We start from the raw sequence: 230686 nt of genomic DNA, 5'->3' as shown, positions 1-230686 counted from the left end.
GCTGAAAGGGACGGCGGACCGGTCCGGCCGGGGTCAGCGCAGGGTGGCAGGGGCCGGGGTCAGCGCAGGGTGGCAGGGGCCGGGGTCAGCGCAGGGTGGCAGGGGCCGGCAGGCCCAGGCGGCGGTCCTTGAGGGCCGGGAAGACCTCGCGCGTCTTCTCCACCTTCGCCGGGTCGAGATCGACCGTGATCACTTCCTCGTCCGGTCCCGCCTCCGCCAGGACCTCGCCCCACGGGTCGACCACGATGCTGTGGCCGGCCTGCTCGACGCCCGCGTGGGTGCCTGCGGTGCCGCAGGCGAGGACGTACGCCTGGTTCTCGACGGCGCGGGCGCGGGCCAGCAGGGTCCAGTGGTCCCGGCGGCGGGCGGGCCAGCCCGCGGGGACCACGAGCGCCTGGGCGCCCGCGTCGGTCAGGCCGCGGAACAGTTCGGGGAAGCGCAGGTCGTAGCAGGTGGCCAGGCCGAGCGTGAGCCCTGCGGCGACGGACACGGTCACCAGTTCCTCGCCCGCGCCCATCATCACGGCCTCGCCCTTGTCGAAGCCGAACCGGTGGATCTTGCGGTACGAGGCGGCGAGCTCTCCCGCGGGGGAGATGACGAGGGCCGTGTTGTAGAGCGTGCCGTCGGCGGCCTTCTCGACGACGGAGCCGGCGTGCAGCCAGACGCCCGCGTCGCGCGCGGCCCCGGCCATGGCCTCGTAGGTGGGGCCGGCGGGTGACTCGGCCTCCTGCTCGAACTGCTGGTAGGCGAAGGCTCCGACGGGCCACAGCTCCGGCAGGACCACCAGTTCGGCGTCCGCCTGTTCCCGCACCAGCGCGGCCACGCGCCGCCTACGGGAATCGACCGATTCGTCCGTTTCTACCGCGATCTGGATGAGGGAGGCGCGCACACTACCACCGTCCTGGCATTCGAGCCGTCAACACGGGCCTACGATCGTCACACGAAAGCACTGCCGGGGTGCCTTCGGGCAGCGTACTGTGCTCATCCGGGGGCCACCCCCGGACCCCCACAGCGCTGCCAGTCCAGTTTGTCCGCGTACGACCGCCGAGGGGTCCCGTGACCGTCCATCCCAACCTCCAGAACTACGCCGATGCCTGGACCCACGCCGTCGAAGCGATAGCCGAGCTGGTCGGGCCGCTCGTCGAGGGCGAGTGGAACCGCGCCACGCCGTGCCCGGGCTGGTCGGTGCGGGACATCGTCTCGCACGTCATCGGCATGGAGTGCGAGATGCTCGGGGACCCGCGGCCGATCCACTCGCTGCCGCGCGATCTCTACCATGTGCAGAGTGAGTTCGCCCGCTACATGGAGATGCAGGTCGATGTGCGCCGACACCACACGGCGCCGGAGATGACCTCCGAGCTCGAGTACACGATGATCCGCCGGGCGCGGCAGCTGCGGAACGAGAACCGCAGCCCGGAGACCAAGGTCCGCGCACCGCTCGGCGCCGAGCAGCCGCTCGAACTCGCCTACCGGATGCGCGCTTTCGACACGTGGGTGCACGAACAGGACCTGCGGTCCGCGTTGAACAAGCCGGGCAACCTCGACTCCCCGGGCGCCTACATCGCCCGCGACGTCCTGCTCCAGGGCCTGCCCAAGGTCGTCGCCAAGGAGGCGGGCGCGCCCGCGAATTCGGCCGTCGTCTTCGACGTGCACGGGCCGGTCGAGTTCCTGCGGACCGTGCGGGTGGACTCCGACGGCCGCGGCTCGATCGACGGCTCCCCGTCGCTGGGCCCGCAGGCGACCATCGGCATGGACTGGGAGACGTACTACCGGCTGGCCTGCGGACGCGTCCGGGCCACCGCGGTGCCCGACCGGATCAAGGTCGACGGGGACACGGAGCTGGCGGAGGCCATCCTGCGCGCGTTCGCCGTCACGCCGTAGCCACGTACGGGGCGTGACGGCGGCTCCCGGAGCGCCTGAGTCCCGGGGGCGCATCCGTCACGCCCCGTACGCCCTCACCCGTGCCGGCGGCCGTCACGCCGGGACGTGCACCGCCTCGACCCGGCTGGCCACCAGGCGTTCGCGCTCGCGCCGCGCGGTGCGCCCGCGCAGCCGCAGGATCTGGGCGACGCCGAGCGCCTCCAGCACGAAGACCGACGAGAAGGCGATCCGGTAGTCGCCGCCGGTCGCGTCCAGCAGAAGTCCCACCGCGAGCAACGTTGTCATCGAGGCGATGAAACCGCCCATGTTGACGATTCCGGACGCCGTCCCCTGCCGTTCCGGCGGGTTGGCCGGGCGGGCGAAGTCGAACCCGATCATCGACGCCGGCCCGCACGCGCCGAGCACCGTACAGAGTGTGACGAGCAGCCACATGGGGGCCGGGCCGCCCGGGTAGGCGATGGTGACGGCCCATAGGGTCGCGGTGGAGCCGACCGTGCCGAGCGCCAGCGGGACCCGTGCCGCATGGTGCCGGGCTATGACCTGCCCGTACACCAGGCCCACCAGCATGTTGGAGAGCACCACCAGCGTCAGCAGGCCGCCCGCGCCCTCCCGGGACATGCCCTGTGCCTCGACCAGGAACGGCATGCCCCACAGCAGCAGGAACACCATGCCGGGGAACTGGGTCGTGAAGTGGACCCACATGCCGAGCCGGGTACCGGGCTCACGCCACGACGCGGCGATCTGCTTCCGCACGAAGGCGGGTCCCGCGTGCCGTGCGGGCGGCGGTTCGTGGCCCTCGGGGTGGTCGGAGAGGAAGAGCGAGAGCAGCACCAGCACCAGCACTCCGGCGGCCGCGCTGCCCGCGAAGGTGGCCGTCCAGCCCATGCCGTGCAGCATGCGGGCGATGAAGAGGGTCGAGACGAGGTTGCCCGCCATGCCGAAGAGCGCGGCGACCTGTCCGATGAGCGGGCCGCGCCGGGCCGGGAACCAGCGGGAGCCGAGGCGCAGCACGCTGATGAAGGTCATCGCGTCGCCGCAGCCGAGGAGCGCGCGGGCCGCGAGCGCCGTCCCGTACGAGGGCGACAGGGCGAAGCCGAGCTGGCCGACGGTGAAGAGGACCACGCCGATGGTGAGCACCTTCTTGGTGCCCAGCCGGTCGACCATGAGGCCGACGGGTATCTGCATGCCCGCGTAGACCAGCAGTTGGAGGATGGAGAAGGTGGACAGGGCGGAGGCGTTGACGCCGAAGCGGTCGGCGGCGTCGAGTCCGGCGACGCCGAGGCTGGTACGGAAGATGACCGCGACGAAGTAGACGGCCACGCCGATGCCCCACACCGCGGCGGCCCGCCGGCCGCCGGGCGGATCGCCGGGCAGGGAGACCGGGGTGGGGCTCACCGGCCCGCGTCCCGGACGAGTACTTCGACCCGGCCGAGGTGGACGCGCACACAGCCTGCCGCGCCCTCCGCGTCGCCCGCCTTGATCCGGTCCAGGATCTCGGCGTGCTCCTCGTAGTTGCGTGAGACCCGGTCGGGGAGGGCCTGCATCATCGCGACGCCCATCCGGAGCTGGCGGTCGCGGAGTTGGTCGTAGAGCCGGGAGAGGATCTCGTTGCCGGCGTGCTTGACGATCTCGGCGTGGAAGCAGCGGTCGCTGACGGCGAAGGCGGCGAGGTCGCCGGCATCGGCGTGACACCGCTGCTCGGCCAGCAGCTCCTCCAGGCGTACGACGAGCGCGGCGGGCGCCGGCACCGCCTTGCGCACCGCGAACTCCTCGACCAGCAGCCGGGTTTCGACCACGTCCCGGATCTCCTGCGCGGAGACGGCGAGAACGAGTGCGCCCTTCTTCGGGTAGAGCTTGATGAGCCCTTCCACCTCGAGCTTGAGCAGCGCTTCCCGTACGGGGGTGCGGGACACCCCCACGGCTTCGGCCAGTTCACCTTCGGTGAGCAGGGTCCCGCCCTCGTAACGGCGATCGAGGACGGCCTGCTTGATGTGGGTGTAGACGCGTTCTGCGGCAGGGGGCTGCTTCACGGTGGCGGCGGCGGACATGCACACAGCTTAGATACAACAGCGTTCAACCAGAAAGCCGCGTCCGGGATACGGACGCGGCTCGGCGTCTACCGGCTCAGGGCAGGTGCGTCGGGCACGCGTCTCCGCGGCAGGCGCTGCCGGCCGGGGAGACGCCTCCCGGCGGGACGGTCGCCGGGCGGCGGAGACGCGAACACCCGGCCGGGCAGGGGCCCGGCCGGGTGTTTCACGTGGAACGGGACTTCAGGCCGTCAGGACTTCAGGCCGTCACGCCCAGGTGATGAGGCGCTTCGGGTTCTCCAGGATCGCCGCGATGTCCGCGAGGACCTTGGAGCCGAGCTCGCCGTCGACCAGGCGGTGGTCGAAGGAGAGCGCCAGCGTGGTGACCTGGCGGGGCTTCACCTTGCCCTTGTGGACCCACGGCTGGAGCTTGATCGCACCGACCGCGAGGATGGCCGACTCGCCCGGGTTCAGGATCGGCGTACCGGTGTCGACGCCGAAGACGCCGACGTTGGTGATGGTCACCGTGCCGCCCTGCATCGCCGCCGGGGTGGTCTTCCCCTCGCGGGCCGTGGCGACCAGCTCGCCCAGGGACTCGGCGAGCTGCGGCAGGGTCTTGTCGTGCGCGTCCTTGATGTTCGGGACGATCAGACCGCGCGGCGTGGCCGCCGCGATGCCCAGGTTGACGTAGTGCTTCTGCACGATCTCCTGGTTGGCCTCGTCCCAGGCCGCGTTGACCTCCGGGTTCCGCTTGATCGCGACCAGCAGGGCCTTGGCGATGAGCAGCAGCGGGTTGACCCGGAGCCCTGCCATGTCCTTGTCGGCCTTGAGCTCCTCGACGAGCTTCATGGTGCGCGTCACGTCGAGCGTCACGAACTCCGTGACGTGCGGCGCGGTGAACGCGCTGCCGACCATCGCGGACGCGGTCGCCTTCCGTACGCCCTTGATCGGCACGCGGGTCTCGCGCGCGCCTGCCGCGGCGGGCTCGGGGGTGGCCTGGACCGGAGCCGGGGCCGGCTCGGGGGTGGCGGCGGCCGGGGCGGGCTCCGGCGCGGCGGCCGCGTGGACGTCCTCGCGGGTGATGATGCCGTCGGGGCCGGTCGGGGTGACCGTCGCCAGGTCGATGCCGAGGTCCTTGGCGAGCTTGCGCACCGGGGGCTTGGCGAGCGGACGCGGCGCCGCCTGAGTGCCGTGGCCGTTCATCTCCGCCTGGATCGCGGCGGCGGCCTCGGTCTGCTCGGGAGCGCCGGCCTGCTTGCGGGGCCTGCGCTTGGTGGAGGACTCGGCGACGCCGTAGCCGACGAGGACGGGCTGGCGGCCCTTCGGCTTGTCCTCCTCCGCCTCGGCGGCGGCCTCGGCCACCGGGGACGCCTCGGTCTGCGCGGCGGGGACGGCCGCGGCCTCCGCGGGCGCCGCCTCGTCGCTGCCGGGCGCCACGTCGATCGTGATGATCGAGGTGCCGACGTCGACGGTGGTGCCCTCGGCGAAGCGCAGCTCGTGCACCACGCCGTCGTACGGGATCGGCAGCTCGACGGCCGCCTTCGCCGTCTCCACCTCGCACACGACCTGGCCGTCGGTGACGGTGTCGCCCGGCTGGACGTACCACTTGAGGATCTCGGCCTCGGTGAGTCCCTCGCCCACGTCGGGCATCTTGAACTCGCGGAAGCGGAGGGAAGTGTCTTGCGTCATGGTCACGGCACTCCTCAGTACGCGAGCGAGCGGTCGACGGCGTCCAGCACCCGGTCCAGACCCGGAAGGTACTCCTCCTCGAGCCGTGCCGGCGGGTACGGGGCGTGGAAGCCGCCGACCCTCAGCACCGGGGCCTCCAGGTGGTAGAAGCACCGCTCGGTGATGCGAGCGGCGATCTCCGCGCCGGAGCCGTAGAAGACGGGGGCCTCGTGGACCACGACCAGCCGCCCGGTCTTCTCGACGGACGTCTGGACGGCGTCGAAGTCGATCGGGGACATCGAGCGCAGGTCGAGGACCTCCACCGACTTGCCCTCCTCGGCCGCGGCGGCGGCCGCCTCGAGGCAGACCTTCACCATCGGACCGTAGGCGGCCAGCGTGATGTCGGAGCCGGCCTGGGCGACGCGCGCGACGTGGAGCGGGTCGGGGATGGCCTCGGTGTCGACCTCGCCCTTGTCCCAGTAGCGGCGCTTCGGCTCGAAGAAGATCACCGGGTCGTCGCTCTGGATGGCCTGCTGGAGCATCCAGTATCCGTCGGAGGAGTTCGACGGGGAGACCACCTTGAGTCCGGCGACGTGCGCGAAGAGCGCTTCCGGGGACTCGGAGTGGTGCTCGACCGCGCCGATGCCGCCGCCGTAGGGGATGCGGATGACGACCGGCAGCTTGATCTTGCCGAGCGCACGGGCGTGCATCTTGGCCAGCTGCGTGACGATCTGGTCGTACGCGGGGAAGACGAAGCCGTCGAACTGGATCTCGACCACGGGGCGGTAGCCGCGCAGGGCCATGCCGATCGCGGTGCCGACGATGCCGGACTCGGCGAGCGGGGTGTCGATGACCCGCTCCTCGCCGAAGTCCTTCTGCAGCCCGTCGGTGATCCGGAAGACGCCGCCGAGCTTGCCGACGTCCTCACCCATGATCAGGACCTTGGGGTCGGTCTCGAGGGCCTTGCGGAGCGACTCGTTGAGCGCCTTCGCGAGGGGAAGCTTCTGTACAGCCATGGCTTACTTGCCCTCCTCGGCGAACGATGCGTGGTACGCAGCGAACTGCACGCGCTCCTCGTCGACGAGCGCGTGCCCGTCCGCGTAGACGTGGTCGAACATCGCCATGTCCTCGGGGTCGGGCATGGCCCGCACCGCCTCGCGCACCCGCTTGGCGAGCGTGTCGCTCTCCTCGTCGAGGGAGGTGAAGAACGCCTCGTCGGCGTGGCCCTCCGCCTCGAGGTAGGTACGCAGCCGAAGGATCGGGTCCTTGGCCTCCCAGGCCGCCCGCTCGTCGTCGTGCCGGTACTTGCTGGGGTCGTCGGAGGTGGTGTGCGCGCCCATCCGGTACGTGAAGGCCTCGACGAGCGTCGGGCCCTCGCCGCGGCGGGCCCGCTCCAGGGCGGAACGGGTGACGGCCAGGCAGGCCAGCACGTCGTTGCCGTCGACGCGGACGCCGGGGAAGCCGTAGCCCTGCGCGCGCTGGTACAGCGGGACGCGGGTCTGCCGCTCGGTCGGCTCGGAGATCGCCCACTGGTTGTTCTGGCAGAAGAACACGACCGGGGCGTTGTAGACCGCGGAGAACGTGAACGACTCCGCGACATCGCCCTGGCTCGAGGCGCCGTCGCCGAAGTACGCGATCACGGCCGAGTCGGCGCCGTCCTTGGCGACGCCCATGGCGTAGCCCGTGGCGTGCAGCGTCTGCGAGCCGATGACGATCGTGTACAGGTGGAAGTTGTTGACGGTCGGGTCCCAGCCACCGTGGTTCACACCCCGGAACATGCCCAGCAGGTTCGTCGGGTCGACCCCGCGGCACCAGGCGACGCCGTGCTCGCGGTAGGTCGGGAAGACGTAGTCGTCGTCGCGCAGGGCGCGGCCGGAGCCGATCTGGGCGGCCTCCTGGCCCAGCAGCGACGCCCACAGACCCAGCTCGCCCTGGCGCTGCAGGGCGGTGGCCTCGGCGTCGAAGCGGCGGGTCAGAACCATGTCCCGGTACAGCGCGCGCAGCTCGTCGGCGGTCAGGTCGATGTCGTACTCGGGGTGCTGGACGCGCTCGCCCTCGGGCGTCAGCAGCTGTACGAGCTGGGGCTCGGAACTCTGCGGCTTCTTGGCGGCGCTGGCGCTGGCGCGCTTACTGGCGCGTCGCGGTTTACGCGCGGCAGCAGTGCTCTCCACGGTCACGTGCGTGCTCCTCCGTCGGTCCGGCCCCCGGGGTCCGCCGGAAACCAGTGCGGCTCGCCCGCTTCCCGGCCCGCGCACGGGGTGTGTGCGGCAAGGCCGGAGGTCGGGCGTGACAGGTGTCCCGGCGAACGTCCTGTCACAGGCACGTTACCCAGTGGGCAGCATTACTGCGAAACCCCATTTGACCTGCGATTTTGCTTGGATTTCCAAGTAAATCGAGAAATAGGGGAACAACCACTGGTCACAGCCCTGCAGGCCGCCGGAACACGGGCACGGTATACCGGCCACCCCCGGCACGGGAAGACTCAATATGTGAGACTCCCTTTGTGCACGAAACAGGAAAAATCACGGTATTCCTACTGGACGACCATGAAGTGGTGCGGCGTGGCGTTCATGAACTTCTCGCGGCGGAGCCCGGTATCGAGGTGGTCGGCGAGGCCGGCACCGCAGAAGACGCCCTGGTCAGGATCCCCGCGACGGAGCCCGACGTCGCCGTGCTGGACGTGCGCCTGCCGGACGGAAGCGGCGTCCAGGTCTGCCGCGAGGTCCGTTCGCGCAACGAGAACATCAAGTGCCTGATGCTCACGTCCTTAGCCGACGACGAGGCCCTCTTCGACGCGATCATGGCCGGGGCCTCCGGATATGTGCTGAAGGCGATCCGCGGCAACGAGCTGCTGACGGCGGTTCGCGACGTCGCGGCCGGAAAGTCACTGCTCGACCCGGTGGCCACAGCCCGGGTGCTGGAGCGGCTGCGGGACGGCGGCAGGCCGAGCGGCGACGCCCGACTCGCGAACCTCACCGACCAGGAGCGCCGGATTCTGGACCTGATCGGCGAGGGGCTCACCAACCGCGCCATCGGGGAACGGCTCCACCTCGCCGAGAAGACCATCAGGGACTACGTCTCCAGCCTGCTGTCCAAGCTGGGCATGGAGCGGCGGGCGCAGGCGGCCGCGTTCGTGGCGAGGCTGGATGCGGAGCGCCGGAACAACTCAGCGCTCGGGGAGGGCGGTGTCCGGGGACGGTGCTCGCGCGTCCCTCGATTTGACCAGCGCCGTCAGCAGGCCGAGGCCCGTGTCATCACTCGTTCGGGCTAACGGCGTCACGCCCCGTTCCGGAACCTTGGTCCCGGCGGTTGGGGGCCGGTGACCCTGCACGGCGGAGTCGTCGGTCACGCAGAGTGGAATTCATGTCCCCCGAGGACTCCACACCGTCGAGCCGCTGGACCGCGTCCCGTGCGGCCGGCCGGCCGCCAGCCTCCGCGCCATGCCCTTCCTGGCACCGGCCCGCCACATCGTGACGGACGGCCGGGTCCTGCTGCGCCCGTACGCGGCCTTCGACCACCAGCGGGCACGCTGCGGCAGCGTGGTGGCGTACGGCGCGGACAACCTCGGCTCGGGGCGGCGGAGCTGTGGTCGGTCCAGTTCACCGGCACCGCAGAGACGGCCCGGCCGACGGACGAGGAGCTGGAGCGTCCCGGGCCGTGCCCGTGTCGGATCGACGACCAGGAGTTCCGGCCGGCCCATCTGCGCATCGAACCGCGCTTCGTCACCGTGCACACGATGGACCGGTCCGGCGAGCAGCCGGAGCGGCACATTCCGTGATCTAACATCTGGCGGGTGCCGCGCTCATCTGATACCGCTCCGCCCGTCACCGCGCTTCTGCGCCGCTACGAGAACCCGGGCGAACCCCTCTCCTGCAAACCCGTCACCCAGGGGCTCCTGAATCGCGGTTACCGCCTCTCGACCACCCGCGGGGCGTACTTCCTCAAGCACCACCTCGACGGCGACCACGAGGCCATCACCCGCCAGCACCGGGCGACCCGGCGGCTGCAGGCCCTCCACGTGCCCGTCGCCCCGCCGCTGGCGGACGGCGACGGGGCCACGGTCGCCGTGATCGGCGGCCACTGCTACGCCCTGCACCCCTGGATCGAGGGCCGCCACCGCAGCGGCGCCCAGCTCAGCGCGGGCCAGTCGCGGCGGCTCGGATCGCTCCTCGGCCTCGTCCACACCGGCCTGGCCCAGGTCATGGACACCGGCGCGCAGGAACGCACCGAGCACGGCAGCGCCGACCCCGACGAGACGTTCGCCCTCATCGAGGAGCTGCTGGAGCTGACCCGGTCCGCCCGGCCGCGTGACTCCTTCGACACCCTCGCGGAGCACCGCCTGTTGCAGCGGCGCGCGCTGCTCGAACGCCACGCCGGCCGCAGGCCGCCGCCGGGCGGCGCGGGCGGCTGGGTGCACGGCGACTTCCACCCGCTGAACCTGCTCTATCGGGGCGCCGAACCGGCCGCGATCGTCGACTGGGACCGGCTGGGGGTCCAGCCGAGGGCGGAGGAGGCGGTACGGGCCGCGGTGATCTTCTTCGTCACGCCGAACGGCCGGCTGGAGCTCATGAAGGTCCGGGCGTACGCGCGGGCCTACCGGCGGGCGACGGGCGCCGACACGGCCGAACTGCGGGCGGCCGTCCACCGGGTGTGGTGGGAGCGGCTCAACGACTTCTGGATACTGCGCTGGCGCTACCAGCTGCACGACCGAAGGGCCGACCCGCTGTTTCCCGCGGTGTCGGCCCTGGCGGTCTGGTGGACGAAGGAGTACGAGGCGGTGTGCGAGGCGTTCGCGGGGTGACGCGGCCGGCGGTTCGGCCGGCCGCGGCGAGGCCCCGTGTCACTCCTGGCCGTCGTCGCCGCCAGAGTTGCCCGTCGGCTCGCCGGTCGGACCGCCCGTCGGGGTTCCACCGGTCGGGTCGCCCGTCGGATCGTCGCTCTGGTCGTCCGTCGGGGCATCCGTCGGGGCGTCGGTGGGGTCCGTCGGCGTCGGCTCGTCGGACGGCGTCTGCGGCGTGCTCGGGGTGAACGACGGCTGGTCCGACGGGGTCCAGGTCGGCCACTGGTTGCCGCCGGTGGACGTGTCCGGGTCCTCTGACTGCTCGGTCTCCTGCTCCGTCGGCGACGGGGTCTCCTCCGGCGTCGTGCTCGGCGACTCGGAGACCGTCTTGCCGTCACCCGGGCTGTTGCCGCCGGGGTCGCCGGCCTTGTCGAGCGCGAACGCGATGCCGGCGACGACCGCGATCACGGCGAGCGCGGCGAGCAGCCACACCTTGCCGCGCCCGCCCCCGCCGTTTCCGCGCTGTCCGCCGCCGTAACCGCCGTTGTAGCTCCCGTCGTTCGGGTTCATCGGCGGGAGGATCGGACCCTGCGACGTCTCGCCGTGGCCGGGGTGCGCGGCGGTCGCGCCGGTCATGCCCCTGGTCGCCGAGGTGCCGTCCTCGTACAGATGGACCGGGCCGGTGTTCCAGCCGCCGTTGTGGCTGCCCTGCTGCTGGAGCATCTGCAGCGCGTACTGGATCAGCCCGCGCATCTCCTCGGCGCTCTGGAACCGGTCGTCCGGGTCCTTCGCGAGGGAGCGCATGACCAGACCGTCGAGCTCGGGCGGCACGGCGTCCGAGACGTCCGACGGCGGCACCGGGATGTCCTGCACGTGCTGGTAGACGACGGAGAGCGGCGTCTCACCGGTGAACGGGGGGCGCAGGGCGAGCAGTTCGTACAGCAGGCAGCCGGTCGCGTACAGGTCGGAGCGGTGGTCGACGGCCTTGCCGAGGGCCTGCTCGGGAGAGAGGTACTGCGGCGTGCCCATGACCATGCCGGTCTGGGTCATCGTCGACTGCGCGCCGTGCAGGGCGCGCGCGATGCCGAAGTCCATCACCTTGACCGCGCCGGAGTGGGTGATGATGACGTTGGCGGGCTTGATGTCGCGGTGCACGATGCCGTGCTGGTGGGAGTACGCGAGCGCCTCGAGGACGCCCGAGACGATGATCAGGGCCTGCTCGGGCGGCGGGGCCTCCGCGTTGAGGAGCAGATCGCGGATCGTGCGCCCCTCGACCAGCTCCATCACGATGTAGGGGACGGTCTGGCTGCCCACGACGTCCTCGCCGGAGTCGTAGACCGCCACCACCGCATGGTGGTTGAGGCCGGCGACCGACTGGGCCTCCCGCGTGAAGCGGGCCTTGGAGACCGGGTCCTCCGCGAGATCGGCGCGCAGGAGCTTGACGGCGACGGTGCGGCCGAGCCGTACGTCCTCCGCCGCGAACACCTCCGCCATTCCGCCGCGGCCGAGACGGTGCGTCAAGCGGTAGCGGCCGTCGCCGACCAGTCCGCCGACACCCCAGGCGTCCGCAGAATCCGGCACTCCGCTGCCGTCTGCTCCGGGTTCGGGTGCCATCAGTCCTCGCCGTCGTATCTGTCCGCGCGCGTACTGTGCTTGCGGGGGTGCCATTGCTCGTGGTGCTGTGCCACGTCACGCTACAGCCTTGGCGCGGCAGGCCGGATCCGAGAGAGACCGGCCATCAAACCTTCTCCGCGCCGGGCGGCGCAAATTCCATCCGGTTCCTGTAACGCTTCCGAGACGCTTGTTGTGCGTACGGTCACGGAACGGGCCCCTGGCTTGACGTGTCGGACCCCTGCGGCAGACTTGCCCCGTAATACGGGATCACGGTCCAGGTTTCTCGGTGCTCGAGGCCAGGATCGCCACGCAGCAGCAAGCCATCGCGGGCCGGTCGATCCGGCCACCGCGCCGAGGGGGATGCACAGTCATGAGCCAGGACGGCGCGCAGGGCCGCTATGCGGGTGGTTCCGTGGCGGGCGGCCGGTATCAGCTTCGCGATCTGCTCGGCGAAGGCGGAATGGCCTCCGTCTATCTGGCTTACGACTCGGCGCTCGACCGCCAGGTCGCCATCAAGACGCTCCATTCGGAGCTGGGGCGCGAGCAGTCGTTCCGCGAGCGGTTCCGGCGCGAGGCGCAGGCCGTGGCCAAGCTCTCCCACACCAATATCGTGTCCGTCTTCGACACGGGTGAGGACGCTGTGACATACAGCGGCTCCGCCTCGGGGGACGGCGGCGTGATGCCGTACATCGTCATGGAGTACGTGGAGGGCCAGCCGCTCGGCTCCGTACTGGCCACGGACATCCGGCAGTACGGCGCGATGCCCGCCGACAAGGCGCTCAAGGTCACCGCCGACGTGCTGGCCGCGCTGGAGACCAGCCACGAGATGGGCCTGGTCCACCGCGACATCAAGCCCGGCAACGTGATGATGACCAAGCGCGGCATCGTCAAGGTGATGGACTTCGGCATCGCCCGCGCCATGCAGTCGGGCGTCACCTCGATGACGCAGACCGGCATGGTCGTCGGCACCCCGCAGTACCTGTCGCCCGAGCAGGCGCTGGGGCGCGGCGTGGACGCCCGCTCCGACCTGTACTCGGTCGGCATCATGCTCTTCCAGCTGCTGACCGGCCGACTGCCGTTCGACGCGGACTCGCCGCTGGCCATCGCGTACGCGCATGTGCAGGAGGAGCCGGTCGCGCCCTCCAGCATCAACCGCTCCGTCACTCCCGCGATGGACGCACTGGTGGCGCGGGCGCTGAAGAAGAACCCGAACGAGCGGTTTCCGAGCGCGGCGGCCATGCGCGACGAGTGCGCGCGGGTCGCGGGCGCCGGGCAGACGGGCGCTCCGGTGATCATCACCGGCGCACCGGCGACCAGCGGCGCGGGCGTCGGTTCCGCCGTCTTCCCGCCGCTCGACCAGTCGGCCCCGGCACCGCAGAGCGCCGTCCAGACGCCGTACCAGCCCGGCCCGTACGGGGCGCCCACGCCGGCGCCCGCACCTGCCCCGCACTACGGCTACCCGACGCCGGCCCCGGCGTACCAGTCGCAGCCTCCGGCGGCCAGCACCCCGCCGCCGTACACGATCTCGCAGCACCAGCACCATCAGCCGCCCGCCGGGGGCAACGGCGGCGGGAAGCGGAACATGCCGGTGCTCGTGGGCGCCATCGCGGTCGCGGTGCTGGCCATCGGCGGTCTGATCACGGCGATCACGCTGAACGGCAAGGACAAGGACCCGGGCACGGAGGCCGGCGGCGACCCGACGACGAGCGAGTCGGCGAAGGCGGGCTACAAGGGTCCGGAGCGCGAGCGCACGATGAAGAGCACCGAGTGCTCGGAGGCGCGGGAGAGCTACAACGACCCCTCCAAGGTCGACGCTCCCAACTTCGTCTACAAGGACATCCTCTCCGTCAAGGCGTGCCTGCAAGCCGCGGGCTGGACGTTCACCGAGCGGGAGAAGGCGAACGGCCAGTGGGGCGAGGGCGTGGTGATCTCGCAGTTCCCGCTCGCCAACACGGAGGTCGACCCGGAGAAGGCCAACTTCACCCTCGAGGTCTCCAGCGGCTATCCGGAGTAAGCACTCCGCGGCGCCCGCAGGGGTGCCGTCCGCGCGAACGGCCCGGTACGCACCTGCGTGCCGGGCCGCGGTGCTGTGCGGGGCGGGGCCGTTGTGCCGGTGCCGGCGGCCGGGCGTCGGCCTGGTCCGGGCCGGCGGCGTCGAGGGCCGGGATGCCGGAGGCACTCCGCCATGTGACCCTGAGTCCGATATGTCGGCAGCGGCACCTCGGCACGGGGAGGGGTCAATCCGGTGACTCCAGAGACTCCAGGACTGCACACGCGATGCGCGATCACCGTTGCTTCGCTGCTGCTGCTGCTCGCGCCCGCGCCCGTCGCGTACGCCGCCGACGAGCCGAAGGCCCCCGAGAAGTCCCCGAAGCCGACGGCCTCTGCCTCGCTCGCGGGACGCCAGGCCGGTGAGGGGCGCCCGCGTCCCGGCCGGCAGGTGACACCGTCGCCGAGCACGAGCACCACCCCGTCGGCGACCCCCTCGCGTACGCCCGCCGCGGCGGTACCGCCGTCGGCGAGCGCCACGGCGGCGAAGTCCTCGCGGCCCGCTTCGCCGTCCAGGTCCGCCGAGGGCAGGCCGACCCGCGACGGGGAGCCCTCCGCGGACACCCTCCCTCCGGAGGACGAGGCACTCGAGTCGGACGAGCCGGGCGACGCCTGGGTCGCGCCGACACCGGCGCCGGACCGGAGTGAGCCCGCCGCCGCCCGCCACCAGGCACCTCAGGGGACACCCGTACCCGTCGCCCAGGAGATCTCGCCGCTGTCGCTCGGCGTCGGGATGGCTCTGATGGGTCTCGGCATCGGCTTCCTCGGCGTGCGGCTGCGGCGCCGCTGACCGCCGCCTCCCTCTCAGGACGGACGCCGGTTCTCCGTCCAGCGATGGTTGCCGCGAGGGACATACTCGGTATACATACTGAGTATGTCCATTCGCCACGGGCTCCTCGCCCTGCTCGAACACGGCCCCCGCTACGGGTCTCAGCTCCGCTCGGAGTTCGAGTCCCGCACGGGTGCCACCTGGCCCCTGAACGTGGGCCAGGTCTACACGACGCTGGGCCGCCTGGAGCGCGACGGCATGGTCGCGCAGAGCGGCGAGGACGAGGCAGGACACGCGCTCTACGTCATCACGGACGCCGGCCGCTCCGAGCTCCGCACCTGGTTCGAGACGCCGGTGGACCGCAGCAGCCCGCCCCGTGACGAACTGGCCATCAAGCTCGCGATGGCGGTCGGCGCGCCCGGGGTGGACATCCGCGCCGTCATCCAGTCCCAGCGCCACCACACGGTGAACGCGATGCAGGACTACACCCGCCTGAAGGCCCAGGCTCTCGCCGCCATCGAGAGCGGGGGCTCACAGGAGCGGGACGACATCGCCTGGCTGCTCGTGCTGGAACAGCTGATCTTCCAGACCGAGGCGGAGGCCCGCTGGCTCGACCACTGCGAGGTCCGGCTCATCAGGCTCTCGGCCGCCGGTGCGGCCGGGCGCGGAGCCGGGGCCGGGGCCGGTGCCGGATCGGGGGCCGGTGCCGGATCGGGGGCCGGTGCCGGATCGGGGGCCGGTGCCGGATCGGGGGCCGGTGCCGCCGTGCCGGCCGGGCCGGCCCCTCAGGCGGCCGCGGCCACCGGCAGGCGTCCCGCGCCCGCCGACTAGGCCCGTCGCCCACGATCCGGAAGGGAGGGCTCAGGCCCGCCCCGGAGCCCCGGCCCCGCCCATGTACGGCACCCGGCGGCACCGACCCTCCGGCTGCGCGCCCCGGCGCCGTACCGGCCGCTCCACCACACACACCGCCCGCACATACCGGCCTGGCGGGCCGGCGGGGCTCACCGAACCGCATCGGCCCGCCGGCCGGCCCGTTCACCGCTCGTATCACCTCTCCGTACACCGCTCGTGTGTACGCGTCCGTCCAAGGGGGGACCCACTCGTGTCCGAACAGGTTTCACAGCAGTCTCAGCCGTCACAGCCACCCGTCCTGCAACTCCAGCAGCTCACCCGGGTGCACGGCAGCGGCGCCACCGAGGTGCACGCTCTGCGCGGCATCAACCTCGACGTCTTCCCCGGCGAACTCGTCGCCGTCATGGGCCCGTCCGGCTCCGGCAAGTCCACACTCCTGACCATCGCGGGCGGCCTCGACACCCCGACCTCCGGGCGGGTGATCGTCGAGAACACCGACATCACGACCGCCGACCGCAAGACGCTCGCCGCGCTGCGCCGCCGCAGCATCGGCTACGTCTTCCAGGACTACAACCTCATCCCCGCCCTCACCGCCGCGGAGAACGTCGCCCTGCCGCGCGAGCTCGACGGCGTCTCCGCCCGCAAGGCCCGCGGCGAAGCCGTCGCCGCTCTCGAGGAGATGGAGCTCGGGCACCTCGCCGACCGCTTCCCGGACGAGATGTCCGGCGGCCAGCAGCAGCGCGTCGCCATCGCCCGCGCCCTCGTGGGCGACCGCCGCCTCGTCCTCGCCGACGAGCCGACCGGCGCCCTGGACTCGGAGACCGGCGAGTCCGTCCTCGCCCTGCTGCGCTCGCGCTGCGACGCCGGCGCCGCCGGCATCCTCGTCACCCACGAGCCGCGCTTCGCCGCCTGGGCTGACCGCGTGGTGTTCCTGCGCGACGGCGCGGTCGTCGACCAGACCGTCCGCAGCCAGGCCGACTCGCTGCTCTCCGGCCAGGCGGCAGAACTGTGATGACCTGGTACCACTCCTGGCGTGCCGCGATCAGGATCGCGCGCCGCGACGCCTGGCGCTCCAAGGGACGCAGCTTCCTCGTCCTGTCCATGATCGCCCTCCCCATCGTCGGGGTGAGCGCCGCGGACCTCACCGTCCGAAGCTCCCAGCTCTCCACCGAGCAGAGCCTCGAGCGCTCTCTCGGCGCCGCCGACGGCAGGCTCTCCGACCCGGGCATGGGCGGCGAGCCGATCATGCAGTCCCCGGACGGCACCAACTACAGCCCGGTCGCCGACTTCTCCGACAAGCCGTGGCCGGACGGGAGGGCGGACCTCGCGAAGGCCCTGCCCGCGGGCGCCAAGACGCTGACGGACACCACCGGTTCCGCGAAGCTCCGTACCACGCACGGTCTCCTGCACACCGAGATCCGTGAGCTCAAGGCCACCGACCCGATGGCCGAGGGCATCCTGGACGTCGTCGACGGCCGGCTGCCGCAGAAGGCCGACGAGGTCGCCGCGACCACTCACTTCCTCGAGAGCAGCGGCCTGAAGGTGGGCTCCGCGGTCACCGCGCGCGGCTTCGACCGTCCGTACCGCATCGTCGGCTCGTACGAGCTTCCGAACGCGCTGGACACGGACCAGGTCAACGCGCTGCCGGGCGCGATGCTCGCGCCGCTCGACAAGGCGCTGAAGGCCGGGGGATTCTCCGGCACCTCGCCCTCGACGACGATCCTGGCGACCGTTTCCGGTGGTTTCACGTGGAACATCGTCAAGGACATCAACGCCAAGGGTGTGAAGGTCAGTTCGAGGGCGGTGGCGCTCAACCCGCCGGCCGACTCCGAGGTGCCGCTCTTCCGGCAGGAGGGCTGGGGCAACTTCGAGGCGAGCACGGCCGCGAAGGCCGCCGCGCTCGCCGCGGTCGGCACCGTCGTCGGCCTGGCGATGCTGGAGATCTGTCTGCTGGCCGGCCCCGCCTTCGCGGTCGGCGCCCGTCGCTCGCGCCGCCAGCTCGGACTGGTCGGCGCCAACGGCGGCGACCGGCGGCACATCCGGGCCATCGTCCTCGGCGGCGGTCTGGTGATCGGTGTCGCCGCCGCGGTGGTGGGCACGGTCCTCGGCCTGATCCTCACCTATCTGCTGCAGCCCGTGCTCGAGGGATACATGGGCAAGCGCTTCGGCCACTTCGACGTACGGCCGCTGGAACTGCTCGGCATCGCGCTGCTCGCCGTGCTGACCGGTCTGCTGGCCGCGATCGTCCCGGCCATCACCTCGTCCCGGCAGACCGTCCTCGCCTCGCTCACCGGCCGCCGCGGCGTGCGCCGCAGCAGCCGGGTGCTGCCGGTCGTCGGCCTGATCGCGGTGACCCTCGGAGCGGCGATCGCCCTGTACGGATCGACGATGACGGACCAGTTCGCCGTCGTCGCGGGCGGCAGCGCCCTGGCCGAGCTGGGCGTGGTCGCGCTGACTCCCGCCCTGGTGGGCCTGTTCGGCCGGATCGGCGGCATCCTGCCGCTCTCCCCCCGGCTCGCGCTGCGCGACGCCGTGCGCAACCGGGGACGTACGGCTCCCGCGGTGGCCGCGGTGCTGGCCGCCGTCGCGGGAACGGTGGCCGTCGCCACCTACGCCGCGAGCAGTGACGCCCAGGGCGAGGCCGAGTACACGGCGCAACTGCCCCACGGCGCCGTCTCCATGGTGATCCACGAGGGCGGCGGCCGGGACGTCCCCGCCGTACGCGACACGGTCCAGAAGCTGCTGCCCGTGGACGTGCGGGCGGACGTGGACCGGTTGGTCGTCGGCAAGCCGGGCTGCACGCGCTTCGACGACGGGGACGGCTGCGGCCGCTACGACATCGTCGTGCCCAAGGCGAACGAGTGCCCGCTGTGGGCCTGGGACCCGACCAAGCCGGACGAGGACCCGGCGCAGAGGTTCACCAAGGCCGAACGGCGCAAGCTGGCCGAGGACTGGCGGTGCGAGCAGAACAACGGCGGCGGGGTCTACGCCGACGGCGGCCTGATGATCGGTGACGCCAAGCTGCTCAAGGTCCTCGGCATCGACGACCCGGCCGCCGAGAAGGCCCTGGCCGCGGGCCAGGTCGTGTCCTTCGACAAGCGCAACGTCAACGCCCGGGGGAAGGTCGACATCCGGCTGGTCACGGACACGGACGCCGCGGACCGGGCCGCCGAGAAGGGCGAGAAGATCCCCGGCGAGATGAAGACCTTCACCGCCCACCAGATGCCGGACACGTCGGAGTCGTACGGCCTGCCCCTGCTGCTGTCGCCGTCGGCGGCCAAGGCCGCGGGCATGACCACGGCGCCGTTCGGCGCGTACTACACGACCGACACCATGCCCAGCAGCGAGCAGCGGCAGCGGCTCGACGGCGAGCTGGACAAGACGGGCACCGCGATCGACCTCCACATCGAGGAGGGCTACACCAGCGAGAACAGCATCATCCTGCTGGCGCTGACCCTCTTCGCCGGACTGATCACCATCGGCGCCGCGGGCATCGCCACCGGGCTCGCCCAGGCGGACGCGGAGGCCGATCTGAAGACGCTGGCCGCGGTCGGCGCCCCGCCGAGGGTCCGCAGGACGCTGAGCGGCTTCCAGTGCGGGGTGGTGGCCGCGATGGGGGTGGTCCTCGGCTCGGCCGCCGGCGTGCTGCCGGCGATCGGGCTGCGGCTCACGGAGCAGCGTCAGCAGATCACCTGGTACGAGAGGGCTCTCGACGAGGGCTGGGGCGGGACGGGCTCGGTGCCGTACGTGCCGATCGTCGTGCCCTGGGCGACGCTGGCCGCCCTGCTCGTCGCGGTCCCGGTCGGCGCCGCGCTGCTCGCGGCCCTGGTCACCCGCTCCCGCGGCGCCCTCGCCCGGCGCGAGGCGACGTGAGCGGGATGCCGTGAGCGGGGTGACGTGACAGCGGCCTGGCGCGACGTGGCCGTGGTGTGGCTCCTCTGTGGCGCGCCGTAACAGCGCGCGACGGGCCGCCGTGACCGGCGAAACCCGGCGATCCGACGGCCGAGTTCCGCCCGGCAGGTCCATGTCCAGCGGTTTGTGCCCCCGTGGAAGGGTGGATCACTCTCCCACGGGGGCACACCGTGTGGTGACGCATATGTACGAGAGAATGGACGGCATGGAGATGCCGAGGAATGAACGGTCGCAGGAGAGCCCCCACGTCCTCGTCGTGGGACAGGACGGGATGGCCCTCAGCGGCGGTGAAGGTGACGACCAGTCGCGCGAGGTCCCGGTGACGGAAATGGTCGAACAACCGGCCAAGGTCATGCGCATCGGCAGCATGATCAAGCAGCTGCTGGAGGAGGTCAGGGCAGCACCTCTCGACGAGGCGAGCCGGGTACGGCTCAAGGAGATCCACGCCGGCTCGGTCAAGGAGCTGGAGGACGGTCTCGCGCCCGAGCTCGTCGAGGAACTGGAGCGCCTCTCCCTTCCCTTCACCGACGACGCCATCCCGTCCGAGGCGGAACTGCGGATCGCGCAGGCCCAGTTGGTCGGCTGGCTCGAGGGTCTGTTCCACGGGATCCAGACGGCGCTGTTCGCCCAGCAGATGGCGGCGCGGGCGCAGTTGGAGCAGATGCGGCGGGCGCTGCCGCCCGGCGCGTCGCACGACGAGGAAGAGGGCGGTCAGCACGGCGCGATCCGTTCCGGACCGTACCTGTAGCCGCACGGCACGTACGAGGGCCCGTCCCACCGCATCGACGGTGGGACGGGCCCTCACAACGATCAGGTGACGCCGGCGGCCGGTTCAGGCCTTGCCGGGCGCGGTCAGCACGACCTTGCCCACATGTGTGCCCGCCTCCAGGACGCGATGGCCCTCCGCCGCGTCGGCGAGCGGCACCGTACGGTCGACGACCGCTCGTACCCGGCCAGCGCCGATCAGCGGCCACACGTGCTCACGCACGGCCGCCACGATCGCGGCCTTCTCACCGAGCGGGCGGCCCCGGAGCGAGGTGGCGGTGACCGCCGCACGCTTGCGGAGCAGCGCGCCGAGGTTCAACTCGCCCTTCACGCCGCCCTGGAGGCCGATGACGGCGAGGCGGCCGTTGACCGCGAGCGCCTTCACGTTGCGGTCCAGGTACTTGGCGCCGACGATGTCGAGGATCACGTCCGCGCCGGCGCCGCCGGTGGCCTTCTCGATCTCCTCGACGAAGTCCTGTTCCCGGTAGTCGATCAGGATGTCCGCGCCCAGCTCGGCGCAGCGCGCCAGTTTGTCCGGCCCGCCCGCGGTCACGGCCACCCGGGCCCCCACGGCCTTCGCCAGCTGGACGGCCATGGTGCCGATACCGCTCGCGCCGCCGTGGATCAGCACGGTCTCCCCCGGGCGCAGATGGGCGATCATGAACACGTTCGACCACACCGTCGCCGTCACCTCGGGCAGCGCGGCGGCCGTCGTCAGGTCGAGGCCCTCCGGAACCGGCAGCAACTGCCCTGCGGGCACGGCCACCTTCTCCGCGTAACCGCCGCCCGCCAGCAGCGCGCACACCTCGTCGCCGACGGCCCAGCCGGAGACGCCGGGGCCCAGCGCCGAGATCCGCCCCGAGCATTCGAGACCGGGGTAGGGGGACGACCCGGGCGGAGGGTCGTAGAAGCCCTGGCGCTGGAGCAGATCGGCGCGGTTCACCGCGCTCGCGACGACATCGACGAGGACTTCGCCCTCGCCAGGCACCGGATCGGGCACCTCGGCCCAGACCAGCGCCTCTGGACCACCGGGCTCGGGAATCGTGATCGCATGCATGGCGGCGAGGCTACTCCGAGGTCCTGGCGGGAGGAGCGTTCTCCGCGCGGACGATGGTGATCAGCCGGTCCGTGAGCTGCAGCGGGCTGGCGGCCGGGTCGTCGTACCCCAGCAGCCGGTGCCCACGCAGGACGGACACCACCAGGTCGTCCGTCTCCCGGACGTTGCGGCCCACCTCTGCCTTTATCACCGGCCGTTCGATCAGATCGAGGCCGCTGCCCTGCTGGATCAGGTCCTCCATGACCGTGCCCGCGCTGGGGCTGAGCACGGACAGACCGAGCAGCCGGCCGGCCGCGCCGGAGCTGGTGATCACGGCGTCGGCGCCGGACTGACGCAGCAGCGGAGCGTTCTCCTCCTCGCGGACGGCGGCGACGATCTTGGCGCCGCGGTTGAGCTGGCGGGCGGTGAGCGTCACCAGCACCGCCGTGTCGTCCCGTTGGGGTGCGATGACGATCTGACGGGCTTTCTGCAGCTCTGCCCGGAGCAGGACGTCGCTGCGGGTGGCGTCGCCGACGACGCCGGTGAACCCTTCCGCGTTGGCGGTGTCGATCACCTTGGAGCTGGGGTCGACGATGACGATCTGGTCCTTCCGCAGCCCTGTGGCACAGAGGGTCTGCATCGCCGATCGTCCCTTCGTGCCGAAGCCGACGATGACGGTATGGTCGCGCAAGTTGGACCTCCAGCGGTTCAGCCGCCACTCCTCCCGGGTGCGCTCGGTGAGGACCTCGAGAGTGGTGCCGACCAGGATGATGAGGAAGAGCACACGCAGCGGCGTGATCAGCAGCACGTTGATGAGCCGCGCGCCGTCAGTGACCGGCACGATGTCGCCGTAGCCGGTGGTGGAGAGGGTGACGGTCGCGTAGTAGACGGCGTCGAGGAAGTCGACCGTCCCGTCCGCGTTGTCGGTGTAGCCCGCCCGGTCGGTGTAGATGATCATCACGGTGATGCTGAGCACCATCAGCGCCATCAGCAGCCGTTTGCTCACCTGCCGCAGTGGTTGCTCGACGATCCGGCGGGGGAGTTTCACACGGCCGGTGACGAGATGTTCGTCGGCGTGCCGGGCCATGGCGTCATGACCGGGAAGTTTCACGTGAAACAGCCTCCTGACTCGTCGGAGGCCGTCCACGGCGACCATGTCGCCCAGGGGAGGTCGAGGACCTCCAGTTCGTCGCCGGGCCGGGCGCCGCCCGGCGGGACGACCGCGAGCCCGTCGGCCGCCGCAATTCCGCGCAGCATCGCCGGTCCGTTGTAGTGCAGCGGGACCAGTTGTCCGTCGCGGTGCACGAACGGAACGAGCCGGGTGTCGTGCGGGTGCCCGTGCACCTCTTCGCGTACGGGCGCCCGGTACGGGGCCGGGGAGGGCCGTCCCGCGAGTCCGCGCAGCAAGGGCTCGGCCAGGGTCAGGAGCCCGGAGACGGCGGCGAGGGGATTGCCCGGCAACCCCACCAGATAGCGCCCGGACGCCAGCCGGGCCAGCAGCATCGGATGGCCCGGCCGTACCGCGACCTGGTCGACCAGCAGCTCCGCACCCGCCTTCCGCAGGACCGGATGGACATGGTCGACCGGGCCGGCCGCCGTACCGCCCGTGGTGATCACCAGATCCGCCTCGGATGTGGTGACCGCTCGGTGGAGCGCTTCGGCGTCGTCCCCGAGGCGGCGCGTGGCCGACACCTCCGCGCCGAGTGCCCGCAGCCAGGGGCCGATCATCGGCCCGAGGGCGTCACGGATCAGTCCGTCGTGGGGGAGCGAGGAGGTGAGCAGTTCGTCGCCCAGCACCAGCACGTCCACCCGCGGACGGGCGAAGGTCACCAGTTCGTCGTAGCCGGCTGCGGCGGCGAGGCCGAGTACCGGTGGAGTGACCAGGGCAGAGGCGGGCAGCAGCCGGTCACCGGAGCGGCACTCCTGGCCGCGGGGGCGGATGTCCTGCCCGGGGACCACCTCGCGGTCGGCATGGAGCTGGCGCCCGGACGCGTCGACACGGCCGTGCTCGCTGCGGATCACGGCGGTGGTCTCGGGCGGCACGCGGGCGCCGGTGGCGATCCGTACCGCCGTGCCGTCGGGCAGGGGTCCGTCGCCGCCGTGCCCGGCGAGGATCGACCCTTCGCCCTCCACGGCCCACGGACCGGGGCCCGCGACGGCCCATCCGTCCATGGCGGAGGTGTCGAACGAGGGAAGGTCGCACAGCGCGGTGAGCGGCTCGGCGAGCACCTGCCCGACGGCCTGCTCCAGAGGTACGCGCCGGCTGTGCGGCGGTGCGGTGCGGCCGGTACGGGCGGCCAGCGCCCGGGCCTCGGGCCAGGGTGCGGCTCGGTGCCGGCGCGGGACGGAGCCCTCGGTGGGAGCGTGCGGGGCCGCGGCGTCCGGTGGGCGCGGGCCGACCAGTGCGAGCGCTTCGTCGACGCCGTCCAGCTCGCCCCCGGCGGGCGGAGTCGCTCCGGCCGTGCCCGGCTGTGCCCGCTCGCCGCCGGCCGCAGCCGCGGCCTCGCGGTCGTGACCGGTCATCCCGCGGCGTCCCCACCGCTCGCTCCCGGTGCGGTGTCGGCCGGGCGGCCGGGCGGTTCCGCCGTCCCTGCCCTGCCCTGCGCCTCCGCGGCCTCGTCCGCCCAGCGGGCGGCCAGGGCCGCCGCCTTGCGGGCGGCCTCCGCGACGGCGTCGGGCCCGCCCTCGGCCTTGGCCGCCGCGTAACCGACCAGGAAGGTGGTGAGCGGTGCGGCGGGCCGGGCGACGCCGTGCGCGGCGTCGCGGGCCAGGTCGAGCAGGACGTGGGTGTCCACGTCCAGCTCGATGCCGAGTTCGTCCTTGACTGCGGTGATCCATTCGTCCAGCACGTACCCATGCTCCCTGATGCGGGCCCGGGCTGTGGAGACGTCCCCCCAGGTGTCGCAGTCGAAGGAGGCGAGGGGGTCGGTCTCGATCCGGGCCAGGTCCAGTTCCCCGGTCAGTAGACGCAGGGGCAGCCCGGAAAGGCTCCCGTATTCGGTCGCGAGGAGAGCAAGTTCACGTCGGAGCGGCTCGGCGCGGTAGGCGGCGACCAGGGGCTGGTCACGGCCGTCGGCATCGGTCAGTACGACCGCCTCGCTGTCCCGCTCCGCGAGTGCGTCGACCAACTGCCGCACCGTCCCGGTCCCCAGGAAGGGAAGATCGGCCGACAGCACGACGAGGGCCTGTGCCCCCGTCTGCCGCACTCCCGCGTCGAGGGCGGCGACGGGTCCGCCGCCCTCGGGCTGCTCGCGTGCCCAGACAACGGGGCGCGCGGTGGGCCGGCGCCCGCCCACGACCACGGTGCGCCCGGCGTCCCGGCAGGCGGCCAGCACACGGTCGAGCAGGGGCCGCCCGCCCACGCTCACCGCCGGTTTGTCGGCGCCGCCGAGCCGCTTGGCGGCGCCTCCGGCGAGGACGATGGCGTCGTACGCCGTAGTCGCGGTCATGCCTGAAGTATGGTCCGCGAACGTCTGGGCGGGGAGCCCCGGTTCGATCTCTCTGCTGCTGCTCCCCTGCTGCTCGCCGTCCGCTGACCTTCGGCTGACCCTTTGCTGCTGCTCCGCCGGCCCTTCCGTCGGCCTGCCTGCGACTCTCGGGTTTGCCGGCCGATCCTCGGCAGCCGGCTCCCTACAGGGTGCGGAGCAGTACCGAGGGGTTCTCCACGCAGTCGGCCACGTACCTCAGGAAGCCTCCCGCGGTACCGCCGTCGCACACCCGGTGGTCGAAGGTGAGCGAGAGCTGGACGACCTGCCGGACGGCCAGTTCGCCCTGGTGCACCCACGGCTTGGGAATGATCCGGCCGACGCCGAGCATCGCGGCCTCGGGGTGGTTGATGATCGGCGTGGAGCCGTCGACGCCGAACACCCCGTAGTTGTTCAGCGTGAAGGTGCCGCCCGTCAGATCCGCCGGGGTGAGCGCCCCTTGGCGGGCCGCCTCCGTGAGCCTGGCGAATTCTGCGCTCAGCGACTCCGCCGACCGGTTGTGGGCGTCCTTCACGACGGGAACGACCAGTCCGCGGTCAGTCTGGGCGGCGAAGCCGAGGTGCACTGACGGCAGCCGCACGATCTCCCGGGCTTCCATGTCCACCGTGGAGTTGAGCTCCGGGTGGCGGTCGAGCGCGGCGGTGCAGATGCGGGCGAGCAGCGCGAGCAGCGAGATCTTCGACCCGCCCGCGGCGTTCATCGCCGCCCTCGCGGCCATGAGTTCGGTCGCATCGGCGTCGACCCAGCAGGTGGCGTCCGGGATCTCCCGGCGGCTGCGGGACAGCTTGTCGGCCACCGCTCCGCGCACCCCGCGCAGCGGGACGCGCTCGGCCTGCGCGGTGGCCGCTACGGCCGGCGCGGCGGGCGCAGCGGTGGTCGGCGTCTCGGGAGCCCGGAGGGCCCGTTCGACATCGGCCCGGAGGATCAGGCCGTCGGGGCCCGAGCCGGTCAGCGTCCGCAGGTCCACGCCGTGCTCGCGGGCGAGCTTGCGGACGAGCGGGGAGATGACGGCCACGGGACCGTGCTGCGCCGCGGCCGAGGCACCGCGGGCGGGGGCCGGTGCGGCAAGTGCGGGCCCCGGAGCGGCGGTGCGGCTGCCGTTGGCAGCGGTGACCGGGGCCGTGGAACCGCCGGAAGCCCTGGTCGTGCCGGAGACACCGGAGGCGGAGGCCGTCGCGGGCGACGGCGTGGGGGCGGGGGCGGGGGCGGGCGCGACCGGTGTCGGGCGGATACGTCGCCGTCGCGCCGCGGGCGCGCCGGTTCCGTAACCGACCAGGACGTTGCCCGACGACTCGGCGGAGCCGCCGGAGGACGCGGAGGTGTCCGGCTGCGCGGGCGCCGCGCCGCCGCCCGAGGCGGACGCGTCCGTCCCGGGCGCCTCGACCGCACCGACCGCGACCGTGATGAGCGGTGCGCCGACGGGCAGTTCCGTGCCCTCCTCACCGAAGCGGGCGGTCACCACGCCGCCGTAGGGGCAGGGGACCTCCACCATGGCCTTGGCCGTCTCGACCTCGACGACGGGCTGGTCGATCGCGACCACGTCACCGACCGAGACCAGCCAGCGGACGATCTCGGCCTCGGTCAGCCCTTCGCCGAGATCGGGAAGCTTGAATTCCAGCACCTGAGCCATCAGCCCTCCGCCTCCCACTGCAGTCGCGCCACCGCGTCCAGCACACGGTCCACTCCCGGCAGATGATGCCGCTCGAGCATCGGCGGCGGGTACGGGATGTCGAAACCCGCCACCCGGAGCACCGGCGCCTCCAGGTGGTGGAAGCAGCGCTCGGTCACCCGCGCGGCGATCTCGCCTCCGGGACCGCCGAAGCCGGTGGACTCGTGCACGACGACCGCGCGCCCGGTGCGACGGACCGACGCGCAGACCGTCTCGTCGTCGAACGGCACCAGGGAGCGCAGGTCGACGACCTCCAGGTCCCAGCCCTCCGCCTCGGCCGCCTGCGCCGCCTCCATGCACACCGGCACCGAAGGACCGTAGGTGATGAGGGTGGCGCTGCGCCCGGGGCGGCGCACCACGGCCCGGCCGATCGGCTCCACCGCGGCAGGCGCCTCGGGGGACCACTGGGACTTGGACCAGTACAGCCGCTTGGGCTCGAGGAAGACGACCGGGTCGTCGGAGGCGATGGCGGCCCGCAGCAGGCCGTACGCGTCCTCGACCGTGGCGGGCGTGACGACGTGCAGGCCCGGGGTCGCCATGTAGTACGCCTCGGAGGAGTCGCTGTGGTGCTCGACCCCGCCGATCCCGCCGCCGTAGGGCACCCGCACGGTGATCGGCATGACCATGCCGCCCCTGGTGCGGTTGCGCATCCGGGCGACGTGGCTGATGAGCTGCTCGAACGCCGGGTAGGCGAAGGCGTCGAACTGCATCTCCACGACCGGCCGCAGTCCGTACATCGCCATGCCGACGGCAGTGCCGAGGATGCCCGCCTCGGCGAGCGGGGTGTCCGTGCAGCGGTCCTCGCCGAACTCCTCGGCGAGCCCGTCCGTGACCCTGAAGACGCCGCCGAGCGTCCCGACGTCCTCGCCCATGACATGGACGGTCGGGTCCTCGGCCATGGCGTCGCGCATCGCGCGCTGCAGGGCCTGGGCCATGGTTGCGGGCTTCACCGCGGCCGTGGTCATCGCGCCTCTTCCTCAGCGTCCAGCTCTGCCCGCAGCTGCGCCGCCTGCTCACGCAGCTGCGCGGTCTGCCGGGCGTACACGTGCTCGAACAGGTCCATGGGGTCGAGGACGGGGTCGGCGTTCATCCGCTCGCGCAGATCCGCCGCCATCGTCTCCGCCGCCCGGGTGGCGGCCTGCCTGGCCTCGTCGTCGAGCAGACCCCGCTGCGTCAGCTCCCGCTCCAGCAGGTCGATCGGGTCGTGCGCGCGCCAGGTCTCGACCTCGCTGTCCGCGCGGTACCGGGTGGCGTCGTCCGCGTTCGTGTGGGCGTCCATGCGGTAGGTGACCGCCTCGATCAGGGTGGGGCCGCCGCCGCGGCGGGCCCGGGCCACGGCGTCGCCGAGGACCTCGTGGACCGCGACCGCGTCGTTGCCGTCGACGAGCCGGCCGGGCATGCCGTAACCGACGGCCTTGTGGGCCAGGGACGGCGCGGCGGTCTGCTTGGCCAGCGGGACGGAGATCGCGAAGCCGTTGTTCTGTACGAGGAAGACCACCGGCGCGTTCCACACGGCGGCGAAGTTCAGCGCCTCGTGGAAGTCGCCCTCGCTGGTGCCGCCGTCGCCGATCATGGCCAGCGCCACGACGTCGTCGCCCTTGAGGCGGGCGGCGTGCGCCAGACCCACGGCATGGGGCAGCTGGGTGGCCAGTGGGGTGCACAGCGGCGCGACACGGTGCTCGTGCGGGTCGTAGCCGGTGTGCCAGTCGCCGCGCAGCAGGGTCAGCGCCTGGACGGGGTCCAGGCCGCGTGCCACGGCCGCGAGGGTGTCGCGGTAGCTCGGGAAGAGCCAGTCCCGCTCCTCCAGCGCCAGGGCGGCGCCCACCTCGCACGCCTCCTGACCGGTGCTCGACGGGTAGACGGCGAGCCGGCCCTGCTTGGTGAGGGCGGTGGCCTGCACGTTGTACCGCCGGCCGCGCACCAGCTCCGCGTAGAGCCGGAGCAGCAGCTCGGGGTCGGCGGAGGCGGAGGCCTCGGTGCCGAGCACGCGGTACGGCTCCGGGTCGGGGAGCAGCGGCGCGGGATCGGTGCGGGGCTGCCACGCGGGCGGCGGTGTGGGCCGGTAGGCGGCGGCAGCGGAACCGGGCAGCTCCTGGACCGTCATGCTGCTTTTTCTCAACGCGAGCACCTCCTCGTGGGAGCGACGACGAATGCGATGAAGAACGGTGACGAGAGAACGGGTCGAGGACGCGCGGGTGTGGCGTGCCTCACCTACCGATTGTTCGGTCGAGGACGCATTTTGGCTACAGGCACGGGCAGCCTGTGGACAAACGGTTCTCCACAGCTTGAGATGGAGACAGGTCGTCCATGCTAGGAAGGCGGGGGGACGTGGCAACTGAACAAATGGCCGATGGCGGGGACCGCGCGGGACAGCCGCCGCTGCCACGCCCGCTGGATCCGATCGACCGCGACATCCTGCGCATGCTCCAGGCGGACGGGCGCGCCTCCATACGCTCGGTCGCCGAGCGGGTGCATGTGTCCCGTGCCAACGCGTACGCACGGATCAACCGGCTGATAGACGACGGCGTCATCAGGGGCTTCAGTGCCCGGGTGGACCACGAGCGGGCGGGCCAGGGGGCCTCCGCCTATATCACGCTCAAGATCGTGCAGAACTCCTGGCGGACGGTGCGGGAGCAGCTGCAGGCGCTGCCCGGCGCCGCTCATATCGCGCTGGTCAGCGGAGACTTCGACGTGCTGCTGCTGGTGCACACGCCCGACAACAGGACACTGCGTGAACTCGTCCTGACCAAGCTGCAGTCCATCCCGGAGGTGCTGTCGACCCGGACGCTGCTGGTGTTCGAGGAGACGGATCTCGATCATGCGACGGGACAGGCCACCGGCCCGGGCGCGGGTCCGGGCACGGAAACGCCCTGACCGGGGGCGGGGGCGGCCAGTCCGTCCGGTGCACGGGGCCGGCCCCGGCCAGCCGCGTCACGCCGAGCCCCGGCGGCGCGGACACCGCGCAGGGTCAGGGGGCCGTACGCAGCCCGTCGAAAGCGAGCCGCACCACGGTCTCGGCCAGCTGGTCGCCGTCGTGGCTGCCGCCCGGCTGCGGGCGGTACCACTCGACCAGCGAGTTCACCATGCCGAAGAGCAGCCGCGTCGCCAGCCGGATGTCGACGTCGGCCCGGAGATCGCCGTCCGCGGCCGCCGCCTTCATCAGGTCCGCGACGCGCTGGTCGAACTCCCGGCGCCGCTCCAGCGCCCACCGCTCGGTCTTCGTGTTGCCCCGCACCCTCAGCAGCAGCGTCACATAGGGCAGTTCGGCCATCAGCACCTCGACCGTGCGCCGCGTGACGTACTCCACCCGCTCGATGGCGCGGCCGCGCTGTGCGCCGCTCTCGTCGAGGACGGCGAACAGGGAGTCCAGTGCGCGGCTGACGGCCCGGCGCAGCAGTTCCTCCTTGCCCGTCACATGGTGGTAGATCGAGGACTTGGAGATCCCGGCCGCCTTCGACAGGTGCTCCATGGAGGTGCCGTCGTAGCCGCGCTCGTTGAATATCCGCACGGCGACCGTCAGCAGCGTCTCCGGCGTGTAGGTGTCGCGCTTGACCGTGGTCATCGGCTCTCCGCCCCGTCGTCGGCGTACGCACGGCGGGCGGTCGCCAGGGACGGCGCGTACCGGCCGGTGGGGTACCGCTTGTGCAGCGTCTCCAGCAGCTCGCAGACCCACCCGAAGCCCAGCCGCTCGCCCCATTCCAGGGGACCGGCCGGGTAGTTGACGCCCAGCTTCATCGCGGTGTCCACGTCCTCGGCCGAGGCCACCCCGCGGTCGACGGCGTCCGCCGCGAAGTCGGCCAGCATCGCCACCGTTCGGGCGACGATCATGCCCGGCACGTCGCCGATCAGCGAGACGTCCTTGCCCAGCGCCTGGAAGAGCCCGACGGCCTCGTCGACCGCTTCGGGCATGGTCCTGAGGGTGCTGTCGGACGCCGACAGTGCGATCCGGGTCGCGTTCTCGTAGTCCAGGGCGAGATCGAAGTAGATGATTCCGTCGCCGAACTCGAACGAGGTCTCGCCGTCCACCAGCCCGAGCTCCGCGCCGCCGGGCAGGATCAGGCAGCCGCCGCCCTCCTCACGGTGGACGGTGATCCCGGCCCGCTCGATCATGTGGACCAAGGGTTCGGCCGGCCCGAGATCGCCCTGGACGACCACGGTCGCGGGGGCGGCGGCGGGCGGCTGTGTCCGCGGCCGGGGACGGTCGGCGCCGTCCTCGTACGAGAACCAGCCGTGACCGGACTTGCGGCCGTGCCTGCCCGACTCGACGAGGCGGCGCTGGGCCAGCGACGGCGTGAACTTCGGGTGGTGGAAGAACGAGTCCCAGACGGAACGGGTGACCGCCTCATTGACGTCCTGGCCGATCAGATCGGTCAGTTCGAAGGCCCCCATCCGGAACCCGCCGGACTCCCGCAGGACCGCGTCGATGGTGGCGGGGTCGGCGCCGCGCTCCTCATGGACGGCGAACGCCTCCGCGTAGAACGGGCGCGCGACGCGGTTGACGATGAACCCGGGGGTGTCGGCGCAGCGCACCGGCGTCTTTCCCCAGGCCAGGGCCGTCGCGTGGGCCCGTGCGGCCGCCTGTTCGTCGGTGGCGTGGCCGCTGACGACCTCGACGAGCGGCAGGAGCGGGGCCGGGTTGAAGAAGTGCAGGCCGACGAAGCGGCCGGGGCTGCGCAGGGCTCCCGCGACGGCCGTCACGGACAGGGAGGAGGTGTTGGTGGCGAGCAGGCAGTCGTCGGCGACGATCTTCTCCAGCTCCGTGAAGAGCTGCTGCTTGACCGGGAGCTGTTCGAGCACGGCCTCGACGACGAGGGCCGCGTCGGCGAGCTCGGAGAGGTCGGCGGCCGGGAGCAGCCTGCCGCGGGCGGCGTCGCGGTCCGCGGGAGCCATCCGTCCCTTCTCCACGAGCCGGTCGAGGCGCGCGACGATCGCCGCCGCGGCCTCCTCTGCCCGTCCGGGAGCGGCGTCGTGGAGGCGTACGGGATGGCCTGCGACGAGGGCGACCTGTGCGATCCCCTGTCCCATGGTTCCGGTGCCGACGACGGCGACGGTACGGCTCACGTCGATCGCGGTCGTGGAGTCGATGGCGGTCATGGAGGCGATCCTCCCGGATGAGTTGTCCACAGGTTCGACAGGCCCCCTTGTACCGACCGATCGTTCGGTTACTCTAACTCTGTCATCCTCCCCTGCCCAGCTCGACGAGGAGTTGGTCCGCATGCAGCTGACCGAGACCCACCGGCCCACGCTCGACCAGGCCCTCGATGCGATCCGCACGCGCGCGTACTGGTCTCCCCACCCGGAGCACCCCAAGGCGTACGGCGAGAGCGCGCCCGCCGACGGCCTCGCGGCCTTCGAGGCGTTGCGCGGCTCCCGCTTCGACCTTGACCAGCCGGGCACCGACGGCTGGACCGGCGGCGAGATCTCTCCGTACGGGCCGGAGCTGGGGATCGAGTATCCGCATCCGGACCTGGACGTGCTGCTGCCGGCGATGCGCGCCGGCATGGGCGCCTGGCGCGAGGCCGGCCCGGAGACGCGCGCGCTGGTCTGCCTGGAGATCCTGGCCCGGATCAATGCCCGCACCCATGAGTTCGCGCACGCGGTGATGCACACCAGCGGGCAGGCGTTCCTGATGGCGTTCCAGGCCGGCGGCCCGCACGCCCAGGACCGCGGCATGGAGGCCGTGGCGTACGCGTACGCGGAACAGACCCGCACCCCCGGCGCCGCCGACTGGTCGAAGCCGCAGGGCAAGCGCGACCCGCTGGAGCTCCGGAAGACGTTCACCACCGCGGGCCGCGGCATCGCGATGGTCATCGGCTGCAACACCTTCCCGACGTGGAACGGGTATCCGGGGCTCTTCGCCTCCCTGGCGACGGGCAACCCGGTCCTCGTGAAGCCGCACCCCCGCGCCGTGCTCCCGCTGGCCCTCACGGTGAAGGTGGCCCGCGAGGTCCTGACCGAGGCCGGCTTCGACCCGAACCTGGTCTGTCTCGCCGTCGACCGCCCGGGCGAGGGCATCGCGAAGACGCTGGCGACGCGGCCCGAGATCAAGATCATCGACTACACGGGGTCCTCCGCCTTCGGCGACTGGCTGGAGGCAAACGCCCGCCAGGCGCAGGTGTACACGGAGAAGGCCGGCGTCAACACGGTCGTGGTCGACTCCACCGACAACTACAAGGGCATGCTGTCCAACCTGGCCTTCTCGCTCTCCCTGTACAGCGGCCAGATGTGCACCACCCCGCAGAACGTGCTGATTCCCCGCGACGGCATCACCACCGAGTCCGGCCCCAAGAGCTACGACGAGGTGGCCGCGGACCTGGCCACCGCCGTGGGCGGCCTGCTCGGCGACGACGCCCGGGCGAACGCCCTGCTGGGAGCCCTGGTCAACCCCGACGTGAAGGCACGGCTGGAGGCCGCGTCCGAGCTGGGCGAGGTCGCGCTGGAGTCCCGCGAGGTCGTCCACCCGGACTTCCCCGGCGCGACGGTACGGACCCCGGTCATGGTGAAGCTCGACGGCGCCCGCAAGCACTGGGACTCCGCGGACTCCGAGCCGGCGTACCTCTCCGAGTGCTTCGGCCCGGTGTCCTTCGTGGTGGCCGTCGACTCCACGGCCGACGCCCTGGAGCTGCTGCGCCGCACGGTCCGGGACAAGGGCGCGATGACGGTGGGGGCCTACACCACCTCCGAGGAGACGGAGCGGGCGATCGAGGAGGTCTGCCTGGAGGAGTCGGCGCAGCTCTCGCTGAACCTGACGGGCGGGGTGTACGTCAACCAGACCGCCGCGTTCTCCGACTTCCACGGCTCCGGCGGCAACCCCGCGGCGAACGCGGCGCTGTGCGACGGCGCCTTCGTCTCCAACCGCTTCCGTGTGGTGGAGGTCCGCCGACAGGCCTGACGGCCCGGGTATCGGCATGAGGCGGTCACTGGTGGCGCGGGCCGGGCGCGGGTACGAGCCCGCGCCACCAGCGCCCCCTCCGGCCCGTTCAGGAGCCCCGCAAGCGGTCCGGCTCAGAGACCGGCCCCACAGGACTTGCGGGCGGCTCACAGACCGCGGCGGAGCACCTCGGCGATCTGCTCCGGGGTGCCGATCGCCAGGAACATGGCGTCCGGCGGTGCGGCCCCGCGAGGAGCGCCCCCACGCGCCCCGGTCGGGGCACCGCCCGTCTCGACCGGCGTGGTCAGCAGCCGCTGCCGCACCCGGCGGGCCACCTGGCTGCCGCGCAGCAGCATGGCCAGCCCGAGCACGGTCTGCCGGGTGAAGACGCCGAGCTGCCCGCGTCCGGCCCGGCTGCCCGGCATGTTCGCCGCGACGAACCGCCGTAGCTCCTCACCCTGCAGCCGCCGGTGACCGAGGGCGGTCAGCTCCCCCGCGTGCCGGCGCACCGTGCGGCGCAGCGCCACCGCGTCGACCTCGAAATGGTCCGCGAGCATGGCCGCCGTCGCATGGACGCCGTCAGGCAGCAGCACGAGCGGCTTCGCACCGTCGAGCGCGTCGGTCCGGTGACTCAGGGCGGCGCGCAGAGCGCGGGTCTCCAGCAGAGCCTCTTCTGGGTGCATCAGCCCCTCCGGGGGCTTGTAGGGACACGGCGAACTGCCCCTCACTGCGGGACAGGCTGCGGGCAGCGGCGGCAACGTTCACCAGTGCCTCGTCAAGGCCTGTTCTTCCGCGCGACTCAACCCTGTTGCCGCTACCCGTATCGACGTTCCGCTCGTCGATGTGAACGACACAGCTGTCCGAAAGTCACACTTTCGCCCGCCGGCCGCCGCTGGACGTCCCGGTCAGGCGCCCGGGGCCGGTACGTCGGCGTACCGCTGAACCCACGCGTGCATCGCGATGGCCGCCGCCGCGCCCGCGTTGATCGACCGCGTCGAACCGAACTGGGCGATCGAGCAGACCATGGAGGCGTGCTTGCGGGCCTCGTCGGTGAGCCCGGGGCCCTCCTGTCCGAAGAGCAGCACGCAGCGGCGCGGCAGCTCGGTCCGTTCGAGCGGCACGGCCCCCGGCAGGTTGTCGATCCCGATGATCGGCAGCTCCTCCGCGGCGGCCCACTCGGTGAGCGAGGCCGTGTCCGGGTGGTGCCGCACATGCTGGTACCTGTCGGTGACCATGGCGCCGCGCCGGTTCCAGCGACGGCGTCCGACGATGTGGATCTCCTTCGCCAGGAACGCGTTGGCCGTGCGCACCACCGAGCCGATGTTGAAGTCGTGGCCCCAGTTCTCCACAGCCACGTGGAAACCGTGCCTGCGCGTGTCCAGGTCCGCGACGATCGCCTCGCGCGTCCAGTACCGGTAGCCGTCCACGACGTTCCGCCGGTCGCCCCGGGCCAGCAGTTCCCGGTCGTACCGCTCGTCCTCGGGCCAGGGCAGCGGGTGCGGGCCGACGCCGACCTCGGGGGTGTACCCCTCGTCGTACTGCAGCGGTTCTTCCTGAAGCGGTTCTTGGGTGGTGCTCACCCGACGAGCGTACGGGGCTGCTCGTCGCTCCCCTGTTGCACCTGGGGCGGAGCACCACCCTTGCCGTCCAGCATTCGGTAGAACCCGCGGGTCACCAGTGCTCCCAGGGCGACCAGGAAGCCCGTCGGCAGGAACACGGCATCGGCCGCGATCATCGCGAGCGAGAAGAACGGCAGCCCGAGGAGCACCGCGATGGCCGCGTGCTCGAGCATCATGACCACCAGCAGGACGTTCTTGACCCGCCGGTTGAAGAGCGTGAAGGGGAACGCGACCTGCACGACGACGGTGCCGTAGGTCAGCAGCATCACCATCACCCCGCCGGAGGCCAGGATCCCGGAGATCTCCGGCCACGGGGTGAAGTAGTCCAGTTTGAGCGGGTAGTACAGCGCGGTGCCGTCCTGCCAGCGCGACCCCTGGATCTTGTACCAGCCGGCGGTCGCGTAGATCAGACAGACCTCGGCCATGATCACGACGAGTGCGGCGTTGTGGGTGAGGTTCGCCAGGACGTCGAGCAGGGTACGCGGCTGACTGTCGGGCGCGAAGCGGTTCACCGCCCACCACAGGCCCTGGGCCACCCACACCCCCCAGAACAGGACGAGGATCCAGGCGTCGCCGCCGCCCCGTCCCACGAGGGTGCCCGCGAAGAGCGCCGCGCCGAGTACCGCCCAGAGGACGGGCCCTGCCAGGTCGGGGCCTCTCCGGTCCGGGCTTGTCCGCTCGGGGCCTGCCGGGTCGGAGCCCGACCGCTCCGGGCCTGTCCGGCCGGGGCCCGTGAGTTCGGTATCGGTGCGCTCGGGCTCCGTGAGTTCCGCGCCCGTGGGTTCAGGGCCTGTCCGCTCCGGGCCGCGCCTGCGTGCCGCCCGCCGGGCGTCCAGGGACCAGACCTGCGCGCAGCGCGTCAGCACCAGGTAGATGGCCATGAGGTGGATGACGTTGTCGCCACCGTCCCCCACGAAGATCGAGCGGTTCTGCAGCGACAGGACGCCGACCATGAAGAGCACTGACACCGCGCGGGTATGCCAGCCCAGCACCATCAGCAGGCTGGACAGCACACAGACGCCGTAGACGAACTCGAACCACAGCGCGCTGTCCGACCACAGGAGCACGGTGAACGCGTTGTTGCCGGCGATCAGCTCCCGGCCCATCTCCCAGCTCCAGGCACCGTCCGGTCCGTAGAGCTCGTGCCGGTGGGGCAGCTCGCGCAGCAGGAACAGCAGCCAGGTCGCCGCGAAGCCGATCCGTACGACGGCGCTCTGGTACGGCCCGAGGGCCGTGGACGTGATGAGCTGAACGGCGCGGGCGGCCTTGCGGCCCTGGGCCTGCTTCACCGGGCGGCCTCTGTCCTGTCGTCGCCGACCCCGCCGGGGATGTCCGCCGCGGTGACGGTCCACCACGGCAGTTCGCGGTGGGTGGGGCGGGTGTCGGTCTTCTCGTCGCTCCAGGCCGGGGCCTTGATGACCCTGGTCGACGCACGGATCTGGACGCGCTCGACGGGACCGTCGAGACCGTAGCGGTCGAGGCGGACCATCACGATGCGGCGCATGTAGCTCTCCGAGAGTCGGCCGCGCAGTCCCTCGGGTTCGTTCTCGCTGTTGTGCGAGCCGGCGTAGAAGTCCCATGCACGGCGGAGCTGGTTCTGCTGGAGGTGGCTCGGGAGGAGGTTGTGGCGGATGTGCCGACCGTCCTGCGCGGACAGGTCGATCCATTCGCTGGTGCGGCGGCTGCCGTCCCGGGCGGTGTACTGGGCCCGGGCCTGTACCGCGATGTTCTGCTGGAGCGGATTGGGGGCGAACAACTTCCAGTTCTGCTCGAACTCCGGATACACCCAGCCGTCGACCGCTTCGCCGTGCTGCTTGGTCACGGTGTTGGAGGGGGCGACGTGGAGAAACACCATGGCCAGGTGGACGCAGGCGAAGGCCGCTATCAGCGCGAGCGCCACGGCGGCGGCGACCTGATAGGGGAGGGACAGTCCCGCCATTCCACCGGCGGTGGCGGGGGCCGCCGGGGCCGAAGGCCGGCCGGGCGGCTCCGGCGGGTCGGGAAACGCAGGGGGCGCGAGGCGGCCGGGGACCGCGGAAGCCGGGGCCTTGGGCGCCTCGCGCTGTCCGGGAACGCTTTCGGCGCGCGCAGGGGCGCTCTCGGCGCCTACGCCGTCACCCGGACGGCGTACATCGAGCCCGGCCGACGGCTCGGACCCCCGACGGCTGTCCGCTCGGGCGCCTTCCGGCTGCCGGGCACGGCGTGGCGCAGGCAGCCCGGAGCTCACTTTTCCGCCCCCATTGCCTTCCTCGTCCTCGTAGGAATCCATCCCCGCCCCGATCGCCGCCGGTCCCCCCGGTTATCCACAGGGTTGACACCCTACGGCCCGCCGACCGACCATTGAAGTCAATGAACCGAACGATCGGTCGGTAGGGGAGTCCGGATGACGGCAGTGACTGCGGATGGGTACCAGGCGGCGTTCGACGCCGCGGTGGCCGCCGACGAGCGCATCGAACCGCGCGACTGGATGCCGGACGCGTACCGCGCGACGCTGGTCCGTCAGATGGCTCAGCACGCGCACTCGGAGATCATCGGCATGCAGCCGGAGGCGAACTGGATCACGCGCGCGCCGTCCCTGCGCCGCAAGGCGATCCTGATGGCCAAGGTCCAGGACGAAGCCGGCCACGGCCTCTATCTGTACAGCGCCGCGGAGACGCTCGGCACCAGCCGCGACGAACTGCTCGACAAGCTGCACTCTGGCCGCCAGAAGTACTCCTCGATCTTCAACTACCCCACGCTGACCTGGGCCGACGTCGGCGCGATCGGCTGGCTGGTCGACGGAGCCGCGATCACCAACCAGGTGCCACTCTGCCGCTGCTCGTACGGGCCGTACGCGCGGGCGATGGTGCGGGTCTGCAAGGAGGAGTCCTTCCACCAGCGCCAGGGGTACGAGCTGCTGCTCGCCCTGTCCAAGGGGACGCCGGAGCAGCACGCGATGGCGCAGGACGCGGTGGACCGCTGGTGGTGGCCGTCGCTGATGATGTTCGGCCCGCCGGACGACGCGTCGGCACACTCGGCGCAGTCCATGGCCTGGAAGATCAAGCGCCACTCGAACGACGAACTGCGCCAGCGCTTCGTCGACATCTGCGTCCCGCAGGCCGAGTCCCTGGGCCTGACCCTCCCGGACCCGGACCTCCGGTGGAACGAGGAGCGCGGACACCACGACTTCGGCGCCATCGACTGGGCCGAGTTCCAGCAAGTCCTCAAGGGCAACGGTCCCTGCAACGAGCAGCGGATCAGCCAGCGCCGCCGGGCGCACGAAGAGGGAGCCTGGGTCAGGGAGGCGGCCGCCGCGTACGCGGGGAAGCGCCAGGCAGCACAGCACACCGAGTCCGTGGAGGCGACGGCATGAGCAGCTCGACCGAATGGCCGCTGTGGGAGGTCTTCGTGCGTTCGCGCCGCGGACTGTCCCACACCCACGCAGGAAGCCTGCACGCGCCGGACGCGGAAATGGCCCTCCGCAACGCCCGCGATCTGTACACCCGGCGCAGCGAGGGCGTCTCGATCTGGGTCGTGCCCTCCACCTCGATCACCGCCTCCTCACCGGACGAGAAGGACCCGTTCTTCGAGCCGGCCGCCGACAAGCCTTACCGGCACCCGACGTTCTACGAGATCCCGGAAGGGGTGAAGCACCTGTGACCACGACGCCCACCACGTCCTCGACACCCCCGGCAGCCACGATGTCCCCGGCAGCCGAGGCACCGACGACACAGCACACCCCGCCTCCGGCCACGGCCACGGCGGACCGCCCCACGGGGCACACCGCGGCGGCGCTGGCTCTCGGCGACGACGCGCTCGTGCTCTCCCACCGGCTGGGGGAGTGGGCCGGGCACGCACCGGTCCTGGAGGAGGAGGTGGCCCTCGCCAACATCGCGCTTGACCTGCTGGGGCAGGCACGGGTGCTGCTCTCCCTCGTCGGCGACGAGGACGAGCTGGCCTACCTCCGTGAGGAGCGCTCCTTCCGCAACCTCCAGCTGGTCGAGCAGCCGAACGGCGACTTCGCGCACACCATCGCCCGGCAGTTCTACTTCTCCGTCCACCAGCGCCTGCTGTACGGGCAGCTGGCAGCCGGGGACGGTCCGTTCGCCGGGCTCGCCGGGAAGGCCGTCAAGGAGGTCGCGTACCACCAGGACCACGCGGAGCACTGGATCGCCAGGCTCGGCGACGGCACGGCGGAGAGCCACGAGCGGATGCAGCGGGCGTGCGACGCACTGTGGCGGTTCACGGGCGAGATGTTCCAGCCGGTGGACGGGCTCGAGGTGGATCTCGCGACCCTGGAAGTGCTTTGGCTCGAGCGGGTCACGGCAGTCCTGGAGCGCGCCACGCTGACCGTTCCGTCCGGTGCGCGCACCGGCGCCTGGTCCGCGGGAGCGGGGCGGCAGGGTCTGCACACCGAGTCGTTCGGACGGATGCTCGCCGAGATGCAGCATCTGCACCGGAGCCACCCGGGGGCGTCATGGTGACGGGAACGGCCGGAAGGGCTGCCCACGCGCAGGCCGCGCCCGAGCCCGGGCCCGAGGTCCAGGACGCGCCACGGCCCCAGGACGCGCCCGGGGCCGACACGAGTCTGGAGGCGGAGCTGCGCAGGCTGGCCGGCTCGGTCCCCGACCCGGAGCTGCCGGTGCTGACGCTCGGCGAGCTCGGCGTCATCCGGGGCGTGCGGCTGCTCGGTCCCGCCGACGTCGAGGTCCAACTGACGCCGACGTACACGGGATGCCCGGCCATCGAGGCCATGACCTCCGACATCGAACAGGTGCTGCGTGACCACGGCATGACGGCCGTCTCGGTCGTCAAGGTCCTCGCGCCGGCCTGGTCGACGGACGACATCAGCGCCGAAGGACGCCGGAAGCTGAGCGAGTTCGGCATAGCACCGCCCCGTCATCACGCGGCGGACGAGCCTGTGCCGCTGACGCTCTCCGTCCGCTGTCCGAACTGCGGCTCGACCGACACGGAGCTGCTGAGCAGGTTCTCCTCCACTGCCTGCAAGGCCCTGCGCAGGTGCGTCTCCTGTCGCGAACCTTTCGACCACTTCAAGGAGTTGTAGATGTTCCATCCGCTCCGGGTCAGCGCGGTCGAACGGCTCACGGACGACGCGGTGGCCGTCACCTTCGACGTGCCCGCCGAGCTGCGCGAGACCTTCCACCACACACCCGGCCAGCACGTCGCCCTGCGCCGGCTCGTGGACGGCGTGGAGACCCGCCGCACCTACTCGATCTGTACCCCGGCCGCTCCGGACGGCGGCGTTCCCGTGCTGCGGGTGGGCATCCGACTTGTGGACGGCGGCGAGTTCTCGACGTACGCCCTCAAGGAGCTGTCCGTCGGCGACACCGTCGAGGTGATGCCTCCGGCAGGCCGGTTCCTCTTCCCGCCGAGGCCGGGTCACTTCGCGGCCGTGGTGGGCGGCAGCGGCATCACGCCCGTGCTGTCCATGGCCGCGACGCTGCTGGCGCGGGAGCCGGAGGCCCGGTTCTGCCTGATCCGCAGCGACCGCACGGCGGCCTCCACGATGTTCCTCGACGAGGTGGCCGACCTCAAGGACCGCTACCCGGACCGCTTCCAGCTCGTCACCGTGCTGTCCCGCGAGGAGCAGCAGGCGGGGCTGCCGTCGGGGCGCCTGGACCAGGAGCGGCTGACCGGCCTGCTGCCGGCGCTGCTTCCGGTGACCGCTGTCGACGGCTGGTTCCTCTGCGGGCCGTTCGGACTCGTCCAGGCCGCAGAGCGCGCTCTGCGCGGGCTCGGCGTGGACCGCGGCCGGGTCCACCAGGAGATCTTCCACGTCGACGACGGCTCGGCGCCGCTCTCCACCACCGTCGCCACGCCGGCCCACGCCGCCCTCACGGCAACCCTCGACGGCCGGTCGGGCACCTGGCCGGTCCAGGAAGGGGAGTCGCTCCTGGAGACGGTGCTGCGCAGCCGGGCCGACGCACCCTACGCCTGCAAGGGCGGCGTGTGCGGCACCTGCCGGGCGTTCCTGGTGTCGGGCGAGGTCCGCATGGACCGGAACTTCGCGCTCGAGCCGGAGGAGACGGACGCCGGCTATGTCCTGGCCTGCCAGTCCCATCCCGCCACGACGGAAGTGGAGTTGGACTTCGACCGCTGATCGACGGCCGGGGAGGCCGCTGACCTCCCCGGCGCGGCCACCGGCCATCGGCTACGGCCCGCCCTGAGGCCACCCCCGCCGCCACCCGGTCCGGTGCTCCACGGCCATTCCCTTCACGCCCGGCCTGACCTATCTTGACGAACCGTCAGATACGGCCGTGGCGCGGAGGGAGCGAGCAGTGGACTTCACCTTCACCGAGGAGCACCTGGCAGCCGTGGAGGCGGCCGAGGCGGTCTTCTCGGGCGTGGCGCCCGATGCGGTGCCGAGCCCGGCGATGACCGCGGGGGCCGTCGCCGACGATTTCGACCGTCCGCTGTGGGCCCGGCTCGCCGACTCCGACCTGCTCGGTCTGGTGCTGCCGGTCGAGCACGGCGGTGCCGGACTCGACCCCATCGCGCTCTGCCTGGTGCTGCGGGAGTCCGCCAAGGTGCTGGCACGCGTCCCGCTGCTGGAGACCTGCGCGGTCGCGATGGCCGTGGCGCGCCATGGGAGCGCCGGCCTCCGCAGCGAGGTACTCCCCCGGGTCGGCCGCGGCGACCTGGTGCTCACGGCGGCGGCCAACGGCCGCACCGGCCACGGTCCCGCCGAACTCGCCGTCTCCGCACACCGCCCCGCCGGGCCGGCGGGGCGCTGGGTCCTCGACGGGATGCAGACGGCGGTGCCGTGGGCGCAGTGCGCGGACCGTATCGCGGTGCCCGCCACCGCCGCCGACGACAGGACGGTCCTCGCCCTCGTACGTCCCGCCCACGACGGCGTCACCCTCGCCGAACAGGTCTCCACAAGTGGCGAGCGCCTGGCAGAGGTCCGCCTCGAGGCGGTACGGATCGAGGACGCGGAGCTGATCGACCACCCCGGCGCCTGGGAGTGGCTCCACGGGCTGCTCGCCACGGGCACCTGCGCCCTGGCTCTGGGCCTGGGTGAGCGCGTGCTGGCCATGACGGGCGAATACACGGGCAAGCGGGAGCAGTTCGGCTTCCCGGTGGCCACGTTCCAGGCCGTGGCCGTACAGGCCGCCGACCGGTACATCGACCTCCGGGCCATGGAGGCCACCCTCTGGCAGGCCGCCTGGCGGATCACCACCGGCTCCGACGGGGCGCTGCCGCCGGCGGCGGACATCGCGGTGGCCAAGATCTGGGCGTCGGAGGGGGTACGGCGCGTGGTGCAGACCGCTCAGCATCTGCACGGCGGCTTCGGCGCGGACGTCGACTACCCGCTCCACCGCTATCACGCCTGGGCCAAGCAGCTCGAGCTGTCGCTCGGTCCCGCGGCCGCCCATGAGGAGGCTCTCGGCGATCTCCTCGCCGCCCACCCGCTCGGCTAGCGGCCGGCCACGACGGCGGCCGGTCGGGAGGCACGCCTGCCCCGGCCGAGCCGTCCGTCCGAGCGGCCCAGCCGTCCTGCGGAGCCAGCCGTCCGTCCGAGCGGCCCGCCGCGATGTCAGAGCACGAAGGCGGGGGTCCCGTTCTCGGTGACCATGGGGCGTCCCGCCCCTTCCCAGGCGAGCATGCCGCCGTCGATGTTCACCGCATCGATGCCCTGCTGCACCAGGTACTGGGTGACCTGTGCGGAGCGGCCGCCGACCCGGCACATCACATGGGCTCGCCGTCCGTCGGCCACCGCCTCGGTCACCTCACCGAAGCGGGCCACGAAGTCGCTCATCGGGACGTGCAGCGCGCCTTCGACATGCCCGGCCGCCCACTCGTCGTTCTCCCGTACGTCCAGCACAAGGCCGTCGGCCGGCACCTCCGCGACGTTCACGGAGGGCAACGGGGCGAAGTTCATGAGTGATGCCTTCTCTCGTACGTGTAAGGACCCCGGTTCGTCGGCGGTCCCGTCCCGGTCCCGCCCCACCGAGGGCCCGGGAAACCTACTTCACCAGCCCCGCCAGCTCGGTCTCACGCTCGGCGACCTGCGCCAGCAGTTGCTCGGCGATCTCCTCCAGCAACCGGTCCGGGTCGTCCGGCGCCATCCGGAGCATCGCCCCGATGGCGCTCTCCTCCAGCTCCCGGGCGACCACCGTCAGCAGCTCCTTGCGCTGCGCCAGCCACTCGAGCCGGGCATAGAGCTCGTCACGCTCGCTCGGCCGGGGCGCGGCCGGTACGGGACCGGCAGCCCACTCCTCCGCCAGCTCCCTCAGCGTCGTCTCGTCGCCCAGCCCGTACGCGGCGTTGACACGCGCGATGAACTCGTCGCGCCGGGCTCGCTCCTTCTCGTCCTGCGCCAGGTCCGGATGGGACTTGCGGACCAGCTCGCGGTAGAGCTTGCGTGCCTCGTCGCTCGGCCGGACCCGCTTGGGCGCCCGCACGGGCTGCTCGGTGAGCATCGCGGCGGCCTCGGGGGAGAGGCCGTCGGAATCCATCCAGTCGTGGAACAGCTCGTCCACGCCCGGCATCGGCATCACCAGGGCCCGTGCCTCCTGCGCCTTGCGCAGGTCCTCCGGGTCACCGCTGTCCGCCGCCCGCGCTTCCGCGATCTGCGCGTCCAGCTCGTCCAGCCGCGCGTACATCGGGCCGAGCTTCTGGTGGTGCAGCCGGGAGAAGTTCTCCACCTCGACCCGGAACGTCTCGACGGCGATCTCGAACTCGATCAGCGCGTGCTCGGCCGCCCCCACCGCCCTGGCCAGCCGGGCCTCCGGCCGGTCCTGCTCGGCATCGGGCGCGGCCTGCTCTTCGTCGTTCCGGGTCGTCGGTCCCCCGGCGGCATCCTGAGTCACCGCTCCAGCCTACGGGCGCGGCCCGGGGGCCTGTCACACCCCCAGCTCAGCGGCCGTCCGACCGCTCTTGACGGCCGTCAGCAGATCCGCGTGATCGGCCTCGGTACGGTCCGCGTACATGACCGCGAACGCCGCCACGGCCTCGTCCAGCTCCTCGTTCTTGCCGCAGTACCCGGCGAGCAGCCTCGGGTCCGCGCTGTGGGAGTGGGCGCGGGCGAGCAGAGCGCCCGTCATCCGGCCGTAGTCGTCGAGCTGGGCGGGCGTCAGAGCCGCGGGGTCGACGCTGCCCTTGCGGTTCCTGAACTGCCGCACCTGGTAGGGGCGCCCCTCCACGGTCGTCCAGCCCAGCAGGCTGTCGCTGACGACCTGCATCCGCTTCTGGCCCCGTACCACCCGGCGCCCCTCGTGCACCGGCTCCTGCGCGGGGAAGCCGACGGATTCCAGATACGGCAGGAGGACGGAGGGACGCGCCTCCTTCACCTGCAGCACCAGCGGGTCGCCGCGGTGGTCGAGGAGCAGCACCACGTACGACCGGGTGCCCACGCTTCCGGTGCCCACCACCCGGAAGGCCACGTCATGTATCGCGTAACGGGCGAGCAGCGGGAGGCGGTCCTCACCGACCGTGGTCAGATACTCGCCGAGCGAAGCGGCGACGGCCGCGGCCTCCGCGTCGGGCACTCGCCTCAGCACCGGTGGCGCGTCCACGAAGCGGCGGCCGGTGGCACCCTCCGTACCGCCCTCGCCTTCCTGCACGGACTCCGTCGCCTTGGCCGCGAAGCGCGCGCTGGTGTTGTTGCGCGCCTTCGCCGCGACCCGCTCCAGCGTCCCGAGCAGGTCCCGTGCGTCCGTGTGCGAGACGAGTTCCTCGTCGGCAATCGCGTTCCACGCGTCGAGCGCCGGCAGCTTGGCCAGCAACCGCATGGTGCGGCGGTAAGCGCCCACGGTGTCGAAGGCCGCCGCCCGGCAGACGTCCTCGTCGGCCCCCACCACCCGGCCGGCCAGCACCAGAGAAACCGCGAGCCGCTTGAGGTCCCACTCCCACGGGCCGACGACGGTTTCGTCGAAGTCGTTGAGGTCCATCACCAGACGGCCTCTGGCGTCCCCGTACAGCCCGAAGTTCGCCGCGTGGGCGTCACCGCAGAGCTGTGCGCCGATACCGGTGACCGGCGTGCCCACCAGGTCGTGCCCCATCAGGCCGGCCGCGCCCCGCAGGAAGGCGAACGGGGATGCCGCCATCCGCCCGACCCGGATCGGGGTGAGCTCCGGCACACGTCCGCGGCTCGACTCCTCGACCGCCTGCACGGCGTCGGGCCGCCCGGACGTCGGCAGCATCACATGGTGCGAAGAGCGCGGCACGCGGTCGCGCAGCGCCTTGCCGATGTCCTTCGGTGACCGCACGCCGTCAGCGGTCGCCGCGCGGGGCGCGAAGCCCGGAACGACAGGAATGCGCCACCGGCCACCGAAGCCGCTCCCGGACACCCCACCGGAGCCATTCCCAGGCACCTCGGGCACCCCCACCTCATCGGCACCGATCCCGGGCAGGTCCCCCGAGCCGGTCCGCGCCACGCCCGCCGAACCGTCCCCGTCGGAATCCGTCCGCTGCTCCGACACCGACGCCGTGATCTCGCTCATGCCCGCGCCTCCCCCGGCAACGAAGGTCATCACCGTCAAGTGCCACGACCGTACCGCCGAGCCCGGACAGCCGTCTCCCTCTGTGGATAACCCTGCGCGGACCCGATTGACCAGGGCGAACCCAGAGGCCGATACACACCGGTCGACCGACGGATGTTCCACGTGAAACATCGCGGACGGGACCACCACGCGGCCAGACCTGTACCGGGCCTGCAGCAAACCTGCCGCACACCCACCAGAGACCTCCCGCACACCCACCAGAGACCTCCCGTACACCCGCCACAGACCGACCGTAAACTGCCGTAGACATGAGAAACGGGCCCCCACCAGGACTTTCGTCCGGTGGAGACCCGTCTCCGCTGTGCGCGAGGGGGGAGTTGAACCCCCACGCCCTTTCGGGCACTGGAACCTGAATCCAGCGCGTCTGCCTATTCCGCCACCCGCGCATTGGGTGTGTCCTTCGGTGGCCTGACCTGTCCGGTCCGACCCCCTGGCGACATGCAGAAGATTAGCACGGTGCACAGGGTGGATTCACATCCGTTTGTTTGGACCCCTCGAGCGAGGAACAAGGAACGAATCGAGTGGCCGGGGAACGTAGGGCGGCGTCCCCCACTCCTCCTGTATGCGTTCGGTGTGCGGGACACTGTCAGGAGGCCGCCTCTACGATCCGGTGTGAGAGGTGACACTCATCGACGGGGCAGACAAGGGGAACCAGCCGATTTCCCGACGCGTGGATACGATCAGTAAGCAGCACCAGGGCGACAACGACGGAGGAGGTGCCCCATGGGAGTCCTGAAGCGTTTCGAGCAGCGTCTCGAAGGTCTGGTCAACGGCACCTTCGCCAAGGTGTTCAAGTCCGAGGTCCAGCCTGTGGAGATCGCGGGCGCCCTCCAGCGGGAGTGCGACAATAACGCGACGATCTGGAACCGCGAGCGGACCGTCGTCCCCAACGACTTCATCGTGGAGCTCAGCACGCCCGACTTCGAGCGTCTGAGCCCGTACTCGGGCCAGCTCGGCGACGAGCTCTCCGGTCTGGTCCGCGACTACGCCAAGCAGCAGCGCTACACCTTCATGGGGCCGATCAAGGTCCACCTCGAGAAGGCCGACGACCTCGACACGGGCCTCTACCGGGTACGCAGCCGGACGCTGGCGTCGAGTACGTCACAGTCCCCCGCGGGTTCCTCGCCGGCCCCCGCGGGCCGGCCCTTCGGCGGCGACGCCCAGGCCGGCGCCCCCGGCGGATACGGTTACCCGCCGCCCGCCTACGGCGCGGGCGCTCCGGGCGCACCTCCCATGCCGGCCGCGCCGCCTCCCGGCGCACCCCCGGGCCCACGGCCCGGCCCCGCGGCCGGACAGCGGACGCCCGGCCCCGGTGCCATGCCGGGCGCACAAGTACGACGCTGGATCGAGATCAACGGCACACGCCATCAGATCTCCCGCCCGACGCTGGTGCTGGGACGCAGCACCGACGCCGATGTGCGGATCGACGACCCCGGCGTATCGCGCCGGCACTGTGAGATCCGGACCGGAACGCCCTCGACGATCCAGGATCTCGGGTCTACCAACGGCATCGTGGTAGACGGGCAGCACACCACCCGCGCTACGCTCCGCGACGGCTCGCGGATCGTCGTGGGCAGCACCACCATCGTTTACCGGCAAGCCGAAGGGTGAAGCGGGGGCAATGTCAGAGCTGACCCTGACGGTCATGCGGCTAGGTTTCCTGGCTGTTCTGTGGCTGTTCGTCATCGTGGCCGTCCAGGTCATCCGCAGCGATCTGTTCGGGACGCGGGTGACGCAGCGCGGTTCGCGCCGCGGCGCCGAGCCGCGCCCTCAGCAGCAGCGCCAGAACGCCGCACCGCCGCAGCAGCGGCAGCAGGCGGGAGGCCGCCAGCGGCGGGGGGCGCCGACGAAACTCGTCGTGTCCGAAGGCACACTCACAGGTACCACCGTCGCCCTCCAGGGCCAGACCATCACCCTGGGACGGGCGCACGACTCCACAATCGTGCTGGACGACGACTACGCGTCCAGCAGGCATGCCAGGATCTACCCGGACCGTGACGGCCAGTGGATCGTCGAGGATCTCGGGTCCACCAACGGCACGTATCTCGACCGGACCCGACTCACCACCCCGACACCGATTCCGCTGGGCGCGCCGATCCGCATCGGCAAGACCGTCATCGAGCTGCGGAAGTAGTACGACAATGAGCGAGCGGAGCGAGCGAGCCGCAGCGGTCCCCACCGGTGACCTGCACGGGCTGCTCCCGACCGGAGGGTGGGCAGTGTGGCTCGAGACCGGCTGGCGCGACAGTCGCCCGGCGAGCCGACGGGTGAGGTCCGCATGAGTCTTTCTCTGCGTTTCGCCGCCGGATCGCACAAGGGCATGATCCGCGAGGGCAACGAGGACTCCGGTTACGCCGGTCCCCGTCTGCTGGCCATCGCCGACGGCATGGGTGGGCAGGCGGCCGGTGAGGTCGCTTCGTCCGAGGTCATCTCCACGCTCGTCACGCTCGACGACGACGTGCCCGGCTCCGACATCCTGACCTCGCTCGGCACCGCCGTGCAGCGGGCCAACGACCAGCTCCGGATGATGGTCGAGGAGGACCCGCAGCTCGAGGGCATGGGCACCACGCTCACCGCGCTCCTGTGGACGGGTCAGCGGCTCGGCCTGGTGCACGTCGGCGACTCCCGCGCGTACCTCCTCCGCGACGGCGTGCTGACCCAGATCACGCAGGACCACACCTGGGTGCAGCGCCTGGTCGACGAGGGACGGATCACCGAGGAGGAGGCCACCACCCACCCGCAGCGCTCCCTGCTGATGCGGGCGCTGGGCAGTGGCGACCACGTGGAGCCGGACCTCTCGATCCGCGAGGTCCGCGCCGGAGACCGCTATCTGATCTGCTCCGACGGCCTGTCCGGCGTCGTCTCCCACCAGACGATGGAGGAGACGCTCGCCAGCTACCAGGGCCCGCAGGAGACCGTGCAGGATCTGATCCAGCTCGCGCTGCGCGGCGGCGGCCCCGACAACATCACCTGCATCGTCGCCGACGTCCTCGACACCGACACGGGCGACACCCTGGCGGGTCAGCTCAGCGACACCCCGGTCGTCGTCGGCGCGGTCGCCGAGAACCAGCACCAGCTGAACGACGGCGGCGCCATGCAGACGCCCGCCGGCCGCGCCGCGGGGCTGGGACGCCCCGCCGCGCCGAAGGCTCCGAACGGCAGCTTCGGCCCGCCCGGCTCGGGCGACGCCGGAGGGTACGGCGGCATGCCGCCCGAGGGCAGTTTCGGCGCCTACACCGACGACGACTTCGCCAAGCGGGGCGGCGGCCGCAAGTGGCTGAAGCGCTCGTTCTTCATCGTTCTCGCGCTGGCCGTCGTGGGCGGCGGTCTCTACGGCGGTTACCGCTGGACGCAGACCCAGTACTACGTCGGCGCCAAGGGCGAGCACGTGGCCCTGTACCGGGGCATCAGCCAGGACCTCGCCTGGGTCTCGCTCTCGGAGGTCCAGAAGGACCACCCCGAGATCGAACTCAAGTACCTACCGCCCTACCAGCGCAAGCAGGTCGAGGCGACGATCACCGAGGACAGCCTCACGACCGCTCGCGCGAAGGTCGACGAGCTCGCCAAGCAGGCCGCGGCCTGCAAGAAGGACGAGCAGCGCCGCGAGGCGGCCGACCGCGCGAGCAGCCCGCCTCCGGGCGAGGGCCAGGCCGGCGGCACCGCCGGCACGCCCACCACCCAGGACGCGAAGACCAAACCGACCGCAGCCTCTCCCTCCCCGGGTCCCACCCTCTCGGAGGAGGAACAGAAGCTGGCCTCGAACTGCGGCAAGCAGTAATCGTCCGTAGGGGGCCTTCTCCACCATGAGCGTTGTCACCAACACGACCACGATCGGCGCGATCGACGCGCCGAGCCGGCGGAACACGGAGCTGATGCTCCTCGGTTTCGCCGTGGCCATCCCCGTGTTCGCCTACATCAACGTGGGCCTCGCCCTGGACGGCGAGCTCCCCGCGGGCGTCCTGGGATACGGCCTCGGCCTCGGCCTGATGGCCGCCGTGGCCCATCTCGTGGTGCGCAGATTCGCCAAGTACGCGGATCCGCTGATGCTTCCGCTGGCGACCCTGCTGAACGGTCTCGGCCTGGTGCTCATCTGGCGGCTGGACCAGTCTCCGAGGCTGCTCGCACGGAGCGACTTCTCTCCGCAGGCCACGAACCAGCTGATGTATTCGGCGCTCGGCATCGCGCTGTTCGTCGGTGTGCTGCTCGTCCTGAAGGACCACCGCATCCTGCAGCGGTTCACGTATATCTCGATGGCGGCCTCCATCGTCCTGCTGCTGCTGCCGCTGGTCCCGGGACTCGGCGTACCGATCTTCGGCGCCAAGATCTGGATCCGGGTCGCCGGCTTCTCCATCCAGCCAGGTGAGTTCGCGAAGATCGTGATCGCGGTCTTCTTCTCCGGCTACCTGATGGTGAAGCGGGACGCACTCGCCCTGGCCAGCCGCCGGTTCATGGGGCTGTACCTGCCGCGCGGCCGCGACCTCGGTCCGATCCTGATGATCTGGGCGATGAGCCTGCTGATTCTGATCTTCGAGAACGACCTCGGTACGTCGCTGCTCTTCTTCGGCATGTTCGTGGTCATGCTGTACGTGGCCACCGAGCGGACCAGCTGGATCGTCATGGGTCTGTTGATGTCCATGGTCGGCGCTGTCGTCGTCTCCCAGTTCGCGGGCCACGTCCAGGCCCGTGTGGCCGCCTGGCTCGACCCCTTCGAATGCCTGGAGACCGCCGAGCCGGGCACGAGCACCGCCTTCGCCTGTGACCAGATGTCACAGGTTCTGATGTCGTTCGGCGCCGGAGGAACCCTCGGCACCGGTTGGGGGCAGGGCAACTCCGATCTGATCGCCTTCGCCGCCAACTCCGACTTCATCTTCGCGACCGTCGGCGAGGAGCTGGGGCTGGCCGGGGTGATGGCCTTCCTGCTGCTGTACGCCCTGATCATCGAGCGCGGCGTACGGACCGCGCTGGCGGCCCGCGACCCGTTCGGCAAGCTGCTCGCGATCGGCCTGTCCGGCGCCTTCGCCCTCCAGGTGTTCGTCGTGGCCGGCGGTGTGATGGGCCTCATCCCGCTGACCGGTATGACGATGCCGTTCCTCGCGGCCGGTGGTTCGTCCGTCATCGCCAACTGGGCCCTGATCGGCATCCTGATCCGTATCAGCGACACCGCGCGCCGTCCCGCGCCCTCGCCCGCCCCGTCACCCGACGCCGAGATGACCCAGGTGGTCCGACCGTGAACAAACCCCTGCGCCGGATCGCGATCTTCTGCGGAATCCTGGTCCTCGCCCTGATGATCCGGGACAACTGGCTCCAGTACGTCCGGGCCGACGAGTTGAACACGCACAAGAAGAACAAGCGCGTCGAGATCGAGCGCTACGCGCACGAGCGCGGCAACATCATCGTCGAGGGCAAGGCGATCACCGGCTCCGTCGAGACCGAGGACGACTACTACAAGTACAAGCGGACCTACACCAACGGCCCCATGTGGGCCCCGGTGACCGGTTACGCCTCCCAGGTCTTCGGCGCCAACCAGCTCGAGAAGCTCGAGGACGGCATCCTCAGCGGCAACTCGGACCAGCTCTTCTTCGACCGCACGATGGCGATGTTCACCGGCGACGAGAAGAAGGGCGGCAACGTCGTCACCACCCTCAACGGCAAGGCGCAGAAGGCCGCCTACGAGGGTCTCGGCGACAAGAAGGGCGCCGTCGCGGCGATCGACCCGAAGACCGGCAAGATCCTCGCCCTCGCCTCCACCCCGTCGTACGACCCCTCCTCCTTCGCCGGCCGGCTGAAGAAGGACGGCGAGGCGTGGACGGCACTGACCCAGGACAGTGACAAGCCGATGCTGAACCGCGCGCTGCGCGAGACGTACCCGCCCGGCTCCACGTTCAAGGTCGTCACCGCCGCCGCCGCACTCGAGTACGGCGCCGTCAAGGACATCAACGATCCGACCGAAACCCCCGAGCCGTACATCCTCCCCGGCACCCGTACAGAGATGGTCAACCACGCCAGCGGCTGCGAGAACGCCACCCTGAACAGGGCCATGGAGGTCTCCTGCAACTCCGTCTTCGCCAAGCTCGGCGACGACGTGAGCCGGGACAAGATGGTCGAGATGTCGGAGCGGTTCGGCTTCAACAACCCGGAGATCGACACCCCGGTCCGTGCCGCCGCCTCCGTCTACGACAAGACGATGAGCCGGGACGGCAACGCGCAGTCCTCCATCGGCCAGTTCAACACCGCGGCCACCCCGCTCCAGATGGCGATGGTCACGGCGGCGATCGCCAACGACGGCAAGCTGATGAAGCCGTACATGGTCGACAAGCTGGTCTCCCCGGACCTGGACGTCATCCAGCAGAACGACCCCGAGGAGATGAGCCGCCCGATCTCCGCGGAGAACGCCCAGCTGCTCCAGCAGATGATGGAGAACGTCGTCGAGAGCGGCACCGGCGGCAACGCGGCCATCGACGGCGTCAAGGTCGGCGGCAAGACCGGTACCGCCCAGCACGGCGAGAACAACAGCAAGAACCCGTACGCCTGGTTCATCTCGTACGCCAAGGACGACAACGGTTCGCCCGTCGCGGTCGCGGTCGTGGTCGAGGACAGCAATGCCCGCCGTGACGACATCTCCGGTGGCGGCCTCGCCGCCCCGATCGCCAAGGCCGTGATGCAGGCGGTACTGGACAAGTAGTAGTGACGAGCATCACTCCCGCCCTTCATACCTGCACATTGCGATACCGGTCGGGTATCAGCTGCCGATTGCGGGCGGATCAAGTACGGCGTGCCCGGTAGCCTTTGCGCGAAACAGCACACCGGAGGACCACACACGGGTGCGGTCGGGACTGACGGAGAGGGCTGGAACAGTTATGGAAGAGCCGCGTCGCCTCGGCGGCCGGTATGAACTGGGCTCGGTGCTCGGCCGCGGTGGCATGGCCGAGGTCTACCTCGCCCACGACACCCGGCTCGGCCGCACTGTCGCCGTGAAGACGCTGCGGGCCGATCTCGCCCGCGACCCGTCCTTCCAGGCCCGGTTCCGCCGTGAGGCCCAGTCCGCCGCCTCGCTCAATCACCCGGCGATCGTCGCTGTCTACGACACGGGTGAGGACATGGTGTACGAAGGGGCCTCCGGCGGGGGCCCCGGCGTCTCGATCCCGTACATCGTCATGGAGTACGTGGACGGGTCCACCCTCCGTGAGCTGCTTCACTCCGGCCGCAAGCTGCTGCCGGAGCGGACGCTCGAAATGACCGTGGGCATCCTGCAGGCGCTCGAGTACTCGCACCGCGCCGGCATCGTCCACCGCGACATCAAGCCGGCCAACGTCATGCTGACGAGGACCGGTCAGGTCAAGGTCATGGACTTCGGTATCGCCCGGGCCATGGGCGACTCCGGCATGACCATGACCCAGACCGCGGCCGTCATCGGCACCGCCCAGTACCTCTCTCCGGAGCAGGCCAAGGGCGAGCAGGTCGACGCCCGCTCGGACCTCTACTCGACCGGTTGCCTGCTCTACGAGCTCCTCACCGTCCGCCCGCCCTTCGTGGGGGACTCGCCGGTGGCCGTGGCCTACCAGCACGTACGGGAAGAGCCGCAGCCGCCCAGCAACTTCGACCCCGAGATCACGCCCGAGATGGACGCGATCGTGTTGAAGGCCCTGGTCAAGGACCCGGACTACCGCTACCAGTCCGCCGACGAGATGCGCGCGGACATCGAGGCCTGCCTCGACGGCCAGCCGGTCGCCGCCACGGCGGCGATGGGCGCGGCCGGCTACGGCGGCTACGGTCAGGGCGACCAGCCGACCACGGCGCTGCGCCAGGCGGATCCGGCCGGCCAGACGTCGATGCTGCCGCCCATGAACCCGGACGACGGCGGCTACGGCTACGACGACCGCCAGGGCCGCAGGCGCCAGAAGAAGTCCAACACCTCGACCATCCTGCTGGTGCTCGCGGGCATCCTGGTGCTCGTCGGCGCGGTGCTGATCGGCAAGGAGCTCTTCGACACCAGTGGCGGCGGCGGCCAGGTGCAAGTACCTCAGCTGGTCGGTTCCACGCTGGAGGAGGCCAACGCAGCGGCCAGGAACGCCGACGTGCAGGTCACCCAGTCCGGCACCGAGCGCTGCGACCAGCCCAAGGGCAGCATCTGCTCCCAGGACCCCAAGCCCCCGGCCAAGATGGACGTGGGCGACACCATCCAGGTCGTCGTCTCGGAGGGCGCGCCGAAGGTCAAGGTCCCCACCGTGCTCGACATGGACAGCGAGCAGGCGACCGAGATCCTCAAGGACGAGAAGTTCAAGGTCGAGATCAAGGAAATTGAGTCCTCCGAGGAGGACCCCGGCACGGTCCTCGAGCAGGATCCCGCCGGCCGCTCCATGGCCGAGGCCGGAACCACGGTCACTCTCACCGTCGCCAAGCAGGAGCTGCAGGATCTTCCGAACGTCGTCACCCAGCAGATCGTCCCGGTGACGAACCAGTTGCAGTTGCTCGGGTTCGAGGTCGAAGCGGTCGATGTCGACTCCGACAAGCCCAAGGGCGAGATCATCGCCCAGAGCCTGCCGGCCGGCAAGCACCCCAAGGGCTCCAAGGTCACCCTCCAGGTCTCCAAGGGCCCGGCCCAGACCCAGGTGCCGGTTCCGGGTGACATCTTGGGCAAGAAGGTGTCCGAGGCCCGACAGATCCTTCAGCAGGCCGGATTCACGAACATCCAGATCGCCCCGGGCAAGCCGCAGGACGAGAACGCCGTCGTCATAAATTCCAACCCCACTCCGGGCACGCCGGCCGACCCGGCCCAGCCCATCTTCCTCGAAACCATCGGTGGCGGGGGTAACGGCGGCAACGGCAACGGCGGTGGAGACGGCGGCGGCGGCTTCATCGGCGGCAGCATCGGCGACGACTGACGCGACGCTCCGCACCTCGCACAGCAGGCAGCACTGAGCCCCGGCACCTTCCAGGTGCCGGGGCTCAGCCCGTGCCGGGGGCGCCGGACGTCAGCGCAGCTCCGCCGGCGGCGTGCGTGCGTCGTCGACCTTCTCCGTACGCTCCAGCTCGCCCCAGACGATGTACCGGTAGTTCGACGTGTAGATCGGCGTGCACGTCGTCAGCGTGATGTACCGGCCCGGCTTCGTCTTCCCGGACTCCTTCGGGACGGGCTGCAGGACGTTCACGTTGTACTTCGAGGTCTTCGGCAGCGTCTTGTAGACCTTGTAGACGTACCAGGCGTCCTTCGTCTCGAAGACGATCGGATCGCCGTTCTTGATCTTGTGGATGTTGTGGAACTTGGCTCCGTGCCCGTCCCGGTGCGCGGCGAGCGTGAAGTTGCCCTCGTCGTCCCAGGGGAGGGCCGACTTGATCGGCTCGGTGTAGTAGCCGGCGATGCCGTCGTTGAGCTCCTCTGTCTCGGTGCCCTTCTTCACCAGCACCTCGCCGTCGCCCATGGCCGGCACGTGGAGGAAACCAATGCCGTCCCGCAGGTCCAGATCCTTCTTCTCCGAGCTCTCCGGGCCGCTGTTCGCCCAGTCCTCGCGGATCCGGTCGCTCTGCTTGGAGGCCTCACGGTCGGCGAGGACATTGGTCCACCACAGCGAGTAGGCGACGAAGAGCCCCAGCACCACGCCCGCGGTGATCAGCAGCTCTCCGAAGACACTGATGGCGCCGGCGATCCGGCTTCGTGCACGTGCCACTGCACCTGTTCCCTGTCTTGAGGTGTCCGGGGGTCTCAGCGTCCCGGCGTCTCAGCCGACGAGTGCGTCGGGTTTGCCCTCGCTGCGCGGCCGTTCGTCGACCATCTTGCCCCACACGATCATTCGATACGTACTCTTGAATTCCGGGGTGCACGTCGTCAACGTGATGTACCGGCCGGGCTTGGTGAAGCCGGACTGCTCCGGTACCGGACTGATCACGCTCACGTTCGACGGCACGGTCTGCGGAAGAATGCTCGACATTTCGTACGTGTAGTACTTGTCCCGCGTCTCGACGACGATCGGGTCTCCCGGCTCGAGCCGGTTGATGTACCGGAACGGTTCGCCGTGGGTGTTGCGGTGACCCGCGACCGCGAAGTTGCCCTGCTTGTCCTCGGGCATCGCCGTCTTGAGCTGTCCCTCGCCGTAGTGGCCGACCATGCCCCGGTCGAGCACCTTGTTCTTGTCGATGCCCTCGGCGATCGGCACGACGACGTCCAGCTTGGGGATGTACATGATGGCGAAGCCCTGGCCGGGTTCGAAGGCGTCGGGCTTGCGGCCGTTCGCCCAGTCCTCCTGGATCTGGTCGGTGGCCCTGTCGGCCTGCTGTCCCGCGAGCACGTTCGTCCACCACAGCTGGTAGGTGACGAACAGCAGCATCAGGACGCCGAAGGTGATGAACAGTTCACCGATGGCGCGGCTGGCCACGACCGTCGGGCTGTCCTTGGCCGCACGGGCGGCCCGCCGGGCCTCGACACGGCTGAGGGGTCTTCCCGGCTCCGCCGGCTCCACGGGCTGCGCGGCAGAACGCCTGCGGCCCCGCCCCTTGGCCGCCCTGCGCCGCTCCGCGCGACCCGGCCCGGGGGCCGTCTCGGCGGCGCGGCGTGTGTCGGACGTCCGCAGGGCCACCGTCTCGTCGTCGGGCACCAGGATCGGATCGGACACCGGGGTCCGCGGCTCCGGTTCGGGGACGTGCACCTGCTCCGGCTCCGGCGCGGTGGCCTGCGCGGGGACGGGCCCCGGCTCGGGGGCGTACCAGTCGTTCCCGTACGTCTCCGTCTCGTCCACGGGGTACGGGTCGGCCGCCCACTCCTGCTGCGGTGCCGGCGGCCGGCCGGCCGCCGGGACGTTCGCGGCCCTGAACCACGGCGATCCGTGCCCCCCGGGAGGGACGGGGTCCGTCAACGGGTCGTAGACCGGCTCGCCCTGGCTCTCCGGCTCGTACCCGTAGCGGTGTTCGTACTCGTGGTCGTGCTCATGGCCGGGGCGCACGGCGCTCACGCCAGAGCCTTGCCCACCACCGGTGCGAGCCCTGCCGAACGCCCGATCGCGCCGGCGTCCCCGCACTGCTCCAGCCAGTTGGCGAGCATCCGATGGCCGTGCTCGGTCAGCACCGACTCGGGGTGGAACTGCACGCCCTCGACCGGCAGCTCACGGTGGCGCAGCCCCATGATGATGCCGTCCGCCGTGCGGGCCGTCACCTCCAGCTCGGCCGGGAACGGAACCGGCTCGGCCGCCAGGGAGTGGTAGCGCGTCGCGATGAAGGGCGACGGCAGGCCGGCGAAGACGCCCGTGCCGTCGTGGGTGACGGGCGAGGTCTTGCCGTGCAGCAGCTCCGGCGCCCGGTCCACCACGCCGCCGTAGGCGACGGCCATCGACTGCATGCCGAGGCAGACACCGAAGACGGGCACCCCGGTGTCGGCGCAGTGCCGCACCATGTCGATGCAGACACCGGCCTCCTCGGGAGCGCCGGGGCCGGGGGAGAGCAGTACGCCGTCGAAGCCGTCCTGGGCGTGTTCCAGGGCGACTTCGTCGTTGCGCACGACCTCGCACTCGGCGCCCAGTTGGTACAGGTACTGGACGAGGTTGAAGACGAAGCTGTCGTAGTTGTCGACGACGAGAACGCGTGCGCTCACTGGGCTCCTCCCTCTCCGTCCACCGTCACGTCGCCGAACGGAAGCAGTGGCTCCGCCCACGGGAAGACGTACTGGAACAGCACGTAGACGACCGCGAGGGCGAGTACGAGTGAGATGAGCGCCCGTACCCATACATTGCCCGGCAGATGCCGCCAGATCCAGCCGTACATGCCGTCCCTTTCCGTTCGGTACGGCACCAGACTAAAGGGCCGCAGGGGCCCGTGGGTCAGGTGCGCAAAGCTGGTGGTTCGCCGTCGGTCACAGGGTGGGTCGCGTCGAGGCGGGCCCAGGCGATCAGCCGGTGGCTGCTGCCCCACTCCGGCTCGCAGGTCGTCAGCGTGAGATAGCGACCCGGCTCGTCGAAGGCGGCCGCTTCCTCGTTCATCGGCCGGGGCACCGGATCGATGACGCCGACGTCGCCCGGGACCGTCCGGTACGGCTTGTTCGCGACGCGGTAGGTGAACCAGGTCGTCCCGTCCGTGAGCACCACCGCGTCTCCGGGGCGCAGCCTCGGGAAGTCCTTGAAGGGGTCGCCGTGGGTGCGGCGGTGCCCGGCGACCGCGAAGTTGCCTCTGGCTCCGAGCACGGCCGTGGAGGCGTAGTGCCCCAGTCCCTTCTTGAGCACGTCGGCGCCGGTGCCCTGGAGGACGGGCCAGTCCCAGCCGGCGCCGAACCGGGGGATGTACATGACCGCGAAGGGCTCACCGGGCTCGTACGCCGTCGGCACGGGCTCGGGATCCTCCCGGCCCGAGGCCGGCGGCCCGGCCCCCGGGGCCGCCGCCCAGTCGGCTTCCAGACGGCCGATCTGGCGGTCGGTGGCGTGGCCGGCCTGGATTCCGGTCCAGAAGAGCAGATGGACGACGAACAGGACGATCAAGGTGCCGACGGTGATGCACAGTTCGCTGAAGGTCCGGACGAGCACACGTACCGAGATCGACACCGGCTCCCCCAAGCGCCAGAGGCTTTACCCGACGGGCTTCGCGTAGTGGAGATCCACTGTGCCCGAGTAGCCGGGAAGAGTCACCGACTCCTTCTCGTCGACCTTCCAGCCGAGCCCGTACGCCTCGACGTACAGCTGGTAGTTCTGGATGGCGGGGGAATCGGACAGGGCCTTCTGAAGCTTCTCCTGGTCGCCGACAGCGGTGACCGTGTAGGGCGGTGAGTAGACACGGCCCTGGAGGATGAGCGTGTTGCCCACGCACCGTACGGCGCTGGTGGAGATCAGCCGCTGGTCCATGACCTGGATGCCCTTGGCGCCGCCCTGCCACAGCGCGTTGACGACTGCCTGGAGGTCCTGCTGGTGGATGACCAGGTCGTTGGCCTGCGGCTCCGGGTAGCCGGGCGCGGCCCGGGCGTCCGGCGGAGCGTCGTTCAGGGTCACGGTCAGGGCGCTGCCCCCCAGCGGATCGGTGCCGGCGGAGTGCTGCAGAGCCTTCAGCTTCGCGTCCTCGGCCTGCGTGGATCCGTCGTCGCGCTGGGCGAGGGCGTCCACGTCGCCGCGCACGGCCGCGGTGGACGCCTCGAGCTCGCCGTTCTTGTCGCTGCGCTGCTGGACCAGGTCGGACAGCCGCAGCAGGGAGTCGTCCGTGCGCAGGTCTGTACCCTTGGCAGTGTTGAAACTGGTCACGAAGATCAGCCCCGCGAGGGCGAAAACGGCAGCCGTCAGCAGCCGGACCGGTCGCCAGGTGAATCGGCGATCGGGGCCTTGCGGGGAGTCGGCAGAAATGCTCAACGTACCCTTATCTCCTTCGGCACCGCGGAAGCACTACGCTAACGGACGCCCGGGGGCAGCAGTGGCCCCCCTGGTTCCGGCCCCGGCGCCAGCCACACAGTTCCCTGCGCGGTAACGCAGCGCATCGACAGGAGAGTCCCTCGTGCCGAAGTCACGTATCCGCAAGAAGGCCGATTTCACGCCGCCTCCGGCCGCGAAGGCGGTGTCCATAAGGCTCACCAACCGCAGCTGGGTCGCGCCGGTGATGCTGGCGCTGTTCCTGATCGGGCTCGCCTGGATCGTCCTCTTCTATGTGACGGAGGGCGAGCTGCCGATCAGCAGCTTCGGCAACTGGAACATCGTCGTGGGCTTCGGCTTCATCGCTGCCGGCTTCGGCGTCTCGACCCAGTGGAAGTAGTTGCACGGCAGTCGGCTGCCTGAGTCCCCGGGCGGGAGTTGTCCACACCGTTTTCCACAGGCCGGGGAAAAGGTCAGAAGATCTGTGGATAACTCTCGCTCTGTTGACGCCGATGTGACTGCGTCGGCCATGTCGATGAAGCGATCCGCCCCTTGCCGCTCCTGGAAAACCCCAGCTCAGCGACGAGGGGCACGCTTGTTCCCCACGGGATGCACAAGATCCGCCACACGCTGTGGACAACTCTGGGGAAAGCTCGGCCGCCGGAGCCGTACGGTCAGGTGATCGAAGCGGTCCTGGCGACGACCACGGCGACGGTCGCGAGCAGGACGAGCGCGCAAGTGGCGAACTGGACGGTGTTGCGGCGCTTGCCCGGCGGGGCGTGGACCAGACCGTAGGCGATCGCGACCCCTGCGACCAGGCCACCGATGTGGGCCTGCCAGGCGATGCCCTCCCAGTAGAACGTGATGACGAGGTTGATCGCGATGAGCACGGCGATGGGCCGCAGGTCGTACTTGAGCCGGCGCATCAGCACCACGGTGGCGCCGAGCAGACCGTAGATCGCACCGGAGGCCCCGAGCGAGCCCTGGTTCGGGTCCTCGAGCAGATACGTCAGGGCACTGCCGGCCAGACCGGAGATCAGGTAGAGCGCCAGATACCGGACCCTCCCCAGCGCCTCCTCCAACGGGCCGCCCAACCACCACAGCAGCAGCATGTTGAAGAAGATGTGCCAGGCCTCCTCGTGCAGGAACATCCCGGTGGCCAGGCGGTACCACTCACCGTCCGCCACCCCGACGACCTCCGTCAGGCGCGGGTCGTAGGCCAAGCCGATCATGGCGAACCGGTCGACGAACTCCTCCCGCAGCCCGAGCGCCAGGCCGAAAATGGCGATGTTGAGCCCCAGCAGGATCTTCGTCACCAGCCGCGAGTCCGCCACGACGGCGCCGCCCGCGATCGTCCGCGGCCGCGTCGCGTCCGGCCGGTGCCCCGTACCGGAACCGGTGCGGACACACTCCGGGCAGTGGAACCCGACCGACGCGTCGACCATGCAGTCCGTACAGATCGGACGGTCGCAGCGGGTGCAGCTGATCCCCGTCTCACGGTCCGGATGCCGATAGCAGGTGGGCAGGCCGTGGGCGCCCTGCGGCTCCTGCGGGCTGCCTGGCGCCTGGTCCATGAGGTCACCTCGTCAATCTGGGCTCGCGACATCGCCCCGTCCATCCTTACGGACGGACGAGGCGAAAAGGTTCCCCTGCGGGAAAACCGGCGCCGACGGGCTGCGACGCGCCTTGCCGCCGTGTCCGGGCACCTACCCCCGGCATGGCGCTCGAACGCGTCCCGCCGCCATGCCTCAGCGGGTCTCGACGACCACCGACTCGATCACGACGTCGTTGACCGGGCGGTCGGTGCGCGGGTTGGTGTCGGTCTTCACGATCGCGTCCACGACCCTCTTGCCGGCCTCGCTGCTGACCTCGCCGAAGATCGTGTGCTTGCGCGTCAGCCAGGCGGTCGGGGCCACGGTGATGAAGAACTGCGAACCGTTGGTGCCGGGGCCGGCGTTGGCCATGGCCAGCAGATACGGCTTGTCGAAGGACAGGTCCGGGTGGAACTCGTCCTCGAACTCGTAGCCGGGGCCGCCCGTGCCGTTGCCCAGCGGGTCGCCACCCTGAATCATGAAGCCGCTGATCACGCGGTGGAAGACCGTGCCGTCGTAGAGCCTGTCGGTGGACTTCTTGCCGGTTGCCGGGTGGACCCACTCGCGCTCACCCTGTGCGAGTTCTACGAAGTTCTTGACCGTCTTGGGCGCGTGGTTCGGCAGAAGCCGGATCTCGATGTCGCCTTGGTTGGTCTTCAGGGTGGCGTAAAGCTGCTCGGCCACGATCTGCCTTCCGTAAGTCGTCTCTGACGTCGCACGATCCTCGCACGGAAGGACGGCCTTACGGACAGAAGCGGCCGGGTCTTCGTCGCACCGGCGCGTTCCGTGCCGAACAGTGGCATCGTCGTCCACATGTTCCCGACGTTCCCGGCATGACCCGGATGCCCGCCCCCACATGCCGGGGCGGCGTTCAACGGGCATGATTTCGAACCGGGTGGATAGGCGGAAACAGTGCCCCAACCGGGGACAAACTCCAGTCACCCTCAGTACGCCACCGAGGAGGAGGATCCCGTGACCCGCATGGACAGCGTGCGCGCCGCGACCGGTACGGCGAAGGACAGCGTGCTGCACGCCGCGGACGTGGTGGCGCCATACGCCGGCACGGCCAAACACCAGGCCGCGCATTATGCGCAGGAGGCCCGCGTACGGCTCGCGCCGAAGGTTTCCCAGGCCGCCACAGCGGCCCGTGTTCAGTACGGCAGTCGTGTCGCACCACACGTACCGCCGAAAGTCGATGTCGCCGCGCGCCGCGCCAAGGTGCAGGCCAGGAGGGCCGCCCGGCAGGCGGCCGACTACACGGTCCCGCGCGTCGAGCACGCGATGGCCGCCGCTCAGCCCGTGCGGGAGGAGGCCGCGGCCCGTTCGGCTGCCGCTCTGGCCGCGCTGCGCGGTCAGGTGACGGCCAAGGAGATCCAGAAGCTGGTGAGGAAGCATGAGCGGCGGTCCCGGGCCGGGCGCCTCGCCAAGGGCCTCGCGGTCCTCGGTGTGCTGACCGGCGGTGCCTTCGCCGCGTGGAAGTGGTGGGACAAGCAGGCCAACCCCGACTGGCTGGTGGAACCGCCCGCCGCGACGGAGGTTTCCGACCGTGCCCCGCTGACGTCGGTCGACGGCAGTACGCAGGCCGGGCTCGACCCCGAGGTGCAGGTGAAGCAGGGCGAGGCAGAGACTGGGGACCAGGACGACCGTCGCTGACGGTCAGCCGTACTTCGGACTTCGGGCGCCGGGAGTGGAGAACGCTCCCGGCGCCTCATGCTGCGACGAGCGCGGTGAGTGCGGCCCGGATCTCCTGCTCGGCGCGGAGCTCCTCCGCGATGCGGGCGTCCTGGGCGGCACGGGCGGCCTGCGCGGCGCGGAAATCGGCCGGAGCGGCGATCGGGGAGTCGGCGGGGGCAGCGGCGGCCGGTGAACCCGCGGGAGCGGCGGCGGCCGGTGAACCTGTGGTGGCAGCGGTCGGGGCGCCGGCCACGTCGGACGTGGTGGGGGCGGCGGGGCCGGCCACAGTGAACGGGGAGCCGACCGGCGAACCCTCACCGGCACCGGTGCGCGTCTGGCCCTCGGCGAACGCGGTGGACGTGTGCCCCACAGTGGACGTGGTCGGTCCGGAGGGCGCAGCGCTCCTAGTGGAAGCGGTGGACGCGGTGGGCGCGGTCGAAGGGGTGGAAGCGGTGGGCGCGATGTCCTCGGCGGGCGCAGCGGGAACCACGGCGGAGGCCCGAGACGCGCCAGTGGAAGCCGTAGCGCCCAGCATCGCCGCGAGGCTCCTGGCGGGAGCGGCGTCGCTCGTGTCGACAGCGGGCAGGTGCCGCACGGACGGCGACGAGCCGTGCGCCTCGGCGCTGATGCGCTGCTTCATCGTCGGTGGCAGCGACCGCTCTCGTGCGGTCGGCGTCGGCCGGGTGGCCGGTCGCCTGTTCTGAGCCGGCACGGTTGCGCGCCGGGCCTGCGGCCGGACCGTCTCGGCCGGCTCGTCCGCCGACTGCGCGGCCGGCCGAGCCGCGGCGGCCGCGGCGCCGGTGGTGAGCCCCACCGAGGCAAGCAGAGCAAAGAACGCGGTGATGAACGCGTTCCACAGATTCCTGACCTTGAAGGCGGCCATGACCCCTCGCTTTCGGGTTGGTCGTTTTACATACCTTCCTCATGATGTGTACGCATCCCGAGAAGTGGGGGAGCGACGCCGCCGCTGCGCAGTTCTTCTGATGAACACCACCCGGATGGTCCAGCCCGCCGTGCCGAAGCCCCGACTTGCGGTCCCGCCGGAGCCCGTCCAGGGCTGCACCGTACTCATCACACAATGGCGAACATGCAGGTCAGCGCGGCGGAAAGGGCTCTCGCCGGACTGCTTCGGCGAGCGACCGCCCGGCAGGGTCACCGGCTCGACGAGGCTCCGGAACCCGTCATGGCGCAATGCCGAAGGGCAGTGGAGGCACCGGCGGCCGATTCGACAGACGCGCCGCGTGCCGTTAGACGGCGGTCGAGAGGCCGGCCGCGGGAAGAGAGAGCCGCAGAGAAACAGAGAGGTCCCCGACCGGCTTCGCGGTCGGGGACCTCTCTGATCCGAAGTGGAGCCTAGGGGAGTCGAACCCCTGACATCTGCCATGCAAAGACAGCGCTCTACCAACTGAGCTAAGGCCCCGGAACGGCGGAATACCCGAGGAGAAGGAACGCCCCGGCGACCGCCGTGGACCAGAGTACCGGGTCACCCCCATGATCCTGCAAAAACATCGGGCTTCCCGCCGGTACTCCCCGTCACCGACCACGCTCCGTAAGATGCACCACAAGGTTCGCGACAGCGAAGCCGCTTGGGGAAGCGATGGGGAGACGCTCATGGATGCAGCGCAGCAGGAGACAACCGCAAGAGCCAGAGAACTGCAGCGCAGCTGGTACGGAGAGCCGCTCGGTGCTCTCTTCCGGCGTCTCATCGACGACCTGGGGCTCAATCAGGCCCGCCTCGCGGGCGTCCTCGGTCTTTCCGCCCCCATGCTGTCCCAGTTGATGAGCGGTCAGCGAGCCAAGATCGGAAACCCCGCGGTCGTGCAACGCGTCCAGGCGTTGCAGGAGTTGGCCGGCCAGGTGGCCGACGGCAGCATGAGCGCCGTGGAGGCGACCACCCGGATGGACGAGATCAAGAAGTCGCAGGGCGGCTCCGTCCTGACCGGCACCAATCATTCGACCAGCACCTCGGGGGCGCCGACGGTCCGCCGTGTGGTGCGGGAGATCCAGTCCCTGCTCCGGTCCGTCTCGGCGGCCGGGGACATCATCGATGCGGCGGACTCCCTCGCCCCGACCCATCCGGAACTGGCAGAGTTCCTCCGGGTGTACGGCGCGGGGCGCACCGCCGACGCGGTCTCGCACTTCGAGTCGCACCAGAGCTGAACGAGGCGGGCAGTCGCCACCACGAGGAACCGGGGAGCTGGCGCAGCACATGGGTGAGGTCTTCGCTGGTCGGTACGAGCTGATCGACCCGATCGGGCGCGGTGGCGTCGGCGCGGTGTGGCGCGCCTGGGACCACCGCCGCCGCCGCTATGTGGCGGCGAAGGTTCTGCAGCAGAGCGACGCGCACACCCTGCTCCGTTTCGTGCGTGAGCAGGCGCTCCGGATCGACCATCCCCATGTCCTCGCCCCGGCCAGCTGGGCCGCGGACGACGACAAGGTGCTGTTCACCATGGAGCTGGTGAGCGGTGGCTCCCTGGCTCATGTCATCGGTGACTACGGGCCGCTCCCGCCGCGGTTCGTGTGCACCCTGCTCGATCAGCTGCTGTCCGGACTCGCCGCGGTGCACGCGGAGGGGGTCGTGCACCGCGACATCAAGCCGGCCAACATCCTGATGGAGGCGACCGGGAAGGGACGGCCCCACCTCAGGGTCTCCGACTTCGGGATCTCCATGCGCAAGGGCGAACCCCGGCTGACCGAGACCAACTATGTGGTGGGGACGCCCGGTTACTTCGCTCCAGAGCAGATGCTCGGCGCGGAGCCGGACTTCACCGCCGACCTCTTCGCGGCGGGCCTGGTCGCCCTCTATCTGCTGCAGGGCAGGAAGCCTGACTCCCAGGCCCTGGTGGAGCATTTCGCCGAGCACGGCACGCCGAGCGCCCCTCAGGGGGTTCCTGAGCCGCTCTGGCAGGTGATCGCGGGGCTGCTGCAGCCCGATCCGCAGGCGCGGTTCCGCAGCGCCACAGGAGCGCGCAAGGCGCTCACGACGGCCGTGGAACTGCTCCCCGAGCCCGCGCCGGACGAGGAGCCCGTCGAGGTCTTCGACCAACTCGGGCCGCTCCCGGTGGGCTTCGGACCGAACGGCCCCGAGGCAGCGCAGCAGGCACCCGGCCAGGCCGCGCCCGTACAGCAGCCCGCTCCCCCTTCGGAGACCGGCAGCTTCCATCTGGCCCCACCACCCCAGCAGCCACCCGCACAGCCACCGCACACCACTCAGCTGCACCCTGCTCAGCCGCATCCGCCGGCCGCGATGCCCGCCGTGGGCGAGTCCACGCCGAGCCCGACCCGGCTTCCCTCCTCCGCTCCTGTCGCGGCACATGCGGGCTCCCCCCTGCAGACCCAGCCGATGCAGCAGACGCCGCCGTCGTTCGGCGGGCCCGCTACTCATACGTACACCGCTCACGCGCCTCAGGTTCCACAGCGAGGCACCGGAAAGCGGCCGGGACCGCCCCCGAAGGTCGCGGTCCCGGTGCTGCTCGTCGCCGTGCTCTGCTTCGCGGTGGGGATCTGGGCGCTGACCCAGGTCTGAGCCCGCCGCACTTCCCGCCCGCTTCCCGCTTTCCCGCCGGCCTCCGCGGCCGGTCAGTGCCCCTGCGGGGGTCCGGGCTGCCCGTATCCGTACTGCTGGTGGCCGTACCCCTGCTGGTACCCCTGGACAGTGTCCTGCGCGGGGCCCTGCGGGCCGGGCTGTCCCGGCAGGGCGAAGGCCGCCGGTTCCGCGTCCCGCGGAGTACCGCGCCGGGCCAGCAGCGTCCAGACGCCGAGGCCCAGCACCAGCAGGGTCCCGAGGCCGATCCCCCCGACGGCGAGCAGCATCATGCTGTCGCCCGTCGCCGCCTCCTCGGCGCTCTTGCCGGTCTCGGCCGCCTCCTGGTCGTCCTCGGTGACCTCGAAGTCGCCGGCCGGGCCGGCGTAGGCGGGAGCCCCCTCGGGCTCGCCCTCGACGTTCACCCGGAGCGTCAGCGGCACCGGGCCTTTGCCGTACTCCTCCGCGATCTGCGGGTTGAGCGTGACGGAGAGGTAGTACCAGCCGGCGAACCTCATGGCGCCGACCGAATCGTCGGAGTCGTAGCGGTTCTCGTACGCCACGGGCGGCAGCGGGTCCAGCGAGACGGTCTTCTGCTTGCCGTCGTAGTACATGCTGGACTCGTCGTCGACGAAGCCCCTCGCCGGGTTGTACAGCGCGAGCACCAGGGCGTTGCTGACGCTCTTCGCCCCGTCACCGGTCGGGCTGTTGGCGAGATCGGCGCCGGCGAAGATCTGCTGTCCCCAGTCGACCGGCACCCGGTAGAAGAGCGTCTCGCCGGGCTTGATGCTGTCCTGCCACTCGCCCTCGCCGAGGCCGGTGGAGTCGTGGAAGCTGGTGCCGCCGTGACGCCGCTGCGGCCCGCTCGTCGGCGCCGCCGGCGAGGCCGAGGACCAGCTCTCGGGAGCCTCGGTGGGGCCGGCGGCCTTCAGCCCCGGCTCGGAGGCGTAGCGGAGCTCGACGTCCCACGTCTCCTGCGTGGACTTCTCGTCCCCGGACCGCTCCAGCACCACGTAGTACGCGCCGGCCTGCTGACAGCCGGTGCTGTCCTTCTCGATCCGCCGGCTCGCGTAGTTGGCCACCGGCCGGGCGTAGCCCGCGGAACCGAAGGCGGCGTCGCCGTCGCTGCACTCCGACCCCGACTTGTCCTCGATGCTCACCTCGAGCTTGTCGAGGTAGCCGACCTTCGTGCCCAGCTTGGGGACGGCCACCGCGGAGACGAAGGCGTTGGACTTGTCGTCCAGGTTGATGCGGTAGTAGAGCTTCTCGCCCGGCTCGATCGAGTCCCTGTACGTCGAACCGGCCGTCAGCTCGGGACCGTTGATGTTGACCGGGTTGCCCTCGACGGGCTTCGCCTCGCTGTCGAAGACATAGGGGCTCGGCTCGCCGGCCGCCCACGACTGTCCCGGCAGCGTGGCCACCACGCATGCCGCCGCCACCCCGGCGAGCGCCACCCGGCCCCTGCCGCGCTGCCTCTTCACGCGCTTCTCCTTGTGGTCGACGAGTCCGCCGGGTAGCCGGTCGGCCCGGTGCCATCCTGCCCCGGCCGCCCCTCCGCTGTCTGCGCGCGCGGGCGAATCACCCCTCTTGTCCGCCCACGACTTGGCCGCGTCCCGTCGGACGGCGACGCGGCCCTTCCCCCGGCGCCGCACACCACACCTGCGATATTTGCATTAGCAAGCGAATCGTTCACCGAAGTGAATCACGCTCCTCCGGAAACAGCCGGGACAGCACAGAGCCCCGGCCGCTTCCGCGGCCGGGGCCTATGTCCAAGAAAACGCTGCGTCTCACACACCCGAACCTGCGGGCACGGAGTCGGTCGCCTCCGTCCACAGATCCTGCTCGGCGCGATCCGCCTGGATCTGGCGGTACACGAGGAGCCCGCCGATGGCGGCCAGTGCGACCAGGAGAAGCTTCTTCACCGCGCGACCTCGTCTTTCCTTGACGTATGAGGACTTCTGGCGCCCGACTATACACACCGACCGATACCGATCGGTGACCTGCGCCCGGCGTCGGCCGGCTCATGCCGCGCCCCCAACTCCGGTGACCGACAAAGCACCAGAGCCCGGCCGGTCGGTTACGTTCACACGTGGCGGTTCGAGCGGTGCGGGGCACGGGGGGCGCATATGGGGAGACGGCGACGCAGAGGGCCCATGAGGAGCTCAGAAGCCGAGGCCATCACTCGGTATCGCCGGCTACGGCGGCAAGGTCGTCAGCAGCTGCGGTTCGACGGTCCGCGGATGCAGACGAAGATGGCGCAAGGCTGGAAGGGTGCCCGCTTCAGGCCGTCCTTCGTCCTCGTCGGACTGACTCTGTGCGCAGTCGGCGTCGTGCTCTGCGGGACCGGCCTTCTCCTCATCGGTCCACACTCGGAGCTGGCCTACGAGCTGGTTGCTCGAGGCGGTTATGCGCCGGCGGTCGGAGTGCTGATCATGGTCGGTCACCCCACCAAGGTGCTGATCGCTCGGCGGAGGTGGCGTACTCGGCTCCGCGAAGCCACCGCTCCCCCTTCCGGGGAACCTCGAGCCGACCTGGGGAGCACACCTAGGTCAATGAAGCGACTTCGGCCGGAGCCGCATGCCAAAGGCCCCCAACCGGAATCGGCTGGGGGCCTTTGTACTGGTGGGGCTAACAGGATTTGAACCTGTGGCCTCATCCTTATCAGGGATGCGCTCTAACCAACTGAGCTATAGCCCCGCCGCGCTGCGCGCTGACCTCTGAAGATTAGCGCACACGCGGTGCAGCGCCAAAATCGGAATCCCGGGGACCCCGACGCGGCGCTACTCGTCCTCGGCGAGCGTGAGCTCGACACCGCCCACAAAACCGGCGGAGAGGTTGTAGATGAAGGCCCCGAGCGTCGCCAGCGCTGTGGCCAGCACCACATCGATCACCGCGATGACCGAGGTGAAGATGAGCACCCGCGGCAGCGAGAGGAACGACTGGAGGTCGAAGCCGTTGCTCTCGTTCGAGCCGGTGGCCTCGCTGATCGTGCCGCCGACGGTCGAGAAGACGCCCATCGCGTCCATGACCATCCACAGCACGGCGGCGGCGACCACCGTGCAGATGCCCAGGGCGATGGAGAGCAGGAAGCTGACCTTCATCACCGACCACGGGTCGGCCTTGGCCACCCGCAGCCGTGCCTTGCGGGTACGCGGCGTCGTACGGGCCCCTGTGCGCGGCCTGCGCACCGCGGCGGCCGCGTCCTGGCCGGTGCGCTGCTGTCCGCCCTGCGTCCCGCCCGGCGAGGGATACGCCTGCGGAGGGTGGTACGGCTGGCCGACCTGCGGGGCAGGCTGCTCGCCGCCATACGTCTGGTACGGGGGCTGCTGCCCCCGGGTGTCCGTCACTGTGGCCCCCTGGGAGTCCGCGGCAGGGCCACGGGCACCGTTCGCTCCGGATGCGGCCGGTCCGGCGCCCGTGGCTCCACTCACGCTCTACTCCTCGTGCTCCCCGGCCGAGGACTGTGTGCCCTCGGCTGCCGCCTCGGCCGGCTCGATGTCGGCCTCCACGGTCCCTTCGACCTCTTCGGCCTCACGACCGGCCTCGGCGTTACGAGCGATGCCGACGACGGCATCGCGCTTGCCCAGGTTGATCAGTTGGACGCCCATGGTGTCACGGCCAGTCTCCCTGACTTCGTTGACTCGCGTGCGAATCACACCGCCGCCGAGCGTGATGGCGAGGATCTCGTCGGTCTCCTCGACCACCAGCGCGCCCACGAGCGTGCCGCGGTCCTCCACGATCTTGGCGGCCTTGATACCCAGACCACCGCGGCCCTGGACGCGGTACTCGTCGACAGCGGTCCGCTTCGCGTACCCGCCATCGGTGGCAGTGAACACGAACGTACCGGGCCGGACGACATTCATCGAGAGCAGTTCGTCGCCCTCACGGAAACTCATGCCCTTGACGCCGGACGTCGCACGTCCCATCGGGCGCAGCGCGTCGTCCGTGGCGGTGAAGCGGATGGACTGCGCCTTCTTGCTGATGAGCAGCAGGTCGTCCTCCGCGGAGACCAGCTCGGCGCCGATCAGTTCGTCGTCCTCGCCGCTCTCCGTCTCACGGAGGTTGATGGCGATGACGCCGCCGGAGCGCGGCGAGTCGTAGTCCTTCAGGGGCGTCTTCTTCACCAGACCGCCCTTGGTGGCGAGCACCAGGTACGGCACGGCCTCGTAGTCGCGGATCGCCAGGATCTCGGCGATCTGCTCGTCCGGCTGGAAGGCCAGCAGGTTGGCGACGTGCTGGCCGCGCGCGTCGCGGCCGGCGTCCGGCAGTTCGTACGCCTTGGCCCGGTAGACCCGGCCCTTGTTGGTGAAGAACAGCAGCCAGTGGTGGGTGGTGGAGACGAAGAAGTGGTCGACGATGTCGTCTTCCTTCAGCTTCGTGCCGCGCACCCCCTTGCCGCCGCGCTTCTGCGAGCGGTAGTCGTCGGTCTTGGTGCGCTTCACATAGCCGCCACGGGTGATCGTGACGACGATGTCCTCCTCGGCGATCAGGTCCTCGATGGACATGTCACCGTCGAAGGGCACCAGCTTGGAGCGGCGGTCGTCGCCGTACTTGTCGACCAGCGCCGTCAGTTCGTCGCTGACGATGCCGCGCTGCCGCTCGGGCGAGGCGAGGATCGCGTTGTACTCGTTGATCTTCGCCTGGAGCTCGTCGTGCTCCTGCACGATCTTCTGGCGCTCCAGGGCGGCCAGCCGGCGCAGCTGCATCTCGAGGATGGCGTTGGCCTGGATCTCGTCGATCTCGAGCAGGCCCATCAGGCCCCCTCGTGCGACGTCGACCGTGTCGCTGCGCCGGATCAGCGCGATGACCTCGTCGATAGCGTCCAGCGCCTTGAGCAGACCGCGCAGGATGTGCGCCCGCTCCTCGGCCTTGCGCAGCCGGAACTGGGTGCGCCGGACGATGACCTCGATCTGGTGCGTCACCCAGTGGCGGATGAACGCGTCCAGCGACAGGGTCCGCGGCACTCCGTCGACGAGCGCCAGCATGTTGGCGCCGAAGTTCGTCTGCAGGTCGGTGTGCTTGTACAGGTTGTTCAGCACGACCTTGGCGACGGCGTCGCGCTTCAGCACGATCACCAGGCGCTGGCCGGTGCGCGACGAGGTCTCGTCGCGGACGTCCGCGATGCCGCCGATCTTGCCGTCCTTGACCAGGTCGGCGATCTTCTGCGCGAGGTTGTCCGGGTTAGTCTGGTACGGGAGTTCGGTGACCACCAGGCACTGGCGGTTCTGGATCTCCTCGACCTCGACGACCGCGCGCATCGTGATGGAGCCGCGACCGGTGCGGTACGCCTCCTCGATGCCCTTGCGTCCGACGACCAGCGCGCCGGTCGGGAAGTCCGGGCCCTTGATCCGCTCGATCAGCGCCTCGAGCAGTTCCTCGTGCGTGGCCTCGGGGTGCTCCAGCGCCCACTGGGCGCCGGCCGCGACCTCGCGGAGGTTGTGCGGCGGGATGTTGGTGGCCATGCCGACGGCGATACCGGCGCTGCCGTTGATCAGCAGGTTCGGGAAGCGCGCCGGCAGGACCGTCGGCTCCTGGTTCCGGCCGTCGTAGTTGTCCTGGAAATCGACGGTCTCCTCGTCGATGTCCCGGAGCATCTCCATGGCCAGCGGCATCATCTTGCACTCGGTGTACCGCATGGCTGCGGCCGGGTCGTTGCCCGGGGAACCGAAGTTGCCGTTGGAGTCCACCAGCGGCATCCGCATCGACCAGTGCTGGGCGAGGCGGACCAGGGCGTCGTAGATCGAGGTGTCGCCGTGCGGGTGGTACGTGCCCATGACGTCACCGACGACGCGGGCGCACTTGTAGAAGCCCTTCTCAGGCCGGTATCCACCGTCGTACATCGCGTACAGCACGCGGCGGTGGACGGGCTTGAGGCCGTCCCGCACGTCGGGCAGCGCGCGCGAGACGATGACGGACATCGCGTAGTCGAGATACGAACGCTGCATCTCGGTCTCGAGCCCCACGGGCTCCACACGCATGCCCACGCCCGGAACGATGGGCTCCTCTTCGGGCGTCACAGGGGTGTTCTCGTCGGCCATTGCTGGTCTTCAGTCCTTTCGTGCGGTCAGCTGAGACCGACTCAGATGTCGAGGAAGCGGACGTCCTTGGCGTTGCGCTGGATGAACGAGCGCCGCGCCTCCACGTCCTCGCCCATCAGCACCGAGAACAGGTCGTCGGCCTGGGCCGCGTCGTCCAGCGTGACCTGGCCGAGCACTCGGTGGTCCTGGTCCATGGTGGTGATGCGCAGCTCCTCGGCGTTCATCTCGCCGAGGCCCTTGAAGCGCTGGATCGAGTCTTCCCTGATCCGCTTGCCGCCCCGCTTGCCCAGGTCCACCAGGGCGTCGCGCTCGCGGTCCGAGTAGGCGTACTCGAAGTCGTCCCGGCCCCACTTGATCTTGTACAGCGGCGGGCGCGAGAGGAAGACGTGTCCCGCCTCGACCAGCGGCCGCATGAAGCGGAACAGGAAGGTGAGCAGCAGGGTGTTGATGTGCTGGCCGTCGACGTCGGCGTCCGCCATCAGAATGATCTTGTGATAGCGGAGCTTCGCGATGTCGAAGTCCTCGTGGACACCGGTGCCGAACGCCGAGATCAGCGCCTGGACTTCGGTGTTCTGCAGGATCTTGTCGATCCGCGCCTTCTCGACGTTCAGGATCTTGCCTCGGATCGGCAGGATGGCCTGGTACATCGGGTTACGGCCGGACTTGGCCGAGCCGCCGGCCGAGTCGCCCTCGACGATGAAGATCTCGCACTTCGTCGGGTCGTTCGACTGGCAGTCACTCAGCTTGCCGGGCAGCGACGCCGACTCCAGCAGGCCCTTTCGGCGCGTCAGGTCGCGGGCCTTGCGGGCCGCGACGCGGGCCGTCTGGGCCTGGATGCCCTTGCGGACGATGTCCGCGGCCTCGTTCGGATTGCGGTCGAACCAGTCGGTGAGGGTCTCGTGAACGACCTTCTGCACGAAGGTCTTCGCCTCCGTGTTGCCCAGCTTGGTCTTCGTCTGGCCCTCGAACTGCGGCTCGCCCAGCTTGATCGAGATGATCGCGGTGAGACCCTCGCGGATGTCCTCGCCGGAGAGGTTGTCGTCCTTCTCCCGCAGCAGCTTCTTCTCGCGCGCGTAGCGGTTCACCAGGCCCGTCAGAGCGGCTCGGAAGCCCTCTTCGTGGGTGCCGCCCTCGTGCGTGTGGATCGTGTTCGCGAAGGAGTAGACACCCTCGGTGTACTGCGAGTTCCACTGCATCGCGATCTCGACGGCGAGCATCCGCTCGCGGTCCTCGGACTCGACGTCGATGACCGTGGGGTGGATGAGCTCGCCCTTGCGGGAGTTCAGGTACTTCACGAAGTCGACGATGCCGCCCTCGTAGTGGTACTTGACCGTCCGCGCCGGCTCCGCGATGTCCTCCGGCTCCTCGCCCGTGTCCGCACCGGCGGTGGCCTTGGCCGACTCGCGCTCGTCGGTCAGCGTCAGAGTCAGGCCCTTGTTCAGGAACGCCATCTCCTGGAAGCGGCGCGAGAGCGTCTCGAACGAGTACTCAGTCGTCTCGAAGACGTCGGGGTCCGCCCAGAACGTGACCGTGGTGCCGGTCTCGGTGGTGGCCTCGTGGCGCTCCAGCGGCGCGGTGGGGACGCCCGACTTGTACTCCTGCGTCCAGCGGTAGCCGTCCGTCCTGATCTCGACGGCGAGCTTGTAGGACAGCGCGTTCACCACGGAGACACCGACGCCGTGCAGACCGCCGGAGACGGCATAGCCGCCGCCGCCGAACTTGCCGCCCGCGTGCAGCACGGTGAGCACGACCTCGACGGCCGGCTTCTTCTCGACGGGGTGGATGCCCACCGGGATGCCACGGCCGTTGTCGACGACCCGTACACCGCCGTCGGCGAGGATCGTGACGTCGATCGTGTCGGCGTGGCCGGCCATGGCCTCGTCGACGGAGTTGTCGACGACCTCTTGCACGAGGTGGTGGAGGCCGCGCTCACCGGTCGAGCCGATGTACATGCCGGGGCGCTTGCGGACCGCGTCCAGACCCTCGAGGACGGTGATCGCGCTGGCGTCGTACGAGGCCGTGACCTCGCCGTTCCGACCGGCAGGGGTGGACGGAGTCTTCTCGTTGGGGTTGCCGGAATCGGCCACGAAGCGCCCTTTCTGGCACAGCACGAGCCGTTCACCGGCTAGCGGGGAGCGGCTGCGTCGTTCGGCATCTAATCGACGTGTCCCGCAACAGAAGCGGGACTGTCGACCAGTCTACCGGTATCGCTGACACTAATGGGGGTTTGCCGGTAGCTGAGTCCGCCTGTGGCGCCCTGAACCGTCGCCGTCCGACTCCCCATATCCGGGAAGGGGCTCCAAGAGGCTCACACCGGCTTTAAGCGCTTCGGCCTGTCAACCTCTCACTACCGTGAGGGACACCTCAGCCGCACCGTCCGGTTCCTCCCGTTACGGGCGGCGCAAAAAACCGCCGGACCCACTGATCCGGCCTGATCCGAACGAAAGGCCTCAGCCGTAGGTGTCGCCCGGACCGGTGCTGCCGGGCGCCCGCAGGGGGCCGTATCCGCGCTGCGGGCCGCCGGGGCCCAGCACCTTGATCGCGCGGACAGTGCCGTGCCCGAGGTCTTCGTTGAGCCGGGCCACCAGCCGCGGGGCCAGCAGACGCAGCTGCGTCGCCCACGCCGTCGAGTCGCACTGCACGGTGAGCAGCCGCTCGTCCGGGGCCTCGTCGTACCGCAGCGGTACGCAGTGATTGGCCAGGTCGTCGCCCACGATCTGCGGCCAGCGGCCCATCACCCCGCCCACGGCCGCCGGCGTCTCCCAGCCCCGCTCGGTGATCAGCCGGTTGATCGCCGCTCCCAGCGGCAGCGGGTCGCGGCCGTCCGCCCGAGCGCCCGAGCGCAGCCCGCCACCACGCCTGGCCTGTTTCTTCTGCTGCGCCGCCGCGCCCCGGGCCTTGGCCTGCTCCTTCGCGGCGCGCAGCGCCACGCGGGCCAGGTCCACACCCGACGCCTCGGGCGCTCCCGCGCTCTCCGGCCCGGCCGGCCGCTGGGCTCCGTCGCCGCTCATACCCGCTCCACCGCTCCGCCGGAGACCTCGTACCGGGCGCCCGCCAGCACGGCGGGCACGTCGTCGTCGACCGCCGCGGTCACCAGCACCTGCTCCCCGGGGGCCACCAGCTCCGCCAGCCGCTCCCGCCGCCGGGTGTCCAGCTCCGCGAAGACGTCGTCGAGGACGAGCACGGGTTCGTTGCCCTCGGCCCGCAGCAGGTCGTAGGAGGCCAGCCGCAGTGCCAGCGCGTACGACCACGACTCACCGTGGCTCGCATATCCCTTGGCGGGCAGTGGTCCCAGCTTCAGGACCAGCTCGTCACGGTGCGGGCCGACGAGGGTCACGCCCCGTTCGATCTCCTGCTTGCGCACCTCGGCCAGTGCCGCCGTCAGTTGCTCGGCGAGCACCTCGCGGGCGTGCGACTCCCCTGCCGGACCGGCGGAGGAACGGTACTCCAGGAGCACCGGCCCGCCTCCCGGCGCGAGCGCCTCGTACGCCTTGTCGGCCAGCGGCTGCAGGGCGGCGATCAGGTCGAGCCGCTGGGCCGTCACCTCGGCGCCCGCGCGGGCCAGGTGCTGGTCCCAGACGTCGAGCGTCGACAGGTCCATGCCGCGCCCGCCGTGCCGCCGGGCCATCGCCGCCGACTTCAGGAGCGTGTTGCGCTGCTTGAGCACCCGCTCGTAGTCCGAGCGGACACCCGCCATCCGCGGCGAGCGCGCCGTGACGAGCTCGTCCAGGAAGCGCCTGCGCTCCCCGGGGTCGCCCTTCACCAGCGCCAGGTCCTCCGGGGCGAAAAGCACCGTGCGGACGATGCCCAGCACGTCACGCGGTCTGACCTGCGAGGACCTGTTGATCCGCGCGCGGTTCGCCTTGCCGGGGTTCAGCTCGAGCTCGACCAGCTGCGAGCGCTCCCCCTGTGTGACGGCGGCCCGGATCACCGCCCGGTCCGCCCCCATCCGCACCAGCGGCGCGTCCGAGGAGACACGGTGGCTGGCCAGCGTGGCGAGATAGCCGACGGCCTCGACGAGATTCGTCTTGCCCTGGCCGTTCGGCCCCACGAAAGCGGTGACGCCCGGATCGAGAGGGACCTCGACCCGGGCGTACGAGCGGAAGTCGGCCAGCGACAGATGCGTGACGTGCATGGTGTGCGCCGACCTTCCCCCGGCATGGCTGTGCACCGCGGTGCACAGCCTTCTGACTACTTCTTGCTCTCCACCGCGTGGCCGCCGAACTGGTTGCGCAGCGCGGCGATCATCTTCATCTGCGGGGAGTCGTCCTGGCGGGACGCGAAACGGGCGAACAGCGACGCGGTGATCGCGGGCAGCGGGACGGCGTGGTCGATGGCGGCCTCGACCGTCCAGCGGCCCTCGCCGGAGTCCTGTGCGTAACCGCGCAGCTGCTCGAGGTGCTCGTCCTCGTCCAGTGCGTTGACCGCGAGGTCGAGGAGCCAGGAACGGATGACCGTGCCCTCCTGCCAGGACCGGAAGACCTCACGCACATCGGTGACCGAGTCGACCTTCTCCAGGAGCTCCCAGCCCTCGGCGTAGGCCTGCATCATCGCGTACTCGATGCCGTTGTGGACCATCTTCGCGAAGTGGCCGGCGCCCACCTTGCCCGCGTGGACGGCTCCGAACTCGCCCTCGGGCTTGAGGGCGTCGAAGACCGGCTGGACCTTGGCGACGTTCTCGGCGTCACCGCCGTACATCAGCGCATAGCCGTTCTCCAGGCCCCACACACCGCCGGAGACGCCGCAGTCGACGAAGCCGATGCCCTTGAGGCCCAGCTCGACCGCGTGCTTCTCGTCGTCGTTCCAGCGGGAGTTGCCGCCGTCGACGACCACGTCGCCCGGGGAGAGCAGCTCGGCCAGCTCGTCGATCGTGGACTGCGTCGCGGCACCGGCGGGGACCATGACCCAGACGACCCGCGGGCCCTCGAGCCTGCCCACAAGCTCCTCAAGGCTGTGGACGTCAGCGAGGTCCGGGTTGCGGTCGTAACCGACGACGGTGTGGCCGGCGCGGCGGATGCGCTCACGCATGTTGCCGCCCATCTTGCCGAGACCGACGAGACCGAGCTCCATCAGATGATTCCTCAATCGTTGTGTGCAGTACCTACCCGTGCCCGAGCCTACGCCGGGGCACGGGTGCACACCTGTGGGGTCACGCGCTCAGAAGCCGCTGCTCAGCCGCTCAGCCGCACCGGCATGATCAGGTACTTGTACGCCTCGTCCGCCTCCGCGTCCACGGCCGGCTTGCCGCTCAGCAGCGCCGGCTTGGTGGAGGTCGTGAACGACAGCTGGGCGACGGGCGAGTCGATCGCGCTCAGACCGTCCAGGAGGAACGTCGGGTTGAAGGCGATCGAGATGTCGTCGCCCTCCAGCTGGGCGTCGACCCGCTCCACAGCCTGTGCGTCGTCGCTGGAGCCGGCCTCGAGGATCAGCACGCCCTGCTCGAAGCTGAGCCGCACCGGGGTGTTCCGCTCGGCGACGAGGGCCACGCGCTTGACGGCCTCGACGAACGGCGCCGTCTCGATGACGGCCACCGAGTTGAACTCGGTCGGGAACAGGGTGCGGTACTTGGGCAGGTCGCCCTCGAGCAGCCGGGTCGTGGTCCGCCGGCCGGCGCCCTCGAAACCGATCAGGCCTTCACCGGCTCCGGAGCCCGACAGCGCCAGGGTGACCGTGTCGCCGCTCGTGAGCGCCTTGGCCGTGTCCAGGAGCGTCTTGGCGGGCACCAGGGCAACGGCCGAGGCGTCCGGGTTCTCGGGCTTCCACAGGAACTCGCGGACCGCGAAGCGGTAGCGGTCGGTCGAGGCCAGGGTGACGCTGTCGCCCTCGATCTCGATCCGCACACCCGTCAGCACCGGGAGGGTGTCGTCACGGCCCGCGGCGATGGCGACCTGCGCCGCGGCGGAGGCGAAGACCTCGCCGGGCACGGTGCCGGTCGCGGTCGGCATCTGCGGCAGGGCCGGGTACTCCTCCACGGGAAGGGTGTGGAGGGTGAACCGGGAGGAGCCGCAGACCACGGTCGCCCGTACACCGTCTGTGGAAATCTCCACCGGCCGGTTGGGGAGGGCGCGGCAGATGTCGGCGAGGAGCCGGCCGGAGACCAGGACAGTGCCGTCCTCGTCGACCTCCGCCTCCACCGAGACCCGCGCCGAGACCTCGTAGTCGAAGCTCGAGAAGCTGACCGCGCCGTCCTCCGCCTTCAGAAGAAGGCCCGCAAGGACGGGCGCCGGCGGGCGGGCCGGGAGGCTGCGGGCCACCCAGGCCACCGCCTCCGCGAGTACATCGCGCTCCACCCGGATCTTCACCCGAACCGCCTCCTGCTGTTGCTGCTGGCTCGCCCTGCTGGCCTTCGTCGTCGGCTTGATGCCGGTGACCAGTCTGACGTACGGCGGGGACAGTCGGTGCGGGTCGGGGTCAAGTCGCTGCGAGCGGCACCGGGCGGTCCGGGGCCGAGTTGTGCACAGGGCCCACTTCCAAACGAATTCCGGGCTAACTATGAGTGGCAGTAGTAGTAGGGCCTGTGGAAACCGTGGATAACGTTGTTTACGCAGGTCAGACCCATTTTTTTGTCCACCGCACCTGTGGGCGGAACCGGTGGACAACCCCGGTCTTCTGTGGACACGGAAAAGTTCTGCACACCCGGTGCACAGCCAGGGGGCACTTCTCCCCAGCGCCGTCCCCAGCTTTACCCACGTTCCCCACAGGCCAATCGACGTCCTTGGTGTGACGGCTTTCACTCGACGCGGTGAGCGGGTGTGTTTCGTTGCCGAACAGTGGACAGGGGTGTGGAGAAGCTGTGGGCAACGAAGCGCTGCCTGTGGGCTGCCGGTGGACAACGTTGATCACAGCCTGTGGACAGATTCTGTGTCCACAGGCTGTGGAGGGCGGTTGACCACAAATCCCCAAGGCACTGACCTGGGAGGACAGCATGTCCACCGATGCGCCTGTGGACCGTTTCTGGACAACTTCCCAGTCCCCAGGCTGTGGAGGGAAGATTCTCCCCACATCTGTGGAGAACGGCCCGGCCGCCCCTCGAATTCGAACACGGCCGGCGTCCGGAAACGGCGGAGGGCGCCCCGGGAACATGTCCCGGGGCGCCCTCGGACGCCGTGGCGGCCCGCTCGTCAGCCGTTCTTGATGCGGTTGGTGAGCTCGGTGACCTGGTTGTAGATGGACCGCCGCTCCGCCATCAGCGCACGGATCTTCCGGTCGGCGTGCATCACCGTCGTATGGTCGCGGCCGCCGAACTGCGCACCGATCTTCGGCAGCGAGAGGTCCGTGAGCTCCCGGCACAGATACATGGCGATCTGCCGCGCCGTCACGAGCACGCGGCTGCGGGACGACCCGCAGAGGTCCTCCACCGTGAGCCCGAAGTAGTCCGCGGTGGCCGCCATGATGGCGCTCGCCGTGATCTCCGGGGCCGCATCCTCCCCGCCGGGGATCAGGTCCTTCAGGACGATCTCGGTGAGCCCCAGATCCACGGGCTGCCGGTTGAGCGACGCGAACGCCGTCACCCGGATCAGCGCGCCCTCGAGCTCCCGGATGTTGCGGGAGATACGGGAGGCGATGAACTCCAGTACCTCCGGCGGGGCGTTGAGCTGCTCCTGGACGGCCTTCTTCCGCAGGATCGCGATACGCGTCTCCAGCTCCGGCGGCTGCACGTCCGTGGTCAGGCCCCACTCGAAGCGGTTGCGGAGCCGGTCCTCCAGGGTCATGAGCTGCTTGGGCGGCCGGTCCGAGGACAGGACGATCTGCTTGTTGGCGTTGTGGAGGGTGTTGAAGGTGTGGAAGAACTCCTCCTGCGTCGACTCCTTGCTCGCCAGGAACTGGATGTCGTCGACGAGAAGGATGTCGACGTCCCGGTAGCGCTTGCGGAAGGTGTCGCCCTTGCCGTCGCGGATCGAGTTGATGAACTCGTTGGTGAACTCCTCCGAGCTCACGTACCGCACCCGGGTCCCGGGGTAGAGGCTGCGGGCGTAGTGCCCGATCGCGTGCAGGAGGTGTGTCTTGCCGAGCCCCGACTCCCCGTAGATGAAGAGGGGGTTGTACGCCTTGGCCGGAGCCTCGGCGACCGCCACGGCGGCCGCGTGGGCGAACCGGTTGGAGGCGCCGATGACGAAGGTGTCGAAGAGGTACTTGGGGTTCAGGCGGGCATGCGGCTCACCGGGGCCGGGCGCCGGCGCGGGCTGGGCGCCCAGCGGGCCGGGCGCCCCCGAGGGGCCGCCGCGGTGCCGGCCCTGCGGTTCGGCCATGGAATGACGCTCCGGCCGGGAGTCGTACTGCCGGCGCTCCGGCGGCTGCGGCGAGCGGTAGTCGTGCTGCTGCGGGGCCGAGGCGTAGGGGTCCCTGTCCTGGAAACCGCCGAGGCGCGGCTGCTGCCACGACAGGTCCTCCTGAGTGCGCGGCCAGGAGCCGGGCTCGGGACGCTGCTGGTACTCGGGGTAGGCGGGCCGCGCCGTGGGGAGGCCGTCGTCCGAGGGACGGTGCCCGTAGGTGTCGTAGGGGTCGCCCTGCCGGTGGTCGTCGTGCTGCGGGCCCTGGTACCGGGACTGCTGCTGGGAAGGCGGCGACTGGGGGCCCGGCCCCTCACCGACAGTGTCGTCGACGGTGATCGCGATCCGGATCGGGCGGCCGCACTCCCGGCTCAGGGTCTCGCTGATGAGCGGCGCCAGCCGGCCCTCGAGGACCCGCTTGCCCCATTCGTTGGGGACGGCGAGCAGGGCGGTGTCGGCGACCAGGGCGAGCGGCTGGCAGCGCTCGATCCACTGTTTGTCCTTCGGTTCCACGCCCTGCTGCCCCTCATCGAGGAGATGCTCGAGCACTCGTGGCCACACTGCGGCAAGATCGGCAGGTACGTCAGCCACAAGGCACGCTCTCTCACAGGTCCCACGAATGTGTGGTTCTCGGGACGGGATGGGAAGACAGGCAGGAAAAGAATGCGAGTTCAGCCACGGTAGTCAGGCCGACCCGCGTGGTTCAAGTTGTTGTCCACAGCCTGTGCACAGTGGACCACGGTCTCGGCCTGGTTTGACCGGATGGCGCGGCCCCGCGTACCGTGACCAGGTCGAGTTGTCGATGGCTGCTGCCGCCTGCCTCCGATGGGCAAAGATCACGATCTGTGGTTGTGAAGCGGTGCACTCGGGCGTAAACGCGAGCTACTCGTGGGCGCACGGTGACAGCCAGGCGATGTCCCGCCGTCTACGAATCATTTCTGGAGCCCCCGAGTGAGCAAGCGCACCTTCCAGCCGAACAACCGTCGTCGCGCGAAGACCCACGGTTTCCGCCTGCGCATGCGTACCCGTGCCGGTCGCGCCATCCTGGCGAACCGTCGTGGCAAGGGTCGCACCAACCTGTCCGCCTGATCGCGTACAGGGCATGACGTGCTGCCTACCGAGAACCGGCTGAGGCGGCGCGAGGACTTCGCGACTGCGGTACGGCGAGGGCGCAGGGCAGGCCGCCCGCTCCTCGTCGTCCACCTTCGCAGCGGCACAACGGACCCGCACGCGCCTGGGGAGAGCGCCTCCCCGACGTGTGCGGGTTTCGTCGTGAGCAAGGCCGTGGGCGGTGCTGTCGTCCGCAACAAGGTCAAGCGGAGACTGCGCCATCTCATGCGCGATCGGCTCTCCGAGCTGCCCCCCGGTAGCCTGGTGGTCGTACGGGCGCTGCCCGGCGCGGGCGACGCCGAACATGCTCAGCTGGCCCGAGACCTGGACGCCGCTCTGCAGCGGCTGCTGGGAGGGGGCGCGCGATGAAGTACCCGCTGCTGGCTCTGATCAAGATCTATCAGTGGACGATCAGCCCGCTGCTCGGGCCCGTCTGCAGGTACTACCCCTCGTGCTCCCACTACGGATACACGGCCATCGACCGGCACGGCGCGGTCAAGGGCACAGCGCTGACCGCCTGGCGCATCCTGCGGTGCAACCCGTGGTCGCCGGGCGGCGTGGACTACGTGCCCGAGCGCAAGCGCCCGCGGTGGCACGAAATGCTGCGCAACGCCTTGCGCGGCGACAGCAAGGGCGGGGACTCCGCCGCTGATCTGCCTGCCCCGGGGTCTGCCTCCGGATCCCAGGGCCCGGCCGCAGAGACCTCGTCCAATGCTCAAGGAGCCTGATTAGTGGACACGATTGCCAGTCTGTTCAGTTTTATCACCACGCCTGTCTCGTGGATCATCGTCCAGTTCCACAGTCTCTACGGGGCGATCTTCGGCCCTGACACGGGATGGGCCTGGGGACTGTCCATCGTGTCGCTGGTGATCCTGATCCGGATCTGTCTGATCCCGCTCTTCGTGAAGCAGATCAAGTCGACCCGGAACATGCAGGCGCTCCAGCCGAAGATGAAGGCGATCCAGGAGCGCTACAAGAACGACAAACAGCGTCAGTCCGAAGAGATGATGAAGCTGTACAAGGAGACGGGCACCAACCCGCTCTCCTCGTGCCTTCCCATCCTGGCGCAGTCGCCGTTCTTCTTCGCGCTCTACCACGTGCTCAGCAAGATCGCCTCGGGCGAGGAGATCGGCGTCCTCAACAAGGACCTCGTGAACAGTGCCCGCGAGGCGCACATCTTCGGTGCTCCCATCGCGGCCAAGTTCATGGACGACCCGTCGAAGGTCGAGGCGCTCAACGCCTCGCTGAACGACGTGCGCATCGTCACCGCGATCATGATCATCATGATGTCGGCGTCTCAGTTCTACACGCAGCGCCAGCTGATGCAGAAGAACGTCGACCTCACGGTCAAGACCCCGTACATGCAGCAGCAGAAGATGCTGATGTACATCTTCCCGGTCATCTTCGCCGTGATGGGCATCAACTTCCCCGTCGGTGTCCTCGTCTACTGGCTGACCACCAACGTGTGGACCATGGGCCAGCAGATGTACGTGATCAACCAGAACCCCACCCCGGGCAGCAAGGCCCAGGACCAGTACCTGCAGCGTCTGCTGAAGAGTGTCACGTCTCGCGGCGAGGTCCGTTCGCGGCGCAAGCGCAACGTCGTCCAGGCGATCGTCGCCAAGGGCACGGACCGCAACGACAACGAGCGCCGGTTCATCACCGGTCTCGCCAAGGCCGGCCTGGCCGCGCAGGCGGACGGCACGGTGATCAAGAGCGAGACCGCTGTGGCCGAGGCCGAGGGCGGTGCCGCCCAGAAGCGCCAGCAGCCCAAGCGCCAGACCAAGTCCAAGCGCCAGGCGGCCACGACCCAGACTGGTGTGGACAAGCCCGCCGGGGGCACCGGCGCCGCGGCGAAGACGTCCCTGGAGAAGGACAAGCCCGCCGCGGGGCGTGCCCGAGCAGGCTCCTCGCAGGGTGATGCCAAGCCGAACACGAGCGGTGGCAAGGCCGCCGGTTCCGCACGCCAGCCCAAGTCGGGACAGCGCAAGGGTCCGCAGCGGCCCAAGCACCCGTCGTCCAAGAAGTAAAAAAGGAGTCCATCCGTGACGGAAGGCACCATCTCCGCTGCCGCAGAGGGTGGCGACACCCTGACCCGCCTCGAGCAGGAAGGGGAGATCGCGGCAGATTACCTCGAGGGTCTGCTCGACATCGCCGACCTCGACGGTGACATCGACATGGACGTCGAGGCTGACCGGGCCGCGGTCTCCATTATCAGCGACACGGCCAGCCGCGATCTGCAGAAGCTCGTGGGCCGGGACGGCGAGGTGCTGGAGGCGCTGCAGGAGCTGACGCGCCTCGCCGTGCTCCGGGAAACGGGTGACCGCAGCCGGCTCATGCTGGACATCGCCGGGTTCCGGGCGAAGAGGCGCACCGAGCTGGCCGAGCTCGGCGGCAAGGCGGCGTCCGAGGTGAAGGCCACCGGCGAGCCGGTGCAGCTGGACCCGATGACGCCCTTCGAGCGCAAGGTCGTCCACGACGCCGTCGCGGCGGCGGGTCTGCGCAGCGAGTCCGAGGGCGAGGAGCCGCAGCGCTTCGTCGTCGTACTTCCTGCCTGACCGCTTTGTTCTGTCGGCCCCGTCTGTTCGCAGGCGGGGCCGATCTTTGTCAGCCTGTTAGTCAGCCACCACAGTCCACATTGCGGCAGTGCGGTACGGAAGGACGGTCCTCGTGACGGAGGAAGCACAGCTTCCCCAGGCGCCCGAGACGGCACGGAAGGTGTTCGGTGAGTACTTTCCAGCGGCCGTGCGCTACGCGGAGCTGCTCGCGGACGCAGGGGTCAAGCGCGGTCTGATCGGTCCTCGCGAGGTGCCGCGACTGTGGGAGCGGCATCTGCTGAACTGCGCCGTCCTCTCGGAAGTGGTGCCGGAGGGCGTCACGGTCTGCGACGTCGGCTCCGGAGCCGGGCTTCCCGGCATCCCCCTGGCCCTGGTGCGGCCCGACCTGAAGATCACCCTGCTCGAACCGCTGCTCCGCCGGACGAACTTCCTGCAGGAAGTGGTGGAGGTGCTGGGCCTGGACCACGTGACGGTGGTGCGGGGGCGGGCCGAAGAGGTCCTCGGGAAGCTGGCTCCGGTGCATGTGGTGACCGCGCGAGCGGTGGCTCCCCTGGACCGGCTCGCCGGCTGGGGTGTCCCCCTGCTGCGCCCCTACGGCGAGATGCTGGCGCTCAAGGGCGACACGGCGGAGGAAGAGATCCAGGGGGCCAGGGCCGCACTCAGCAAGCTGGGTGTGGTGGAGACCTCGGTCCTTCAGGTCGGGGAAGGGCTTGTCGATCCGTTGTCCACTGTCGTGCGGGTCGAGGTCGGGGAGAGCCCGGGCGGTGTGAGGTTCGCCGCAAAGCGGGCCAAGGCGGCTCGGACGAGTCGTACCCGCCGTCGCCGCTGAGCCATACACGTAGCCATACGTACTGATTTCGGAGTGTCGTCCCGGTCTGGTTGTGCGGCCTGTGCATCGTGTTTCACGTGAAACGTCGCTCACTGCTGCAGGGAATCATCAGCCGCGGCCGTGCGGCCGCCCCGTCGAAGGGCCGCAAGCCCCTCTTGCGGGCTACGGATTTGTCCACAGGCGTGGATTCCTCCACAGAACCACGGGCCTCGCTGGTTCACGACCCCGAAAGCATGGCACGCTCTGTTCATTGCGAGCCTGATGTCGAGGAGAGTGAATCCTTGCGGTCCGACGCCAACATCGCGGGACCGATGACCGATCCGGTCCCCGGTCCCCGTACCGAGTCCGCGGGGGAGGATGTTTCACGTGAAACACCGCCCCCTATGGACGACACCCCCATCGGCCGTGCTGCTCAGCTGGCCGTGGAGGCGCTGGGGCGTGCCGGTGAGGGTCTGCCCCGACCTGAGCAGACGCGCGTCATGGTTGTCGCCAACCAGAAGGGCGGCGTGGGAAAGACCACCACCACGGTCAATCTCGCGGCCTCGCTCGCGCTGCACGGCGCACGTGTACTTGTGGTCGATCTGGATCCGCAGGGCAATGCGTCTACGGCTCTGGGGATCGATCACCACGCCGAGGTTCCCTCGATCTATGACGTCCTTGTAGAGAGCCGGCCTCTCTCCGAAGTGGTCCAACCGGTCCCGGACGTCGAAGGACTCTTCTGCGCCCCCGCCACCATCGATCTCGCCGGTGCGGAGATCGAGCTGGTGTCGCTGGTGGCGCGGGAGAGCAGACTGCAGCGGGCGATCCAGGCCTACGAGCAGCCGCTGGACTACATCCTCATCGACTGTCCCCCCTCGCTGGGTCTGCTGACGGTCAATGCCCTCGTGGCAGGTGCGGAGGTGCTGATCCCCATCCAGTGCGAGTACTACGCGCTGGAAGGGCTCGGGCAGCTGCTGCGCAACGTGGACCTGGTGCGCGGTCACCTCAACCCCACGCTGCATGTCTCGACCATCCTGCTCACCATGTACGACGGCAGGACGAGGCTCGCCTCGCAGGTCGCGGAGGAGGTGCGCACCCACTTCGGCGAGGAGGTCCTGCGCACGAGCATCCCGCGCTCGGTGCGTATCTCGGAGGCGCCGAGTTATGGGCAGACGGTGCTGACCTATGATCCGGGGTCCAGCGGCTCGCTGTCGTATCTCGAGGCGGCCCGGGAGATCGCTCTGCGGGGGGTCGGGATCCATTACAACCCGCAGCATGCCCACACGGGCCGGAACAGTCAGCAGAACATGTCGGAGGGGATCCAGTGAGCGAGCGACGTAGAGGATTGGGGCGTGGGCTCGGTGCGCTGATTCCTGCCGCTCCGCAGGAGAAGCAGCCGGATGCCCAGGGGGCCTCGGCCTCTGCGGGGACATCGCCCGTGCTGACTGCGGAGAGAGGGGTGGCGGCGGCCAAGGTCGCCACACTGCCGGCCGCATCAGCGCCGCCCGAGGTACCCGCCCCCTCTCCTGAGGGAGAAGCTGCCGCGGATCAGGCGATCACTCCGGCAGGCGCCCACTTCGCCGAGGTGCCGCTCGGGGCGATCACTCCGAACCCGCGCCAGCCGCGCGAGGTGTTCGACGAGGACGCTCTGGCGGAGCTGGTCATCTCCATCAAGGAAGTGGGGCTTCTCCAGCCGGTCGTCGTCCGACAGCTGGGGCCGAACCGCTACGAGCTCATCATGGGCGAGCGCCGCTGGCGCGCGTGCCGCGAGGCCGGGCTCGAGCGGATCCCCGCGATCGTCCGGGACACCGACGACGAGAAGCTGCTCCTGGACGCTCTCCTGGAGAACCTGCACCGGGCTCAGTTGAACCCGCTGGAAGAGGCGGCCGCCTACGACCAGCTGCTGAAGGACTTCAACTGCACGCACGACCAACTGGCGGACCGGATCGGCCGTTCTCGTCCCCAGGTGTCCAACACGCTCCGGCTGCTGAGGCTTTCCCCGCCGGTCCAGCGGCGGGTTGCCGCGGGCGTGCTGTCCGCGGGCCACGCTCGTGCCCTGCTCTCCGTGGACGACTCGGACGGGCAGGACCGGCTGGCCCACCGGATCGTCGCGGAGGGTCTGTCGGTCCGGGCGGTCGAGGAGATCGTCACGCTCCTCAACTCGAACCCTCAGAGCTCTCCCAAACCCAAGGGCCCCCGAGCCGGCGCACGGCTGTCGCCGGCGCTGTCGGATCTCGCCTCTCGGCTCTCCGACCGCTTCGAGACGCGCGTGAAGGTCGACCTCGGCCAGAAGAAGGGCAAGATCGTCGTCGAGTTCGCCTCGATGGACGACCTCGAGCGTATTCTCGGCACCCTGGCGCCCGGCGAGGGGCGTGTTCTGGAGAAGAGTCTCGGCGAGGACCCGGCGGAGGACCAGGACGCCTGAGTTCACCGTTCGGCGCTCTCAACAGGGCGGGTCGCCTTCCGTACTCCGGAACGCGACCCGCCCTTTGCCGTGGTGCGGTATCGGTGCCGGGGCTGCGTGGTTACGATGCGTTCTGGTATGACGCATCCACCTTGAGCCACTTCGGAGAGAAGGCGACGGCCATGCGATCGGTGAGCTGCGGCCAACTGGTGACAGCAGGTCTGGGGCTCGGGGCGGTGGGTGGCTTTGTCAGCAGCCTGCTCCTCGAGAGGAGCGCGCTGGCGGTCGCTCGCAGCGCGGCAGACGAGGGAAGAGAGGAACAGCTTCCATGGGACGTCGGCTCGCACCGCTCACGCTGGACAACCTTTCGGACCTTCCCAAGCGCTGTCGGGCGTGTGTCTTCTGGGAACTCGATCCGGTCAGCGGTGAGGCCGCGGTAAAGGCCGGAACTCCCGAGCTCGAGAAAGAGGCGTGGATCTCGGCCGTGCTCCTCGAGTGGGGTTCCTGCGGCCGGGTCGTCTACGTCGACGACGTTCCCGTCGGCTTCGTTCTCTACGCTCCGCCGGCCTATGTGCCCCGGTCCATGGCCTTCCCGACGAGTCCTGTGGCAGCGGACGCGGTGCAGTTGATGACGGCGTGGATCATGCCCGGTTATCAGGGACAGGGGCTGGGGCGGGTCATCGTCCAGACGGTCGCCAAGGATCTGCTGCGGCGCGGGTTCCGGGCCATCGAGGCGTTCGGCGACGCCCGGTGGAAGGAGCCGGCCTGCGTGCTGCCGGCCGATCATCTCCTCGCCGTCGGTTTCAAGACCGTGCGCCCGCACCCGACGTACCCGCGCCTGCGGTTGGAGCTGCGGACGACGCTCTCCTGGAAAGAAGACGTGGAGCTGGCGCTGGACCGCCTGTTGGGAGCCGTACAGAAGGAGCCGGCGCTCCGGCCGCTCTGACGGCGGAGAAACGAATGGGCCCGCCCCCCGAGGGGGACGGGCCCATTCATGTTTCACGTGAAACGGTGGAGCCGCGCTCACTCTCCGATGAAGCCCTCGAGGTCACGCACGATCGCGGCCTTCGGCTTGGCGCCGACGATGGTCTTGGCGACCTCACCGTTCTGGTAGACGTTCATTGTCGGGATCGACATGACGCCGTACTTGGCTGCGGTTGCCGGGTTCTCGTCGATGTTGAGCTTCACGATCTGGATCTTGTCGCCGTGCTCGGCCGCGATGGCTTCGAGGGACGGCGCGACCTGGCGGCAGGGGCCGCACCAGGCTGCCCAGAAGTCCACCAGTACGGGCTTGTCGCTCTTGAGGACGTCCTCCTCGAAGGAGTCGTCAGTCACGTTCTTCAGGGCGCCGGCCACGGCGGCCTCCTTAACTCTCTGCGGGGTGTGAGGTGAGTGGATCCGGGAGTCAGACCACGGGGGTCTTCTCGGGCTCGGCAGCCTTCTCGCTGTCCGAGAGGGCGGCCAGGAAGCGCTCGGCGTCCAGGGCCGCGGCGCAGCCGGTGCCCGCGGCGGTGATGGCCTGACGGTAGGTGTGGTCGACGACGTCACCGGCGGCGAACACTCCGGGCAGGTTGGTGCGCGTCGAAGGAGCCTCCACCTTGAGGTAACCCTCGCCGTCCAGCTCGAGTTGTCCCTTGAACAGCTCGGTCCGGGGGTCGTGGCCCACCGCGATGAAGAGGCCGGTCACCGCGAGCGGCGACTTCTCGGACGTCTGCGTGTTGTTGAGCGTCAGACCCGTGAGCTTCGGGTCGCCGTGAATCTCCGCGACCTCGCTGTTCCAGGCGAAGGAGATCTTCGGGTCGGCGAACGCGCGCTCCTGCATGGCCTTGGAGGCCCGCAGGGTGTCACGGCGGTGGATGATCGTGACGGACTTGGCGAAGCGGGAGAGGAAGGTGGCTTCCTCCATGGCCGTGTCGCCGCCGCCGACGACGGCGATGTCCTGGTCCTTGAAGAAGAAGCCGTCGCAGGTCGCGCACCAGGAGACGCCGCGGCCGGACAGCATGTCCTCGTTGGGCAGACCCAGCTTGCGGTGCTGCGAACCGGTGCTGACGATCACGGCCTTGGCGCGGTGGACGGTGCCGGCGGTGTCCGTCACGGTCTTGATGTCACCGGTCAGGTCGACCGACACGATGTCGTCCGGGACGAGTTCGGCACCGAAGCGCTCCGCCTGGGCCCGCATGTTGTCCATGAGGTCCGGCCCCATGATGCCGTCGCGGAAGCCGGGGAAGTTCTCCACATCGGTCGTGTTCATCAGCGCCCCGCCGGCGGTGACAGCGCCCTCGAACACCAGCGGCTGGAGCGATGCCCGCGCGGTGTAGAGCGCGGCTGTATACCCCGCGGGACCGGAGCCGATGATGATCACATTACGGACGTCGCTCACGGGTTTCTTCCTCGTCTCTGCAGACTGCCAACTGCCTACGGGGCGGTTTCAGGACTCTCACCCCACCCAACGGATCCTACGGGGCGTGCATTCCCGTAAAACCGGAGCAGCACCGGCGATGTCTCGGACTCTGTCAGTAACGAGGAAAGGACTGCGTGAGAAGCAGTTCGCCCGTGGGGTCGGCCGGGCGGTCGACACAGTCGGCGTCGATGACATACGCCTGGACCCGGGTGCTGTCCTTGGGGTGTGCCATGAGGACGAGATAGGCGGCTGTGCCTTCGTAGGTCCCCTGCTCGACAGCGATCGGGGTGTCGGCCCGTCCTGTCCCCTGCTGGACGCAGTCCGGTACAGCGGCGTCCGGACTGCTCTTTGGGGAGACGCCCGTCGGAGCGCTGTTCTGGGAAGGCGCCTTCTCGATCCTCGGCGCGGCCTCCTGTGTGGGTGCGGCCGCCAGAAGCGCGTGGACACGGCTGTCGAGAGTGCTGCCGGAGAATTCCGCGCCGTCGCGCGCCGTCGCGCTCACGCTCGATTCCTTCTGGGCCGTCGTCGCGGCATCGTCGCTGGAGCCTGTCTGCACCGACTGCAGGAACATCACACTGACACCCACAGCGGCGGCACCGAGAACGGCGCTGAGGACGGTGGTGCGGCGACGACGCGCCTTGCCCTTCCGCCCAGGACCGGTCGAGGCGCGGGGGTGCCCTGCCGGCCGGACGGAGAGGGCCGGCTGCTCCGCTGCTGGAGGAGGCAGCACTGTTTCACGTGAAACGGGATCCGCTTCATCGCGGGTAGTGGAGTCGAGCAGAGCTTCAGCGGCCAGAGCGGCGTCGATGCGGCCCGCGATCTCGGCCGGCATACGTGGAGGCCCCGGCAGCGTGCCCAGCAGGCCACGGATCTCTCCCAGAGACGCCTGCACGTCCGAGCAGAGCCCGCAGTCGTCCAGGTGCCGTCGCACCTCCGCCGTACGGGACGCAGGGAGGATGCCTTCGGTGAGGTCGGAGATCTCCGAGACGTCCGGGTGCCCAGTTGTGTCGGCCCTGCCGGTCGAGGATGTCACGCGCGCCCACCTCCGCCCTTCACTGCCGCAGGGTCACTCGGCCCTGTCTCCCTTGGTCCCGACGCCGGTGGGACGGATGTCCCCGGCGTCCGGTTCCTTCCCACGCCGACCTCGCTGTTATCCCCGTCCTGACCACGCAGATGTCTGAGCATGGGAAGGAGGCGGGCCCGGCCCCGGGCGCAGCGGCTCTTCACCGTTCCGGTCGGTACCTCCAGCACGCGCGCGGCCTCGGCGACCGGGTAGCCCTGCATGTCGACGAGCACGAGGGCGGCGCGCTGGTCGACCGGAAGTCTGGCGAGGGCGGCCAGCAGCTCGCGATGAAGGTCGTGACGCTCGACGGGGGCCTCTGCCGACTCGTGCGGCTCCAGGAGCTGCTCCAGGCGCTCCGGGTCGTCGACGGGTGAGGTTCTGCGGGAGGCGGTCTTCCGGGCACGGTCGAGACACGCGTTGACGGTGATGCGGTGCAGCCATGTGGTGACGGCGGACTGACCCCGGAAGGTGTGGGCCGCGCGGAAGGCCGAGACCAGGGCGTCCTGGACGGCGTCGGCCGCCTCCTCGCGGTCCCCCAGGGTGCGCAGGGCGACGGCCCACAGCCTGTCGCGGTGGCGCCGGACGAGCTCACCGAAGGCGTCGGGGTCACCGTCGACATGGCGTGCCAGAAGTTCCTGGTCGCTTGCGTCGCCGAGCGTCGCGTTGTCCAACGGTGAGCCCCCTCCCCGTTCGTCGGTGCGGCTGTCCGTCAGCCCGTGAACTTCACGTCCTCGATGCCCTGCTTGTGTCCGGCGCCGTTGTACCCGTCCTGCGCGGAGTAGGGCATCGCGGTCATCCACAGCAGCACGTACCGGCTCTTGGCGGCCTTCTCGGCCGTCAGTGTGAGATCGGTTCCGTTGGTCTGCCCGGTGGCGATCTTCTCCATCGAGTCGACAGAGCCGGACGGCGACAGGGAGTCGACCGCGTAGAGAGTCATCGTGGTGTGGTTGCCGCCGTAGCGCAACGCTATGGAAGCACCGGAGACCTCCTTGTCGGACCCCAGGTCGTAGACGATGCCCACACCCTTCTTGACCGCGGGCACCAGCTCCGGCCCGTCGATGAAGTACCCGGTGCGCCAGTCGCTCGCCGTGTCGTCGTCATAGGTGGCATCGACCTTGCCCGCGTTCTGCGGCCTGCCGTCCGGCGCGTACTCCTGGGCGCCCTGGATCGCCAGAGGCTCGGGCGCCACGGGCTTGTCGTCGTTTCCTTCCGAGCCCGCCGTCTCCGAGGTCTTGGGCTCTTCCCTGGAGTTGCGGTCGTCCAGCAGCTTGTCGGCGATCTGCCAGCTGCCGAGACCGAGGGCCGCGATGAGCAGCGCGGAGACGGCCCACTTGAGGGCCTTGCCGGTGCGGGTCTGCAGGGGCGGGGGCGGCGTGGGCGCCTGTTGGGTGGTGGCGGGCGCGCCCGGCCTGTTCACCGGCCGGCCGTGGTTCACCTGCTGATACGTGGTGCGCTGATACTCGGGCGGTGCGGTGAAGGACGGCTCCGGCGGCCGGATGCGCGGCATCGCGGCCACGGCCTTGGCCAGTTCGTCGGGTGTGGTGCACGGCGATTCCTCGCGGGACGCCGTGGCACCGTCGTTGATCAGGGCGCGCATGGCGAGCTCGGAGAGGCCTCGGTGCACGCCGGCCCGCACCTGGTCGGGCGCGACCAGGCCGACTCCCTTGGGCAGCCCCGAGAGGCCGTACGCGTCGGTCTCGTAGGGCCAGCGCTGGGTCAGGGCGGCGTACAGCAGGGCGCCGATCGCCTCGGTGTCCGCCCGCTGGGGGCCGTCGGAGGAGATGCCGCGGAGGGCGGCGTTCACCGCCAGGCCGCGGATCCGGTACTGGCCCGTGGAGGTGCGCAGTACGGCCCCCGGCGTGAGCCTCAGATGGGCGAGGCCCTCGCGGTGGGCGGCGGCCATGGCCTGGGAGATCTGGTCGACGAGCTGGTACGCGTCGTGCGGCTCGAAGGGTCCGGCGGCCAGCAGAGCGGTGAGCTCGACGGCGTCGGGGAGCCACTCGTGCACGACGTAGACGAGGTCGTTCTCCTCGACGGCGTCCAGCACTTGGACGAACCGGGGATCGCCCAGCAGCGCCGAGGAACGGGCCGCTGCCAGGACGGAGCGCGCCCGGGGGTGGTCGGACGGAAGGATGTGCACGCCGACGGCGCGCCGCAGTTTCTCGTCGACCGCACGCCAACTGCTGAAACCGTCCAGTCGGGTGACGCACTCCTCGAGCCGGTAGCGTCTGGCGAGCTTGTGACCGCTGTGGAGTTCGGGCGTGGAGTGGGGCGGCCGGCCGCCCTGCTGTTCAGCGTCCTTTTCCGGTGTCTCCTTCGGCGTCGCGTTTCCGGAGTCCGCCGTAGGGGACTTTGCCGTCTGGGATTCCGCCGCCCCGTCGGTCGTGGCCTTGCCCGCCTTGGCGGTCAGCGGTTCGTCCCCGCCGTTGTCGGCCACGTCGACGGCAGCCGTGCTACGTTCCGCCACCGTCGTTCCTGCCTCCCCATCCGTTGCGCCATGTCCAACAGCCATGCCAATTGTGCCCACAGTCCGACGCTATGCACGACACACGGGGTCCGACGATGGTTGTGCGGGAGCCGTTCGAGGCCGCCTGCGTTGCGTCGTTTCCGCAGGCCTAGCGACCGAGACGGCCACGCACCATTCCGACCATGGCGTTGAGTTCCTCGATGCGCATTCGCCGGGCGGCCACGAAGAAGACGCCCATGAGCACCACACCACCTGCCACCAGCGCCACCAGCGAGCCGCCGGCACCGCTGCCGAGGGCCATGAGCACACCGTAGGCAACGGCCCCGGCGACCACTGCCGCGGGCACGGAGGCCATGGAGAGCCGGGCGTAGGTACGCATGACGTGGGAGCCGTCCAGATCGCCGCCGAGGCGGTTCTTGAGCCTCCGCCAGGCGACGCCCACGCCGACTGCGTAGGCGAGACCGTAGGAGGCGGCCATGCCGACGACGGCCCACCGGGCGGGCAGCAGCACGTAACACAGCGCCGAGGCGGTGGCGTTGACGACGGCGACGATGACCGTGTTGTAGAAGGGCGTCCGGGTGTCCTCGTAGGCGTAGAAGCCGCGCAGCACCACGTACTGCACGGAGTACGGGATCAGGCCGAGACCGAAGGCCATCAGGATGAAGCCCATGCCCCGGGCGGCCTCGAGACCGGTGGAGGCGAACAGCAGCGTGGACATCGGGAGTCCGAGCGCCAGGAAGGCGAACGAGACCGGGACGATGGCGACGGCGGAGTTGCGCAGGCCCTGGGAGATGTCGTCGCGTACGGCGCCGGGGTCGTTGTCGTGGGCGGCGCGGGAGATCCGGGGCAGTAGCGCCGCCATCACGGAGACGGTGATGATGGCCTGCGGCATGCCCCAGATCAGCTGGGCGTTGGTGTAGGCGATGAAGCCGGCGCCCTCGGCGCCGGAGGCCTTTCCGGCCGCCGTGGCGAGCTGGGTGACGACCAGTACACCCGCCTGGTTCGCGAGGACGAAGAGCACGGTCCACTTCGCCAGCTTCACGGTCTTGCCGAGTCCGTGGCCCTTCCAGTCGAACCGGGGGCGGAAGCGGAAGCCGGTCTCGCGCAGATACGGGATCATGGCCAGCGCCTGGACGACGAGCCCGAGCAGGGTTCCGACGCCGAGCAGCCGGACGCCCTCCGGGGGGATCGTCTGCACACCCATCTGGGACTCGGCGGAGGTGCCGTAGACCCAGATGAAGAGCCCGAAGGTGGTGATCATGACGATGTTGTTCAGGACCGGGGTCCACATCATCGCGCCGAACTTGCCACGGGCGTTGAGGATCTGCCCCATGACCACGTGGATGCCCATGAAGAAGATCGTGGGCAGGCAGTAGCGGGCGAAGGTGACCGCGACGCTGTTGGCCGCCTGATCGGAGGCGATCGTGTCCGACATCAGTCGGATCAGCAGTGGCGCGGCGAAGACCGCGGCGGCGACGATCGCGCCGAGGGCCACCATGACGAGCGTGAGCAGGCGGTTGGCGAACGCCTGGCCGCCGTCGGCGTCGTTCTTCATCGCGCGGACCAGCTGCGGGACGAAGACCGAGTTGAGACCGCCGCCGACCGTGAGGATGTAGATCATCGTCGGCAGCGTGTAGGCGATGGTGAAGGTGTCACCGAGGAGCGCGGCGCCGAGGGCGGCCGTGATCACCAGGCTGCGTACGAAACCGGTGAGCCGGGAGACCAGGGTTCCCGCCGCCATCACGGCGCTGGACTTCAGCAGGCCGCCGGCCCGGCCGGCGGGCTTCTTGGGCGGTGGCGGCGCGGGCAGCGGTTCGGGGGCGGGAGCGGGAGCGGGAACGGCGGACTGCTGGTCCCGGAAGAGGTGGGCGAACGCGTCGGGCTCGGGCTTGTGCTCACCGGCCTGGGAGACCAGGTCGTCCACCCCGGTGAACTGGGTGGTCCGTGCGTCGTCGCCGTAGGGCAGACGACGGGACGGGCCCTCGGGTTCCGGCGGGGGCGTCTGCGCCCAGATCCGGGGGTCGGGGGCGTACTGGGGGGCCGCGGGCTGCTGATAGAGCGGCTGCGGTTCCTGATATGTGCCCGGAGGCGGCGGGGGGTGTGCCGAGCGGTCGTAGAGCGCCTCGTCCACCGGGTCCTGGGCGGACAGATCCTGGGCCTGGAAGGGGTCGCCGGCGTAGGCGTCCCCGACGTAGGGGTCCTGCGCGTATGGGTCTGACGAGGGCTGCTGCGGCGGGAACGAGCCTGCCTGGTCACCACCCGCGCCCTGACCGCGGTCACCGTCGTACGGCGCGTTCATGACTACCCCACCTCATCGTCCCCGGCCGACCGGCCACGACATCGCTCAACGGTCCACTTTCTCACCAGCGCCCGACGGGTTACCGCTTTCCGGTCCGGTGTCAGGCCCGAGGTCACTCGGCTGCTCGGGATCGGAGCCGTCGGTGTCACTCTCCGTGTCAGCCGTGTCGTGATCGTCTGCGGCATCGGCATCGGCATCGGCATCCGCGGCCGCTGCGGCGGCGCGCTTGCGCTGGGTGTACATCCTGACGCCCGCGAGGACGAGCAGGAGGACACCGCCGGCGAGGACGAGCATGACGGTCGGGGTGATCTCCGAGACCTTCACCGTGAACGACATGGGCCGGCCGTAGGGGGTGCCGTCGGCGGTGTAGAGCTGTGCGGTCATCTGGACCTGGCCGTTGGCGTTGGCGGAGGCCGGGAATTTCACCGACTGGCTGTGGCCGCCCTCGACCGTGATCGGCTGCTCCGCCACTCCCTTGTTCCGCTCCCCGTTGAGGTGGAGTCGGTTGGGATTGGTGGACTTCAGCCGCAGTACAAGGTCGTCGATGCCCTGGACCAGCTGGTTCTGCACCGTGACCGGGATGGTCGCGCTGCGCCCCGAGAGGGTCACGTCCGACTTCTCGATCAGCTGGACCTCTTCGGTGAGGCTCTGCAGATACGAATGGACCCCGGACCGGTACTGCTGTGCGGCCGCCGGCTTGCCCCGCCAGGCCGTCGACAGCTCACGGTCGACGGCGCGCCCGAAGGGGGCCTCCACGCGGTCGGCGGAGGTGAGGATGACCTTGAACTTGTCGAGGGTGCTCTGGGTCTGCCGGATGTCCTCGAAGGCCTGGACCGGCAGCTCCTGCTTGCGCAGCCGGGCCGGGTACCGGGAGGCGGCGGGCACCTTGGTGTTCGCGGCGGAGTCAGGCTTGGCGGACGCCGCGGCGACCAGGTCCACCGGCTGCGTCCAGCGCTGCGGCTCGAGCGCCCGCAGGGCGCGGGCCATGGACTGGGCCTGGGCGATCGTGGGCACGCGCTGCGGGGCCACGACGATGCTCCGCTGGTTCTCCGGGTCCTGGAGGGTGAGGGCCAGCGACTGCGCGAGGAAGTTCTGTACGGCGAGCGTGGACTCGCCGGCGCGGGTCATGTCGCCCTGGAAGGCGGTCGACAGCCGGGCGTCGGCGACCACGGCCGTCGTGCCGCCACCGATGGGGCGGGCCGCGGTGGGCGTGTAGGAGAGGTTGTCCTGAAGGCTGTCGCTGCGGGCGATCACCTTGTGCGCCCCGGCGGAAGTGGCCACATCGACGATCGAGGAGTCGATAGCGCCCTCGACCGGCCAGGCGAAGTCGAGCGACGGCTTCACATGGAGGATCGTCTCCACCGTCACCTCAGCCACCGCCGTGGCCGGCTGGAGGTGGCTGAGCGAACCGGAGACCGACTTCCCCCTGTGCGCCAGCGAGGCGAGATCCGGGTCCGCGAAGGGGAGAGCCACCACCTTCTTGTCCTTGACGGCGGCCTCGAGGGCGTTCAGCCATCGCTTGGCCACATCCTGGTTCTCACCGGGGACGGTGGAGTCGCCGGCCTTCACCCGGTAGTTCCCTCTCATGGCGTCCACCGTGGCCAGGAGGTCCGGGTCGACGACCCAGGTGACCGGCAGCTCCCTGCCGAGCGAGACGAGCTGGTCGAGCCGTCCGCCGGGGGCGAGCTCGGCGGCCAGGGCCTCGTCCTCGAAAACAGGCGTCTGCTGTTCGTCCGAACCGGTCTCCGAGGTGAGATGCGTCGACGAGATCAGCGGCCAGAGGTAGGTGAGGTGTGTCTTCTTCTCCATGCCCTTCGGCTGCCAGGGGAGGAAGGTCCGCTCGATGCCCAGCACCTGCTCGTATGACTGGTTCGACGTCTGCCCGGCGAGGGAGACCCCCAGCTGGTAGACGCCGCCGTCGTCGTCGAGGGGGAGCTCGTCGGCCGGCACCGAGAGGGTGAAGTCGTAGCTGACGCCGGACACCAGCTTCGGGAGCTCGACGCTGTACTTGTCGTTGATCGTCGGAGCGTCGACACCGTAGGTGTAGCCGGTTCTCTTCGCGGCCCGGTCGACGGCGGTCCGGCCGACGAGCTCCGGACCCACCCGGAGATCGACATGGGCATCGGTGATCGTCTGCCGGCCCTTGTTGACCACTGTTCCCGAGACGGTGATCCGGTCCTTCTCACCGGGCGCCTCGGGCGTGAGCGTGTCCAGGGACACATCCACGGTCCGTGACCCGGTGGGCTCCTCCGCCGCATGGGCCGGCGTCGCGGCGGGACCGCACAGCAGTCCGGCCACGAGTGGCACGCCGGTGATCAGGGAGGCTGTCCGACGCAGCCACCGGCGCGCAGGAGAGATGCGCATCCCCTGGAAGTCTGCCGCCTCGGCCACGCGCTGTCCGTCCCTCGTCGTCTGCTGCCTTGGGTGGTTCTCCGCCTGTTGCGTCCACGCATGGTAACGAGGCCCGCTGTGTCGAAGTGCCGCGGAGTGGTCCGCAAGATCAGGAGGTGCGTACCGCGCTCAGAAACGGGGACGACCCGGTCGGCCCGGGCACGTACCCTTTTCTGTTGTGCCGAACGCCAATGAAGACAACCCCACTGCCCTGAGCCAGGTGCAGCGCCGCGCGGTGAGTGAATTGCTGCGGGTGTCGCCTGTCGCCGACGATCTGGCCCGCCGTTTCCAGGATGCCGGATTCGGTCTCGCACTGGTCGGGGGCTCGGTCCGCGATGCGCTGCTCGGCCGGCTCGGGAACGACCTCGACTTCACGACGGATGCCCGGCCGGAGGATGTGCTGAAGATCGTCCGGCCGTGGGCGGATTCCGTGTGGGACGTCGGCATCGCCTTCGGCACGGTCGGTGCTCAGAAGAACGGACAGGTCGGGGACGCCGAGCAGCGCTTCGAGATCGAGGTGACGACCTACCGGTCGGAGGCGTACGACCGGACGTCGCGCAAGCCGGAGGTCTCCTACGGCGACTCGATCGAGGAGGACCTGGTCCGTCGCGATTTCACGGTGAACGCGATGGCCGTGGCGCTGCCGGAGAAGGAGTTCATCGATCCGCACGGTGGTCTGGAAGACCTCGCCCTGAGGGTCCTGCGTACCCCCGGTACCCCCGAGGAGTCCTTCTCCGACGACCCGCTGCGCATGATGCGGGCCGCGCGCTTCGCCGCGCAGCTCGACTTCGAAGTGGCGCCCGAGGTGGTGTCCGCCATGAAGGCCATGGCGGATCGCATCGAGATCGTCTCCGCCGAGCGTGTGCGCGACGAGCTGAACAAGCTGCTGCTGTCGGCTCACCCCCGTAAGGGGCTCGCGCTCCTGGTCGACACGGGCCTCGCCGCCCATGTGCTGCCCGAGCTTCCGGCGCTGCGGCTCGAGAGTGACGAGCACCACCGCCACAAGGACGTCTACGAGCACTCTCTGACGGTGCTGGATCAGGCCATCGCCCTGGAGGAGAACGGGCCCGACCTGGTGCTGCGGCTGGCCGCCCTGCTCCACGACATCGGCAAGCCCCGCACGCGGCGGTTCGAGCCGGACGGCCGCGTCTCCTTCCACCACCACGAGGTGGTGGGGGCGAAGATGACCAAGAAGCGGATGACGGCTCTCAAGTACTCGAACGAGATGGTCAAGGACGTCTCGCGACTCGTGGAGCTGCATCTGCGCTTCCACGGCTACGGAACCGGCGAGTGGACCGATTCCGCGGTTCGGCGGTATGTGCGCGACGCGGGGCCGTTGCTCGACCGGCTGCACAAGCTGACGCGGTCGGACTGCACCACGCGGAACAAGCGCAAGGCCGGAGCCCTCTCCCGCGCTTACGGCGGGCTCGAGGAGCGCATCGAGCAGCTCAAGGAGCAGGAGGAGCTGGACGCGATCAGGCCGGACCTGAACGGCAACGAGATCCAGGAGATCCTGGAGATCGGCCCCGGTCCGGCGATCGGCAAGGCCTACGCCTTCCTCCTCGATCTGCGGCTGGAGAACGGGCCGATGGAGCGCGAGGCCGCGGTGTCGGCGCTCAAGGAGTGGTGGGCGGCTCAGTCCTGAACGTCAAAGGGCGCGATGTTTCACGTGAAACATCGCGCCCTTTGACGTTCAGCCGACGGCCGGGTGCCGACCGTTTCACGTGAAACATCGACCCCGGGCCGGAAAGCTGCGGCGGGGTCGGGTCGAATGATGCGGGCACGCTATAGCTCTCGGCCGGCCCGGCTCCAACGGCCCAAGATGGCGGCCACCGCCCCGTAGATCACCGCGACCATGACGACCAACGGAACCGACCGGCCGTCAGGGGGAAGCATGAGGGCGGCGACGGCCGCCGCGCCGACGAAGGCGACGTTGAACAGCACGTCGTAGAGAGAGAAGATCCTGCCCCGGAAGGCGTCGTCCACGGACGTCTGCACCACGGTGTCCGTGGCGATCTTCGCGCCCTGGGTGACAAGGCCGAGCACGAACGCGGCGACCAGCATCGGGCCGGCGGCGAACGGCAGGGCCAGGGCCGGCTCCAGGACGGCGGCGGCCGCCGCGCAGGCCACCATCCATCCGAACCTGCCGAACCTGCCGATCGCCCACGGCGACACCACGGCCGCCGCGAAGAAGCCGGCGCCCGAGAACGCGAGAGCCACGCCGAGCAGGGCGAGTCCGCCCGACTCGTCGGTGGACCACGAGTAGCGGCTCAGCATGAGCACCATGACGGTCAGCGCCCCGTAGCAGAACCGCAGCAGCGTCATTGCGGCGAGCGCGTGGGCCGCGGCCGGGCGGTGGCCCAGGTGTCGCATCCCGTCCAGCAGTCCGCGTGCGGTGGAGGCGAGCGTGGCGCCCAGACGGGGCTGGACCACGTCCTGGTCGGGACCGAGCAGTTCGCGGCCCATGCGCAGTGATGCGAGGGCCGCGCAGAGGTAGAGCACCGCTCCGAGCAGGACCACCACGGCGTCCGAGCCGGAACCGACCACTCGGGCGAGGAAGGCAAGACCGCCGCCGGCGGTGGCGGCCAGTGTCCCGGCGGTGGGTGAGACGGAGTTGGCCATCACCAGACGGTCGGGGGCGTCGACGACACGCGGCAGCGCTGCCGAGAGCCCGGCCAGAACGAAGCGGTTCACCGCCGTGACGGACAGGGCCGAGGCGTAGAAGAGCCAGTCCGGGACGGAGGCGAGGATCAGCAGGGCGGTGCAGCCGGCGAGCAGGGCCCGCAGCAGATTCCCGTAGAGAAACACCTGCCGGCGCCGCCAGCGGTCCAGCAGGACTCCGGCGAAGGGGCCGATGAAGGAGTACGGGAGAAGCAGCACGGCCATGGCGGAGGCGATCGCCGCCGGAGAGGTCTGCCGCTCCGGAGAGAAGACCACGTACGCGGCGAGGGCGACCTGGTAGACGCCGTCGGCCGACTGGGAGAGCAACCGTACGGTCAGTAGTCGGCGGAAGTTCGGCAGGCGCAGGAGTACGCGCAGATCACGTACGACGGGCATGCGAGCAAGCGTCACATACGCGGAGGGTCCCCGGGCTTACCACCCGGGGACCCTCCGCGTCGGCAGGCGTGAACGCTTAGCGCTCGGCCTCGCCGTGGATGAACTTCTCGACGTTCTCGCGGGCCTCGTCGTCGAAGTACTGCACCGGCGGGGACTTCATGAAGTACGAGGACGCGGAGAGGATCGGGCCGCCGATGCCGCGGTCCTTGGCGATCTTCGCGGCGCGCACGGCGTCGATGATGACACCCGCCGAGTTCGGGGAGTCCCAGACCTCGAGCTTGTACTCCAGGTTCAGCGGGACGTCACCGAAGGCACGGCCCTCGAGGCGCACGTAGGCCCACTTGCGGTCGTCCAGCCAGGCCACGTAGTCCGACGGGCCGATGTGGACGTTCTTCTCGCCCATGTCACGGTCGGGGATCTGCGAGGTGACGGCCTGCGTCTTCGAGATCTTCTTGGACTCCAGGCGCTCGCGCTCGAGCATGTTCTTGAAGTCCATGTTGCCGCCGACGTTCAGCTGCATCGTGCGGTCCAGGATGACGCCCCGGTCCTCGAAGAGCTTCGCCATGACGCGGTGCGTGATGGTGGCGCCGACCTGGGACTTGATGTCGTCACCGACGATCGGGACGCCGGCCTCGGTGAACTTGTCCGCCCACTCCTTGGTCCCGGCGATGAAGACCGGAAGAGCGTTGACGAAGGCGACCTTGGCGTCGATGGCGCACTGCGCGTAGTACTTCGCGGCGTCCTCGGAACCGACGGGCAGGTAGCAGACCAGTACGTCGGCCTGCTTGTCCTTGAGGGTCTGGACGATGTCGACCGGGGCCTCGGGGGACTCCTCGATGGTCTCGCGGTAGTACTTGCCCAGACCGTCGAGGGTGTGACCACGCTGAACGGTGACGCCGGTGTTCGGCACGTCGCAGATCTTGATGGTGTTGTTCTCGCTGGCGCCGATGGCGTCCGAGAGGTCGAGGCCGACCTTCTTGGCGTCCACGTCGAAGGCGGCCACGAACTCCACGTCACGCACGTGGTAGTCGCCGAACTGGACGTGCATCAGACCCGGCACCTTGCCGGCCGGGTCGGCGTCCTTGTAGTACTCGACGCCCTGCACCAGCGAGGCGGCGCAGTTGCCCACGCCGACGATGGCTACGCGAACCGAACCCATTGGCGGTTGCTCCCTGTGTGATCTCGGTATTTCTGATGAAACCCTGCGGTGCGGGGTCTCACTTGGTGGTGTCGTCGGACGGATCCGGCGAGGTGGAGCCCTGGAGAGATGTCCCTCCGGAGGACTCGTCGTCCCTGTGCCGGGGCAGGCCGTCCTTCGCTCCTGATGTGTCGTCCTGCTGAGCGGTGCTCTCGGGCGAGGGTCGTCGCTGATCCCGCCCTGCCCGCTCACTCTCGATGAGCTCGTTGAGCCAGCGCACCTCGCGCTCCACGGACTCCATGCCGTGGCGCTGCAGCTCGAGGGTGTAGTCGTCGAGGCGCTCGCGGGTGCGGGCCAGCGAGGCGCGCATCTTCTCCAGGCGCTCCTCCAGCCGGCTGCGGCGGCCCTCGAGCACCCGCATCCGCACCTCGCGCTCCGTCTGTCCGAAGAAGGCGAAGCGTGCTGCGAAGTGTTCGTCCTCCCACGCGTCCGGCCCGGTGTGGGAGAGCAGCTCCTCGAAGTGCTCCTTGCCTTCCGCCGTAAGCCGGTAGACGATCTTGGCGCGCCGACCCGCGAGCGAGGCGGCGAGGGCGTCCTCGGGAGCATTCCCCGGTTCCTCGATCAACCAGCCGTTTGCGACCAGCGTCTTGAGGCAGGGGTAGAGGGTCCCGTAGCTGAAGGCCCGGAAGATCCCCAGTGACGTGTTGAGCCGCTTGCGCAGCTCGTATCCGTGCATCGGGGCTTCACGGAGGAGACCGAGAACGGCGAACTCGAGGATGCCGGAGCGCCTGCTCACAGTCGCCTCCTTCGCCGGTCCCGATCGTTTATGCCGTGCTGATGTATCGAGTCGATACATCAGCACGATAGAACGGCACGACTGCGGCGACAAGGGGGCCCGCAGTGAGCGGCGTCACATCGTCAATACGGCGGTGTCGAGTGCCTGATTTGGGGCGAACTTCAGGCCTAGGTGGTTTTGGCCGTGCGTAGTCTGTGCGGATGCAGACCACCGGGAACCATGTGACGCCCCCACGCGTCATCGCCGTGGATGCACGACGGACGAGCCCCTCGCAGGGCATGTCCGTGTCCATTTCGGGGGGACCGGAACTCAACTGCCGCTTCCAGGCGTCTTGCCTGCCCGAGGAGTAGTCGTTCGATGAGCGAGCACCGTCGCAAACAGCCGCAGCCACAGGGTGGCGGGCGTGCCGCGGCCAGACGCGCCGCCCAGCAGCCTTCAGGCCGTCGGGGCGTCCCGGCGGCCTCTTCCTCCGTTTCCCACGGCGAGGAGCGCCCCTACGGGGGCCGAGCCGAGGCCCGGCGTGCCGCGCAGCGGGGCGGCGGCCGCCGCGGTGCCGGCGGTCATGACGTCCAGGGTCGCCGCGGCGCCCCGCCCGGCAAGAAGCGGCTGATCGATTACCCGCGCCATGACAAGTACGGATGGCGCCGCTGGGTGCCGTCGTGGAAGCTCGTCACCGGACTGTTCCTGGGGTTCCTGGCCAGCCTGATGGCGGCGGGGACGATCGCGTACGCCATGGTCGGGATCCCCGAGCCGGCCAAGATCGCCGGGGCCCAGAACAACGTCTACTACTGGGAAGACGGCTCCCAGATGGTCGCGACCGGTGGTGAGGTCAACCGGCAGATCATCGACATCGGGAAGATCCCCAAGGAGATGCAGAACGCGGTCATCTCGGCGGAGAACAAGACCTTCGAGAAGGACTCGGGTATCGACCCGATGGGTATCGGCCGCGCCCTGTTCAACATGGCCCGGGGCGAGCAGACCCAGGGTGGCTCCACCATCACCCAGCAGTACGTGAAGAACGCGCGGCTGGACAACCAGGAGCAGACGCTCAGCCGTAAGTTCAAAGAGCTGTTCATCTCCATGAAGATCGACTCGGAGATGGACAAGTCCGAGATCATGTCGGGCTACCTCAACACCTCCTACTACGGCCGGGGCGCCTACGGCATCCAGGCCGCCGCCCGCACGTACTTCGCCAAGGACGCCGAGAATCTGAACGCGAGCGAGTGCGCCGTCCTGGCCTCGCTCCTCAAGGGCGCGACCTACTTCGACCCGGCCGGCGCCACCTCCGTCGACGCGGCGGCGACGCCGAAGGACAACCGCGAGCGGCTGACGAAGCGCTGGCGGTGGATCCTCGACGAGATGGTCAAGGACAACCGCCTGGACGCCGCGGAGCGCCAGAAGTACACCGAGCTTCCCACCATCCAGGAGCCGCGGAAGAACGCGCAGCTCGGCGGCCAGATCGGTTACCTGGTCGACCTGGCCAATGCCAACTTCGTCAACAGCTACGACAAGGAAGTGGACCTCTCCAAGGGCGGCTACGAGATCCACACGACCTTCGACAAGAAGAAGGTCGCCGAGCTCGAGAAGGCCGTCAAGAAGGTCATCAAGGAGAACATCGACCCGAAGAAGCGCCCCAAGACGGACACCCACGTCCAGTTCGGCGGCGCCTCGGTCGATCCCCGGACGGGCCAGATCGTCGCGATCTACGGCGGTGAGGACGCGACGAAGCACTTCACCAACAACTCCGACGCGACCGGCGCGCAGGTCGGATCGACGTTCAAGCCGTTCGTCCTGGCCGCCGCGATGCGCGACGGAGTCCGCGATCCGGAACTCGGTCCTGACCAGGGAGCCGAGACGCGCCGGATCGTCAATCCCGACAAGAGCCGGTACAGCGGCAAGAACAAGCTGAAGATCAAGAACTGGGACGGCAGCGTCTGGCACAACGAGGAAGGGAAGGAGTGGCTCCAGACCAACGACGGTCAGGAGGACTACGGCAACATCAGTCTCCGCGAAGCCATGATCCACTCCGCGAACTCCCCCTATGTGCAGCTCGGCATGGACATCGGCATCCCGAAGGTCCGTGAGGCGGCCATCGACGCAGGTCTGCTCGAGTCCAGCCTGACCAAGGGGAACGTGCCCTCCTTCTCGCTCGGCATCTCCGAGCCGAGCGCCATCCGCATGGCCAGTGCCTACGGGACCTTCGCCGCCGAGGGCGAGCAGCGTGAGCCGTACTCGGTGAAGTTCGTGGAGTCCGAGGGCGTGAAGATCTACGAGAACGAGCAGGAGGACAAGCAGGTCTTCGAGAAGAACGTCGCCAACAACGTGACCGACGTTCTCGTGGATGTGGTCGAGAAGGGCACCGGCAAGAACGCCCGTATTCCGGGCCGCGAGGTCGCGGGCAAGACCGGTACGACCGACGGCAACAAGTCGGCATGGTTCGTCGGGTACACGCCGCAGCTGGCGACGGCCATCGACATGTACCGCCTCGACGACGACGAGAAGAGCAAGAAGCGCGAGTTCCTCGAGATGTACGACACCGGTGGCCAGGACAAGATCCACGGTTCGTCGTTCCCGTCCGAGATCTGGCAGGACTACATGTCGAACGCCCTCAAGGGCGAGAAGGTCATGAAGTTCCCCGAGGCGGAGCCCATCGACGGTGAGGCCGTCTACGGCGGCGGCGCCCCCAGCCCGAAGCCGACCCCGAGCGAATCCCCCTCCCAGTCCCCGTCCCCGAGCCCCTCGGAGACCCCGTCCCAGAAGCCGTCGAAGACCCCGGGGCGGCCCACGGAGTCCTGCAACCCGTGGGAGGACTGGACCTGCAGCGTCGACGGCGGCACCGACGGCGGCACCGACGAGGGCGGCGGCAACGGGGGCGTGACGACGAGCCCGGAGCCAACCACCAGTGACGGCAGCACGGAGACCGGCGGAAACGGCAACGGTGGCGGAAACGGCAACGGTGGCGGTGGCTTCCTCGGAGGCTCCGACGGAGAAGAGTGACGTGAGGGCGTCGCCGGCCGAAGACGGCTGACGGCGCTCGTCCCGCACCACCGGCGAGGGCCGCCGCACCCGGAAGGCGCACCAGATGCGCCGGACACCGGGGCGGCGGCCCTCGCCGTGTCCCTGGCTCCGTACGGCAGGATGTGCACCATGCCCAGCGCAGAACAGACGAGCGTGTACGAGGACCCGCCCGGCGCACGCCCCGAGCCCCCCGACGTGCGGCCCACGCGGCGTGACCGGATCGCCGCGGCAGGCAGCGAGCTGATCGGCGGCCCGGCGGGACGGTGGGCACTGCGCGGGGGCAACGGCCGGTTCACGCCCGTGCACGTGGTGGCGCTCGTCGCCATCGGGATGTTCGCGCTCGGCATGGTGCAGAAACTGCCCTGCTACAACTGGGCCTGGTTCAGGGGAACGAGCTCGCAGTACACCCACGCCTGCTACTCGGACATCCCCCACCTCTTCGTGGGCCGCGGCTTCTCCAAAGGGCTGATCCCCTACTTCGACCGGCTTCCCGGCGACATGGAGTACCTGGAGTACCCCGTGCTGACCGGTGTGTTCATGCAGGTCGCCTCCTGGTTCAGCGGCCTGGGCGGCAGCTCGGGCCAGGACCAGCAGCAGCTGTACTGGATGGTCAACGCGGGGATGCTGATGATCTGCGCCGCGATCATCGCCGTCTGTGTCGCCCGGACCCACCGCCGGCGCCCCTGGGACGGGCTGCTGGTCGCCCTCGCTCCGGCGTTCGCGCTCACCGCCACGATCAACTGGGACCTGCTCGCCGTGGCGCTGACCGCGGCGGCGATGCTGATGTGGTCCCGCGGCAGGGTTCTCGCGTTCGGCATCCTCATCGGACTCGCGACCGCTGCCAAGCTCTACCCCGTGCTGCTGCTGGGGCCGCTGCTGCTCCTGTGCTGGCGGGCCGGCAAATGGCGCGAGTTCACCACGGCGACGCTGGGCGCGGCCGCCGCCTGGCTTGCCGTCAATCTGCCCGTGATGCTGCTCGCGCCCGAGGGCTGGAAGAAGTTCTACACCTTCAGCCAGGAACGAGGGATCGACTTCGGTTCCTTCTGGCTGATCATCACGCAGCGCACCGGCGAATCGATCGACGTCGAGAAGGTCAACACCTACGCCACCCTGCTGATGCTCCTGGCCTGCGCCGGCATCGGCCTGCTCACCCTGAGGGCGCCCCGCCGGCCCCGTTTCGCCCAGCTCGCCTTCCTGGTCGTGGCCGCGTTCATCCTGACCAACAAGGTCTACTCGCCGCAGTACGTGCTGTGGCTGACTCCGCTGGCCGCGCTCGCCCGGCCCCGCTGGCGCGACTTCCTCGTCTGGCAGGCGTGCGAGGTCATGTACTACCTGGGCATCTGGATGTATCTCGCCTACACGACCAGCGCCAAGCACCAGGGGCTGCCGGTCGAGGGCTACCAGCTGGCCATCGCGCTGCACCTGCTCGGGACGCTGTATCTGTGCGCCGTGATCGTGCGCGACATCCTCATGCCGGAACGCGACGGTGTGCGCCAGGACGGCTCGGACGATCCCGGTGGCGGCGTGCTCGACGGCGCGCCGGACGTGTTCGTCCTGGGGGCGGCGCAGCAGCCGCCGCGCCATGACGCGGCGGAGACCGAGCAAGGGCTGCGCGTGGAGTGGGGCGTTTCAGCCGCCGCTTCCGCCCCTGCCGGCTCTTCCGGCGCCGGAGGCGGTACGGGGCCGCAGCCGTCCGTCTGAGCCCTCTGCCGCCCTCCGGACGCCGCGTGGCGGCTCCGGAGGGGCCGGCGGGCCGGTCTAGCGGTCGACCAGCCGGTCGAACTGGGTGGTGGTGTGCCGAAGGTGCGCGACCAGCTCGTCCCCGACCTTCGGCTCCTGGGCGTCGGCGGGCACGAAGAGGATCGAGACCTGCATGTGGGGCGGCTCGGCGAACCAGCGCTGCTTGCCGGCCCAGACGAACGGCGACAGATTGCGGTTGACCGTCGCCAGACCGGCCCGTGCCACACCCTTGGCGCGCGGCATCACTCCGTGCAGCGCCTTGGGGGCCTCCAGGCCCACGCCGTGCGACGTGCCGCCCGCCACGACGACGAGCCAGCCGTCGGACGCCGCCTTCTGCTGGCGGTAGCCGAAACGGTCTCCCCTGGCCACGCGCGTGACGTCGAGCACCGCACCGCGGTACTCCGTCGCCTCGTGGTCGCCGAGCCACATCCGGGTGCCGATGCGGGCGCGGAAGCGGGTCTGCGGGAACTGCTGCTGCAGCCGGGCCTGCTCCTGGGCGCGCAGATGGCTCACGAACATCGTGTGCAGCGGGAGCCTGGCGGCGCGCAGCCGGTCCATCCAGCCGATGACCTCCTCGACCGCGTCGGAACCGTCCGTGCGGTCCAGCGGAAGGTGCAGGGCGAAGCCCTCCAGCCGTACGTCCTCGATGGCGGCGTGCAGCTGGCCGAGGTCCTGTTCAGAGATGCCGTGCCGCTTCATCGAACTCATGCATTCGATGACGACCCGCGCGCCCACCAGCGCGTGCACGCCGTCGACCGACGAGACCGAGCGGACCACCCGGTCCGGCAGCGGCACCGGCTCCTCACCGCGCCGGAAGGGCGTGAGGACCAGCAGGTCGCCTCCGAACCAGTCCTTGATCCGTGCCGCCTCGTACGTCGTGCCCACGGCCAGCATGTCGGCGCCGAAGCGCGCGGCCTCCTCCGACAGCCGTTCGTGTCCGAAGCCGTAGCCGTTGCCCTTGCAGACCGGGACAAGACCGGGGAACTGGTCGATCACCGATTTCTGGTGCGCCCGCCAGCGAGCGGTGTCGACGTAGAGGGAGAGCGCCATGGCCGGCCCGGAACCTTTCTGGTGGCTGCGGTTGTCAGGTCTGTACGAGAGCTACGAGACTACGGAGTCGTCCGCGTCGGCGTCAGCGGCGCGACATATAGAGGTCCAGCGCCTTGTGGAGCAGCTTGTTGAGCGGGAAGTCCCATTCGCCGACGTACTCGACGGCCTCGCCACCGGTGCCGACCTTGAACTGGATCAGACCGAAGAGGTGGTCCGTCTCGTCGAGCGAGTCGCTGATGCCCCGCAGGTCGTAGACGGTGGCGCCCATGGCGTACGCGTCGCGGAGCATCCGCCACTGCATCGCGTTCGAGGGCCTGACCTCACGCCCGATGTTGTCCGAGGCGCCGTAGGAGTACCAGACGTGGCCGCCGACGACGAGCATGGTCGCCGCCGACAGGTTGACCCCGTTGTGGCGCGCGAAGTACAGCCGCATGCGGTTGGGGTCCTCGTTGTTGAGCACCGTCCACATGCGCTGGAAATACGACAGCGGGCGCGGCCGGAAGCGGTCGCGCTCGGCCGTGATCTCGTACAGCCGCTGCCACTCCTCGAGGTCCTCGTAGCGTCCCTGGACGACCTCGACACCGGCCTTCTCGGCCTTCTTGATGTTGCGCCGCCACAGCTGGTTGAAGCCCTTGAGGACGTCGTCGAGCGAGCGGTTCGCCAGCGGCACCTGGTAGACGAAGCGCGGCTGGACGTCACCGAAGCCGGCGCCGCCGTCCTCGCCCTGCTGCCAGCCCATCTTGCGCAGCCGGTCCGCCACTTCGAAGGCGCGCGGCTCGATGTGCGTCGCCTCCACGTCCCGCAGGCGCTTCACGTCCGGGTCCTGGATACCGGCCTTGATCGCCGGCGCGTCCCAGCGGCGGATGACGACCGGCGGGCCCATCTTCACCGAGAAGGCGCCCTGGTTCTTGAGGTGCGCCAGCATCGGCTGCAGCCAGTCGTCCAGGTTCGGGGCGTACCAGTTGATCACCGGTCCCTCGGGGAGGTACGCCAGATAGCGCTTGATCTTGGGCAGCTGGCGGTAGAGGACCAGGCCCGCGCCGACGAGTTCACCGTTCTTGTCGAACCAGCCGAGGTTCTCCGAGCGCCATTCCGTCTTGACGTCCGCCCATGCCGGGACCTGGCAGTGACTGGCCGAGGGCAGGGTCTGGATGTAGGCCAGATGCTGCTCACGACTGATGGTCCTCAGGGTCAGGCTCATGCGGGGCGCTCCTCGGCAGGTGTGTCCCCATGGGTCAGGGGCTCCGGCTCTCGCGCCGAAGCCTACTGGTCTGCGGCCGGGCCCCGAATGGGCGTGCGCGGGAGCGGGTCGTGACCGGCCCGCTCCCGCTCCCCTGTCTGTCGTGTTTCCCGCTTCCTCGCGCTGCCGGCCGGGGCTCAGCCGAGGACGCCGCCGAAGAGGCCGCCGTGGGCCATTCCGAGGAAGAACCCCACGGCAGATGCGCCGAGTCCGATGATCAGCAGGAAGCGCTCACGGGTCGTCACCGATATGAACTGCCCGTACGCACCGGTGACGATCCCGACGAGCCCCGCCCACGAGCTCAGCAGATGCAGGTTGTGGAACATCGCCGTGATGAAGGCAAGGGCGCCGAGGACCAGTGTCACCGCCATCAGGGTGTCCTGGAGCGGATGGGGCTTGCCGTCCGTGTTGAGGAGGGAAGCGGGGGACTGACGTCGCATTGCCTGTGCCATGAGGCACCTCCTGGCTGTGCCGGAAGGCGGCGCATGGTAGCGCCGCGCGCACCCGATGTGTACAGATTGCGGCCATCGGTCACCGGATTTCAACCGGAAGCCCCAGTGCGGGTACTGTGTACGGTCTGCACCGGTGTCTGCCCAGGCCACGTGGCGATCTCCACTCGACGAGAGGGATTGTCAGTGGCTGCCGATACCGTTGCTCACGCATCACGACCCTCCTGCCACGGATCGACCGTGGCCGCTGAGTCCAAAGGAGGTGGGTTCCACATGCGTCACTACGAGGTGATGGTCATCCTCGACCCCGATGTCGAGGAGCGCGCTGTCTCTCCGTTGATCGAGAACTTCCTCTCCGTTGTCCGTGAGGGCAACGGAAAGGTCGAGAAGGTCGACACCTGGGGCCGTCGTCGTCTCGCTTACGAGATCAAGAAGAAGCCCGAGGGCATCTACTCGGTCATCGACCTGCAGGCCGAGCCTGCGGTCGTCAAGGAGCTCGACCGCCAGATGAACCTGAACGAGTCGGTCCTCCGGACCAAGGTCCTCCGTCCCGAGACCCACTGAGCAGCTAGCTCAGAGGTCATCGGGTTCGAGTAGCAGCAAGCAGCCAGAAGCAATCCCCGCCGAGAGGTTCACCCATGGCAGGCGAGACCGTCATCACGGTCGTCGGCAATCTCGTCGACGACCCCGAGCTGCGCTTCACCCCGTCCGGTGCGGCGGTCGCGAAGTTCCGCATCGCGTCCACTCCCCGCACCTTCGACCGTCAGACCAATGAGTGGAAGGACGGCGAGAGCCTCTTCCTCACCTGCTCGGTCTGGCGTCAGGCGGCGGAGAACGTCGCCGAGTCGCTTCAGAAGGGCATGCGCGTCGTCGTGCAGGGTCGGCTGAAGCAGCGGTCCTACGACGACCGCGAGGGCGTCAAGCGCACGGTCTACGAGCTGGACGTCGAGGAAGTCGGCCCCAGCCTCAAGAACGCCACGGCCAAGGTCACCAAGACCACCGGCCGCGGTGGCCAGGGCGGCTACGGCGGCGGTGGCGGCGGCGGCCAGCAGCAGGGCGGTAGCTGGGGCGGCGGCCCCGGCGCCGGTCAGCCGCAGGGCGGCGGAGCACCCGCCGGTGACCCCTGGGCCACCGGTGCTCCGGCCGGCGGCGGCCAGCAGCAGGGCGGGGGCGGCTGGGGCGGAAGCTCCGGCGGTTCCGGCGGCGGCTACTCGGACGAGCCGCCCTTCTAGGGCGGCCTGTACCACACTTCTTGATCACACAGGAGAAACACCATGGCGAAGCCGCCTGTGCGCAAGCCTAAGAAGAAGGTCTGCGCATTCTGCAAGGACAAGACCGTCTACGTGGACTACAAGGACACGAACATGCTGCGGAAGTTCATTTCCGACCGCGGCAAGATCCGTGCCCGCCGCGTGACCGGCAACTGCACGCAGCACCAGCGTGACGTCGCCACGGCCGTCAAGAACAGCCGTGAGATGGCGCTGCTGCCCTACACGTCCACCGCGCGATAAGGGAAGGGTGACCTAGACATGAAGATCATCCTCACCCACGAGGTCTCTGGCCTCGGTGCCGCCGGCGACGTCGTGGACGTCAAGGACGGATACGCTCGCAACTACCTGGTCCCGCGCGGTTTCGCGATCCGCTGGACCAAGGGTGGCGAGAAGGACGTGGCGCAGATCCGCCGCGCCCGCAAGATCCACGAGATCGCGACCATCGAGCAGGCCAACTCGATCAAGGGCCAGCTCGAGGCCGTCAAGGTGCGCCTCGCCGTTCGCTCCGGCGACGCCGGCCGCCTCTTCGGCTCCGTCACCCCGGCCGACGTCGCCTCGGCGATCAAGGCCGCCGGTGGCCCGGAGGTCGACAAGCGTCGCGTCGAGCTCGGTTCGCCGATCAAGACCCTGGGCTCGCACCAGGTGTCCGTGCGTCTGCACCCCGAGGTCGCCGCGCAGGTCGGCGTCGAGGTTGTCGCCGCGTAAGCGCTGTGCTCTGCTGAGCAGCAGGAAGGGCCGCACCCCTCGGGGTGCGGCCCTTTCCGCGCTCTGTGGAACGTCTGCCGAGTGTCTCAAAGCCGGTCTGTTTCACGTGAAACGCCGACAGCCGGCGGAGTACCCGTTTCACGTGAAACGGTGCTCAGCGAGTCGCCCCGGTCACGACCCAGCGACCCGAACTCGCCCGCCACCAGAGGGTCAGCAGCCGGACGGTCATCATCAGGGTCATCGCCCACCAGAGCGCGGTCAGGCCGCCGCCGAGGGCGGGCACCAGCAGTGCGACGGGAGCGAAGACCGCCAGGGTGAGCAGCATGGCGACCGCCAGGTACGGGCCGTCGCCCGCGCCCATCAGCACGCCGTCCAGTACGAAGACCACCCCGGCGAGCGGCTGGGACACCGCGACGACCAGGAGTGCGGGAATCAGCGTGTCCTGCACCGCCGGATCGCCGGTGAAGAGTGGGGTGACCAGTGGTCGGGAGGCCACGACGAGGATTCCCAGCACGACGCCTGATGCCACGCCCCACTGCACCATCCGTCGGCACGCCTGCCGGGCGCCTGCGGCGTCACCGGCGCCCAGGTAGCGGCCGATGATGGCCTGTCCGGCGATGGCGATGGCGTCCAGTGCGAAGGCCATCAGGCTCCACAGGGAGAGCACGATCTGATGGGCGGCGATCTCCGTGTCGCCGAGCCGGGCCGCGACAGCCGTGGCGATCATGAGTACGGCCCGCAGAGAGAGCGTCCGCACCAGCAGGGGGACGCCCGCCTGGGCGCTGGCCCGGATACCGGCGGCGTCGGGGCGCAGCGAAGAACCGTGCTTGCGGGCTCCCCGGACCACGACGACGAGGTAGGCGGCCGCCATGCCGCACTGGGCGATCACCGTGCCCCAGGCCGAGCCGGCGATACCCAGGTCCGCTCCGTAGACCAGAGCCACGTTGAGCCCGGCATTGGCGGCGAAGCCGCAGACCGCGACGTACAGCGGGGTGCGGGTGTCCTGGAGACCCCGGAGGACTCCGGTGGCGGCCAGCACGATCAACATGGCGGGAATGCCGAGACTGGAGATCCGCAGATAGGTGATCGCGTGCGGTGCCGCCGTCTCCGAGGCGCCGAAGACTTCGACCAGCCACGGGGCGGTGGGCAGGAGGACGCTGATGACAGCGATGCCGAGTCCCAGCGCCAGCCAGATGCCGTCCATTCCCTGGCGGATGGCGGCCTGGAGATCGCCCGCCCCCACCCTCCGGGCGACGGCGGCCGTGGTCGCGTAGGCGAGGAAGACAAAGACGCTCACCGCGGTCATCAGCAGTGCCGCGGCGACGCCGAGACCCGCCAGTTGCGGGGTACCGAGATGGCCGATGATCGCGCTGTCCGCCATCACGAACAGCGGCTCGGCGACGAGGGCGCCGAAGGCCGGAACGGCGAGTGCGATGATCTCCCGGTCGTGCCGCCGACGCCGTTCCTTCGGCTCTGCCGGTACCTGTGTCATGGCCGCCAATCTAATCTTCCACAGGTAAGAGATGCAATACGGTCGCACTCCTTACCGATGAGTGTGTTGACGGTTCGTCCGTGGACCGCTTGTTCTGATCTTGGCCCGGGCGGGAAAGTTTTTCTCCCCCACAGGCGGTGGATGCTGAAAGACCAGCTCAGAGGGGTTATGGGGGCGGCATCGTGAACTTTTCCACAGTGCTGTCCCCCGGTCCGTGCACAGGTTGCGGAGACTTCTCCACAGCATCTGGTCCGTAGTCCACAGGGCCTGTGGATAACCAGATTGGCTGACGGTGCCCGCGGGCCTACCGTGGACCGTCGCCCGGCGTGCGGAAACCCCTGTGCAAGCGGAGTCGGGCGGCTCGTTTTGTCAGAGTCGTGGCGTAGAAAGAGTGCCACGGCGTAGGTCCGTGGAGCGGACTGGGAGGAGGTGGCCCGGGTGAGCATTTCCGAACCCTTGGACGACCCGTGGGCAGCCGAAAGTCCGGGGGACCGGCTCCCCGCCTCCCGTCAACGCCGCGGCGACGGACGCGGCCGTGAGGACCAGGACCGGGGCAGGGACGGCGGTGGCTGGGACGGAGGATCCTCCGGCTTCGAGCGCGTCCCGCCGCAGGACCTGGACGCCGAGCAGTCGGTGCTGGGCGGCATGCTGCTGTCCAAGGACGCCATCGCCGACGTCGTGGAGATCATCAAGGGTCACGACTTCTACCGGCCGGCCCATGAAACGGTCTACCAGGCCATCCTCGACCTTTATGCCAAGGGCGAGCCGGCCGACCCCATCACGGTGGCGGCGGAGCTCGTCAAACGGGGCGAGATCACCCGGGTCGGCGGAGCCCCGTATCTGCACACCCTCGTCCAGTCGGTGCCCACGGCCGCCAACGCCTCGTACTACGCGGAGATCGTCCACGAGCGCGCTGTGCTGCGTCGGCTCGTGGAGGCCGGTACCAAGATCACACAAATGGGGTACGCCGCCGACGGGGACGTCGACGAGATCGTCAACTCCGCCCAGGCCGAGATCTACGCCGTCACCGAGCAGCGCACCAGCGAGGACTATCTTCCGCTCGGCGACATCATGGAGGGCGCGCTCGACGAGATCGAGGCGATCGGTTCCCGCAGCGGTGAGATGACCGGTGTACCGACTGGCTTCACGGACTTCGACTCCCTCACCAACGGCCTGCATCCCGGCCAGATGATCGTCATCGCCGCGCGTCCCGCGATGGGTAAGTCGACGCTGGCACTGGACTTCGCGCGTGCCGCCTCCATCAAGAACAACCTGCCCAGCGTGATCTTCTCCCTGGAGATGGGACGCAACGAGATCGCCATGAGGCTCCTGTCCGCCGAGGCCCGGGTGGCGCTCCACCACATGCGGTCCGGCACGATGACGGACGAGGACTGGACACGACTGGCCCGCCGGATGCCGGACGTCTCCCAGGCCCCGCTGTACATCGACGACTCCCCGAACCTCTCCATGATGGAGATCCGGGCGAAGTGCCGTCGGCTCAAGCAGCGCAACGACCTCAAGCTGGTGGTCATCGACTATCTGCAGCTGATGCAGTCGGGCGGTTCCAAGCGGGCCGAGAGCCGCCAGCAGGAGGTCTCCGACATGTCCCGTAACCTCAAGCTCCTGGCGAAGGAGCTCGAGGTCCCGGTGATCGCGCTGTCCCAGCTGAACCGTGGCCCCGAGCAGCGCACGGACAAGAAGCCGATGGTCTCGGACCTCCGTGAGTCGGGCTCCATCGAGCAGGACGCGGACATGGTGATCCTGCTGCACCGCGAGGACGCCTACGAGAAGGAGTCACCGCGCGCGGGCGAGGCGGACCTGATCGTCGCCAAGCACCGTAACGGCCCCACCGCGACGATCACCGTGGCGTTCCAGGGCCACTACTCCAGGTTCGTCGACATGGCGCAGACCTGAGGGGCGCGCTGTGGGTTCTCAAATCCCGTACGGGCAACCGATCACACTGGTGACACCCCTGCCGGTGAGCGGATAGTTTGCGGGAGAACAGAGAGAAGAGTTCGCATGGACTCCCGGATCGCCCGCATCCGGCGCAAGCTGGCCAAGGTGCCTTATGCCGCACTGCGAAGCCACTCCTTCGGCGAAGACAAGCACGGGTTCCGCCTCGAACCGCCGCTGCCGGACGCAAAGATCGCCGAGTTCGAGGCCGACCACCACATCGAACTTCCCGATCCTTACCGCACTTTCCTGACCACACTGGGCGGGGGCGGCGCATCGCCTTTCTACGGCCTGCTGCCGTTGCAGTCATGTCGGCTGTTCACGATGGACCCCCGAGGCGAGCCCAGCTGCCCTCGGGGGTTCACCTTCGCCGGCGGCCCGCCTCACCGAAGTGACCTTTTCCTGCACATCGTCGAGGCAGGGTGCACCGACCTGGTGCTTCTCGGTATCACCGGTCCCCTGACCGGCCGCGTCATCACCGGAAACGCCGACGGCTTCTGGGGCCCCAACGTCTCGTCGGCCACCGACTTCCTGGCCTGGTACGAACGCTGGCTCGACCACATGCTCGACGGCCGTGACAACCATGACCTGGAACTGACCTCGCCCGCCCTGCGAGCGCCTCTCGATCGCGCCCTGAGGAAGCACCGCGGCCAAGAGGATCTGTCACGCAACCAGGAATCCGGAGTCATGTCATCCGATTGAGGACGGGCCGGAGTCGCTGGTCGCGGGGGCGATCACATGACATCGAGGCTGAGAACCTACAGTGCGACGAAGTGCCCTCGCTCGAGGGCGAGATCGTTGTCGGTCCGAGGGGGGAGAGGGCGGGATGGCGCTGAACAAGAAGGGCTCTCGGCGGATCACCGTCGACGGGTTGGAGTACCGCTGGCGGATCCGGAGGAAGCCCTCCTACATGCAAGGACTCTGCTGGATACCGATGACCTACGCGGTCGAGGCGGCCAAGCCCGGCCATCCGGGCACGACTCTGGTGGTCACCACCAGCCAGGCCCATCCCGGCAACTGGTTGGGTGTCGAGGCGGAGCCCATTCGCCCTGCTCATGTGGCTGCGAGTATTCGAGAAGCACGGAATCAAGGCTGGGACCCGGTGTCGGCCGGTTGTCCGTTCCAGCTCGATCGATCCGCGGGATTCGTCTCCCGGCCGTGAGGCACAGCGGAGAGGTTCGGCGCATCCCGAAGACGAGTGATGAGCCCTGTCCGTGTGTCCCGGTAATGCGGTCGACGTAGCGGGCCGGTGGCGATAGACCTGCTGCATGACGTCCTCTTCGGAAGAACTGCTCCCCGGTACGCGGCGGGCTCTGCTGCACCGGATCGCCGTCGCTCAGAGCGAGGGCCGTGCGCCGTCGTTCGCTGCCGCCGTCCAGCGTGACGGGCACCTGGTGTGGACGGGCGCCCGTACTTGTGTGGACGGGCATGCGCCGGACGCCGACACTCAGTACCGCATCGGTTCCATCACCAAGCCGTTCACCGCGGTTCTCGTGATGCGGCTGCGCGACGAAGGGCTGATCGACCTCGAAGACGCCCTGGAGAAGCATCTGCCCGGCACCGGTGCCGGCGAGGTGACCGTCGCTCAACTACTGGGGCACAGCGCGGGGTTGAGTGCCGAGGCGCCGGCACCCTGGTGGGAGCGGACGCCGGGCTCGACGCGGCCCGAACTGTCCGACGTGCTCGGCGACGGTACGGGGACGCATCCCGCGGGCCGGCGGCACCACTACTCCAACCCCGGGTACACCTTGCTCGGTTCCCTGGTCGAAGCGGTCCGCGGGGTGTCGTGGGAGGAGGCGCTGAGACAGGAGGTCTTTGAGCCGCTGGGGCTGTCCAGGACGAGTACGCAGCCGCAGGCGCCCCATGCGGGTGGCTGGGCGGTCCATCCATGGGCGGATGTGATGCTTCCGGAGCCCGCGGAGGACCTCGGGCTGATGGCCCCCGCCGGACAGCTGTGGTCCACCGCCGCGGACCTGTGCCGGTTCGCCGCCTTTCTCGCCACAGGGAACGACCTGGTGCTCGGCGCGGAGACCGTCCGGGAGATGCGGACGCCGTCCGTACCGCTGGAGGCGGGGGAGTGGAACAGCTCCTACGGGCTGGGGCTGCAGATCATCCGGAGCGAGGGGCGCACCCTCGTGGGCCACACGGGCTCGCTGCCGGGGTTCCTCGCGGGACTGTGGGTGAGCGTGGAGGACGGCGTCGCCGCCGTGGCGCTGGCCAACGCGACCTCAGGCCCGCCGGCGGCGACGGTGGCCGCGGATCTCCTACGTATCGTCGCCGACGCCGAGCCGCGTATCCCAGAGCCGTGGTGCCCGCTGCCCGAGGTCGATCAAGAGCTGCTGGCACTGACCGGCCCTTGGTACTGGGGAACGAACGCCTACGCTCTGCGCCTGGTCTCCGACGGAGGTCTGGAGCTGGACCCGCTGCGTGGCGGGGGCCGCCGTTCTCGCTTCCGCGCCGGTGCGGAGGGGACGTGGACCGGTCTGGACGGCTACTACGCAGGGGAGACGCTGCGGGTCGTACGCCGGGACGACGGTTCCGTGAGCCATCTGGATCTGGGCTCGTTCGTCTTCACCCGGGAACCCTATGAGCCCGGGGACGCCGTGCCCGGAGGCGTGGACCCCGCCGGTTGGCGAGGCTTCCGGTTCTGAGTCGCCGCTGAACCGTATGCCGTGTTTCACGTGAAACAGCCCGCGTAGGTTGTCCCGCTCGGGCGGCCTACGCGGTGCGGGCGGGAGCCTTGAGTTCCTTGACGGCCTTGACCAGCGGGGCGAGTTCGGGGTTCTTGGCTGCCTCGTCCAGGGCCTCGCGCAGAGCGGTGTCATTGGTGGGCCGTGCCTCCGAGAGCAGTTGGAGGCCGGCCTCGCTCACATCGGTGTAGATGCCGCGGCGGTCGGTCGGGCAGAGGTAGCGGGAGAGCAGACCGCGGTCCTCGAGGCGGGTGACGAGGCGCGTGGTGGCGCTCTGGCTGAGCACGACGGCGTCGGCCACCTGCTTCATCTGGAGGTGGCCGCCCTCGCCGTCGTGCTGCCGACTGAGTACGTCGAGGAGGGAGTACTCGCGGGCGCTGAGGTTGTGGTTGGCCTCCAGGGCCCGCTCCAGGTGGGACTCGATCCGGCCGTGCAGCAGCGAGAGGGCGCACCATCCCTGAGCCAGGGCGGTCAGGGCGGGGTCGGTCGCTGTCATGTGTCTCCTCCTCGACGTCGGAGCGGCTTATCCCAAGGGTAGTCCATGAATGCAATAGACCGCGTATGCAAGTAAGCGGCTCCTGCGGGCTCTCCCGGCTAGCCCGCAGCCACCGTCAGGGGTGCGAACCGGCGTGTCCAGTCGCCGGGCAGTTCGGGGATACCGAGGGTCATCACGGCGTTGAAGGCGATCGGCGCCAGGCCCCGCTCCTTCACCCAGGTGAGGAGTTCGTCGTGGCGCACGTCGATGTCCGTCCGCAGCGGCCGGTCCGTGCCGGCGGCCAGCGAGGAGACCAGGGCCTTCGCCGTCTCGGTGTCCCGGGCGATCAGGGGGCCGATGACATGGGTCTCCATGTTCGGCCATGCCGCCGCGTATCCCGTCAGCACCCCCTCTTCCTCCGCCACCCGGAGCTGATCGGCGAAGGCGGGAAGCCGCGCGATCATATGGGTGCGGTCGAGACCGAAGACCTCGTGGTCGAGGCGGAGTATCGCGGGCAGGTCCTCCGCCGTCGCCGGGCGGGTCTCCACCTGCGGCTGCGGCCCGGAGGGGGTGAAGCGGCCCCGGACCATCTCCGCGCGACCGGTTGTGGTGAGGCCCAGCTCTTCGTAGAGCGGCCGGCCGTAGGGAGTGGCATGGAGGGTGACCGGGAGGCTTCCGGTCTCCGTGAGCACATGCTTCATCAGACGCCGTCCGACGCCCTGCCGGGCATGGCGCTCCGCCACCAGCACCATGCCGACGGCGGCGAGGCCGGTGCCGTAGTGGGTGACCACGCAGGCGGTCACCAGTCCCTTGCCGTCGGGGTCGTCGATTCCGTAACCGGTACCTGCCGCGAGCAGCAGGCCCCACTTGTGCTCCTCGCGGGGCCAGCCGCGGTCCTCGGACAGATCGGCACAGGCTGCCAGATCGTCCGCAGTCAGCCGTCTGATGGGCAGGTCGGAGAGCGGTGTCTGCATGGGGTCAGGCTGTCCGACGCAGTGATCGTTCGTCCACCCCTTTTGGTGAACCGGCGGATACACGCAGCCGACGCCCGCGGCGCGTCAGCCCCCATGGCTTGAGGACGGAGATGACGGTCATGAAGACATAGGCGGACAGGGACACCGCCGGTCCCATGAGCAGGTCGCGCGGCTCGGCGACGACGCCTCCAGAGGCGACCGTGTCGGCCGCTCGGTTGACCTCCGGCCGGAGCATGAGGACGGACGCCGTGACGGTGGCAAGGGTCAGCCAGAACTTGGTGAAGACCCAGCGGTGCCGGGCCAGACCCCACTTGGTGCCCAGCGACAGCACCAGGCCGCTGGCAAGAGTGAGCAGAGCCACCGGCAGGACGAGCCAGTCGGTGAAGACCTTCATCGACGGGTACGACGCCTCGATCATGGCGGCCGATTCCGTGGTGTACGCCGCGAGCGCCAGCGCGAGCAGGCCAAGTGTGAGACCCAGCCAGCCGGCGGACGCGGAGACATGGACGACGAGGATGGCCCGGCGAACGGGACGTTTGAGTGGTTTCACGTGAAACACGGTGCCGGTGCAGGAGGTCCCGCCGCGTCTGACGGCGGGAGTACCCGTGGCTACTGACCTCGGCGTACTTGAGCGGGCGCCCGCGACTCCGTGCCCGCGATCCGGACGACCCTCGATCCGCGGGTTCGACGGCGCCGCTCGGCTCAGCCCAGGTCGGGCGCGTGCATGGCGCGTACGCCTTCGATATTGCCGTCCAGGTAGTGGCGCAGTGACAGCGGCACCAGATGTACGGCGGCGATCCCGACGCGGCTGAACGGCACCCGGACGATCTCGTACTCGCCGCGGGGCTCGTCGATCTCGGGGCCGTGCCGCAGGGCCGGGTCCATGGACTCCAGACGGCACACGAAGAAGTGCTGCACCTTCACACCGGTCACGCCGCCGTCGGCGATGTGCTCGACGGTGTCGACGAAGCACGGCACCACATCCGTGATCTTGGCGCCGAGCTCTTCGTCGACCTCGCGGTGGAGGGCGTCGATGACGGTGGCGTCCTCCGGCTCGACCCCGCCGCCCGGCGTCAGCCAGTACGGATCCATCCCGGGCTTGGTGCGCTTGATCAGTACGAGGTCGTCGCCGTCGAGCAGGATGGCGCGTGCGGTGCGCTTGACCACCGGTCGTTCGGTCATGGCAAGAGAGTGGCCCATGTCTCCGCTTCTGAAACGCGTGCGGGTGTTCTGGTGCCGTGTCCGTCACCAGGCGACGGCCGCGCTCAGCAGCCCTTCGTGTGCGCGGGCGATGTGCGAGTGGGCGAGGGTGCCGGTCCGTATGACGAGGAAATAGGTGCGCAGCGGCGGCACGGGAGGGTCGAGGAGAGCGATCACGCGTCCCTCCGCGAGGGCTTCCTCGCACAGATAGCGGGGCAGTACGGCGAGCCCGGCGCCGGAGGCCGTGGTCTCCAGAACGGCTCTCAGGTCCGGTGCGATGACGGTGCCTGCCGCAGCCGGCGGGGAGTCGAAGACGGCGTGCCAGTAGCGCGAGACGAACGGCAGGGATTCATGGACCTCCACCACCGGAAGCTGCTCCAGGACGACATGGCCCTTGCGGAGCACCGTGGGCCCCAGATGCGCTGCCCACCGGGGAGCCGCGACGAGTACGTGCTCCTCGTCGCAGAGCGCGGTCGCGGTGAGCAGCCTGCCCCGTGGCCGCGCGGTGGCGATGGCGAGGTCGTGGTGGCCGGCGGCAAGTCCCTCGAGGACTTCCTCCGCGTTTCCGAAGGAGGCGCGTAAGGCGAGCCCCTGGTTGATCAGAGGCGTGAGCGCGGGGAGTGCGCGGACCGAGGTGAACTCGGGCGGGCCGGCGAGATGGAGGGTGCGGGTCCCCGCCTCGCTGTCGAGCCGGGCCTCCGCTATCTCGATGAGGGCGTCCAGGTGAGGAGCCGCCCGGTGGGCGAGCTCGTCGCCGATGGTGGTGGGGGTGACGCCGCGCGCCCGGCGCAGGAAGAGCGGCTTGCCCAGCTGACGCTCCAGCGTGCGGATCTGGCCGGTGACCGCGGGCTGGGAGAGTCCGAGCAGTGCGGCGGCGCGCGTGAAGGACCCGGCCCGGTGCACGGTGACGAATGTGCGCAGCAGGGCCAGATCCATGCCATGCCCTTCCCGATCCGACGTTCCCCCCGAACCAGGCCAACTATAAATATGTCGATAGGTCTCTGTCGCTACTGTGATTGGACACTGACGCTGAGTCAACTAGCCTTGTCGACACGGTTCTTGGCGCGCGAGGACCGAGGCGGTCCGAGCCATGAGGGGGGAGGCTCGGACCGCCGTTCACGTGCGGCGCCCGCCATGGCCCGCGTGCCACGGCGGGCACGTGCTTCACGCGGTGGGCACGGCCCCGTCCAGCGCGCGCAGCACATCGGCGACCAGGTCCTCGCCGTCCTCCGCCCCCGCCGAGAAGCGGATGAAGCCCTCCGGGACGGCGTCACCGCCCCAGCGGCCGCGGCGTTCGGCCGTGGAGCGCACCCCGCCGAAGCTGGTCGCGTCGTCGACCAGCCGCAGCCCCTCGAGGAAGCGCTCCGCGTGGTCGCGGTCGGGCAGACAGAAGGACACCACACAGCCGAAGCGCCGCATCTGCCCCGCCGCGACCTCGTGCGCGGGGTCGGTCGGCAGCCCCGGGTGGCGCAGACCGCTGACCTCCGCGCGGCCGCCGAGCGCGCGGGCGACGGCCAGTGCGTTCGCGCTCTGCCGGTCGGCGCGCAACTGCAGCGTGGCCAGCGACCGGTGCGCGAGCCACGCCTCCATCGGACCGGGGATCGCCCCGACGATCTTCCGCCAGCGCCGTACCCCGGCCGCCAGCCGCGGGTCACGACAGGTCACGTGACCCAGCAGGATGTCGCCGTGGCCGGTCATCCCCTTGGTGTCGCTGGCCACCGAGAAGTCGGCGCCGAGCTCCAGGGGGCGCTGGCCGAGCGGCGTGGCCAGGGTGTTGTCGACGGCGACGAGCGCGCCTGCCGCGTGGGCCGCGTCGGCGAGCCGCCGTACGTCGCACACGTCGAGCCCGGGGTTCGAGGGGGTCTCGATCCACAGCAGCCGCGCCCCGTCGAGCAGGGCCGCCTGGGCGTCGCCTCCGGTGGGGGCCGTGCGGACCTCGATGCCGAAGGCCCGCAGCTGCTCGTGCACCAGCGGCAGGGCCTGGTATCCGTCGTCGGGCATGACGACGACGTCTCCCGATGTCAGCTGCGACATGAGCACGGCCGAGATCGCCGCCATGCCCGAGGCGAAGGAGACGGTCTCGACCGTCTCCCCGGGCGCCTCGAGCTCACCGATGGCCCGCTCCAGGTGGGTCCAGGTCGGGTTCTCGTCCCGGCCGTAGGTGTACGGGCCGGTCGGGTCGCCCGGGAGGTGGAAATGGGCGGCGAAGACCGGTCCGGGCAGGGTCGGTTCGTACTTCACCGGCTCGGGCAGCCCGGCCCGTACAGCGGTGGTGCCGTCGCCGTGGGGGGCCGCGGTCGGGTCGTTCACGGTCAGTCCTTGTCGGGCAGGACGAGGTTCAGCGCCCACGAGACGATGGAGATGATCAGGCCACCGAGGACCGCCGTCCAGAAGCCGTCGACGTGGAAGCTCAGGTCGAAGGTGTCGGCGAGCCACGAAGTGAGCAACAGCATCAGCGCGTTGATCACCAGGGTGATCAGACCCAGGGTCAGGATGAACAGCGGCAGGGTCAGCAGCTTGACCACAGGCTTGACGAGGAAGTTGACCACGCCGAAGAGCAGCGCGACCAGGAGCAGCGTCCACGCCTTCTTTCCGGTGCTCTCACCGGTCAGGGTGATGTCCTGCAGCAACCACACGGCCACCCACAGGGCACCTGCGTTGGCGATCGTCTTGACTAGGAAATTCATCATGTGTCTGATCGTGGCAGACGTGATCGGACCAAGTGCAGGGGCGGGACCACGATGAAGGCATTCAGATTGGACGACCTGGAGGCGGAGCGTGCCGCGAACGACGGTGCGTATCTGCAGTTCCTGCGCGAAAGGAACATGTCGGTCGGTCTGTATGCGCTGGACGCCGGGGAGACCGACCCCCAGCTCCCCCACCGTCAGGACGAGGTCTACTTCGTGGTGAGCGGCCGGGCGTCGATCACTGTGGGGACGGAGACCACGCAGGTCGCGCGGGGCAGCGTGGTGTACGTGCCGGCGGGGGTGCCGCACAAGTTCCATCACATCAGCGAGGACCTGCGGGTCATGGTGGTCTTCTCTCCGCCTGAGGGCTGACGTCCGGTGCCTGATCCGAACGGCAGACCCTAGGGGGACGGTCAGGGGAGTTCAAGGGCTCGCGGCCCCCTGTCGGCGTTCTCGGCCGCCTAGCATCGAAGGCAGGCAATACGGAGAAACGAGGTAGGGGCGATGGCTGTGCAGGAGATATTCGCGGGGATGCCGTGGTGGGTGAAGTGGGTCGCCGTCCCGGTGATCGCGCTGGTCGTTTTCGGCGGACTCATCGTGAGCGTCGTCGGATTCGTGGTCGGGCTGCTCTTCAAGCTGCTGGTCTTCGTCGCCCTGGTCGGCGGACTGGTGTTCCTGGTACGGAAGTTCATGGCGGCCTCCGGGTCGCGCGGTGACTGGTAGCCGAGCGGGCGGCCGCGGGGCCGCCCGTTAACCCGGGAGGGGGAAACGACCGGAACGATCCGTGTTCCGAACGGTGCTGCCATTAGAGTGGTTCAACGCTGCCGCCGCCGGGAAATGGCCGGAGCAGGATCGCTCTCACCAGCGCTTCGGCGCGGCGCGGAGCTGAACGGCCGTTCCAGGACCTGGGGCTGCGGCGGCCGCGGGGGCGGCCCCCGCGGGCGGGCGCGCTGCCCGTCACCACGCCTGGGGGTGACCTGTGGCCGGGGGAACGAAAGCCGCTCCCGCACCGACTCTGATCGGCTCCGTACAGCGGGCGCTGAGACTGCTGGAGGCCGCCGGCGCACATCCGGACGGGGCCCCCGCGAAGCTGCTCGCGCGCGAGGCCGGAATACCGCTGCCGACCGCCTACCATCTGCTGCGCACGCTGGCCCACGACGACTATCTGCGGCGCCGGAAGGGCCTGTACGTCCTCGGGGACGCGGTGGAACGGCTGGTCACCGGCGGATCACCGGAGAGCCGCCGCAGCACCCTCGAGGGGTCCCTCGCCCACTGGCGGGACGCGATCGGCGTCCCTGTCTACTTCGCCGTCTACCGCGAGGGCGAGATCGAACTCGTCGCCGTCTCCGACACGCCGTACGCCCCGGCGGTGCCCGAGTGGGCCGACTTCCGTGAGACCGCGCACGCGCACGCGCTCGGCCAGTGCCTGCTGGGCCAGCTCGATGAGCCGGCGCGCAGCGACCATCTGAGCCGCCATCCCGTGCAGCCCGTGACGCCGTACACCGTGCCCGACCGGCGCACCCTGCTCGACCGGCTGGCGGCCCATCGGTGCATGCAGCCCGTCGTGGAACGACAGGAATATGCAATTGGCACAGTCTGCGCTGCTATTCCGGTCACGCTCGGTTCCGGAGTCGCGACGATGGCCATTTCCCTACCCGTCGATCAAGAGGCCAGACTGCTTCCGGCGGTTGAGCAGTTGCGCACGGCAATCGGTGGGCTGTTGGGGTCACTTGCCTTCTCTATCAGTATCTGAAATATCACTCCTTGTGATCTGCTAGCCCTTCCACCACGATGACGCAAGAGGGCCTGGGGGATCGTTCCTGGCCGCTTTCTTCTTGCTTTGCCGTACGGGTTTCATTCAATGCTTCATCTGCGGGGTATGTGATGCGCGAGTCGGTCCACGCCGAGATTCAGATGAGCTTTCTCGTCTCCGAGGAGCTCTCCTTCCGGATTCCGGTCGAACTGGGTTATGAGACCAGGGATCCGTATGCCGTCCGGATGACCTTCCACCTGCCCGGTGACGCGCCGGTGACCTGGACGTTCGGGCGGGAGCTGCTGCTCGACGGGATCAACGGGCCGAGCGGGGACGGCGATGTGCACATCGCGCCCGTCGGGCCTCGGACCCTCTCCGACGTCAGCATCAGGCTCCGTGTCGGCCGTGATTCGGCGCTCTTCCGGGCGGGGGCTGCGCCGCTCGTCGCGTTCCTCGACCGTACGGACAAGCTGCTGCCCATGGGCCAGGAGCTCACGCTGGGTGACTTCGAGGTGAACCTGGAGGAGGCGCTCGGGCGCATCCTCGCCGAGGAGAACGCCGGCTGACGTGCCCCCGGCGCCCGCGGCGTCACCGCTTGCGCCGTCGTCCCCTGCCCGCGCGGGCCGGCGCGGCGTCCGGCGCCGCCGCCGGGCCGGGGCGGTCGGCGGAGACCACCAGCGTGGCGAGCGCCGTCGTCACCGGCACCGAGGCGACCAGCCCGATCGAGCCCACCAGGGTCCGTACGATCTCCTCGGCCACCAGCTCGCTGTTGGCGACGGTGCCCACGCTGGACTGCGCGATGGAGAAGAGCAGCAGCAGCGGCAACGCGGCGCCGGCGTAGGCGAGTACGAGCGTGTTGACGACGGACGCGATGTGGTCGCGGCCGATACGGATGGCGGAGCGGTACAGGGCGCGCGGGCCCATGTCCGGGTCGGCCTGGTGCAGTTCCCACACCGCGGAGGTCTGCGTCACCGTCACGTCGTCGAGCACGCCGAGCGAGCCGATGATGACCCCGGCGAGCAGCAGACCGCTCATGTCGATCTCCGGATACAGGCCGTGGATCAGACCGGTGTTGTCGTCGGTGTTGCCGCTCAGGCTGGCCCAGCCGATGAACAGCGAGCCCAGCAGCCCGATGAGCAGCAGCGAGATCAGGGTCCCCAGCACCGCGACGGAGGTCCGCGCGGTCACGCCGTGACACAGATAGAGCGCGATCAGCATGATGGCGCTCGCCCCGACCACCGCCACGACCAGCGGATTCGAGCCCTGCAGGATGGCCGGCAGGATGAACAGCGTCAGGATCGCGAACGAGGCCACGAGCGAGATCAGGGCCATCACCCCGCGCAGCCGGCCCACCAGGACCACGACGACGGCGAAGATCGCCGCCAGCAGCGCCATCGGGAAGCCCCGGTCGATGTCCGTGACCGAGTACTGGAGGTCGCGCGGCGCGTCGGGGGCGTAGGCGACGACGACGCCCTGGCCCTCCTTCAGCTGCCGCGGCGCGTCCGGCTGGACGATCTCGACGAAGGTCCGGCCCTTGTCCTTGCCGGTGGTCACCTCGACGGTCGCCTTCGCGCACTGCCCCTGCTGCGAGTTGACCGCCTCGCGCCCCTGGGGCGTGGAGGTGTCACCGGTCGGCGGGACCTGGGCGGCGTTGACGTCCTCGCAGTCGACTCTCTGGAGCGACACCACCTTGCCCTGCTCCGTCTGCCGGTCGAAGCCGACGCCGGTGCGCTCGTGCCCGGGCGCCCCGCCGGGCCACAGGACGGCGAGCCCGACGAGGACGGCCGTCGCGAAGGGGATGAGTACGGCCGCGATGACCCTGCGAAGGTGCTGGGAGACCGGAGCGGCGGGCCCATGAGCGTGCGCATGACTGTGGGCGTGGCCGTGCGGTTTCGGGGGCTGCTGCGATGAAGTCACGGACCGATCATCGCAAGAGCGGGAGGGGCCCTCTGTTCAGCGCGCCAGACATGACGCTAGCGTGGTGGCACCTTTGCACACGCGGGAGCTCGGAGCACCGGGCTGAGAGGGCGCTGACCTTCGTACATCCGTACGGGACAGCTGCGCCGACCGCCGAACCTGTTACCGGGTAATGCCGGCGTAGGGAGTAGGTCTCATGACCGTATCGGACGCAAGCACGCCTGCCTCGAACCAGAACGACGAGGCCGGGAAGTCCATCGGCTGGCACAAGGGATACGTCGAGGGCTCGCGCCCCGACCTCCGTGTGCCGGTACGCAAGGTGCACCTCACCAACGGCAAGGACGTGACGCTGTACGACACGTCCGGCCCGTACACCGACCCGAACGTCGACACCGACGTACGCCGTGGGCTGCCGCCGCTCCGGGAGAACTGGATCATCGGCCGCGGCGACACCGAGGAGTACGCGGGGCGGCCCGTCCGCCCCGAGGACGACGGGGTCAAGCACACGTCCCCGCGCGGCGGGCTCCGCAACCTGGACGCGGTCTTCCCCGGCCGCCCGCGCCAGCCCCGCCGGGGGCGCGACGGTCGGCCCGTGACCCAGCTCGCCTACGCGCGCCGGGGCGAGATCACGCCGGAGATGGAGTACGTCGCCATCCGCGAGAACGTCTCCCCCGAGGTGGTTCGCGAGGAGATCGCGGCCGGCCGGGCCGTGCTGCCGGCGAACGTGAACCACCCGGAGATCGAGCCGATGATCATCGGCAAGCGGTTCCTGGTTAAGGTCAACGCCAACATCGGCAACTCCGCCGTCACTTCCTCCATCGAGGAGGAGGTCGACAAGATGACCTGGGCGACCCGCTGGGGCGCCGACACGGTCATGGACCTGTCCACCGGGCGCAACATCCACACCACCCGAGAGTGGGTGCTGCGCAACTCCCCCGTGCCGATCGGGACCGTGCCGCTGTACCAGGCGCTGGAGAAGGTCGACGGCAAGGCCGAGGAGCTGACCTGGGACGTCTACAAGGACACGGTCATCGAACAGGCCGAACAGGGCGTCGACTACATGACCGTCCACGCGGGCGTGCTGCTGCGCTACGTTCCGCTGACGGCCCGCCGCAAGACCGGCATCGTCTCGCGCGGCGGCTCGATCATGGCGGCGTGGTGCCTGGCGCACCACAAGGAGTCGTTCCTGTACGAGAACTTCGAGGAGCTCTGCGAGATCCTCGCCGCCTACGACGTGACGTACTCCCTCGGCGACGGCCTGCGGCCCGGTTCGATCGCGGACGCCAACGACGAGGCGCAGTTCGCGGAGCTCAGGACGCTCGGTGAGCTCAACACGGTCGCCAAGCGCATGGGCGTGCAGACCATGATCGAGGGCCCGGGCCACGTCCCGATGCACAAGATCAAGGAGAACATCGACCTCCAGCAGGAGATCTGCGAGGAGGCGCCGTTCTACACGCTCGGCCCGCTGACCACCGATGTGGCGCCCGCTTACGACCACATCACCTCCGGCATCGGAGCGGCGATGATCGCCTGGTGGGGCACGGCGATGCTCTGCTACGTGACGCCCAAGGAGCACCTGGGCCTGCCGAACCGCGACGACGTGAAGACCGGCGTCATCACCTACAAGATCGCCGCCCACGCGGCCGACCTCGCCAAGGGGCACCCGGGCGCGCAGGAGTGGGACGACGCGCTGTCCGACGCCCGCTTCGAATTCCGGTGGGAGGACCAGTTCAACCTGGCTCTCGACCCGGACACGGCACGGGAGTTCCACGACGAGACGCTGCCCGCGGAGCCGGCGAAGACCGCGCACTTCTGCTCGATGTGCGGTCCGAAGTTCTGCTCGATGAAGATCAGTAGAAGCATCACAGAGCGGTTCGCCCCGGATCTCGCCGTGACCGGCGACGATGACGTTGAAGCGGGCATGCTGGCCAAGTCGAAGGAGTTCGCGGAGGCGGGCCACCGCGTCTACCTGCCTATTGCGGACTGATCTCCTGACGTCTCAGCGTCCCTCGGCATACGCTCCGGGGGACGCTGTCGTCTCTCACGAAGCGTGCCGCGGCAGGACAAGTCTTGGTGGCACGGCCCGGGCGGCGACCTCTGTCTGGACTGGTCTCCGGTGCCGGTCGACGCGTTCGCGGGACCGGAAGACGTCGCCGAGTTCCACGTCAGCGTCCATGAACAGCCGATCAAGCCAAGTGCCTTGCCCCGATCGGTCAGCGAGTCGGGCCTGTGTCCCTCGCAGGTTCCGGTAAGCACGGCTCTGACGACCCGGATGGGTGCGGCCGGGCCGCGGGTCTGAGCGCATCGGCTCCGTCAAGGATGGGTCGGCTCTCAGCTCACTCCAGAATGGCGAGGTGGTCGGCGGCGCCCCCGCGCCACTCGATCAGGAAGAGGGTCGCGTCGTCACTGGTGCTCCCGCCCCTTTCCTCCTTCAGGGCATGTGAGAGCGAGCGCACCACCGCCCGCACTCCCTCCTCGGTCTGCTCGATGCGGTTGACCCAGTGGAGGAGTTGTTCCTCGCCGAACTCTTCTTGGCCGGCTTCGTGCTCCTCGATCAGGCCGTCGGTGAAGCACAGCACCCGGTCGCCGCGCTCGAGCTTTTGCTCGCTGACCTGGGGCTTCTCACCTCCGAAGCCGACCGGGAAGGTGGTGGGGCCGTCCAGCTGCCGCAGGACCTGGTGGTTGCGGATCAGCAGCGGTGCGGGGTGGCCCGCGTTGACCCACTGCAGGTGGCCGGATGCGATGTTCAGGCGCATCATCTGCGCCGTGACGAAGTGTTCCGGGCCGAACTGCTCGGCGATGGCCCGGTCCATGAACGCGTAGATCTCGGACAGGCCGATGTCGGCCCGTCTGGAGTGCCGGTAGGCGCCGATGGCGACGGTGGCCATCGTGGCGGCGTTGAGGCCGTGGCCCATCGCATCGAGCACGGCCACGTGCAGGATGTCGTCGTTGAGGGCGTAGTCGAAGCTGTCGCCGGCGACGTTGTAGGCGGGTTCCAGGATTCCGGCCACCGCGACCTGTGGGACGGACATCGCCAGCGGCGGTAGCAGAGACCACTGGATCTCCGCAGCCACGCTCATGGGTTCGCGGCGCCGGGCGAGGAAGAACTGGTCGGTGTAGCTGTGCTTGGTGACCAGCATGTCGGCGATCAGGCCGGCGAGCCTGCGCAGCAGGCGCCGGTCGTCGTCATCGACGGTCTCCAGGGTGAGGGCGAGGACTCCCACCTGGTCGCTGCCGTCCAGCAACGGTAGATACATCCGCAGGCCGTCGGCCTGCGGTACCTCGACAGGGGTTGCGTTCAGGAAGGCCGTGCCGGCGTGGGAGTCCCCGATCGGCTCGGGCTCACCGACGCTCAGCCCCCTGCCCGGCAGCGGCATGAGCAGGAGCTGTGCATAGTCCTGCAGGAGGATCGAGATATCCCGGCCACCGACCCGGGCCACCTCTTCCGCGATCAGCGGGGCGATCAGCTGCGGCGGCATCTCGTGCGCCCGGTCCAGCAGCACCCCCAGCAGCCGCTCACCGAACCCCTCCGACCGGTCCACCGTGTCCTTGCCGGGCTGCCGATCGCCCTCCGCCATAGCCGTGCCCTTTCACGTCACCAGCCCTGATTCGCCTTCGCCTGCACGCCGGCTGTCTCCGACGAGTGGGTCGCCGGGGCAGCCGTGTGCTCGGCTTCGGTGCCTTGCTGCCAGGATCCGCTTGATCACTACCGTCGCGCCGACCGTGCGCAACGGCCCCGGCGCATACACACCGGGGCCGCCCATCCGGGCCGGTCGCACGTGAGATGTGCGCCGACCCATTCACCATGTTATGCCTGTGCCACTTATCCGGCACAAAGGGCTTTTTACCTCATGCGTTCCTTGATCGGTAAGGGCTCGGCGCCGTGTCAGCCCCGTTCGGTCTCTTCGGCCTCCATGAGCCGGATTCCCTGATGCGTCAGCGTGACCATTGCGGGTGTGTTTTCCTGTGCCCAGTCGACTGTGACGAGTCCCTCGCCCGCCAGGTATGCACACGCTGCGGCCAGGTCCTGCTCAGGCATGTGGAGATCGTCGCGCAGCTTCGCCCCGGTGACGCCAAGGAGGCGATTGCCTTCCGTGGCCTCGTACAGGGTCTGCATGACCGCTTCGCGGTAGCTCTTCCGCTCATGGAGTGTTGCCATGATTGCTGCCCCCTCGTGCCGGGCACCGACGAGGGTCCTTGTCTGCGTCATCCGCGGCCCCGTCGCGGTGGGTGGTGGCGACGGGTGATCCGGCATGTTCTGCCGGCCGTCGTATCTTCCGGCTCCGTCGGCCGATTCCCGGCAAGGCGTCGCCGTAGTGGAATGCTGCGATCCGCTCATCGTGCCGGTCATTGAGCAGATGGATCAGCAGCCCTCCGATGACGATCATGGCGATGATCACGGACATGGTGATGGCGATCTCCACGACCTCACATCCCTCGGACGCAACGCGTGGATCCGGGCGGGTTCGGGTTCTCAGCCGTCGCTGAGGCGCGCCCGCCGTCGGTCTCCCACTCCTCTTCCCGGTCCAGCGATTCCTGCGCCTCCCGGGAGGTGTCCTCGTTCGTCATCAGAGCGCCGGCGGGGGCGAGCCCGCCGGGGGTGGTTGCGGCGGCCATCAGCCGTGCGGCGCCGGCCGCGCCGGTCTCCGGCGGGATCACCAGCAGGTCCCAGCGGCCCGCAGTGTAGGAGAGCAGGATCAGCTTGTGCGGGTCCTGCTCGTCGGCGAACCAGCCCACGTGCACCGTGTGCCCTGCCACGGGCACCTTGCGCGGGATCACGGGCCAGTGGGTCGGGTTCACCGTCACACGCGTGATCCGGCCCCAGCGCGCGTCCAACACGGCGATGAGTGCAGGCAGTTCGCGAGAGAGATCGCGAGAGCGAGGCCACCAGGCGCCGTCCAGGAGACCCGGGGCGGCCCCACCCGCGGTCAGAGACAGGCGGACCGGTGGTGAGGTCACGCGCTCACTGACAGTCATACGATCGAGGGTCGCGGTCATGGCGCGGACCTGTCCCCGGGGACTGTCTTCGACGCCCCGGTGTTGTCGCTCGCCGAGAACGACACCGGCGTGGGAGCCGGCGTGCGAAGTACTCCCGGTGGTTCCACTGTACTCCGGGCACGGTCCGCTGAACCTCGCGTGACCAGCCATTTCATCCACGAGGAGCTTCTGCTCGATGAAGATCTCCCAGGACATCCGCCGCCGGCACGGCGGCGACCAGGAGGGGATCGAGGCCGGCATGGACGAGAAGTCACGGGAGTTCGCCGCCGCGGGCAACCGGGTCTATCTGCCGATCGCCGACTGAACCGTCGGACGGACCGCCCGCCACCTCCGGGAGGTGGCGGGCGGTGGTCCCTCCAAAGCGGCGCCCCGGGGCGGCCCGGCGAACCTGCCCGGTCCCCGCCCGGCGGCGCCTCCGTATGGTTCCCGCATGAGAGGTGGTCTCTGGGGCGCGGGACTGAGCGACTGGTACGGGCCTGCCACGCCGGTCGTTCGCAGCCTGCGCGCGTACCGGCCGAATCGTCGCGGACACATCAAGCTCGTGCGCTGGTTGCGCGTGGTGCTTCTGCGGCTTCTGGCATGTGTCATGGCAGGGTTCGCCGGCGTGGTCGCCCTGGATGAGGAGATCACCTTGCCCGACGGGTACCGCGCCGTGCTGGGCGCCTGCGTTCTGGCCGGCGCGTCATGGATCTGGCGGTGCTCCCTCATCAGGGTCGTTCTGCGCCCCGGCCAGATCGTTCGCTTCGGCATGTTCCGGCATACGGTCGTGCCCGTCGGCGCGGTCAGGCGGCTGCACCGCGATTCCTACCGCGGTGCGCTCAAGCTGGAGACGGTCGGCGGCGAGGAGATCGACTTCTACTGGTTCGAGGGATCTCTCTGGGACCTCGTCTACGACTTCTCCGCCGTCTGCGCCGACGCCATGCGCGCCCACGCACGGAGGGCTGTCCGAGATCCCGGCAGGGTGGGCGACGCTGTCCTGTCGCGCCGAGTCACCTGGTCGGTCGGGGCCGAGCTGCTCGCCGCCGGTGCCGTTGCCGGTCTGGTCGCCGGACTCGTTGCCGCAGTGCGGGGTTGAATTCCGCTCGATGAAGTCCTGAGAGAGCCGCGGGCCGGTGTCGTGTCTGCGGCGTAAGCGGTGTCAGCTCCGACGGCACGCGAGCCGCGCACCGCCGGCTGCACGGACACGGCTACGTCGCGGTCCTGGTGCCGATCCTCGCCGTGAGCGTCCGCCGGCTGCACGACACCGGCCACTCGGCGTGGTGGCTGCTGATGTACTTCGTCCCGCTCGCCGGTGCCATCGTCATGCTGGTCTTCATGGTCTCCGAAGGCCAGGCCGCGGAGAACAAGTACGGCGCCAACCCGAAGTCGCTGCCCGCGGCAGTCTGATCCGGGGTTCCGGCCGTGCCGGAACACATCGAGCATGGGTCCGGACGGGCGTTTCACCGTCCGGACCCATCGCTTTGCCGACGTGCGGCCGACACACCATGCCCGGGCCCGGGCACCGGTCCAGCCGGTGGTCAGTCCGGGCGGTGGTCGGGGCCGCCGAAGTCGGGGCTGGTGAAGTCCGGGCTGGTGAACGTCGGGCGCTGGCCGGTGGCCGCCCCGTCGGCGGGGCTGGAGAAGTCCGGTCCGCTGTATCCCATCTTCGGCATCCGGCTCACCGGCCGCGGCGGCTGCGTGGACGCCGGGTCGGCGCTGGGATCGGCGAGGGCGGCCCGCAGGAAGGGCAGGATGCCGCGTTCCAGCAGGGCGTGGCGCCAGGCGTCCTTGGCCCGCGACACCTCGTCGGGCAGCTCACCCGCCGGGCTGTCGTCCGCCACCTGGGCGGCCCCGTTGCGCAGGGCCGTCAGCAGCAGTCCCACCGCGGCGACCAGGATCGCGGCAGCCGTCAGCGCACCGAAGAACCACCCCGCCGTCAGCAGGGAGTCGGCGAAGGCCAGGGCGGGCGTGAGCATCTTCAGGACGTAGCCGACCAGGAGGAAGATCGCCGCCGCCGTCCCCGCGAGGAGCGGTGCCAGCACGGCGATGACCGCGGCGAATCCGGCCCCGCCCTCTGCCGTCTCGTCGGCCGCGGACCCCAGGACGGAGCCGCGCACCGAGGTGGCGGACCTGGGCGCGCGCAGCTGCCCGCGCACCTTCACGTAATGCTCGTACTCGGCGGCGGCGGAGGTGGTGATCAGCGCCGTCGCGTTCAGTGCCATGGTGCGCAGTTGCTCGGTGTTGAGGCGCAGACCCACCGCGGCGAGGTCCGGCCGCTCGTGGGCGTTGCGCAGTGCCTCGTCGAGGACGCGCTGGTATTCGGCGCGGTCCTCGTTCAGCAGGTGCGGAGCGCTGTTCATGTGCATCCCCCGATGCTCCGCCCGCCGGACGGCCCGTCTTTCCCGGGCAGTTGGGCGTAAGCGGAGGAGAGTCTGCTACGGATACGCCGATGGTAGAGCGGTTACGGCACAGCGTGACAGAGGGTTTCCGTAAATCGCCTGCCGCGAGTGACCTCAGTTGGGCAGCGGGAGCTGCTGGACAAGGAGCTTTCCGGCCATGGTCACGCCGCCGTCCATGGCGATCGCGAGCCCGTCCGCGTACACGTGCGGGCCCTCGACCACCGGGCGGTCGCCGTCCTCGCCATCCTCGGTGCCCACCTCGCCCAGCAGATACGGAATGGGGCTGTGACCGTGGACGATGCGCCTGCCGCCGTAGGCGCCGAGCAGTTCGCGCACCGCCTGCGGGCCGCCGTCGTCGCGGAAGGCGAAGCGCTTGGTGAATTTGCGGAACAGGTCCCAGCACTCGTCCGCGTCGTTCCGGGTGAGGATCGCGTGCACGGTGTCGTTGACGTCCGCGATGGTCGACCCGTAGTCCAGATAGGCGGTCGTGTCGGAGTGCAGAAGCAGGTGGCTGTCCTCCTCGACGATCGCGTCGAGCCTGGCCATCCACTGCAGATGGACCTCCTGCAGCCGGTCCATGTCGGCCTTCTGCCCGCCGTTGAGAAGCCAGGCGGCCTGGAAGGTGGCGGTGCCGGCACCGGAGTTGACGGGTTTGTCGCCGAAGCGTTTGGCGCCGAGCAGCAGCAGTTCGTGGTTGCCCATCAGGGCCTTGCAGTAGCCGCCGGCGGCGGCGGCCTCGGCCGAGAGGCGCATGACGAGGTCGATCACCCCGATGCCGTCGGGGCCCCGGTCGGTGAAGTCCCCGAGGAACCAGAGCCGGGCGTTGCCCGCGGCCCAGCGCCCTTCGGCGTCGATGAGTCCCTGCGCGGTCAGGGCCGCCACCAACTCGTCGAAGTAGCCGTGGACGTCGCCCACGACGTACAGCGGGCCGAGCCCCTCGGATGCGGGCAGGTCGGCCGGGTCGACATGGACCTGGACCGTGTCGCCGGGGCCGCCCCGCCTGATGACGGGCAGATCGCGTGCGGTGGGGGTGTAGCCCTCCGGTGGCTCGCCCTCGGGGAGGGCGTTCCCGGGATGGCCCGGAGGGACCGGGCCCGTCGTGTCCGACTGCACGGGAACCTGCGCGTACGGCGGTACGCGGAAATCGCGCAACGTCGCCGTCCGCACCACGGGTCCTTGACCGGCCCCCTGAGTCATCGACCCCTCCACCACCGTCGCGCCGCCGTTCACCTCTCGGCCCAGCCTGGTCCGGGTGGTCCGCGGTGTCGTTCGCCCATCATAGGAATGAGCCAGGCAGTGTGTGACGCACCAGGGGTGGTGAATCCTCGAGCACCCCCGGTTCACCGGTTGTTTCGTCCCGATTGGGGAGTTCCGCTCCCTCGCGCGGCACGGGCCGGGCGTGTCCGGCCGGCTCCGCGGGACGCGCCGCGCTTTGTCGGACCGGCCCGCGGGACGTACCGCGGACCGTCGAGTTCTCCCGGCCAAGAGCCCCGGCTCAGCGGGTTCTAGGGCCGCGAGGGGGACCGCGGAGCGCTCACAGTCGTCCGCGGGGGGCGGCGCTGCGACGACGTCCTGACGATCAGTTCCGTGGGTATCACCTGCTCGATCGGCAGGTCCTTGTCGATTCCCTCGATCGCGTCGATGAGTAACTGGACGACCGCCGTGCCGATTCTGCGCGGCTTGAGCGAGAGCGTGGTGATGGGCGGCTCGGTCGTGGCGTAGACCGTCGACTCGCTGCAGCACACGAGCAGCAGATCGTCGGGGACCCGCAGTCCGTAGCGGCGGGCGGCGGCGAGCAGATCGGTGCCGTTGGGGTCGAAGAGCCCGTACACCGCGTCCGGCCGGTCCGGCCGGGCCAGCAGTCGGTCGGCGGCGACGGCGCCGGCGCACGGGTCGTGCGCGGGGTAGGACTCGTAGACGGGGTCCTGGCCGACGCGTTCGCACCAGTGGAGGTAGGCCGTGGTCGAGAGCCGCGTATAGGTGTCGGTGGTGGTGCCGGTGAGCAGACCGATCCGGCGGGCGCCGGCGGCGGCGAGATGGTCGAGCAGGTCGAGTACGGCGGCTTCGTGGTCGTTGTCCACCCAGGCGGTGACCGGGAGGGTGCCGGCGGGGCGGCCGTCGGAGACGACGGGCAGTCCCTGGCGGACCAGTTCGGTGACGACCGGGTCGTGGTCGGAGGGGTCGATGACGACGGTGCCGTCGAGGGCGACGTTCGACCAGACGTCGTGTCTGGAGGTGGCGGGCAGGATGACCAGCGCGTAGCCGCGTGCGAGAGCGGCCGAGGTCGCGGCTCTGGCCATCTCCGCGAAGTACGCGAACTCCGTGAAGGTGAAAGGTTCATCCCCGTATGTCGTCACGGTCAGGCCGATCAGGCCGGACTTCCCGGTACGGAGGGTGCGGGCCGCGGCTGACGGGCGGTAGCCCAGCCGGTCCGCGACCTCTCGGACGTGTCGGCGGGTGGCGTCCGGGAGCCGGCCCTTCCCGTTGAGGGCGTCGGAGACGGTCGTGATGGAGACGCCGGCCGCGGCGGCCACGTCTCTGATGCCTGCCCGACCCTGTCTGCCGCCCCGGCGGGTTGTGTCCGTCCGGCTCACCTGGTGCTTCCCTGCTGCTGTCATGGCGTGCCGATAGTAGGGCTCGCACAGGGGGGCCTACCGGTCGCATATGCACGCGTTGACAGGCACGTTTCTGCATGATCATTGAGCCTCTATTCCCTTGTAAGCAAAGGGAGTTGAAGGCTCAGAGCGTGGAGTGTCCGGTGCTGGGTCGCTGATGCCTGGCGAAGGGGCCATGTCTCGAAGAGGTCTCAACTCATCATTACGGGTGACGCGCGCCACGGCGCGAGCCACCGGCGCGCGCCATGGCGTCCGGCGCTCCCCCCGTATTGCGCCCTTCGCCCCGCTTCCGGTCGGGTCCGGCGTGGGTCCTTCGTGTCCGGCCATTCGCAGCAGCGGCGAATCCTCATAAGGTGAGCAGTATTGGTTGAGCGGTACCGATGTGCACGGACGGTCGAGGAGGACCTGCGGTGAGCGAGACGAGCCCCAAGCTGCGCGCCGAGCTGGACGGCATCCCCACGTACAAGCCGGGCAAGCCGGCGGCGGCCGGCGGCCCGGTGGCCTACAAGCTGTCCTCCAACGAGAACCCGTATCCGCCGCTGCCCGGTGTGATGGAGAGCGCCATGGCCGCGGCGCAGAGCTTCAACCGCTACCCCGACATGGCCTGCACGGGCCTCATGAACGAGCTCGCCGACCGGTTCGGGGTGCCGGTGACCCATCTGGCCACCGGCACCGGCTCCGTGGGCGTGGCGCAGTCGCTGCTGCAGTCCACCTCCGGCCCCGGCGACGAGGTGATCTACGCCTGGCGCTCCTTCGAGGCGTACCCGATCATCACGCAGATCAGCGGCGCGACGTCGGTGAAGGTCCCGCTCACCGAGGGGGAGGTGCACGACCTCGACGCCATGGCGGACGCCATCACCGACCGGACGCGGCTGATCTTCGTGTGCAACCCCAACAACCCGACCGGCACCGTGGTGCGCCGCGCCGAGCTGGAGAGGTTCCTGGACCGGGTGCCCTCCGACGTGCTGGTGGTGCTGGACGAGGCGTACCGGGAGTTCATCCGTGACGCCGACGTCCCCGACGGTCTCGAGATCTACCGGGACCGGCCGAACGTGGCAGTGCTGCGCACCTTCTCCAAGGCGTACGGCCTGGCCGGCCTGCGGGTCGGCTTCGCGGTCGCCCACGAGCCGGTGGCCGCGGCGCTGCGCAAGACGGCCGTGCCGTTCGGTGTCACGCAGCTCGCGCAGGACGCGGCGGTCGCCTCGCTGCGCGCCGAGGACGAGCTGCTGGGCCGGGTCGGCTCCCTGGTCACCGAGCGCGCCCGGGTTCACCACGCTCTCGTGGAGCAGGGCTGGACGGTGCCGCAGACGCAGGCGAACTTCGTCTGGCTGCGCCTCGGTGAGCGCACGCTCGACTTCGCCGCGGCGTGCGAGAAGGCCGGCGTCGTGGTCCGGCCGTTCGCGGGTGAGGGCGTGCGGGTGACGATCGGCGAGTGCGAGGCGAACGATGTGTTCCTGCACACAGCCGAGACGTTCCGCAAGGGCTTCTAGAGGCCTGCGGCTTGTCGTGCTTATGACCCCTCGGCCGGTTCGACCAGCTCGACCCTGAGCGGGTCACCGGAGCGGATACTCGCAGGCAGGCGGGGGTCGCCGTCGATCCGGCCCAGCAGGTTGCACGGGCCGGCGAGGCGGCACTCGTCGCCGCGCGAGATGGGCGTCGGTCCGTACGGGAGGGCGAGGGCGTCGCCGTCGGTCCAGAAGACGACGGTGCCGGGCTCCACCACCTGGCGGGCGCCCGGCTCCGGGGCGACGCTGACCGGGGTGGCGAAGTAGACCTCCTCTCCCCACGTCTGCGCGGTCGCGGAGAACGGCAGAACCCCCATGAGCGCCTTGCTCGTGGGGGTTTCTTCGATGGTGGCGGTCAGGTGTCCGGTCGGCCATGAGACGCGTATCTGCATAGCCGAAATTCAACAATATGTTGAAGTTCTTGGGAAGGGTCCCGCAAGGGTGACCCCCCGATCGAAGGTGCGGATTTCGTATGCGCCATAATGCTTGTGAATGTGAACGCGTTCACAAGCACGCCCCGGTTCCTCCTGGAATCAGTGGAAAGGGAGGGGTCGGCTGCCGCTCGACCGCGGCGACGTAAGGAGAGACGACGTGGACCTCGCTCTGGCGCCCGAGACCTTGGCGCGATGGCAGTTCGGCATCACCACCGTCTACCACTTCCTGTTCGTACCCCTCACGATCTCGCTCGCCGCGCTCACCGCCGGCCTGCAGACCGCCTGGGTGCGGACGGGCAAGGAGAAGTACCTCAGGGCCACCAAGTTCTGGGGCAAACTCTTCCTGATCAACATCGCCATGGGCGTGGTCACGGGCATCGTGCAGGAGTTCCAGTTCGGGATGAACTGGTCCGACTACTCCCGGTTCGTCGGCGACGTCTTCGGCGCACCGCTCGCCTTCGAGGCGCTGATCGCCTTCTTCTTCGAGTCCACCTTCATCGGGCTGTGGATCTTCGGCTGGGACAAGCTGCCGCAGAGGATCCACCTGGCCTGCATCTGGATGGTCTCGATCGGCACGGTCCTCTCCGCGTACTTCATCCTGGCGGCCAACTCCTGGATGCAGCACCCGGTCGGCTACCGGATCAACGAGGAGCGCGGCCGGGCCGAGCTCACCGACTTCTGGCTGGTACTGACCCAGAACACGGCGCTCACCCAGTTCTTCCACACCATGACGGCGGCCTTCCTGGTCGGCGGCGCCTTCATGGCGGGCATCGCGGCCTTCCACCTGGCGCGCAGGAAGCACATCCCGGTGATGCGGACCTCGCTGCGGGTCGGTCTGGTCACCGTCGCCGTCGCCGGTCTCATGACCGCGGTCAGCGGCGACCTGCTCGGCAAGGTGATGTACGAGCAGCAGCCCATGAAGATGGCGGCCGCCGAGGCGCTGTGGGACGGGGAGGCGCCCGCGCCGTTCTCCGTCTTCGCCTACGGCGACGTCGACAAGGGACACAACAAGGTCGCCGTCGAGATCCCCGGCCTGCTGTCGTTCCTGGCGCACAGCGACTTCGACTCGTACGTCCCCGGCATCAACGACGTCAACGAACAACTCCAGGAGACATACGGCCCCGGTGACTACCGGCCCAACATCCCCGTCGCCTACTGGGGCTTCCGCTGGATGATCGGCTTCGGCATGGCGTCGCTGACCATCGGCCTGATCGGACTCTGGCTGACCCGGCGCAAGTTCCTGCTGCCCCGCGCGCTGCGGACCGGAGAGGACGAGGTGCCGAATCTGGTGCTGTTCCGGAACAAGGCGCTCAGCCCCCGGCTGGGCAGGTGGTACTGGCTGATCGCGCTGTGGACGATGGCCTTCCCGCTGATCGCCAACTCCTGGGGCTGGATCTTCACCGAGATGGGCCGGCAGCCGTGGGTCGTCTACGGCGTGCTGCGCACCCGTGACGCCGTCTCCCCCGGTGTCTCGCAGGGCGAGGTCCTCATCTCGATGACCGTCTTCACGCTGCTCTACGCGGTGCTCGCCGTGATCGAGGTCAGGCTGCTCGTGAAGTACGTCAAGGCGGGACCGCCCGAACTGACGGAGGCCGACCTCGCCCCGCCCACCAAGATCGGCGGCGACGACCGTGACGCCGACCGGCCGATGGCCTTCTCCTACTGAGGCCCGTGAGGAACTGCTGAGGCATGGAACTCCACAACGTCTGGTTCGTACTCATCGCCGTCCTGTGGATCGGCTACTTCTTCCTGGAGGGCTTCGACTTCGGCATCGGCGTCCTCACCAAACTGCTGGCGAAGGACCGCACCGAGCGGCGCGTGCTGATCAACACCATCGGGCCCGTCTGGGACGGCAACGAGGTGTGGCTGCTCACGGCGGGCGGTGCGACGTTCGCCGCCTTTCCCGAGTGGTACGCCACCCTCTTCTCAGGCTTCTACCTCCCGCTGCTGCTCATCCTCGTCTGCCTGATCGTGCGCGGGGTCGCGTTCGAGTACCGGCACAAGCGGGCGGAGGAGCGCTGGCAGACCAACTGGGAGCACGCGATCTTCTGGACCTCGCTGCTGCCGGCGTTCCTGTGGGGCGTCGCCTTCGGCAACATCGTGCGCGGCGTGAAGATCGACGCGGACAAGGAGTACGTCGGCGGCCTGGTCGACCTGCTCAACCCGTACGCGCTGCTCGGCGGAGTGGTGACGCTCGCCCTCTTCACCTTCCACGGCGCGGTCTTCGCGGCGCTGAAGACGCTGGGGGACATCAGGACCCGGGCCAGGGCCATGGCGGTGAGGCTGGGGCTGCTGACCATGGTTCCCGCGGTCGGCTTCCTGGTGTGGACCCAGGTGTCACGCGGCGACGGCAAGAGCCTGGTGGCCTTGGTCGTCGCGGTGGCTGCGCTGACGGGAGCGGTCGGAGCCGTCAAGGCGGGCCGGGAGGGCTGGTCGTTCGGCCTCTCGGGCGTCACCATCGCCACCTCGGTGGCGATGCTCTTCCTGGCGCTCTTCCCGGACGTCATGCCGTCCTCGCTCGACAGCGCCTGGAGCCTGACGGTCACCAACGCCTCGTCGAGCCCGTACACGCTGAAGATCATGACCTGGCTGGCGGCGGTCGCCACACCGCTGGTGCTGCTCTACCAGGGCTGGACGTACTGGGTCTTCCGTAAGCGGATCGGCACCCAGCACATCGCCGACGCCCACTAGCGGGGGATGTTTCACGTGAAACCGATCGATCCGCGGCTGCTCCGCTACGCACGTGCCACCCGGGGTTTCCTGGCCGCGGTGGTGGTGCTCGGGGCCGTCGGAGCGGCCCTGGTCGTCGCACAGGCCATGCTCATCGCCGAGTTGGTGGTGGGGGCGTTCCAGCGTGGGCTGTTGGTCTCCGATCTCGCCACCCCCCTGGCGCTGCTGGCCTTGGTGGCGGTCGGCCGGGCGGCCGTGTCCTGGCTGACCGAGCTGGCCGCGCACCGGGCGAGCGCCGCGGTGAAGTCCGAGCTGCGGCGCCGGCTGCTGGACCGGGCCGCCGAACTGGGGCCCGGCCGGCTGAGCGGGCAGACCACCGGATCGCTCGTCGCGCTCGCCACCCGTGGTGTCGACGCGCTGGACGACTACTTCGCGCGGTATCTGCCCCAGCTCGGACTCGCGGTCGTGGTGCCGGTCGCGGTGCTCGCGCGGATCGTGACGGAGGACTGGGTCTCGGCAGCGGTCATCGTGGTGACCCTGCCGCTGATCCCGCTCTTCATGGTGCTGATCGGCTGGGCCACGCGGGCGAGCATGGACCGCCAGTGGCGGCTGCTGTCCCGGCTGTCCGGCCACTTCCTCGACGTGGTCGCCGGGCTGCCGACACTGAAGGTGTTCGGCCGGGCGAAGGCGCAGGCCGAGTCGATCCGGACGATCACCACCCAGTACCGGCAGGCGACCCTGCGCACGCTGCGGATCGCGTTCCTCTCGTCGTTCGCGCTGGAGCTGCTGTCGACGCTGTCGGTGGCCCTGGTCGCCGTCGGCATCGGAATGCGCCTGGTCCACGGCGACCTGGATCTGTACACGGGGCTCGTGATCCTCATCCTCGCCCCCGAGGCGTATCTGCCGATCCGGCAGGTGGGGGCCCAGTTCCACGCCGCCGCCGAGGGGCTCTCGGCGGCGGAGGAGATCTTCGAGGTGCTGGAAACGGCACCCCGCCGATCGGGCGGCGCCCCCGTCCCGGGCACGCTGCGGCTGGAGGTCGACGCGGTCACGGTCCGCCATGAGCGCCGCGGCGAAGCGTCGCTGGAGAGCGCCTCGCTGGTGGTGGAGCCGGGGGAGACGGTCGCCCTCGTGGGGGAGAGCGGCGTCGGCAAGTCCACGCTCCTCGACGTTCTGCTGGGCTTCGTGGAACCGGCGGAGGGGCGGGTGCGGGTCGGCGGGACCGATCTCGCCGATCTGGACATGGAGCGGTGGCGGGAGCAGATCGCCTGGGTCCCGCAGAGGCCGTATCTCTTCGCCGGGACGATCGCGGAGAACGTACGGCTCGCGCGGCCGGACGCGGACGACGCGGCGGTCCGGACGGCGCTGCGGGAGGCGGGGGCGTACGACTTCGTCGCCGAACTCCCCCTGGGGCCGGACACGGCGATCGGGGAGGACGGCGCGGGTCTCTCGGCAGGGCAGCGGCAACGGCTGGCGCTGGCCAGGGCGTTCCTCGCGGACCGGCCGCTGCTGCTCCTCGACGAGCCGACGGCCGCGTTGGACGGAGCCACCGAGGAAGGAATCGTCGAGGCGGTGCGCCGGCTGGCGCGGGGACGGACGGTGCTGCTGGTCGTGCACCGGCCGGCCCTCCTGGCGGTGGCGGACCGGGTGGTCACCCTCTCCCGTACGGCGCCGGCGCCCGTGGCATCCGGCGTGCGGGCAGGCGCCGTTGGGGCGGGGCGGCCCGACGCTTCCACAGACACCGTGGGGGTCGAGTTCACCGCGCCGCCGGCGTCGCCGGGCGCGAAGGGCTGGCCGCCGCTGGTACGGGTGCGGGCTGCCGCCGGCCAACTGCGCGGCCGCCTCGCGCTGGCCCTGCTGCTCGGCAGTCTCGCCCTCGGCTCCGCCGTCGGGCTCATGGCCGTGTCCGGATGGCTCATCTCCCGCGCGTCCGAACAGCCGCCGGTCCTCCATCTGATGGTGGCGGTCACGGCGACCAGGGCCTTCGGCATCGGACGGGCGGTCTTCCGGTACGCGGAGCGCCTCGTCTCCCACGACGCCGTCCTGCGGATGCTCGCCGAACTGCGGGTCGCCGTCTACGCCAGGCTCGAACGCATCGCCCCGGCCGGACTCGGCCGTACCCGGCGCGGTGACCTGCTGTCCCGGCTGGTCGCCGATGTGGACGCCCTCCAGGACTACTGGCTGCGCTGGATGCTGCCCGCCGCCACGGCCGTGCTCGTCGGCACCGGAGCCGTCGGGTTCACGGCCTGGCTGCTGCCCGAGGCCGGCGCGGTCCTCGCCGTGGGCCTGCTCGTGGCGGGAGTCGGCGTACCGCTCGCAGGCGGGGGGTTCACCCGGCGCGCGGAGCAGCAACTGGCCCCCGCGCGCGGGACTCTGGCCACCAGGGTCGTCGATCTGCTGCGCGGCACGGCGGAACTGACCGTGGCCGGCGCCCTCCCGCGGCGCCTCGCGTCGACGCGGGACGCGGACCGGACGCTGACCCGCATCGCCGCACGGCAGGCCGCCGCCACGGCACTCGGCGGCGGGCTCTCCGCCCTCGTCTGCGGACTGACCGTGGTGGGCGCGGCGGCGGTCGGTGTGCGTGCGGTCTCGGAGGGGCGTCTCGACGGCGTCTGCCTGGCGGTCGTCGTGCTCACGCCGCTCGCCGCCTTCGAAGCCGTGTCGGCCCTGCCGCTCGCCGTGCAGTACCGGCGCCGTGCCGTGCGCAGCGCCGAGCGGGTGCACGAGGTCCTCGACGCGCCCGTCCCCGTGCGGGAGCCTGACCGCCCGCTCCCCCCGCCGGCCACCGCCTTCCCACTGGTGCTGCACGGCATCGGCGCACGGTACGCGGACCAGGAGCAGGACGCGCTGAGCGGCTTCGACCTGACCCTGACCGCGGGCCGGCGGGTCGCTGTCGTCGGTGTCTCCGGCTCGGGCAAGACGACGCTGGCACAGGTGCTGCTCCGTTTCCTGGACGCCGGAGCCGGGACGTACACCATCGGCGGTGTCCCCGCGGCGTCGCTGGAGGGCGACGCGGTGCGGCGGTACGTGGGGCTCTGTGCCCAGGACGCGCATCTCTTCGACAGTTCCGTACGGGAGAACCTGCGGCTGGCCCGCACGGACGCGACGGAGGACGAGCTGAGGCAGGCGCTCGCCGGCGCGCGCCTGCTGGACTGGGCCGACTCCCTGCCCGACGGGCTCGACACGCTCGTCGGCGAGCACGGCGCCCGGCTGTCCGGCGGCCAGCGCCAGCGGCTCGCCCTGGCACGCGCCCTCCTGGCCGCCTTCTCGGTGCTCGTGCTGGACGAGCCCGCCGAACACCTTGACCTGGCGACGGCCGACGCCCTCACCGCCGACCTGCTGGCGGCGACCGAGCACCGGGTGGCGGCCGCGGGCACGGGCACGGGCCCCGCGACCGGTGAGCCGCCCGCGACCTTGCTGATCACGCACCGCCTGCGCGGTCTGCAGGCGGTCGACGAGGTGGTCGTGCTGGAGGCGGGCCGGGTCGTGCAGCGCGGGCCGTACGAGGATCTCGCCGTGGTCGACGGGCCCTTCCGGGCGATGCTGGAGCGCGAGCAGGCCACGGACGGCATCGAAACCCGACTTTCCATGGCAAAGGGGACTCATTAGTCTCGGGGCATGACCTCGTCGGAACCGTCGGAACGGCCGGAACTGAAGGGCACGCCCGACGCCGCGGCTCGGGCGGCCCGCACCCTTCCGGGACTGTCCGCAGAGGTCACCGCGCGGGTGCCGCAGCTGCTGGAGGCCATGCGCTCGGTCGGCACCGGGCTGGAGCTGCACGCGACCCTCGACCGGATCTGCCGCACCGCCGCCGAGCTGGCGGGCGGGCGCTACGTACGGGCCGACCATGATGCTGCCGCTGCAGAGCGGCGGGCGGGTGCTGGGAGCGCTCGCGGCCCCGCGGGAGGCCGGGGCGGCCCCGTTCACCGCGGCGGAACGCGCCCTGGCCACGCAGTTCGCCTCGCAGGCGGCGCTGGCGCTGACGATGGCGGAGGCCCAGCGCGACCGGGAGCGGCTGGTCGTCCTCGAGGGCCGGGACCGCATCGCACGGGACCTGCACGGCCTCGTCGTCCAACGGCTGTTCGCCGCCGGTGTGCTGCTGGAGAGCGCCCACCGCGGGTCCGTGGACTCGGCGGTGCGTGACGGCGTCGGCCGGGCGGTCGACGAACTCGACGTGACCATCCAGGAGATCCGCACGGCCGTCTTCGCCCTGGACCACGGCACGGATGTGCAGGTGCCCTCCGCCCTGCGCACCCGGGTGCTGCGGGAGATCAACACGGCGTCCGTGCTCCTCGGGTTCCGCCCGGTCCTCCGCTTTGTCGGCCCGGTCGACACCGCGGTCGGCGGACTCGCCGGGAAGAACCTGATCGCGGCGCTGCGCGAAGCCCTGTCCAACGCCTTCCGGCACGCCGCGGCCTCACGGATCGAGGTCGTCGTCGACGCCACCGCCGAACTGCCCGACGGCACGGCGGGCGTACGGCTGACGGTCGGGGACGACGGGGTCGGCCTGCCGGCCGGTGGGCGGCGCAGCGGCTGCGGAACCTCGAGCGACGGGCGGAATCACTCGGCGGGTCGAGCGGCAGCGGGGTCGGCCTCGGACCCGACGGGGCGGGCACCACGGTGACGTGGGAGGTCCCGCTGCGGGCCGCGCCCCGTCCCCGTACGGCCTGACGCAGCGCCGGCGCCTCCCGGGAGCCGTTCCGGAGCCGGCGCCGGCGCCGACCGCGTGCCGTTCCGGGGGTCAACGCCCGCCGTCCCGCAGCCGTTCCGGGTATCAAGGCCCGCCCGTTCCCTGGCCCGGGCGCCCGGACGGCCTGATCCGGACGGGCTCCCCCGTGGGCGGTTGTCGCCCGAGGTGCGGCTGTGGCTGGGCCAGTCGGCCCTACGACACCGCAGCGGTCCCGGGGATCCGGTCGCCTCGGGGCGACGATCCGGGCATGTGCTTGAGACACCGCGACCGGTTGGTGATCGTCCCGGTGATGCTGTGCGCGTTCCTCGGCACACCGGTCCAGTCCGCCGTGGCACGGGACGGCCCGGCCCCGCCGGCCGGTGCGGAGGCGGCGCACGACGGTCCGGCGCCGCCCGCAAGCGCCGAAGTGGCCCGGCTCTACGCGGAAGCGGCCAGGGCGACCGAGCAGTACGAGCGCGGCAGGCGCGCCGCCGACCGGCAGCGGATCGAGGCGCGCCGGCTCCAGGACCGGCTGGTGCGGCAGCGCGAGCGCCTCGCCGCCGTCCACGACACCATCGGCGGCGTCGCACGCGAGCAGTACCGCACCGGCGGTTCGCTCGCCCTCACCGGCCGCCTGCTGCTCGCGAACGACCCGGACGCGCTGCTGCGCGGCTACCGCGTCGCCGACCGGGCCGAGAAGGCTGTGAGCCGGCTGCTCGACCAGGAGCGGGCGGCGGAGCGGCAGCTCACCGCGGCGGAGCGCGACGCCCGCGCCGCGTGGAACGAGCTTGCCGTGCGCTCCAGCCGGCTGGCAGCGGTCAGGCGGGGTATCGAGACCAAGCTGGAGACGGCGCAGTGGAAGCTGCAGGCCGAGGCGGACCGCAGCGCGGCCGCAGGCACGTGCGCCGGAGCCGTGCGGCTGGAGCAGCCGGGCGGCCCGCCGAAGGGGCTGAAGTGGGTGGCGCCCGTGGAGGACTACACCCTGTCCGCCGGTTTCGCCAGCACGGGTGAGCGGTGGGCGCGCCGCCACACGGGCCAGGACTTCGCCGTGGACATCGGCGCCCCCGTGCGCTCCGTCGGAGCGGGCCGGATCGTCTCCGTCTCCTGCGGCGGAGGCTTCGGCATCGAGGTCCTGGTGCGGCACCCCGACGGCTACTACTCGCAGTACGCCCATCTGGCGGGTGTCACCGTCGACCAGGGCGAGAAGGTGGCCACCGGCCAGTGGATCGGCCAGGCGGGCACGACGGGCAACTCGACGGGGCCGCACCTGCACTTCGAGGTGCGGCTCACGCCGCATCTGGGATCGGGCGTCGACCCGGCGGCCTGGCTGCGCGAGCGGGGCGTGGACCTCTGAGCCGCCCCCGCCCGGTCCGGCCGCCGTGCCTCAGGACCGCCGCTGCTCCGCGTGGCGGGCCAGGATCTGCTCGATGACCACCGCGACACCGTCGTCGTTGTTGGCGACCGTCCGCCCCGATGCGGCGGCGACCACGTCCGGGTGCGCGTTGCCCATCGCGTAGGACGTGCCGGCCCAGGTCAGCATCTCGACGTCGTTCGGCATGTCGCCGAAGGCGACCACCTCGTCGGAGGAGATGCCGCGCTGCGCGCAGCACAGGGCGAGGGTGCTCGCCTTGCTCACGCCCAGGCCGCTGACCTCCAGGAGCGCCGTCGGGCTGGAACGGGTGAACGACGCAAGCTCGCCCGCCGCCGTACGGGCCAGGGTGAGGAAGCCGTCGGGCGTCATCTCGGCGTGGTGCGCGAGCAGTTTGATCACCGGAGCGCCCTCGCCCGGCTCCTCCTCGTGGAGGAGCTTCTCGGCCGCGGCCACGGTGGCCCCCGGGTCGAGATGGAAGGGCGGGTAGTCGGGCTCGTAGTGGATGCCGGTGGACAGCTCGACCGCGAACGAGGTGCCGGGAGCGGTGGCGCGCAGCGTCCGTACGACGTCCATCGCGGTCGTCCGGGGCAGGTCGCGGACCTCCAGCAGCTTGCCGCCGGCGTGCAGGTCGACCACCGCGGCACCGTTCGCGCAGATCGCGAGGCCGTGGCCGTGGACGTGGTCGCTGACGACGTCCATCCAGCGGGCCGGCCTGCCGGTGACGAAGAAGACCTCGATCCCGGCCGCCTCCGCGGCGGCGAGTGCGGCGATCGTCCGGTCGGAGACCGACTTGTCGTCCCGCAGCAGCGTGCCGTCGAGGTCGGTGGCGATCAGCCGGGGCGGGGTGGCGGGCAGGTGGCGGGGATCGATAGCTGAGGTCACGGATCCATTCTCCCGTACCGGGTGCACGGGCGTGCGGGAGGGCGCACATCTGAGTAGGTGCTCGGGGGCTGATCCGCCGCGTACGCTCGACGGCATGCGTCTGAGCACTGTGATACTTCCCGTCCGCCCCTGGCACAGCGGCGGCCGCGACGAGTGGGTACGAGCCGAGCAGCTCGGCTTCCGCACCGCGTACACGTACGACCACCTGTCGTGGCGGACCTTCCGTGACGGCCCCTGGTACGGCGCGGTTCCGACGCTCACGGCCGCCGCCGCGGCGACCGAGCGGCTGCGGCTCGGCACGCTGGTCACCTCGCCGAACTTCCGGCACCCGGTGACGCTGGCCAAGGACCTGATCTCGCTGGACGACGTCTCCGGCGGGCGGTTCACGCTGGGCATCGGCGCGGGCGGCACGGGCTTCGACGCCACCGCGCTGGGCCAGGAGTCCTGGACGCCGCGGGAACGGGCGGACCGCTTCGCCGAGTTCGTGCCGCTGCTCGACCGGCTGCTGACCGAGGACGCCGTGACGCACGAGGGCGCCTTCTACTCGGCGGTGGAGGCGCGGAACATCCCCGGGTGCGTGCAGCGGCCGCGGCTGCCGTTCGCCGTCGCCGCGACCGGCCCGCGGGGGCTGAAGCTCGCGGCGCGGTACGGGCAGGCGTGGGTGACCACCGGCGACCCGAAGCTGTTCGAGACGGGCACCGCCGAGCAGTCGCACGAGGCCCTGCGCGGGCAGATGGACAAGCTGTCCAAGGCGTGCGCCGACACCGGCCGGAACGTGGCCGAACTCGACAAGGTGCTGCTCACCGGCTTCACGCCTGAGCGGGGCCGTCCGCTGGAGTCGCTGGACGCCTTCGTGGAATTCGCGGGCCGGCACTTCGACCTGGGGTTCACCGAGATCGTCGTCCACGCGCCGATCCCGGACTCGGACTTCGCCGCCGACCAGGCGGTCTTCGAGCGGATCGCGACCGAGGCCCTGGCCCAGCTGGGCGGCTGACGGTCGGCGGACCGGGTGCCGGCCCTCAGCTGGGCCGGGCGTCCGGGAACCGAATGAACCGCGGCGGTACGGACGCGGTCAGCCAGACGCCGTTGGTGCTGACCCGGAAGACGTGGCCCGCCCGGTGCAGCTCGCCCGCGTGCACGGACAGCACGACGGGGCGGCCGCGACGGGCGCCGACACGTGTCGCCGTCTCGCGGTCGGGCGACAGATGGACGTCGTGGCGGGCCATCGGGCGCAGGCCCTCGGAGCGGATGGCGTCGAGGCTGCGTGCGACGGTCCCGTGGTACAGGTACTCGGGCGGCTCGGCCGGGGGCAGGCCGAGGTCGACGTCGACGGTGTGCCCCTGGTTGGCGCGGATGCGGGTGCCGTCGATCGTGAAACGCCGCTTGTCGTTGGACGCCACGACGTGGTCCAGCTCGGAGCGGCTGAAGCGGAAGCCGTGCTCGGCCGCCGCGCGCATCAGCGCGTCGATCTCCACCCAGCCGTTCGCGTCGAGGGTGACGCCGATGCGGTCGGGGCTGTGGCGCAGATACTTCGAGAGGTACTTCGACAGCTTGACGGTGCGCCTCTCGTCGGGGGGTTGGTGGTCGGTCCTTGCGTTCATGCGGCCAGCGTGTCCGGCCGGACCTCTGCGACGCCACTCAAATAATTTTGTCTCGGATGTTTGATCCACAGTCAACTCCGGTTATCCACAGGCAGATTGGCGATTCTGTGGACAACGACCGAGCAGATTAGCCCAATTGGTCGACTGTTCCCGGTTTATTGTGATTTACCGTCAGGGTGTCCAATGCCCGGCTGTGCATCTCGCGTTGGGTCGCCGCGTGAACGAAGGCGGCGACGTTGGCCCTGCCAACAAGGCGTGCCACGGCCTCGGTTGTCCCCCGTGGCAGCGCCACCGTGACAGGTCCTTCCGCCACCTGCGCCCGTCCCTCCGGCAGGAGGTGCTGCTGCAGATGGAGGGTGGCGAACGTCCGCATGGCCCGCGCCAGTTCCGCGTCGATCGTCTGCTGCGCAAGGGGCCGCAGGCGCCGCACGAGCGCCGCCGCCTCCGCCGCGTCGGCGTCGTCCGGAGGTCCTTGCTCCAGAAAACGGGCGAACACGTGCTCCGTCGTGAACTCCAGGAAGCGGGACGCGATGTGCTCGACCTGCTGTTGAACCTCCCTGAGATGCCCGGTGATTGTGCTCAGCGGAACACCGGCGGCATACAACTCCTCTGCCACCGCAAGCTCCTGGGGACTCGGCACCAGGAAGGTGTCCTCCTCCCCGGGGACGGGCTCCAGCACGCCGAGCTCCACTGCCTCGGCGACGGCATCCTCGTCCGTCGCCCCGCCGAATCTGCGCTCCAGCTCCCGCCGGGAGATCCGGTCGACCTTCTCGTCGGTCCACGGGCCCTGCACCTCTGCGACCAGGCCGAGCACTCCGCCGAGCCCACGGCCCGTGTCCCAGGCCTCCAGCAGCTCCTTGATCGACGCGAGGGTGTAACCCCGGTCGAGCAGGTCGGCGATCTGCCGCAGCCGGGTGAGGTGGGCGGTGCCGTACACGTTGGAACGCCCGCGCCGCTCGGGCCTGGGCAGCAGTCCGCGGTCCTGATAGGCGCGGATCGTACGGACCGTGGCGCCGCTGTGGTGCGCCAGGTCCTCGATCCGGTACTCGGCCGATGGCTGCTCCGACACGTTCCCCACCGCTCCTCTCCATTCCCTCAACGACGGCCGGCCGCAGGGCTCACAGCCTCGGCTCGATCCTGGCGAACGCCCGCAGCACGCCGGGGGCGAGACGGGACAGGAGACGAGCGCCGCGTGACTCGGGAGTGACCGGCACGACCGCCTGGTTCCGTACGACTGCCCGCAGGATCGCCTCCGCGACCTTCTCCGGAGGGTAGTTGCGCAGGCCGTACAGCCGGGCCGTCTTCTTCTGGCGGCGCTTCTCCTCCATCTCGTCCACCCCGGCGAAGCGCGCGGTGGCGGTGATGTTGGTGTTGACGATGCCCGGGCAGATCGCGGTGACGCCGATGTCCCGGCCGGCCAGCTCGGCGCGCAGGCATTCGCTGAGCATCAGCACCGCCGCCTTCGAGGTGCTGTACGCGGGCAGTGTCCGGGTCGGCAAATAGGCGGCGGCGGAAGCGACGTTGACGATGTGGCCGCCCTGGCCGCGCTCGGCCATCAGGCCGCCGAAGATCCGGCAGCCGTGGATCACGCCCCACAGATTGACGTCCAGTACCTTCCGCCAGTCGTCGGACGTCGTGGCCAGGAACGGGCCGGACAGACCGATGCCCGCGTTGTTGACGAGCACGTCGACGGTCCCGTACTCGGTGGTGACCTTCTGCGCGAGCTTCTCCATGGCCTGCTCGTCGCTGACGTCCACCGTCTCCGCCCACGCTGCCGCAGCGCCCGCGATCCGCGCCGCGTCGGCCGTGCGCACGGCGCCCTGCGCGTCGCGGTCCACGGCCACGACCCGGGCTCCCGCCTTCGCGAAGGCCAGCGCCGTGGCGCGTCCGATGCCGCTCGCCGCGCCGGTCACCAGGACGAGCCGGTCGCCGAACCGCTCCCCGTACGGCCCCTGTTCGGGCAGCGCCGCTGCCGCGCCGTCCGCGCGGCCGCCCCCCGCCTCCTGCGCGTCGACGAACCCGGATACCCACAGGGCGAGTTGATCGGGACGGGTGCGGGGCACCCAGTGCTTGGCGTCCAGCGTGCGCCGGGTGAGCCGCGGTACCCAGGTGCCGAGGTCGTCGTAGAGCCGCTCGGAGAGGAACGCGTCCCCGGCCGGAGTGATCAGCTGGACCGGGACGTGGGCATGGGCGTCGGTACGCGGCCGGCGCAGCCGGGCCCGGACGTTGTCCCGGTAGAGCCAGGCGCCGTGTGCCGCGTCCCGCGGCAGGGAGGCCGTCGGGTAGTCACCGGCCGGGATCTTCTCGACCCGCTGCAGAATCCGCGGCCAGAGCTTTCCCAGCGGCCCGCGCCAGGCCAGCTCGGGCAGCACCGGCGTGTGGAGCAGGTACACGTACCAGGACTTGGCGCCCTGACCGGCCAACTGGCCCACCCTGCGCGGCGTGGGGCGGCTCATCCGGCGCTTGATCCAGTGGCCGAAGTGGTCCAGGGACGGCCCCGACATGGAGGTGAAGGACGCGATACGGCCCTCGGTGCGCGCGACGGTGGCGAACTCCCAGCACTGCACGGACCCCCAGTCGTGCCCCACCAGGTGCACGGGCCGGTCCGGGCTCACCGCGTCGGCGACGGCCAGGAAGTCGTCCGTCAGTTTCTCCAGCGTGAACCCTCCGCGCAGCGGCCTCGGCGCCGTGGAGCGGCCGTGGCCCCGGACGTCGTACAGCACCACGTGGAAGCGCTCGGCGAGGCGGGACGCGACCTCGGACCAGACCTCCTTGCTGTCCGGGTAGCCGTGGACCAGCATCACGGTCGGCCGCGCCGCGTCGCCCAGTTCGGCGACGCACAGCTCGATGCCGCCCGTGCGGACACGGCGCTCCCGCGCCCCCGACAGTCCTCGCACGCTCACCGGTCCATCCACCGTCCGTCCCCTGCGCGACACGATCCGCAACCTGACACCGATGAATGTGACAATGACCGGCGGCTGCGTCAAGGGGTGTGCACAACCCCGGCAGGCTGTGCACAACCGGAATCCGGGTTGTCCACAGGCGGGCGCCCGGCCGGGACTTCGGTGGGACAGCCCCTACGGGCCCGTACCTCTTGAGTCGGAGACGGATAGAGCCGCCAGGCTGACGTCAGCCGTGTCGCGCGCCACTACCTTCGAGAACGTGACTGTGATCGCGACCGAAAGCCTGAGCAAGCGGTTCCCCAGGGTGACCGCGCTTGACCGGCTCTCGTTGGACATCGGCCCCGGTGTGACCGGCCTGGTGGGCGCCAACGGAGCCGGCAAGTCCACGTTGATCAAGATTCTGCTGGGACTGTCCCCCGCCACGGAGGGCCGTGCCGCCGTGCTCGGCCTCGACGTCGCCACCCAGGGCGCCGAGATCCGCGAACGGGTGGGCTACATGCCCGAGCACGACTGCCTGCCGCCCGATGTGTCGGCCACCGAATTCGTCGTCCACATGGCGCGCATGTCCGGCCTCCCGCCGACCGCCGCGCGGGAACGGACCGCGGACACGCTGCGCCATGTCGGCCTCTACGAGGAGCGGTACCGCCCCATCGGCGGCTACTCGACCGGCATGAAACAGCGGGTCAAACTCGCCCAGGCGCTGGTCCACGACCCGCAGCTGGTCCTCCTGGACGAGCCGACCAACGGTCTCGACCCGGTGGGCCGCGACGAGATGCTCGGCCTGATCCGCCGCGTCCACACCGACTTCGGCATCTCGGTCCTGGTCACCTCCCACCTCCTCGGCGAACTCGAGCGCACCTGCGACCACGTCGTCGTGGTCGACGGCGGGGCGCTGCTGCGCTCCAGCTCCACCAAGGACTTCACCCAGACCACCACCACGCTCGCCGTCGAGGTCACCGACTCCGACACCCACCCCGACGGCACGGCCGCGCTCCGCGCGGCACTCGCCGCCGCGGGGGTCCAGATCCACGAGCGCACCGAGGACGGTCTGCCGGGCGCCGGCCACATCCTGCTGCTGGAGGCGACCGGCGAGGAGACGTACGACCTCGTGCGGGACGCCGTCACCGAGCTCGGCATCGGCCTCGTACGGATGGAACAGCGACGCCACCACATCGCGGAAGTCTTCCGCCCCGAGGCCGCCCGGACCATGGAGGCGCAGGCCCGATGAGCACACCCACACACGGCGGCCAGGGCGCCCCCGGGACGACGCGGATCCACAACATCGGGTACCGCCACTACGACGGGCCCCGCCTCGGCCGCGCCTACGCGCGCCGCTCCCTCTACTCGCAGTCGCTGCGCGGCGCCTTCGGACTCGGCCGCTCGGCCAAGTCGAAGGTGCTGCCGATGATCCTGCTCGGCATCATGTGCCTGGTCGCGGCGATCATCGTGGCGGTGGCGGTCGCCACGCCCAACATGACCGACCTGCCGCTGCAGTACACGCGGTACGCGATCGTCATGCAGGCGCTGATCGCCCTGTTCCTGGCGGCGCAGGCACCGCAGTCGGTCTCCCGCGACCTCCGCTTCAAATCCGTGCCGCTGTACTTCTCGCGGCCCATCGAACGCGCCGACTACGTCCTCGCCAAGCTCGCGGCCATGGCGTCGGCCGTCTTCCTGCTGACGGCGACACCGCTGGTGATCCTCTATCTCGGCGCGATGCTGGCGGAGTTCGACTTCGCCGACCAGACGAAGGGGTTCGCACAGGGCATGGTGTCGGTGGCGCTGCTGTCCGTCCTCTTCGGCGGGATCGGTCTCGTCCTCGCCGCGTTCACACCGCGTCGCGGCTTCGGGGTCGCCGCGGTCATCGCGACCATGACCATCACCTACGGCGCGGTATCCACCGTCCAGGCCATCGCCTGGGAGACCGGCTCGGCCGGCGCCATCCAGTGGCTCGGCCTGTTCTCACCGGTCACGCTGATCGACGGGGTGCAGACCGCCTTCCTCGGCGCCACCTCGGCCTTTCCCGGCGGCGAGGGCCCCGGCGCGGGTGCCGGCGTGGTCTATCTGCTCGTCGTCCTCGCGCTCGTCGCCGGCTCGTACGGCGTCCTCATGCGCCGCTACCGAAAGGTCGGGCTGTGACCACGATCAGCATTGACAACACGTCACGGTGGTTCGGCAACGTCGTCGCCGTCAACGATGTGACGATGACCGTCGGCCCCGGCGTCACTGGACTCCTCGGCCCCAACGGCGCCGGAAAGTCGACCCTCATCAACATGATGGGCGGCTTCCTCGCCCCCTCCAACGGCACCGTCACGCTCGACGGCGCGCCGATCTGGCGCAACGAGTCGGTGTACCGGCAGATCGGCGTCGTCCCGGAGCGGGAGGCGATGTACGACTTCCTCACCGGACGCGAGTTCGTCGTCGCCAACGCCGAACTGCACGGCCTGAGCGCCAAGGAGGCGCAGAAGGCGCTCGCCACGGTCGAGATGGAGTACGCGCAGGACCGCAAGATCTCGACGTACAGCAAGGGCATGCGCCAGCGCGTGAAGATGGCGTCCGCCCTGGTGCACGAGCCGTCCGCCCTGCTGCTCGACGAGCCGTTCAACGGCATGGACCCGCGGCAGCGGATGCAGCTGATGGAGCTGCTGCGGCGGATGGGCGCCGAAGGCCGGACCGTTCTGTTCTCCTCCCACATCCTGGAGGAGGTGGAGCAACTCGCCTCCCACATCGAGGTGATCGTCGCCGGACGCCACGCGGCCAGCGGTGACTTCCGCCGTATCCGCCGGCTGATGACGGACCGCCCGCACCGCTACCTCGTACGGTCCAGCGACGACCGGGCGCTCGCCGCGGCCCTGATCGCCGACCCGTCGACGGCCGGGATCGAGGTCGACCTGGCGGAGGGCGCGCTGCGCATCCAGGCCGTCGACTTCGGCCGGTTCACCGAGCTGCTGCCGAAGGTCGCCCGCGAGCACTCCATCCGGCTGCTCACGGTCTCGCCCTCCGACGAGTCCCTCGAGTCGGTCTTCTCCTACCTCGTAGCGGCCTGAAAGGAGCTGTGACGATCATGTACGACCCCACAGTCGCCCGGCTCACCTATCGGGCCGTCCTCGGCAGGCGCCGCGCCGCGGTCCTGTTCGTGCTGCCCGGCCTGCTGCTGCTGATCGCGGCCGCCGTACGCGGCTTCAACGGCGCGGACGACCAGGTCGCCGCCGACGTCCTCGGCGGCTTCGCCATCGCCACGATGGTGCCGCTGATCGGCGTCATCGCGGGCACCGGCTCGATCGGCCCGGAGATCGACGACGGCTCGATCGTCTATCTGCTCGCCAAGCCGGTGAAGCGGCCGACGATCATCTTCACCAAGCTGATCGTCGCGATCGCCGTGACGATGGCCTTCTCCGCGGTGCCGACGTTCATCGCCGGCCTCATCCTGAACGGCAACGGCCAGCAGATCGCCATCGCCTACACGGTGGCGGCGCTCGTCGCGTCGATCGCATACAGCGCGCTGTTCCTGCTGCTCGGCACGGTCAGCAGGCACGCCGTCGTCATCGGGCTCGTCTACGCCCTGGTGTGGGAGACGCTCTTCGGCAGCCTCGTGCCCGGCGCCCGCACCCTGAGCGTCCAGCAGTGGTCCCTGGCGCTCGCCGAGAAGATCGGCGGCGAGGGCCTGATCGGCTCGGACGTGGGCCTCCCGACCGCCGTCGCCCTGCTGGCGGGCGTCACCGTGGCCGCGACCTGGTACGCGGGCCAGAAGCTGCGGGTCCTCAAGCTCGCCGGCGAGGAGTGATCCGGGAGTCCGCTCTCCGCCTCGGCCCCTGCCCTGCCCGGCGGGGGCCGAGGCGTATCGCGTAACTGTACGTTTATCGGCTCGTTGTCCACGGTGCGTGGAGGCAACTGGGGTTCGTAGCGTCGAGGGTTCGTGAAGTCGGGGATTGCCGGTGCCGGCGGAGAGCACACCGTCCGGGCCGGTCATTGAGTGAGTCGCACCGTAAGCCGATCTCCACCCCTGTGCCCGGGGAGAGGGCCGTTCCCGTCGGTTCACGAACGGAAGGCATCCTCATGCCATCGGAGATCGCCCTGCTCGAGTCGCGCGCGATGCGCGTCGAGCACGTGGGGCGGGTCGAAGCGCTCGACAAGGTGAAGGCGCTCGCCCTGCTTCCTGACTCCATGCACGTATCCACAGAGGGGGTCGCGGGGTACTTCGAAGTATCCACAGCCGTCATCAGGCAGTTGACGTCACGGCATCGCGACGAGCTCACCCAGAACGGCATGTATGTGCTGCGCGGCTCTGACCTGCGCGAATATCAGAGTGACAACATGTCACTCTCATCCGAGGGCGACGGAAGTTATCCACAGCGCCGCTCTAGTCTCACCCTCTTCACCCGCCGGGCCGTGCTCAACGTCGCCATGCTGCTGCGCGACAGCGACATCGCCCGCCGGGTGCGCAGCTACCTCCTCGACGCCGAACACGGCTGGCGCGAGGGTTACGCGTCGCTCGACCGGCGGGTCACGAACGTCGAGAGCTGCCTCGCCGGGGTCGGAACGGCGCTCCAGGAGCTCGGGCCGGTGCTGAACCGGATGTCGCAGCGGCTCGACAGCCTCGACCAGCGGCTGGACGCCACCACCGGTCGTCGCGGCGATGAGCAACCGGCTGTGCGAGCTGTCCGACGACATGGTCCGGATGGACGCCAGGATGGACGACTTCGCCCGTCAGCTCAGGGACCTGAGGCGGCGACGCCGCAGGTAGAGGCCGAAGCGAGGCCGCAGGTGAGGCCTTGGGTGAGGCCCGAAATTCGGTGGCGCCGAGATTCTGCCGCGAGGAGAGTTGAGGAGCACACCGACCGGGAGAGGAGCGCGATGACGACCAGGGGTTCGAGTCCCGGTCCCTCGTGCTCCCTTCGGGGCGGCGCCCGGCAGGCGGCGGAGTAGTCATCGCACTCCGCAGGACCGCCGGGCGGCCGCCCAGGGGGCGGCCGCTTCGAGCGCGCGTCCGCGCGGGCCGCCCCCTCCCGGTGTGTCGGCGGCGAAGGCCGCCGGCGACCGGGCCGGGTCAGCCGGCGAGCAGGTGCTCCAGGACCACCGCGATGCCGTCGTCGTCGTTCGACGCGGTGACCTCGTGGGCCACGGCCTTCAGTTCGTCGTGCGCGTTCGCCATCGCCACGCCGTGCGCGGCCCAGCCGAACATCGGGATGTCGTTGGGCATGTCGCCGAACGCGATCGTGTCGGACGCCCGCAGCCCCAGCCGCCGGGCGGCCAGCGACAGGCCCGTGGCCTTGCTCAGACCCAGCGGCAGGACCTCCACGACGCCCGCGCCCGCCATGACCACGTCCACCAGACTGCCGACCGTCGCCCTGGCCGCCTTCGCCAGTTCGTCGTCGCCGAGCGTCGGGTGCTGGATGTAGACCTTGTTGAGCGGGGCCGACCACAGGTCGGCCGGGTCCTGCATCGGCACGTACGGCAGCGGGCCTTCCTGCACCCGGTAGCCGGGGCCGATGATCACGTCGCCCTCGAGGCCGTCGCGGCTCGCGGCGAGCAGCAGCGGGCCCACCTCCGCCTCGATCTTGGACAGCGCGAGGTTCGCGAGCTGCCGGTCGAGCGTCACCGAGGTCAGCAGGCGGTGCTCACCCGCGTGGTAGACCTGCGCCCCCTGCCCGCAGACCGCCAGACCGTCGTACCCCAGGTCGTCCAGGATGTGCCGGGTCCACGGCACCGCCCGCCCGGTGACGACGATGTGCGCCGCGCCCGCCGCGGTGACCGCGGCGAGCGCATCGCGTGTGCGCTCGGAGACCGTGTCGTCGGTACGCAGAAGCGTTCCGTCGAGATCGGTGGCGACGAGCCGGTACGGGAAGTGGGCGGTGCTCACTAGGAGATCGGCTCCAGCACTTCACGGCCGCCCAGGTAGGGGCGGAGCACCTCGGGAACCCGCACCGAGCCGTCGGCCAGCTGGTGGTTCTCCAGGATGGCCACGATGGTGCGCGGCACGGCGCACAGGGTGCCGTTCAGCGTCGCCAGCGGCTGCACCTTCTTGCCGTCGCGCATCCGCACGGACAGGCGGCGCGCCTGGAAGCTGTCGCAGTTGGACGCCGAGGTCAGCTCGCGGTACTTGCCCTGGGTCGGGATCCACGCCTCGCAGTCGAACTTCCGCGACGCCGAGGAGCCCAGGTCGGCCGTCGCCACGTCGATCACCTGGAACGGCAGCTCCAGGGCGGTCAGCCACTGCTTCTCCCAGTCCAGCAGCCGCTTGTGCTCGGCCTCCGCGTCCTCCGGCGCGACGTACGAGAACATCTCGACCTTGTCGAACTGGTGGACCCGGAAGATGCCGCGGGTGTCCTTGCCGTACGTGCCGGCCTCGCGGCGGAAGCAGGGCGAGAAGCCCGCGTACCGCAGCGGCAGCTTGTCCGCCTCCAGGATCTCGTCCATGTGGTACGCGGCGAGCGGGACCTCGGAGGTGCCGACCAGGTAGTAGTCGTCCTTCTCCAGGTGGTACACGTTCTCCGCGGCCTGGCCGAGGAAGCCGGTGCCCTCCATGGCCCGAGGGCGGACGAGCGCGGGCGTCAGCATCGGAATGAAACCGGCTTCGGTGGCCTGCGCGATGGCCGCGTTGACGAGGGCGAGCTCCAGGAGCGCGCCGACACCGGTGAGGTAGTAGAAGCGCGAGCCGGACACCTTCGCGCCGCGCTCGACGTCGATGGCGCCCAGCGCCTCGCCGAGCTCCAGGTGGTCCTTGGGCGTGAAGCCCTCCGCGGCGAAGTCGCGGATCGCGCCGTGCGTCTCGAGGACGACGAAGTCCTCCTCGCCGCCGACCGGGACGTTCTCGTGCACGATGTTGCCGAGCTGGAGCAGCAGCCGGCGGGTCTCTTCGTCCGCGTCGTTCTGCTCGGCCTCCGCCGCCTTGACGTCGGTCTTGAGCTGCTCGGCCCTCTTGAGCAGCTCGGCCCGCTCGTCCGGCGTGGCCTTGCGGATCAGGTTGCCGAGCGACTTCTGCTCGGAGCGCAGCTCGTCGAAGCGCAGGCCCGAGGACCTTCGCCGCTCGTCGGCGGAGAGCAGGGCGTCGACGAGGTCGACGTCCTCTCCACGGGCGCGCTGGGATGCGCGAACACGGTCGGGGTCCTCACGAAGCAGGCGAAGGTCAATCACCCCACCAGGCTACCGGTGCCGACTCCATTTCTGCTTGCACGTTACTTCGTCCCAATTGCCGCGATTGGTGCAATTGGTGGCGATGGTGGAGGCGGTGGTAAACCTTCGTCCTGCAGTGTCGAACAATCGGTCCGCTTTCGCCAAAAGAGGGCGGCGGGCCGTCTCCCCCTGGCATCGGGCGCCGTATGCGGCGGGGCTGCGGGCGGGTTGTCCACAGGGGGTGGGTCGTTCCGGAAAGTTATCCACAGCCTGTGTGGGAGATCTGTGGATTCCGGAAGAGATCATTCCGGAAGTCGCTCCCGGGCTGGCGAATTCCCGTATCAAACCGGGCTCACGCACTCATTCGAGTGGGAATTTCTCGCCCAAAGAGTTGATCAATGGAATGGGGTGGGCGAGCCCGGTCCGGCGCCCTGTGGATGGAAGGGGTGCGGGTGAGGCGATTTGTCGACCCTGTGGGGTTCTGTTGTCGACTTGTCCCCAGGTCGAGAAGCGTGCCTGTGGACAACTCTGTGGACAAACAGAACGCGCAGGCCGCCCGGCCGCCGACGTCGAGCCAGGCATGGCTACGACGTCCCGGCCCGCCGGGGGCGCCTCAGGCGCCGCCCCACCGCTCGCCTCAGGCGCGGCCGTCCTGGCAGCGCGCCAGCCAGTCCGACGCGGCCGTGAACTCCGGGTCCGACGTGCCCGCACGCAGCGGCCGCACATCCTCCACCGCGACTCCGGCCCGAGGGTACGAACCGAGGAAGCGCACGTTCGGGCAGATGCGCTTCAGTCCCATCAGGGCCTCGCCCACCCGCCGGTCCGAGATGTGCCCCTCGGCGTCGACGGCGAAGCAGTAGTTGCCGATACCGGCGCCCGTCGGCCGGGACTGGATGAGCATCAGGTTGACCCCGCGCACGGCGAACTCCTGCAGCAGCTCCAGCAGCGCGCCCGGGTGGTCCTCGCCCATCCAGATGACGACGGACGTCTTGTCCGCCCCGGTCGGCGCCGCGGGCCTCGCGGGCCGGCCCACCAGGACGAAGCGCGTCTCCGCATTCTCCGCGTCGTGGATGTCGGTGACCAGCGGCACCAGCCCGTAGGTCGCCCCGGCGAACTCGCCCGCGAAGGCCGCGTCGAAGCGCCCTTCCTGCACCTGCCTGGCCCCGTCCGCGTTCGAGGCGGCCGATTCCCACACGGCGTCCGGCAGGTTCTTGCGCAGCCAGTTCCGCACCTGCGGCTGGGCGACCGGATGGCCGGTCACCGTCTTCACCTCGGAGAGCTTGGTCCCGGGGCGCACCAGCAGCGCGAAGGCGATGGGGAGCAGCACCTCGCGGTAGATCATCAGCGGCTTGCCGGACGCCAGCTCGTCGAGCGTGGCGGTGACGCCGCCCTCCACCGAGTTCTCGATCGGTACCAGGGCGGCCGCGGCCTCCCCGGCCCGTACGGCGTCGAGCGCCGCCGGTACGGAGACCATCGGGACGAGTTCCCGGGTCGCGGCTTCCGGGAGCGTGCGCAGGGCGGCTTCCGTGAAGGTGCCCTCGGGACCGAGATAGGTGAAGCGCGTGGCCGACATACCGTCACCCTAATGGGCCCGCGAGGCGCGGGAGGCGTCCATCATGATTCCAGCAGACGCTGTCCCACGTACTCGCCCCTGGCCGGTCCGCCCGGCACGGCGAAGAGCCCGCTCGCCTCGTGCCGGATGAACGCGGAGAGGGCGTCGCCCCGGTCCAGCTTCCGCTGCACGGGTACGAAACCGCGCAGCGGATCGGCCTGCCAGCAGACGAACAGGAGGCCGGCGTCGGGGGTGCCGTCGGGGCCGATCCCGTCGTGGAAGGAGAAGGGCCGCCGCAGCATCGCGGCGCCGCCGTTCTGCTCGGGGGCCGAGATGCGGGCGTGCGCGTTCTCGGGGATGACGAGCTTCCCGTCCGGGCCGGTCGCGTCCAGCGCGAGCTCGGTCGTCTCGGTGCCGCCCGTCAGCGGGGCGCCGTCGGACTTCCGCCGGCCGATGACCTGCTCCTGCTTGTGCAGGGACAGCTCCTCCCAGTCGTCGAGCAGCATCCGGATGCGGCGCACGACCGCGTAGGAGCCGCCCTCGAGCCACGGGTGCTCGCCGCCGGAGGGTACGAAGACGCGCTGGTCGAAGTCCGGTTCCGACGGCTTCGGATTGCCGGTGCCGTCGATCTGGCCCATCAGGTTCCGCGCGGTCATCGGCTGCGCGGTGGCGCCCGGTGAGCGGTTGAAGCCGTTCATCTGCCAGCGCACCCCGGCCGCCCCGCCCGCCGCCTTCTGGATCGCCCGCAGCGCGTGGAAGGCGACGAGCGCGTCGTTCGCGCCGATCTGCACCCACAGGTCGCCGTTGGAACGCCTGGCGTCCAGATGGTCGGAGGAGAACGACGGCAGCGGGTCGAGGCCGCTCGGCCGCTGCGCCACCAGGGACGTGCGGTCGAAGAAGGAGCGGCCGAAACCGAACGTGACGGTCAGCGAAGAGGGCCCGGCGTCGAGCGCCACGCCGGTGTCCCCGCCGCCCGCCGGCCGGCCCGCCATCAGCTCGTCCGCCAGCACCGACCAGCGCCGCATCAGCGCCGCCGCTTCCTTGCGCCCGGCGCCGGGTGCGAGGTCGAAGGCGACGAGATGGCCGTGCGCCTGCTGCGGCTCCGTGATGCCGGCCTGGTGCGGGCGGTCGTGGAACGCGATGCCGGTGGACCCCACGGTGGCCAGCGCCGTCGGGCTCTTCTCCGTCACCGCGTACGCCGCGGCGCCGCCCCCGGCGCCGAGTACGAGACCGGTCGCGCCGGCGGCGCCCGCGGTGCCGAGCAGCCGGCGCCTGGAGATGCCGTCGTCGGGTGCGTCCGGTGCGTCGTCCGCAGGGGTCACAGGTGTCACGGGTGTCACGGTGGGTCAGCCGATCTTGATGTTCTCGTCGATGGTCGTCTGGTCGATGTCCGAGGTCCGTACGGTCACCTTGACCTGCCAGTCGCCCGGCATCGGGATCTGGACGGCGCTCGCGCTCCAGTGTCCCGCGCTGACGCGGTCGGGAGTGATGGGCAGCGGGCCGATCTGCTTCGCCTTCAGGGTGAAGGAGACCTTCACCTCGGGGGCGTCCAGCGGCTTGCCCTCCGGGGACAGGGTCCACAGGTGCATGTCGTTGCCGCCGGAGAGCGCCGGGTCGAGGCTGAGCCGTACCGTGCCCTTGCCGTTCTCGCCGCCGGTGTCGAACGGTATCTCCCGCTCCACCGGACCCGCCTGCTGCGCGGTGGACCGGGAGTCACCGGCCTCGGCGGCCTGTTCCTCCGTACGGCCCGGCTCGGTGGAGGTGAGCACGGTCGTCACGGCCAGCAGGATCACGGCGACACCGGTCTCCGCCAGTACGGAACGCCGTAGTCCGGAACGCTCGCTGTCCGCGTCCCGGTTCCGCTTCCGTTCGGCGGTGGCCACGGCGGCCTGCTGCCGGGCGAGTTGGGCGGCGCGCTTCGGGTCGGCGGATTCGGCGACCGTCTCCTCGGGTTCCTCGAGCTTCTCGGCGACGACGTCCGCGACCTCGGTGAGCCGCCCCGTCCAGCGCCGCGAGATCCAGGCCGTGCCGAGCATGACCCCGATCAGCCCCACCTTGATCAGCAGCAGTTGCCCGAACCAGGTGCCGGTCAGCGCCGACCACGACCCGACCTGCCGCCACGACTGGTAGATCCCGGTCGCGGCGAGCACGACCACGCTGGTGAAGGCGGTGGTGGAGAACCGCCGTACCGCCCGGCGTTCGATCGCCGGCGACCGGTAGAGGGCGGTCAGCAGGGTGGCGAGGCCGCCGAGCCAGACCGCGACGGCCAGCAGGTGCAGGACGTCGACGGGCATCGCGACGGCCGGCTGGACACCGGTCGAGGCGTGCTCGGACAGGGCCCAGGTCGCGGCGATCCCGGCGGCGACCACCGTGCCGCCGACGGCCAGCCCGAAGGTCAGGTCCTTCTTCTCGTCCGGGTCCTCCCGCCTCGCATACGTACCGAAGAGGACGGCCACGAACAGCGCGGCCGCGCCGAGCAGCAGCAGCCGGGAGACGAGCGCCGCGCCCGTCTTCGTCTCGAGTACGGGCGCCAGCGCGCCGACGTCGAGTACGTCCGCGAGGTCGCCGGAGCCGGTGTAGGGACCGCGCAGGAGAAGCAGCGCGAGGGTGGCCGCGGTCATGGCCGCCCAGCCCTGGACGACCAGGCGCTGCACGGGCCGCACCGCGGCGCCCCGCTGCCAGCACAGCAGGACGAAGGCCGCGCCGCCGACGAGCAGGATGAAGCCGCCGTACGAGACGTAGCGACCGACGTCGTAGAGGAAGCCGACGAGTCCGCCGCCGGCCTCCTCGTCCGGCAGCGCGACCGTTGTCTGCGAGGGTGCGCCGATGGCGAAGGTGAAGGCTCCGGAGACGGGGTGGCTGTCCGCGGAGACGGCCTGCCAGGCGACGGTGTAGGTGCCGTCGGGCAGGCCGGGGTGCAGTGCGACGCCGTAGGTGACGGCGCCCCCGGCGCCGAGGTCGCGGACCTCGGCGGTGTCGGCCCGTTTGCCGCTCGGTTCGAGGACCCGGATCGAGTCGTCGCCCATGGCGATCTCTTCGGAGAAGGTGAGCGTGACCTCCTCGGGCGCGGTGGCGACCACCGCCCCGTCCTTCGGATTGCTCCCGGTGAGCACGGCGTGCGCCGACGCGGGCGTCGAGCCGGCCAGCAGCACGCCGAGGAGCGTGCCGGCCAGCACGAGCACGGCGAGCAGCACCCTGGCCGGGGAGCGGCCGAAGCGCGGGGCGGTGGCTGTCATCGGATGATCAGTCCCTCGGTGCTCAGTGCTTCTGCGGGTTGTGGGTGGTCTCCTTCACGGGGAGCTCGACCCTGATCGGATCCGACTTCTCGAAGTGCAGCTCGATGGAGACCGTGTCGCCCTGCTTCGGCTGCTGCTTGAGCGCCATGAACATGATGTGGCTGCCACCGCGTTCGAGGTCGAGCTCACCGCCGGCCGGGATGTCGAAGGACTGCACCTCCCGCATCTTCTGGTTCTCCGTCTCGTGGATCGTGACCTCGTCGGAGAGCGTGCTGGTGATCGAGGTGAGTCTGTCCTCGCCGTCGCCGTCGTTCTCGACGGTGAGGAACCCGGCCGCCATGTCGCCGACGGGCTGGGGCATGAAGGCGCCGCTGACCTTCAACTCGGGCCCGCCGTCGGCCGAGCAGCCCGCCAGCACCAGGGCGGCGCCGAGCGCGGCCGCGGCGACGGCGGCGAACGGAGTGCGACGGGTCACGGCTTCTCGCCCTTGATCAGCTTCGGCAGGTCCGCGGCCCATTCGTCGGCCGTGGTGTCCTCGCCGTAGAGGACGTAACCCTCGTCGGTCTTCGGGGAGAAGGCGACGACCTGGGCGCCGTGCATGGACACGACGGTGCCGTCCTTGTCCTTCGTCGGAGCGTCGATGCCGATGCCGATCTGACGCGCCCCGGCCTGGATGGTCGCGAAGTCGCCGGTCAGCCCGACGAACGACGGGTCGCCGGCGCTGGGCAGCCACTTGCCGAGCTCGGCGGCGGTGTCCCGCTCGGGGTCGGTGGTGACGAAGACGACCTGGAGCTTGTCCTGGTCGGCCTTCGGCAGCTGCTTCCTGGCGATGGCGAGGTTGCTCATCGTCAGGGGGCACACGTCGGGGCAGTGCGTGTAGCCGAAGTAGATCAGCGTGGGCCTGCCCTTGGTCTCCTCCCGCAGGTCGTACTTCTTGCCGCTGGTGTCGGTCAGCACCAGGTTCGGCTTGGTGAACGGCCGGCTGAGGACGGTCGCGGGCTTGTCCTTCGCCTCGGCGGAGACCTGGCTGACGGGGCTGCCGGTGTCGGCGCCGCTGTTCTGCGACACGGCGACACCCGCGGCGACGGCGAAGGCGGCCGTGACGGCGACCGCCGCGATCAGCGGCGCTCGCCGGCTGCGGCGGGGCTCCTCGTCGCTCTTGGGGCTGTGCATGGGTTTCTCTTTCGCAAGCGGGTTCGGTACGGGCCGGGGTCAGGCGGAGCGGCGGCGGCCGGCGAGGACGCCGAAGGCCACGCCCGCGGCACCGACGAGAATGCCGACCACACCAAGGATGCGGGCTGTCGAGTCACTGCCGGCGCCGGAGGCGGCCGGCCGGGACGCCGACTCCTCCTGGTGGCCGGACGCCTTGGCGTCGTCCTTGACGGCGGCGCCGGTCGCGGCCGCACCGTGGTGGTCGTCGGCGGCGGCCGACAGCTTGAGGACCGGAGCGGGCGCCTCGGGCTCCTCGCCGCCCTCGACAGGCTCCTCGATCCAGCGGACGACCTCCTTGTTGTCGTACGTCTGGATGGCCTTGAGGACGAGCTGGTCGGCGTCCTCGGGCAGCCGGCCCAGGGAGAGCGGGAACTGCTGGAACTGGCCCGGTCCGATCTTGGCGCCGGCGGCGGTCCAGGTGACCTTGGCGACCGCCTCGGTGATCTTCTTGCCGTGCACCTCGAGCGGCTTGTCCAGCTTCGTCTTGTCGACCTCGGCCTTCCAGCCCGGCACGGGCTGCGGCATCACGGACGACAGGGGGTGCTCCACGGGGAAGTTGATCTCGACCTTGACGGTCGAGGCGTTGTCGCGCTCGTTGGGCACCTTGACATTGACGACCGCGTAGCCGCCCTTGGCGGCCTCGCCCTGCGGCTGGACGCCGACGTGTGCGGACGCCGCGCCGGAGAGCATCAGTACCGAGGCGGCGGCGACGGCGGACGCGCCGGCGATACGGGGAACGTTCATGAGAGAAAACTCCACGGTGAGAGGTTTGTGGTGTGCCTCGCCGCACAGGGGTGCGCGGGCACAGCGGCGCCACTTCCTCCGAGTGGGCCGCGTCAGGCGCTGAGGACGAATACGGGCGGCGGCCCGCGCCTGATCACCGTGTGCTGAAGTTCCCGGCCCGTACGGAGCGGGACGGGCCCGTCCGCGGCCGGTGCCGGGCACGGCCCGGTTCCGGGCGCCGCCCGGAGCCCGCTGCGCAGCGCGCGTACGAGGGCGAGCGCCGCGCGCAGCGGGCGCAGCCACACCGACTGGACGCCCTCGTGGGCCGATTCGGCCGACAGCCGGATCAGCCGCAGCAGCGCGGCGTCGCCGCGGCGCAGCACCAGGCCGGTCGCGATCGCGGCCAGCAGGTGCCCGAGCACCATGGGCAGGGTCGGCAGCAGTTCCGGAGCGGGCAGGGTTCCCGCGGTGTGCGCGTGCCCCGTGTACGCGTCGGGGTCGATGCCCGCCAGGGTGACGACGCGGCGGGCGTCGGCGGCGCTCATGGCGGAGGCGCCCGCTCCGCACACCAGCTTCGCGGCCATCCGCATCAGGGTGTCGTCGGCCGTCGGCGCGACCCGCAGCGGGCTCTGGCCGGCGGCGAAGAGCGTGTGCAGACCGAGCTGTCCGGCGGTGAGCACCCCGGCGATGGCGGGCAGCGAACGCTGCCTGCCCGCCAGCGGCGTGACCAGGGCGAAGATCCCGACGAGGCCCAGTGCCAGGGTCCACAGCGGGACGGCCCGGCAGGCGGCCAGCACATGTCCCGTCCCGGACAGCGCGACGCAGACCGCGGTGAACACCGCGGCCCTCAGCAGCCGCAGACCGGTTCCGGCGCGTGCGTGGCGTGGGGACGACATGGCCGGGCCATCATCGCACTGCGGCGCCGGCGCCCGTACGGCAGGTCCGGAAGATCCCCTTTGCCGACATACACCGGCGGGCGGGAAACGCGCATCCGCCGAACGAGGGCCGTCACCGCGACGATGCGCTTACCGAGCGTGCCGGAGGGCAATACGTATCGGTATGTCGAGCCGCGGCCAGGAGGCTGGAGCATGAGCATCTGGTGGTCCCTCCATCTGCGGCGCGAGGCTGCGAGCGTGCCGCTCGCCCGGCGGCTGCTGCTCGGCGCCATGGAGACCGCGGGTGTCGATCCGGACATCTCCTACGATCTGTCGGTCGCACTGACCGAGGCGTGTGCGAACGCCGTGGAGCACGGCGGCGACCGCGACACCGACGAGGCGTCCAGGGCGTATCGCGTGACGGCCTATCTGGACGGCGAGAAGTGCCGTATCGAGGTGGCCGATTCGGGTCCGGGCTTCCCCGCGAGCCGCGGCGCCCTGTGCGGGCGCACCGCCGCCGTGTCGCCGGCCACCGCGGAGAGCGGCCGGGGGCTGTGCCTGATCGAGCAGCTCGCCGACCACGTCCACGTCCGCAACGGGCCGGGCCGCGGCGCCGTGGTGAGCTTCGACAAGGTCCTCAAATGGCGGGAGGGCGCGCTGCTCGACGTGTCGTGAGCGGCGCGCCCTCCCGGGGCTCTGTGGTGACCGGCCTGATTAACGGCTCTGCTTCAGCGAGGCCATCCACGCCTCGACCTCGTCGGCCCGGCGCGGCAGCGCCGCCGAGAGGTTCCGGTTGCCGTCCTCGGTGACGAGGATGTCGTCCTCGATGCGGACGCCGATGCCGCGGTACTCCTCGGGCACCGTCAGGTCGTCGGCCTGGAAGTACAGACCGGGCTCGACGGTGAGGCACATGCCGGGCTCCAGGGTGCCGTCGACGTACGCCTCGGTGCGCGCGGCGGCGCAGTCGTGGACGTCCATGCCGAGCATGTGGCCCGTGCCGTGCAGCGTCCAGCGGCGCTGCAGGCCCAGCTCGAGCACCCGCTCAACGGGGCCCTCGATCAGACCCCACTCGACGAGCTTCGTGGCGAGCACCCGCTGCGCGGCGTCGTGGAAGTCGCGGTACTTGGCGCCCGGCCTGACGGCCGCGATGCCCGCCTCCTGGGCCTCGTAGACCGCGTCGTAGATCTTGCGCTGGAGCTCGGTGTAGCGGCCGCTGATGGGCAGGGTGCGGGTGATGTCCGCGGTGTAGAGGGTCTGGGTCTCCACGCCGGCGTCCAGCAGCAGCAGGTCGCCGGAGCGGACCGGGCCGTCGTTGCGCACCCAGTGGAGGGTGGTGGCGTGCGGGCCGGCGGCGCAGATGGAGCCGTAGCCGATGTCGTTGCCCTCGACGCGGGCGCGCAGGAAGAACGTCCCCTCGATGTAGCGCTCGCTGGTGGCCTCCGCCTTGTCCAGGACCTTGACGACGTCCTCGAAGCCGCGGGCGGTGGAGTCGCACGCCTTCTGCAGCTCGCCGATCTCGAAGTCGTCCTTCACGGCCCGTGCCTCGGAGAGGTAGACGCGCAGCTCCTCGTCGCGCTCCGCGGTGACCTTGTCGGTCAGCGCGGCCTCGATCGCGGCGTCGTGGCCGCGGACGACCCGTACCGGGCCGGTGGCCTCGCCGAGCTTGCCGGTCAGCTCGCGCACGTCCTCCGCGGGGATGCCCAGCAGCTGCTCGGCCTCCGCGAGGGAGTGGCGGCGGCCCACCCACAGCTCGCCCTGGCCGGACAGCCAGAACTCGCCGTTCTCACGGTTGGAGCGCGGCAGCAGGTGGATGGTGGCGGTGTGGCCGTCGCCCCGGGGCTCCAGCACCAGGACGCCGTCCTCTGTCTGGTCGCCGGTCAGGTACGCGTACTCGGTGGAGGCGCGGAAGCTGTACTCGGTGTCGTTCGAGCGGGTCTTCAGGTTGCCCGCGGGGATCACCAGGCGCTCGCCGGGGAAGCGCGCCGAGAGCGCGGCACGCCGGGCAGCGGTCTGCTCGGCCTGCGGGACGGGCTCCAGGCCGTGCAGCTCGGTGTCGGCCCAGCCGGTGCTCATGTTCTCGGCCAGCTCGTCGGACACGCCCGGGTACAGGCCGTTCTTGCGCTGCTTGATCGGCTGCTCCTCGCCCTCCTCGCCCGCTGCGTCGGCAGCCAGTTCGGATTCCGCCGGGGTGAGCTCCTCAGCCACGTGTGCCTCCTGGGCTTGTCGGCCTTGACCTTTACGACTCTGGCCCCTCTGCCGGGTCGGCACGGGGGACCTCTCCATCGTATGTGTGACCGGAAGACGACCCGAAGGAGTGTGAGAGATCAGTCGAAACGGGCAGCAAGTAGAACAATGTCCTCACTGTCGGTGGCGTCTGGACCCTCGGGCAGCAGTGTGCGCAGCACCTGGTCGGCGAGCGCGGCCGGGTCGCCGCGCAGTGCCCGCGGGACACTCGCCGCCGCGGAGTGGAGCCTCGCGAAGGCGCGGTCCATCGGTTCACCGGTGCGGCGCAGCAGCCCGTCGTTGTAGAGCAGCACCGTTTCTCCCGGCTGGAGGGACAGCTCCACGCTTGGCGCCTCCCAGCACGCGAGCATCCCGAGCGGCGCCGACAGGGACGTCTCGACGAACTCGGTGCGCCGCTCGCCGGTCACCAGCGGGGGCGCGTGGCCCGCGCCCGCGAGCACGATCTTCCGCTCGGCCGGTTCGGCGTACGCGAAGAGGGCGGTCGCCGTGCGCGCCGGTTCGGTGAGGCGCAGCAGCAGTTCGAGGTCGGACAGGACGGCGACCGGATCCTCGCCCTCCATCACCGCGTACGCCCGCAGGGACGCCCGCAGTCTGCCCATCGCGGCGAGCGCGCTGGGTCCGCCGCCGCTGACCGACCCGGCCGCGAGGCCCAGCGCGCCCTCGGGCAGCGGGAGCGCGTCGTACCAGTCGCCGCCGCCGTGCGGGCCCGTGTGATGCCGTGCGGCGAGCTGGACGCCGGGCACCCGCTGCAGCCGGCTGGGCAGCAGCTCCTCGGCGACGGTCGCGACGGTGGAACGGGCCTCTTCCAGCTCGCGCAGGCGGGCCAGGTGCTCGGTGGCGTAACGCATGTAGAGGCCGACCAGATGGCACTGGCGCTCGACGGGCGTGGCCGGCTCGTCGTAGAGCCACACGGCCGCGCCGAGCGTGCCGGACTCCTCGGTCGCCAGGGGGACCGTGTAACTGGCCGCGTAGCCGAGGCGGGTGGCGACCTCGCGGTGGAGGGGGTCGAGCGAGTCGTCGGCGAACAGATCGGGGTGGGCGACGGGGGCGGGGAGGTCGGCCGAGCGGCTGTGCCCGCCGTGCCTGCCGTGCCTGCCGTGCTTGCCGTCCACGATGCGGCCGTACGCCGTCGCTCCGCGCGGCACCGTCTCGATGTGGCCGAGGTCGGAGCGGCTCAGGCCCAGACCTTTGGCGAGGCCGGGACCGGGGTCGTCGTCGAGAGGGCTGTCGCGTGCGGCGGCCCGCGCCGGTTCGAGCATCACGAGACCGCGGCGGGCGCCGACGAGCGCGGCGCCCGCGCCGAGAAGTTCGTCGAGAGCGTCGTCGAGCGTGCCGGTCCTGATCAGCCGTTCAGTGAGTTCGTGGAGCGTGGTGAGGTCGGAGACCCAGCCGGCCAGTCGGTCCTGGAGTACGGCTCCGGCCGCGGGGAGCGCGGCGGGGGCAGCGGGCATGGATGCGGGATTATGCGCGGGAGCAGGAACCGTGGAGTCGATTCCAGCCACTTTCGGCAGGTTAGGGGCGCTCATGGCAGCCGGCTTTCCGGAAGTCGCGTTTCGCTCAATAGCATCGCAAACCCCCATGTGATTCTGCGCCGCTATCAATGCATCCACATCTACACGCACACGTAAGGTGATGTCCAGCACTGTTCCAGTGGTATTGATGGTGTCCGCGAGGTGTGCGGGCACATGTTAACTTGGCTGAAAAATGCATGGGATGGCGGTCGATCGGTGTCGACTGAAGGCGTTCGGCAGGGGGACTCCCAGGGCGAAGGCCCTCGGGAGGAGCGTCATCGCAAGCGTGCTGGGTACCTGAACGGTGATGTCCAGGGGCAGTTGAAAGCGCCCCGGAACCTGGCGGTGGGCCCCGGCGTCCTAACAGCCGCAGGCCACGCCTCATCCCCAAGTGGCGGGGAAGAACTACAGCGGGACGGCGAGCGCCAGGCGCGCGCCACCCCTCGCCACGCGTTCAATGGACCACAGCCCACGTTCGGCCCCCGGGCGACGATCCTGTCGCTGATGCAACAGGGAGTGCCCATGCCTCCGGCAAGGGCGATGAAACGCCGATCAGTACGCGCACTTGTACGCACAGTGAAGAGCTGCACACCTATGTGATGTGGACCCCGGCGTTCAACGGAAAGGAACGAGCGCTCATGCGCGAGATCCTCGGAAGGCGACGCAGGCTCCGGTACCGGCGCAAGAAGGGGCCTGTTCAACTCGAAGCGGCGCTGACCTGCGCCGTCGAGTGGAAATGGCCCGTGCTTCCCGGTGTGGGACTGAAAGCGGCAGGCGGTGACCGGCCGGCGGAAGGCGGCAGGGACCGCACGGACCGCGAGCGCGGGTGCGCCTGCCCCGACCCCGAGTGCGTCGTGCCCGGCGCACACCCCTTCGACCCGGGCGTCCTCGCGGCGACCACCGACGAGCGGATGATCCGCTGGTGGTGGACCAACCGCCCCACCGCGCCCATCGTGCTGGCCACCGGCGGCCCCACCCGGGCGTCCGGCGGATCCGGCGACGACCGCGCGCCGTGCGCCGTGAGCCTGCCCGCGGTCGCCGCCGCCCGTGCGCTGTCGGAGCTGGACCGGATGGACATGCGGCTCGGCCCGGTCGTCGCCACACCCACCCGGTGGTCGATCCTGGTGGCGCCCTACACCCTGGAACAGCTCGGCGAACTGCTTTTCGTCAAGGACTGCGTGCCCAGCTCGCTGCGCTTCCACGGCAGCGGCGGCTATCTCGTGCTGCCGCCGTCGGAGACCGGCAAGGGGCAGGTGCGGTGGGAGCGGGCGCCGCTGCCCGGTTCCGCCGCGCCGTGGCTGCCGGGTGTGGAAGCGGTCGTCGACGCTCTGGTGGAGGCGAGCGCGAGCAGCGCACCCGGACTCCACCCGCCGGAGGCGGGAGACGGCACCAGCCGGCTCACGTACTGACGGCCCGGGCCCCGGCCTCGCCCCGGCCTTTGGCGGAGCCGGTCCGGCCGGCGCGGCCCGGGCCGGTCGTATATCGGCGCGGCGCCGTCACTCGTACGGGTAGCAGCCGGGCCGAGTTGTCACGGAATCGGGCGCGCGGTCGGCCGTGCGTCCGTACTCCCCGGATATCTTCGGGGCGTCGTGACGAATTCTCCGCAGCCGGCAGGTGCCCGATGAATCTCCGCATGATCGGGCTCGCTGCCGTCGTGGTCACCGCCACGCTGGCGCCGCTCGTCGCCTCGGCGGGTCCGGCGGGAGCGCCGGACTCCGGTGCCTCGCCGGAGAAGAGCCCCGCCGATCACGCCAGGGGCGGGGTCATCGACGCCAGTGCCCGCCTGCTGCCGGGACTCGGCGCCGCCGACGAGCAGGCAGCCGCCGACGGGGCGTTGGGCGCCGGCGAGCGAGGCGGGGGCGAAGCCTACGGCGATTCCGCCGTACGCACGAACTCCCGATGTGGGCCGGAACTCGCCTCTCCCGGCGGGGTCGAGGCACAGACCTGTGTACTGACGCGTAGTGGTTTGACCTGGGCCCGCACTTATTACCGCAATGCGACGGGTGAGAAATTGGCGTCCGTACTCACACTGATGGCACCGGGTGGACGTACTGTGCAGACCAACTGTGTTGTGCCTGCGGGCGACGAGCCAGGTACTTGTGAAACTCCCCGCGAGCCTTCGCGCGGTGCCGCTTCCGCCTACTCCGCAGTGGCCGAGTTCGCAGCTCATGACGGAACGGAAGATGGACCGCTGTTGCTGCGCTCCGGGAGCAACTCGCAGGAGGCCGGGCGCCGTTGAGGCGGCAGAGGCGCCGGAGAAAATGGAAGCGCCCGATCGCTGGCGACGGGGGATGCACCAGCGACCGGGCTTCTAGAACCGTAACAAGAGATCTGCGGTTCGCAAATTCGATCTCTCGTATTCGGACAGGGATTCACCTTCCCATTGCGCGAGTTGTGACTGGTGTCACCCGGCGCCCGGCGGTATTCGTCACTCTCAGCTGAGCGTCACCTGGCGGTTGGTGAGTCCACCGCGCGCACGGCGCTCCTCCGCGGTCAGCGGAGTGTCGGTCTCCAGCGCGGCGGCCAGCCGTTCGGCGAACTCGGCGGCGGGCTTCTCGCAGTCCTCGGCGCTCATCGTGGTCGGCAGGTCCCAGACCGGAACCATCAGACCGTGCGCACGGAAGGAGCCGACCAGCCTGGTCCCCTCGCCGAGCGACGAGGCGCCCGCGGCGTGCAGCCTGGCCAGAGCGTCGAGCAGCCGCTCCTCCGGGTGCGGCATGACCCAGCGGAGGTGGTTCTTCTCCGGGGTCTCGCACCAGTAGGACGCTTCGACGCCCGACAGCTTCACCGTCGGGATGGCGGCCGCGTTGGCGCGCTCGAGAGAGGCGGCCACCTCGGGGGAGGCGTCCTCGGTCGACCCCGGCACCCAGAACTCGAAGCCGGAGTGGACGGTCGGCTCGAAAGCCGCGTCCAGGTCGAGCAGGTCCTGCAGTCGTACGCCGTCGGCCGCGGCGGTCCCGGCGGTGGCCGGGGAGCCCGGCTCGGTCGTGAGCGCCCGCTGCAGGGTGCCGGCGAGGTCGCGGCTGAGGTCACCGGAGGGGGTGTCGTTCTGCAGCCCGAGCAGGACCGAACCGTCGTCGCGGCGCAGTGCGGGCCAGGCCATCGGCAGGACCGTCGCGAGCGTCACGGACGGCACGCCCTCGGGAAGCCCGCCCTTCAGGGCGAGTTCGACGGTCGCGGCGGGTACCAGCTCGCGCATGGCCACCCAGTCGCACTCGCCCGGCAGTCCCTCGAAGGGGCGCTGGACCAGCTCGGTCACGGCGTGCGAGGCGGCCCTGCCGTGACAGGCCTTGTAGCGGCGGCCGGAGCCGCAGGGGCAGGGCTCGCGGGCTCCCACGACCGGAACCGGCTCATTGACGCCTGCGGCGCTGGCCCCGTTCCTGGGCTGGGGCTTCGTCGCCTTCGTCTGGGGGCGCTTTTTGGCCATGGTGTGGCTTTCTCCCGATTGCGGCGGTGCTGTGTCGGGCGCGAGCCTAGCCGTACGCCGCCGTCACGGGGGCGCGGCGGGCCCTGGGCGCCCTCCAAGTCGGCGCTCAGGGAGGCCTTCGTCTCCCGGCGCGGGCCCCCTTACGCGTGCGGCGGCCCGGCCTGCAACACCACTTGGCCCGACCGCGTCGCTCCGGCTCCGACCGCGTCCCTGCGGCTCCCACCGCGTCGCTCTGTCGCCTTCGCGTCAGTCGAGGTCGTCGAAGGCGTCCGCGAAGTCGAACGACGGTCCGGCGACGCGCGCGGCGAAGTCCTCGCGCCGGTGTCCTTCCGTGACGATCACCCACACCGTGACCTCACCGGTGGCGCTGTCGCGAACGCCCCACTCCTGCGCCAGCGCGCTGATGATGTTGAGCCCGCGCCCACCTCGTGCGGTGACCGAGGGCGTGGCCGGAACAGGGCGGGTCGGACCGCCTCCGTCCGTCACCTCGACCGTGAGCCGCCCGGCCTCGTCCACCCGCCACGCGGCCCGTACGTCACCGTCGCCCGCGTCCCCGTGTCCCAGCGGTCTGCCGTGCCGGCACGCATTGCTGAGCAGCTCGGAAAGGATCAGCACCGCGTCGTCGACCACCGAATCCGGCACCCCGCTGTGGAACAGCTGCTCGCGCATCCTGCGTCGCGCCTTGCCCACGCCCGCAGGGCCATGGGGTACGGCCATGCTCGACGACGTGGGCACCTCCTGTGCCACCACAAACGCCACCCCCGAGACCTCCTTTGCCCCACGCCACGGTGTGAATGCCCCACTGGACTGCACCGGAAACCGGCCAAGGGGTCACCAGTGACGCACTCGACACGATCGAGCAGCTACCGAACGCGCCGGTGCACTCCCGCAGGGCGGCCGGACCGGTCGGAGGGGCCGGTGGCCGGATCAGTGCCGTCCCAGCTGCGACAGCACCTGCCGGGGACGGTTGGTGATGATGGCCTCCACGCCCAGCCGGGCGCAGAGCTCGACGTCCTCGGGCTCGTTGACGGTCCACACATGGACGCGATGGCCGGCGCGGTGGAGTCGCTCGACGTAGCCGGGGTGGTTGCGCACGAGCCGGATGCCGGGTCCGGCGATCCGCGCGCCGCCCGGCAGCCGCCCGTCCCGCAGCCGTGGCGTCATGAACTGCATCAGATACACGGTGGGGATGCGGGGCGCGGCTGCCTCGACCCGGTGCAGGGAACGGGCGGAGAAGCTCATGACGCGTACCGCGGAGTCGTCGGGGGACGCCGGTGCGGCCAGCCCGAAGCGCCCCAGCAGGTGCAGCAGTCGCTCCTCGACCTGCCCGGCCCAGCGGGTGGGGTGCTTCGTCTCGATGGCCAGCTCGACACGACGGCCGGAATCGGCCACCAGCTCCAGCAGGCGCTCCAGGGTGAGGACGGAGGTGAGCGACGGGTCACGCCAGTCGGGGCTCTCCACCGCGTCCTTCCAGGAGCCGAAGTCGAGGGCGGCGAGATCCGCGAGCTCGAGGGCGGAGACCGCTCCCCGCCCGTTGGAGGTGCGGTTCACCCGACGGTCGTGGACACAGACCAGATGACCGTCGGCGGTGAGCCGCACATCGCACTCGAGGGCGTCCGCGCCGTCCTCGATCGCCTTGCGATAGGCGGCAAGGGTGTGCTCGGGGGCATCTTCCGAAGCGCCGCGGTGGGCGACGACCTGAATGCTGTGCTGCCGTGCTTGGGTCACCGCGTCATGGTGTCACCGCCACGGGGTAGGCGTGCGCAGGGGCCCCCGTGAGCGGGCCGGGACGGACGACCGGGGCCGACGGCCGAGCCGGGTACCAGGCGCGGTTGGAGGGTGACCCGATGGGTGCCGTGGAGGTGCGCCCCTTTTGTCGGAAGTAAAGGATTGCCGGGATACACACAGGTCCTGCTTACAGTGGCCTGACGTGCTGTGGGAAAAGCTGACCGCGGACACGTGCGAAGCGGATGTCGGACGTCATGACGTGACCCGGTACCGGCCGGTGCGATGGCCGCCGGCCGGAGACCGACGTGGAACCTGAGGAGAAGAGAGCTGTGAGCACCGAGAACGAGGGCAACGCGGTCCCGGCCGCCCCGTCCGTACCTCCCGTGCCGGGCGCCGCTCCCGAGGGATCGGCGTCCCCTGCGCCGGGAACCGGATCGCACGACGCGGGGCACGAAGGACACGACCAGGGGCGCGACGCGGCACAGGGCGGGCAGCAGCCGGCGGCCTCGCCGGAGCAGCCCGGGCACTCCCCCGGGTCCGGGCCCGAGCCCGCCACGGCTCCGATCCCCGCCCACGGCGGGGAAACCCCGCCGGCCGCACCGGCCCCGGCCGGCGCTCCCCCGACCGCGCACCACGCAGGCGGCGGCTGGCCCCCGCCGCCGCCCACGCTCCCCTCTTACGGAGGCGGCAGCGGCGGTCCCGCTTGGGGGGCGCCGACCCCGGCGCAGCCGCCCCGGCGCAGGCGCGTCGGCGGGCTGGCGGCCACCGTCCTCGCCGCGGCACTCGTCGCCGGCGGTGTCGGTGGCGGAGTCGGCTACTGGGCGGCCGAGCGGAACGACGGCGGCTCCAGCTCCACCACGGTCTCCGCGGCCAGCCCGCAGGACCTCAAGCGCGACCCGGGGACCGTCGCGGCGGTCGCGGCGAACGCACTGCCCAGCGTGGTCACGATCGAGGCCAAGTCGGGCGGCCCCGACATCGAGGGCTCGGAGGGCCAGGGCGGCACCGGCACCGGCTTCGTCTACGACAAGGAGGGCCACATCCTCACCAACAACCACGTGGTGGCCTCCGCGGCGGAGGGCGGCAATCTGTCGGTGATCTTCTCCGACGGCAAGAAGTACGACGCCGACGTGGTCGGCCGGGCCCAGGGCTACGACGTGGCCGTCCTGAAGCTCAAGAACGCCCCCTCCGGCGTCGACCCGCTGCCGCTGGGCAACTCGGAGAAGGTCGCGGTCGGCGACTCGACCATCGCGATCGGCGCGCCCTTCGGGCTGTCCAACACCGTCACCACCGGCATCATCAGCGCCAAGAACCGCCCGGTCGCCTCCGGCGACGGTTCCAGCGGCAAGAACTCGTACATGAGCGCGCTGCAGACCGACGCGTCCATCAACCCGGGCAACTCCGGCGGCCCGCTGCTGGACTCGCGCGGCGCGGTCATCGGCATCAACTCGGCCATCCAGTCGGCGGGCAACGGCGGCTTCGGCCAGACCCAGGCGGGCTCCATCGGCCTCGGGTTCGCCATCCCGATCAACCAGGCGAAGACGGTCGCGGAGCAGCTCATCAAGACCGGCCAGCCGGTCTACCCGGTGATCGGCGCGACGGTCGACATGTCGGAGCAGGGCTCGGGCGCGCGCATCACGGAAGAGGGCGCGGGCGGCAGCCCGGCGGTGAGCCCGAACGGCCCGGCCGCGAAGGCGGGGCTCAAGCCGGGCGACGTCATCACCAAGTTCAACGGCAAGCCGGTCGACAGCGGCCCGACCCTGATCAGCGAGATCTGGACCCACAAGCCGGGCGACGAGGTGGCCCTGACCTACCAACGCGACGGCAAGTCCCACGAGGTCGAGCTCGTCCTCGGCGAACGCAAGGGCGACAGCTGACCCACCCACCCCTTCCTGGAACGCTGCTGCGCTCCAGGACGCGGGCCCGGTAGTCTGTAGCCCGCTCCGCAGCAGGTGACGCGGGGCGTGGGTGGGTTGCCCGAGCGGCCTAAGGGAACGGTCTTGAAAACCGTCGTGGCAGCGATGTCACCGTGGGTTCAAATCCCACACCCACCGCAGATGAACGGCCCCCGACCAGCTAAGTCAGTCGGGGGCCTTCGCTGTTGCCGATGTCCGTGAGCGACCGCTGTTCCCCGCGGTTTCCCGCTCGTTCGGGCACGCAAGGGGCACGCGCCTAGCTACTGTGCGCATCCGCCGAGGCTTCGCTGTCCCTCGCGTGGTGCAGCAAGCCGCTCAGCCGCCAGACGACGGCGATGGTTAGCGCGGCGGCTCCCATGCGCAGACCGTCGCTGAGCATCACATGCCGCAGCGCCTGGCGGGCCTCGCCCGCTGTTGCAGCCTGCTTCAGAGCCGAGTTGCCGTCCGTGGCCCAGGCGCCTGCGGCGAGTACGGTGAGCCACCAAATGGTGAGCAGAGGGTTGCCGCGACGGCGTCGCATCGCTGGCTGGGCGGCAGCCCACAGGTCGTTGATGAACATCTTCGGTATGAACAGCTGTCCCAGTGGAACCAGCCAGCCGAAGAGCACCCAGGCACGGTGGCGGCGCTGGCCTTGGGGCCAAACCGTGTCCGCGAGTGAACGCATGCTGTCGAGCCAGAGGATGAACAGCAGCATGGTCGCGAGGAACGTCGCCTGCCACCACCCAGTCAGATTCCCGAACCACATGTCGGCTCTGACCAACGCCTCGCCTTCATCCGACTGCTTCAGCGGTAGTGCCAGTAGCACCTGGTACTTGTGCCAGCCTGCTACCTCGGTCGCCACAGTCACCAACGCGAAGCTGGCGAGCATTCCGCACGTCCACCGGGCGAGCCCGCCTGGCGACTCCGCATTTCCACACATTCCGTACCTTCGGGAGGCCCGCTTGTGCGGACTTTCCGCAGGTCGCAAGGGATCTTAGCTATTCACGCGAGCGGAAGTCACGGCCCTCCCCACCACCCTCCCCAGCCACTCGCGGCCGACACTCGCGTACCGGGCCCCCTGCCATCTCGGAGCCTGAGCGCCCCCGCCGGAGGCATGTTCTTGACCTGTGGCTGACTCCCTCACTCGTGCCCGCAGCACGTAGCGCGCCGCCGGGCGCGGCCAGCCGGGGCGCAGACAGGAGGCAGGCCGCGCCGCAGAGGCGGCGCGCGCCCGCGCCGTGCGCGGGCCTTGATCGAGGTAGAGAAACCTGTAACAGGCCCAATGGGGCTCGACGTCAGGGCTTCGCCCCGTCTGGCTGATAGGTCCACGTGTGACCAGTGCCGCGATACTCATGTTCGCCGCCGTCGCTCACTATTCCGGGGTGATTGCCGACCGCGGCCGGAGAACCGGCCGAGCTCCATGCCAGTGAGAGCGCCGTCAGGGCGCCGCACTGTGCTCAGCTTCGGATCGGGCTGTCGGACCTGTGAGTTCGCCGGTGACCGCTGCGACGCCCCCTATTGCGGAGGCACGTCTGCGGGCGCCGATGCGGTCAGCGGGGGCTGCGGTCCGCGGTGAGGCGGGCGGCGGAGGCGATGGTGGCGCGGGCCTCGTGTTCGGTGAGGCCGGCGTGGACCGCCGCGTCGGTGAGGGCGGCGGTCAGGGTGTCGCCGAGGCCGTTCTCGTAGGCGCGGCAGGCCGCCCAGAACAGCCGGGTGTTCCGTTGGCCCTCCTGTGCCGCGAGGACGAACTGGACCAGGCCGTGCCCGTCTCCGTGGTGGGCGGCCGGTCCCGGGGTGGAGCGGGGGCGCGCGGGAGGGGCGATCAGGCGCAGCAGGGCGGGCGGGCAGGGCGCCGGAGGGAGATGCGCCGTGCCCGCCGCGAGGCGGTACGCGCCGTGGGCGGTGACCGAGCCGGGTCCGACGAGGTAGCCCGCGGTGCCGCGGACGTCGATGCCGGGGGCGAGCCGGCCCGCCGAGTTGGGGACGACGGTGTCGGCCGGGCCGGTGAGCCAGAGGTGGCGGCCGCCGCTCGGGGTGAGGACGGTGACCGTCTCCGGGATCGTGAACAGATGGCGCAGCGCCAGGTGCTGGAGCTCGGCCATGGAGTCGGTCGAGGACTTGACGTCGAGGTCGATGCCGATCAGACGGTGCGGCGGGCGGCCGCACGCGATGCCGTAGCCGGTGGCCCAGGGAGCGGCGGCGAACAGGGCCCGTACGGCGGCCGGGTCGGTGGTGGCGTCGTGGACGCCGTGGCCCGGGCGACCGCATTCGCCCCGGCACAGGACCGGCTCGGGGTCGTCCCGGTGAGGGGAGCGCAGGGCGGGGAGCTTGGTGGCGGACAGGGGGATGACGGGGAGCCCGCGCTCCGCGGCGGAGAGAGCGTGGGCGAGGGCCAGGGTGGCGGTCTGCCGGGCAGTGATGGCCATACACCCATGTTCGTACAGAGGTTCGAATAAGGGAAGGGGGATGTGTGCCGCAAAGCGTGCAGAAACGCTTCATCCCGGGCGGCGCGGGGCTCCCGGCGGGGTGCGCCACGGCGCCCTTCTCGGGGCAAGAAAGGGGTTTATCGACATGTCCTCACGCTTGCGAGCGAATCGCCCCTTCCGGGACGGTTCGCCGGGGATCGCGTGGGCAACTCTGATCTTGCGACGTCGTGCTCAGGTCGGGTCCGGTCGGCCAACCGCCCCGATGTCCACAGCACTTGAGCAGTCCCTTTCATGGAGGAATGACATGGCAAGCTTCCGTACTGCCCGCGCTCTCGCCTTTGCCGCCGCCCTGCCCCTCGCGTTCTCGGTCCTCGGCGGGGTGGCCCAGGCCGACAACGGCGGCTTCGCGAACGACGGGTCGAATGTGTCGGTGGCAACCATCACCGGCAGCGGCAGCGGCGTCGGCGGCAGCAACTTCGGCAACTCGTCCACCACCCAGCAGGTGGTGACCGGACCGGGCGCCAGTAATCAGAGCAATACCGCCGGCATCAACGGGATCGGCTTCACGGTCATCGATCAGGACAACGTTGCCGTGAATTTCTCGCCGCTGTGGTGAGGGCCGGCCCGAGGGGAGTGTGAGCAGGGGGAAGAGATCGTCTGTGCGGCGGCGCTTGGGGGCACCGCCGCGCAGGCGCCCGCAGGGGGCGGGAGGTCGCCGGGGTGGAGTCGGGCGACGGGCGGTGCTCGCGACCTTGACACTCCACCAGTAACTGACGGACAGTCAGTTTTTGGAGAGGGCAGGGGCAGAGCGGCAGGGAAGGGGGAGGGGTGACCGACGAGTTGTACGTACGGCTGAGGGCGTACGAGGGGAGGCCCGCCGCTGCCTCCGGCGTCGGCAAGGACCCGGTCAACGAGCCGATGATCAGGCACTGGTGCGAGGCGATGGGGGACGGCAACGCGGCGTATGCCGGCCCGGACGCCGTTGCTCCGCCGACGATGCTCCAGGTCTGGACGATGGGCGGCCTGTCGGGGCACACCGACCCTGGCCTGTCGGGGCACACCGGCCGGACCGCCGCGCAGCACGAGCTGTTCGCACTGCTCGACGGTGCGGGATACACCTCGGTGGTGGCGACCGACTGCGAGCAGGAGTATCTGCGGCCGCTGCGACCGGGCGACCGGATCACGTACGACGCGGTGATCGAGTCCGTGTCGGAGCGCAAGACGACCAAGCTGGGCACGGGTTACTTCGTCACCACGCGGATGGATGTGCGTGCGGACGGCGAGCCGGCGGGCACGCATCGCTTCCGGATCCTCAAGTATGCGCCCCGGGCGCGCAAACCCAGGGCGAGCCGTCCGCGACCGGTGATCAACAGGGACAACGCGGGCTTCTGGGAGGGCGTGGCAGAGAACCGGCTGCTGATCCAGCGCTGCGGCGGGTGCGGGACGCTGCGCTTCCCGTGGCTGCCCGGATGCGGCCGCTGCGGATCGCCGGACTGGGACACGGTCGGGGCGAGCGGCTCGGGGAGCGTCTTCTCCTACGTGGTCATGCACCATCCGCCGTTCCCGGCGTTCGACCCCCCGTTCGCGGTGGGGCTGGTAGAGCTGACGGAGGGGGTGCGGATCGTGAGCAATGTGGTGGGCGTGCCGCACGACAAGGTGCGGATCGGGATGCCGGTGGAGCTGGAATTCACCTGCGTGGACGGTGAGTTCGAACTGCCTGTGTTCCGGGCCGCAGAAGGAGGTGCCGGCTGACATGGACGCCCGACTTCTCGGTCCCGGGACGGAACTGCCGCCCCTCGCCGTCCCGGTGACACGGACGCTGATCGTCGCCGGAGCCATTGCCTCGCGGGACTTCCAGGATGTGCACCACGACGTGGAGCTCGCCAGGAAGAAGGGCTCCCCGGACATCTTCATGAACATTCTGACGACGAACGGTCTGGTGGGCCGGTACGTCACCGACTTCTTCGGTGAGCGGGCCGTGCTGCGCAGGGTGGCCATCCGGCTCGGCGCTCCCAACCACCCGGGAGACACGATGGTGTTGAGGGGGACGATCGGTACGTTCGACGGCACGACCGCCGAGGTCCGGGTCGTCGGCGCCAACAGTCTCGGCAACCATGTCACCGGCACGGTGACGGTGACCCTCCCGAAGGCGGGCCCGCGTCCGGGCGCAGCTCCCCGCCTGGACGCGGCTCCTCGCCCGGACGAGCGGGCCCGCCCGGCTACGGCGCCCGACGCGGCTACGGCAGCCGCCCCTGCCGCAGCAGTCCCAGCAACCGCCCCCGCTCCAACGACAGCCCCCGGTACGGCGCCCCACCCGGGTGCCGAGAAGCGTGTGGAGGGCGGCGTATGACCATCCGGGGCAAGGACGCGCTCGGCGGCAGGGCGGCCGTCGTCGGTGTCGGGGCGACCGAGTTCTCGAAGGACTCCGGGCGCAGTGAGCTGAAGCTGGCCGTCGAGGCCGTACGGGCCGCGCTGGACGACGCCGGCCTCGCCCCCTCGGACGTGGACGGCATGGTCACCTTCACCATGGACACCAGCCCGGAGATCACCGTCGCGCAGGCCGCGGGCATCGGTGAGCTGTCCTTCTTCTCCCGCGTCTACTACGGCGGCGGCGCGGCCTGCGCCACCGTCCAGCAGGCGGCGCTGGCAATCGCCGCCGGCGTCGCAGAAGTCGTCGTCTGCTACCGGGCGTTCAACGAGCGCTCCGGCCGCCGCTTCGGTTCCGGCGTACAGCACCGCGAGCCCTCCGCGGAGGGTGCGGCGCTCGGCTGGAACCTCCCGTTCGGGCTGCTCACCCCCGCCTCCTGGGTGGCGATGGCCGCCCAGCGCTATCTGCATGTGTACGGGCTGTCGCCCGAGGCGTTCGGGCATGTCGCCGTCACCGCACGGCGGCACGCGGCCACCAACCCCGCGGCGTACTTCCACGGCCGCCCGATCACCCTCGCCGACCACGCCGCCTCCCGGTGGATCGTCGAGCCGTTGCGGCTGCTGGACTGCTGCCAGGAGACCGACGGCGGTCAGGCGTTCGTCGTCACCGGTGTCGAGCGGGCCCGCGACCTCCCCCACCCGTCGGCGGTGATACTCGCCGCGGCGCAGGGCGCGGGCAGGGCCCAGGAGCAGATGACCAGCTTCTACCGCGACGAGCTGACCGGTCTGCCCGAGATGGGGGTCGTCGCCCGGCAGCTGTGGCAGACCTCGGGGCTCGCCCCGGCCGACATCGACGTGGGGATCATCTACGACCACTTCACCCCGTTCGTGCTGATGCAGCTTGAGGAGTTCGGCTTCTGCGGGCCCGGCGAGGGGGCCGACTTCGTGGCCGGTGGCGCACTGCCGCTCAACACCCATGGAGGGCAGCTGGGAGAGGCATATCTGCACGGGATGAACGGCATCGCGGAAGCGGTCAGACAGCTGCGCGGCACCTCGGTGAACCAGATACCGGGCGCGGCCACCGCCCTGGTCACCGCGGGCACCGGTGTGCCGACGTCGGGACTTGTTCTCGGGGCCGCTCCCGGGTAGTCCGTGAGGGTGTTCTCCACCTTCAGGAGGTTCGGCTCTCGTCGGCCCTACAACCTGAGGGGGACAACGCTTCGGGACCTGGGGCCGATCCGCGACGGCGGGCGCGCTTCTAGCGTGGAGCCATGACCACGCCAGTCTGTACGAGCGCTTCCAAGGCCGCCGCGCCGGTGCCGACGTACACGCCCTACACCTCGTTCTCGTCGTACGTACGGGCGCGGGGGCCCGTACTTCTGCGGACCGCACGGTCGCTGACCTCGAACCCGAGCGACGCGGAGGATCTGCTGCAGACGGCGCTGACCAAGACGTACGTCGCCTGGGAGCGGATCGAGGACCACCGGGCGCTCGACGGATACGTCCGCCGGGCCCTGCTGAACACGCGTACGTCGCAGTGGCGCAAGCGCAAGGTCGACGAGTTCGTCTGCGACGAGCTGCCGGAGCCGGAGACGGTCCCGGGTGTCGACCCCGCCGAGCAGCAGGTGCTGCACGACGCGATGTGGCGCGCCGTGATGAAGCTGCCGGACCGCCAGCGCGCGATGGTCGTGCTCCGCTACTACGAGGACCTGAGCGAGGCGCAGACGGCGGAGGTGCTGGGGGTGTCGATCGGTACGGTCAAGAGCGCCGTGTCGCGGGCGCTCACCAAGCTGCGAGAGGACCCGGAGCTCGCGCCGGTCCGCTGACGGCCCCCTCCATTCGTGCGGACGGGGCTCCTCATCCGTACAGGGGCCCTTCGTCCGTACGGACCGGCGCCTTTGTGCGCATATGGGCGTGCGCCCAGTGGCCGAGTCGAGTGCGTCGCTGTGCGGTGTTGAGCGGGGATGTACTGCGATTCGTTACCCCCGGGTAGTGACATACCGCTTGGTATGTGCGCAGAATCTACCCACCTTTTCTGCCACGTAGCGCTAGCGCCCACCGGGAGGACGCCGTGCTGAGCACCATGCAGGACGTACCGCTGACTGTGACCCGCATCCTTCAGCATGGGATGACGATCCACGGCAAGTCGCTGATCACCACTTGGACGGGCGAGGCCGAGCCGCAGCGCCGTACCTTCGCCGAAGCCGGCCGCCGCGCCACACAGCTGGCCAACGCTCTCCGTGACGAGCTCGGCATCGACGGTGACCAGAGAGTCGCCACGCTCATGTGGAACAACGCCGAGCACGTCGAGGCGTACTTCGCGATCCCCTCCATGGGCGCCGTGCTCCACACCCTTAATCTCCGCCTGCCCGCGGAGCAGCTGGTCTGGATCGTCAACCACGCCGCCGACCGCGTCGTGATCGTCAACGGCTCGCTGCTGCCACTGCTGGCGCCGCTGCTGCCGCACCTGCCGACGATCGAGCACATCGTCGTCTCCGGCCCGGGTGACCGCTCGCTCCTCGCCGACACACAGGCGCAGGTCCACGAGTACGAAGAGCTGATCGCGGACCGCCCGACCACGTACGACTGGCCCGAGCTGGACGAGCGCACCGCGGCGGCGATGTGCTACACCTCCGGCACGACGGGCGACCCCAAGGGCGTCGTCTACTCGCACCGCTCGATCTACCTGCACTCCATGCAGGTCAACATGGCCGAGTCGATGGGGCTGACCGAGAAGGACACCACGCTCGTGGTCGTCCCGCAGTTCCATGTGAACGCCTGGGGCCTGCCGCACGCCACGTTCATGACCGGCATCAACATGCTGATGCCCGACCGCTTCCTGCAGCCCGCGCCGCTCGCCGAGATGATCGAGCGGGAGCGGCCGCAGCACGCCGCCGCGGTCCCCACCATCTGGCAGGGACTGCTCGCCGAGGTCACCGCCAACCCTCGCGACCTGTCGTCCATGCAGCAGGTCACCATCGGCGGCGCCGCCTGTCCGCCGTCCCTCATGGAGGCGTACGACAAGCTCGGTGTGCGGCTCTGCCACGCCTGGGGCATGACGGAGACCTCGCCGCTCGGCACGATGGCCCACCCGCCCGCCGGGCTGACCGCCGAGGAGGAGTGGCCGTACCGCATCACGCAGGGCCGTTTCCCGGCCGGCGTGGAGGCGCGCCTGGTCGGCCCCGGCGGGGAGTTCCTGCCGTGGGACGGCGAGTCGGCCGGTGAGCTGGAGGTACGCGGCAACTGGATCGCCGCTGCGTACTACGGCGGCGCGGGCGGCGAGGACTTCCGCCCGGAGGACAAGTTCAACGAGGACGGCTGGCTGAAGACGGGCGACGTCGGCGTGATCAGCCCCGACGGCTATCTGACGCTGACCGACCGGGCCAAGGACGTCATCAAGTCGGGCGGCGAGTGGATCTCCAGCGTCGAACTGGAGAACGCGCTCATGGCGCACCCGGAGGTCGCGGAGGCGGCGGTCGTCGCCGTGCCCGACGACAAGTGGGGCGAGCGCCCGCTGGCGACCGTGGTGCTGAAGGAGGGCTCGACCGCGGACTACGAGACGCTGAAGACGTTCCTGGCCGGGAAGATCGCCAAGTGGCAGCTCCCGGAGCGCTGGGCGGTGGTGCCGGCGGTGCCGAAGACCAGCGTGGGCAAGTTCGACAAGAAGGTCATCCGCAGGCAGTACGCGGAGGGCGAGCTCGACGTCACCGAGCTGTAGCCGCCGGGCCGGCGGAAGACGCCGGCTGTGCCCGCAGAGGAGCGCCCGCCCGAGACGGGCCGGGCCTCCTCACGGCGGGCGGGGAAGCGGAAGAGGGGCCGGCGGTCATTGACCGCCGGCCCTCTCTTCCGTCTGAAGCGTCCGGCCTCAGTTGGTGCCGATCTTCGCCAGCAGGTCGACGATGCGCGCCTGCACCTCGTTGCTCGTCGAGCGCTCCGCGAGGAAGAGCACCGTCTCCCCCGACGCCAGCCGCGGCAGCTCGGCCGGGTCGAGGCCGGCAGATGTGTAGACGACCAGCGGAGTGCGGTTCAGCTGGCCGTTCGCCCGCAGCCAGTCGATGATCCCGGCCCGCCGGCGGCGCACCTGCATCAGGTCCATCACCACCAGGTTCGGCCGCATCTGGCCGGCGAGCGTGACCGCGTCCGCGTCGGCCCCGGCCCGCGCCACCTGCATACCGCGCCGCTCCAGCGTGGACGTCAGCGCGAGGGCGATCTCCTCGTGTTCCTCGATCAGCAGCACCCGCGACGGGTGCTGCTCACTGTCGCGGGGCGCCAGCGCCTTGAGCAGGACGGCCGGATCGGCGCCGTACGCGGCCTCCCGTGTGGCCTGCCCGAGCCCCGCGGTCACCAGCACCGGGACCTCGGCGGCGACGGCGGCCTGGCGCAGCGACTGCAGTGCCGTCCGGGTGATCGGCCCGGTCAGCGGGTCCACGAACAGCGCCGCCGGGAACGCCGCGATCTGCGCGTCGACCTCCTCGCGCGAGTGCACGACGACAGGGCGGTAGCCGCGCTCGCTCAGCGCCTGCTGGGTGGAGACGTCGGGGGCGGGCCACACCAGCAGCCGGCGCGGGTTGTCCAGCGGCTCGGGGGGCAGTTCGTCGTCGACGGGCTGCGGCTGCGGCCGGTTGGCGACCTCTACCGCGCCGCCGGGGCCGTCGAGCGGCTCCGGACCCTCCGCGCCCTCGTCCGGGGCTCCTATCGCGTACGCCCGGCCCTCCGAGCGGTTGTCCGCCAGTTCCGCGGGCAGCCGGGAGCCGTTCTGCGGCGCGGCGGGCGGCATCGGAGCGGGAGTCGGAGCCGCCGCGGGCTGCGGGTGGGGGCGGGCGTCGAGCTCGGGATCCTCGGCGTCCGGGCGGGTGCCCAGTTTCCGGCGGCGGCCGGAGCCGAGCGTCTGGTTCTGCTGCTGCGTGAGGTGCTGGGCGAACGGAACGCCCTGGCCCAGGGTGCGCACGCTGAAGGCACGGCCCTGGGTGGAGTCCGCAGGTGCCGGCTGCTCCTCGGGAAGAGGCTGCGCGACCCGTGCGGCCACGGGCGGGGGAGTTTGGGCTGCGGGCAGCGCGGTGGGCTGCGGGACGTCTGCTTCCTGAGGTCCCTGCGGCTGCGGCGGTGCCTGCGCCGGCGATTCGGCCGGTGTCGGGGCCGCCGGCGGCAGGGGCAGCGACACGGACCCGGTGTCGGAGGACGGCACGGCGGCGGGCGCGGGCGGCGTACCGGTGTCGCCCGGCCTGCCGTCCTGGCCACGGTCCGCCTGACCGGGGGCTGCGTGACCGCCGTGAGCAGGCGGCCCGGCCGGACCCGTCGCCGCCTCAGCGGGGTTCTGCGAGGGCTCAGCCTGCGCCGGAAGCTGCGGCGGCTGCGTGTCCCTGCGCGCGCGCCTGCGTCCCGTCGGAACCGGGTGCTGCTGCGGCGGCGTGTGGTGCTGGACGTCCGGGGCCCCGGCCACGGCATCGTGCCGCTCCGCCGCGGAGTCGGCCGGGGCCGCTGCGGCAGGTGCCCTGTCGGCCTCGGCGGGCGGCAGCGCGAACGCCGTACGCGGCGCCTTGCTCTCGACCTCGGCCTCGGCCGGTGCGGCCGCCAGCGCCCGCCTGGCCCGACGACCGGTCGGCTGCGGCGCGTGCTGGGCCTGCGGTTGGGGCTGCGGCTGCGGCTGGGGGGCACGGGCTTCGCGCGGGTCCTGGGCCCCCTGCGCCGCCTCCTGCGCGTCCTGGATGCTCAGCGCGCTCTGCAACTGCGGGAGCTGACGGGGCGGAGAAGGCTGGGAGGGCTGGGAGGGCCGGCTGGGCTGCGGCGGCTGCGCGGACGACTGGTCCGGCTGCCCTTCCGCCGGCCTGGGCAGGCCGCTCTCGACGGCCCTGCGCGCGCGCCGCCCCGAGGGAGCCGACTGGACGCCGTGGGCGTCGACCGGCACCCCCTGCGGCGGCACGGTCTCCCCGCGTGCGGCCCGTCCGCTCGCGCCCTCCGCTGCGGTCACCACGGAGCCCTCCGTGGGCCGCAGGGCCACGGCGCTGTTCTCGGCGGGGCTGGGGCGGCCGCGCCGGCGCCCGGTCCCACCGTTGCCGGTCGGGCGCTCACCCGTGTCCTCGCCGGTGTCCTGAGCGGGAATGAGCTCCGCGTCCGCCTGTGCCGCGCGGCGCCGCCCGGTCGGCGGCGCGGCCGCCACCGGGTCCTCCATGGCCACGGGACTCTCCAGGAACGCGTCCGTGGAGGCCCGCCGGGCGCGGCGGCGGCCACCGCCGCCGCCCATCGTGTTCGCGGGGACAGCCACCGGCCCGGACGGCGTCGCAGGCGCGGATGCGGGTACGGACGGCTCCGCCGACTGCTGGGCGGGCAGGGCGGGCATCCGGTCGGGGGCCGCGGCGGGCGGTGTGACCGTTCCCGCCCCCTCACCGAGCGGCACCTCGAGCACGTACGCGCTGCCGCTCATGCCCGGCACCTCGTGCGTCTGGAGCACTCCGCCGTGCGCCCGTACGATCCCCCGCACGATCGGCTCGTGCACCGGGTCGCCCCCGGCGAACGGGCCGCGCACCTCGATCCGTACGACGTCGCCGCGCTGGGCGGCCGCGACCACGACGGTCGAGTCCACGTATCCGCCACCGGGCGCCAGCTTGGCCTTGCCGGTCGAGTCGACGCCCGCCACGTCCGCGACCAGATGCGCGAGCGCCGTGGCCAGGCGGCCTCCGTCGACCTCGGCCTCGATCGGTGGCGCGTGGACGGCGAACTGGGCCCGTCCGGGTCCGATGAGTTCGATCGCGCCCTCGACGCCGGCCGTCACGACCGCGTCGAGCAGCACGTTGGACTTGGTCAGCTGTTCGGCGCCCGTGTCGAGCAGCTGATAGCTGAGGACATTGTCGACAAGTGTCGTCATCCGGGCGTAACCGGCGGCCAGATGGTGGAGGATCTGGTTCGCCTCGGGCCACAGCTGGCCGGCCGGGTCGGCCGCCAGCGTGCTCAATTCGGTGCGCAGTTCCTCCAGCGGGCCGCGCAGCGACTCCCCGAGCACGGCGGCCAGCTGCGCGTGCCGGGCGGCCAGCTCGGAGTACCGCTCCGCGCCGTTCTCCAGCGCGGCGGTGTAGCGGTCCACCTTGTCGGCCAGTTCGGCCTCGTACCGCTCCGACGTGGCGTCGAGCTCGGCGGTGAGCCGCTCCGTCGTCTCCGTCAGCTCCGTCGTGAGCCGCTCCGTCGTCTCCGCGAGCTCCACGGCGTGCTTCTGCGCCTGCTCCTCGTACGGCCGCCGGTCGGTGAACGTCATCACCGCGCCGACCAGCTGGTCCCCGTCGCGCACCGGCGCGGTCGTCAGGTCGACGGAGACCTTGTCGCCGTTCTTGGCCCACAGCACCTGGCCGCGCACCCGGTGCTTGCGCCCGGACTTGAGGGTGTCGGCGAGCGGCGACTCCTCGTACGGGAACGGCTCGCCGTCCGCCCGCGAGTGGAGGATCAGCGGGTGCAGCTCCTGGCCGCCGAGGTCGCTGGCGCGGAAACCGAGGATCTGCGCGGCGGCCGGGTTGACCAGCACGACCCGTCCGTCGGTGTCCGTGCCCACGACGCCCTCGGACGCGGCGCGGAGGATCATCTCGGTCTGCCGCTGCGAACGCGCGAGCTCAGCCTCGGTGTCCACGGTCCCCGACAGGTCCCGGACGACCAGCATCAGCAGCTCGTCGCCGGTGTACGCGTTGTACGAGTCGTAGGCCTCGCGCCCGTCCTCCAGGCTCGCGCTGGTCACCTCGACCGGGAACTCGCCGCCGTCCGTACGCCGCGCGATCATGCGGGTCGGCTTCGTACGCCCCCGGTGGTCGGCGGCGTCGGGCCGGCGCATCGAGCCGGGGATCAGCCGGGAGTCGAACTCGGGCAGCAGATCGAGCAGGCCCCGCCCGACGAGGGCGGTGCCCGGTGTCTCGAAGAGTTCGAGCGCGATGGTGTTGGCGTTGACGACCGTGCCGTTGGCGTTGACGAGGACGAGCCCGTCCGGGAGGGCGTCGAGTATGGCTGCGAGGCGAGCAGCGCCTCGGGATGGCCTGCTGCTCACGACGACCGTTCCTCCCTGACCAACTGCGTATTGCGGACGGCCCGTCCCATCCTGCCCCTCGGGCCTCGGCCTGTCACTGAAGGGAGTCTAAGGGCAGCGGCGGCGGCCGGGACGGCGGATGAGGGGGAGCTCTCACCAAGGATGTGTGCGCACGGCCTGCACTGTCGGCCTATGACCTGGTGTCCGGCAGTACCGGCTGGAGGTTCTGCCAGCGTGAGATCTCGCAACCGTTGCTCCGGTTGAACGTGGCGTCGACGTGACGTCCCTGCCAGGTCCCGGTGATCCGGGCGGTGGCCGGTCCGCCGAACTGCTGGGTGCACATCCGGTTCGTCGGCACCGGGGCGAAGGGGTCCTGGTGCTCTCGTGAAAGCTCTTCGAGGCGGTCGCAGGCCGACTCGGCCGACGGGTGCGTCCCGCCGGCGGGCCGGCACTCGAGCTCGTACCTGCCGTCCGTGCGGGCGTTGCCCGTCTCCGAGACGATCACGGTCAGCCGCTCCGGTCTCTCCAGCAGCGACAGGGGCAGCGGCAGCGGAGAGGCGGCGGCTCCCGCGGCGGGCACGGCCGCGGCGAGCGCGGCGGCGGACGCGGTTGCGGTGAGGAAGAGGCGGCGCAGCATGGGGGCTCCTGGGAAGGTCACTGGCTCGGCGGGGGCCGCGACCGGCCCCGGCATGTCTAACGCTGCTCACGCCCCGGCGTTGCGCAACCGAAGATGCTTTGCTCTGCGGGCCCGGTGCCTAGTACCGTGGACGGCGATTGGTGACACGCCACTGGGCTGTGTCATCATCTGCACGCACCACTCGCACGTGTGCGGGTGTGCTGGAGGCGTCGCCTAGTCCGGTCTATGGCGCCGCACTGCTAATGCGGTTTGGGTCTTAAAGCCCATCGAGGGTTCAAATCCCTCCGCCTCCGCCAGCTGATCACCGAAGCCCCGGCCACCAGGCCGGGGCTTCGGTCGTTCCCAGGCCCGCGCAGATACACCCGTTCGGGTGTTTGCCCAGGTCAGGCGGGGTGCGGCTAATGGATTTCGCGTCGCGGCGCAGGTCATGTAATGTTGTTCCCGCAACGCCGACCGGGCCGAAAAGCCCGCCGGTAAAACCAGCGGCTGACGCCGCGGGCAAGCACTCGTAGCTTAACGGATAGAGCATCTGACTACGGATCAGAAGGTTGCAGGTTCGAATCCTGCCGAGTGCACAGCAGACCAGAGGCCCCGGACGAGAGTCCGGGGCCTCTCGCGTTGCCGGTCGGACATCAGCGAAGGTTCGAACCCCGCCGTGTTGCCCAGCAGTCCCCGGCAGTCCCTCGCGTCCCCTGACGAAAGTCCGGGGACGCCGCGCTGTCCGGACCCGCGACAGGTGTGGCAGGCCCGATCCGGGAGTCCGTCGCCGGGCGTTGCGACAGGATGGGGGGATGCGGATCGCGGTGGAGGTAAGGGCGGGGTGATGTGGCGGTGTGCGGGGGTCAGATGGCCGCCCGAGGCGCGGGTCGCGGTGCTCGAGTGGGAGGGCGGGCGCATCAGTCCGCTCGTCGCCGGCAAGGAGCTGGGCTTCCGGGCGGAGGGCGCACGCCGGTGTACGGGGGCGCGGGGGAACGTCTGTCCGGTGCGGGCCGAGGTCCCGGGGCGGGCGGCGCAGGCGCGGTGTGGCGAGTGCGCGCGGCTGGACCGGGCGCACTCGGTGGCCGCGGACGCCGTGCCCGACGATCCCCGTACGTACCGGGTGTACCTGGCGTGGTTCGGGCCGGGCATGGTCAAGGTCGGGATCACCGCCGAGCAGCGCGGGCCGGCGCGGTTGCTGGAGCAGGGCGCCGTGGTGTTCGCCTGGCTGGGGCGGGGGCCGCTGATGGCGGCGCGGCGTACGGAGGAGCTGCTGCGGGCCGCGCTCAAGGTGCCGGACCGGATCCCGTACGCCCATAAGCGGGCCGTGCGGGCCGCCTTGCCGGGCGGAGCGGAGGAGCGCGCCGCCGAGGTCGCGGCGCTCCACGCACGGGCGCTCGCCCTGCCGGGGTGGGCGGAGGCTCTGGAGCCGATCGCGTTCGAGGCGGTCGACCACGCCGGGGTGTTCGGGCTCGACGGGCTGCCCGCGGCGACGGCCGTGGTGCGGGAGCTCGTGGACGGCGGGGTGGTCGCGGGCCGGCTGGTCGCGGCGGCCGGGCCGGACCTGCATCTGCGGACCGCCGCGGACGGGGTTGTCGTCGTCGACACGCGGCTGATGACCGGGTGGGGGCTGGTGGGCGCCGGCGCCGGCGAAGCGTTGACCGTTCCGGTGAACGAGGTGGAGTCGGGGGACCCCGGCGTTCAGGACGGGCTGTTCTGATGAAGGGCAGGCTTGTTCTGATGAAGCCGGACGGGTCGAGGCTGTGGCGGGGCGTACGGAAGGGGCGGCGTTGAGCGGGAGCCGGGCGGCGGAGGTACGGGAGTTCTGGCAGCGGCTCGGGCTGCCCGGGCTTGTGGATGTGCACACCCACTTCATGCCGGAGCAGGTGCTGAAGAAGGTCTGGGCGTACTTCGACGCCGTCGGCCCCCTGACCGGCATGGAGTGGCCGATCACGTACCGGCACGAGGAGGAGGAACGGGTCGCGCTGCTCAGGGAGTTCGGCGTACGGGCCTTCACCTCGATGCTGTACCCGCACAAGCCGGGGATGGCGGCCTGGCTCAACGGCTGGGCGGCGGACTTCGCGGCGCGGACGCCGGACTGCGCCCACACCGCGACGCTGTTCCCCGAAGACGGGGTGGAGCGCTATGTGCGGGAGGCCGTCGAGGGCGGGGCGCGGATCTTCAAGTCGCATCTGCAGGTCGGGGCGTACGACCCGGCCGACCCGCTGCTGGACCCGGTCTGGGGCCTGCTCGCGGAGGCGCGCGTACCGGTGGTGATGCACTGCGGTTCCGGACCGGCGCCCGGCAAGCACACCGGTCCTGAGCCGGTGGGGCGGGTGCTGGCGCGCCATCCCCGGCTGCGGCTGGTGGTGGCGCACATGGGGATGCCCGAGTACGGCGACTTCCTGGCACTGGCCGAGCGATATCCGGAGGTCCGGCTGGACACGACGATGGCGTTCACGGACTTCAGCGAGGCCTTCGCGCCGTTCCCCGAGGGGGAGCGGGGCCGGCTGGCGGACCTGGGGGACCGGATCGTGCTGGGCACGGACTTCCCGAACATCCCGTACCCGTACGCGCATCAGCTCCGCGCGCTGGAACGGCTGGGGCTCGGGGACGACTGGCTGCGGGCCGTCTGCCACGACAACGGCGCGGGGCTGCTGCTCGGCGGCGGATAGCGCACAACTGCGGGGGAACGACGCAGGGGCCTGCCGATGCCCTCCTCGACATCGGCAGGCCCCCTGATGCGGCCTGAAGCGTGGACCTGTCAGAAGGTCAGGCTCCAGGAGTCGATGTAGCCGGTGTCACCGCTGTAGATGTCGGTGACCCGCAGCTGCCAAGTGCCGCTCGCCGCCACGCCGGAGGCGTCGACGGTGTACGTGGTGATGACGTTGTCCGCGCTGTCGCTGGAGCTGGTGCCCTTCAGCTGGGCGGAGGCGCCGTTCGGGGCCACGATCTCGATGCGCAGGTCGCCGCGGTAGGTGTGCTTGATGTCGACGGCGATCTTGAGTGCGGACGAGGCGTTGCCGCTGATGCCGGTCACCGGGATGGAGGAGGTGACCGTCGAGTTGTCCCGGATGCTCACATTGGCGGAGTTGGTGAACACGTTGCCGGTGGGCGGCTCCTCGGTGCCGCCGCCCGCGCCGAGGGTGGCCGCCGCGTCGGCGAGGCCGGCGCCGCAACCGCCGGAGCAGGTGCCGGGCAGGGTACGGGCGTTGTTCTTGATCGCGGTCTCGATCTGGCCCGGGGTCAGCGACGGGTCGGCCTGGTTCATCAGCGCGGCGAGGCCGGCGACGTGCGGGGCGGCCATGCTGGTGCCCTGGTACGCCACGTAGTTCTCGCTGCCGACGCTGCGGGTGCCGCTGTTCAGCGTGGACCAGATGCCGTTCGCGGAGCTCACCGCGGTCTCGCCGCCGGGGGCGGCGATGTCGACGACGCTGCCGTAGTTGGAGTACGAGGCCCGGTTGCCCTCACGGTCGGAGGCGGCGACGGTGATGACGTTGCTGCAGCTGGCCGGGTTGAAGTTGGCCGCGTTGGCGTTGCTGTTGCCGGCCGCCACGACGACGGTCGTGCCGCGGCTCACCGCGCCGTTGATGGCGCTCTGTGTGCCGGAGTCGCAGGAACCGCCGCCGCCGAGGCTCATGTTGATGACGTCGGCCGGGTTCGCGTTGGCGGGCACGCCCTGGACGGAGCCGCCGGACGCCCAGGTGATGGCGTCGATGATGTCGGCCGTCGTGCCGCCGCACTTGCCCAGCACGCGGACGGGCTGGATGGTCGCGTTGTACGCGATGCCGGCGATGCCCTTGCCGTTTCCGGTGGCCGCGGCGATGGTGCCGGCGACGTGGGTGCCGTGCCAGGAGTTGTTGGTGTCGCGGGCCGGGACCGGCTGGCCGTTCTGGTCGGTGCCGCACTCGCCGGCGTTCAGCCAGTCGCCCGGGTCGGCGGGGTTGCTGTCGCGGCCGCCGCCGTCGTTGCCCATGAACGGGTCGGAGATGAAGTCGTAGCCGGCGATCACATTGGCGGCGAGGTCCGAGTGGGCCACGTAACCGGTGTCGATGACGGCGACCTTGACGCCCTCGCCGGTCGCCTTGTCCCAGGCGCCGGGGACGTTCATGCCGGCCCTGGCCTCGAAGAGGTCCCACTGGCGGTTGTACTCGGTGTCGTTCGGCTGCACGGCCGTGGCGTACATCCGGGTGTCCGGGACGACGTACGCGACGTCCGGGTCGGCGCGGAAGGCGTCCATGACGTCGGCGGTGTCCGCCGTGCCGAGCTCTGCGCCGAGGTCGACCAGGGCGGCTCCGGTGCCGAGCCGGCGGTCGAAGTCGAGGCTCTTGCCGGCCTTCTTGCCCTTGGCCTTGGCGTCCTTGGCCGCGGCGTCGTCGGACTTGGCCTCCGCGGCCTTCGTCTTGTAGCCGACGATGAGGCGCTCGACGGGCTTTTCGGCCGAGGCCGCCGGGGCTGCCGTGGCTGCCGCGTTGGCCGCCGTCTGCGCGTCCGGGGCGGGAAGGGGCGCGGCGACGGAGGTGGCGGTGCCCGCACAGAGCAGTGCGGTGCAGCTCACCGCGAGGACGGATATGCGAATGCGTCTGGAACCGTTCAAGGCATTGCCTTTCGAGGGTTTGACCTGGCGCAGGAACCAAAGGGTGAAATGGTTCAGTTCATGACAAGCCAGGCTTTCCTGTGGCCGCGGACAGGATGCAGGGGGTTGAGGGGGCGGCCGTCCTATGCGGCGGGCGAAGGGAGCCCCGGCCGGCGAGCGCCAGTGGTTGGGGTGCAGCGCTCGTGTCCGGATGTTGGGGACGCACGGTGCGGTGTTGCCGGCCTGGTGGGCCGAGGGCACCGCACACGGCTCCCTTCAGCCGCGCATGTCACCGGTCGGCCGGAACGCGCTGACAGCTCCCCCGCTGTGGATGCGCGTTCGACCGGCCGGTTGGCAGGGAACCTACGGCCGGAATCAGCCATCCGTATATCCGGATGGGTGCCGCTACGGATACCTGTTTAACCCCTGCTCGTACGGTGACCGGTCCGATTAGCCACCGTTTGCGACTCCGTCCATGGCCTCAGGCAGTACGGCCGCGTCGATCATCGCCGCGAGGTGCTGCCGGGACGTGGTGCCGAGTTTGCGCATGGCCCGGGCGACGTGCTGTTCGACCGTACGCGGGGAGAGATGCAGGGTCGTCGCGATCTCCCGGTTCGTCAGCCCGGTGCCCGCCAGTTCGGCGACCTCGCGCTCACGTGGCGAGAGACGGTCGCCGTACGAGGGCCGGCCCGGCGGGCGCGCCTCCTTGGCGGGCTGGTGCGAGCGGAGCAGGGCGCGGGCGCGGGCGGCGTCCCATACGGCGCCCAGCTCGGCGAACTGCCGCGCGGAGGCGGTCAGATCGGCCACGGCCTGCGCCTTGCCCGCAGCTCCGTCCCCCTCCTTGCCCTGGGACTCGCCCTTGCCCCGGGCCTCGTCGCCGTGCGCAGCGTCGCTGTCCGTCCGACCGGCCCCGGCAGCATCCGCCCCCGCAGCCTCCGAGGCGCTGTCCGCCTCCAGGGCGCAGCGCCCCGCGGCCTCAGTGGCCAGCGCCTGGGCGTACGGACGTGGCAGCGCCCCGTACGCGGCGGCGGCCTGCCGGTACAGCGGGACGGCGTCGAGCCACCGGCCCTCCGCCTCGGCCAGCGCGGCACGGCTCCAGGTCACCGCGGCCCGCGCCGTGGGGGCGTCGCGGCCTTTGAGACCCGCCTCGAACTCGGCGATCATGGCCCGTGCCGCTTCGCCGTCGCCGGTGCGCGCCATCGCCTCGACGGCCCACGGCGCCAGGTCCGCGGCCCACACCCATACGCCCTTCTGCTTCACCTTCGCCCAGGCCCGACACGCCTCCACCGCCGCGTCGGGCAGTTCCTGCCGGGCCAGCGACAGCCGGATCAGGGCCCCGGAAGTGGCCGCGGCGAGCGGTGGTGCGGCGTCCCTGCGGGACGACGGGTCGGCGCCGCCCAGCCAGGACAGCGCCGAACTCCACTCGCCCTGGGCCAGCGCGAGCAGTCCGCGCACCACTCGGGCGTCCGCGCAGATCACCGGCATGTCGGCCGTCGCGGCGACGAAGGTCTCGCACCGCTCCGCCAGCCCCGCCCACCGCCCGGTGACCCACTCCAGCAGCAGCCGGGCGCCCAGCGCCGTGTGTTTGGTGTAGGGGGCGCCGCTCTTGCCGGACAGTTCGAGCCCCTCGGTCAGCAGCTCCTCCGCCCGCCCGTGGTGGCCGAGCCACAGCGCGGAGTCGGCCGAGTTGCACAGCCCGCGCGCCGCGTGCAGCCGGCACCGGCGGTCGGGGCTGTCCGTGGGCAGCTCCTTGACCAGCGCCCAGGCCTGCGGGTCGCCGCAACTCATGGCGAGCGCGGCACGGTTGGCGGCGACGGCCGTGCGGACGACCTCGTCGCCGCTGTCCGCCGCTGCCCGGGCCGCGTCCTCCAACCACGCCCGGTGGACGTCGAACGAGGAGTTGGGCCAGTACGGCATGGCGAGAGCGGACATCGCCCGTGCCGCCAGGTCCGGCCTGGCCTCGCGGAGTTCGGCGGCGGCCCGTTCGAGCTCCTTCCAGCCCTGGTCGCTCATGCCGACCTGGTTGCACAGCAGCAGCCCCAGATCGAGCCGGAGTTCGCCCCGCACGGCTGCCGGTAGGGCCGTGTCCTCGATGATCTGGGTCAGCACCTGGACGGTCTGGTCGGAGCGCAGTCCGACGACCGCGCTGCGCGCCAGGACCGGCGCCAGCCGCGCCCGGGCCTGCGGCGGTACGGCCGGGTCGGCGAGGGTCTCCTCGAGCAGCCCGATGGCCTCCTGGTGGAGCCCCGCCTCGGCGGCCTCCCGCGCCGCCTGCTCGACGGCGCGCAGCCAGCCGCGTATTCGCCCGCCCGCCCGGTGGTGCCCGGCGAGCGACGCCCACGGCACGGGCTGCCGGTGGCCGAGCACGTCCGCGGCCCGTCCGTGCAGCTCCTGCCGTACGGGACCGGGTACGGCCTCGCGCACGGCGACGGCCGCGAGGGGGACGGGCAGCCCGTAGCCCGCGTCCGCCTCCGTGAGCGCCGCGCCGGCGAGGGCGGCGAGGAGCGCCCGCCTGCCGGGGCCGCGGCCGAGTCCGGAGACGGTGACCAGTTCGTCGCGGTCGGCCGGTTCGCCCAGGACGGCGGCAGCCCACACGATCGGCCGGTGCTCGGGCGGCAGGGCGGCTGTCCGGCCGAGGCTCAGGTCGGCCAGCCGTACGGGCACTCCCGCGGCGTCGACGTCGGCCGCCGTGCACCGCTGCCGGGTGCTGTCCCGCAGGACCGCCAGCAGGTCGACCACGATCTGGGCCACGCCGCCCGAGCGTTCGTGCAGCCGGGCCACCGCCTCCTCGGTGCAGCGGTCGCCGAGCACGGCGGCCGTGACATTGCGGACCGCGTCCACGCTCCACGGCCGGACCCGGTGCCGCAGGACGGTGAGCTCGGGCGGATACCGGGGTGGCGGGGAGCCCAGCGCGAGGCCGGGGTCGGCCAGTTCCTCCGGGCGGCAGGTGATCACGGTCGCGAGCCCGGGCCGGGGGCGCTCCAGCAGCCGGCGGAGCAGCGCCAGCTCCCCGGGGTCCGCGCGGTGGACGTCCTCCACGGCGAGCAAAACCGGCCCGTCGTCCGGCAGCTCCGGAGGCGCGGCCGACTCGCCGCACGCCCACCGCAGGCAGGTCGCCCGGGCCGCTTCCGGAAGGGCGGTCAGCTCCTGGACCAGGCGGCTCTTGCCCGTACCGGCACGGCCCTCCACCAGGACGAGGACCGGGGCCGCGCCGTCACCGGCGAGCGTCCGCCGCAGCCGCAGCGCCCAGAAGGATTCGTGTGCTGTCACCACGCCGCCCGTCCTCCGACCTTCTCAGGGAATTCACAGGTTCAGGAAAGAAGCCTCTCAGGGCAATGTCACAGCCTGGCGACATGACGATGACCACGCCTTCGGGGCGCACCGAAATGCTCAGGCCGGACGGCGGTCCCGTGCGGGTGCTCGTCGTGGACGACGAGGCGCCGCTGAGCGATCTGCTGTCGATGGCCCTGCGGTACGAGGGCTGGGAGGTCCGCAGCGCCGATGACGGCGCGGCGGCGGTCCGTACAGTGCGCGACTTCCGGCCGGACGCCGTGGTGCTCGACGTGCTGCTGCCGGACATGGACGGGCTCGCCCTCATGGGGCGGCTGCGGCGTGAGGTGCCCGACGTGCCCGTGCTCTTCCTGACGGCGCGCGACGCGGTCGAGGACCGGATCGCGGGACTCACCGCCGGGGGCGACGACTACGTGACCAAACCGTTCTCGATGGAGGAGGTCGTGGCACGGCTGCGCGGCCTGATCCGCCGCTCGGGCACGCCGGTGGCACGCAGCCAGCCGCAGCTCACCGTCGGTGACCTCACCCTCGACGAGGACAGCCACGACGTGACGCGGGGCGGGCAGCCGGTCCGTCTGACCGCGACCGAGTTCGAGCTGCTGCGCTATCTGATGCGCAACCCGCGCCGTGTGCTGAGCAAGGCGCAGATCCTGGACCGGGTGTGGAGCTACGACTTCGGGGGCCGGGCCAACGTCGTCGAGCTCTACATCTCCTACCTGCGCCGGAAGATCGACGCCGGACGCCCGCCGATGATCCACACCCGGCGCGGCGCGGGCTACCTGATCAAGCCCGCCGAGTGACGCGGCGCCGGGTCCGGTGACCTGGGCGGTAGCACCGTCCTGTCCGTCGCGGGCGGGTGGCTCGGACCAGCGGGCTCGGGTCTCGGACGGGCTTCAGACCCGGGTTTTCCCACGCCCCGCCCCTACCGGGCCCGCCGCGCGTCAGTCCTCTGCGAGCCGGGCCGGGAAGCCGCCCGTGGCGATCGGGCCCCACCGCTCGGGGGTGATCCGGATGATCGACTTGCCCTGCTCGACCATCGCCGCGCGGTACTCGTCCCAGTCCGGGTGCTCACCGGAGATGTTGCGGAAGTACTCGACGAGCGGCTCGACCGACTCCGGGGAGTCGATCACCTCGGCCGTGCCGTCGATCTGCACCCACGGCCCGTTCCAGTCGTCCGACAGGACGATCACGCTGACGCGCTCGTCCCGCCTGGCGTTGCGCGTCTTGGCCCGTTCCGGGTACGTCGAGACGACGATCCGGCCCGCGTCGTCCACCCCGCACGTCAGCGGCGAGCCCTGCGGGGAGCCGTCGGCGCGGCGGGTCAGCAGGAGCGCCCGGTGCCTGGGGCGTACGAAGTCCAGCAACTGGTCGAGTTCCACCCTGGTGTTGGTGGCGATGTGGCGTGCCATGGCGCGCACCCTACGGGAGGTCCCCGCCCCGGACCGTCCGGATGTCCGGCTCCGTCGTCGGCGTCGTCCATCCGGCCCCGCCCTGCCGGACCGCGGCAAGCGCTCGGGCCCCGGGACAGGGCGACCGGCCGTCCCCTGCCTGCCGCCCCGTCACCGGGGGCCGTCTCCGCCGGGAACGGGCCGGCCGCCCGGGGTCTGTCACTCGCCCGGGTGGGTGAGCTCGATGTCGTGGCCGTCGACGCCGCGCCCGGTCACGGTCAACTGCCTTGCCACCGGCGGATATCCGGTCGCGACGACCGTGTACTCGCCGGCGTCCAGGTCGGTGAAGGCGTACGTTCCGTCCTCACCGGTCGTCGCGCCGGCGACCACGTGCCCTGCCGCGTCCACGAGCGTCACCCGGGCGTCGGCCGGCGGACGGCGCCCGGCGCCGGCCCGTACCGCGCCCCGGACCACGGCGCCGGCCCGCAGGACCGCCTCGACCCGGGTCACGCCCCGGCCGCCGATCTCGACGGGCAGCGCGAGCGGCCGGTGGCCGGCGGCGCTCACCGCGACGGTCACGGCGCCGGCCGCCGGCTCGGTGAAGGCGAACTCGCCGTGCTCCGTGCTCGTCCCGGTGCCCAGCACCTCGCCGCGCGCGTCGGTGACGACGACCGTCGCGCCCTCGACCGGGCCGTCGCCGTCGGCAGCCCGTACGACTCCGGTGAGCCCGCTCGTACCGTCGAGCACGACGTCGTGGTCCAGTGCTTCGTCCGCGACGACGACCGTGGCGGCCTGCGGCCGGTAGCCCTCGGCCGAGGCGATCAGCACGTAGGAGCCGGGGCCCGGGGCGTCCAGCGTGTAGCCGCCGGCAGTTCGGGCGACGGAGCGCCCGAGCTGCCGGCCGGCCGGTGAGATCAGCGTGACCGCCGCACCGGGCAGCGCGGCGCCCTCTGATCCGCGGACCACGCCGTGCACCGCGATTCCACCGGCCACATCGGTGACCGGCTCGGTCTCGACCGCCTGCGCCGGTGCTGGGGCCTCGGCGGCGGCGACGGCCTTGGGGGCCTTGGTCGTCGCGGGGGCCTTGGCGTCCGGTGAACTGCTCTTCAGGGCAACCTCCTTGATGAAGAGCGTCACGACGAACGCGATCAGCGCGAAGGGCGCCGAGTAGAGGAAGACGTCGGCGACCCCGTGGCCGTACGCCGCCTCCATCACCGTGCGGATCGGTCCGGGCAGGGCGTCCAGGTCAGGGATGCCGCCGCCGGCCGTACCGCCGTGCCCGGCCGCCGCGCCGCGCGGGCCGAGCTCCGCGAGCCCGTCCTCGACGTAGCCGGTGACCCGGGTGGCCATGACCGCGCCGAGTGCGGAGACGCCGATCGCGCCACCGAGGGACCGGAAGAAGGTGACGACCGAGCTGGCCGCGCCGAGATCGGCGGGGGCGACCTGGTTCTGGGTGCAGAGCACCAGGTTCTGCATCATCATGCCGATGCCGAGACCCATGACGGCCATGAAGACCGCGATGTGCCAGTACGCGGTGTCGTACCGGATGGTGCCCAGCAGACCGAGGCCCGCCGTGACCAGCGCGCCGCCGGCGACGAGCCAGCCCTTCCATCGGCCGGTCCTGGTGATGATCTGACCGGAAACGGTGGACGAGACGAACAGGCCGCCGATCATCGGGATGGTCAGCACGCCGGACATGGTCGGCGACTCGCCCCGCGCCAGCTGGAAGTACTGGCTGAAGAACACGGTGCCGGCGAACATCGCGACGCCGACGAAGAGCGACGCCAGCGACGCCAGCGTGATGGTGCGGTTGCGGAACAGCCGCAGCGGGATGATCGGCTCGCTCGCCCTCGACTCCACCAGCAGGAACAGCACGCCGAGGAGGACGGAGCCGCCGACCATCGCGCCGGTCTGCCAGGAGAACCAGTCGTACTTGTCGCCGGCGAAGGTCACCCAGACCAGCAGCAGCGAGACGGCGGCGCTGATGAAGAACGCGCCCGACCAGTCGACCTTGACCTCACGCCTGACCACCGGCAGCTTGAGCGTCTTCTGCAGCACGAGCAGGGCGATGAGCGCGAACGGCACGCCGACGTAGAAGCACCAGCGCCAGCCGAGCCAGTCGGTGTCGGTGATGACGCCGCCGAGCAGTGGGCCGCCGACGGTCGCGACGGCGAAGACGGCGCCGAGGTAGCCGCTGTAGCGGCCGCGCTCGCGCGGCGCGATCATCGCGGCCATCACGACCTGCGCCAGGGCGGACAGTCCGCCGACGCCGATGCCCTGGACCACCCGGCAGGCGATCAGCATGGCCGAGCTCTGCGAGAGCCCGGCGACCACGGAGCCCAGCACATAGATGAGCAGTGCTATCTGGACCAGCAGCTTCTTGGAGAAGAGGTCGGAGAGCTTGCCCCAGAGCGGGGTGGTCGCGGTCATCGCGAGCAGCGACGCGGTCACGACCCAGGTGTAGGCGCTCTGCCCGCCGCCGAGGTCGGTGATGATCTCCGGCAGGGCGTTGGAGACGATCGTCGACGACAGGATCGCGACGAACATGCCGAGCAGCAGCCCGGACAGCGCCTCCATGATCTGCCGGTGCGTCATCGACGCCCCGCCCCCGGAGGCGGCGGCCGGCCCGCCGTGCTCGGCGTGGCCGCCCCGCACACCGCTCGGTGTGGTCGTAGCCATGAACTTCCTTAACGGTCTTGTGCGGATGTACGGGTGGCGTGGGCCCGGCAGTCCCCGACGGAATCCCGCAGGCGGGCCAGCATCGCGTTGAGCTGTCCGACTTCGTCGTCGGACCAGTCCTCGAGGCAGTGGGCGAAGATGTCCGCGGTCCGGCGGCCGAGTTCACCGAGCAGTTCCTCGCCCGAGGCGGTGAGCCGCAGGATGCGGGAGCGCCGGTCGTCGGGGTCGGGGGACCGCTCCAGCCAGCCGCGGTCCACGACATGGGCCACATGTCTGCTGGTCACAGACATGTCGACGGCCAGCAGTTCGGCGAGGCGGCTCATCCGCATCTCTCCGTGCCGGCTGACGAGGGCCAGCACGGCGGCGGACCCGGAGGGGCAGTCGGCGGGCAGCATCCGCGAGAGGCTGCGCTTCACGGCCCCGACGGCACTGATCTGCCGGGCCAGCTCCTCGTACTGACTGCGCTCGGCCACGGCCCCTCCATGGATTTTGTTGCTTAGGGCAACGATAGAAGCCGTTGGTTGCTACAGGCAAATGAAAAGTGGGCCGAACGGGTAAAGGAACCCAAAAGGCTTTGCATCTGCAGCGTCATGCGGCGGTCATGTCCGGGCCTGCGGAGTTCCGGCGCCCGCCCGGGGTTGGGCCCGGCACCGCCGTTCGCTAGGGTCCTGGGCCATGGCACACAACCCCCATGCTCCCCAAGGCCAGAGCCCCGAGGGCACCCACGACCCCGCGGGCAGCACCCAGATGTTCCGCGCCTTCGTCGACGAGGGCTCCCCGCAGGGCCGCCCGGCCGCGACGCCGGCCGCGTCGTCCTCGTCGCGCGTCGGCCTGATCGCCGGTGTGATCGCGGTGGTGGTCGTCCTCGGCGCGGTCGCCTGGCTCGCCCTCGGCTGACGGGCGGGCCGGACCTGTCGCGTTGGTCGATCGGCCCGGCTTTTCGATCGGGCTGATCGGCTGGGTTCCACCTGCCTCGCCGGTCGGTCTTCCGTCACTTCCAGGTCGCGGTGACGTCCTGGGTCTCGATGCGCATGCCCCAGGGCACCCGCCAGGCGTCCACGCAGACCGTGTACGCCTGCTTCCGTGCGCCCCCGGAGGCGATCGGCGCGGGCAGGGGCTGCCGGGACTCCACCGTGGCCCAGTCGACGCCGAGCGCGCCGATGATGTGCGTGGCGAAGGTGACGGTGCCGGAGGTGACTGCGGTGCCACCGGTGTTGCGGAACTCCACGGTGACCTTCTCGCACCACCGCTTGTCCAGGGCCTCGCGCACGGGCTCGCCGAGCTGGAGTACGGCGGGGCCCGTGGGGCCAGGGCTCGGGTCGGGCCTGGGCGGGTCCGGCGTCGGTGACGGCTTCGGATCCGGATTCGGCTTCGGGGAAGCAGGGGGCTTCGGGGCGCCCGGTGCGCCGCCGGAGCCCGGCGTCTGCTGAGGCGCGCCCTCTACGGGGGTCCCGGCGCCGCCCGTACCGTCTGCGCGTCCTGGGGTGGACTCGACATGGCCGCTGCCGCCCCGCGGCCGCCCTGTTGCCCGGCCGGGCGCGTCGGCGCCCTGCTCGGCCACCTGCCCGGCAGGGGCAGTGCTCCCGTCGCCGGTGCGCCCGTCGTCCCCCGCCCCGTCCAGCGGGGCGAGCGAGACCTCGCCCTTGGGCGGCACCGCAGCGGTCGGGGCCCGGTCGGCCCCCGCGCCCGCGGCGCCGAGCGCCACGTCACCGTCGCCGCTCCCGCCGCCGCACGCGGTCAGCGCTCCGCAGAGGCAGAGCGCCGACGCCACGATTCCCGCACCGGTCCGTCGTCGCATCGCGCCAGTGTGGCTGACGACCCGTCAGGACGGAAGCCCGGTGCACGGACCTCGGATCTCAGTCCGCGATCAGTCCTTCCCGCAGCTGCGCGAGCGTGCGGGTCAGCAGGCGGGAGACGTGCATCTGGGAGATGCCGACCTCCTCGCCGATCTGCGACTGGGTCATGTTGGCGAAGAAGCGGAGCATGATGATCTGCCGCTCCCGGGGCGGGAGTTTGGCGAGCAGCGGCTTGAGCGACTCGCGGTACTCGACGCCCTCCAGCGCCGTGTCCTCGTAGCCCAGCCGGTCCGCCAGCGAGCCTTCGCCGCCGTCGTCCTCGGGCGAGGGCGAGTCCAGCGAAGAGGCCGTGTAGGCGTTGCCCACCGCGAGGCCGTCGACGACGTCCTCCTCGGACACCCCGAGGACCGCGGCGAGTTCGGGGACGGTCGGCGAGCGGTCGAGCTTCTGGGCGAGCTCGTCGCTGGCCTTGGTGAGCGCGAGGCGCAGCTCCTGCAGCCGGCGCGGCACCCGCACCGACCACGAGGTGTCGCGGAAGAAGCGCTTGATCTCGCCCACGACCGTCGGCATCGCGAACGTCGGGAATTCCACGCCCCGCTCGCAGTCGAAGCGGTCGATCGCCTTGATCAGGCCGATCGTGCCGACCTGGACGATGTCCTCCATGGGCTCGTTCCGGCTACGGAAGCGAGCCGCGGCGTACCGGACGAGGGGGAGGTTGAGCTCGATGAGGGTGTCGCGCACATAGGTGCGCTCCGGGCTGTCGTCGGCCGCGCCCTCGAAGTCCAGGGCGCGCAGCCGCAGGAACAGGGAGCGGGAGAGCGTGCGGGTGTCGATGGCTTCCGAGCTGCCGGACTCGGCAGGTGCGGGCGCGCTTGGCGCGCGAGTGAGCACCTTCGAGCTGCCCTGTTCTACGGACATGCCACCCCCTTGAGGTCGCGGACGGTCGCGGTGGCCGCGACGTCTGAGGAACGCAGCCTCCACCTGAATACCGGCGGGGGGGCTGCGGCAAACCCGGTTCCAGCAGAATGTCACATGTCGGCAACACGCTGTAGTGACATGTCGACAAGTATCGCGCAAAATTGCCCAGGAAACAGGGGGTACAAGGCTTTTGAGGCTACGTCAGCAAGTCGAGTACTCTCTACCCGTTCGAGCTACGCTTCGATCCTGTTTGCGGAACGAAGCCGGGCGAAGCTTCTCGCCAGCAATCGCGACACATGCATCTGTGAGACGCCCAGCTCCTGACTGATCTGGGACTGCGTCAGATTGCTGTAGTAACGGAGCATCAGGATCCGCTGCTCCCGCTCGGGCAGCTGTACGAGAAGGTGGCGCACCAGGTCCCGGTGCTCGACCCCGGCCAGTGCCGGGTCCTCGTAGCCGAGCCGGTCCAGCAGCCCCGGCATGCCGTCGCCCTCCTGGGCCGCCTCCAGCGAGGTCGCGTGGTACGAGCGGCCGGCCTCGATGCAGGCCAGTACCTCGTCCTCGCCGATCTTCAGCCGCTCGGCGATCTCGGCGGTCGTGGGGGAGCGGCCGTGGGCCGTCGTCAGGTCCTCGGTCGCGCCGTTGACCTGCACCCACAGCTCGTGGAGTCGGCGCGGCACGTGGACCGTGCGCACGTTGTCGCGGAAGTACCGCTTGATCTCGCCGACCACCGTGGGCATCGCGAACGTCGGGAACTGCACCCCGCGGTCCGGGTCGAAGCGGTCGATGGCGTTGATCAGTCCGATCGTGCCGACCTGGACGACGTCCTCCATCGGCTCGTTGCGGCTGCGGAAGCGGGCGGCGGCGTACCGCACCAGCGGAAGGTTGGCCTCGATGAGCGCGGCGCGCACCCTGGAGTGCTCCGCGGTACCCGCCTCCAGCCCCTTGAGGCGGCCGAACAGCACCTGGGTCAGAGCCCTGGTGTCCGCGCCTCGCCTCGCGGGCTTCGTGGCGGATGCGGTGTCGTCCGGCCTCTCGTTCTGAGGTGGCACCTGAGGCGCAGTACTGGCCGACACGGTCAAGCCACCCCTTTACGGTCATTTACGGTCAACTCATCCTTCAAAAGCGGTCATAGCATCACAAGACATGTCCACTGTGTGCAAGCACCCGATAACGACGTGTTGACGTCACGGCGGGATGGAAAACCGAAAAGCCCCCCGCCCCAGGGGGGCGGGGGGCCGGCGGAGCGGGCCTCAGAACTCGTAGTCGGCGATCACCCACGTGGCGAATTCCCGCCACTGTCCGGCGGCGGCCTGATGGGCCGGGTGCTCGAGGTAGCGCTTCAGCGCGTCCTTGTCGGCCACGGCCGAGTTGATGGCGAAGTCATAGGCGATCGGCCGGTCGGTGATGTTCCAGGCGCACTCCCAGAACTCCAGCTCGGGGACGACCCCGTCGAGCTCCTGGAAGGCCTTGACTCCGGCGACGACGCGCGGCTCGTCCCGCTCGACACCCTCGTTGAGCTTGAAAAGGACCAGATGGCGGATCAAGGGGGCTCCCTGCTTGGCCTGACGAGCCCTAGTTGACGAGCTCGGTCATGAACTCTCCGACGCCCTGCGCGGCGCTCGAAATGCCCTCGAACCCTACCCCCACCAGCTCGGCAGCCCGGTCGGGGGACTTGATGATCGTCCACAGGATGAAGACGACGACGATGTAGACGGCTATCTTCTTGGCTTGCACCATCGGCCCCTGTCTCCCCTGCTGTCCCTGCCCCGGCCCACGCGTCGCGTGAGTCTAGCCGAGCGGATTTCGGACAGGATCTTCGCGGAGCAGCCCCCGGCAAGGCCCGTGCACCATGCGGCCATCCGCCGGCCCTGCCTGCCCCGCGCATCCGTCCCCGAGCCGGGCCCCGTCTCCCTCCGTCGCGCAGGTCGACCGGCGCCTTGCCGGAACCTCGCAACCCCGGACGCTCATGCCTGCTGCGACCGGCACTCCTCATACGGCGCTCCATGAGTCAGGCTGCTCGCACCCGGTGAGAGAGGGATGCCTGTGCCGACCAGCTACAAGGTCCATATGGGTGCGTCGTTGGTCCTGGCCGGACTGGCCGCGATCGCGGTGGCCCTGACCTTGCTGCCGGGAAGGCCTGTGGTGCCCGAGGCTGCCGCCTTCACCCTGTTCGGGCTGGCTCTCCCGATGTTCGGGAGCGCGGTGCTGCGGTGCTACCGGGCAGGCGTACGAACCCGGGGTCAGGAGTTTCTCGACCTGCTGTGGCACACCCCCCGCCGGCTGAAGACCGTGGCAGGGGCTCTCGCCGCCGGCGTGGTGCTGTGCGTCGCCATCGGCGGAGCTCCGGCCGGCGGGCAGCCGGAGCACACCGGGGCGGGCTACTACCTCAACGAGCACGGGGACCGGCGACCAGTGAGCCGCGCCGCGTACGAGTCGGCGCTCAAGGCGGGGACGCGATGGTTCGACGCCGGAGCAACCTGCTTCTTCGCCCTGTCCGCCGTCATGGTCGCCGCCGCCTACCGGGCGGAGGAGGAGGCGCTGGCCAAGTGGCGGGGGAATCAGCACGACATGTGAGCAGGTCGCAGTAAGAAGACGATGAAGGGGCGGTCCCGATTGGGACCGCCCCTTCATCTGTCAGCGGTAGCGGAGGGATTTGAACCCTCGGTGACTTGCGCCACACTCGCTTTCGAGGCGAGCTCCTTCGGCCGCTCGGACACGCTACCGGGAGAGAGCTTAGCCCAAGGTGGGCCGTGCTCCGAAATCGGTTCTGCGAAACGGCCCGCCCGGACGTCCTCGTGCCACGAATGCTCGGGGCACGTCAGGGGGCGGCGGGCCCCGGCCGGTCGCGGAAGAACGCCGTCAGCTGCTGCGAGCACTCCTCTTCCAGCACCCCGAGGACGACCTCCGGCCGGTGGTTGAGCCGCCGGTCCCGTACGACGTCCCACAGCGAACCGGCCGCGCCCGCCTTCTCGTCCCGTGCGCCGTAGACCACCCGCTCCACACGTGACTGCACGAGGGCGCCGGCGCACATCGTGCACGGTTCCAGCGTCACGACCAGCGTGCAGCCGGTCAGCCGCCACTCGCCGAGGACGGCGGCCGCCCGGCGTATCGCCAGCACCTCGGCGTGAGCCGTCGGATCGCCCGTCGCCTCACGCTCGTTGTGGCCCGCGGCGAGGAGGGTGCCATCCGCGGCCAGCAGGACGGCACCGACCGGCACATCGCCGCCCCGGGCCGCGCGGTCCGCCTCGCCGAGGGCGAGGCGCATCGTCGCCTCCCACGGGCCGCGTACGGGGTCGCCACCGGGCGCCGGGCCCGCGGTGCGGTCCGGTCCCTGTTCATCTGCCTGCCGGGGCACTAGCGCACGGTCTCCAGCACCTCGCCCGCGCCGAGCGCGTCCGCGATCTCCATCAGCGCGTCGGTGTCCAGGGTCAGCAGTTCCTTCTCGGACAGCCCGAGGTCGGCGAGGATCTCGCGGTCGCCGACCGGGCCGGCCGGCACGGTCTCGCCGCCCTGGGCGGGGACGTCGACCGTGCTCTGCTCGTCCTCTTCCGGTTCTCCGTCCTCCGTGCCGTCGAGGTTCAGCGAGTCCAGGTCGTCGGCGGGGTCGTCGTCGTCCCCGCCGAGCAGTTCGTTGGTCAGGATCTCCCCATACGAGGAGCGTGCGGCCGTGGCCGCGTCCGAGACGAAGATCCGGGGATCCTCCTCGCCCTCGACCCGCAGGACGCCGAACCAGGCGTCCTCCTGTTCGATGTAGAGGAGCACCGTGTCCTCGTCCACCGAGGCTTCGCGGGCCAGGTCGGTCAGATCCGACAGGGTCTCCACATCGTCGAGCTCTGTGTCGCTCGCTTCCCACCCGTCATGAGTGCGCGCGAGCAGTGCGGCGAAGTACACCGTGACTCTCCCACTGATCAGAGGTGTGACGACCGGCGGTGCGTTGCGTGTGCCCCGCCCACTCGGAATCGTGGCAGAAAGAGGCGCGTCGCGAGAGGTCTTCCGTCGTTGCGTCGGCCATCAGTTCTTACCGGTGTCCGTGGGACGGGCTACCAGCGGAAGGTCCGCATACGCATCTGCTGGCGCATCCGGGCGGCCCGGGCCCGTCGTGGCTGGACGCGGTCGCGCAGCGCTTTCGCCTCTTTCAGTTCGCGCAGGAACTGGGCGCGTCGCCTGCGGCGCTCCGCGTCGCTCGTGGATTTTGCTTCGCGCTCCGGCTCTGACTCGGGCATCGCCACACCACCCCACGGCTGCTTCCCACCGCCCTCGGCCCTGCGGCCTGGGCGGACACCCCTCCACCTTCCCTCCGGAGCCGTCCTTGATGCGAGCGCGGGCTACTGTTGACGGCATGCGGATCCACGTCGTCGACCACCCGCTGGTGGCGCACAAACTGACCACGCTGCGCGACAAGCGCACCGACTCCCCCACCTTCCGGCGGCTCGCCGACGAGCTGGTCACCCTGCTCGCGTACGAGGCCACCCGGGACGTGCGCACCGAGCAGGTCGACATCCTGACGCCGGTGACGGGCACGACGGGGGTGAAGCTGTCCCATCCGCGTCCGCTGGTGGTGCCGATCCTGCGGGCCGGTCTGGGCATGCTCGACGGCATGGTCCGGCTGCTGCCGACCGCCGAGGTGGGTTTCCTCGGGATGATCCGCAACGAGGAGACGCTCGAGGCGTCGACGTACGCGACCCGTATGCCGGAGGACCTGTCCGGCCGCCAGGTGTATGTGCTGGACCCGATGCTCGCGACCGGCGGCACGCTGGTGGCGGCGATCCGCGAACTGATCAGGCGCGGCGCGGACGACGTGACCGCCGTCGTGCTGCTGGCGGCGCCGGAGGGCGTCGAGGTGATGGAGCGGGAGCTGGCGGGGACGCCGGTGACCGTGGTGACCGCCTCGGTGGACGAGCGCCTGAACGAGCACGGGTACATCGTCCCGGGCCTGGGCGACGCGGGTGACCGGATGTACGGGACCGCCGACTAGGCGCAGCGGCTCTTTCGCGCGGCCGTCCGTGCCGTGACCGACAGACGGAAGGGCCGGGAGTGTTCCGGGCCCTTCCGTCGTCTCGCGGTTGTCTTCGTCAGCACTTCGCGGTGGGGGCCGGCTTCGGCTTGGTGAGCGCCGTGAGGGCCACGTCCGCGCTCGCCTTCGGGTCGAGCGACTTGAAGGCCGTGCCGATGATCAGATCGACGTCCGCCGTCTTGCGGGTGTCGGTCTTCGCCTGGAATCCCTGCACCTGGGTGCCCAGCACCCGGAAGGCGCCTTCCTGGGCGGTCGCCGCGCCGAGGAGGACCGCGGTGCCCGGGACCTTCTTGTCGTACGCGGCCGGCGCGTTGGCGACCTTGCCGATCTTGAAGCCACGTTTCTTCAGTTCGTCGGCCGTGGACTTGGCCAGACCGGAGCGCGGTGTCGCGTTGTAGACGTTCACCGTGATCTGGCGGGGCAGCGGCGGCGGGGGCGCGGCGGAGGGGGACGGGCCGGGCTCGCAGCCGGCACTGCGCGTCTTCGCGGTGGTCTGCTCGCCGTCCCCGGTGAACGCGTCGATGAGCTGCAGCGTCCCCCAGCCGGCCAGGCCCAGCGCGGTCACCGCGGCGACCACCGCAAATGCGATCCTGAGGCGGTTCCGGGGGCGTCGCATTCGTGGGTACTTGTCGCCCGTGATGCGGTACTTTCCGCCCATGCCGGGTGGAGTCAGCATGCTCATGGGCGCAGCGTAGTGCCGCCGGGTGGCTATGCCTACTAAACGATCAGCGGATTGCGCCCGTACGGTGCCGAAACGCCCCCGAAAGGATCAGCCGCCGCCCGCCCGGAGCTGCCCGCCGAGGCCGCCGCCCGCTGCTGCTGACGGCCCGGGCCCGCTCAGCCCAGCTCGAGCACGCGGGCGTGCAGCACCTGCCGCTGCTGGAGGGCCGCGCGCACCGCTCGGTGCAGGCCGTCCTCCAGATAGAGGTCGCCCTGCCACTTCACGACGTGGGCGAAGAGGTCCCCGTAGAACGTCGAGTCCTCCGCGAGGAGCGTCTCGAGATCCAGCTGGCCCTTGGTGGTCACGAGCTGATCGAGGCGGACCGGGCGCGGCGCGACATCCGCCCACTGCCGGGTGCTTTCCCGGCCGTGGTCGGGATACGGCCGCCCGTTACCGATGCGCTTGAAGATCACACGGAAAGCCTACCGGTCAAGAGGCTCATGGCGCAGCCACGGAACCGCGGCACGATCCTGATCAAACTTTGCAAACCGGGAGAACAGGTCCTCCGCCGCCCGCCTGCCGCGCGGCCGATTCGCCCGAAAGTGGCCCTGCCCGGCACCCGGAGGGCGACACCTGCGTGGGCGCCGGGAACGGGAACGGCGCGCCGCGGGCGTGGTGCCCGCGGCGCGCCGCGATGTAACGGCGTGACCCGAGTGGGGGTGTTACTCGGTCACCTCGTGGTCGTGCCCGTCGTGCAGGCCGCCGCCGCTGCCCGCGTCACCGTCCGTCGGGACGGTCGTGACGGGCTTGCGCAGCGAGCTGATGTCGTGCGCGTAGGTGCCGACGGCGTTGGCGATGATGCCGATGTTGACGGCGAACGCGTCCATGTTGATGTTGCTGAGGTCGTCGCCCGCGGCGTGGTAGTTCACGTCGTACGCGACGCCTGCCTCACCGCCGAACTTCTGGGCCTGCGCCTCGGTCTTGATGCCCTCGGCGCCGGTGAAGGTACCGCCGGACGGGATGCCGACCTCGATGAACGGCCCGTAGTCGGAGCGGCCGGTGAAGTCGGTGCCCTCGTGCGGGGTGCCCCGCTTGTCGAGGTACTCGTTGATGTCGCGTTCGAGCTGCGCAGAGCCCGCCGGGCCCTCGCCCGCGCCGACGCCGTCCGAGTTGTCGCCGTCGTAGACGAACAGCCCGTAGTTCGGCGACGCGATCATGTCGAAGTTGAGGTAGAGCTTGACCTCCTTCTTGCCGAGGTCGCTGAGGTTCGCGACGTAGTGCTCGGAGCCGAGCAGGCCGTTCTCCTCCGCGGACCACCAGGCGAAGCGCACCTTGTTGGTGGGCGACTTCTCCCGCTTGGCCAGTTCCTCGGCGACCTCGAGGAGGCCGGCGGAACCGGAGCCGTTGTCGTTGATGCCCGGGCCCGCGGCCACCGAGTCGAGGTGGGCGCCGAGCATCACCGTGTTGGCGGCGTTGCCGCGGCGGGTCTCCGCGATCACGTTGTTGGTGCTGCGCTCCTCCTGGAGCTCGCGGACCTCGAGGGAGACGTTGACCGGGCCCTGGGCGACGTCCGCGGCGAGCTGCTCGCCCGCCGCCCGGCTGATGCCGCCGGTGGGGATCTTCCCGGCCTCCGGGCCGCCCAGGGTGCCGGAGAGGGCGCCCTCGGTGTTGTTGTAGACGATCGCGCCGACCGCGCCGGCGTCGGCCGCGGCGGCCTGCTTGGCGGCAAAGGTGCAGCCACCGCGCTTGATCAGCGCGATCTTGCCGGTGAAGGTGTCCGACGCGTAGTCGTCCGCCTCGCAGCCGGTCGTGTCGTCCACCGGCACGGCGGCCACATCGGCCTTGATGCCGCCCACCGGGGTGGACTTGGTGTACGTCATGGCCGCGATGTCGATGTCGCGGGGCGCCGGCGAGACCACGGAGAGCTTCTCGGCCAGGGTCTCGGTGTAGACGAAGCTGAAGCGCTGGTACGAGACGTCGTATCCGAACTTCTTCATCTGCTGGTACACGTACGCGGCGGACGCGTCGTGGCCGAGGGACCCGGCGGCGCGGTGGCCGTCCGTGCTGTCGGCTATCTGCTGGAACTTCTCAAGGTGCTCGTATGCGTCGTCCGCGGACGACTTCTGGACCAGCTTCCGTGCCAGCTTCGACGCGTCTTTGGCGGCCCGGTCGCCCGGGTCCTGACGCGCGGCGGACGGGGAGGCGGATGCCAGCAGGAGCGGGGTCGCGAGTGCGGCTGCGGCCATGGTGGCCACGGCTCTGCGACGGGTTGCCTTCACAGAGGTCCTTCCCGAGATGTACGAGGGTTGAAGGGAAGTTAGCGATCTATGCGGCCGCTGTGAACACTTGCGCCGTAACTCATCGCACATTCCGTCTCATTGGCACACGGAAGCCCTCCATCCACATGAACACGTTCTTCATCAGGGCTTCTTGGGCGGCTTCGCGGCCCTGGTGGACTTCGCCGGGCCCGCCGCCTTCGTCGCCTTCACCGTCCGCGCGGTCTGGGCGGCCTTGGCCGCCTTCGCGGCGGCCTTCTTCTCCTGCTTGTACGCCCGGACCCTGGCCAGCGACTCCGGTCCGGTGATGTCGGCCGCCGACCGGTAGGAGTCCTCCTCGCCGTAGGCGCCGGCGGCCTCCCGCCAGCCGTCGGGCCGTACGCCGTACTGCTTGCCCAGCAGCGCCAGGAAGATCTGCGCCTTCTGCTCGCCGAAGCCCGGCAGCGCCTTCAGCCGCGCCAGCAGCTCCGCCCCGGTGCGCGCGTCCGACCAGACGCCGCTCGCGTCGCCGTCGTACTCGTCGACGAGGAACCGGCACAGCTCCTGCACCCGTTTGGCCATCGACGCCGGATAGCGGTGGACCGCCGGCTTCCTGGTCAGCAGTTCCGTGAAGGCGTCCGGGTCGTACGCGGCGATCTCGCCGGCGTCGAGGTCGTCGGCCGCCAGGCGCTGCGCCAGCGTGTAAGGGCCGGTGAACGCCCACTCCATGGGGATCTGCTGGTCCAGGAGCATCCCGATCAGGGCGGCAAGGGGGCTGCGGCCGAGCAGCTCGTCGGCCTCCGGTTGCTGGGCGAGGTGGATCGTGGCTCTCATGCCCCGATGATCACCCCGTGGCAGGTGCCACGCCAGCGAAGGGACCGAGGTGCCCAGGGGTGCGGCGGCCGGCCGCGGTCACGCACGCAGCCGGGCGGCCCTCGCCTGGAGGTAGCGCGCCTCGGGGATGCTCAGGGTGCGGGACGCCGCCGTGCGGTACGCCGCCTCGGCCGCATCGAGGTCGCCCGCCCGCTCCAGCAGATGCGCCCGTACGGCGTCGAGCCGGTGATGGCCGGACAGCTTGTCCTCCAGACGGGCCACTTCGGCGAGACCGGCGCGCGGGCCGTGCACCATGGCCGTCGCGACGGCCCGGCCGAGCTCGGCCATCGGTTCCGGCGTACGAGCCACGAGGAGGTCGTACAGCGCGAGGATCTGCGGCCAGTCGGTGTCGTCCGCGCGCGGGGCCTCGTCGTGCAACGCCGCGATGGCCGCCTGCAGTTGGTACGGGCCCGCCGGCCTCTGCGCCAGCGCCTCCTCCACCAGGGCCGTGCCCTCGGCGATCGCCGCGCGGTCCCAGCGCGTGCGGTCCTGCTCGTCGAGCGGGACCAGCTCGCCGTGCGGCCCCGTGCGGGCCGCGCTGCGGGCCTCGGTGAGCAGTATCAGCGCCAGCAGCCCGGTCACCGAGCCCTCCTGGGGCAGCAGCCGGCGTACGGCGCGGGCCAGCCGGATCGCCTCCGCCGCCAGGTCGGCGCGGTGCAGCTCGCGGCCGGAGGTCGCCGTATAGCCCTCGTTGAAGATCAGGTACAGCACCTGGAGCACGGAGGCCAGCCGGTCGTCGCGGTCCCGCGGGCCCGGTTGCCGGAACGGCACCCCTCTGATCCGCTGCTTCGCCCGGCTGATCCGCTGCGCCATCGTCGCTTCCGGCACCAGGTGCGCCCGCGCGATCTCGGCCGTGGTCAGACCGCCGACCGCCCGCAGCGTCAGCGCGATCCGGGCCGCCGGGCTCAGCTCGGGGTGGCAGCACAGGAAGAGCAGGGTGAGGGTGTCGTCCTCGGACGGCGCCCGTCCCTCACCGGGCGGCGGCGCGGTGAAGGCGTCGCGGGGGGCGAGCCGTCCCGCCGCCTCCTCACGACGGTGCCGCGCCTCCTCGCTCCGCAGCAGATCCGTCAGCCGGCGGGCGCCGACCCTGATCAGCCAGCCCCGCGGATTGTCCGGCACACCGCTCTCCGGCCACTGCTGCGCCGCCGCCAGCAGGGCCTCCTGGACCGCGTCCTCGGCCAGGTCGAAGTGTCCGTAGCGGCGCACCAGCGCGCCGAGTACCTGCGGCGCGTGGAGGCGCAGCAGGTACTCGGTCTCGGTCGGCGCTAGCAAACGTCGCCGCCGCCCTCCATGATCTGCCGGATGACCACCGGGTACTCCTGGGAGCCCTCGGGAACCGGGCACTGGGTGACTCGGGACGCGATCTCCGTCACCCGGTCCAGGCTCTCGCACTCCAGGACCCAGTAGCCGGCGAGCACCTCCTTGGTCTCGCCGTACGGACCGTCCGTGATCACCGGCCGGCCGTCCTTGCCGGAGAGGACGTGCCGGGCCTTCCCCGGCTCCGCCAGGCCCTGGGCGTCGACGAGCTCGCCGGACTCCGCGAGGTCGTCGTTGACGCCCTGCATGAACGAGAACATGGCCTGCATGTCCTTCTCGCTCCAGGCCGGGGCCTGCTCGGAGCCGTTGCCGCGCATCGCCTCGTAGTCCGCCTGCGTCCCCTGAACCATCACCAGGTACTTCATGATCTGCTCCTCTGGCCGGGTCGTCGCCCCCTGTGGGCAACTCTCACAGGGGACGTCGGAGACGGTGCGGCATTCTCGACACGGCGCGGCGGAAATTTTCTCCGCTTCCGCCGGGACGGCCGACGACGGCCCGGCAGCAGCGCGACGCCGGCCCCGGGATCCTGTCCCGCGGCCGGCGTCCCTCATACGGAGATCAGTTGGCGTCGACCAGGTGGTGGGCCGGCACCTTCACGGTGCGGGCGCCGGGCGTGCCGCCCAGCACGACCTTGCGGAGCGCGCTGTTGTTGGTGAGGTCGGTCTCCTTCAGGCGCTTCTCCGGGTTGGCCAGCACCTGGATGTAGTAGGTGCCGTTGGGCAGACCGGTGATGTCGAATGACTGCCCGGGCAGGTCCTGGGTGTACGTGTCGCCGGAGCCCACGTCCAGCACCTCGCGGACGGAGATCGAGTTCTCCTGGCCGCACGCGGTGGACAGATCGGTGTTGTCCGGGTGCCAGTTGGCGTTCTTCACCGTGTAGTCGACGGCGTCCGTGTTGGCCAGGCAGAAGGCCTCCTTGCCGCTGCGCACCGCCACCTTCCGGTCGGCCTTCAGGAGGCGGTAGCTGGCGAAGTCGGTGAAGTGCCAGTGCTCGTGTCCCGGGCGCGGGTCCCACTCCATGGTGCCGGTCGGCGCGTAGCCGACCTGCTTGCCCTTCGCGTCGTAGAAGTACTGATAGGCGTCCATCAGCTTCTTGCCGGGGGAGCGGAAGCCGTCCACCACGAGCTGCGCGGGGCCGGCGTTCCACACGTTGGCGCTGAAGGCCAGATAGTCCTTGCCGGGGACGTCGTCACCGCCGTCGCTGATCTGGATGCCGTAGGCGGGCAGCGAGCGGAGGTCGGGCTTCGGCACGTTCGGCACGGACGCCTTGCCCGTGGGCCGCTTCGCGTTGGGCGCCTGGGCCGGCGCCTGCCGGGAACCGTCGGTCTGCCCGGGCCCGTCCGCCGCCTGCGCGGCGGCCCGCAGGCCGGCCTTCTTCACCGCCCACGACACGGCGGGCGGGGCGGACGGGTGGGGGCCGTGGCCCACGTTGTACGCCGGGCCCGCACCGCTGGTGGGTGCGGCGGGCGCGGCGGGACGCATCGCGGCGTGACCGCTGTGACCGTTGGGCGCTGCGTGGCCGGTCGCGTGCCCGTCATGACCGCCGGCGACTGACGCCCGCGCGCTGCCCTCCTCCCAGCTGCGCTCGCGTACGGTCACCTTGATCGTCTGCGGCTTGTCCGCGATGCCGAGCAGGTCGCGGTAGCGCTTGGCCACGGACACCTTGGCGGTGTACTTGCCGGCCTTGAGCGCGACGGGGTCGGAGTAGTGGCCCGAGTACGTGTTGGCCGCCCAGCCGTTCTCGACACCCCACACCGAGCCGAGCGTGAAGGGGTTCACCGGACAGCTCTCCGGATACTTCGACTTGGCCGGGGCGTCGGGGCGTACCCGGCCGGAGGCGTTGTTCGGGCAGAACGACTCGTCCTTGGTCAGCACGGTCCTGCCGGCCGAGTCGGTGATCGTGACCCTCATGAAGCCGGGCAGCCCGGAGAAGTCCTTCACCAGCCCGGCCGGCAGGGTCTTCGTGCGGACGGTCTTGCCCTGGCGGATGATCCGGGTGGCGACGACCGGGTCCTTGTAGGACTTACGGGTCACCCTGAGTTCGAGCGGTCCGTTCTCCGCGGTGAGGTAGGTCCCGAGGTCCAGGTAGACGCCGGGCTCCTCCTTCCACGAGTCGAGAGTCACCGACGTGGAGGCGGCGATCAGACTGAGCTTCGGCTTGGTCTGCTTGGTCTGCGCCTTCTCGGCGTCGGGAGCGGCGGCGACGACGCCGGCGGTGACGGCGATCGCGGCTCCCGCGGCGAACGCGGAACGCCACAGGCGGGCATGGTGGGATCTGGTCATGAATCCTCGTTGTCCAAAGTGCCTGATGGGACGGTGGATCAACAGCCCGCGCCAACCGGCCGCCGTGGTCCGAACGAGGCGGCCCCCCGTAGCGAAACTGTCTCCCGCCTGTGAGAGGTATCGAACGGCGCCGTGGGTTGTCCGGCGCCTTCCGAGGGACGCAGGATTGTCCTGAAACAGCCCTTCTTCTCCGGATCCGGCCGTCCTGCCCCCGATCCCGCCCACCGGCACCCCCGCATGTGCTACACCCCACGAGCCGCTGGGCAGGATCCGCGTCGGCCTTCGTCGGGTCGGAGTCCGCCCTCAGGGGTCCTTGCAGAAAGGTGTTGTTGTGGCACGGCGGAGGTGTACGTGATCCGTGCTGTGTGGGGTGGCCATGACACGGCGGAAGCCGTGGGAGGTCAGTGACGAGTTGTGGGCGGTGATCGAGCCGCTGTTGCCAAAGCATGAGCGGCGCTTCCGGTATCCCGGGCGCAAGCGGGACGCTGCAGGGTGTGCTGTTCGTTCTGTACACCGGCATTCAGTGGGAGTACCTGCCGCGGGAGTTGGGCTTCGGCTCGGGACCTACCTGCTGGCGTCGGCTGGCCGAGTGGCAGGGGCCGGGGTGTGGGAGGAGCTTCAGCGGGTGCTGCTGGACCGGCTGCGGGCGGCGGGGCACTGCAGAGCGCGTCGGGAGGACGGACGCAGGGGCCCCTCCGATCCGTAGAAGGGCCTCCTCCATCCGCTGCTGTCCGGCCACGTTGATGTCAGTCGTGAATGTCATGGCGCCTGGCTGCCACCTGGCCATCGAGCGAACGGCGTAACTCTTGGAACCTGCGGCTGTGATGGAACTGTCGGAGTTCGAACAGTTCGTGTCCATGACGAACCCGTACGGTTCAACATTATATTGAGCGTGATTCCGCTGACGGGGAGTAGGTCGATGATCTGCCTATCTGGAGGGATTGACTGCATCAACGATGGATCGCCCGCCGCACGAATGAGTGACGGCCAGGCAGCTCACTATTGGTCATACATTCTTGATGCATACCGGTCGGTTCCGGCGACATCCCCCACATGAATCGCAACGAGGGTTGGGTATCTGCTTAATATGCCGCCGACAGGCGAGGCGATTCCGTTCGACGGGGAACGTCGGACGTCACCACCCCCACAGGAGTTGGCTCCTCGATGACACTGAATATTCCCGATGCGCCGCATCGGCGCACAATGACGGCTTGGATCGCGGGGGTACTCACCCTGCTGGTCGCCTTTGCCGTAGTCGCAGTGACGCCTACACAGGCGAATGCAGCAACACCTGTAAATCTGGGTACCGCCGACAGCTTCGCGGTACTGGCCGGCGCGGAGGTCACCAATACCGGGCCCTCAGTGGTCACTGGAGATGTCGGAGTGCATCCGGGGACGTCCATCTCTGGATTCCCGCCCGGTACGGTCATCGGGACTATGCACTCCGGGGACACTGTGGCTGAACAAGCCAAGACCGACCTGGTCGCGGCGTACAACGACGCCGCCGGACAGGCATCGAACGGCGCACTTCCCCCGGATGCCGGTGGCTTGACGCTGGTTCCGGGCGTCTACACCGCCTCTTCCAGTCTCGGGCTCACCGGCACCCTCACTCTGGATGCCCAGGGCGACCCGAACGCGGTGTGGGTGTTCCAGGTCGGTTCGACGTTGACGACTGCGAGCAACAGCAGTGTGTCCCTCATCAACGGCGCATCGCCGTGCAATGTGTTCTGGCAGATCGGCAGCTCGGCCACCCTCGGCACCGGCACCACTTTCGTGGGCACGATCATGGCCAAGGCAGCGATCACCGTAACTACGGAAGCGACCATCGACGGCCGCGCGCTGGCCGAGGTTGAGGCTGTGACGCTGGACACCAACCGGATCACCAGGCCGGAGTGTGCGGGCACCACCACCACAACAACCACCGGTGATGCTGCGACCACCACGACGACGGGTGATGCTGCAACCGGTGATGCAGCAACGGGTGACGCTGCGACCGGTGACGCTGCGACCGGTGATGCAGCGACGGGTGATGCTGCGACGGGTGATGCGGCAACGGGTGATGCGGCAACGGGTGATGCGGCGACCGGTGATGCGGCAACGGGTGATGCGGCGACCGGTGATGCTGCAACGGGTGATGCAGCAACGGGTGATGCGGCGACCGGTGATGCGGCAACGGGTGATGCAGCGACCGGTGATGCAGCAACGGGTGATGCAGCGACCGGTGACCACGGCGGTTACCACCACGGCGGCTATGACCACGGCGGCTACTACCACGGCGGCTATGACCACGGCGGCTATGACCACGGCGGTTACCACCACGGCGGTTACCACCACGGCGGTTACCACCACGGCGGCTACCACGACAGCGATAAGGCGAGAAGCCCGGCGCAGGGTGCACAAATGCACGTTCAACGCTGAGCGAGTTATTCCCCCGCTGATCGGCGCGACCATTGGTTCGCGCGTGAGTCCTCTCTCGGCGGAGTGCGCGCACGGGTAGTCGACCTGCACGTGAGCGGGACGGACGGCGCGCGTCGGATCGTTGTCAATTCCGTCGCGCGCCGCCCGCGGGAGCAGGAGAAGCAGGAGAAGCAGGAGAAGCAGGTGCGAGCAGTCGGGATGGGAAGGGCCGGGTGGGGCCGTGCTGGGCGGCGTTGAGTCGACGAATGCGAAGGAATCGCGGCGGATCGACGCTGAACCGACAGCACAGGACGGTGGCGGGGAACCGCGTATGACTCGTGATACTTCAGGGCCACCCCGCCTGCTGACCGCGGGAACGGGAGCCGCGGTGGCCCTCTGCCTTGCAGTGGCTCTGGCCCATGTGCTCCTGGTGTTTCTGCACGTGGCGCCTCCGAATGCCGTCTCGAAGGCGTACAGCCGGCAGATCGACGCCTGGGTCCGGCCCGTGTTCGAGCAGAACTGGCGGCTCTTCGCCCCGAATCCGCAGTCGGTCAACCGGCAGATTTCTGCGAGGACCAAACGGACGGCGCCGGACGGCACCACACGGGTGAGCGACTGGATCGATCTGACCGCCAGGGACAATTCCGCCGTCAAGCACAACGTCTTCCCGAGCCACACGGCACAGAACATGCTGCGCCAGGCTTGGAATTCCTACCTCAAGACGCACGGCGGCGACAACCAACCGCGCTCCCACCGTGCTGTGATGATCGAGAAGTATCTGCGCAACATCGCAGCGGACCGTGTCGCCGACCAACGTGGCGGCACCTTCGACTCCATCCAACTGCGGGTCATCACGCAGCCCATCCCCGCGCCCCGCGCAGCGGGCGGTTTCCGGCCGGCCGCTGCGGCATCGGCGAGTGCTGAAACCCGGTATCTGCCTTGGTGGAAGGTGTCCTCGCATGGAACGGACTGAGCGGGCACCGGTCGCAGCGCCCCCACGCGCCACCGAGCCGGCGGCCGTGCGGATGTCGCAGCGCGTACTCGCCCGGGTCCATGCGCTCCTCGTCCTCCTGACCGAGCGGCCCGTCTCCTTGTACGCGGCGGCGATGCTGCGCATCGGGTACGGGCTGCTCTATCTCGTTTTTCTGCTCCGCGAGTTTCCACACCGCGACGAGATCTGGGGCCCCGGTTCGCCATGGACGCCCGCGCTTGCCAGGCAGATGTTCGACCAGAGCGGGTGGGTCAGTGTCCTCACCCTGTCCGACAGCCGGGTGTATTTCGAGGTCTGCTACGCCGTGGCTCTCGTCACGTGTGCGCTGTTCTTGTTGGGCTGGCGCACCCGGGCGATGGCCGTGCTGTTCGCGGTCGTGGTGGTGTCGTTCCACGCCAGGGCGATCTTCATGGCGGACGGCGGGGACAATCTCATGGTCCTCATGGCCGTCTACCTCGTCTTCACCGCGTGCGGCCGGCGCTGGTCCCTCGACGCGCGAAGGACCCGGCTCCAGGCGTCGGCGGGCAAGACGGCAGGTCGGCTCGGCGGCGGTCTCCGGCACCAGCTCGGTGACGCCCGCAGCATCTTGATCACTGTGCTGCACAACTGCGGCATGTTCGTCATCGCCGCCCAGGTCTGCTTCCTCTACGGATGCGCGGGCCTGTACAAGGTGCAGGGCGTCAAGTGGGGCGATGGCACCGCCCTCCACTACGTCCTGAACATCGACCTGTTCCGGCCCTGGCCTGCGTTGTCCCAGATGATCGACGGCCATCACGTGCTGATTGCAGTCGTCGGCTATCTGACGGTGCTGGTGCAGGTCGCCTTTCCGTTTGTCCTGTTCGGCAGACTCAAATACCCCGTCCTGGTCCTGCTGCTGGGCATGCACGTGAATATTGCGGTGGTCATGGGACTGCCGATCTTCTCTGGCGCGATGATCGTCGCGGACGCCGTGTTTCTGCCGGACCGCTTCTATCGGTCCCTGGGGCGACTGCGGTGGTGCACCCCCCGGCCCGCAGGTGCAGCGGGAGCGGAAGCCTCACCCGGGCCGGAATCCGCCCTCGTACCACCGCAGCCGGACCGCCTGGCTGAGACCGATGCAACGTTCCACCGCCCAGCGGTCGGAATTCCGCCCCGGGGAGTTGGGTGACGACCCGTTGAGAACGATACGCAGCGGCTGACGCAATCGCTCCCCGGTACCGCCTGCTCGTCGTCTTTGCCGCGTTCACCACCCTGCGGTTCGGTGAGCCGGCGCCCCGGGTGCGTGGTCCTGGCCCAGCAGACGCAAGCGGAGATGCAGGGTGGCAAACTCGACAAGGCATCGAAGTCTGCGGCTGGCGTCCGGCCCGTCGCCTTCCCGGACGAGATCCTCAGCGACGTGTCGAGCACCGCTCGGACGGACCAGAGGGCGGCTGAGGTGCTGGAGGCTTCCGTTTCGCAGGTTCGTACCGGCCGGGTCGCCGCCACGCAGGCACGGCGCCGAGACTGCCAGAGTCTCCTCGTCCAGGGGTGGGAAGGCATCCCGCCCCAGCAAAGGGCAGCCCCGGCTTGTTGCAGGCTACGGAAAACCGGGCTCGCGCCCTCTTGGTGAGTCCCTAGGGTGGGAGCGAATCACCGACAACAAATCGTGAGATGCGGGCATGTTTCTCGTCGGCCGCATCGTGCCGGTCCATCCGGACATCGACGCGTGGCTGGTCAGCGGCACCTTCACTGCCTACCCCGCGGAGTCCGCGCCGGAGCTTGCTCAGGCTGCGCTCCAGGCGCTGACCGCGTCCCCGGGGTTGATGCGCCGTAACGCTGACAAGCTGAGGCGCTCCTGGGAGATGCAGGCGGAGGCCCGTGCGGACTTCGTCGACTTCTTCGGCTCCGACCTTGTGGTGCTGCCGCCCGTAGAGGCGCAGGAGAGCCTGCGCGAATACCATCGCCGACGGTTGGAGAAGGTCCCTCCGGCAGGCGGTGCGGGAGCGTCGGTCGCGGGAATTCCCGGGGCCTCGTCGCCTGGTCCCGAGGAGCTGAGCCAGTTCCCCGAAGAACTGCTCATGGCGGACAGCGTCGCGGTGCTGTACGACGAGGTCGAGGGGCTGGGCTACTACGAGGATTTCGGGCGCCTGGACGAGCTGTTCGCCAACCCGTCCCTGGTCCCGCGACCGCGAGCGGCTCGCCCTGCTGCGTGGATACCTCGGGGACGACACGGTGTCCCCGGCGGTCATCCGTCGGCTCGTGGAACGGCACCCGGAAGGCGTGGATCAGATCTTCCGTGCGCTGCTGCGCAAGCCCGGTTTCCGCTGGGAACGGGACGGCGATGCGCTTCTCCGCACCCGGAAGAAGGGCTTCTTTCACGCCGATCCGATGCCGACGGTCACGGTCGTGGGCGACCGTATCCTCGAACTTCTCCGCTCCGGGGAGTGAACGCCGTGGGCGCGGAAGACTGGAGCAAGGCACGGCTGGACGCACTGGTGGAAGAGGCCACTGTGGACGCGTACGACGAGTACGAACAGACCTCAGCTTCCATGCGATGCTCGAGGAGCATCTGGCGATTCCGTTCGTCACGCTGGTCCTCGGCGTGGAGGTCACCGTCGAGGGGTTCGGCCTGTTTCCGGGAAGCGGGATCGTGGCCGTATACGCCCGGGACTCGTACCGACAGGCCATCGGCATCCTCGATCCTCAGGCGGCTGCAGAGGATACGAGATTCGAACTCGTGAGGGGTTGCCCCCGACGCTTTCCAACGGTTCGTCTGGGGTCGGACGGGTTCGCGGTCGTTCTGACCTGCGGCGCAGTGGTAGTGGATCGTTCAGATGAACACTCCCGGACGACCACGAATGCACCCCAAACTGCAACCCCGGCACCTTCGCGCTGCCTCAAGGCGTCTGGGGCTAGCTGCCGGAGGCCGCGCCTTCGGCATGCTCCACCAGCACATCGGCGACATCCGCCGCCAGCAGGAAGGGCAGGTGCCGGTTCACCTGGTCCTCATGGTCGCGGTAGCGGGCGAACGGCAGCAGGGACGCCAGCAGGGCCCACTGGTACTCGGCCTCGCCGAACGGCCAGTTCTTCTGCTCGCAGCCCTTGAGGATGGTGCGCAGCTTTGCGACGCACAGCAGCACCCGCCGCACGTCCGGGTCCACGTCCCCCGGGATGTCCGGCTCCCACATGGCCGTGCCGCGCAGCGAGCCGACGAACCAGGAGCGCACCTGGAGGAGTTGCTCATGGCTCCAGGAGAACGTCCGTGACCACAGAGCGGATTCGAGGCGGGCGAAGTCCTTGCAGATGTGCCCCTGGTGAGTGGTCTCGAAATCGATGACGTAGAGATCGGGACGTCGGCCGTCCGGTCCGCTGGCCAGGACGTTCTCGGCGTGCAGGTCGCCGTGGCAGACACAGGTCAGGTAGGAGGCAGTCGTGACGCCGTACTGCCGGTCGTACAGGAGTCGTTCGAAGAGGGCGTCCGTCTCGGCGTCCCGCTCGCCGATCTCCGCCATGTGGGCGACGAGCCACAGCGGGTTCGTGACGGACTTGTAGCCGGGGTCGGCGGCGAATGGGCTGGAGCCGAGCGCGGAGTTCTCCAGCAGATGCCCTAGCCTGCGGTGCCGCCAGGGCAGTCCGCCGTCGATGCCGAAGATGTCGGCGACCTCGGGCAGCCGGAAGTGTTCCAACTCGGACTCCGCGTTCTTGCCGGGCGCGTAGCTGGTCAGCTCGAAAGCGACCGGACGTAGGGCCGGATACTCCCCCCGCAGGTCGCCGATGGTCCGCTGGGCCTGGCTCAGCCACGGGCCGAGCGCGTCCATGAAGACTTCCTCGATGACCGGCTGGAGTTCGTCCGGGTTCGCGGTGCGCACCCAGTCCCGCAGTGTCTTCGGTTCGTCGCGGTGCCGGAAGACGTAGGAGGTGAAGATGCCCTGGTAGAGATCGCCGTTGCTGCTGTTGGCGATGGTGGTGCTGCCCACGACACACTTGCTCGCCCGGTACACCGGCCGCAGATACGCCTCCGCGAACCGGTCGAAGTTCTCCTTCTCCCTGCGCACCTTGGCCACTTCGTCGATCTTCAGCACACCGACCGGGCCGAAGCTGTCGAGGGCGAGGAAGGTCGGCACGGGCCGTCCGGCGAACAGCGCGCCCTGGACCATGGTGCCCTGCGGTCCCGGGGCCAGCTCGGCGGCGATGCCCTGGAGCAGTCGGTTCGAGACCTGTACGGACGCGTCCTGGTCGCCCATGGACAGCAGGTCGGCGGTTGCGGCGGCACCGGACTCCCAGGGGTTCCTGGCGACCCGCACCATCCGGATGGTGGCCAGCATGTCCCGGCCCGCCTTGCGCCAGAAGGCGAGCGCCTCCTGCCGCTCCTCCGGGGTCCCGGTGTCGCCGTAGTAGCCCGTGGAGGAGTACAGCAGGTCGAGCAGGCGATCCAGCCGGTCGGCCTTCCAGCCGGACAGCTTGAGCAGGGTGAGTGCGACGCTGCTGCGGTGCCGGTTCTCCTCGGTCCAGCGGTTGAGGACACGGGCCGCCCAGAACTCGGCGTAGATGTGCCGGTCGGCGAATCTGGGGTCCTGGATCAGCTCGTTGAAGCGCAGTTCCTTGGGGGCGGTCGGGTCGGGGCCGCCCACGAGGAGATGGATGCCGATGGCGTGCCGCAGCCAGCCGTAGACGTACGGCACGCGGTTCAGCTCGGGGTCGCGCAGCTCGCCGAGTGCCAGCAGCACCGCCGTCTCGGTGACGTCCAGCAGCTGTTCGCGCTTGGCCTCGTGGTACCGGTAGGAGATCTGGATGAGCTGGAGATAGCCGAGGATGTCGGCGAGGGTCTGGTAGCCGCTGGAGTGCCAGTGGCCTTCCACGGCGTAGTTCCAGAGCGCGCTGGCCAGCCAGTGCCGACGCAGCGCCCGGACATCGACCACCGTGTCGCCCTTGGCGTACGACAGCATCTCCGAACGGCAGGTGCTGCGTGCGTCCTTGGCCCGCTGGTGCAGTGCCTGGGCGTCGTCGCCGGGCACGGAGACGAAGGCGAGGAGGCCGGGCAGCTCCTGCAGGTCCTCGTCGAGGACCGGGAGGAGCGACTCGGAGGGGACGGCGGCGTGCCTGCCGAACAGTTCGGTGATGCGCGCTCCCAGCCCCGCCACCAGCTGCCGGACCGTGTCCTCGTCGGGCTCGCCGTACCGCCAGTCGCCGAGGAGCGTGTCCCAGTCCCGGGTCGGGCTCATCTGCGCGGGTAGCCGGGAGGCCGCGATGCCGACGGTGGCCGTCTCGGCCCCGGCGGCCACCGAGACCGCGACGCCGGCCCCGGCGTCCGTCGCCGCGGTGGCAGCACGACCCTCGGGTGCCGGGGCCGGGGCGACCGTTGCCGTGGCAGCGGAGACCGCCACGGCGGGGCCGCCTCCGGGGCCCGCGGCCGGGGACTGCTGCGGCAGCCGGCCGGCGGAGGCCGGACCGGAACCCGCCCCGGGGCCCGGCGCGGGTCCTGTACCCACCGCCGGGGCGGGCACCGGACCGAGCTGTTCCAGTCGCTCCCGGCAGTGCTCGATCGTCGGCGTGTACCTGCCGTCGTCGTTCCGCTCGGACTCCAGGAGGAGGACGGCGAGTTCCAGTAACTCGCGCGCCCGTGCGACATCCGTTTGCATGTAGTACTCGGCCACGGTCGACGCGCCGTTCGCGACGCGATACCCGGGAACGTGCGGGTATCCGCTCGCTAGTTGCTCTCGCGTCCTGAGCAGACCCTCGCGCGCCTTGCGCAGGCGGAACTCCCGTGACGGCACCGCCTGGAGCGCGTCGTCCAGCGCCCTCTCCAGTATGTCCGCCGAGTGCTGGAGAATTTCCGTGGTCACACCGCCGGTCACTGGTCCCCCTCAAGTGCCTGGCACGCACAGCTTGTTGACGCCACACGCGAGCTGGTCGCCATATCCCAGCAGAGCCGCGAAGCCGCCGCCATCGGTTTGGACAAAGAGCCTCGGAGGGTCAGCTCGCGGGGTGGAGATCCTCGCGGTAGCGCCGGTCGCCGACCAGAAAGGCGGACTGCGGCAGCACCACATGGGCTCCGGCCCGGCCGAGCGCTATCTCCCTGCGGGTGGCGCAGATGACCCCCGCTTCCGTTTGCTCGTTCGCGAGGGCGATCAGTGCAGAACGCAGTTCCTCGGCCTCGGGCCGGTCGGTCAGGAGGTCGTACACCTCCAAGAACCGAAGCTGTCGGTACGCCTCTCCCGCCACCTTCATGGGGCCGTCGATGACCCGCCTGACGGGCTGGAACGCCACGGCCCTGGCGAGGTCCGCCAGCTCCTCGTGCCCGACCTCGCCCAGTTCCTCGACGAGTTCCCGCCGCAGGCACTCGGTTGCCGGCTCCCGGCCGTCCCCGCAGTGCAGCCAGCGCGCGAACGCGAGGACCCGGCTGCCGGCAACGAAGCCTCGCAGATCGAGCCGCATCACGGCGCGTCCGCGCTGTTCGGGTTCGAAGCCCAGCCGCTCCAGGGCGGAACGGGCCGTTTCACGGTATTTCACCACTCCGCCCGGCGGGCCGAAGGCGCCGGGGCGGGCAGGCGTGGTGAACAGTACGAACCGGTCCTCCTCCTGTACCCGCAACAGCACGGCCACCGACACCCGTGTCCGGCGCCTCGGTGTGAGAAGGACCATCAGCAGTTTCAGGTGCCGCCGGTTCTGCCAGAGGGTACGGCCCGCATAGGTGAGCAGGGCAAGAATGAGCCCGCCGACGATCTTCTCGACCACTGGGCCCCCTCCGCCTGGTGTTTGCGTGCCAATGTACCGACGCCCTGCACCGCTCAGTGAGTGAACGCCCCGACTGCGACTGGTCCGTGTCCTCTCCCCGCTGGGACGGTCAGATACGCATACTCCACCTCGCCTCCAAGATTCTGGAGGTTCCCTGTGTTCCCAGACCGGCTTGAGGGCCTGCGGTGGCCAGGAGGTTGACAACGATGGTTCCCCTGCTTTTGGCCGACCGTATTACCTGCCGTACCCGGGAGTCGTCCTTATCGACGACGTGGACGCGCACCGACACGTCTCCTGGCAGCAGCGCATCGGCGAGTGGTCCAAGGCTCACTTTCCTGCGGTCCAGTTCATCGTCACCACTCACAGCCCGTGCGTCTGCCACGCTGCGGAGCCCGGCGGCCTCGTCCGGCTGCCCGGCCCGGAACAGCCGGTTCCGCCAGAGGTTGTGGGTCGAGTTCCAGGCCGCTGAGGGTGCGTACGGTGCGGTTGCCCGAGGCGGCGAGGTATTCGACGGTGACGGCTTGGCCTTGATCGACGGCGTGGGCCAGCCGGCGTACGTCGGTGAGGGTCAGCCGACTCGCGCACCCGGCGATGATTTCCTCGGTGTCGCTGTCGAAGGGGATCCCTTGGTGCGGGTCGGGTTCCGGGGTGGTGAGCGGGGCTGACTGAAGCTCGCTCGCCAGGGAGCTCAGGTCAGCCGTTGCCGGAGCCTCGGCCGGGTGGGCGACCTTGCTCCGGCGGCGGGCTGTGCCACCAGGCATGCGCGGGGACGGGACAGGGACTGCGGCACGGCTGCGGAGGCTCTGCTCGATGCGTACGGTCCCGTCGGCGGTCTCGGCGACAGGGGCCTAACCCGCCGACCGCAGTGCGGCGAGGGTTTCGTCGAGTGGGGTGCGGCTCACCAGCATGGTCGGAACAAGTTGTCGGAGGCCGAGCTCGCCTAGCTTCCGGTGAGCGGTCAACTCAGCGAGGGCAGCGGGCTCTTGACCGTAAATCACGCAAGCTGCCGCGGCGACGCGCACCCGCCCGTGGCTGCGCGCCATGTCGTGGATCAGATACGACAGCGGTGCCTGGAGGAAGTAGAGGTCGAGCCGTACACCGTCGAGGAGATCCATCGCCTTCTCGCCGAAGCGGGCAAGCATCGCAACACCGCGCGCTGGGTCATCGCGCTCGCCCTCGGCCTGCGGCAGGGCGAGGTTCTCGGCATGCAATGGGATGACGTCGACTTCGAGCTCGGAGTCATCCGCGTACGGCGCGGCCGGCTGCGGCCCCGCTACCAGCACGGCTGCCTTCGTCTGACTCTCCTTGGTGATCAAGGTCAGGAGGGAAGGTGATCCTCGTGGAGGACTGGGCAGAGATCCGGCGACGCAGGCCAGCATCCTTCGGGGAAGCCTCGCGGAGTGGTACGCGACCTTCGCCATCGGAGCTTCGTTCTGGTTCGTCTTCCTGAGCCGGACGAAGAGGACCTCAGCCTTCAGGCCACCCACGACACTCTTTTCTTGGGGTCTGATGCAGGTTCGGGTGACAGGTTCGGTCACGCGGCCTGGAGGGCCGGTGTGGTCATGAGGGTCTCGAATTCGATGGGGGTCAGCCGGCC

Annotated in this window: 202 protein-coding genes, 7 tRNA genes and 6 pseudogenes (1 of these 215 cut by a window edge); 93 read left to right on the top strand and 122 right to left on the bottom strand. The window is 70.4% G+C overall.

Annotation, left to right across the window (positions count from 1 at the left end; genetic code table 11):
- Nucleotides 1-5, top strand: partial view of an LURP-one-related/scramblase family protein gene (locus ACWD01_RS05265; protein WP_451158241.1) — the final stretch only. Its footprint begins 490 nt before the window's first position; the window shows 5 of its 495 coding nt (coding positions 491-495); its start codon lies off the left edge, out of view; its stop codon occupies nt 3-5.
- An 80-nt stretch (nt 6-85) separates the two neighbouring features.
- Here ACWD01_RS05265 and ACWD01_RS05260 read toward each other — a convergent pair whose 3' ends face one another.
- Complete coding sequence (locus ACWD01_RS05260; protein ID WP_451158239.1) at nt 86-889, bottom strand: carbon-nitrogen family hydrolase; 804 nt, start codon at nt 887-889, stop codon at nt 86-88.
- 167 nt (nt 890-1056) lie between these two features.
- Here ACWD01_RS05260 and ACWD01_RS05255 point away from each other — a divergent pair, with 167 nt between their 5' ends.
- The gene (locus ACWD01_RS05255; RefSeq protein ID WP_451158237.1) at nt 1057-1881 is read left to right on the top strand and encodes a maleylpyruvate isomerase family mycothiol-dependent enzyme; all 825 of its coding nucleotides are present in this window, start codon (nt 1057-1059) and stop codon (nt 1879-1881) included.
- A 93-nt stretch (nt 1882-1974) separates the two neighbouring features.
- Here ACWD01_RS05255 and ACWD01_RS05250 read toward each other — a convergent pair whose 3' ends face one another.
- From ACWD01_RS05250 to pdhA (ACWD01_RS05230), 5 genes are all read right to left on the bottom strand, one after another.
- Entirely contained in the window at nt 1975-3276 is a 1302-nt protein-coding gene (locus tag ACWD01_RS05250; protein WP_451158236.1) for an MFS transporter, read from the bottom strand.
- The gene (locus tag ACWD01_RS05245; protein WP_451158234.1) at nt 3273-3929 is read right to left on the bottom strand and encodes a GntR family transcriptional regulator; all 657 of its coding nucleotides are present in this window, start codon (nt 3927-3929) and stop codon (nt 3273-3275) included. Before ACWD01_RS05245 ends, ACWD01_RS05250 begins: the two co-directional genes overlap by 4 nt.
- Nucleotides 3930-4175: 246 nt before the next feature.
- Nucleotides 4176-5597 carry a dihydrolipoamide acetyltransferase family protein gene (locus ACWD01_RS05240; protein ID WP_451158232.1) on the bottom strand — a complete coding sequence of 474 codons (1422 nt, stop codon included), beginning with the start codon at nt 5595-5597 and terminating at the stop codon, nt 4176-4178.
- A gap of 14 nt (nt 5598-5611) precedes the next feature.
- Entirely contained in the window at nt 5612-6592 is a 981-nt protein-coding gene (locus ACWD01_RS05235) for an alpha-ketoacid dehydrogenase subunit beta (RefSeq protein ID WP_451158230.1), read from the bottom strand.
- A gap of 3 nt (nt 6593-6595) precedes the next feature.
- Entirely contained in the window at nt 6596-7753 is a 1158-nt protein-coding gene (gene pdhA, locus ACWD01_RS05230; protein WP_451158228.1) for a pyruvate dehydrogenase (acetyl-transferring) E1 component subunit alpha, read from the bottom strand.
- A 326-nt stretch (nt 7754-8079) separates the two neighbouring features.
- Between pdhA (ACWD01_RS05230) and ACWD01_RS05225 the strand changes: the two are divergent.
- Nucleotides 8080-8736, top strand: a pseudogene (locus tag ACWD01_RS05225) (response regulator); the annotation flags it as partial.
- 633 nt (nt 8737-9369) lie between these two features.
- Nucleotides 9370-10377 (top strand): phosphotransferase, encoded by a 1008-nt coding sequence (locus ACWD01_RS05220; RefSeq protein WP_451158226.1) that lies wholly within the window; start codon nt 9370-9372, stop codon nt 10375-10377.
- A gap of 39 nt (nt 10378-10416) precedes the next feature.
- Here the strand turns inward: ACWD01_RS05220 and ACWD01_RS05215 are convergent, their stop codons facing one another.
- On the bottom strand, nt 10417-11970 hold the full coding sequence (locus ACWD01_RS05215) for a protein kinase domain-containing protein (protein ID WP_451158224.1): 1554 nt from the start codon (nt 11968-11970) through the stop codon (nt 10417-10419).
- Nucleotides 11971-12340: 370 nt separating this feature from the next.
- Between ACWD01_RS05215 and ACWD01_RS05210 the strand changes: the two genes are divergently transcribed.
- The 6 genes from ACWD01_RS05210 (at nt 12341) to ACWD01_RS05185 (ending at nt 20300) form a co-directional block, all read left to right on the top strand.
- Complete coding sequence (locus ACWD01_RS05210) at nt 12341-13984, top strand: protein kinase domain-containing protein (RefSeq protein WP_451158222.1); 1644 nt, start codon at nt 12341-12343, stop codon at nt 13982-13984.
- A gap of 231 nt (nt 13985-14215) precedes the next feature.
- Nucleotides 14216-14809, top strand: a complete 594-nt coding sequence (locus ACWD01_RS05205; RefSeq protein ID WP_451158220.1) for a hypothetical protein — start codon at nt 14216-14218, stop codon at nt 14807-14809.
- A gap of 84 nt (nt 14810-14893) precedes the next feature.
- Nucleotides 14894-15619, top strand: a complete 726-nt coding sequence (locus ACWD01_RS05200; RefSeq protein WP_451158218.1) for a PadR family transcriptional regulator — start codon at nt 14894-14896, stop codon at nt 15617-15619.
- A 271-nt stretch (nt 15620-15890) separates the two neighbouring features.
- On the top strand, nt 15891-16652 hold the full coding sequence (locus ACWD01_RS05195; protein ID WP_451158216.1) for an ABC transporter ATP-binding protein: 762 nt from the start codon (nt 15891-15893) through the stop codon (nt 16650-16652).
- A complete protein-coding gene (locus ACWD01_RS05190; RefSeq protein WP_451158214.1) occupies nt 16649-19513 on the top strand; it encodes an FtsX-like permease family protein in 2865 nt (954 codons plus the stop codon). The genes ACWD01_RS05195 and ACWD01_RS05190 overlap by 4 nt, the downstream gene beginning before the upstream one ends.
- A 244-nt stretch (nt 19514-19757) precedes the next feature.
- On the top strand, nt 19758-20300 hold the full coding sequence (locus tag ACWD01_RS05185; protein ID WP_451158384.1) for a bacterial proteasome activator family protein: 543 nt from the start codon (nt 19758-19760) through the stop codon (nt 20298-20300).
- An 84-nt stretch (nt 20301-20384) separates the two neighbouring features.
- On the opposite strand, the gene ACWD01_RS05180 is transcribed toward ACWD01_RS05185, so the two are convergent.
- From ACWD01_RS05180 to pdhA (ACWD01_RS05150), 7 genes are all read right to left on the bottom strand, one after another.
- Nucleotides 20385-21374 carry an NAD(P)H-quinone oxidoreductase gene (locus ACWD01_RS05180; RefSeq protein ID WP_451158212.1) on the bottom strand — a complete coding sequence of 330 codons (990 nt, stop codon included), beginning with the start codon at nt 21372-21374 and terminating at the stop codon, nt 20385-20387.
- 10 nt (nt 21375-21384) lie between these two features.
- Complete coding sequence (locus ACWD01_RS05175; RefSeq protein ID WP_451158382.1) at nt 21385-22518, bottom strand: potassium channel family protein; 1134 nt, start codon at nt 22516-22518, stop codon at nt 21385-21387.
- Nucleotides 22461-23876: a molybdopterin molybdotransferase MoeA gene (locus ACWD01_RS05170; protein WP_451158210.1), complete on the bottom strand. Its 1416-nt coding sequence runs from the start codon at nt 23874-23876 to the stop codon at nt 22461-22463. Before ACWD01_RS05170 ends, ACWD01_RS05175 begins: the two co-directional genes overlap by 58 nt.
- Nucleotides 23873-24802, bottom strand: coding sequence for an NTP transferase domain-containing protein (locus ACWD01_RS05165; RefSeq protein ID WP_451158208.1), 930 nt, complete (start codon nt 24800-24802; stop codon nt 23873-23875). Before ACWD01_RS05165 ends, ACWD01_RS05170 begins: the two co-directional genes overlap by 4 nt.
- Nucleotides 24803-24983: 181 nt before the next feature.
- Nucleotides 24984-26468: a dihydrolipoamide acetyltransferase family protein gene (locus ACWD01_RS05160; RefSeq protein ID WP_451158206.1), complete on the bottom strand. Its 1485-nt coding sequence runs from the start codon at nt 26466-26468 to the stop codon at nt 24984-24986.
- Nucleotides 26468-27472 carry an alpha-ketoacid dehydrogenase subunit beta gene (locus ACWD01_RS05155; RefSeq protein WP_451158204.1) on the bottom strand — a complete coding sequence of 335 codons (1005 nt, stop codon included), beginning with the start codon at nt 27470-27472 and terminating at the stop codon, nt 26468-26470. The genes ACWD01_RS05160 and ACWD01_RS05155 overlap by 1 nt, the downstream gene beginning before the upstream one ends.
- Nucleotides 27469-28611, bottom strand: coding sequence for a pyruvate dehydrogenase (acetyl-transferring) E1 component subunit alpha (gene pdhA, locus ACWD01_RS05150; protein ID WP_451158202.1), 1143 nt, complete (start codon nt 28609-28611; stop codon nt 27469-27471). Before pdhA (ACWD01_RS05150) ends, ACWD01_RS05155 begins: the two co-directional genes overlap by 4 nt.
- Nucleotides 28612-28850: 239 nt before the next feature.
- Here pdhA (ACWD01_RS05150) and ACWD01_RS05145 point away from each other — a divergent pair, with 239 nt between their 5' ends.
- Nucleotides 28851-29381, top strand: coding sequence for an Lrp/AsnC family transcriptional regulator (locus ACWD01_RS05145; RefSeq protein ID WP_451158380.1), 531 nt, complete (start codon nt 28851-28853; stop codon nt 29379-29381).
- A gap of 94 nt (nt 29382-29475) precedes the next feature.
- Here the strand turns inward: ACWD01_RS05145 and ACWD01_RS05140 are convergent, their stop codons facing one another.
- Complete coding sequence (locus tag ACWD01_RS05140; protein ID WP_451158200.1) at nt 29476-30069, bottom strand: TetR/AcrR family transcriptional regulator; 594 nt, start codon at nt 30067-30069, stop codon at nt 29476-29478.
- Nucleotides 30066-31601, bottom strand: a complete 1536-nt coding sequence (locus tag ACWD01_RS05135; protein WP_451158198.1) for a 3-hydroxyacyl-CoA dehydrogenase — start codon at nt 31599-31601, stop codon at nt 30066-30068. Before ACWD01_RS05135 ends, ACWD01_RS05140 begins: the two co-directional genes overlap by 4 nt.
- Before the next feature lie 121 nt (nt 31602-31722).
- Between ACWD01_RS05135 and paaN the strand changes: the two genes are divergently transcribed.
- Nucleotides 31723-33399, top strand: a complete 1677-nt coding sequence (gene paaN / locus ACWD01_RS05130; protein WP_451158196.1) for a phenylacetic acid degradation protein PaaN — start codon at nt 31723-31725, stop codon at nt 33397-33399.
- A 146-nt stretch (nt 33400-33545) separates the two neighbouring features.
- Here paaN and ACWD01_RS05125 read toward each other — a convergent pair whose 3' ends face one another.
- From ACWD01_RS05125 to ACWD01_RS05110, 4 genes are all read right to left on the bottom strand, one after another.
- Entirely contained in the window at nt 33546-34061 is a 516-nt protein-coding gene (locus tag ACWD01_RS05125) for a hypothetical protein (protein WP_451158194.1), read from the bottom strand.
- Nucleotides 34062-34283: 222 nt separating this feature from the next.
- The gene (locus ACWD01_RS05120) at nt 34284-34958 is read right to left on the bottom strand and encodes a TrmH family RNA methyltransferase (protein WP_451158192.1); all 675 of its coding nucleotides are present in this window, start codon (nt 34956-34958) and stop codon (nt 34284-34286) included.
- Nucleotides 34955-36286: an HTTM domain-containing protein gene (locus tag ACWD01_RS05115; RefSeq protein ID WP_451158190.1), complete on the bottom strand. Its 1332-nt coding sequence runs from the start codon at nt 36284-36286 to the stop codon at nt 34955-34957. Before ACWD01_RS05115 ends, ACWD01_RS05120 begins: the two co-directional genes overlap by 4 nt.
- On the bottom strand, nt 36283-37266 hold the full coding sequence (locus tag ACWD01_RS05110) for a DUF5819 family protein (protein WP_451158188.1): 984 nt from the start codon (nt 37264-37266) through the stop codon (nt 36283-36285). Before ACWD01_RS05110 ends, ACWD01_RS05115 begins: the two co-directional genes overlap by 4 nt.
- A gap of 114 nt (nt 37267-37380) precedes the next feature.
- Here ACWD01_RS05110 and paaA point away from each other — a divergent pair, with 114 nt between their 5' ends.
- The 6 genes from paaA (at nt 37381) to ACWD01_RS05080 (ending at nt 42418) form a co-directional block, all read left to right on the top strand.
- Nucleotides 37381-38349, top strand: coding sequence for a 1,2-phenylacetyl-CoA epoxidase subunit PaaA (gene paaA / locus ACWD01_RS05105; protein WP_451158186.1), 969 nt, complete (start codon nt 37381-37383; stop codon nt 38347-38349).
- Nucleotides 38346-38636 (top strand): 1,2-phenylacetyl-CoA epoxidase subunit PaaB, encoded by a 291-nt coding sequence (gene paaB, locus ACWD01_RS05100; protein WP_451158184.1) that lies wholly within the window; start codon nt 38346-38348, stop codon nt 38634-38636. Before paaA ends, paaB begins: the two co-directional genes overlap by 4 nt.
- A gap of 41 nt (nt 38637-38677) precedes the next feature.
- Nucleotides 38678-39460 (top strand): 1,2-phenylacetyl-CoA epoxidase subunit PaaC, encoded by a 783-nt coding sequence (paaC, locus tag ACWD01_RS05095; RefSeq protein ID WP_451158378.1) that lies wholly within the window; start codon nt 38678-38680, stop codon nt 39458-39460.
- Nucleotides 39454-40041 carry a 1,2-phenylacetyl-CoA epoxidase subunit PaaD gene (gene paaD, locus ACWD01_RS05090; protein WP_451158182.1) on the top strand — a complete coding sequence of 196 codons (588 nt, stop codon included), beginning with the start codon at nt 39454-39456 and terminating at the stop codon, nt 40039-40041. The genes paaC and paaD overlap by 7 nt, the downstream gene beginning before the upstream one ends.
- The gene (locus ACWD01_RS05085; protein WP_451158180.1) at nt 40042-41097 is read left to right on the top strand and encodes a 2Fe-2S iron-sulfur cluster-binding protein; all 1056 of its coding nucleotides are present in this window, start codon (nt 40042-40044) and stop codon (nt 41095-41097) included.
- Between the two features lie 178 nt (nt 41098-41275).
- Nucleotides 41276-42418, top strand: coding sequence for an acyl-CoA dehydrogenase family protein (locus ACWD01_RS05080; RefSeq protein ID WP_451158178.1), 1143 nt, complete (start codon nt 41276-41278; stop codon nt 42416-42418).
- A gap of 116 nt (nt 42419-42534) precedes the next feature.
- On the opposite strand, the gene ACWD01_RS05075 is transcribed toward ACWD01_RS05080, so the two are convergent.
- From ACWD01_RS05075 to ACWD01_RS05060, 4 genes are all read right to left on the bottom strand, one after another.
- Nucleotides 42535-42879, bottom strand: coding sequence for a rhodanese-like domain-containing protein (locus tag ACWD01_RS05075; RefSeq protein ID WP_451158176.1), 345 nt, complete (start codon nt 42877-42879; stop codon nt 42535-42537).
- Between the two features lie 85 nt (nt 42880-42964).
- Nucleotides 42965-43810 (bottom strand): J domain-containing protein, encoded by an 846-nt coding sequence (locus ACWD01_RS05070; protein ID WP_451158174.1) that lies wholly within the window; start codon nt 43808-43810, stop codon nt 42965-42967.
- A gap of 33 nt (nt 43811-43843) precedes the next feature.
- Nucleotides 43844-45442, bottom strand: coding sequence for a DUF2252 domain-containing protein (locus ACWD01_RS05065; protein ID WP_451158172.1), 1599 nt, complete (start codon nt 45440-45442; stop codon nt 43844-43846).
- Nucleotides 45443-45804: 362 nt separating this feature from the next.
- Nucleotides 45805-45888: transfer RNA gene (locus tag ACWD01_RS05060), tRNA-Leu, on the bottom strand.
- Nucleotides 45889-46225: 337 nt separating this feature from the next.
- On the opposite strand from ACWD01_RS05060, the gene ACWD01_RS05055 reads away from it, so the two are divergent.
- From ACWD01_RS05055 to pknB, 6 genes are all read left to right on the top strand, one after another.
- A complete protein-coding gene (locus ACWD01_RS05055) occupies nt 46226-47113 on the top strand; it encodes an FhaA domain-containing protein (RefSeq protein ID WP_451158170.1) in 888 nt (295 codons plus the stop codon).
- Between the two features lie 10 nt (nt 47114-47123).
- Nucleotides 47124-47636 carry an FHA domain-containing protein FhaB/FipA gene (locus tag ACWD01_RS05050; protein WP_356898032.1) on the top strand — a complete coding sequence of 171 codons (513 nt, stop codon included), beginning with the start codon at nt 47124-47126 and terminating at the stop codon, nt 47634-47636.
- A 144-nt stretch (nt 47637-47780) separates the two neighbouring features.
- Nucleotides 47781-49280 (top strand): Stp1/IreP family PP2C-type Ser/Thr phosphatase, encoded by a 1500-nt coding sequence (locus ACWD01_RS05045; protein WP_451158168.1) that lies wholly within the window; start codon nt 47781-47783, stop codon nt 49278-49280.
- A gap of 25 nt (nt 49281-49305) precedes the next feature.
- Nucleotides 49306-50733 carry an FtsW/RodA/SpoVE family cell cycle protein gene (locus ACWD01_RS05040; RefSeq protein ID WP_451158166.1) on the top strand — a complete coding sequence of 476 codons (1428 nt, stop codon included), beginning with the start codon at nt 49306-49308 and terminating at the stop codon, nt 50731-50733.
- Nucleotides 50730-52184, top strand: coding sequence for a peptidoglycan D,D-transpeptidase FtsI family protein (locus ACWD01_RS05035; protein WP_451158164.1), 1455 nt, complete (start codon nt 50730-50732; stop codon nt 52182-52184). The genes ACWD01_RS05040 and ACWD01_RS05035 overlap by 4 nt, the downstream gene beginning before the upstream one ends.
- A 175-nt stretch (nt 52185-52359) precedes the next feature.
- Nucleotides 52360-54384 carry a Stk1 family PASTA domain-containing Ser/Thr kinase gene (pknB, locus tag ACWD01_RS05030; protein ID WP_451158162.1) on the top strand — a complete coding sequence of 675 codons (2025 nt, stop codon included), beginning with the start codon at nt 52360-52362 and terminating at the stop codon, nt 54382-54384.
- A gap of 90 nt (nt 54385-54474) precedes the next feature.
- On the opposite strand, the gene ACWD01_RS05025 is transcribed toward pknB, so the two are convergent.
- The 6 genes from ACWD01_RS05025 to ACWD01_RS05000 are packed head-to-tail and all read right to left on the bottom strand — an operon-like array spanning nt 54475 to nt 58812.
- Nucleotides 54475-55167 (bottom strand): class E sortase, encoded by a 693-nt coding sequence (locus tag ACWD01_RS05025; RefSeq protein WP_451158160.1) that lies wholly within the window; start codon nt 55165-55167, stop codon nt 54475-54477.
- A 51-nt stretch (nt 55168-55218) separates the two neighbouring features.
- The gene (locus ACWD01_RS05020; protein ID WP_451158158.1) at nt 55219-56445 is read right to left on the bottom strand and encodes a class E sortase; all 1227 of its coding nucleotides are present in this window, start codon (nt 56443-56445) and stop codon (nt 55219-55221) included.
- On the bottom strand, nt 56442-57080 hold the full coding sequence (locus ACWD01_RS05015; protein WP_451158156.1) for an aminodeoxychorismate/anthranilate synthase component II: 639 nt from the start codon (nt 57078-57080) through the stop codon (nt 56442-56444). The genes ACWD01_RS05020 and ACWD01_RS05015 overlap by 4 nt, the downstream gene beginning before the upstream one ends.
- A complete protein-coding gene (locus tag ACWD01_RS05010; RefSeq protein WP_356898025.1) occupies nt 57077-57250 on the bottom strand; it encodes a hypothetical protein in 174 nt (57 codons plus the stop codon). Before ACWD01_RS05010 ends, ACWD01_RS05015 begins: the two co-directional genes overlap by 4 nt.
- A 56-nt stretch (nt 57251-57306) precedes the next feature.
- On the bottom strand, nt 57307-58014 hold the full coding sequence (locus ACWD01_RS05005; RefSeq protein WP_451158376.1) for a class E sortase: 708 nt from the start codon (nt 58012-58014) through the stop codon (nt 57307-57309).
- Between the two features lie 30 nt (nt 58015-58044).
- On the bottom strand, nt 58045-58812 hold the full coding sequence (locus tag ACWD01_RS05000) for a DUF881 domain-containing protein (protein ID WP_451158154.1): 768 nt from the start codon (nt 58810-58812) through the stop codon (nt 58045-58047).
- Nucleotides 58813-58954: 142 nt separating this feature from the next.
- Between ACWD01_RS05000 and crgA the strand changes: the two genes are divergently transcribed.
- Nucleotides 58955-59209 (top strand): cell division protein CrgA, encoded by a 255-nt coding sequence (gene crgA / locus ACWD01_RS04995; protein WP_451158152.1) that lies wholly within the window; start codon nt 58955-58957, stop codon nt 59207-59209.
- Nucleotides 59210-59483: 274 nt separating this feature from the next.
- Here crgA and ACWD01_RS04990 read toward each other — a convergent pair whose 3' ends face one another.
- Together ACWD01_RS04990 and ACWD01_RS04985 are read right to left on the bottom strand one after the other, a co-directional pair.
- Complete coding sequence (locus ACWD01_RS04990) at nt 59484-60383, bottom strand: rhomboid family intramembrane serine protease (RefSeq protein ID WP_451158150.1); 900 nt, start codon at nt 60381-60383, stop codon at nt 59484-59486.
- A gap of 174 nt (nt 60384-60557) precedes the next feature.
- Nucleotides 60558-61085 (bottom strand): peptidylprolyl isomerase, encoded by a 528-nt coding sequence (locus ACWD01_RS04985; protein ID WP_451158148.1) that lies wholly within the window; start codon nt 61083-61085, stop codon nt 60558-60560.
- A gap of 288 nt (nt 61086-61373) precedes the next feature.
- Between ACWD01_RS04985 and ACWD01_RS04980 the strand changes: the two genes are divergently transcribed.
- Complete coding sequence (locus tag ACWD01_RS04980; protein WP_451158146.1) at nt 61374-62054, top strand: DUF5324 family protein; 681 nt, start codon at nt 61374-61376, stop codon at nt 62052-62054.
- Between the two features lie 55 nt (nt 62055-62109).
- On the opposite strand, the gene ACWD01_RS04975 is transcribed toward ACWD01_RS04980, so the two are convergent.
- The gene (locus tag ACWD01_RS04975; protein WP_451158144.1) at nt 62110-62958 is read right to left on the bottom strand and encodes a DUF6344 domain-containing protein; all 849 of its coding nucleotides are present in this window, start codon (nt 62956-62958) and stop codon (nt 62110-62112) included.
- Between the two features lie 464 nt (nt 62959-63422).
- A tRNA-Ala gene (locus ACWD01_RS04970) sits at nt 63423-63495 on the bottom strand.
- A 191-nt stretch (nt 63496-63686) separates the two neighbouring features.
- On the opposite strand from ACWD01_RS04970, the gene ACWD01_RS04965 reads away from it, so the two are divergent.
- Both ACWD01_RS04965 and ACWD01_RS04960 read left to right on the top strand, forming a co-directional pair.
- On the top strand, nt 63687-64235 hold the full coding sequence (locus tag ACWD01_RS04965; RefSeq protein WP_451158142.1) for a helix-turn-helix domain-containing protein: 549 nt from the start codon (nt 63687-63689) through the stop codon (nt 64233-64235).
- A 49-nt stretch (nt 64236-64284) separates the two neighbouring features.
- Nucleotides 64285-65601, top strand: a complete 1317-nt coding sequence (locus ACWD01_RS04960; protein WP_451158140.1) for a protein kinase domain-containing protein — start codon at nt 64285-64287, stop codon at nt 65599-65601.
- A gap of 53 nt (nt 65602-65654) precedes the next feature.
- Here ACWD01_RS04960 and ACWD01_RS04955 read toward each other — a convergent pair whose 3' ends face one another.
- The 11 genes from ACWD01_RS04955 to dnaA all read right to left on the bottom strand — a co-directional run bounded on the left by ACWD01_RS04955 (nt 65655) and on the right by dnaA (nt 80497).
- Nucleotides 65655-67079 carry a hypothetical protein gene (locus tag ACWD01_RS04955; RefSeq protein WP_451158138.1) on the bottom strand — a complete coding sequence of 475 codons (1425 nt, stop codon included), beginning with the start codon at nt 67077-67079 and terminating at the stop codon, nt 65655-65657.
- Nucleotides 67080-67385: 306 nt separating this feature from the next.
- Nucleotides 67386-67520: a DLW-39 family protein gene (locus ACWD01_RS04950; RefSeq protein ID WP_003958712.1), complete on the bottom strand. Its 135-nt coding sequence runs from the start codon at nt 67518-67520 to the stop codon at nt 67386-67388.
- A gap of 698 nt (nt 67521-68218) precedes the next feature.
- Nucleotides 68219-68295: transfer RNA gene (locus tag ACWD01_RS04945), tRNA-Ile, on the bottom strand.
- 83 nt (nt 68296-68378) lie between these two features.
- Nucleotides 68379-68945: a DUF3566 domain-containing protein gene (locus ACWD01_RS04940; RefSeq protein WP_451158136.1), complete on the bottom strand. Its 567-nt coding sequence runs from the start codon at nt 68943-68945 to the stop codon at nt 68379-68381.
- A gap of 87 nt (nt 68946-69032) precedes the next feature.
- Nucleotides 69033-71636 (bottom strand): DNA gyrase subunit A, encoded by a 2604-nt coding sequence (gene gyrA, locus ACWD01_RS04935; RefSeq protein ID WP_451158134.1) that lies wholly within the window; start codon nt 71634-71636, stop codon nt 69033-69035.
- Between the two features lie 41 nt (nt 71637-71677).
- Nucleotides 71678-73747: a DNA topoisomerase (ATP-hydrolyzing) subunit B gene (gyrB, locus tag ACWD01_RS04930; RefSeq protein WP_451158132.1), complete on the bottom strand. Its 2070-nt coding sequence runs from the start codon at nt 73745-73747 to the stop codon at nt 71678-71680.
- Between the two features lie 339 nt (nt 73748-74086).
- Complete coding sequence (locus tag ACWD01_RS04925; protein WP_451158130.1) at nt 74087-74647, bottom strand: DUF721 domain-containing protein; 561 nt, start codon at nt 74645-74647, stop codon at nt 74087-74089.
- Nucleotides 74644-75771, bottom strand: coding sequence for a DNA replication/repair protein RecF (gene recF / locus ACWD01_RS04920; protein WP_451158128.1), 1128 nt, complete (start codon nt 75769-75771; stop codon nt 74644-74646). The genes ACWD01_RS04925 and recF overlap by 4 nt, the downstream gene beginning before the upstream one ends.
- A 56-nt stretch (nt 75772-75827) precedes the next feature.
- Complete coding sequence (gene gnd / locus ACWD01_RS04915; RefSeq protein WP_451158126.1) at nt 75828-76706, bottom strand: phosphogluconate dehydrogenase (NAD(+)-dependent, decarboxylating); 879 nt, start codon at nt 76704-76706, stop codon at nt 75828-75830.
- Between the two features lie 101 nt (nt 76707-76807).
- A complete protein-coding gene (gene dnaN / locus ACWD01_RS04910; protein ID WP_356893975.1) occupies nt 76808-77938 on the bottom strand; it encodes a DNA polymerase III subunit beta in 1131 nt (376 codons plus the stop codon).
- A gap of 819 nt (nt 77939-78757) precedes the next feature.
- The gene (gene dnaA / locus ACWD01_RS04905) at nt 78758-80497 is read right to left on the bottom strand and encodes a chromosomal replication initiator protein DnaA (RefSeq protein ID WP_451158124.1); all 1740 of its coding nucleotides are present in this window, start codon (nt 80495-80497) and stop codon (nt 78758-78760) included.
- A gap of 360 nt (nt 80498-80857) precedes the next feature.
- Between dnaA and rpmH the strand changes: the two genes are divergently transcribed.
- The 9 genes from rpmH (at nt 80858) to ACWD01_RS04860 (ending at nt 87732) form a co-directional block, all read left to right on the top strand.
- Nucleotides 80858-80995, top strand: a complete 138-nt coding sequence (gene rpmH, locus ACWD01_RS04900) for a 50S ribosomal protein L34 (RefSeq protein WP_078850492.1) — start codon at nt 80858-80860, stop codon at nt 80993-80995.
- Between the two features lie 18 nt (nt 80996-81013).
- Nucleotides 81014-81385, top strand: a complete 372-nt coding sequence (rnpA, locus tag ACWD01_RS04895) for a ribonuclease P protein component (RefSeq protein ID WP_100108097.1) — start codon at nt 81014-81016, stop codon at nt 81383-81385.
- Nucleotides 81382-81744: a membrane protein insertion efficiency factor YidD gene (gene yidD / locus ACWD01_RS04890; protein ID WP_451158121.1), complete on the top strand. Its 363-nt coding sequence runs from the start codon at nt 81382-81384 to the stop codon at nt 81742-81744. The genes rnpA and yidD overlap by 4 nt, the downstream gene beginning before the upstream one ends.
- Before the next feature lie 3 nt (nt 81745-81747).
- The gene (gene yidC / locus ACWD01_RS04885; RefSeq protein ID WP_451158119.1) at nt 81748-83046 is read left to right on the top strand and encodes a membrane protein insertase YidC; all 1299 of its coding nucleotides are present in this window, start codon (nt 81748-81750) and stop codon (nt 83044-83046) included.
- Between the two features lie 15 nt (nt 83047-83061).
- Nucleotides 83062-83574, top strand: a complete 513-nt coding sequence (locus ACWD01_RS04880) for a Jag family protein (RefSeq protein WP_451158117.1) — start codon at nt 83062-83064, stop codon at nt 83572-83574.
- Nucleotides 83575-83686: 112 nt separating this feature from the next.
- Nucleotides 83687-84403: a 16S rRNA (guanine(527)-N(7))-methyltransferase RsmG gene (gene rsmG, locus ACWD01_RS04875; RefSeq protein WP_451158115.1), complete on the top strand. Its 717-nt coding sequence runs from the start codon at nt 83687-83689 to the stop codon at nt 84401-84403.
- Between the two features lie 233 nt (nt 84404-84636).
- Nucleotides 84637-85710, top strand: coding sequence for a ParA family protein (locus ACWD01_RS04870; protein ID WP_451158374.1), 1074 nt, complete (start codon nt 84637-84639; stop codon nt 85708-85710).
- Entirely contained in the window at nt 85707-86807 is a 1101-nt protein-coding gene (locus tag ACWD01_RS04865) for a ParB/RepB/Spo0J family partition protein (protein WP_451158113.1), read from the top strand. The genes ACWD01_RS04870 and ACWD01_RS04865 overlap by 4 nt, the downstream gene beginning before the upstream one ends.
- A gap of 307 nt (nt 86808-87114) precedes the next feature.
- Nucleotides 87115-87732, top strand: coding sequence for a GNAT family N-acetyltransferase (locus tag ACWD01_RS04860; RefSeq protein ID WP_451158111.1), 618 nt, complete (start codon nt 87115-87117; stop codon nt 87730-87732).
- Between the two features lie 77 nt (nt 87733-87809).
- On the opposite strand, the gene trxA is transcribed toward ACWD01_RS04860, so the two are convergent.
- The 7 genes from trxA to ACWD01_RS04825 form a co-directional block, all read right to left on the bottom strand.
- Nucleotides 87810-88142: a thioredoxin gene (gene trxA, locus ACWD01_RS04855; RefSeq protein ID WP_451158109.1), complete on the bottom strand. Its 333-nt coding sequence runs from the start codon at nt 88140-88142 to the stop codon at nt 87810-87812.
- A gap of 49 nt (nt 88143-88191) precedes the next feature.
- Entirely contained in the window at nt 88192-89166 is a 975-nt protein-coding gene (gene trxB / locus ACWD01_RS04850) for a thioredoxin-disulfide reductase (protein WP_451158107.1), read from the bottom strand.
- A gap of 133 nt (nt 89167-89299) precedes the next feature.
- Nucleotides 89300-90220, bottom strand: a complete 921-nt coding sequence (locus tag ACWD01_RS04845) for a hypothetical protein (protein WP_451158105.1) — start codon at nt 90218-90220, stop codon at nt 89300-89302.
- Nucleotides 90217-90921: an RNA polymerase sigma factor SigM gene (gene sigM / locus ACWD01_RS04840; protein WP_451158103.1), complete on the bottom strand. Its 705-nt coding sequence runs from the start codon at nt 90919-90921 to the stop codon at nt 90217-90219. Before sigM ends, ACWD01_RS04845 begins: the two co-directional genes overlap by 4 nt.
- A gap of 38 nt (nt 90922-90959) precedes the next feature.
- Nucleotides 90960-92717, bottom strand: coding sequence for a protein kinase family protein (locus tag ACWD01_RS04835; RefSeq protein WP_451158102.1), 1758 nt, complete (start codon nt 92715-92717; stop codon nt 90960-90962).
- 148 nt (nt 92718-92865) lie between these two features.
- A complete protein-coding gene (murJ, locus tag ACWD01_RS04830; RefSeq protein WP_451158100.1) occupies nt 92866-95016 on the bottom strand; it encodes a murein biosynthesis integral membrane protein MurJ in 2151 nt (716 codons plus the stop codon).
- 45 nt (nt 95017-95061) lie between these two features.
- The gene (locus tag ACWD01_RS04825; protein ID WP_451158098.1) at nt 95062-97407 is read right to left on the bottom strand and encodes a DUF6049 family protein; all 2346 of its coding nucleotides are present in this window, start codon (nt 97405-97407) and stop codon (nt 95062-95064) included.
- A gap of 178 nt (nt 97408-97585) precedes the next feature.
- On the opposite strand from ACWD01_RS04825, the gene ACWD01_RS04820 reads away from it, so the two are divergent.
- Entirely contained in the window at nt 97586-99052 is a 1467-nt protein-coding gene (locus ACWD01_RS04820) for a CCA tRNA nucleotidyltransferase (protein ID WP_451158096.1), read from the top strand.
- 140 nt (nt 99053-99192) lie between these two features.
- Here the strand turns inward: ACWD01_RS04820 and ACWD01_RS04815 are convergent, their stop codons facing one another.
- The 3 genes from ACWD01_RS04815 to ACWD01_RS04805 all read right to left on the bottom strand — a co-directional run bounded on the left by ACWD01_RS04815 (nt 99193) and on the right by ACWD01_RS04805 (nt 102398).
- On the bottom strand, nt 99193-100464 hold the full coding sequence (locus ACWD01_RS04815; RefSeq protein WP_451158094.1) for an MFS transporter: 1272 nt from the start codon (nt 100462-100464) through the stop codon (nt 99193-99195).
- Nucleotides 100465-100540: 76 nt separating this feature from the next.
- Entirely contained in the window at nt 100541-101623 is a 1083-nt protein-coding gene (locus tag ACWD01_RS04810) for an inositol-3-phosphate synthase (protein WP_451158092.1), read from the bottom strand.
- Between the two features lie 58 nt (nt 101624-101681).
- The gene (locus ACWD01_RS04805) at nt 101682-102398 is read right to left on the bottom strand and encodes a helix-turn-helix transcriptional regulator (protein WP_451158090.1); all 717 of its coding nucleotides are present in this window, start codon (nt 102396-102398) and stop codon (nt 101682-101684) included.
- Between the two features lie 357 nt (nt 102399-102755).
- Between ACWD01_RS04805 and ACWD01_RS04800 the strand changes: the two genes are divergently transcribed.
- Nucleotides 102756-105395, top strand: coding sequence for a transglycosylase domain-containing protein (locus ACWD01_RS04800; RefSeq protein WP_451158088.1), 2640 nt, complete (start codon nt 102756-102758; stop codon nt 105393-105395).
- A 150-nt stretch (nt 105396-105545) separates the two neighbouring features.
- Complete coding sequence (locus ACWD01_RS04795; protein ID WP_451158086.1) at nt 105546-107117, top strand: glycosyltransferase family 87 protein; 1572 nt, start codon at nt 105546-105548, stop codon at nt 107115-107117.
- Nucleotides 107118-107174: 57 nt separating this feature from the next.
- On the opposite strand, the gene ACWD01_RS04790 is transcribed toward ACWD01_RS04795, so the two are convergent.
- The 3 genes from ACWD01_RS04790 to ACWD01_RS04780 form a co-directional block, all read right to left on the bottom strand.
- Nucleotides 107175-108206 (bottom strand): alanine racemase, encoded by a 1032-nt coding sequence (locus tag ACWD01_RS04790; protein WP_451158084.1) that lies wholly within the window; start codon nt 108204-108206, stop codon nt 107175-107177.
- 82 nt (nt 108207-108288) lie between these two features.
- Nucleotides 108289-109407, bottom strand: a complete 1119-nt coding sequence (locus ACWD01_RS04785; protein ID WP_451158082.1) for a lipid II:glycine glycyltransferase FemX — start codon at nt 109405-109407, stop codon at nt 108289-108291.
- A 176-nt stretch (nt 109408-109583) separates the two neighbouring features.
- Entirely contained in the window at nt 109584-109898 is a 315-nt protein-coding gene (locus ACWD01_RS04780) for a hypothetical protein (RefSeq protein WP_356893926.1), read from the bottom strand.
- A 270-nt stretch (nt 109899-110168) separates the two neighbouring features.
- Between ACWD01_RS04780 and rpsF the strand changes: the two genes are divergently transcribed.
- The 4 genes from rpsF to rplI all read left to right on the top strand — a co-directional run bounded on the left by rpsF (nt 110169) and on the right by rplI (nt 111871).
- A complete protein-coding gene (gene rpsF, locus ACWD01_RS04775; protein WP_356893924.1) occupies nt 110169-110459 on the top strand; it encodes a 30S ribosomal protein S6 in 291 nt (96 codons plus the stop codon).
- A gap of 74 nt (nt 110460-110533) precedes the next feature.
- The gene (locus tag ACWD01_RS04770; RefSeq protein WP_451158079.1) at nt 110534-111127 is read left to right on the top strand and encodes a single-stranded DNA-binding protein; all 594 of its coding nucleotides are present in this window, start codon (nt 110534-110536) and stop codon (nt 111125-111127) included.
- A gap of 42 nt (nt 111128-111169) precedes the next feature.
- Entirely contained in the window at nt 111170-111406 is a 237-nt protein-coding gene (rpsR, locus tag ACWD01_RS04765; protein ID WP_003956534.1) for a 30S ribosomal protein S18, read from the top strand.
- 18 nt (nt 111407-111424) lie between these two features.
- The gene (rplI, locus tag ACWD01_RS04760) at nt 111425-111871 is read left to right on the top strand and encodes a 50S ribosomal protein L9 (RefSeq protein WP_356893920.1); all 447 of its coding nucleotides are present in this window, start codon (nt 111425-111427) and stop codon (nt 111869-111871) included.
- Between the two features lie 154 nt (nt 111872-112025).
- Here rplI and ACWD01_RS04755 read toward each other — a convergent pair whose 3' ends face one another.
- Complete coding sequence (locus ACWD01_RS04755) at nt 112026-113363, bottom strand: MATE family efflux transporter (protein ID WP_451158077.1); 1338 nt, start codon at nt 113361-113363, stop codon at nt 112026-112028.
- A gap of 456 nt (nt 113364-113819) precedes the next feature.
- On the opposite strand from ACWD01_RS04755, the gene dnaB reads away from it, so the two are divergent.
- The 4 genes from dnaB to ACWD01_RS04735 all read left to right on the top strand — a co-directional run bounded on the left by dnaB (nt 113820) and on the right by ACWD01_RS04735 (nt 117967).
- Nucleotides 113820-115277 carry a replicative DNA helicase gene (dnaB, locus tag ACWD01_RS04750; protein ID WP_451158372.1) on the top strand — a complete coding sequence of 486 codons (1458 nt, stop codon included), beginning with the start codon at nt 113820-113822 and terminating at the stop codon, nt 115275-115277.
- Between the two features lie 105 nt (nt 115278-115382).
- Entirely contained in the window at nt 115383-116018 is a 636-nt protein-coding gene (locus ACWD01_RS04745) for an SMI1/KNR4 family protein (protein ID WP_451158075.1), read from the top strand.
- A gap of 124 nt (nt 116019-116142) precedes the next feature.
- On the top strand, nt 116143-116478 hold the full coding sequence (locus ACWD01_RS04740) for a hypothetical protein (RefSeq protein ID WP_451158073.1): 336 nt from the start codon (nt 116143-116145) through the stop codon (nt 116476-116478).
- A gap of 106 nt (nt 116479-116584) precedes the next feature.
- Nucleotides 116585-117967, top strand: a complete 1383-nt coding sequence (locus ACWD01_RS04735) for a serine hydrolase domain-containing protein (protein WP_451158071.1) — start codon at nt 116585-116587, stop codon at nt 117965-117967.
- A 67-nt stretch (nt 117968-118034) separates the two neighbouring features.
- Here ACWD01_RS04735 and ACWD01_RS04730 read toward each other — a convergent pair whose 3' ends face one another.
- The 7 genes from ACWD01_RS04730 to ACWD01_RS04700 all read right to left on the bottom strand — a co-directional run bounded on the left by ACWD01_RS04730 (nt 118035) and on the right by ACWD01_RS04700 (nt 123345).
- On the bottom strand, nt 118035-118502 hold the full coding sequence (locus ACWD01_RS04730) for a MarR family winged helix-turn-helix transcriptional regulator (protein WP_451158069.1): 468 nt from the start codon (nt 118500-118502) through the stop codon (nt 118035-118037).
- A 98-nt stretch (nt 118503-118600) separates the two neighbouring features.
- The gene (locus ACWD01_RS04725; protein WP_451158067.1) at nt 118601-119455 is read right to left on the bottom strand and encodes a GNAT family N-acetyltransferase; all 855 of its coding nucleotides are present in this window, start codon (nt 119453-119455) and stop codon (nt 118601-118603) included.
- A gap of 4 nt (nt 119456-119459) precedes the next feature.
- Entirely contained in the window at nt 119460-120005 is a 546-nt protein-coding gene (locus ACWD01_RS04720) for a DUF2269 domain-containing protein (protein ID WP_451158065.1), read from the bottom strand.
- 152 nt (nt 120006-120157) lie between these two features.
- A complete protein-coding gene (locus ACWD01_RS04715; RefSeq protein ID WP_451158063.1) occupies nt 120158-120637 on the bottom strand; it encodes an NUDIX domain-containing protein in 480 nt (159 codons plus the stop codon).
- Between the two features lie 63 nt (nt 120638-120700).
- On the bottom strand, nt 120701-121591 hold the full coding sequence (locus tag ACWD01_RS04710; protein WP_451158061.1) for a LysR family transcriptional regulator: 891 nt from the start codon (nt 121589-121591) through the stop codon (nt 120701-120703).
- A 228-nt stretch (nt 121592-121819) separates the two neighbouring features.
- Nucleotides 121820-122965 (bottom strand): cystathionine gamma-lyase, encoded by a 1146-nt coding sequence (locus ACWD01_RS04705; RefSeq protein ID WP_451158059.1) that lies wholly within the window; start codon nt 122963-122965, stop codon nt 121820-121822.
- Between the two features lie 2 nt (nt 122966-122967).
- Nucleotides 122968-123345: a phage holin family protein gene (locus tag ACWD01_RS04700; RefSeq protein WP_451158057.1), complete on the bottom strand. Its 378-nt coding sequence runs from the start codon at nt 123343-123345 to the stop codon at nt 122968-122970.
- Nucleotides 123346-123396: 51 nt separating this feature from the next.
- On the opposite strand from ACWD01_RS04700, the gene ACWD01_RS04695 reads away from it, so the two are divergent.
- From ACWD01_RS04695 to ACWD01_RS04680, 4 genes are all read left to right on the top strand, one after another.
- Complete coding sequence (locus tag ACWD01_RS04695; protein ID WP_451158055.1) at nt 123397-123714, top strand: cupin domain-containing protein; 318 nt, start codon at nt 123397-123399, stop codon at nt 123712-123714.
- 138 nt (nt 123715-123852) lie between these two features.
- Complete coding sequence (locus ACWD01_RS04690; RefSeq protein WP_451158370.1) at nt 123853-124065, top strand: DUF5326 family protein; 213 nt, start codon at nt 123853-123855, stop codon at nt 124063-124065.
- Between the two features lie 256 nt (nt 124066-124321).
- Nucleotides 124322-125095 carry an IclR family transcriptional regulator gene (locus ACWD01_RS04685; protein ID WP_451158053.1) on the top strand — a complete coding sequence of 258 codons (774 nt, stop codon included), beginning with the start codon at nt 124322-124324 and terminating at the stop codon, nt 125093-125095.
- Nucleotides 125096-125226: 131 nt separating this feature from the next.
- On the top strand, nt 125227-125661 hold the full coding sequence (locus tag ACWD01_RS04680) for an SsgA family sporulation/cell division regulator (protein WP_451158051.1): 435 nt from the start codon (nt 125227-125229) through the stop codon (nt 125659-125661).
- 22 nt (nt 125662-125683) lie between these two features.
- Here the strand turns inward: ACWD01_RS04680 and ACWD01_RS04675 are convergent, their stop codons facing one another.
- Complete coding sequence (locus tag ACWD01_RS04675) at nt 125684-127012, bottom strand: YibE/F family protein (protein ID WP_451158049.1); 1329 nt, start codon at nt 127010-127012, stop codon at nt 125684-125686.
- Between the two features lie 196 nt (nt 127013-127208).
- Between ACWD01_RS04675 and thiC the strand changes: the two genes are divergently transcribed.
- A complete protein-coding gene (gene thiC, locus ACWD01_RS04670) occupies nt 127209-128999 on the top strand; it encodes a phosphomethylpyrimidine synthase ThiC (protein WP_451158047.1) in 1791 nt (596 codons plus the stop codon).
- Between the two features lie 349 nt (nt 129000-129348).
- On the opposite strand, the gene ACWD01_RS04665 is transcribed toward thiC, so the two are convergent.
- The 4 genes from ACWD01_RS04665 to ACWD01_RS04650 form a co-directional block, all read right to left on the bottom strand.
- Nucleotides 129349-130590: a PP2C family protein-serine/threonine phosphatase gene (locus ACWD01_RS04665; RefSeq protein WP_451158045.1), complete on the bottom strand. Its 1242-nt coding sequence runs from the start codon at nt 130588-130590 to the stop codon at nt 129349-129351.
- Between the two features lie 308 nt (nt 130591-130898).
- Entirely contained in the window at nt 130899-131171 is a 273-nt protein-coding gene (locus ACWD01_RS04660) for a hypothetical protein (RefSeq protein WP_451158043.1), read from the bottom strand.
- Nucleotides 131155-131436: a hypothetical protein gene (locus ACWD01_RS04655; protein WP_451158041.1), complete on the bottom strand. Its 282-nt coding sequence runs from the start codon at nt 131434-131436 to the stop codon at nt 131155-131157. Before ACWD01_RS04655 ends, ACWD01_RS04660 begins: the two co-directional genes overlap by 17 nt.
- A gap of 4 nt (nt 131437-131440) precedes the next feature.
- On the bottom strand, nt 131441-132010 hold the full coding sequence (locus ACWD01_RS04650; RefSeq protein WP_451158039.1) for a DUF5994 family protein: 570 nt from the start codon (nt 132008-132010) through the stop codon (nt 131441-131443).
- A gap of 175 nt (nt 132011-132185) precedes the next feature.
- Here ACWD01_RS04650 and ACWD01_RS04645 point away from each other — a divergent pair, with 175 nt between their 5' ends.
- The 3 genes from ACWD01_RS04645 to ACWD01_RS04635 all read left to right on the top strand — a co-directional run bounded on the left by ACWD01_RS04645 (nt 132186) and on the right by ACWD01_RS04635 (nt 133396).
- A complete protein-coding gene (locus tag ACWD01_RS04645; RefSeq protein ID WP_451158037.1) occupies nt 132186-132314 on the top strand; it encodes a hypothetical protein in 129 nt (42 codons plus the stop codon).
- Nucleotides 132315-132440: 126 nt separating this feature from the next.
- Complete coding sequence (locus ACWD01_RS04640; protein ID WP_451158035.1) at nt 132441-133085, top strand: hypothetical protein; 645 nt, start codon at nt 132441-132443, stop codon at nt 133083-133085.
- Between the two features lie 98 nt (nt 133086-133183).
- Nucleotides 133184-133396 (top strand): DUF805 domain-containing protein, encoded by a 213-nt coding sequence (locus ACWD01_RS04635; RefSeq protein ID WP_451158368.1) that lies wholly within the window; start codon nt 133184-133186, stop codon nt 133394-133396.
- Nucleotides 133397-133527: 131 nt separating this feature from the next.
- Here the strand turns inward: ACWD01_RS04635 and ACWD01_RS04630 are convergent, their stop codons facing one another.
- The 3 genes from ACWD01_RS04630 to ACWD01_RS04620 form a co-directional block, all read right to left on the bottom strand.
- The gene (locus ACWD01_RS04630; protein WP_451158033.1) at nt 133528-134355 is read right to left on the bottom strand and encodes a hypothetical protein; all 828 of its coding nucleotides are present in this window, start codon (nt 134353-134355) and stop codon (nt 133528-133530) included.
- A gap of 147 nt (nt 134356-134502) precedes the next feature.
- Nucleotides 134503-135600 carry a metallophosphoesterase gene (locus ACWD01_RS04625; protein ID WP_451158366.1) on the bottom strand — a complete coding sequence of 366 codons (1098 nt, stop codon included), beginning with the start codon at nt 135598-135600 and terminating at the stop codon, nt 134503-134505.
- A gap of 293 nt (nt 135601-135893) precedes the next feature.
- The gene (locus tag ACWD01_RS04620) at nt 135894-137006 is read right to left on the bottom strand and encodes a LacI family DNA-binding transcriptional regulator (RefSeq protein WP_451158031.1); all 1113 of its coding nucleotides are present in this window, start codon (nt 137004-137006) and stop codon (nt 135894-135896) included.
- 407 nt (nt 137007-137413) lie between these two features.
- Between ACWD01_RS04620 and hisC the strand changes: the two genes are divergently transcribed.
- Nucleotides 137414-138493, top strand: coding sequence for a histidinol-phosphate transaminase (gene hisC / locus ACWD01_RS04615; protein WP_451158029.1), 1080 nt, complete (start codon nt 137414-137416; stop codon nt 138491-138493).
- 20 nt (nt 138494-138513) lie between these two features.
- Here the strand turns inward: hisC and ACWD01_RS04610 are convergent, their stop codons facing one another.
- Nucleotides 138514-138900, bottom strand: coding sequence for a cyclophilin-like fold protein (locus ACWD01_RS04610; RefSeq protein WP_451158027.1), 387 nt, complete (start codon nt 138898-138900; stop codon nt 138514-138516).
- Nucleotides 138901-139099: 199 nt separating this feature from the next.
- On the opposite strand from ACWD01_RS04610, the gene ACWD01_RS04605 reads away from it, so the two are divergent.
- The 5 genes and pseudogenes from ACWD01_RS04605 to ACWD01_RS04585 all read left to right on the top strand — a co-directional run bounded on the left by ACWD01_RS04605 (nt 139100) and on the right by ACWD01_RS04585 (nt 147635).
- Nucleotides 139100-140608: a cytochrome ubiquinol oxidase subunit I gene (locus ACWD01_RS04605; RefSeq protein ID WP_451158025.1), complete on the top strand. Its 1509-nt coding sequence runs from the start codon at nt 139100-139102 to the stop codon at nt 140606-140608.
- 23 nt (nt 140609-140631) lie between these two features.
- Nucleotides 140632-141633: a cytochrome d ubiquinol oxidase subunit II gene (gene cydB / locus ACWD01_RS04600; RefSeq protein WP_451158023.1), complete on the top strand. Its 1002-nt coding sequence runs from the start codon at nt 140632-140634 to the stop codon at nt 141631-141633.
- A gap of 15 nt (nt 141634-141648) precedes the next feature.
- Entirely contained in the window at nt 141649-145221 is a 3573-nt protein-coding gene (cydD, locus tag ACWD01_RS04595; protein ID WP_451158021.1) for a thiol reductant ABC exporter subunit CydD, read from the top strand.
- Between the two features lie 226 nt (nt 145222-145447).
- Nucleotides 145448-146283 (top strand): annotated as a pseudogene (locus tag ACWD01_RS04590) (GAF domain-containing sensor histidine kinase); the annotation flags it as partial.
- Between the two features lie 266 nt (nt 146284-146549).
- Nucleotides 146550-147635 (top strand): peptidoglycan DD-metalloendopeptidase family protein, encoded by a 1086-nt coding sequence (locus ACWD01_RS04585; protein ID WP_451158019.1) that lies wholly within the window; start codon nt 146550-146552, stop codon nt 147633-147635.
- Between the two features lie 30 nt (nt 147636-147665).
- On the opposite strand, the gene ACWD01_RS04580 is transcribed toward ACWD01_RS04585, so the two are convergent.
- Nucleotides 147666-148535 carry a Cof-type HAD-IIB family hydrolase gene (locus ACWD01_RS04580; RefSeq protein WP_451158017.1) on the bottom strand — a complete coding sequence of 290 codons (870 nt, stop codon included), beginning with the start codon at nt 148533-148535 and terminating at the stop codon, nt 147666-147668.
- 94 nt (nt 148536-148629) lie between these two features.
- Between ACWD01_RS04580 and ACWD01_RS04575 the strand changes: the two genes are divergently transcribed.
- Nucleotides 148630-149529 (top strand): LLM class flavin-dependent oxidoreductase, encoded by a 900-nt coding sequence (locus tag ACWD01_RS04575; RefSeq protein WP_451158015.1) that lies wholly within the window; start codon nt 148630-148632, stop codon nt 149527-149529.
- 25 nt (nt 149530-149554) lie between these two features.
- On the opposite strand, the gene ACWD01_RS04570 is transcribed toward ACWD01_RS04575, so the two are convergent.
- The 3 genes from ACWD01_RS04570 to ACWD01_RS04560 form a co-directional block, all read right to left on the bottom strand.
- Entirely contained in the window at nt 149555-150136 is a 582-nt protein-coding gene (locus ACWD01_RS04570; protein ID WP_451158013.1) for an RNA 2'-phosphotransferase, read from the bottom strand.
- Nucleotides 150137-150263: 127 nt separating this feature from the next.
- Nucleotides 150264-151205 (bottom strand): MerR family transcriptional regulator, encoded by a 942-nt coding sequence (locus ACWD01_RS04565; protein WP_451158011.1) that lies wholly within the window; start codon nt 151203-151205, stop codon nt 150264-150266.
- Between the two features lie 49 nt (nt 151206-151254).
- Nucleotides 151255-153039 carry an SDR family oxidoreductase gene (locus ACWD01_RS04560; protein ID WP_451158009.1) on the bottom strand — a complete coding sequence of 595 codons (1785 nt, stop codon included), beginning with the start codon at nt 153037-153039 and terminating at the stop codon, nt 151255-151257.
- 265 nt (nt 153040-153304) lie between these two features.
- Here ACWD01_RS04560 and ACWD01_RS04555 point away from each other — a divergent pair, with 265 nt between their 5' ends.
- The 5 genes and pseudogenes from ACWD01_RS04555 (at nt 153305) to ACWD01_RS04535 (ending at nt 157780) form a co-directional block, all read left to right on the top strand.
- Nucleotides 153305-154267, top strand: coding sequence for an ABC transporter ATP-binding protein (locus ACWD01_RS04555; RefSeq protein WP_451158364.1), 963 nt, complete (start codon nt 153305-153307; stop codon nt 154265-154267).
- Nucleotides 154264-155175, top strand: a complete 912-nt coding sequence (locus ACWD01_RS04550) for an ABC transporter permease (RefSeq protein WP_451158007.1) — start codon at nt 154264-154266, stop codon at nt 155173-155175. Before ACWD01_RS04555 ends, ACWD01_RS04550 begins: the two co-directional genes overlap by 4 nt.
- Nucleotides 155172-156083: an ABC transporter ATP-binding protein gene (locus ACWD01_RS04545; RefSeq protein ID WP_451158005.1), complete on the top strand. Its 912-nt coding sequence runs from the start codon at nt 155172-155174 to the stop codon at nt 156081-156083. The genes ACWD01_RS04550 and ACWD01_RS04545 overlap by 4 nt, the downstream gene beginning before the upstream one ends.
- Nucleotides 156084-156100: 17 nt before the next feature.
- On the top strand, nt 156101-156820 hold the full coding sequence (locus tag ACWD01_RS04540; RefSeq protein WP_356893859.1) for an ABC transporter permease: 720 nt from the start codon (nt 156101-156103) through the stop codon (nt 156818-156820).
- A 272-nt stretch (nt 156821-157092) separates the two neighbouring features.
- Nucleotides 157093-157780 (top strand): annotated as a pseudogene (locus ACWD01_RS04535) (hypothetical protein).
- Between the two features lie 303 nt (nt 157781-158083).
- Here the strand turns inward: ACWD01_RS04535 and ACWD01_RS04530 are convergent.
- From ACWD01_RS04530 to ACWD01_RS04490, 9 genes are all read right to left on the bottom strand, one after another.
- On the bottom strand, nt 158084-158896 hold the full coding sequence (locus tag ACWD01_RS04530; protein ID WP_451158003.1) for an HAD family hydrolase: 813 nt from the start codon (nt 158894-158896) through the stop codon (nt 158084-158086).
- Nucleotides 158896-160170 carry a serine--tRNA ligase gene (gene serS, locus ACWD01_RS04525; protein WP_451158001.1) on the bottom strand — a complete coding sequence of 425 codons (1275 nt, stop codon included), beginning with the start codon at nt 160168-160170 and terminating at the stop codon, nt 158896-158898. The genes ACWD01_RS04530 and serS overlap by 1 nt, the downstream gene beginning before the upstream one ends.
- Before the next feature lie 616 nt (nt 160171-160786).
- Nucleotides 160787-161722 (bottom strand): prephenate dehydratase, encoded by a 936-nt coding sequence (gene pheA / locus ACWD01_RS04520; protein ID WP_451157999.1) that lies wholly within the window; start codon nt 161720-161722, stop codon nt 160787-160789.
- 41 nt (nt 161723-161763) lie between these two features.
- On the bottom strand, nt 161764-163032 hold the full coding sequence (gene efeB / locus ACWD01_RS04515) for an iron uptake transporter deferrochelatase/peroxidase subunit (RefSeq protein ID WP_451157997.1): 1269 nt from the start codon (nt 163030-163032) through the stop codon (nt 161764-161766).
- Between the two features lie 15 nt (nt 163033-163047).
- Nucleotides 163048-164937: a copper resistance protein CopC gene (locus ACWD01_RS04510; RefSeq protein ID WP_451157995.1), complete on the bottom strand. Its 1890-nt coding sequence runs from the start codon at nt 164935-164937 to the stop codon at nt 163048-163050.
- A gap of 22 nt (nt 164938-164959) precedes the next feature.
- Entirely contained in the window at nt 164960-165454 is a 495-nt protein-coding gene (locus ACWD01_RS04505) for a copper chaperone PCu(A)C (RefSeq protein ID WP_451157993.1), read from the bottom strand.
- Nucleotides 165409-166110, bottom strand: a complete 702-nt coding sequence (locus ACWD01_RS04500) for an SCO family protein (protein WP_451157991.1) — start codon at nt 166108-166110, stop codon at nt 165409-165411. Before ACWD01_RS04500 ends, ACWD01_RS04505 begins: the two co-directional genes overlap by 46 nt.
- A gap of 39 nt (nt 166111-166149) precedes the next feature.
- Complete coding sequence (locus ACWD01_RS04495) at nt 166150-166893, bottom strand: YcnI family copper-binding membrane protein (protein ID WP_451157989.1); 744 nt, start codon at nt 166891-166893, stop codon at nt 166150-166152.
- Nucleotides 166894-166985: 92 nt separating this feature from the next.
- Nucleotides 166986-167768, bottom strand: a complete 783-nt coding sequence (locus tag ACWD01_RS04490; protein ID WP_451157987.1) for a hypothetical protein — start codon at nt 167766-167768, stop codon at nt 166986-166988.
- A gap of 192 nt (nt 167769-167960) precedes the next feature.
- Between ACWD01_RS04490 and ACWD01_RS04485 the strand changes: the two genes are divergently transcribed.
- Nucleotides 167961-168422 carry an ATP-binding protein gene (locus ACWD01_RS04485; protein ID WP_451157985.1) on the top strand — a complete coding sequence of 154 codons (462 nt, stop codon included), beginning with the start codon at nt 167961-167963 and terminating at the stop codon, nt 168420-168422.
- Between the two features lie 39 nt (nt 168423-168461).
- Here the strand turns inward: ACWD01_RS04485 and ACWD01_RS04480 are convergent, their stop codons facing one another.
- Complete coding sequence (locus tag ACWD01_RS04480; RefSeq protein WP_451157983.1) at nt 168462-169952, bottom strand: aminopeptidase P family protein; 1491 nt, start codon at nt 169950-169952, stop codon at nt 168462-168464.
- Between the two features lie 119 nt (nt 169953-170071).
- The gene (locus ACWD01_RS04475) at nt 170072-171634 is read right to left on the bottom strand and encodes a PP2C family protein-serine/threonine phosphatase (RefSeq protein ID WP_451157981.1); all 1563 of its coding nucleotides are present in this window, start codon (nt 171632-171634) and stop codon (nt 170072-170074) included.
- A gap of 506 nt (nt 171635-172140) precedes the next feature.
- On the opposite strand from ACWD01_RS04475, the gene ACWD01_RS04470 reads away from it, so the two are divergent.
- Entirely contained in the window at nt 172141-172911 is a 771-nt protein-coding gene (locus ACWD01_RS04470) for a bifunctional DNA primase/polymerase (protein ID WP_451157979.1), read from the top strand.
- A gap of 212 nt (nt 172912-173123) precedes the next feature.
- A complete protein-coding gene (locus ACWD01_RS04465; protein WP_451157977.1) occupies nt 173124-173741 on the top strand; it encodes a hypothetical protein in 618 nt (205 codons plus the stop codon).
- 195 nt (nt 173742-173936) lie between these two features.
- Here the strand turns inward: ACWD01_RS04465 and ACWD01_RS04460 are convergent, their stop codons facing one another.
- From ACWD01_RS04460 to ACWD01_RS04450, 3 genes are all read right to left on the bottom strand, one after another.
- Nucleotides 173937-174929 (bottom strand): DUF5926 family protein, encoded by a 993-nt coding sequence (locus ACWD01_RS04460; RefSeq protein WP_451157975.1) that lies wholly within the window; start codon nt 174927-174929, stop codon nt 173937-173939.
- A 246-nt stretch (nt 174930-175175) separates the two neighbouring features.
- Nucleotides 175176-175688, bottom strand: coding sequence for an ATP-binding protein (locus ACWD01_RS04455; RefSeq protein ID WP_451157973.1), 513 nt, complete (start codon nt 175686-175688; stop codon nt 175176-175178).
- 168 nt (nt 175689-175856) lie between these two features.
- Nucleotides 175857-176657 carry a glycerophosphodiester phosphodiesterase gene (locus tag ACWD01_RS04450; protein ID WP_451157971.1) on the bottom strand — a complete coding sequence of 267 codons (801 nt, stop codon included), beginning with the start codon at nt 176655-176657 and terminating at the stop codon, nt 175857-175859.
- 329 nt (nt 176658-176986) lie between these two features.
- Here ACWD01_RS04450 and ACWD01_RS04445 point away from each other — a divergent pair, with 329 nt between their 5' ends.
- On the top strand, nt 176987-178531 hold the full coding sequence (locus ACWD01_RS04445; protein WP_451157969.1) for a S1C family serine protease: 1545 nt from the start codon (nt 176987-176989) through the stop codon (nt 178529-178531).
- 90 nt (nt 178532-178621) lie between these two features.
- A tRNA-Ser gene (locus tag ACWD01_RS04440) sits at nt 178622-178708 on the top strand.
- Nucleotides 178709-178826: 118 nt separating this feature from the next.
- On the opposite strand, the gene ACWD01_RS04435 is transcribed toward ACWD01_RS04440, so the two are convergent.
- Both ACWD01_RS04435 and ACWD01_RS04430 read right to left on the bottom strand, forming a co-directional pair.
- The gene (locus tag ACWD01_RS04435) at nt 178827-179438 is read right to left on the bottom strand and encodes a DUF4328 domain-containing protein (protein WP_451157967.1); all 612 of its coding nucleotides are present in this window, start codon (nt 179436-179438) and stop codon (nt 178827-178829) included.
- 661 nt (nt 179439-180099) lie between these two features.
- Complete coding sequence (locus tag ACWD01_RS04430; protein WP_451157965.1) at nt 180100-180975, bottom strand: bifunctional DNA primase/polymerase; 876 nt, start codon at nt 180973-180975, stop codon at nt 180100-180102.
- Between the two features lie 304 nt (nt 180976-181279).
- Between ACWD01_RS04430 and ACWD01_RS04425 the strand changes: the two genes are divergently transcribed.
- From ACWD01_RS04425 to ACWD01_RS04400, 6 genes and pseudogenes are all read left to right on the top strand, one after another.
- Nucleotides 181280-181591: a hypothetical protein gene (locus tag ACWD01_RS04425; RefSeq protein ID WP_451157963.1), complete on the top strand. Its 312-nt coding sequence runs from the start codon at nt 181280-181282 to the stop codon at nt 181589-181591.
- A 212-nt stretch (nt 181592-181803) separates the two neighbouring features.
- Nucleotides 181804-182727: a bifunctional MaoC family dehydratase N-terminal/OB-fold nucleic acid binding domain-containing protein gene (locus tag ACWD01_RS04420; protein ID WP_451157961.1), complete on the top strand. Its 924-nt coding sequence runs from the start codon at nt 181804-181806 to the stop codon at nt 182725-182727.
- 1 nt (nt 182728) lies between these two features.
- A pseudogene (locus ACWD01_RS04415) lies at nt 182729-183121 on the top strand (OB-fold domain-containing protein); the annotation flags it as partial.
- A 200-nt stretch (nt 183122-183321) separates the two neighbouring features.
- Nucleotides 183322-184491, top strand: a complete 1170-nt coding sequence (locus ACWD01_RS04410) for a lipid-transfer protein (RefSeq protein WP_451157959.1) — start codon at nt 183322-183324, stop codon at nt 184489-184491.
- Between the two features lie 122 nt (nt 184492-184613).
- Nucleotides 184614-185168, top strand: a complete 555-nt coding sequence (locus tag ACWD01_RS04405; RefSeq protein ID WP_451157957.1) for a SigE family RNA polymerase sigma factor — start codon at nt 184614-184616, stop codon at nt 185166-185168.
- 245 nt (nt 185169-185413) lie between these two features.
- Nucleotides 185414-187060 (top strand): long-chain fatty acid--CoA ligase, encoded by a 1647-nt coding sequence (locus ACWD01_RS04400; protein ID WP_451157955.1) that lies wholly within the window; start codon nt 185414-185416, stop codon nt 187058-187060.
- A 147-nt stretch (nt 187061-187207) separates the two neighbouring features.
- On the opposite strand, the gene ACWD01_RS04395 is transcribed toward ACWD01_RS04400, so the two are convergent.
- Together ACWD01_RS04395 and ACWD01_RS04390 are read right to left on the bottom strand one after the other, a co-directional pair.
- On the bottom strand, nt 187208-191362 hold the full coding sequence (locus ACWD01_RS04395; protein WP_451157953.1) for a PAS domain-containing protein: 4155 nt from the start codon (nt 191360-191362) through the stop codon (nt 187208-187210).
- 169 nt (nt 191363-191531) lie between these two features.
- Nucleotides 191532-191978, bottom strand: coding sequence for an SSI family serine proteinase inhibitor (locus tag ACWD01_RS04390; RefSeq protein ID WP_451157951.1), 447 nt, complete (start codon nt 191976-191978; stop codon nt 191532-191534).
- A gap of 202 nt (nt 191979-192180) precedes the next feature.
- Between ACWD01_RS04390 and ACWD01_RS04385 the strand changes: the two genes are divergently transcribed.
- From ACWD01_RS04385 to ACWD01_RS04370, 4 genes are all read left to right on the top strand, one after another.
- Nucleotides 192181-192274, top strand: a tRNA-Ser gene (locus ACWD01_RS04385).
- Between the two features lie 206 nt (nt 192275-192480).
- Nucleotides 192481-192553: transfer RNA gene (locus ACWD01_RS04380), tRNA-Arg, on the top strand.
- Between the two features lie 248 nt (nt 192554-192801).
- Nucleotides 192802-193674: a DUF2797 domain-containing protein gene (locus tag ACWD01_RS04375; RefSeq protein ID WP_451158362.1), complete on the top strand. Its 873-nt coding sequence runs from the start codon at nt 192802-192804 to the stop codon at nt 193672-193674.
- A 70-nt stretch (nt 193675-193744) separates the two neighbouring features.
- Nucleotides 193745-194629: an amidohydrolase family protein gene (locus tag ACWD01_RS04370; protein ID WP_451157949.1), complete on the top strand. Its 885-nt coding sequence runs from the start codon at nt 193745-193747 to the stop codon at nt 194627-194629.
- A gap of 89 nt (nt 194630-194718) precedes the next feature.
- On the opposite strand, the gene ACWD01_RS04365 is transcribed toward ACWD01_RS04370, so the two are convergent.
- Both ACWD01_RS04365 and ACWD01_RS04360 read right to left on the bottom strand, forming a co-directional pair.
- Nucleotides 194719-196512, bottom strand: a complete 1794-nt coding sequence (locus ACWD01_RS04365; RefSeq protein WP_451157948.1) for a S8 family serine peptidase — start codon at nt 196510-196512, stop codon at nt 194719-194721.
- 468 nt (nt 196513-196980) lie between these two features.
- Complete coding sequence (locus ACWD01_RS04360; protein ID WP_451157946.1) at nt 196981-199803, bottom strand: LuxR C-terminal-related transcriptional regulator; 2823 nt, start codon at nt 199801-199803, stop codon at nt 196981-196983.
- A gap of 80 nt (nt 199804-199883) precedes the next feature.
- On the opposite strand from ACWD01_RS04360, the gene ACWD01_RS04355 reads away from it, so the two are divergent.
- Nucleotides 199884-200621, top strand: coding sequence for a response regulator transcription factor (locus ACWD01_RS04355; protein WP_451157945.1), 738 nt, complete (start codon nt 199884-199886; stop codon nt 200619-200621).
- 141 nt (nt 200622-200762) lie between these two features.
- Here ACWD01_RS04355 and ACWD01_RS04350 read toward each other — a convergent pair whose 3' ends face one another.
- From ACWD01_RS04350 to ACWD01_RS04340, 3 genes are all read right to left on the bottom strand, one after another.
- Nucleotides 200763-201230: a PPOX class F420-dependent oxidoreductase gene (locus ACWD01_RS04350; RefSeq protein ID WP_451157944.1), complete on the bottom strand. Its 468-nt coding sequence runs from the start codon at nt 201228-201230 to the stop codon at nt 200763-200765.
- Nucleotides 201231-201428: 198 nt separating this feature from the next.
- The gene (locus ACWD01_RS04345) at nt 201429-203888 is read right to left on the bottom strand and encodes an MFS transporter (protein ID WP_451157942.1); all 2460 of its coding nucleotides are present in this window, start codon (nt 203886-203888) and stop codon (nt 201429-201431) included.
- Nucleotides 203889-203896: 8 nt separating this feature from the next.
- On the bottom strand, nt 203897-204361 hold the full coding sequence (locus tag ACWD01_RS04340) for a MarR family winged helix-turn-helix transcriptional regulator (protein WP_451157940.1): 465 nt from the start codon (nt 204359-204361) through the stop codon (nt 203897-203899).
- 202 nt (nt 204362-204563) lie between these two features.
- Here ACWD01_RS04340 and ACWD01_RS04335 point away from each other — a divergent pair, with 202 nt between their 5' ends.
- Complete coding sequence (locus ACWD01_RS04335) at nt 204564-204785, top strand: hypothetical protein (protein ID WP_451157938.1); 222 nt, start codon at nt 204564-204566, stop codon at nt 204783-204785.
- A gap of 94 nt (nt 204786-204879) precedes the next feature.
- Here the strand turns inward: ACWD01_RS04335 and ACWD01_RS04330 are convergent, their stop codons facing one another.
- From ACWD01_RS04330 to ACWD01_RS04310, 5 genes are all read right to left on the bottom strand, one after another.
- A complete protein-coding gene (locus ACWD01_RS04330) occupies nt 204880-205686 on the bottom strand; it encodes a hypothetical protein (protein ID WP_451157936.1) in 807 nt (268 codons plus the stop codon).
- A gap of 58 nt (nt 205687-205744) precedes the next feature.
- Entirely contained in the window at nt 205745-206602 is an 858-nt protein-coding gene (locus ACWD01_RS04325; protein WP_451157934.1) for an RNA polymerase sigma factor SigF, read from the bottom strand.
- 233 nt (nt 206603-206835) lie between these two features.
- Complete coding sequence (locus ACWD01_RS04320; protein ID WP_451157932.1) at nt 206836-207678, bottom strand: RNA polymerase sigma factor SigF; 843 nt, start codon at nt 207676-207678, stop codon at nt 206836-206838.
- A 177-nt stretch (nt 207679-207855) separates the two neighbouring features.
- Nucleotides 207856-208149: a Dabb family protein gene (locus ACWD01_RS04315; protein WP_451157930.1), complete on the bottom strand. Its 294-nt coding sequence runs from the start codon at nt 208147-208149 to the stop codon at nt 207856-207858.
- 28 nt (nt 208150-208177) lie between these two features.
- Nucleotides 208178-208342 carry a hypothetical protein gene (locus ACWD01_RS04310; protein ID WP_189887205.1) on the bottom strand — a complete coding sequence of 55 codons (165 nt, stop codon included), beginning with the start codon at nt 208340-208342 and terminating at the stop codon, nt 208178-208180.
- Nucleotides 208343-208642: 300 nt separating this feature from the next.
- On the opposite strand from ACWD01_RS04310, the gene ACWD01_RS04305 reads away from it, so the two are divergent.
- On the top strand, nt 208643-209179 hold the full coding sequence (locus ACWD01_RS04305) for a hypothetical protein (protein ID WP_451157928.1): 537 nt from the start codon (nt 208643-208645) through the stop codon (nt 209177-209179).
- Between the two features lie 64 nt (nt 209180-209243).
- On the opposite strand, the gene ACWD01_RS04300 is transcribed toward ACWD01_RS04305, so the two are convergent.
- From ACWD01_RS04300 to ACWD01_RS04285, 4 genes are all read right to left on the bottom strand, one after another.
- Nucleotides 209244-209328: transfer RNA gene (locus ACWD01_RS04300), tRNA-Ser, on the bottom strand.
- A 95-nt stretch (nt 209329-209423) separates the two neighbouring features.
- On the bottom strand, nt 209424-209870 hold the full coding sequence (tadA, locus tag ACWD01_RS04295; RefSeq protein ID WP_451158360.1) for a tRNA adenosine(34) deaminase TadA: 447 nt from the start codon (nt 209868-209870) through the stop codon (nt 209424-209426).
- Nucleotides 209871-209959: 89 nt separating this feature from the next.
- Complete coding sequence (locus ACWD01_RS04290) at nt 209960-210496, bottom strand: tRNA adenosine deaminase-associated protein (protein ID WP_451157926.1); 537 nt, start codon at nt 210494-210496, stop codon at nt 209960-209962.
- Nucleotides 210497-210645: 149 nt separating this feature from the next.
- Complete coding sequence (locus tag ACWD01_RS04285; RefSeq protein ID WP_451157924.1) at nt 210646-210828, bottom strand: hypothetical protein; 183 nt, start codon at nt 210826-210828, stop codon at nt 210646-210648.
- A gap of 116 nt (nt 210829-210944) precedes the next feature.
- Here ACWD01_RS04285 and upp point away from each other — a divergent pair, with 116 nt between their 5' ends.
- On the top strand, nt 210945-211580 hold the full coding sequence (gene upp / locus ACWD01_RS04280) for a uracil phosphoribosyltransferase (protein ID WP_356899555.1): 636 nt from the start codon (nt 210945-210947) through the stop codon (nt 211578-211580).
- A 97-nt stretch (nt 211581-211677) separates the two neighbouring features.
- Here upp and ACWD01_RS04275 read toward each other — a convergent pair whose 3' ends face one another.
- The 7 genes from ACWD01_RS04275 to ACWD01_RS04245 all read right to left on the bottom strand — a co-directional run bounded on the left by ACWD01_RS04275 (nt 211678) and on the right by ACWD01_RS04245 (nt 219008).
- The gene (locus ACWD01_RS04275; RefSeq protein WP_451157921.1) at nt 211678-212301 is read right to left on the bottom strand and encodes a LytR C-terminal domain-containing protein; all 624 of its coding nucleotides are present in this window, start codon (nt 212299-212301) and stop codon (nt 211678-211680) included.
- Between the two features lie 155 nt (nt 212302-212456).
- Complete coding sequence (locus ACWD01_RS04270) at nt 212457-212753, bottom strand: type II toxin-antitoxin system VapB family antitoxin (protein ID WP_003955420.1); 297 nt, start codon at nt 212751-212753, stop codon at nt 212457-212459.
- A 249-nt stretch (nt 212754-213002) separates the two neighbouring features.
- Nucleotides 213003-214535, bottom strand: coding sequence for a M28 family metallopeptidase (locus ACWD01_RS04265; protein WP_451158358.1), 1533 nt, complete (start codon nt 214533-214535; stop codon nt 213003-213005).
- A gap of 165 nt (nt 214536-214700) precedes the next feature.
- Nucleotides 214701-215369 (bottom strand): HhH-GPD-type base excision DNA repair protein, encoded by a 669-nt coding sequence (locus tag ACWD01_RS04260; protein ID WP_451157919.1) that lies wholly within the window; start codon nt 215367-215369, stop codon nt 214701-214703.
- 78 nt (nt 215370-215447) lie between these two features.
- On the bottom strand, nt 215448-216680 hold the full coding sequence (locus ACWD01_RS04255) for an RNA polymerase sigma factor (RefSeq protein ID WP_451157917.1): 1233 nt from the start codon (nt 216678-216680) through the stop codon (nt 215448-215450).
- Nucleotides 216674-217090: a YciI family protein gene (locus ACWD01_RS04250; protein ID WP_451157915.1), complete on the bottom strand. Its 417-nt coding sequence runs from the start codon at nt 217088-217090 to the stop codon at nt 216674-216676. Before ACWD01_RS04250 ends, ACWD01_RS04255 begins: the two co-directional genes overlap by 7 nt.
- A gap of 193 nt (nt 217091-217283) precedes the next feature.
- Complete coding sequence (locus ACWD01_RS04245; protein WP_451157913.1) at nt 217284-219008, bottom strand: lysyl oxidase family protein; 1725 nt, start codon at nt 219006-219008, stop codon at nt 217284-217286.
- A 376-nt stretch (nt 219009-219384) separates the two neighbouring features.
- Between ACWD01_RS04245 and ACWD01_RS04240 the strand changes: the two are divergent.
- From ACWD01_RS04240 to ACWD01_RS04220, 5 genes and pseudogenes are all read left to right on the top strand, one after another.
- Nucleotides 219385-219663, top strand: a pseudogene (locus tag ACWD01_RS04240) (transposase); the annotation flags it as partial.
- Between the two features lie 509 nt (nt 219664-220172).
- Nucleotides 220173-221426 carry an ice-binding family protein gene (locus tag ACWD01_RS04235; RefSeq protein ID WP_451157911.1) on the top strand — a complete coding sequence of 418 codons (1254 nt, stop codon included), beginning with the start codon at nt 220173-220175 and terminating at the stop codon, nt 221424-221426.
- Between the two features lie 367 nt (nt 221427-221793).
- Complete coding sequence (locus tag ACWD01_RS04230) at nt 221794-222378, top strand: DUF5819 family protein (RefSeq protein ID WP_451157909.1); 585 nt, start codon at nt 221794-221796, stop codon at nt 222376-222378.
- Nucleotides 222379-222430: 52 nt separating this feature from the next.
- Nucleotides 222431-223543 carry an HTTM domain-containing protein gene (locus tag ACWD01_RS04225; protein WP_451158356.1) on the top strand — a complete coding sequence of 371 codons (1113 nt, stop codon included), beginning with the start codon at nt 222431-222433 and terminating at the stop codon, nt 223541-223543.
- Between the two features lie 1091 nt (nt 223544-224634).
- Entirely contained in the window at nt 224635-224802 is a 168-nt protein-coding gene (locus ACWD01_RS04220) for a hypothetical protein (RefSeq protein ID WP_451157907.1), read from the top strand.
- Nucleotides 224803-225266: 464 nt separating this feature from the next.
- Here ACWD01_RS04220 and ACWD01_RS04215 read toward each other — a convergent pair whose 3' ends face one another.
- The 4 genes from ACWD01_RS04215 to ACWD01_RS04200 form a co-directional block, all read right to left on the bottom strand.
- Nucleotides 225267-228197 (bottom strand): phosphotransferase, encoded by a 2931-nt coding sequence (locus ACWD01_RS04215; RefSeq protein WP_451157905.1) that lies wholly within the window; start codon nt 228195-228197, stop codon nt 225267-225269.
- A 130-nt stretch (nt 228198-228327) separates the two neighbouring features.
- The gene (locus ACWD01_RS04210; protein WP_451157903.1) at nt 228328-229089 is read right to left on the bottom strand and encodes an SMODS-associated NUDIX domain-containing protein; all 762 of its coding nucleotides are present in this window, start codon (nt 229087-229089) and stop codon (nt 228328-228330) included.
- A 353-nt stretch (nt 229090-229442) separates the two neighbouring features.
- On the bottom strand, nt 229443-229850 hold the full coding sequence (locus ACWD01_RS04205; RefSeq protein WP_451157901.1) for a hypothetical protein: 408 nt from the start codon (nt 229848-229850) through the stop codon (nt 229443-229445).
- 87 nt (nt 229851-229937) lie between these two features.
- Complete coding sequence (locus tag ACWD01_RS04200; RefSeq protein ID WP_451157899.1) at nt 229938-230132, bottom strand: hypothetical protein; 195 nt, start codon at nt 230130-230132, stop codon at nt 229938-229940.
- Nucleotides 230133-230159: 27 nt separating this feature from the next.
- Between ACWD01_RS04200 and ACWD01_RS04195 the strand changes: the two are divergent.
- Nucleotides 230160-230378: pseudogene (locus tag ACWD01_RS04195) on the top strand (tyrosine-type recombinase/integrase); the annotation flags it as partial.
- Nucleotides 230379-230686 lie beyond the last annotated feature (308 nt).

It is taken from the genome of Streptomyces sp. NPDC002835 (genome assembly GCF_053591995.1).
The sequence above is the reverse complement of the archived record's forward strand: the minus strand, read 5'-3'. Positions and strand labels throughout refer to the sequence as shown.

Excerpts from the sequence above, each read along its gene's own strand:
- ACWD01_RS04745 (WP_451158075.1), top strand. The coding sequence starts at position 115,383 with ATGGACTCCCGGATCGCCCGCATCCGGCGCAAGCTGGCCAAGGTGCCT.
- ACWD01_RS04285 (WP_451157924.1), bottom strand. The coding sequence starts at position 210,828 with ATGCCCGAGTCAGAGCCGGAGCGCGAAGCAAAATCCACGAGCGACGCG.
- murJ (WP_451158100.1), bottom strand. The coding sequence starts at position 95,016 with ATGAACGCGCCGTACGACGGTGACCGCGGTCAGGGCGCGGGTGGTGAC.
- ACWD01_RS04645 (WP_451158037.1), top strand. The coding sequence starts at position 132,186 with ATGAAGATCTCCCAGGACATCCGCCGCCGGCACGGCGGCGACCAGGAG.
- gyrA (WP_451158134.1), bottom strand. The coding sequence starts at position 71,636 with ATGGCCGACGAGAACACCCCTGTGACGCCCGAAGAGGAGCCCATCGTT.
- ACWD01_RS04355 (WP_451157945.1), top strand. The coding sequence starts at position 199,884 with ATGACGATGACCACGCCTTCGGGGCGCACCGAAATGCTCAGGCCGGAC.
- ACWD01_RS04630 (WP_451158033.1), bottom strand. The coding sequence starts at position 134,355 with ATGCACATGAACAGCGCTCCGCACCTGCTGAACGAGGACCGCGCCGAA.
- cydB (WP_451158023.1), top strand. The coding sequence starts at position 140,632 with ATGGAACTCCACAACGTCTGGTTCGTACTCATCGCCGTCCTGTGGATC.
- ACWD01_RS04960 (WP_451158140.1), top strand. The coding sequence starts at position 64,285 with ATGGGTGAGGTCTTCGCTGGTCGGTACGAGCTGATCGACCCGATCGGG.
- ACWD01_RS04665 (WP_451158045.1), bottom strand. The coding sequence starts at position 130,590 with ATGGCGGAGGGCGATCGGCAGCCCGGCAAGGACACGGTGGACCGGTCG.
- ACWD01_RS05135 (WP_451158198.1), bottom strand. The coding sequence starts at position 31,601 with ATGACCGCCATCGACTCCACGACCGCGATCGACGTGAGCCGTACCGTC.
- ACWD01_RS04965 (WP_451158142.1), top strand. The coding sequence starts at position 63,687 with ATGGATGCAGCGCAGCAGGAGACAACCGCAAGAGCCAGAGAACTGCAG.
- ACWD01_RS04795 (WP_451158086.1), top strand. The coding sequence starts at position 105,546 with ATGCCCAGCGCAGAACAGACGAGCGTGTACGAGGACCCGCCCGGCGCA.
- ACWD01_RS04500 (WP_451157991.1), bottom strand. The coding sequence starts at position 166,110 with ATGCACAGCCCCAAGAGCGACGAGGAGCCCCGCCGCAGCCGGCGAGCG.
- rpsF (WP_356893924.1), top strand. The coding sequence starts at position 110,169 with ATGCGTCACTACGAGGTGATGGTCATCCTCGACCCCGATGTCGAGGAG.
- ACWD01_RS04780 (WP_356893926.1), bottom strand. The coding sequence starts at position 109,898 with ATGGCACAGGCAATGCGACGTCAGTCCCCCGCTTCCCTCCTCAACACG.
- ACWD01_RS04260 (WP_451157919.1), bottom strand. The coding sequence starts at position 215,369 with ATGAGAGCCACGATCCACCTCGCCCAGCAACCGGAGGCCGACGAGCTG.
- ACWD01_RS04470 (WP_451157979.1), top strand. The coding sequence starts at position 172,141 with ATGCGCGAGATCCTCGGAAGGCGACGCAGGCTCCGGTACCGGCGCAAG.
- ACWD01_RS04620 (WP_451158031.1), bottom strand. The coding sequence starts at position 137,006 with ATGACAGCAGCAGGGAAGCACCAGGTGAGCCGGACGGACACAACCCGC.
- ACWD01_RS05170 (WP_451158210.1), bottom strand. The coding sequence starts at position 23,876 with ATGACCGGTCACGACCGCGAGGCCGCGGCTGCGGCCGGCGGCGAGCGG.
- ACWD01_RS04225 (WP_451158356.1), top strand. The coding sequence starts at position 222,431 with ATGTCGCAGCGCGTACTCGCCCGGGTCCATGCGCTCCTCGTCCTCCTG.
- ACWD01_RS04735 (WP_451158071.1), top strand. The coding sequence starts at position 116,585 with ATGACGTCCTCTTCGGAAGAACTGCTCCCCGGTACGCGGCGGGCTCTG.
- ACWD01_RS04810 (WP_451158092.1), bottom strand. The coding sequence starts at position 101,623 with ATGGGTTCGGTTCGCGTAGCCATCGTCGGCGTGGGCAACTGCGCCGCC.
- paaD (WP_451158182.1), top strand. The coding sequence starts at position 39,454 with ATGGTGACGGGAACGGCCGGAAGGGCTGCCCACGCGCAGGCCGCGCCC.
- ACWD01_RS05110 (WP_451158188.1), bottom strand. The coding sequence starts at position 37,266 with ATGGATTCCTACGAGGACGAGGAAGGCAATGGGGGCGGAAAAGTGAGC.
- ACWD01_RS04610 (WP_451158027.1), bottom strand. The coding sequence starts at position 138,900 with ATGCAGATACGCGTCTCATGGCCGACCGGACACCTGACCGCCACCATC.
- rplI (WP_356893920.1), top strand. The coding sequence starts at position 111,425 with ATGAAGATCATCCTCACCCACGAGGTCTCTGGCCTCGGTGCCGCCGGC.
- ACWD01_RS05125 (WP_451158194.1), bottom strand. The coding sequence starts at position 34,061 with ATGCACCCAGAAGAGGCTCTGCTGGAGACCCGCGCTCTGCGCGCCGCC.
- paaC (WP_451158378.1), top strand. The coding sequence starts at position 38,678 with ATGTCCCCGGCAGCCGAGGCACCGACGACACAGCACACCCCGCCTCCG.
- ACWD01_RS04925 (WP_451158130.1), bottom strand. The coding sequence starts at position 74,647 with ATGAGCGGCGACGGAGCCCAGCGGCCGGCCGGGCCGGAGAGCGCGGGA.
- paaB (WP_451158184.1), top strand. The coding sequence starts at position 38,346 with ATGAGCAGCTCGACCGAATGGCCGCTGTGGGAGGTCTTCGTGCGTTCG.
- ACWD01_RS04485 (WP_451157985.1), top strand. The coding sequence starts at position 167,961 with ATGAGCATCTGGTGGTCCCTCCATCTGCGGCGCGAGGCTGCGAGCGTG.
- ACWD01_RS04700 (WP_451158057.1), bottom strand. The coding sequence starts at position 123,345 with ATGATGAATTTCCTAGTCAAGACGATCGCCAACGCAGGTGCCCTGTGG.
- ACWD01_RS05145 (WP_451158380.1), top strand. The coding sequence starts at position 28,851 with ATGGCCGATGGCGGGGACCGCGCGGGACAGCCGCCGCTGCCACGCCCG.
- ACWD01_RS04755 (WP_451158077.1), bottom strand. The coding sequence starts at position 113,363 with ATGACACAGGTACCGGCAGAGCCGAAGGAACGGCGTCGGCGGCACGAC.
- paaA (WP_451158186.1), top strand. The coding sequence starts at position 37,381 with ATGACGGCAGTGACTGCGGATGGGTACCAGGCGGCGTTCGACGCCGCG.
- ACWD01_RS04390 (WP_451157951.1), bottom strand. The coding sequence starts at position 191,978 with ATGCTGCGCCGCCTCTTCCTCACCGCAACCGCGTCCGCCGCCGCGCTC.
- ACWD01_RS04990 (WP_451158150.1), bottom strand. The coding sequence starts at position 60,383 with ATGGACCAGGCGCCAGGCAGCCCGCAGGAGCCGCAGGGCGCCCACGGC.
- ACWD01_RS04860 (WP_451158111.1), top strand. The coding sequence starts at position 87,115 with ATGGGACGTCGGCTCGCACCGCTCACGCTGGACAACCTTTCGGACCTT.
- ACWD01_RS05050 (WP_356898032.1), top strand. The coding sequence starts at position 47,124 with ATGTCAGAGCTGACCCTGACGGTCATGCGGCTAGGTTTCCTGGCTGTT.
- ACWD01_RS05040 (WP_451158166.1), top strand. The coding sequence starts at position 49,306 with ATGAGCGTTGTCACCAACACGACCACGATCGGCGCGATCGACGCGCCG.
- ACWD01_RS04345 (WP_451157942.1), bottom strand. The coding sequence starts at position 203,888 with ATGGCTACGACCACACCGAGCGGTGTGCGGGGCGGCCACGCCGAGCAC.
- ACWD01_RS05010 (WP_356898025.1), bottom strand. The coding sequence starts at position 57,250 with ATGTACGGCTGGATCTGGCGGCATCTGCCGGGCAATGTATGGGTACGG.
- ACWD01_RS04490 (WP_451157987.1), bottom strand. The coding sequence starts at position 167,768 with ATGTCGTCCCCACGCCACGCACGCGCCGGAACCGGTCTGCGGCTGCTG.
- ACWD01_RS04245 (WP_451157913.1), bottom strand. The coding sequence starts at position 219,008 with ATGACCAGATCCCACCATGCCCGCCTGTGGCGTTCCGCGTTCGCCGCG.
- ACWD01_RS04495 (WP_451157989.1), bottom strand. The coding sequence starts at position 166,893 with ATGAACGTTCCCCGTATCGCCGGCGCGTCCGCCGTCGCCGCCGCCTCG.
- ACWD01_RS05200 (WP_451158218.1), top strand. The coding sequence starts at position 14,894 with ATGTCCATTCGCCACGGGCTCCTCGCCCTGCTCGAACACGGCCCCCGC.
- ACWD01_RS05240 (WP_451158232.1), bottom strand. The coding sequence starts at position 5,597 with ATGACGCAAGACACTTCCCTCCGCTTCCGCGAGTTCAAGATGCCCGAC.
- ACWD01_RS05180 (WP_451158212.1), bottom strand. The coding sequence starts at position 21,374 with ATGCATGCGATCACGATTCCCGAGCCCGGTGGTCCAGAGGCGCTGGTC.
- ACWD01_RS05065 (WP_451158172.1), bottom strand. The coding sequence starts at position 45,442 with ATGAGCGAGATCACGGCGTCGGTGTCGGAGCAGCGGACGGATTCCGAC.
- rpsR (WP_003956534.1), top strand. The coding sequence starts at position 111,170 with ATGGCGAAGCCGCCTGTGCGCAAGCCTAAGAAGAAGGTCTGCGCATTC.
- tadA (WP_451158360.1), bottom strand. The coding sequence starts at position 209,870 with ATGCGCCTCGCCCTCGGCGAGGCGGACCGCGCGGCCCGGGGCGGCGAT.
- ACWD01_RS04425 (WP_451157963.1), top strand. The coding sequence starts at position 181,280 with ATGGCAAGCTTCCGTACTGCCCGCGCTCTCGCCTTTGCCGCCGCCCTG.
- ACWD01_RS04540 (WP_356893859.1), top strand. The coding sequence starts at position 156,101 with ATGTACGACCCCACAGTCGCCCGGCTCACCTATCGGGCCGTCCTCGGC.
- ACWD01_RS05185 (WP_451158384.1), top strand. The coding sequence starts at position 19,758 with ATGGAGATGCCGAGGAATGAACGGTCGCAGGAGAGCCCCCACGTCCTC.
- ACWD01_RS04510 (WP_451157995.1), bottom strand. The coding sequence starts at position 164,937 with ATGACAGCCACCGCCCCGCGCTTCGGCCGCTCCCCGGCCAGGGTGCTG.
- ACWD01_RS04975 (WP_451158144.1), bottom strand. The coding sequence starts at position 62,958 with ATGGCCGCCTTCAAGGTCAGGAATCTGTGGAACGCGTTCATCACCGCG.
- ACWD01_RS04275 (WP_451157921.1), bottom strand. The coding sequence starts at position 212,301 with ATGAGCATGCTGACTCCACCCGGCATGGGCGGAAAGTACCGCATCACG.
- ACWD01_RS04200 (WP_451157899.1), bottom strand. The coding sequence starts at position 230,132 with ATGGCGCGCAGCCACGGGCGGGTGCGCGTCGCCGCGGCAGCTTGCGTG.
- ACWD01_RS04550 (WP_451158007.1), top strand. The coding sequence starts at position 154,264 with ATGAGCACACCCACACACGGCGGCCAGGGCGCCCCCGGGACGACGCGG.
- ACWD01_RS05055 (WP_451158170.1), top strand. The coding sequence starts at position 46,226 with ATGGGAGTCCTGAAGCGTTTCGAGCAGCGTCTCGAAGGTCTGGTCAAC.
- ACWD01_RS05215 (WP_451158224.1), bottom strand. The coding sequence starts at position 11,970 with ATGGCACCCGAACCCGGAGCAGACGGCAGCGGAGTGCCGGATTCTGCG.
- ACWD01_RS05045 (WP_451158168.1), top strand. The coding sequence starts at position 47,781 with ATGAGTCTTTCTCTGCGTTTCGCCGCCGGATCGCACAAGGGCATGATC.
- ACWD01_RS04585 (WP_451158019.1), top strand. The coding sequence starts at position 146,550 with ATGTGCTTGAGACACCGCGACCGGTTGGTGATCGTCCCGGTGATGCTG.
- ACWD01_RS05235 (WP_451158230.1), bottom strand. The coding sequence starts at position 6,592 with ATGGCTGTACAGAAGCTTCCCCTCGCGAAGGCGCTCAACGAGTCGCTC.
- ACWD01_RS05165 (WP_451158208.1), bottom strand. The coding sequence starts at position 24,802 with ATGACCGCGACTACGGCGTACGACGCCATCGTCCTCGCCGGAGGCGCC.
- ACWD01_RS04205 (WP_451157901.1), bottom strand. The coding sequence starts at position 229,850 with ATGCCTGGTGGCACAGCCCGCCGCCGGAGCAAGGTCGCCCACCCGGCC.
- ACWD01_RS04305 (WP_451157928.1), top strand. The coding sequence starts at position 208,643 with ATGCCTGTGCCGACCAGCTACAAGGTCCATATGGGTGCGTCGTTGGTC.
- ACWD01_RS04250 (WP_451157915.1), bottom strand. The coding sequence starts at position 217,090 with ATGAAGTACCTGGTGATGGTTCAGGGGACGCAGGCGGACTACGAGGCG.
- ACWD01_RS05245 (WP_451158234.1), bottom strand. The coding sequence starts at position 3,929 with ATGTCCGCCGCCGCCACCGTGAAGCAGCCCCCTGCCGCAGAACGCGTC.
- ACWD01_RS04435 (WP_451157967.1), bottom strand. The coding sequence starts at position 179,438 with ATGCTCGCCAGCTTCGCGTTGGTGACTGTGGCGACCGAGGTAGCAGGC.
- ACWD01_RS04575 (WP_451158015.1), top strand. The coding sequence starts at position 148,630 with ATGCGTCTGAGCACTGTGATACTTCCCGTCCGCCCCTGGCACAGCGGC.
- ACWD01_RS04710 (WP_451158061.1), bottom strand. The coding sequence starts at position 121,591 with ATGGATCTGGCCCTGCTGCGCACATTCGTCACCGTGCACCGGGCCGGG.
- ACWD01_RS04770 (WP_451158079.1), top strand. The coding sequence starts at position 110,534 with ATGGCAGGCGAGACCGTCATCACGGTCGTCGGCAATCTCGTCGACGAC.
- ACWD01_RS04570 (WP_451158013.1), bottom strand. The coding sequence starts at position 150,136 with ATGAACGCAAGGACCGACCACCAACCCCCCGACGAGAGGCGCACCGTC.
- ACWD01_RS05085 (WP_451158180.1), top strand. The coding sequence starts at position 40,042 with ATGTTCCATCCGCTCCGGGTCAGCGCGGTCGAACGGCTCACGGACGAC.
- ACWD01_RS04725 (WP_451158067.1), bottom strand. The coding sequence starts at position 119,455 with ATGCAGACACCGCTCTCCGACCTGCCCATCAGACGGCTGACTGCGGAC.
- ACWD01_RS04350 (WP_451157944.1), bottom strand. The coding sequence starts at position 201,230 with ATGGCACGCCACATCGCCACCAACACCAGGGTGGAACTCGACCAGTTG.
- ACWD01_RS05210 (WP_451158222.1), top strand. The coding sequence starts at position 12,341 with ATGAGCCAGGACGGCGCGCAGGGCCGCTATGCGGGTGGTTCCGTGGCG.
- ACWD01_RS04740 (WP_451158073.1), top strand. The coding sequence starts at position 116,143 with ATGGCGCTGAACAAGAAGGGCTCTCGGCGGATCACCGTCGACGGGTTG.
- ACWD01_RS05075 (WP_451158176.1), bottom strand. The coding sequence starts at position 42,879 with ATGAACTTCGCCCCGTTGCCCTCCGTGAACGTCGCGGAGGTGCCGGCC.
- recF (WP_451158128.1), bottom strand. The coding sequence starts at position 75,771 with ATGCACGTCACGCATCTGTCGCTGGCCGACTTCCGCTCGTACGCCCGG.
- ACWD01_RS04870 (WP_451158374.1), top strand. The coding sequence starts at position 84,637 with ATGGCACGCTCTGTTCATTGCGAGCCTGATGTCGAGGAGAGTGAATCC.
- pdhA (WP_451158202.1), bottom strand. The coding sequence starts at position 28,611 with ATGACGGTCCAGGAGCTGCCCGGTTCCGCTGCCGCCGCCTACCGGCCC.
- ACWD01_RS04730 (WP_451158069.1), bottom strand. The coding sequence starts at position 118,502 with ATGACAGCGACCGACCCCGCCCTGACCGCCCTGGCTCAGGGATGGTGC.
- ACWD01_RS04505 (WP_451157993.1), bottom strand. The coding sequence starts at position 165,454 with ATGGGCCGCGGACCTGCCGAAGCTGATCAAGGGCGAGAAGCCGTGACC.
- ACWD01_RS04410 (WP_451157959.1), top strand. The coding sequence starts at position 183,322 with ATGACCATCCGGGGCAAGGACGCGCTCGGCGGCAGGGCGGCCGTCGTC.
- ACWD01_RS04460 (WP_451157975.1), bottom strand. The coding sequence starts at position 174,929 with ATGGCCAAAAAGCGCCCCCAGACGAAGGCGACGAAGCCCCAGCCCAGG.
- ACWD01_RS04375 (WP_451158362.1), top strand. The coding sequence starts at position 192,802 with ATGTGGCGGTGTGCGGGGGTCAGATGGCCGCCCGAGGCGCGGGTCGCG.
- pheA (WP_451157999.1), bottom strand. The coding sequence starts at position 161,722 with ATGTCGGCCACGCGCTTCACCTATCTCGGTCCCGAGGGCACCTTCACG.
- ACWD01_RS04800 (WP_451158088.1), top strand. The coding sequence starts at position 102,756 with ATGAGCGAGCACCGTCGCAAACAGCCGCAGCCACAGGGTGGCGGGCGT.
- ACWD01_RS04660 (WP_451158043.1), bottom strand. The coding sequence starts at position 131,171 with ATGGCAACACTCCATGAGCGGAAGAGCTACCGCGAAGCGGTCATGCAG.
- ACWD01_RS04815 (WP_451158094.1), bottom strand. The coding sequence starts at position 100,464 with ATGCCCGTCGTACGTGATCTGCGCGTACTCCTGCGCCTGCCGAACTTC.
- thiC (WP_451158047.1), top strand. The coding sequence starts at position 127,209 with ATGACCGTATCGGACGCAAGCACGCCTGCCTCGAACCAGAACGACGAG.
- ACWD01_RS04335 (WP_451157938.1), top strand. The coding sequence starts at position 204,564 with ATGGCACACAACCCCCATGCTCCCCAAGGCCAGAGCCCCGAGGGCACC.
- ACWD01_RS05155 (WP_451158204.1), bottom strand. The coding sequence starts at position 27,472 with ATGACCACGGCCGCGGTGAAGCCCGCAACCATGGCCCAGGCCCTGCAG.
- ACWD01_RS04325 (WP_451157934.1), bottom strand. The coding sequence starts at position 206,602 with ATGTCCGTAGAACAGGGCAGCTCGAAGGTGCTCACTCGCGCGCCAAGC.
- ACWD01_RS04235 (WP_451157911.1), top strand. The coding sequence starts at position 220,173 with ATGACACTGAATATTCCCGATGCGCCGCATCGGCGCACAATGACGGCT.
- ACWD01_RS04680 (WP_451158051.1), top strand. The coding sequence starts at position 125,227 with ATGCGCGAGTCGGTCCACGCCGAGATTCAGATGAGCTTTCTCGTCTCC.
- ACWD01_RS04465 (WP_451157977.1), top strand. The coding sequence starts at position 173,124 with ATGAATCTCCGCATGATCGGGCTCGCTGCCGTCGTGGTCACCGCCACG.
- ACWD01_RS05160 (WP_451158206.1), bottom strand. The coding sequence starts at position 26,468 with ATGGCTCAGGTGCTGGAATTCAAGCTTCCCGATCTCGGCGAAGGGCTG.
- ACWD01_RS04330 (WP_451157936.1), bottom strand. The coding sequence starts at position 205,686 with ATGCGACGACGGACCGGTGCGGGAATCGTGGCGTCGGCGCTCTGCCTC.
- upp (WP_356899555.1), top strand. The coding sequence starts at position 210,945 with ATGCGGATCCACGTCGTCGACCACCCGCTGGTGGCGCACAAACTGACC.
- ACWD01_RS04785 (WP_451158082.1), bottom strand. The coding sequence starts at position 109,407 with ATGAGCCTGACCCTGAGGACCATCAGTCGTGAGCAGCATCTGGCCTAC.
- ACWD01_RS04430 (WP_451157965.1), bottom strand. The coding sequence starts at position 180,975 with ATGGCCATCACTGCCCGGCAGACCGCCACCCTGGCCCTCGCCCACGCT.
- ACWD01_RS04650 (WP_451158039.1), bottom strand. The coding sequence starts at position 132,010 with ATGACCGCGACCCTCGATCGTATGACTGTCAGTGAGCGCGTGACCTCA.
- pknB (WP_451158162.1), top strand. The coding sequence starts at position 52,360 with ATGGAAGAGCCGCGTCGCCTCGGCGGCCGGTATGAACTGGGCTCGGTG.
- ACWD01_RS05140 (WP_451158200.1), bottom strand. The coding sequence starts at position 30,069 with ATGACCACGGTCAAGCGCGACACCTACACGCCGGAGACGCTGCTGACG.
- paaN (WP_451158196.1), top strand. The coding sequence starts at position 31,723 with ATGCAGCTGACCGAGACCCACCGGCCCACGCTCGACCAGGCCCTCGAT.
- yidD (WP_451158121.1), top strand. The coding sequence starts at position 81,382 with ATGAAGTACCCGCTGCTGGCTCTGATCAAGATCTATCAGTGGACGATC.
- ACWD01_RS04715 (WP_451158063.1), bottom strand. The coding sequence starts at position 120,637 with ATGACCGAACGACCGGTGGTCAAGCGCACCGCACGCGCCATCCTGCTC.
- ACWD01_RS04695 (WP_451158055.1), top strand. The coding sequence starts at position 123,397 with ATGAAGGCATTCAGATTGGACGACCTGGAGGCGGAGCGTGCCGCGAAC.
- ACWD01_RS04790 (WP_451158084.1), bottom strand. The coding sequence starts at position 108,206 with ATGGCGCTCTCCCTCTACGTCGACACCGCTCGCTGGCGGGCGCACCAG.
- ACWD01_RS04310 (WP_189887205.1), bottom strand. The coding sequence starts at position 208,342 with ATGGTGCAAGCCAAGAAGATAGCCGTCTACATCGTCGTCGTCTTCATC.
- gnd (WP_451158126.1), bottom strand. The coding sequence starts at position 76,706 with ATGGAGCTCGGTCTCGTCGGTCTCGGCAAGATGGGCGGCAACATGCGT.
- ACWD01_RS04405 (WP_451157957.1), top strand. The coding sequence starts at position 184,614 with ATGACCACGCCAGTCTGTACGAGCGCTTCCAAGGCCGCCGCGCCGGTG.
- ACWD01_RS04640 (WP_451158035.1), top strand. The coding sequence starts at position 132,441 with ATGAGAGGTGGTCTCTGGGGCGCGGGACTGAGCGACTGGTACGGGCCT.